Below are 224,288 nucleotides of genomic sequence, written 5' to 3'. Positions count from 1 at the left end.
TTTATCTTGCAAATCAATATGCTCAATTTAGAAAAGCCCCTCGTGGTACGTTAATTCAGATAGAGCCACGTATGACCTTAACAGGAGGTAATGCAGATCGTTGGTATCCCATACGCCCAGGTACAGAAGGAGTTTTTGCTTTAGGTCTCGCGAATGCATTAATCCAGCATCCTGAGTATGACACGACGCTACCAACAGAATTAACCGAATCACTTAAAGCTTACGATAAGTATACTGTGGGCCAAATAACAGGAATAAATCCAGATGCCATTGGACACTTGATCGCCATGATGTGGGAAAAAACGCCTACATTGGTGTTGTCCGGGTTGTCTGCAGAGGGGCACCAACAGGGTTATCAGAATGCTTACGCCATTGAGTTATTAAACGTTATTTTGGGTAATGTTGGAAAAACAGTGACGGCGCCAATGGAAAATCCGTTTCCGCAAATGACGCATGTCAATGGTAACTACCAAGGTTTAGTGGCTCTAAATAATCAGTTAGATGCTAAGAATGTAAAAGTGTTATTCATGATGGGGGTTAATCCAGTTTATACCGCTCCAGCTTTTATTGAACTAAAAAATAAATTAAGTAACGTTCCTCTAAAAATAGCAATGGTTACTCAGCTTGATGAGACAGCAGAGTTATGCGACGTCGTTTTACCTTTACTCTCACCTGTGGAAGAGTTTGGTACTCATCTTGCCAGTTATCAACCAGAGGCTATTGAAATCGGCATTCAGCAACCTTTAATGGAAAAGCTTCATGCGCATACCAAGAGTTTTGGTGATGTGTTGTTAACATTGTTAAAAGAACGTGATGAGAAAAGCTACAGTAAATATCCTGATTATTATTCTTACATTAGAGAAGCTGTAGTGAAATCTAAACCGGTTTTTAAATCAACTTTAAGCGATGATGATTTTTGGGATAGTGCATTAATGAACGGGGTATTGCATGTCCCTCTCAAAGAAGCGCAAATTGATAAAGTAAAGATTGAGTCAGTAAATTTACCTAAGGTTGAGACTCATCCTGAAGACGTTAACTATCCATTTTATTTTGTGCCTTCAGTAAAAGCAGATATGCGCGACGGTCGACATGCTAACCTTCCCTGGTTACAAGAGTCACCGGACCCTATGACTACGGTTGTATGGGATTCATGGGTTGAAATTAATCCTAAAACTGCACAGGACATGCAAGTTCGTGAAGGGGATATTTTAGAAATCAAATCATCCATGGGATCTGTTTTGGCTAAAGCTTATTTGTTTCCTGGAATTCAGCCCAATACGGTCTCCATCCCCTTTGGACAGGGACATACAGCATACGGAAGATATGCGTCCAATCGAGGGGTTAATCCTTTCAAAATTATTAACCCTATCACAGATGAAAAGACAGGTGAGTTAGCATTGTTCGCAACTAGGGTTCAAGTCACTAAAACTGCTCTCAATGAAAAGGTTGTCAAAGATGAAGGTCCAACTACATTGCAACAGGGAAGGAAACTCGTCGCAACTATGGCAGCTGATAAAGCAGAATTAAGTAAGGAGGTGTAGTCATGTCTTTAAATAATTTAATAAAAAATTGGACAAGTTTCAGGTCCCGTCGTCCTTATTTAGATCAGTATAAGAATGCTGATTATAAGTGGGCCATGGTGATTGATTTAGACGCCTGTACAGGATGCAATGCTTGTACAACTGCATGCTATGCAGAAAACAATTTACCAGTGGTAGGGAAGGAAAGGTATGAGAAAGGTCATGCTATGCATTGGTTGCGTATTGAACGATATTGGGGGGAGGGTGAAAGCGTTCCTGTTGATATGGTACCAGATAGGGGGGCTCAGTTTTTACCTATGATGTGTCAGCAGTGTGAAGCGGCTCCCTGTGAAGTGGTATGTCCTGTTGGCGCCACGCACCATTCAGCTGACGGACTTAATACACAAGTTTATAACCGTTGTGTGGGTTCTCGTTATTGTTCCGCCAATTGTCCTTACAAAGTTCGCTATTTTAATTGGTGGCAATATGCTGATACAGCCTGGCCTAATCCATTAGAGTTACAACTCAATCCTGATGTTTCAGTGAGAAGTAAAGGGGTTATGGAGAAATGTACATTTTGTGTGCAACGATTAAGAGAGTCCATGGATCATGCTAAAACAGATGGACGTTTGGTGCGCGATGGAGAAGTAACGACGGCCTGTGCTCAAGCTTGCCCCACCTCTGCAATCACTTTTGGTAATCTTGCTAACCCACAATCACAAGTGGCCAAAAAATGGAAAAATCAGCAAATAGCCCTTGAGAAAGATGAGCAAAAGAAAGATGAAAACTTAAGAGGATATCGAATTTTTGAAGAATTTAGGACTTATCCGTCAGTGGTGTATTTAGAGCGTGTGAGAGATTTAGAAGCATAAGGAAATAAATAATAGGTCTCGGTAAGGGATAAGGGAGAGAGGAAATTTTATGAGTCATATGATCAAGCATGATGTGCCGGATGATAACGAAATACATATAGAGAAAAAATTCGTTCCAAAGGACCTGGATATTGATAAAGACGTCAGTTGGGCGCAAATTAATAAGGATGTTTTACGTAGTTTAGACCGTCCAAGACCAATATTTTGGGTCATATTTTTTGCTGCGATGGCACTGTTTTCTTTTGGTGTATATTGCGAAAAATACCAGTATGACAATGGGTTGGGTGTTGCTGATTTGAATAATCCTCAAGTGTGGGGTTTATATATTGCGACATTTATTTTTTGGATTGGCATGGGGCACTCGGGCACACTGTTATCAGCCCTTCTACATATCATTCATGCAGACTGGCGGAAACCTATCTACCGTTATGCAGAAGCAATGACGACCTTTTCTTTGTTGACCGCCGCCCTCTTTGTGTTAATACACTTAGGTCGAGTTTGGCAGTTTTATTACGTAGTGGCTTATCCCAACGAGAGATGGGTGTGGCCAAACTTTAGCTCTCCTTTGGTATGGGATGCAACGGCTATAGGTACTTATTTAACTTCCTCATTGTTGTTTCTCTACACAGGAATGGTTCCTGATCTTGCAATCTGTCGAGACAATGCAACTGGAGCGAGGAAAAAGCTTTATACATTTATGTCATTAGGTTGGCAGGGTACTGATCGTCAATGGGCTACATTCAGAGTGACTTATATGACATTAGCTTGCTTTTTGATGCCTCTTGCCGTATCAGTGCACTCTATTGTGTCAACCGATTTTGCTGTCTCACAAAACCCTGGATGGCACATTACATCTTTCCCTCCTTACTTTGTCGCAGGGGCTTTGTATTCAGGATGCTCTGTCATTATTACTTTATTTATTTTATTGCGATACGTCTTTCGATTCGAAGCGTATATGACAATGCCGATTTTGAATAAATTAATCAAAATGACTTTTGCCATAGCTATGGTATGGAATTATTTAAATCTGATTGAATACTCGACTGTGTGGTACGGGGCAAATGAAATTGCAAAACAGCAATTACTTGACAAAATGACAGGCACCTATGCCCCTGTTTTTTGGGGAATGGTATTTTGTTCTACTGTCATGCCTTTTACATTATTAATCAAGTTTGTCAGAACACATTTACCTACATTAATGGTGGTTTCTATCATATTGAATTTTGGAATGTGGCTTGAGCGAATACAAATTATCACCCCTACTTTTGGGCATTCTCAATATCCTTGGACTTGGACTTCAGGATGGTGGCCAAGTTGGGTACAGTTCGGCATCGTAGCGGGAAGTTTTGGTTGGTTCACCATGCTGTTCATGCTCTACTGCAAGATTTTCCCAACGATTTCTATGTATGAAGTGAAAGAGATGGTTCACGACCAAAGCAAAATGCTCAAAGCGAAAGGGGTAGCATAATGAAATCATACTTACTCGCTCTGTATAACAATATGGAGGAAGCTGGGCTCGTGTTAGATGAGTTAAATAATACCAAGCTGCCCGGTTTCAGCATGAAAGATGTAGTGATTAAATCTCCTATTGAACACCCAGAGTTATCTGAGAAACTGGGCAAGAGACCCGTTTATGTGCAGTTGTTTACCTTGGTTGGAGTGTTGTTTGGTCCAATAACGGGTTTAACTTTAGTGGCCTCTGCGCAAGCCTCTTTTATTTATCAAATTCGTGGAGGAAGGCCAGTGGTGCCAATCCCTCCTGATATGGTACTCACTTATGAGTTCTTTATTCTGTCAGGCGTACTGATGACGGTGATAGGTTGTTTTATTGGTTGGAAACTGCCGGGGAATAGAAGTCCTCTGTATAACACTCGGGTAAGCGAAGACAAAATTGGCATACTAGTGAAAGCAGAAGACACCAGTATTCCTGTTATTAATGAGATTTTTAAAAAACATCATTCGTTAGAAATTCTTGGGGAGGAAAAAAAATGAAAAGAGCTACTCTCTTTACCATGACCGCATTATTACCAAGTCTTGCTTTTGCTTGGCCGTGGAGTCGTGATATGGCTAACCAAATTAGTATTAAGCCTCAAGAGGGACCACAGTCTGTTCGTCCCTTCCCACAAACCTCTATTCCCATGGCTGGCACGCAAACTACGCCATTTATTAAAACACATGATGAGGCGATGAAATTAAAAAATCCTAATCAAGCTACTGCACAGTCCATTAACCATGGCCGTGAATTATTTCAAATTTATTGCGTGCCTTGCCATGGTGTATCAGGGACTGGGGATGGTCTAGTGGGTGCTAAGCTTTTAGTTCGTCCTTTTGATCTAACATCAGAGAATGTACAAAAAATAGCGCCAGAAGGATATATTTTTGCGCACATCACTTTTGGTGGTGCTTTAATGCCATCCTATGGCAATGATATGTATCCAAAAGAGAGATGGGATGTAGTGAATTATGTAAGACACGGTTTGGTTGCTGATGATAAAAAAGCTGCTCAAGAAAAAAATACAGTTGGTTCAGCAAAATAATAGATTTATAAAGGGGGAGGCAGCGTGATTTCTTTTTCTAGTTGGTCAGTTCTGACCGTAGATTTTCTTATTATTTTACATTTATCGTTGGCGGGAGTCATGCTGTCAGCTTTATTGCATTTGGTTGGGGCAAAGTGGCGGTTTGACATACGGGTTATTTCGGTATCGTTTTTTTCACTTTATCCGCTTGCTTTTATATTACTGTTAATTTTACTTTATGGCGGTAAGTTAACCTTTCCTTGGGTTGGGGGATACGGTAAATTACCTGCTTGGAATAATTTACCCTTTTTAGCAACGCGAGAAATACTTGGGTTTATTATAGTAGGGTTAGTCTATGGTTCTTTTGTTAGACTTCAGGCCAAGGCAGAATCCAACCCGGATGCGAGTCATAATTTTCGATGGGTTGCAGGGGTAATCCCTTTTGTGCATGTCCTCTTTTGCACGATGGTGGCCTGGGATTTTGAAATGACGCTGTTGCCCAGTTGGGAAAGTTCTATGTACTCGATTTATCACTTCGTCAGCGTCTTTGGTATGTATCTTGGCGTATTGGTAATCACGGTTTATTTTTTAGATAAGGCAGGCTTGTTTATTAAATCCCCTGGCAGTTATCTTTATAATTACATTGCGCAAATGATGTTAGGGTTTTCCATCTTATGGGTGTATACATTTTTTGGCCAATATTTAATTATTTGGTATGCTAATTTTGGAGATGAAACAGATCGTATATTTTTAATGCAAAACGGACCATATGGCGGTTTGTTTTGGACATTCTTTGTTATGAAGTTTGTCTTTCCTTTCGTCATGCTGGTGTTCCCATTCAATAGGAAAAACCCTAGTGCAATCGCGTTAATTGCATCGTCTATAGTAATTGGAACTTGGATTGAGAGGTACACCTGGATTTCCGGGACTTATCCTACTCATCACATGCCTATGACGGGTATGTTTGATCTTGGCTCAACCATCATTGTATTTGGTATAGCCTACTTAATCATGAGAAGGGCATTTAAAAGAAATCATTTAATTAGGTAGTAGAAAAGAAACAATCAGCATTAAACCCAGCTGAAACTTGTTGAAAAATGAGACTTAAGCTGGTATAAATTACATAAGGTATTTTTAATTAAAAAATTTGTGATAAATTTGTTAATAATTTGTTACTCTTTTTATTTAAAAAAGAAGTTAAACTGATTCAAGCTATTTAAATAGTTTGCACGCTTAAAAGGGGGGGAGATGCAAAAAAAATCAATTAGAGAGCGCGGATTCTGGGTAATGATTGTCGGTGGTATGCTCACAGGAATGGGTAACGGCAGTGTATTCGGTGCGACAGTAATGTGTTTTGCAGGCCGTGGCAAATTCCAGGATTGGGGTGGTTGGATGAGTTGGGCTTTTGTCCCCTCTACTTTTACAGGGTTTATTGATTGGTGTATGTTTGTTTTTGGATTTGCTTATGTTGCGTTATTGGCAATTTCTCTAAAACGTCATAATGCCCTTGAAAATTTAGCCTAGCCGTGGGAGATTAAAACATGTTAAACACAATTGCAGCAGCGTTTGGTATTACATTAGCTTTTTCAAGTATGTTGTTATCATGGTATATTTTGATGCCACATGATCGCAAGAATACTAATCAACACTAAGTATGAGATTTAAGGCTCTAGTAAGATTTTACTAGGGCCTTACTAATATGTAGTTCTGTAAATGAAACAATGAAGAAACAATTAAGGGGGTAGTGAAGATGTTTAAATATTTGCTGGCTAAAAATGAGGATATACCTCATGGTGCATCAGCAGTTTACTGGGGGTTCTCAGCCATTGTCTGGTTTGTGATCGGAACAGGTTTGGGTTCTTTCAATGCTGCTAAATTGGCTTTTCCTGATTTTGTGACGGGATATGAGTTTTTGGCTTTTGGTCACATGCGTCAGGTTCACGTTCACGCAGTTATTTTTGGTTGGATATCAATGGCTTTTGGTATGGCTATGATGTATATAACGCCAGCCTTAGGTAATACGAGATTGTGGTCGGAGAAGTTAGGACTTTGGAATGCTTTCCTCTGGAACATTGGTTTGTCTTTAGGTTTGACAGTGCTTTGGGCTGGAATGACCTCTGGTCGTGAGTATTCAGATTTCCCCTGGTTTATTGACTTATACATCATTACCTTTATGGTTGTACCACTTGGTATAAACGTATGGATGACGATTATTAATCGTAGAACGCAAGGTATTTATACCACTAATTGGTTTTTCGCTGCAGCGACTTTCATGTTAGCTATCGTATTTACAGTTGGAAACTTGCCAGAGTTTTTCCATTTAACTGGTTTAACAGAAGCCTACTTAACATGGTGGTTTGCTCATAATGTGCTTGGTTTGTGGATTACGCCAGTTGCCGCTGCAATTGCGTACTACACAATTCCAAAAGTGACAGGTAATCCCTTGTATTCACATAGAATTGGACACTTACATTTCTGGTCAGTGGTTGTGTTCTACTCAACCCCAGCGGCTCACCACTTAATGTCTGCTCCATTACCTGAGTGGCTTAAGTCTTTTGCCTCAGTTGAAGGTGTGCTGATTTTAGTGCCTGCCATTGCCTTCGTATCAAATATCTTGCTGACTATGCAAGGTAAATGGAATATGTTTGTTGAAAATATTGAAGTTAGATTTACCGTTACGGGTTGCTTAATGGCAATACCATTAAATATGCAAGGTGGTTTCCAACAAACCCGTGCCATTAACTGGTACATTCATGGTACAGGTTGGATCGTAGCTCACGCTCATTTAGCTTTGTTGGGTTTCTCAACATTCCTGGAAGCAGCGGCAGTTTATTTAGGCTTGCAAAGTATGATGCGCCGTAAGTTGTATTCATTAACCTTAGCCAACATACATTTCTGGTTACTACTTATTGGGTTCACCACTTACTGGGTTTCCATGACTATCGCAGGTTTGATTCAGGGAGCAGGTAAGATTTATGAGGTGCCTTATATCGACGTGGTCATAGCAGAACATCCTTACATGATTGCACGTTGGATTGGTGGTACCTTAGTGTTTATCGGTAACTGTTTCTGGCTCTACAATATGTGGATGACAGCTCGTGAAGGTACAGAAGTTCCACAAGGTCGTATGCCCCATGAATTGGCTTACGAACGTTAAAATTAACTAATAATAAGAGGTAAATCGACATGAATTTTAGAGAATATAAAGTCGGAGCCCGTTTCTTTGCTCTAGCATTAGGTGGATCAATGACGATTACACTGCTATTGCCAAGTTTTGATATCTCCTCCGTTAGCGCAACCGAGGTAGCTTTAGATAAGCAACTTTGGGCGGGTCATGAGTCTGGGTTTAGTTTAGATGATCCATTATTACTGGGATGGCATCGTCCAGAAAAAGTGATTCTGAAAACTGACCCTAAAACAGGCCAACCCATGGAAGCAACCACGGCCTATGTTTATGAAAAGGGTACTCCTTTCCCTGGTGGTGTTATACACCCTGGGAACCTAGGTAAAGTATCAGAGAAACTTAGTATTAATGATGGGCATATTAATGAGGCTAATAAGGATCAAGGTGCTGTTTTCTTGGTGAGGTCTAACGATCAAAAACAATACTATATTGAAGACGCCACAGCTACGCGTGGATGGAATCCCGAGCAAGTATTAAAAGCAGCCGGTGATGCGAACACTTACTACGCCAGTGCTGGTAAATCAATCTTTGTACGTGAGGGTTGCTGGTGGTGTCACACACTCTTGCCAGAACAAACACAAGATTGGCAAGTATTTGGTGCTCCTCCCATGTTAGGTGATTTTAATGGTGAGTCTCCAACAGCGTTTGGTTCTGATCGTAAAGCACCAGATTTATTACATGTCGGTTCAAGAAATGCATCAAAAGAATGGTTAATGTTGCACTTCTTTAATCCAAGACTGGTGCAACCACATTCAATTATGCCTCGTTTTGACTATTTATGGGGTAAGGTTGATGCAAACGGTAAGCCTATTGATTATGATAAATGGCGTAAAGCGTACAGCGAGTACACTGAAGGTAAGCGTATTTACCCACCAGAAGTACCTATGTATGCATCAAATAGTGACGCAAGACATTTAATTGATTTTATTTTAAATCTTAAGTAGTAGTAGTTATATGGTGGGGCTAGGAGACTAGCTCCACTAAAATTCAACATAAGTAATCTAGGGGGAATTATGGGCTGGTCATTTAAAGATCCATTAGCTACGCTCAGTGATGATGAAACCACAGAAAAAAATAAAAAATTGTGGGAAAGAGAGTTATTAGGTGGACTCACAGAAGATAATAATCCTGTGCCTGTTCCAGTTGTTTGGTTAGTCTTGTTAACTGTCATTACCGCATTCTTAGTGACATTTCCTTTGTGGGGCCAAAGACCTACGGCAAAATTATATTTGCCCTATGTTCAAGCCATGCAAAATCCTGAGGTTCTAAACGCTAAAAACGATGATGAGGCTTTAAAAATTATCGAAAACATTGTTAGCAAAGACCCAAATGCTAACCATGCTCTGTTAGAAAGACACCCTGTTTCAATGGATGATTTGCGAATGATTGCTCCACAGATCAATGCTCTGCAGGAACATCATGAACATCTAGGTGACTATACGGTGGTTGGACCTAATGTAGTCACAGCAAACTTTGAAGGTAACTATCGTCCTGATGGCACCAGAATTCGTCAACAACCATGGTGGGATAAAGGCTATACCATTGACCTGTTTTACTTATCCTACTTCTTCTTAGCTGTATTTTTAATGATCAAGCGTTTGCCACCTACAACCTGGCAACCACGTCACGGTCATGTGGAAGAATAAAAACTAAATAGGAGACACAAATGATTGAATTAGATAATGGCCCTTTAGCAATTTTACTTCCCATAGCGGTTGCTTTTATATTTCCATTTATCTACAGTTTCTTTGTAGATAATTATGACAAAGATAAACCTCAGATAAAGAGTTAGATTTTCTTATTAACCGTAATATGCCACACTGATGTGTGGCATATTTATTTGAAAGACTAAAATGTATAAATTAATTACAGAAAATTTATTAAATATAAGTACTGAATACAGTGGCTACAATGGTAAGGTAGACCTTAGTATAGAAGGTATGAGAAGCCAGCACTTTGGATATGGAGTTTTTGTTTTTCTCATGATTGGCGTAGCTGTTTTTTGCGGAATTATTTATGCAACCATACGTGAGCAAGCCGCAGAAGGTAAAATGCGTACCGGCGAAAAAGTTATGTTTGGAGCTATAATCATGGGTGTGGTAGTGGCAATTATATTCGGTGCTGCACAAATGTTAAATGGTTTCCTTTTTTAAGAACTTGCTTGATGATGTGCTGTCGAAATTATAAATAGGAGACAATTATGAGTTTTATTATGAATTTTATTGATTCGTTAGGTGATGGCTGGACTATCTATTTATGGTTAGTTGCCGGTGGTTTGATTATTATTGCCTCTATCTACGGTATTCGCTGGGCTTCAAAAAACAATCAGTTTGATGAAGACATTAAGTATCTTGTTTTTACTGAGTCCGATAAAGATAAAATGAAACCAGAGGATTATGCGAAAAGTCGTGAAGTATTAGCTAAGCAAGAGAAAGAACGTGATGTATTTTTAAAGGCCATGGCTGAGCAACGAAATAAAACTGTATGAGACGTGGTGAGAAAATAATTTATGCCGTCATGGCAGTGGTTGTGTTAGCTGTGATGGCGAGAAATGTTTTTACAATTGAAACACAAAAGCAACCAGATAAAGGTATTCCCTTTTATACGACAGCCAATCATCACCTGATGCGTGAGGCCTCTGATATCTATAGAGTTCAAGGATGCCGTCAATGTCATTCTTTATGGACTGTTAAAAATATGATGGAAACAGTTCCTGCTCCTGCCCTTGATGGGATAGGGTCAATACGAACAGAGGAATGGTTTTATAATTATTTCTCAGCTGTTAGTCCTCAGACAATATTACCAAGCCGACTAAAAAAACAGTACAGTATGCCCTCTTACGCATCCCTGTCAGAGCATGATAGACGTGTTCTTGCTCAATATATGGCTAGTCTCAAAGTTCAAGACTGGTATTTAGAGCAAACAAAGAAAATGGAATACGAAAAACTAACTGGTAAAACCTATAAAAACTAATGAATAACAGAAAACAAGAGGATCGCTTATTAAAAGGTTTTATTGCCTTTGGAGTGGCGGCGGCGCTGTTACATTTTGGTGATGTGATACTAGATTCACACATTGAGTTATTTAATGGTATTGCTTATTTTAGCTTTGCTTGGATTGCCGCCGTGTTTATTTTACCCTTTTTGGCGGGAATCATCGTGGCCTACATTTTTGGTGGTGGGGGTAAATGGTTAGCTGTCTTTCCTCCGCTATTGGTTAGAGTGATGGCGCTCTATCAAGTGGTGAATAGTCCCCTTCCTGATCATATGTCTCGCGAACCCATAGGCTGGTGGGGATTCTTTCTGATTTTAATTATGGAATCAGCAATGATCGGTGGGGTGGTGGGTGAAGTCATTAATAAAAGAACTTATGGCAGAAGAGATAAGAATCTTTTGTATAAGAAGAAACCAACACAGTAATAAGATTAAACATGGCTTATAAAAATAAAAAACAACTCTCTCCTCAAGAGAAAATAAAGAGAAAACGCTACCTCCACGCAACACTTATAACTTGTGTTATTGCTGTCATGATTGGTAGTACCTTACATGTTATTAAGCTGGGTTCTATTCGTATGGATGATATGAGAAACCTAGCCACCTATAATTTAAAAGAAGAACAAAAACGAATACGTGCCGCTGGAGAGGATATTACTATCCAAGAAAGACATGAGCATAGCAGCGTGTCTAGTACTAGTTATGATGCAGCAGCGATTGAGAGATTATTATCAAGAGAGCAATGGGCTGATGTGGAGACAATGGTGAAAATTCCCGCAGGGCCCTTTATCATGGGGACCAACCTTGAGCGAGCAGACATACAAGATAAACCTCAGCATACAGTGACGCTACCCACTTACTACTTAGATAAATATTTGGTTACCAATGCACAGTATGCAAAATTTATTTATAACACTCATCATAGGCCTCCTTTGAGCTGGAAAAACGGACGTATTCCCAATGGAGAAAAAATGCATCCAGTGACCATGGTAACCTGGTATGACGCAAAAGAATATTGTAAATGGGATGGTAAGCGACTACCCAGCGAAGCAGAGTTTGAGAAGGCCTCTCGTGGCACAGACGGACGACGTTGGCCCTGGGGTAACGTGATGGATCCTAAAAATGTTAATACCTACTATGATGTGGGTTCAGCAACCGACGTAGGGGCATTTCCCACAGGGGTTAGCCCCTATGGGGCAATGGATATGGCGGGTAATGTGGATGAATGGGTTGATAGTGATTTTCTACCCTATCAGGGATCCAATGCCCCTTCTGAAATTTTTAAAGGTAAAGTTGCAGTGCAAGATAACGCCCAAGATCAGGCATTAAAGATATCTGATCAAGTCAACGTCAAGACACACTATAAGGTTTTACGGGGCGGTTCTTGGAAAGGGGACCCTTTTTCCACTTCAAGTTTTCATAGAAACTTTGCTTTTGCTAACTATGCATCTGATTTTTATGGTTTTCGATGTGCCAGTGATTCACCGGCGAAGGGGCGTTGAACATGGCTCAATTTAATTATGTAATAGGAGTATTACTGACTATCATGTTAAGCGCCTGGTCTCAGTCCGCCCTGGCCTTAGATAGTTATCGCTACTTGCATGTGACCATTGAAACCCCCTGGAGTATATTTTTATTTCTGTTAATTGGTATATTTGCCCCATTTGTATTAATGGCCATATTAGTATGGCGCTATTCCACACGTTATAAATCCGATGAAGTGTCCGTTGAGTCAGAACAAGACTCAGGGCAGCAATAAAGAAGAAAATAGAACATGAAATCGATTCAACTGTTTATTATGTTAGTGTTAACGACCCTGTCTTTATCGGCTCTACTCCCAGCCTATGCTGAGAATAATACTTCGGCCACCTCATCGAAAGTCATCGCTCCATCTGAAAAGGACGTCAATGGCATTCAGGTGTTAGAGGCTTTTGATAAACAAAAAGAAGAAAAAGAAAAACAAGATCAAGATCAAGTGAGTACTCACAAAAAACAGGTCATCATGTTTTTAATTGGTATTCCTTTATTACTGTTGTTATTCACAACGGGTGCTCTAGGAATTGCGGTGGGAGTCTTTGATAAACCTTGGTTTGTGGCCCATATGATTTTTGCCGGCTTAACAATGACTCTTGCAATTGTTCATTTGATTGTGGGGTTAGTCTGGTTTTATCCTTTTTAAGGTGGTGATATGATCCGGCTGGTTAGCCTGTATGCTTGCTCCGGATTCCTGGCCTTAGTCTATGAGGTGCTTTGGATGCGCCTCTTATCCATTCAATTTGGCGTCAGCGCTTTTGCTGTGGTGGTGACCGTGGCGGCCTTCATGATGGGGTTAGGCCTTGGGGCATGGCGTTTTTCAACAGCATCATCTCCCGTCATGCGCTCCTCCTTCTACTTAGGATGGATTGAGTGTGGTTTGAGTATATTTGCTATTTTTTTACCTACCTTAGTACGACTAACTACCCCCTTTATTGACTCTGCCGCACTACGTTTTTCAGATAGTCTCTGGCATGTATTGATTTTCTTAGCAGCTTTAATCTTATTGAGTATTCCAGCCTATGCCATGGGCGCAGGGTTTTCCTTGGTACTCAGATATGTGGGTAACCAAGCCAAAGCTCTGCCGTGGATCTATGGCTTTAATACATTAGGTGGCGTATTGGGTGCTTTGTGGCCCTTATGGGCATTGCCGACTTTTGGATGGGTGGCAAGTTTACGGATTGCTGCTTTGTTTGGCTTGTTATTGGCTTTTGGTTTTTGGTTTGTATTGCCTAAAGGCTTGCATAAGAAGAAGACTAAGCCGCCTACTTCAGTTCGACCACCATTAAATACGCTAATCAAGTATGGTGCTCTAGGGGCCTTAAGCTTAGCGCTTGAGGTGGCTTGGACCAGATTGTTTGGCCTGATTATGTTGCGCACAGAGTACGTTTTAGCATTAGTCCTGGCAACATTTTTATTAGGAATTGCTATAGGCAGTGTATTAACAAGCCAGTTGGGACGGTTTAAGTGGTTAAATCTTTTACCTTGGCTGGTTGCCACAGGTATTGCTCTCTCATTAATCGAATGGATTCCAGTATCAGCCTATCTTGAATCTGCCCAGTTTTCTGGTTTTTACCAAGCCCTTCTTGTGCAGGGGTTATTGATGTTGGCCATGACCTTACCCGTAACGCTGAGTTTAGGGGCTTGGCTACCCTTACTGGCTAAACAGTATCACAACTCAGGGCAATGGCTTTATTCAGTGAATGCCTTAGGTGGGGCGGTGGGCGCTTTGATCACTGGGTTTGTGTTAATTCCGCTGTGGGGAACCACGCCTATATTAGGACTTATAGCCTTCTTGTTTATATTATTAGACTTTAAACAACACAATAAACTCTGGTGGGCGATCATTCCCGTCGCTGCAGGAGTTTTATTATGGATTTCCCAAATGCCCGCCACCAGTCGTTTGTTGCCCCAAGAACTGGGACACAGTAAAGATCTTTATCATTATGAAGATGCTATTGCGATGACTGAGGTGGTCGAGCAACCCAACGGCCAGCGTTATTTGTTAACTGATTTACAACGCCGTGATGCCTCCAGTGAGCCGACCGCTGTATTAACTCAGGAAAACCAAGTTTATTTTCCTCTGCTCTACCAGGGCAACCCCCATAGTTTACTCTTGCTCGGTTTGGGAACGGGTATTTCCGATGAGGGATCATTGCCTTTTAGCGATTTAACAAGAACCGCTGTTGAGTTATCCCGTGGTGCTATTATTGGGGCTAAGAGTTGGTTTTCTGCGCTCAATCAAGAGACATTAAAACAAACCAGTATTATTCAAGATGATGCGCGACATTTTTTGAGCGCTCATACAGGGCGCTACGATGTTATTGTGGGGGATTTGTTTCATCCTGATTTGGCGGGGGTTTCTTCATTACTGTCATTGCAACAATTCCAGCGTGTCCGCCAGCATTTAGATCATCAGGGGGTTTTCGTTCAATGGCTGGCACTCAATCAATTTGATCTTTCATCCTTTGAAGTGATTCTCACTACCTTTAAAAGAGTGTTTCCAGAAGGAGTGATGTTTATGGATGGGATGCACTTGGCTTTGGTGGGTAGTGCAGACAACACCCTAGACAGTCATGGCTTATTCACCTCCCTGCCAACCGGCTCCCTTAAAAAAGAGTTTCTTGGTGAATCTAAGCTCACTTGGTCAGGACGCTATATGGGAATCATTCCAGACTCTCCTGTGCCGGTACAGGATGAATGGGCGCCTGTGATTGAGTTTACTTTACCACGATTACACTATACTAACAGTAACGAACTCCCTAAAATATTGGCTTATCTCATGGCTAACCGCCCGCCCTTGGCGCAGGCTAAAAAAGAACTGTCGGTACCTGTGGTAGACAGTAAAAACTTCGAAGCCAGCTTTATTGCCACAGATTTTTTGGTACGCTCTTGGCTGGCCACTTTTAGCGGTCAGGATGGCGAAGCGGCACATTTGATCGAGCTCGCTTACCAAGCCAATCCACAGGATCGTTGGATACAATATGCGTTGAGTGATCAGCTCTTTGCCAACCAAAAAAATATCTTGTCTCACGGTCTCGATGAAAAAACTCTTTTACAACGTATTCTCTCTATTAATCCCTATCATGTGGAGGCTTGGCGCTCATTGTGGCATTTACAGCAGGTAGAGAAGGATCCCGATGCGGATCATTCTCTGGCAGAGCTTTTACAATTATCTCCTCTTGACCTTGAGGCAAACTCAGCGAAAAATAGAGGTTTATAGTGTTAATACAACGTACAAATCATCATGGCTAATCTAACCCTTGCTCCCAATCATTATCATTTGCGCCGACGCGCAGCTCAGGCTTTATCTGTGCTCGTGGTGATACTGGTTCCCGCCTTGGGGATTTTTAGGTTAGACCCCATTGCTGGGGCAATGGTGGTGATGGGCCGACAGATCTGGTTTTCCGATTTCTTTCTGGTGGCAGGCTTGTGGATTTTAATAGTGTGTATGTTAGTGATGCTTTACTCCATTGCGGGGACTGTTTTTTGTGGGTGGGTGTGTCCACAAAACATTATGGCGGAATGGGCTAACTTTATGACCCATAAGTTATTGGGAAAAAGAGCAGAAGTGAGTCTTGAGGGAGAGGCTCCGTTGGTGGCGCCCAATAAAAACAAAGTACTCAATTGGTCTTTATTAGGGCTATCTTTTCTGTTCGCCGCCATGTTTTTTGCACTGATTCCCCTGTTTTATTTCTACCCCCCCCAGGTGGTATGGGATTTTTTGGCTTGGCAGTCTAATCCTAAATTAGCCCGTTCTCTGCATTGGATATACGGGGTTGTGGTAATTATTATCTTTATTGATATTGCTATCATCAGGCATTTCTGGTGTCGTTTTGCCTGTGTGTATAGAGTTTGGCAGCATAGCTTTAAAACCCGTGAAACCTTGCATATTAAGTATGATGATTCTCGTGCCAGCGAGTGCTTAAAATGCAATTATTGTGTCACGGCTTGTTTTATTGATTTAGATCCTAAAAAAACAGATATCTATGACAGTTGCATCAATTGTGGTGAATGTATTGACGCCTGTAACACGCTGCATGCTAAAAAGAATGAACCTGGACTGCTTACCTTTGAAATGGGTGAGAGAAAAGAGAAAAAAGAATCGCGGATAAATTTTAAAAATGCAGCCATTGGTCTTGATACCCGAACACGTTGGGTGCTGGTGATTGCACTGATGGGTTGCTCATTCTTTATTTGGGGATTAATCAGTTGGCAGCCGTATCATTTAGCCGTCTATAAGGCTGAAGGGCTTAACAATGCTACCAGTCGAGATTATCAAATCTCTATTGCCAATAAACAATATCGTGACGGAGTGATTACCCTATCAGTGGAGGGCATGCGACCTGACCAGTATCACTTGGATGAAACGCAGGTGTTAGTTCCTGCCTCAGCAAGACACTCATTGATTTTAAGTTTGTCACCCAACATCACACATGGCATACACCGTGTGATTGTTGTGGCCAAATCGCCACAGGGATGGGAAGAACGTTTTCCAATCCAGTATTTTTCTGAGAAATAATGGAGGGGTAGGGGATGGAAGAGAACCAAGTCGATCAACCAAAGCTGGATAAAGTTACCTCACAATGGGGCAAATTATCTGATGATCATTTAGGTTATGCCTCCGATGAGGAAAGAAGGTCTAAACGAGGGCTTGAGGATTGGGAGTTGGTGGAAAAAATTCCTGAATCTCAACGTCCCGTCCCGTATTGGTTCTTTGCGGTGGTAGTGGTGGTCTTACTCGTGGGAGTCGGACTCGCCTTCCCCTTTTGGGGAACGCGTCCTGGTCATCAAAAGCATTGGTTAGATTGGGGGTTTGCAATAGCTTTAGCTTACATTGCTGTGGCAGGTTATTTTGTTTACTACATGGTGAAATGGCACGGTGACACGGCTCAAGGCGGCGTTAAAGAAAACAGTGAGCAAGGGAGTCAGGATGCTCAAAACAAATAAGGAGAGCGTTCAGGTGGATAAATTTAAGCTGTCTTGGTTATTGTTAGGAGCCCTCACCTTGTCAGCATGCTCTAGTTCTGACTCAAATGGCGATCCTGCTCCTCAACAGTGGCAAGGAGTCAGTATGCAGGTGGATACTCGTCCCAACCCTCCTGAGCAGGGTATGAATGAGATTGTGGTAACCGCTAACGATATTAAAAGAAATATTCCTGCCTGGGATTTGATTATCTCCATTCGTACTGCAAAACAAGACGATTGGGTTCAGATGATTGAGGATGGTCGGATGGGAGTATATCGCCGAGCGGTGAGAATCGAACCCGGCGAAAGATCAGTATTACAGATTCAGGTTAAGCACGAAAATGCAGTGGGCGAACTACGTTTTCCTTTGAAGTTGACTCAATAGCTTTAGGGGACTTAACCAAAGTTAATACAATATTCAAGAAGTAAAAAAGAAAACCAATGGCCATACAAGTCCCAGATAAGGCCATCAGTGGACTGTAATAATGTTGATGAACTTGTCTTAACATCTCACGATCGTGAAGCATTAGATAACCTTCCCAGGTACCAAAGACCATGAGAATGGTGTAAAAACTGTAGACACCCATTACGGTAAACCAAAACGTATAAGAAACCAGCTTCTTGGAGTACAGTTTCTTACCGGAGAATTGTGGTAACAGATAGAAGGTTGCCCCCATGGCTAGCATAACTACTCCGCCCACCAAATTCATGTGCGCATGGGCCAGAGGATCAATCATATGACCGGGCCCGCCATAGGGACTACCTATGGAATCAAGCCAAGCCCTAATGGGGGGCATCACTTGTAACATACCATGAATGGTCCCTACCAAAAAAGAAAGGGCAGACACCACTAAAAATTTAACTAAAGGTTGTGTTTCACTTTTATTGATAATCATTTTTATTATTGTCTTTTAAGTATAAAAAAACCTGGTTAGTATTTATTTAACCAGGTTTCTTCAAAAATTATCTTTCATTTTGGCGAATTTGTTTGACTCGATCAATCCCTATACCACCCAGACTGAAGGAGACAATAATACCCCCAATAAATAAAATAACTGGGACAATCATTACCCAAGTATCTAGAACTACCATATCACCCCCTTTGTTAATTAATAATCATTGTTTTACTCATGATTTTAGTCTATCAAAAGCGCATTTGCTTAGCAAATAATTAATGCATTCAAACTGTAATGTAATATTACACCTATAGGTCATGGCTGAAAGTTAGTTGAGTTCGGTGATTGAGAATAAAGGCTGACTCAGTTACACTTAATTCATAACAATACCCTGCTCTAGGGATAAATCGGGAGTGACCATGAAGATATTGACTATCTCATTTAATGTAGGCATGTTGATGTTGTTATCCTTGGTATCAAATGCAGCGGAGATGACGAAGGATTGTTCAAACTGTCCTGATTTGGTGCAAATTCCTGCAGGAAGTTATCAAAGCCGAGGCGATAGCCCTCATCGTGTGACTTTTTCTAAATCTTTTTTAATGAGTGCCACGCTCATTACCCAAGGCCAATGGCGTGCTGTAATGGGGCACAATCCTAGCGTCTTTACTGGCTGCGGTGACGCTTGTCCAGTAGAAAATATCAGTTGGGAAGAGGCTCAGGTATTTATTTTAAGGCTAAATGCCAAAACCGGTAAACACTATAGCTTGCCCTCGGAGACACAGTGGGAATATGCCTGTATTGGACGAACTAGCCAAAATTATTGTGGCAGTAGCAATGTCTCCAGTATTGCCTGGTTCAAGGAAAACAGTGATAACACCACTCATGCGGTTGCTACAAAACGTCCTAATGATTGGGGTTTGTTTGACATGAATGGTAATGTTTGGGAGTGGCTTGAGGATTGTTATCATGAATCCTTGAAAGGGGCTCCTAACAATGGCAGTGCCTGGGAAGATACAATGGTTCCCGAGCAGTCTCAATCTTGTCCCTCAAGAGTATTAAGAGGGGGGGCGTGGAATAATACCGCCGATGAGCTTGAGGTGGGACGACGCAGTGCGGACGATCCCCATACGCGTTCAAATAATATTGGATTTAGGGTGGTGAGGTTAAATTAAATGAAAGTATTCGTTGCGGTGATTGCAGGTTTGTCTGTATTGGTATTGATGGTAGCAATTTATTGGGTCAGTACTATACCAGCCCCCTCGGAAATGAAAGTCAGTAAATTGGTGGTGGCTATCGATGATGGCCCAGAGATCGATAACTTTAAATTACAATCCACTTCCCATGAGGGAGTGTTAGATAACTCGAGCCTCGAGGGGCATTGGACTTATCTCGTTTTTGGTTATACCCATTGTCCTGATGTGTGCCCCACCACCTTAAACACCTTGGCAAAAGTAACGCAAAAACTGGGTACTGAAAAATCTCCGCTAGTGGTCTTTGTCTCGGTGGATTGGCCACGTGATAACGTGACGATATTAAAACAGTACGTCACCTCCTTTGATAAAAGTTTTATTGGTGCCACCGGCAGTGATGAGGCCCTTAAGCCTCTGGTGAAAAGCTTATCAGCTTACTACCAACGCAATAATCAACATGACACTATTAAAGATGGGTATACCGTTGACCATACCAGTTCAGTGTTTTTAATCAATACCAAAGGACAAGTTCGGGCAGCCTTGACTATGCCTGGCACGGTGGATCAGATTGTCAGTGACACCAATCAACTGATGTCTCACCATTAGAGAGTTAAGGGGTGGAGGGCGACTCTTGTTTGAAGACGTCGCTGTAACTGACATACACACTGGCCACAATAGTCGGAATCACAAACAAGCTTAGTAAAAAACCTAATAATGGCACAGTTAGTACAGTGAATCCGATGGCTGCCAAGATGGCCGCCATCGTGATGAGATACACAATAATAGGTAGTATATTGATCACGCAAGCTTTGCCGGAAACCGTAATGGCCTCTAGCAAAGATACCGGGGAGAAAATAAGTAGAGCCGGTGCATACCAACCTAATACTAATAGTACCAATTGAACCAAACTAAGCGTAATAAACATGGGCGTTAATTCGCTGATGATCACTTGTAATTCTTCAGCGTTGGTGGTGTTATCAAAGATCATGTTCTGAAAACTGGTCATGTGTTGTCCACCCCACAGGAGAGTAATCACTGATAACACCACTTCCCAAAATACATTGACTCCTCCCAAACCGACGAGCCGTGGGTTTTTGACGGTAAATCCAGTAAACAGATGATGCACTTTCAGAGAGCGTCCTGCTGAGATGTGACGACAACCCACCATCAACCCGGCAAAGAAAATAGGTAGCGTTAAGGAAAATAAAACAGGTCCAAATCCCCAAAAGATAGAGCACAGTAACGCGAAAAAGAACCATATGCTCATCACACTGAGCCAACCTACGGGGCTATGAAATACCAACGTAAAACCCTCGCTAATCCAATGGATCCCGCGCAGAGGGGGAACGGCAACAGGATTCGTTAAAGTGGACATAATGCGGGATTTCCTTGATAGTTTTCTATCATCTGATAAAACCAATTGGGGTCATGGGCGTGGATCATCGCGCCTTGTCTGGGTAAATACTTATCAAATAACCGTGATAACCAAAAACGCATGGCGGCTGACTTTAACATAAAGGGGAGTTCCACCATTTCTGGCTGAGTGAGCGCTCTGACTTGATGGTAAGCCTGCAGCAGTGTGTGGTAGCGTTGTCTATTCAGGGTTGCGTCGGTATTCATACACCAATCATTAATTACAACGCATAAATCAAATAATAATACCTCATGCCCGGCAAAGTAAAAGTCAATGAGGCCACTAATTGACCCATGGTCAAAGAGAACATTGTCACGAAATAAGTCGGCGTGAATCGTTCCCTTGGGCAGCTCGCTCCAGGACCGTGATAATAACTGCTCCATCTGAGAGGTTAAACAGTGTTTTTCTGCTTCATTTAGAAACGGCATCACTTGCGGAGCGGTTAATTGCCACCAGCTGCGCCCTCTAGGGTTAAGGTGAATCATCGGGTAGTGTTGCCCTACGAGATGTAGCTGCGCAAGCAGTGCTCCCATTTTGGCGCATTCCGCCTCCTTGGGCGAGAGAATGGATTGACCTGTGAGACGAGACACTAACGTGGCAGGTTTATTATATAAACGCCCTTGGAGTTGTCCCTCACGGTTCATTTGGGGGGTGGGGCAAGGCAGATGATGCAAGCTGACATAAGCCATGAAGTGCAAATAGTATTCCACTTCCGCTGGCGCTAATTTCTCAAAAATAGTTAAGACATATTGTCCCCGTGTGGTGGTGACAAAGTAGTTCGTATTTTCAATACCCGAGGTGATCCCTTCAAAATGAAGTAGCTCTCCCACCTGGTAATCTACTAACCAGGCAGAGAGGGTATCTTGGGAAACAGTAGTAAAGACAGCCATGAATCGTTATATTAGAATTTTAAAATGACCCATTGTGGAACAATGGTTTGATCAACAGGACCGTCATAACGGTGCCACACCCCTTTTCCTTCCTCATCAATTAAGTAATAAGGCTTGCCGACTTTAGGGGTGACTTTAATTTTATATAGTTTACCGTGATAGCGAGTCTCTTCAAAGGTGGCGTCGCTTTTTTGCACAATGGTAACCTGTGGTTCGTCAGCAGGTTCGTTATTATCTTTGTTGACACCGTATTCTGGCGGTGGGGGAGCGCTTTTAAAGTTGTTGTCTTCAGCATAACTGCAAGGGAGCGTGACGCCAATTACCATGAGTGACATGAAGCTTGTTAAGATGCGTGAGCGAAAAGTCATGATGCGGATTAGCCTTTTTTAGCGGCCAATTCAATGGCGGCGCGGATACGGTTGTAAGTGCCACAGCGGCACAAATTGCCGGTCATGGCCTGATCAATATCACTGCTACTGGGATGAGGGTTTTTCTTTAGCAAGCTCGCTGCGTTCATGATTTGTCCAGATTGACAATAACCGCATTGCGACACGTTGAGCTCTTGCCAAGCGAGTTGCAGGGGGTGATCCCCCTCTACCGACAACCCTTCAATGGTGGTGACCTCTTTACCAGCGGCATCGGACAAGGGGGTAATACAGGATCGGGTAGCCTCACCGTTAACATGTACCGTGCACGCCCCACATAACCCTGCTCCGCAAGAGAATTTAGTACCTGTTAGACCCACCACATCTCTTATCACCCATAACAGTGGCGTGTTAGGATCTGTATCCAGCTGAAATAACTTACCATTTAATTTCAGTTCTGTTGTCATAACTTTGCGATAATTCCTTTATTTAATTAATTGAGGTGGTCATGCCAATCAATTCTAAACCCTTATTGGTGCTTGTGGACGGTTCTTCCTATCTGTATAGAGCATATCACGCTCTACCCGCCCTCAGTAGCCATAGCGGGTTCCCAACCGGTGCCATGGTGGGAGTACTCAATATGTTAAGGCGTCTAGAGCATGATTATAAGCCGGATTATCTGGCTTGCATATTTGATGCAAAGGGCCCCACTTTTAGACATGAGTTATACCCTGACTATAAATCTCATCGACCACCTATGCCAGAGGATCTGGTTCAACAAATTCAACCGTTGCATGAAATCATACAGGCTTTAGGTTGGCCCTTATTAGTTGAAGCGGGGGTGGAAGCGGATGATGTGATTGGGACCTTAGCGAAAACAGCGGTAGCCCAAGGCGCTGAAGTATTGGTTTCTACGGGGGACAAGGATATGGTGCAGCTCATTCAGCCTCATGTGCAGCTCATTAATACCATGACCAACGAGAGACTCGATGAGGAGTCTGCCTGCAACAAGTATGGTATTCATCCGCGACAGTTCGTCGATTATTTAACCCTCATTGGGGACAGTGCCGATAATGTCCCTGGGGTACACAAGGTGGGTCCTAAAACAGCGCAAAAATGGATCGCAGAGTTTGATTCTTTGGAGCATATCATGGCCCATGCCGATAACATTAAAGGAGCCTTGGGTGAGCGGTTAAAAGAAGCGCTCACCTGGTTACCCCAAGCTCGTGAGCTGTTAACCATACGTTGCGATGTTAAGCTCCCTGTAGCACTCAATGACCTCATTAAGGGGGAGCGGCAAGAGGCGAGTTTGGTGCAGCTGGCAAAAAAATATGATCTTCGTCAATTGATTCGTGAAGACGACATCAGTGTGCCGAGTCCGCCACCAGCCCGTCAACCGCCGCCTGAAGAGCACAAAAGTGTGGTGGCACAAAAACAGTATGACACGCTTCTCACTTGGCCTGCATTTGACCTATGGTTTGACAAAATTAAAGGAGCTCAATTAACCGCGTTAGATACCGAAACAACTAGCCTGGACCCCTTTGCTGCACGTCTTGTGGGGCTGTCTTTTTCGATAAGTCCCCACGAGGCGGCCTATTTGCCGTTGCAACACTGTGGCCCTGATCAGGTTGATCAACTGCCGATAAAGGAAGTATTAGAAAAACTCAAGCCTTGGCTTGAAAGTGATGAGCATAAAAAAGTCGGACAACATTTAAAGTATGATACTCATGTGCTCGCTAATCATGGGATTCATTTAAGAGGCGTCGCCCATGACACGTTGCTAGAGTCCTATGTTCTCGAATCCCATCTCCCCCACAATCTAGACAGCCTTGCCAAGCGACACTTAGGTGAAAACACAACGTCCTATGAGAGCATTACGGGTAAAGGGGCGAGAGCGATTGGTTTTGAGCAAGTGGCCATTACTGATGCCAGTCATTATGCGGCTGAGGACGCTGACATTACGCTGCGTATTCATCAGCGATTATCCTCAGCGTTAACCGCCCAGACAAAACTCAATGATATTTATCAACATATTGAGCTTCCTATGCAAAATATTCTATGGCGAATGGAGCGCGAAGGGGTTCTCATTGATGCGACTTTATTACAGCAACAAAGTGATCGACTGGGTCAACAGTTAATGGAAATTGAAGCAGACGTTCACCAATTGGCAGGGCAGCCCTTTAACTTAAACTCACCAAAGCAAATACAAGAGATATTGTTTCAACAATTGCACTTGCCCATACTAAAAAAAACCCCTAAGGGAGAAGCGTCCACGGATGAGAGTGTGTTGCAAGAGCTTGCACTGGATTATCCCATTGCCAAACAATTGTTGTTTCATCGCAGTCTGTCTAAGTTGAAGTCCACTTACACGGATAAGTTACCCCGTATGATTAATCCTGAGACCCACAGAGTACATACCCACTATGCTCAGGCCGTGGCCGTTACCGGGCGTCTGAGTAGCAGTGATCCAAACTTACAAAACATTCCCATCCGCACCGTGGAGGGGCGTCGTATTCGTGAAGCATTTATTGCTGGACCTAACAAGTTATTGGTGTCAGCGGATTATTCACAAATTGAACTGCGTATCATGGCTCATCTCTCAGAGGACGAGGGCTTAGTCAATGCCTTTACCCAAGGCTTGGACGTGCACAGTGCCACCGCTGCAGAAATTTTTGGTGTGCCCGCAAAGGAGGTGAGCGATGAGCAACGACGAGCTGCTAAAGCCATTAATTTTGGTTTGATTTATGGCATGTCAGCCTATGGTCTCGCTAAACAAATTAATTGTGAGCGAGGAGCAGCGCAAGCTTACATGGATCGTTACTTTCAGCGCTACCCAGGTGTCTTACGGTACATGAATGAGACCCGTGCTAAGGCTAAACAACAGGGCTTTGTGGAGACGGTATTAGGACGGCGTTTATGGTTACCTGATATCAGTCTGAGTAATGCTATGCGTCGTCAGGGGGCAGAGCGTGCTGCCATTAATGCTCCCATGCAAGGCACTGCAGCAGACCTGATCAAGCTCGCCATGATCGCGGTGGATCAGGCGTTGCATGATCAACGATTAACTACTAAATTGATTATGCAAGTTCATGATGAATTGATTTTAGAGGTTCCTCATCATGAACAAGAAGTGATTAAAGAGCTTTTGCCTCGCTCTATGGAGAACGTGATGACGCTCAATGTCCCCTTAAAGGTGGAGATGGGATGGGGAAATAATTGGGATGCGGCCCACTGAAATATTAATTTTGTATGTTCGAGGTATAATGGTAAATTATCCAATGAACATCATGATCCTTTTATGCGCATAGGCCCTTACCAGTTAACAACCAATCTGATTGTAGCCCCCATGGCTGGGGTTACGGATCGGCCTTTCCGCATGCTGTGTAAGAGTATGGGAGCAGGGCTTGCGGTCTCAGAAATGGTGTCTTCCAATTCGCTGTTATGGGGCTCTGAGAAAACACTGCGCCGCGCAAATCATGAGGGAGAAGTGGAACCCAAAGCCATACAAATTGCCGGGGCTGATCCTAAAATGATGGCCGAAGCCGCCCGCTACAATGTGGATCAAGGAGCTCAGATCATTGATATCAACATGGGTTGCCCGGCTAAAAAAATCTGTAATGTTATGGCAGGTTCTGCTCTATTACAAAACGAACCCTTAGTCAAAGCGATTGTTGAAGCGGTAGTGGCGGCAGTGAAGGTGCCAGTTACCTTGAAAATTAGAACTGGTTGGGACAAGTCCCATCGCAACGCGATAGCTGTTGCCAAAATAGCGGAACAAGCGGGTATACAGTCCCTTGCCATTCATGGCAGAACGAGAGCCTGTGGTTACACTGGGGAAGCTGAGTACGAGACCATTGCCGCGGTGAAGGATGCTATTGGTATCCCGGTGGTGGCTAATGGAGACATTACTTCTCCTGAAAAAGCCAAATATGTGTTAGAACAGACTCAGGCAGATGCATTGATGATAGGGCGTGCGGCACAGGGCAGACCCTGGATTTTTAGAGAAATTGATCATTACTTAAAAACTGGATCTAAATTGCCTCCTCCTTCGGTGATTGAAATCAAAACAGTATTACTCGCCCATTTGGTTGATCTGTATCAATTTTATGGTGATGAGGCGGGGGTGAGAGTGGCCCGTAAACACATTAGCTGGTATACCAAGGGATTAGTGGGCTCGGCACAATTTAGGCATCACATGAATCAATTAACGGAACTGGACATGCAACAGCAAGCGGTCATGGACTTTTTTGATCAATATTCTGAGCAAAGTGAACGTCTACGATATACAGAAGAAGACTCTGAGGGCATAGCGGCATGAGTGAACAGGAATCGGAATTGGCGCAATGTGTACGTCGTTTGGCCACTGAGTTTTTTATCCGTTTAGAGGGTGAGAAATGCACGGGAGTCCATGAATTATTGATTAATACTGTGGAAAAGCCTTTGTTGGAAGTGGTATTACGTCACACTCAAGGCAACCAGACTTTGGCAGCACAGGTGCTTGGTATTAATCGCAATACCTTAAGAAAAAAAATTCAACAATATGGTTTGGCGCAGGAATAATTGGGAAAACGTATGGCTATTCAACGAGCATTAATCAGTGTATCAAACAAGCAGGGTGCAGTGGAATTGGCCCGTGCACTCCATCAGCGACACATCGAAATTCTCTCCACAGGAGGCACCGCGCGCTTATTAAGAGATGCGGGCATTGCGGTGATTGAAGTCTCCAATTTTACAGGCTTTCCTGAAATGCTTGATGGGCGCGTTAAAACGCTCCATCCTAAAATCCATGGTGGTATTCTTGCCCGTCGAGATGTGAGTACCCATCGCGATGCCATGGCCTTACATGGCATTCAAGCCATCGATTTGGTGGTGGTTAATTTATATCCTTTCAAAGAAACCGTTGCCAATCCAGAATGTACCTTAGATGAAGCGATTGAAAATATTGATATTGGTGGCCCGGCCATGGTGCGCTCTGCCGCAAAAAATCATGCTCATGTGGCGGTGGTTACCGATCCCCTCGATTATGCTTTAGTGCTAGAGGAAATGACAGCTCATCATAATGAGCTGTCACAGGCCACTCGTTTTCGTTTGGCGGTCAAGGCCTTCTCCCATACGGCAGAGTATGACGGTATGATTGCTAATTATTTATCCTGTGTTGAGGAAGGGGACGATAGTCAGGGTTATCCTCAGCGTCTTCATTTAACGTTTACTCGTCAACAAAGTTTGCGTTATGGAGAAAACCCTCATCAAAGCGCTGCGTTTTACCAGGATCCTCATGCCCCTGCCGGGCAGCTCAGTGAGTACACTCAATGGCAAGGTAAAGAATTATCCTACAATAATATTGCCGACAGTGATGCAGCGTGGGACTGTGTGCGAACACTCGATCAACTGGCCTGTGTTATCGTAAAACATGCTAATCCCTGTGGTGTCGCCACTGCTGACAACCCTCATGATGCTTACCGGCGTGCCTATGCCACGGACTCGACCTCTGCCTTTGGCGGCATTATTGCTTTTAATTGTAAAGTGGATGAAGCCACTGCCATAGCCTTACAGCAACAATTTGTGGAAGTGGTGTTAGCTCCCGAGTATGACAAAAAAGCCTTAGAGATATTTAAACAAAAGGCCAATATTCGTGTGCTTCAAGTCCCTCTCACGCAGTCCTTTAACGGCTGGGATATGAAACGTGTGGGAGGCGGTTTATTAATTCAAACCCCCGATCACCTCAGCCTTGATGAAACTCAATTAAAGGTGGTCACTAAGATACAGCCTACCCCCGCACAGATGGAGGATTTAAAGTTTGCTTTTCATGTGGCCAAATACGTTAAGTCCAATGCCATAGTTTTTTGTCGTGAAGGCATGACGCTTGGGGTTGGGGCAGGACAAATGAGTCGGGTGGACAGCACGCGCATTGCCACCAGAAAAGCTGAAGACGCAGGACTTACCTTGGCGCACTCTGTGGTGGCTTCCGATGCATTTTTTCCATTTAGAGATGGCATTGATGTGATCGCCAGTTCTGGCGTCGCGGCGATTATTCAGCCAGGGGGTAGCATCAAGGATCAGGAAGTCATTGCGGCGGCGGATGAGCATGGCATCGCCATGGTCTTCACAGGTTTAAGACATTTTAGGCATTAATTCCCATGAAAATCTTAGTTATTGGTTCAGGAGGGCGAGAGCATGCCCTGGCTTGGCGTTTGGTGCAGTCAGAAAAGGTATCTCGGGTCTATGTGGCACCAGGCAACGCTGGGACGGCACAGGAGGAGGGGTTGTATAATGTTAATCTTCATAGCGTCTCGGAATGGTTACGTTTTGCCCAAGAGGAACCCATTGATTTAACCGTGGTGGGCCCTGAGGCACCCTTGTCTGAGGGGGTGGTAGACGCTTTTCGGGCAGCAGGATTGGCTATCTTTGGCCCCACTCAGCTGGCCAGTCAACTGGAAGCCTCAAAGGATTTTGCTAAAGCTTTCATGCTCCGCCACCATATTCCCACGGCTGCCTATGCTACTTTTTCGGAGGCCACCTTAGCCCATCAATACATTGAAGAGCGGGGCGCTCCCATTGTGATAAAGGCCGATGGCTTAGCTGCTGGCAAAGGGGTGGTAGTGGCCATGACCCTCGCCGAGGCTCACGAGGCAGTAGAGCATATGTTCGCAGGAAGTTTAGGGGCGGCAGGACACCGGGTGGTGATTGAAGAGTTTTTACAGGGAGAAGAAGCCAGCTTCATCGTTCTCTCTGACGGCGAGAATGTGTGTCCTTTAGCCACCAGTCAAGATCATAAACGGTTACAAGATGGCGATGAGGGCCCTAATACTGGTGGCATGGGGGCTTATTCGCCAGCACCGGTAGTGACGCCCGATATTCATGCTAAGGCCATGCGTCAAGTGATTATGCCGGCCATTCGTGGTATGAAAGCTGAGGGCCGGACTTATACAGGTTTTCTATACGCAGGATTAATGATTAGCCCGGCGGGAGAGATAAAAACCCTTGAGTTTAACTGTCGTATGGGGGACCCCGAGACTCAGCCTATTATGATGCGATTAAAGTCAGACTTGGTGGAAGTTCTTGAGTTGGCAGTAAAAGGTCGTCTTGATCAAGTACAGTTAGAGTGGGATCGACGTAGTGCCGTAGGGGTGGTGATGGCGGCACATAATTACCCTAACACTCCCCGTGTGGGGGACGTGATCACTGATCAGGGAGAGACTACCTTGGATACCCATGTGTTTCATGGGGGGACTGGGGTTAACGATCAGGGGCAATGGGTAACGCGAGGCGGACGAGTGCTGTGTGTGACAGCCTTAGGGGATACCTTACGTCTTGCTGCCTCAAAAGCCTACCAACGACTTGAACGCCTTGAATTTGCCGGGCAGCAATATCGACGGGATATTGGCTGGCGGGCGCTAAAAAGCGCTTCTTAAGGGCGAATAATTCTGTCGTTGCCCAAATCAATGATGGTTGATGGCTGAGTATGGCGCGCAACTCTTCCCCGGATCACTCTCACTTGTTTACCAAGTTGACGATAGCATTCCCGGCTGTCACGAATGGGTCTGCGACCCGATAAATTAGCGCTGGTTGAGGTAATCGGCATATTAATGGTGGATAACAGGGCTACTGTGTCAGGGTGGGCGTCCACTCGAAGAGCAATCTTTTTGTTTTTATAGCGACCTCGAACTAAGGGTAGAGCACGCCGTGAGGCGGCAGCAAGAAACGTGACGGGACCTGGCCAGCTTTGGTTAACCCTGTGTTGCTCTGCTAAACTCAAGGGCTGATGGAGTGTTTTAAATTGTTCTGCATCATGGGCTATCACAATAAGCCCCTTATGACTGGGTCTTTTTTTGATGTGTAGAATTTTTTTCAAGCCCCGTTGGCTGTAGGGTGAACAACCCAGTCCAAATACGGCCCGTGTGGCATAGGCAATGACACCGCCTTGTGCCAAATAGTGTCTGAGTGCCCGTCCAGAGAGGGAGAGTTTGGTCTGTTTCATGGTTATTTTATTCTATCTGAAAATGTTACACTTCACTGTTTATTGAGATTTTACGGATAAAGCGATTATGGATGTTAATGAAATTAAAACTTATTTAATGTCTTTGCAAGCCAACATTGTTAAACGTTGCGAAGAGTTAGACGGTCAATCCTTTCGTTTTGATAGTTGGCAACGTCCCCAGGGGGGTGGCGGGGTCAGCGCCTTAATTGAGGAAGGTCATTTATTTGAACGAGGAGGCGTGAACTTCTCCCATGTCATGGGGCCAGGCCTCCCTCCCTCCGCAACACAGCACCGTCCTGAGTTAGCTGGGCGCAGATTTGAAGCCTTGGGCGTATCCTTGGTCTTGCATCCCAGAAACCCCTATGTGCCAACGGTACATATGAACATTCGCTGCTTTATTGCTTTTGATGAACAGAAGGATCCTGTGTGGTGGTTTGGTGGTGGCATGGATTTAACCCCTTACTATGGGTTTACCGAGGATGCCGTGCATTTTCATGACACTTGCCGCCAAGCACTGAATCCTTTTGGTCAGCAATGGTATCCGCAGTTTAAAAAATGGTGTGATGAATACTTTTATTTAAAACATCGCAGTGAACCCCGGGGCGTGGGGGGGATATTTTTCGATGATTTTAATGAGTTAGGTTGGGATCAGTCACGGGCTCTGTGGGCCAGCGTGGGCGATCATTTTTTGCAGGCCTACGCCCCCATTGTTGACAAAAGAAAAGACCTTTCCTTTGGTGAGCGAGAGAGAGATTTTCAGGCTTACCGACGCGGGCGTTACGTGGAGTTTAATTTAGTCTATGACCGCGGGACCTTATTCGGTCTCCAATCAGGGGGCAGAACAGAATCGATTCTCATGTCTATGCCTCCTATTGTGCGCTGGCGTTACGACTGGCAACCCGAAGCGGGTACTGCTGAGGCCACTCTTTTAACGGATTTTATTAATGGACGTGATTGGATTTAGGCCGTGATGATCTTTTGGCAACAAGTGATTAATGGTTTAACGTTGGGGAGTATTTACGCTCTGGTGGCGCTGGGTTACACCATGGTCTACGGTATTATGGAATTGATTAACTTTGCCCATGGTGACGTGGTCATGATAGGAGCCTTAATTGCCCTGTCCACAACACAATGGTTGATGACTCAAGGCTTCCCGCTCACGAGCGCTTTAATAGTGGCCTTTGGACTCTCTGTATTCATTTGCATGATACTGGGTTATCTGATCGAGAAAGTGGCCTACCGTCCCCTGCGTTCAGCGCCTAAATTAGCGCCTCTGATTACCGCCATTGGTTTGTCTTTATTATTGCAACAATTGGCGTCATTAATTTGGGGGAAAGGCTATCTCCCCTTCCCAGGAAATATAGGGGAGCTCACGTTGGCATGGCATGGCCTCGTTGTGTCAACGCTGCAATTAAGTATTTTTGTTTTATCCTTATTATTCATGTTGTTACTTTGGCAATTGATTCATCATACTAAGCTCGGTCGTGCCATGCGCGCTACAGCGCAAAGCGTGCCCTTTGCTCAGTTGATGGGGGTTAATACAGATCGGGTTATTTCACAAACTTTTATTCTGGGTTCGGCCCTCGCCGCAGTGGCTGGGGTGATGGACGTGATCTATTACTCGGTGGGTAACTACACCATGGGTTTTTTATTGGGACTAAAAGCATTTACTGCTGCCGTATTAGGGGGAATTGGTAATTTAAAAGGCGCGATGCTGGGGGGGGTGTTACTTGGTGTCGTGGAAGCCTTAGGAGCAGGCTATATCGGTGATTTAACCCATGGTCTATTTGGCAGTAACTACAAAGATGTGTTTGCTTTTTTTGTGCTGATTTTAGTGCTGATCTTTAAACCTAATGGGCTGTTAGGTGGCAAGACTCAGGAGAAAGTATGAGGAATAAATATTACCTATTATTGCTACTCGCCCTCATGTTACCTTGGCTAACTGAGGTCTTAGTGGGACAGAGCTGGGTTAGGATTTTAGATTTTGCTTTACTCTACTTAATGCTGTCCTTAGGTTTAAATGTGGTGGTGGGATACGCAGGGTTATTAGACCTGGGCTATATCGCTTTTTTTGCTGTGGGGGCTTATTGTTATGCATTGCTATCCTCACCACAGTTTGGGTTGCATTGGCCACTGTTAGTCGTCTTACCCCTTGGTGCCTTGTCAGCCGGGGTGTTTGGGGTGCTGTTAGGGGCCCCCACCTTGCGCCTCAAGGGGGATTATTTGGCCATTGTGACCTTAGGCTTTGGTGAGATTATTCGGATATTTTTAAACAATCTCTCCGCGCCAGTGAATATTACTAACGGCCCTCAAGGGATCAGTGACATTGACCCACTACAGGTGGGAAGCTTTGTTTTTAACCATGACTTCTCGGTGATGTCACTGCATTTTCCTGCCGTGATCAATATTTATTATTTGTTCTTATTGGCGGTAATGATTGCCATTGTATTTTCTTATCGCCTTGAAAAATCCAGAATCGGTCGGGCTTGGATGGCCATCAGAGAGGATGAGCTGGCTGCCTCATGTGTGGGTATTCACACTAAACGCTATAAGCTATTGGCCTTTGGTTTGGGCGCCACGGTGGGCGGATTATCGGGGGGGTTATTCGCGGGCTTTCAGGAGTTTGTCAGCCCTGAAAGCTTTACTTTAATGGAATCGGTGATGATTTTATGTATGGTCGTGTTAGGGGGGATGGGACACATTCCGGGAGTGATTGTAGGCTCCTTGTTGTTGAGTGTGCTGCCTGAATTACTTCGGGCCAGTGTCGGGTGGCAGAGAAGCTTACTGGGTGCAGTATGGGTTGATCCGGCTAACTTAAGATTGATTATGTTTGCCCTAGCCTTAGTTGTGATGATGCTCATACGTCCTGAGGGACTTATTCCTTCAAGACTGAGAGCCAAGGAGCTCCATCATGAGTAATCTCTTGGAAGTGAGACACATCACCAAGGGTTTTGGCGGGCTTTTAGCATTAAAAGACGTCAATATGGCTATCCCCAAGGGGAGTATTGTTGGTTTGATTGGACCCAATGGTGCGGGTAAAACCACCCTGTTTAATATTATTACCGGTCTCTACCGTCCTGATCAGGGCGATATTCTGCTCGCTAATCGGCCTTTACCCGTGGGGCAAGCCCACGAGGTGGCGCGTTGTGGAATTGCCAGAACTTTTCAGAATATCCGTTTGTTTGGTAATTTGACTGTGTTAGAGAATATTCTAGTAGGGCGACATTTACGCTCCCAGGCCTCGGTGTGGGGAGCCATTTTCAATACCCGTCAAACACGTCATGAGGAACGGGCCATGCGCGAGAGCGCCCACTGTTTTCTTGATTATGTGGGCTTGAGTGAGCGCGCTTGGGATTACGCCAAAACCTTATCCTACGGTGATCAACGGCGTTTAGAAATTGCTCGTGCTCTGGCTACAGAACCTACTTTGTTAGCTCTTGATGAGCCTGCGGCAGGGATGAACCTGAGAGAGAGGCAAGAGTTAGCGACACTGATTCAACGAGTGAAAGAACAAGGTATCACGGTATTGGTCATTGAGCATGATGTGAAATGGATCATGTCGTTGTGTCAGCACATTTCTGTGCTGAACTTTGGGGAAGTGATCGCCGAGGGGGACCCCTACACCATACAACACCATCCTAAAGTCATTGAGGCGTATCTTGGGCGAGGGCAACATCATGCTGCTTGAAGTGACCGCCCTATCCGTGAGTTACGACGGGATACAGGCAGTGCGACAGATTGACTTTCATGTGTTGCAGGGTGAACGAGTCACGATTATTGGCGCCAATGGAGCGGGTAAAAGCACTACCTTGAAAGCCCTAGCAGGGTTGGTTCCTGTGAGTCATGGCACCATCAATTTTAATGGCCAAGTCATCAACACCTTGCCAGCCTATGAGCGGGTGACACGGGGAATAGGGTTGGTACCAGAGGGTAGGGGTATTTTTCAACGCTTAACCATCGAAGAAAATTTGTGGATGGGGGCCTATACGCGTCCCGCTAAAGAGCTTAAGCCTAAGTTGGCTCAAGTGTATGATATTTTTCCGCGGCTCTATGAAAGACGTTCACAAAATGCGGGAACCCTCTCTGGAGGGGAACAACAGATGTTGGCCATTGGTCGTGCGCTATTAGCTGAACCGCAATTGTTGATGCTAGATGAACCCAGTATGGGGTTGGCGCCACAGATGGTGGATCACCTTTTTGATATTATTGGGAGAGTAGGGAGCGCCGGCGTCAGTTTACTGTTGATTGAACAAAACGCCGAGCTTGCACTAAACCTTTGTGACCGAGCTTACGTGATGGATACCGGAGAGATTATCCTCTCCGACAGTGCACGCAATTGCCTAACCCATCCTCTCGTACAACAAGCCTATTTAGGTTAAGTAATCAGTTTTCTACAGGTGTTTTTTTACCCTGTAGCCACTCGTAGACAGTCACTTTAGCATCCTTAAGATCGCCCTTCTCGTCAAAGGAAATATTTGCTGTTACCCCATTATAATGAAGGGTAGAAAGGGCTTTAATATATTCACCAGGATCGGTGGATTGCGCTTGTTGCATGGCTGCAATCATGACTCCAACGGCATCATAGGCATAGGGAGCATAATCTTGGATAGGACCGAATTTAGTCTTAAAGCGGGATGAAAAATCGGGGCCTTTTGGCATCTTATCAAGGGGGATGCCTGGCAAGCTACAGAAGCTGGCGTTGGCGGCATCGCCCGCTAATTGGGCAAACTCGGTGGAGCATCCCCCATCGCCTGTTAAAAATACGGCTTTATCCCGCAAAGCCCGCAGTTGTTTAACCATGGGACCACTTTGCGCGTCCATGCCACCATAGAAAATCACATCTGCTGATTTTCCTTTAATGCGTGTCAGGATGGCACTAAAGTCTGTACTGTGGTCATCGGTATGCTCGCGTGCCACCACTTCTACCCCTGTTAAGTTTTTAGCATATTCGTCAGCTAATCCCTGGCCATAGGAGGTGGCGTCATCGATGATCGCCACGCGTTTGGCTTTTAGATGTTGACTGGTGAATTGAGCTAACACTCGGCCCTGCTGAATATCATTAGCCATCACTCTGAAAGCGGTTTTAAAGCCCTGTTGGGTGTATTTAGGATTGGTGGCCGATGGGGAAATTTGTACAATTCCTGCGTTTGAATAGATGCGAGATGCGGGAATGGTGGTGCCAGAGTTTAAGTGCCCCACTACCCCATTAACCTTTTGGTCGGCAAATTTTTGTGCCACGATGGTGCCAGTTTTCGGGTCAGCGGCATCATCCTCGCTTTGTAAGGAAAAATGTACTTTTTTGCCCTGAATGACAATGTGCTCTTGGTTGGCGTCATCGATAGCGAGTTGCGCACCGTTCGCATTGTCTTGACCCAAGTGTGATTGTGGTCCGGTAAGGGGCGCTGCTGAACCAATCACCACCTCAATAGAATCACTGGTGGCAGGAGGGCTACTTTTTTGACAACCTGATAAAACAGTGACAGCAGTTAAAAAAATGGATAGCTTGACGATGTGTTTAACGACCATGAAATTAACCGCTCCTTTATTTATTGGCTATTTATTTTCGACTAAGAACCCATTTGAGTATGGTGTGCAGATCGGCATCGGATACTTTGGTTTGAGCTGGCATAGCCATAGCACCCCATACACCGCCACCGCCATGTCTGACTTTCTGGAAAAGCTTGTCTTCAATTCCGGCAACACCTTGATATTTTTTAGCCACATCCTTGTAAGCGGGCCCCAAGATTTTATGATCAACCGCGTGACAGGACAGGCAGCCATTTTGTGCGGCAAGTGTTTCACCTTTCTCAGCGGCATAGGTTGACAAGGTTGCTAAGGTAATAGTACATGCAACGGATAAGGACAAGAGTGATTTCATGGTATTCTCCCAAATTAATAACAGGCAGTTAAATTTTCTCATTGCCAGCGTTCTTCGTGATGTATTGTCTTTACCTGCCGTATAAAGAGCTTATTATTATTTTATAATCATAGCCGATTTCAAAGAACTTCTCCACAGTATTAGCCCGGCAATAATCATAGGCAGGCTTAGCCATTGGCCCATACTTAATCCCAAATCCAATAAACCCAGAAAGTTATCGGGCTCGCGGGTGAACTCCACAAGAAAACGAAAGCTACCGTAACCCATTAAAAAGTAAGCGGATAACACACCAGTGGGGCGCTGTTTTCTGCTCGCGAGAAATAAAAAAGTACCCAGCACTAGCCCCTCGAGGAGAGCCTCATAGAGCTGTGAGGGGTGACGAGCAATGAGGTCTGTATTGGGGAAAATCATCCCCCAGGGAAGCGAAGTGGGGCGTCCTGGTAATTCGCCGTTAATAAAATTACCCAAGCGCCCAAAGCCCAGACCAAAGGTGACAAGAGGGGCCACAAAGTCGGTGATATCTAGCCAACGGCGTTGGCTTCTTCTGGCAAATAAACTACTCGCCACAGTTACCCCTAAAAAACCGCCGTGAAAGGACATGCCACCCTTCCATAAAGCCACGATTTCTAGAGGATGAGAAAAATAATACTCAGGTTTGTAAAAGAGCACATAGCCTAATCGACCACCAACAATGACTCCAAACACCACATAAGTCAATAATTGATCAACCTCCTCCACGCTCCACTTTAACCAGGGTTGTGTGTTAATACGCCAGCGTCCAGCATAAGAGCCTGCTAAAAAGCCAAATAAGTACATCAGTCCATACCAGCGAACAGTCAGGGGGCCTAAATGGATTGCTACAGGATCAAAGTTCGGGTGCACAAGCATGATCAACGCCTTAAAAAAGAAGAATTACGATTATACCCATGAAATCAGTGATTGAGCTCCCTTAGGGGATGGCTACAGCCCATAGATTCAATGACAGCAAAGGCTGAAATGAGTTGGCTTGGTGGCGGCAGTGACCACCATCAATGCCAGTGAGTGTGAAGGTCCAGGTCATAACCGCTAGAGAGATTTAGCATCGATGTCCTGTAGCACAGTGGCATGGGTAGCGGCAGTTGGTCAATCACTCATGCAGCAGGATGAGTTTTTCCTCTATGAGTGGGGTAAAAGAGGTTCCATGACTCGCCTGAATAGTCCGGGGAAATTAGCAAGCGTCCCCATGACAGCGTAGCCATAGGGCATTTTGGGCGCCGCAGCCACGTTTTCCAGTGCATTCAGATCTTTACCGGGATTAATGTGGTGGTCCACATGGCGGCAATTGTTGAAGGAGACTACCGTGGTAATCCAGTTATCGCAGTCCCAGGTATGAGTCGGGCCCACACGCTCATAACGACCATTGATCTCTTTGCGATACAGCGACCAATGTTGTATGAAGGTAATGGAGGCATCTACCATATACATAACGATGGTTTGGCAAGTTAAAAATAGGACCCCCTTCCAACCTGCAAAATAACCTATCACTAGATTGATGAGTCCGTAAAAGAAAATGGGACCATATACCTCTGACCAGAGATTGTCACGTGATCGGGCTATTTGAATACCAAGACGCAATTGTTTTATCATATTGCGTTGTGAGAAGCTGGTGAGATTGTCGTTAACGTTAGTGTATAAACTGTCCTTAGGTGTGCCCACTAACACATGGTGTCCTGCCCCATGTTCTTGAGTGTAATGGCCAAAGCAGACGCTAGTAAAAAACCATTTTGCTAAGCGTTTATCCCAAATATTTCTGCTGTGTCCTAACTCGTGCCCAAGGGCATTGCCTGAGCTCCCTGCCGCATAGCCTGACCCAGCTCCCGCCAACATCACTAACCACCACGCATAATGCGAGGCTAGTAAGGCCCCTAAAAGACCTTGAATAGTAATCACCGCCAGCACACAACGCAGTGTCCAAAAACTCCAGTAGGGGATAGGGCCTTGATATCGTTGGAACAGAAGTTCTAGAATAGGCAAGGCAAATAAACCAATCCATAGTGGCCAGCCTGGATGACCTAGCAGGAGACAAAGGCTCGGTAAAAAGGCAAAGGCTATGGCGATGGAGGCACCTACGAGGGCCATAGGGTGAGTAATGGGTTGTCTAGTTGAAAGGCTCATAGTAGTAAAGTAAACAACATAAAGTACGCTTACGTACTAATTGTAATACTTTTATGACATATTTGACAAGTTTGAGTTCACACATTGATTCTATTTTATTCATTATCGTCAGAAAATATATGACATGTAGCAATAATCATCTAAATTTTATATCTATTCGTAATTTTAGGTAGAATAGCGAATTACATCGATCAATTCACATGAGAGAGCACCATGGTAGCTAACTTGATTCAACCTGTAGTGTTATGTGGTGGGAGTGGCACACGCTTGTGGCCGCTCTCAAGAAAAGCTTTCCCCAAACAGTTTGTTCCTCTCATTGATAATAAAAGTCTATTGCAACTCACCTTTGAGCGCTTAAAACTGATCAATGAAAATGTTCTGACGGTATCCTCTGAGGAGCATCGTTTTTTAGTGGATGATGGGGCAACCCTTGCTCAGGTTAAGGCCACACATTTACTGGAGCCCGTTGCTCGAAATACCGCCGCAGCGCTGCTCTTCGCGGCACTTACTACCCAAGAAGATGACGCTTTACTGTTATGTTGTCCGGCGGATCATTTTATTCCTGACGCTCAAGCTTTTGCGGACATGATTGAGGCGGCTAAAAGTGCTGCGCTAGCGGGCGCATTAGTGACTTTTGGCGTTGTGCCAAGCGCACCTAGCACGGCTTACGGCTACATTCAGGCCTCAGAGGAGAGCGTGGCGCCTCATTCACTAGTTCATCGGGTCGAGGGGTTTATTGAAAAGCCTGACGCGAAGCGCGCTGTAGAGTTATTAAGTAACCCTCGTTGTTTATGGAATGCTGGCATTTTCTTAATGCGCCAAGACGCTCTGATAACAGCTTTTGAGCAGTATGCTCCAGCTATTTTATCGGCAGTTAAAACAGCATTATTAACAGCACAAACAGATCACCATTTTATCCGCGTCGACGCACAAGCTTATCAACATATTCCTGCACAGCCCATTGATATTGCCATATTTGAAAAAGCAGATAACGTGGCAGTGATGCCTTTTAAGGGCGTATGGAGTGACGTGGGCAGCTGGAGTGCCTTAGCGGAATTAACGCCTGCTGATCCATTTGGCAACCGACTCATCGATCAAGCTCACGTACTCGAGAGTCAAAATAACTTTATTTATGCCAAACATCGACCTGTTGTGGCTCTTGGGGTAAATGATCTGATTATTGTGGATACTCAAGATGCGCTACTTGTGACACACCGTGACCAGGTGGAGAAAGTCAAGCAAGTGGTCAGTCATCTGCAGGACGCTGACGTGCCAGAGGCTTTGCAACATCGACGAGTACCAAGACCTTGGGGTGAATTCGACTCCTTGGACAAAGGGGAGCGTTTTCAAGTGAAACGTATCACCGTTAAGCCAGGCGGTCGGCTATCTTTACAAATGCATCATCATCGCGCAGAGCATTGGGTGGTAGTAAAGGGTGAGGCCACCGTCACCCGTGATGAGGAAGTCATTATCCTGAAAGAAAATCAGTCTATTTATATTCCTTTGGGAGTTAAGCATCGTCTCGAAAACTTAACCACAGAAGCCCTTGAGCTCATTGAAGTGCAGTCAGGCAGCTATCTTGGCGAGGACGATATTGTTCGTTTTGAAGATGGGTATGGGAGAAAATAAATGTCTATCAAAGCCGTTGTGTTTGATGCTTACGGAACACTGTTTGATGTGTATTCAGTAGGGGCCTTAGCGGAACAGTTTTTTTCCAGGTCAGGGCTCATCACTCTCTCTCCTTTGGCGGGATAAACAAATTGAGTACACGCGCTTAATTACGCAGAGTGATCCCCATCATTCACTGGGTAGTAAATACTATTTACCCTTTGAGGAGTTGACCCGCCGAGCTCTTCGCTATGCGGCCAAACGACTTTCTTTATCCTTGACGCAGAACAGGGAAGAGCAGTTGATGGCAGCCTATGATCATTTGACTCCCTTCCCAGAAAATATCGGGGTGTTAAAAAGTTTAAAAGAGAAAAATATTCGTACTGCTATTTTATCTAACGGTTCCCCTGAGATGCTGGATAAGGTGGTCAAAGCCGCTGGCTTTGATGTTTATCTTGACGCTGTCCTCTCGGTGGAGACGGTGCGATTATTTAAAACGGCTCCAGAGACCTATAGTCTTGCCTTGCGCGAGTTCTCTTGTCCTAAGCAACATATTCTGTTTGTTTCCAGTAATGGATGGGATGCGCTCGGCGCCACTTGGTTTGGCTTCAAAACCTGTTGGGTGAATCGCTATCAGATGCCCTTGGAGGAAATTGGTGAGCCCCCAACTAAAGTGGGCAGTCAGTTAACGGATATTTTAGAGTTATTGGTCTAAATATGAACAAGTGGTACGTGGTACAAACTAAACCGCGGCTCGAAGAACGCGCCGAGATGGAATTAATGAATCAAGGCTACAGCGTCTACTTGCCTAAAATTGTGGTTGAAAAGAAAAAAAACAACACAATAGAAAAAGTGTGCGAACCCTTTTTTCCTCGCTATTTGTTTATTCACTTAAACTATATCCATGATGACACCTACACCATTCGTTCTACCCGTGGGGTAGGGAAGGGATTATTACTCTTTGGTGAGAAGCCCGCTACCATTCCTGATGAGATCATTAACGATATTCGTAGAATGACTGAGGAATCGGCGCAACATCCTCAGCCCTTATATCATCAGGGTGATGTGTTACTCATTAAAGAGGGGCCTTTTAAAGGGCTAGTGGGTATTTTGGATAACATTAGTGAGGCCAAGACGGGGGAGGCACGAGCATTGATTCTGGTGGAGTTATTAGGAAAAGTGCAGCGTCTCACTTTTCCTATCCAGCAGATTGTTCTCGCTTAAAGTAAATCTCGGTTAAGTAATAACGCTAAGCGAATACCTGCTTCCTCTAATTGGATACGAGCGATATGTTGAGCGGCACGAAAGTGATTGGGTTCAGAGTAATAACTGCGATCACCACTCTTGAGCAAAGGTTGGTAAATTAACTCTTTAGCTGTTCTAAAGGACTCCCAGGCCCAATCCACTGGATCACCTTGTTGCCAGTGACGAAGGGTGTTAACGGTGATGGTTTTATTTAAAGACTGAGCAATCAATAATGGATCAGAACCCAGAGAGAGAACAATGCGGGTATCCCAAAAATGGTGTAATGACATGTTCTTATGATTGACTAAGAGACGGATTTTATTTCCCCCGCTGTCATGGTGATCACTGGCGTGTAGGGGTTGGTGTAGATCCCCGACAAAATGAATGAGGAATTTTAATGCCAGTAGAGCTTCTTGCTGCTCAGGGATCTGTGGGCTGGAATGATAGGCTTTTAATTCCGCTGAAAAAGCTTGAATCCTATCCACCACGCAAGCATGACTCGGCCCTTGGCTTGCTAGACCTGAATAGGCGGGATGGTGATAACAGGCGGCGTTCAAATCAGGGTGATCTATGTTGAGGTCAACAAAGTGCCATAAATGGGTCTGTTGATAGGCATCGACGCTGTCATGATGTCTTTGGTTACGATAGCGATCAGCCCAGGTGGCTATAGCAATGGGATCGCTGGCTGTTAAGGTGTTGTGATCCGTGGCGATCAGTTGTTGTACAACTTGTTGACTATGCGGGGTCAAGTGTTGCCAAGCAATGGCCATGACCACTTCGTGGCCTAAATCACCCCACGCCGATGCTGAGGAACAAAAAAAGGACAAAATTAGTCCAATTAAACCTTGATAGTAAACGCAAGGCCTAGGATAATATTCTTTTACGTATTTTTTATGGAGAAAGTGTGCCATGTCAGTTAAAGATGTCATAGATAATCAAGTGAAATCCAATAAAGTTGTGTTGTACATGAAAGGTAGCCCGGATTTTCCTCAATGTGGTTTTTTTTTCTGCTAACGCGGTCAAAATCTTACGTCAAAGTGGTGTTAACGACTTTTTGGCCGTAGATGTTTTACAAGACCCTGAAATCCGTCAAGGTATCAAGGAATACGCCAATTGGCCAACCATTCCACAACTGTACATCAATGGTGAGTTTGTTGGTGGTTCTGATATTCTCACAGAAATGTATCAAAATGGTGAATTAAAAGAGATTCTTTAATCACTGTGACGCGCGGCTTCACGAATTACTTTTTCACGGTATGAGTCAAGTCGCGTGATGTATTCACGGGTAGTTTTAGGCATGGGCGTGCGTGCACGAATAATATCGCTAATGATTGACTGCCCTTGACTAATCAGGCGTACCCCTTCATCTTGCAAGCGGTTATATTCTAGACTGGCATTGTCTTTTGCTTGCGGTCTAAAGGCCAACAGGCGTTCACTGGCCACCACAAAATTTGGCCATACAGTAAAAATGGCGTTATCGGTTTGCAGTGTCTCTACCTTAAGGTGAGCCGTTTTATTGACCGCTTCGATTAAGGGTTGGATGCCATCATAAGCGCGTTCAGACATGAATGTCTTGGTTAAGGCTTGACCAATGCGATCCACATCTCGCATGGTGGAAGCGATTTTAATATAGCGGCTCTCATAGAAAGCTTCCACAGGAATGGAGAAGGCGTGTAAAGGTTCCCCCCACAACTCATCAATACCCTCCTCGCCGCTACGATGTAAGACAAGCCGTCCAAGACCTAAGGCCTCTTGTAGGCAACGACCGCATTCACGGAGTAAGCCATTATCCGAGCTAATTTCAACGCCTAAGGCTTGGATTTCCACCAGTTTAGTAATAATATCGGTAGCACGATTGAACAAAGATCCCGCTAGCATGGCCCCTTTCACTCTTTTTAAATTGGGGTCAGTTTCCTCTTCGTAGCAAGATCTGGCGTCGTTGAGCTTTGAGCCCGGTATATTAATACCATGCTCCACATGATTAAAAAGTCGTCGAGTGAGTGCCGTAATCAGTTGTTTCTTGGCGGTTAAGGTGTCAGCGGGAGGAGCGTAATATTTAATCCAATATCCATCATAAAATACCCGCTCTTCGCCCTTAATTATACGGCGTGATCCTGGTAATGTGGCTTCTCGATCCATAGTCTGTTGTCTTTTGTAGTACTTAGTAAAATAATTTTACACTAATTTAGCCCAACATCCCCTGAGTTAATCGAGGCAGTCGATTAAGATCCAGATGAGTGGATATCTTAACAAATCCTGCCTGTTCCATGGCGTTTTGAACAAAGACTTCCTGATTATAACCGTGCTCTATAAACATATACCCAGGTCTTTTTAGAAAACGCGGAGCTTGCTCAATGATGCATGCCAAAGCTTGCCTACCCTGAGGCCCGGAAGTGAGTGCGATCTCTGGCTCAAAGGGTAAACCCTCTCCCTTGAGATGGGGGTCTCCCATTGCAATATAAGGAGGATTGGAGAGGATCACATCAAAGGTGTCTGTCACGCTATCAAACCAATCACTCGTGAGCCAAGAAATACGTGAAGCAGAATCTTGAACCAAACGCTGGGCATTGTGCTGCGCCACGGCGAGTGCTGATGAAGAAATATCCGTGGCAGTGATACGCAGGGTTGGGCATAACAGACTTAAGGTGATGGCAATGGCCCCTGATCCCGTGCCCAAATCGATGGCTGACGGGTGAGCCAAGCTCCGAATGACTTTGTGCGCTTCTTCAACCAATAACTCTGTATCAGGGCGTGGAATGAGTACTGCTGGAGTCACTTGGAAAGTAATACCGTAGAATTCTTGTTCCCCTAAAATATAGGCTAAGGGTTCACCGGTTTGTAAACGAGACAGACATTGAAGAAATAAGTGTTCTTGATGTTCTGATAGAGGGTCCTCCGCATGAGCTAGTAAATAAGCATAATCACGACGGGTAATATGTTCCAGGAGTCGACGTCTTTCAAGACGCAGGGGATCTCTGACATTCAAGGCATCCGCAACAATCATTCCTCACCTAGGTTGGCTAATAACTCTGCTTGATGTTCGGCCATGAGAGCAGAAGTTAACTCATTAATATCGCCATCCATCATGGCATCAATTTTATATAACGTTAAATTAATGCGATGATCGGTCACTCTTCCTTGAGGAAAATTATAGGTCCGAATGCGTTCAGAGCGATCTCCGCTACCAATTAATGATTTACGTGTAGCAGCTTCTTTGGCCTGTTGCTCTCTATATTGTTTATCTTTAATACGAGCAACCAAAACCGCCATAGCCTGTGCCTTGTTTTTATGTTGACTCCTGCCATCCTGGCACTCCACCACAATCCCCGTAGGAAGGTGGGTGATCCGTACCGCGGAGTCGGTTTTGTTAATGTGTTGACCTCCCGCGCCACTGGCCCTAAAGGTATCAATCCTCAGCTCCGATGGATTAAGGGTGACATCGCCCACTTCATCGGCCTCTGGCATCACCGCCACGGTACACGCTGAGGTATGAATACGACCTTGAGTTTCTGTTTCAGGGACCCGCTGTACACGATGACCACCTGATTCAAATTTTAAGCGTGAATAGGCGCCATGCCCTTCAATTCTAAAAATAACTTCTTTAAAACCGCCCACCTCTCCATCGCTGTGGGAGATGATTTCAATGGGCCAACCTTGTCGTTCGGCGTAACGTGAATACATTCTAAAGAGAGAGCCAGCAAACAGAGCGGATTCATCCCCGCCGGTCCCAGCTCTGATCTCCATAAAAATATTTCGATCATCATTAGGATCCTTCGGTAGGAGTTCATGTTGAATATGGGACTCAATATGCTCTATCTGTTCCTTTCCTGACCTCATCTCGTCTTCAGCAAACCCTTTGAGTTCAGGATCCTGCAACATCATTTGCGCAGTTTCAATGTCTTGCATGGCTTGTTGGTATTGATGAAACAAGAGAACCACCGGTGTAATGTCGGCATGCTCTTTAGTCAGTTTACGATATTGATCCATATCATCAGTAATATGCGGGTTTGAGAGCAACAAATCAATTTCATTCAGACGTTGATCAAGAGCGATCAGTCTTGTTTTAAGTGAATCTTTCATGGAAGTTAAGAATCCTGATTACGGATAAAGAGTTTATGGGCTGCATCAACTAAATGTTGTTGATGTTCACCTTGAGTTTGATTAAGTGCTTGAGTGGGATGATGCAGGAATTTATTCATTAAACTATTGGCCAGTTGTTCAACAACTAACTCCGCGGGTTCACCTCGAGATAAGGCCTTTTTGGCTTTTTCTAATTCACTGCGACGATAGCTGTCGGCGTGCTCACGTAGCTTTTTAATGGTCGGAACTACTTCTCTTGCCTGCATCCAATGCACAAAGTCTTGCACTCTATGCAAAATAATTCTTTCTGCTTCCTCGACCGCCGCTTGTCTTGACTCTTTGTTTTCTTGGATAATGTTACCCAAGTCATCCACGGTATATAAGAATATATCAGCAAGCTTTCCCACTTCAGGTTCGATATCTCGGGGGACCGCCAAATCCACTAACACCATGGGCTTGTGCCTTCTTGTTTTCAAGGCATTTTCAATCATGCCTTTACCAATTAAGGGCAGGTGACTTGCTGTACAAGAGATGATGACATCATGACGAGGAATTTCTCTGGCCAGTTCAGAGAGGGTAACCGCTTGACCGTTAAATCGCTCAGCCAGTAATCGTGCGCGCTCCAGCGTACGGTTGGCTATGGTGACTTGTTGGGGATGTTTGGCTACAAAATGTGTGGCGACCAGTTCAATCATTTCTCCCGCGCCAATAAACAAAATCTTTTGCTCATTGATATTGCCTAACACGCTGTTGGTCAGTTTAAGGGCAGCTGCTGCAAGGGAGACAGATCTCTCCCCGATCGCTGTTTGACTGCGTACTTCCTTGGCCACAGAAAAGGTAATTTGAAAGAGTTTGTCTAACATGGGACCCAGTGTTCCCGCTTCACTGGCCACCCTTACCGCTTGTTTTACTTGACCTAAAATCTGTGGCTCCCCCAATACCATTGAATCTAACCCTGAGGCAACTTTAAAGGCATGATGGGCAACGGCTGTTCCATTGAGTTGGTAGAGGTATTGACTGATGTCAAATTGTCCCAAATGATGATGTCGCTGTAGCCACTCAGTAATGGAGGTGGGAGATTGATTGCGTACGTAGATCTCGGTGCGGTTACAAGTGGATAAAATAACCGCTTCGTCACTGTGGGTGTCTTGGGTGAGCCGTAGTAGAGCAGGGATTAATTGCTCATCATTAAAGGCAATTTTTTCGCGCACAGCAACCGGAGCGCTGTCATGGTTGAGCCCAAAAGTATGTATAAAAGAAGTTGAATCAGCCAATCCGCTAACCAATACAATAAGTGAAGAATAATTCCATTATAACTGTCTTATCCTAACTCTGTCCTTTAATGTGTCAGAACAGGTTCGCTCCCCTTAGGGTAAAACACCCACATTTGTCCCGATTGCCGCATAGCCCCTGCTTCTTGGCCGGCATTAGAACCGGTTCCCCAATAAAAATCCGCTCTCACTGCTCCTCTAATGGCCCCTCCCATGTCCTGAGCAAACATCAGCTTAGTGAGTGGACGTGTGCGGTCGGGATAGGTGGTATTGAGGTAAATAGGGCTACCCAGTGGAATGGCCCGTGTATCCACCGCCAAACTTGCCTGGGGCGTGAGTGGGACACCCAAAGCTCCAATGGGATCGACCAAGTTATCAGGTAGAATTTTGAAAAACACATAACTGGGGTTTTGGTTGAGGAGATGATGCAGTTGGTTAGGGTGCTTATGTAACCATTTTTTTATGCCGTTTACTGACGCATGACTCAGCGTTAATTCTTTTTGATCAATTAAATATCGACCAATTGAGCGGTAGGGGTAACCATTTTGGTCAGCATAGCCTAAATGAAGATGAGCACCATGATCCAGAATAATTTGCCCAGAACCTTGAATTTGCATAAAAAACAAATCCACTGGGTCGTGAACAAAGGCGAGTACTGGCGCATTGAGCGGTGGATCCGCTAAGTCGATATCGGCCCTCGATAGGTACGGAACCACCTTTTGGCCTTGAAGCCTGCCGCGTAACCGTTTACCCTTGAGTTCAGGCACGATGGCCCCTAAGTCGATGGTTAACAGATCCTTGGGTTCGGCGTAGATGGGGTAGTTATAATAATGTGTACGAGTCAGGCTACCCTTTAACACAGGCTCGTAATACCCAGTAATCAGCCCGTTAGGAGTGTCGTCGGCATTCTTAATTTGCCATACATCAAAGTGGTTTTCAAAAAAATGCAGTTGTGCTGAGGCCGAGACCCCTTCACCAAGAGCCTTAGCGGCGGAGCAAATCTTGTTCCAATGTGGTTTATTTTGTAAGGTTGTGCACTGCCTGAGAAGAGCTGTCCAGGCCTCAGGATGAACCCCTTTATGCCAATCAGGAAGAGACGCAAAGTCTGTTTTCACAAAATGAGGAGGTTGATATCCCGCAATAGGAGGGCTGGGCGAGGGGCAAGTCACCGGGGGCGGACTCGTACCTTGAGAGGGCTCCTTATCTTGGGGGAGACTCGCGCATCCTGTTACAAACAGTAATAAAAGTAAAGTGAAATGCTTCATCATAGATTCAAGTATTAATATTATAACGATTTCTTTAAAAATTAAAAAAAGAATATCACAGCGTCTCTGAAGCGAAGTGCACACTCTGATAGAATAAAACCCAGATCAATAATTTTAGGGGGAGAGAAGATGTCTTATAAGATTGCACCGAGTTTGTTGTCTGCCGATTTTGCTAAACTGGGACAGGAGGTTACCGAGGTTATCCAAGCGGGAGCTGACTTAATTCACTTTGACGTGATGGATAATCACTATGTCCCAAACTTGACTATTGGCCCCTTGGTCTGTGAAGCGATTCGATCCTACGCCACGGTTCCGATTGATGTGCATTTAATGGTCAAACCGGTGGATCGTATTATTCCAGACTTTGCTAAAGCGGGGGCCGGAATTATCAGTTTTCATCCTGAGGCCAGTGAACATATTGACCGGACAATTGGTCTGATCCATGATCAAGGATGTCGGGCAGGGTTGGTGTTTAATCCCGCCACTCCCCTTAGTTACTTAGATCATGTTATGGATAAATTGGATTTAATCCTCATTATGTCAGTGAATCCGGGTTTTGGTGGCCAGTCTTTTATTCCTGAAGCCTTAAATAAATTACGTGAAGTGAGATCTCGAATCAATCAATCGGGACATGATATTTTGTTAGAAATAGACGGTGGCGTGAAGGTGGATAATATTCATGCCATCAAAGAGGCTGGAGCCGATACGTTTGTTGCGGGATCGGCAATATTTAATACGCCAGATTATCTTGCAACTATTTCTGCTATGCGCAAAGAGTTGAGTCGATGACAAAAGATGAGTTTATTGCCTTAAGTCAATCAGGATATAACTTAATTCCTGTTGTGAAAACGCAATTGGCTGATTTGGATACCCCCCTTTCCGTCTACGCCAAATTGGCCCAAGCTCCTTATACTTTTTTGTTGGAGTCAGTGCATGGGGGGGAGCGCTTTGGTCGCTATTCTTTCATTGGTTTACCTGCTCAAAAACGTATTCGAGTGACCCAATACCAAGTGGTCATTGAAACTGAAGGGATGGCCACAGAGACCTTAACTGTTGAGAATCCCCTGGATTTTATTGAACATTACCAGGGACAATATAAAGCCGCTCCCATTAAATCGTTACCCCGTTTTTGTGGGGGCTTAGCCGGTTATTTCGGCCATGACATTATTCGCTACATTGAACCCCGGTTGAGTCAGGGTTGGAAAGAGGATGATATCGGAACACCTGATATTCTCTTGTTAGTGACCACTGAGTTAGTGGTGATTGATAATCTGTCAGGGCAGTTGCACTTAATTGTTTATGCTAACGCCGCGCATCCGCAGGGTTTTGAACAAGCGGTAAAACGCTTAGACGAGTTATCTCTTGAACTTAAAAAACCGCCAGTATTACCGGAGTTACTGATCAGCGAGTCAGAGGAATTACTTAACGACACCGATCAGCAATGGCATGAGAGCGCCATCAAACGAGCACTTGATTACATTACAGCAGGCGATATTATGCAGGTGGTGTTGAGCCGTCGTATGCATCGAAGCTTTACAGCCAAGCCCTTGGCCTTATATCGGGCCCTCAGAAGACTTAACCCGTCGCCCTATATGTTCTATTACAACATGGGTGACTTTTATGTGGTGGGAGCCTCGCCGGAAATTTTAGTGCGCCTAGAACAGGATAAAGTCACCTTAAGACCTATTGCTGGCACAAGGCCTCGTGGGCAAGACGAGCTTGAGGATGACGATTTGGCCAGGGATTTGTTAAATGATCCCAAAGAAATTGCCGAGCATATTATGTTAATGGACTTGGGTCGCAATGACGTGGGTCGGATTGCTCAGACGGGGTCGGTGATCGTTACAGAAAAAATGGTGATTGAGCGTTACTCCCACGTCATGCATATTGTCTCAAATGTGGAAGGGAAGCTCAAACCAGGTTTGAAGGCCATGGATGTCTTAAAAGCCACTTTTCCGGCAGGCACCTTAAGTGGCGCGCCGAAGATTCGTGCCCTTGAAATTATTGATGAATTGGAGCCACTGCGCCGAGGGGTATATGGTGGGGCGGTGGGGTATCTTGATTATTCGGGAAATATGGATTTAGCTATAGCCATTCGCACGGCAGTGATTAAGGACGAAGTGTTATATGTCCAAGCAGGCGGTGGAATTGTCGCAGATTCCGAAGCGGCCAACGAATGGCAAGAAACGGTTAATAAGTCCCGTGCCGTTCACAAAGCGGCTCAATTAGCAGAACAAGGACTTAACTCGCCATGACAGATAACTCTCATCAAGACCACTCTAAAGGGATCCCGACCCCCCCCCGTAGACTAGAGAGAGTATGCCCTCTGCCATGGGAGCATCCGGTAAGCATTCAGCAGGCTGAGGAGTTAAAGCGACGCCAACAGGAGATTATGGATAATCCCTCCTATGTTGAGCCTGATCGTGATGTGTCCTTTATCCATGAAGACGAGTTAAGAGGCGTTCGTTTGCAATTGGATTACACCAAAGCTGAGGCCACCATGAATGCCTATGGCATTCATCATGCGATTGTGGTGTTTGGCAGTACTCGCTTAAAAGACGAGAGAGTGGCTAAAATGGATCACGAGTTAATCTTATCCAAATTGGCAGCCGACCCTACTAATTCGGCTTTACAACAAGAGGTCCGTCTATCGGAAAAACAGGTTGGATTGTCACGGTATTATGAAGTGGCTCGTCAGTTAGGTCGATTAGTGGGGCAGTCAGGTCATGGACCGCAGGATTCAAGTTTAGTCATTATGACAGGAGGGGGCCCCGGTGGCATGGAGGCGGCTAACCGAGGAGCCTTTGAGGTGGGGGCTCGCACCGTGGGCTTAAACATTACCCTGCCCAGAGAGCAGTACCCCAATCCCTATATCACACCGGGGTTATGTTTTCAGTTTCACTATTTTGCTTTGCGTAAATTGCATTTTATGAAACGCGCAGTCGCCTTGGTGGCAGTGCCTGGAGGCTATGGCACCTTAGATGAGTTGTTTGGCGCATTAACCCTCATTCAAACCAGAAAAATTGCCCCCATTCCCATTGTGTTAGTGGGTGAGAGTTATTGGCGTGAGGTGGTTAACTTTGAACGGCTATTGGAATATGGCAATATTGATCAAGAAGATTTGAATCTTTTTTGGTACGCGGAAACCGCTGATGAGGTGTGGTCTGGTATCAAAGAATGGCATCGTAATAATGGAACTGATATTTTTGATGGTGAAGGACATATTCTACCTAGAACCAAATCCTCACTGCGGCCCGACCCTATTTAGTGATTGAAAAACCTATGCTGTTAATGATTGATAATTATGATTCGTTCACCTATAACCTAGTCCAGTATTTTGGTGAATTAGGTGAGGAAGTCTTGGTCAAAAGAAATGACGACATCACTCTGCAAGAGGTCATTCAACTCAAGCCAAGTTATATCGTGATCTCCCCTGGTCCCTGTAGCCCCAAGGAAGCGGGTATATCCGTGGAAGTGATTCGTCAATTAGCTGGACACATCCCCATCCTGGGTGTGTGTTTAGGTCATCAAGCCATTGGCGAGGCCTTGGGTGGTAAGGTGATTCATGCTAAGACTGTGATGCATGGTAAAGTCTCCCCCATCTTTCATCAGCATCAAGGAGTTTTTACGGATCTTCCCAATCCCATGAAGGCCACTCGTTATCATTCGTTAGCTGTTGAGAGGGAATCGTTACCTGCTGAGTTAACAGTGACCGCCTGGACCCAGGATGGAGAAATCATGGGCTTAAAACATATCCACTATCCATTAGAGGGGGTTCAGTTTCATCCTGAATCCATTCTAACGGAACAGGGGCATCAGCTACTGAATAATTTTCTTAATCTGTATCGCACAAATAATTAGACATATTAATAAACTCTTCTAAGCTCAGCGTTTCAGCACGACGCTGAGAATCCATTCCGAGCTCGCGCCATTGGTGGTCACTCACCCAACCTTTAAGCGTTGAGCGAAGCATTTTCCTTCTTTGAGAAAAAGCTGTCATCACCAGTTTTTCAAAATGTTTCTCATTGTGTGCAGTGAGTTGCTCTGGGGGTTTGGGCATTAGTCTGACCATAGCAGACATCACTTTTGGTGGGGGATCAAAGGCTTCGGGCGGCACATCAAACAAATGCTCCAGATTATAGCGGTAGGACATCATCACCGTTAAACGTCCGTAGTCTCGGCAATTGGGTAACGCCGTCAAGCGATCGACCACTTCTTTTTGAAGCATAAAATGAGCGTCCTGCCATTGAGTGGCACCATCATTTAAGTGAAACAGTAAGGGGGTGGAAATATTATAGGGGAGGTTTCCAAAGAGACGATAACCCTGTGGGAACTCTTTAAAATTGACCGCCAGTACATCGCTGTCAATAATGGATAACTTATCCTTGTATTGGGTTTGTTGTTGCCAATAGTCAATTAAGTTTCTATCGAGTTCAATGATGGTGAGATGATTTAACTCGGCCAATAAGGGATGAGTGAGCGCTCCTAAGCCTGGGCCAATTTCAATGACATGATCGGTTTGCTTGAGATGGCTGGCTAGAATAATCTGTTTAATAACAGATTGATCCACCAAAAAATGTTGCCCAAAGCGCTTTCGAGGAATATGTCTGGCCATTATGTTTGCATGGATAAAGCGGTGTCAATGGCTTGTTTTAAGCTGCCCGTGTCAATCAAGCTCTCTTTTTTGCCAGCCAGTGACAAAGCGGTTCCATGATCAACGGATGTGCGAATGATAGGTAAGCCCAGGGTAATATTCACGCCCTGACCAAAGCTTTTGGTTTTTAATACAGGGAGGCCTTGATCATGATACATGGCAAGAACACAGTCCACTCCTTGAAGTACCTCATCAAGAAAGAGAGTATCGGCAGAGAAGGGGCCGTCAATATGTTGCCCCAATGCACGGCAGCGTTCTATCACGGGAGAGATAATGGTGATTTCCTCAAGGCCCAAGTGACCATTCTCACCTGCATGAGGGTTGAGGCCAGCAACCTTAATAGTTGGCTGCGGGATCCCAAAGCGATGAATTAATCCCTGATGAAGGATTTGTATAGTTGAAAACAAATCCTCTTCTGTAATGGCGCTGGCAACGCAACTTAACGGTAAATGAGTGGTGGCCAAAGCTACCCGAAGATGGCCTCCCTCTAACAGCATGACCACTTTAGGGACAGTAAATTTATGTGCCAAATATTCTGTGTGGCCAGTAAACGGAATTCCAGCCTCTTCGATAATGCTTTTTTGAATGGGACCCGTAACCAAAGCGTGGCTTATGCCCTGCGCGGTTAACTCCGCCGCACTATTGAGGGCTTCTAACACATAAGGGGCATTAGCGCTGTTCAGTTGCCCTGGTGTCACAGGGGATTTCAGAGGATGATGCCATACGTAAACGGCTCCCTGGCATTGTTCGCTATGATGAGGATCAAATTCCTCGTAATCGAATGGGATGCCTAACAGGGCGGCCCGTGAGCTCAGTAAGTGCTGGTCAGCGCAAAAAATCAGTTGGGCCTCACACTGAGCTTGATGGGCTAATAATACGGCGAGATCAGGTCCTATCCCTGCGGGTTCGCCCACTGATAGGGCAATCCGTTTATTATATTTAGTAGTCATCGGTTCTTATATCGACGTAGGCATTATCCCTGAGTTGGCGAACCCATTCATCGAACAATTCATCGGTTTTACGGGCGGTAATGCCTTGTCTAATAGCTGCCATACGTCCTTCCAGAGACGTATCATTTTGTCGCTCACCCACCAATTGAACAATATGCCAACCCAAGGCGGTTTGAAAGGGTTGACTGATGTCGCCAACATGAAGAGGGACCAGTTCTTTTTCAAACTCCGGCAGGGTCTCTCCTGCTGTAATCCAACCCACGTCGCCCCCGTTGTTCCGACTGTCATCTTCGGAGGCCAAGCTGGCTACTTTGGCAAAGTCTTCCCCACCCCGTAAACGATCATAGAGGGATAAAATCTTTCTTTTGGCTTCCGCTTCTTGCCCTGGATTGACTTTCACGAGGATCTGACGGACATGATACTGAGTTATTTTTTTGGCACTAGCGCCACCGCGAACATCTAATAATTGAATCAAATGAAAACCGTTGGAGGTTTCTAAGATCTTACTCACATCGCCTGCATGCATGGTTTGTAAGGCTTCTACAAACAGAACGGGAAGGCGAGATGAGGGACGCCAGCCTAAGTTCCCACCTTGAAGTGCATCGGGCGCATCTGAATAACTGGCGGCCACTTGAGAAAAAGCTGTACCGGATTTAATAATATTTAAGGCTTTTTCTATTTTTTTTCGGCTCGCTTCGCGTTGATCTCTGGTAGAGTTTTCCGGGACTGCAACATAAATATGGGCAATTTCATATTCTTCTTGTGCGTTGGCACCTAATTTTTTTTCTTGGGCCAGTTGTGCTTTGATTTCACTGTCACTCACTTGAACTTTGTTATCCACTTCTCTTTTCTTTAATTCAGCCAACAGCATTTCAGTGCGAATTTCTTCACGAAATTTTTTAACTGGAACCCCTTCGGTAGTGACTTGCTTGTAAAAATTCTTAACGGATAAATGATTACTGGCAGCGATTCTTTCAATTGCTTGATCAAGTTGTGAGTCTTCCACGTTAAGCCCCATCTCAATAGCGTATTGTTTTTGTACTGAGTCATAGATCATTTTTTCCAATACTTGCCGCATCAGGATTTTTTTATCTGGTAAGGGAATATTTTGTTGTTGAAGTTGTTTCGCAATTAAGTTGGTTTTGTCTGCCAAATCTGAGGAGGTGATCACGTCAGAGTTAACCACGGCCACAATCCGATCAATCACATCAGGGGGAGCTGGTTGTTTATCAACAGCCCCTGCTGCAAAGCCATATAGCAATAATAAGTAAATAAAGGCTGAAGTAAAAATTTTCTTTAGAGATATCATGGGGTATCAAGGGTAGTGGTTTTAACGTAACCTGGAATATTCAGCAGTAGTGACTGCAGTGGGTTTTGCCCTAAACCAAGTCCTCCTAATTCTAATTGAATAAAAAATGCAGAGTTGGTTTGAATCGATGACACTGCAAATCGTGTACTGACTAAGCGTAATGCCCAACAACCTTGATTATACTCAATTCCCATCAAACCTTGCATGACTTGATTGATAATTGTCGAATAGGACACTCGCCCGAGGACTGATATTTGTTGTGTCACCGGCCATTGTGTAGACACATCCCACTGGCGAATCGGAAAATAGGAAAAGGTTTGAATGGTGTTGTTATACACCTGCGCTGGCGTAATCGTGGGGTTAATCGTAAAGAATTGATTAACATTATTTTGATAGCCAACATTAACTAGTTTTCCTGGGGCCGGTGAGTAATTACCATAAATATAAATCTGTTCTGTTTGATGGGTTTGTGCGTTTAAATCAAGGGTGCCGCTGAATTTCCATTTGTTATTAATATTTGCACTGGCTTCAGCAATATAGTCTGACACGCTATAAGGGTAAGCGGCTTCCCCTGGCAGCAATACTTGATTTTGTGTGAAATAAAAACGTTGCCCCACCATGAGTCTTAATTCCTCAATTTGCGAGGTGGGTTCAATAAACCGAGAGGTGACGGCTGCCGTTAACTGGTTTGCATTATTGATTCGATCATAACCATTAAATTGGTTTTCTGAGAATATGGTCGTTGAGTCAAAATTAGCCAGGGAAGTATCAAAAACCGGAAACTGTGACTGATTTTGATAGGGGATATATAGGTAGTAAAGCCTGGGCTCCAGGGTTTGTGTATAGCTATGACCCAGTAGAGAGTCGTTTCTTTCAAAAATCAGCCCCGAGTCTACGCTCGTAATGGGTAACGTTCTTGTTAAGGTTGAGGAGGGATAGCCTGCTTGATTCGCAAATTCAGTTAAATTGTATTGCGTCAGGTTAAGCCCCGTTTTGAATTTAATAAAACTATAACTATTGTGAAATGGAAAAGTGATGGAGGGGTAACTCACAAAGCGATCGGCGCTCGTGACAGATTGTTGTGCGGCATTGTAGACAATCCCGTTGTAATTAGAATTACCATTAATGTAAAAACCCGGACTGACAAAGTTAGTGTACTGATTGACAGCATCAATAGCGTAATTTCCACTCTCACTGATTTTAGAATAATTGGCATTAATTTGTGGCTCCATCCGGTATTGAGGCGTGGCGCCGAATAATGTTTGGTATGAAATAGATTGTAAATTAATGGTCCAGTTAGGGATACGGTTGTAAGTTAAGTTAATGTTTCTTGGTAAATATGCCAAAGCCAAGGGTGACAACAGTGAACTCAAATCGTTAAAGTAATTGGGGTCAGACACTTGCTCGATGTCCGTGGATACCCCAACACCTGGTGCAATAGCGTAATTATTTTTCCAGCTATAAAACCAACGGGAAGTATTGGTTTGTACATCATGAGGAAGAATTTCAGTGATTAAATCACCAGAGAAGGCGGGTTCTAGGTAACGAAAATCATTCCCCAACTGAATACCCCTGGCACTCATGGTTCTTGGAGTAAGGGTGTCGTCAAAATTAGGCGCTAAATTAAAATAATAGGGAATAGCGTAATCCTGTCCGGTGCTGGTACTCGCCCCAATGGTCGGAGACAAAAACCCGGATTGACGTGAACCATTGAGAGGGAAGGTGAGCTGGGGAGCATACAATATGGGAGTGCCCATAAAATCAATGGTCCCGTTATGGGCGGTTCCTTTGTTGGTTTCTTGATTTAAATCCAGGGAGCTTGTATTAATACTCCAATCGTCTCGTCCAATGGGGCAGGTGGTGTAAGAACTATTGATACCATGTTCCTGATGATCGTTTAAGAAGTTCATTAAGGAGGCGCTTACCCTGGCCCCCCAGGGTCGATCTGGGGTTGGGGCGTAAAACAAAGTTGGATTGTCGAAAAAGCCTTGATGGGTATCCATATTCAATACACCATGGGGTCCGTCTACGGTAATTAACCCATCTTTGACCAAATGAACGTGGTCTGTCGCATCGATGGTGTTGGTTTGTTGTTTGAAGTAAATGTGGTCAGCGAATAAAGACAGGCTGCCGCGACGTGCTTCAGCGTGCCCATCTGCTTGAGCCACAAAACCATTTTGAGATACCACATGATCACCACGGATAAATACAACCTGCTCGTTATCAGGGAGGGGCGGGATAGATAAACGATATTTTTTTGCGGGTTGCAGTATAAGGGCATGATCAATACTGTCTTCAGCTAAAGCCTCCCATGGCAATAGTAGTAACAATATGAGCAATCTACGGAATAAAAAAGGCGGCATCAGACAGTCAATTCATTGTTTAATTTTGTTAAAATCTCATAAAGTAAGTCTTATTGCAACGAAGATCAAGGATGACATGGATCAGAGATTTCAGGCACTCATGACATGGCTCAATGAGAGCCATCCCGTTTCGGCCAATGAGGTTATCCCAGCCTCAGCTGATGCTTCCCATCGACGATATTATCGATTCTCATGGCAGGGGGAGTCATTTATTGTGATGGATGCCCCGCCAAACTTAGAGGATTGTCGTCCTTTCATCACCGTGCAACAGCAATTGTACCAAGTTGGCGTAGCTGTGCCTGAGATTTTTCGTCAGGCACCCGAGTTGGGTTTTTTATTATTAACGGATTTTGGCACTGAGACGTTTTTACAGAGAGTGTCGCACTATCCCGATGAGGCTAACCTATGGTATCAACAAGCCTTGCAGGCACTTATTCCCATCCAAAAAAACAGTCAGCCAGGAATATTTCCAGATTATTCTGAACAATTGTTGCGTCATGAAATGGCTTTATTTAACGACTGGTATGTGACGGTAGAAAAAAAGATGGTGCTGAGTGACGAGCTCACCGTCTCCTTAAATAAAGCGATAGATCGCATCATAGCCAGTATAATGAAACAAAAGAGGGTGTGGGTGCATCGTGATTATCATAGTCGTAACCTAATGATTTATAAGGGAGGGTTAGGCATTATTGATTTTCAGGATGCGGTCTACGGACCGCTGACTTATGACCCGGTCTCCCTACTCAGAGATGCTTATATTGCTTGGCCTGAAGAGCAGCAGTTGGATTGGTTGATCCGCTACTGGCAAGAGCTGCGACGGGAAAACATGTTAGAAGACAATGACTTTTCTCAGTTTTATCGTGATGTTGAGATGATGGGAATTCAACGACATTTAAAAGTGGTGGGTATTTTTGCAAGACTGGCCCACCGAGACCATAAATTGAGTTATTTGGCGGATATTCCCCGTGTTTGGGGATACTTAAGAAGTGCTGTCTCCCGTTATCAAGAACTGTCTCCGTTAATGAGAGTCCTGGATTATATTGAAAATAGCCATGTGGATACAGGGTATACCTTTTGATTACTGAGGTCATGATTCTTGCGGCAGGCCGCGGGGAGAGAATGCGTCCATTGACGGATACTATGCCAAAACCCCTACAACTTGTGAAGGGCAAGACGCTGATTGAAAGACATGTGGAAGCGCTGGCTCGAGCGGGGGTAGAGCACATTGTTATAAACCTGTCTTGGCTGGGTCACCTGATTGAAAAGGCGCTGGGTGATGGCAGTCGCTTCCAGGTAACAATTGATTATTCTGTTGAAGAGAGCGCCTTAGGCACGCTTGGGGGAATTGTTAACGCTCTTCCCTTACTCCAAGAAGAACAATTTTTGGTGCTGAGCGCAGATATTTTTACAGATTTTGATTTTCAGCCCTTACTCAATAGATCCCTTGAGAATCAAGATGTGGCGCATCTTGTATTAATTGAAAAGAGCCCCTTTGAAGGGGACTTTTCTCTTCATTTAGACCGCGTTCAAGAGCCTAACCAGACTGCCTATACTTATGGCAATATGGGTCTATATCAACGGCAGGCTTTAACCGCTTTTCCCTCTGGACAAGTGTTGGACTTGGGACAATATCTGAGGCAGGCAGTCGCTCGACAACAGGTGAGTGGACAACTTTTTACAGGATTGTGGTCTAACATCGGTACGATAAATGAATTAACGAGAATTAACCAACTAATGAGTCGATAAATGATAGGGCTGATCGAGCAAGATTTCAAACAAAGACGACAACGCTTAGCTCGTACTTTAAAAGAAGGGGTATTCATCCTATGTACTGCCCCCCAAGTTATCAGAAACGCTGATACGCATTTTAATTATCGTTGGGATAGTAATTTTCACTATCTCACGGGTTTTAAAGAGCCCAATGCAGTATTACTGATGATTATTCATGATGGCCTGTCACAGGATATTTTGTTTTGTCAGCCGAAAGATCCTGACAAAGAAATATGGGATGGTCTTCGTCTGGGGCCAGAGGCTGCGGTGGAAGAGCTCGCTATGGATGAGGCCTATTCAATTCATGAATTGAATGACCGGTTATCCCATTATCTGACCGATCAGACCACGATTTTCTCCACTTGGGGTAATAAAAGCCCCTTGGAAGAGAGTATTGTTAACGCTATCAACGACATCAAGTCGAGGGCTAGGCAGGGCGTGAGCGCTCCCAGTCAATGGGTAGATGTACTCTCCAGTATCCATGAAATGCGTTTAATTAAAGACTCATCAGAAATTGCAATCCTGCGCCATGGAGCTAACATTGCAGCTCGGGCCCATAATCGTTCTATGCTGGCTATAAAAGATGCGCGCTATGAGTATGAGATTGAGGCGGTAATTCTGCATGAATTTAAACACTCCGGTGCCGACGCCCCGGCCTATCCGTCAATTGTTGCGGCGGGAAACCATGCCACGATACTTCACTATATAGAAAATAATGGGAGCCTCAATAAAAAGGACTTAATGTTGATTGATGCGGGTTGTGAATGGCAAGGCTATGCCTCTGACATCACGAGAACCTTTCCGATGAGCGGGTCCTTTTCGGGAGTACAAAAAGAATTATATGAAATAGTATTAGATGCACAAATGAAAGCCATTGACTGCATTAAACCGGGTATTCAATTTAATGATTACCATCTGTGCGCTGTTCGAGCCTTGGTTGCGGGATTAATTGATTTGAAACTCTGCACTGGAACAGTGGATGGCGTTATTGAGTCAGGGGATTATCGGCGTTTTTATATGCACCGAACAGGTCATTGGCTGGGTAGAGATGTTCATGATGTGGGGCAGTACAGTGTTGAGGGACAATCTCGTCGTCTTGAGCCAGGTATGGTCATGACGGTTGAGCCGGGACTGTATATCAGAGCAGATTCCTCGGTCCCAGAACAGTTTCATGGGATTGGTATTAGAATTGAAGATGACGTATTGGTGACGCACCAAGGGGTTGAGATACTCACTAATCAAGCTTATAAAACAGTGGATGAAATTGAGTCATGGATGAATCAGTAACCTGGGATAAAGTAGATATTGCGGTGATTGGAGCTGGACCGGTGGGTTCTGCCGTCGCATTGGGACTCTCTGGTTTTGGGTTGAAGGTGGTTCTTCTTGAGGCCCGTGATCATCTCCACGCGGATGAAAAAAGAACTCTTGCTCTCTCGCAGGGGAGTCGTGACATATTAGAGAATATTCATGCCTGGCCCTCCACGGCCACAACATCTATTAAAAAGATTCATGTCACAGATAAAGGTCATTGTGGCCAAACGCTGTTAACTGCCGATGAAATGGGTTTGCCAGCTTTAGGCTATGTCCTAAAGTATAACGTATTGGTCGACACCCTTCTCCAAGCCCTTAACAATACCTCGGTTAACATCGAAACCAGCTCTCCTGTTGTGCAGGTTACCTCAGGTGAAGGGTTTGCCGAGATTGACATAGGCGGCGAGAGACCAAGAAAGATGATCGCTTCCCTGGCCATTTTAGCGGACGGAGGGAAACAGTTAACCGCCTCATTATTTAAAAACAAGTATGAAAGTGTGTATAAACAAGTGGCCTTAGTGGCCCATGTCACCTGTAGTAAAGCCCATGAGGGAATGGCCTATGAACGATTTACCGCTGATGGGCCGGTGGCGTTGTTACCCTTTGAGGATCATTACGCATTAGTGTGGACTGGCACGCAAGAGAGAGTGACAGAGTTATTGGCTCTCCCTGACGAGAGCTTTCTGACAGCACTGCAGAGCCATTTTGGATATCGATCTGGGCAGTTCTTAACTGTCAAGGCAAGAAACAGTTATCCGCTAACCTTAAAAGTTGTTGAAAGCCTTACTAAGCCCCATCTCATTTGTATTGGTAATGCGGCGCAAACCATGCATCCTGTGGCAGGGCAGGGCTTTAATCTTGGTTTGCGGGATGCCAAGGCTCTCACGGAAGTGGTTCGGCAGTTTTCTGCAAAAGGCTTGGGGGACGTCGCCTTTAATCAAGCTTACCAGCAACGACGACGATTTGACCGTATCTTTGGCATAGGATTAACCCATTTACTTGTTACGGGCTTTTCAAATAATTTTCCTGTGGTCACTAAACTACGAAATCAAGTGCTGTTCGGGATTAACGTGGTACCACCCTTAAGGCGTCTGCTCACTAAAGTCATGTTGTATGGAGTGACGGGTGTTTTAAAATGACCTATTTAACCAATGCTTCAGCTGACGCAATAATAGTAGGCGCTGGCATTAATGGGATGGCCATTGCTTTATCCCTGGCACAACATCAGCAACAGGTTTTCATTATCGATGCGGCCCTTCCCGCACAGAACCAGCATGATCAACACACCTATGACTCAAGAATTTATGCCTTAAATGAAAATAGTATTGAGTATCTGAAAAAAATAGGTGTATGGGATTTGTGTGATGAACAGCGTATCCAACCCATTAGATCCATGAAGGTGTTGGGTGATAGAAGTGGAGAGCTTGTTTTTAATGCCACTGAAAAATCTATCGATAATGATTCCTTGGGAGTGATTATAGAAAGCAGGCAAATGATTCATGCCTTACGTCAGTGTGTTCAACAGCATCCACGGATCACCTTGTTTCATGGTGACAGGGTGAGTTTGGTGGAGTTGCAAGGGGAAGAGCGTGTGGTAACCCTGGAGGATAACAGACGATTTGGCGCTAAGTTACTCATTGCCTCAGATGGCGTCCATTCCGCCACACGAAAACTATTGGGGATTAATGAGACAATCATCCCCTATCAGCATTCTGCAGTGGTTGCTAATTATCAAAGTGATCGTGATCATCTTGGTGAAGCAAAACAGTGGTTTTTACCCGATGGCGACATATTGGCTTGGTTGCCACTACCAGATAAAAAAGTATCCATGGTGTGGTCAACACAACACACTAAAGCTGAATACCTGGTCAAGGCCTCAGCGAGTGAGCGCATAACAAGCATTATCCATGCCGTGGGGTATGGTGTCGGAGCCCTTCAAGAAATCACGCCCCCGCAACGATTCCCTTTACTCATGCTGACAGTGGATCCGCTTGTGTTAGATCGGTTTATGTTATGTGGCGATGCGGCCCATGGAGTTCACCCGATGGCAGGGCAAGGTTTAAACTTAGGGCTAGCCGATGTGAGCACATTTATGGAATTATTTGAAAAGAGGGGGGGCAGTAGTGAAGATGTGGGTAATCCTCGATTATTATCGGCCTACGCCCGAAGAAGAAGAGAATCCATTCTCCTGATGCAAACCTTAACTCACTCGTTATATGTGGGATTTAACTCACCACAACCCTGGATTAGCATGGTCATGAATACTGGAATGAGTATAATTAATCAATGGCCAGGAATAAAAAAATTATTACTCAAACAAGCGGGGCACGCATGAAATACAAGATGATGGGATTAGGGCTAGTACTCTGTTTAATCTGTTGTCAGGTGGCAGAGGCGCAAGATACTAACTATGACTTGTTAAAAGAGAAAATACTGAGTAAAGTTCCCAAGCTTAAGGGGCACATACAAAGTATCCAGTCCTCCGGGGTGTGGGATCTCTACGAAGTTGACACAGATGATCATCAGATAATTTATACGGATAAAAATGTATCCTATTTGTTTGCCGGTGAGATTTATCAAACCACTAACCTTGAAAACCTGACGCAAAAAAGATTGGATACAATCAACGCTGTAGCGTGGCAAGACTTACCTCTATCTCTCGCTATCAAAAGAGTGAAAGGGAATGGACAGCGTGAGTTAGTGGTTTTTTCAGATCCAGATTGCCCCTATTGCCGTCGCTTAGAATCTGAATTAAAGAACATTAACGATGTGACAATTTATACTTTTGTCTACCCAATTGCCTCTTTGCACCCTCATGCACCGCAACGCTCTGCAGAAATTTGGTGTGCTCACAATCGCGCTCAAGCCTGGGATGAGTATCTGTTAAATAAGAAACAGATCAATAAAAACACACAATGCGATGTGTCTGATTTAGAGAAGGTGCAATTGCTAGCGGAGAAATTAAATATTAACGGCACCCCCACTTTAATATTTAAAAACGGACAAAAAGTACCCGGGGTGATTTCTGCGAATGATTTAGAGAAGCTACTGGGATCCCATTGATCTAAAACTGGCGATAGAGAGAGTCATTCTTTTTTAAACGCTCTTTGGCAGAGCGATATTGGGGATAAATGCGTTCAACCAATTGCCAAAACTTAGGCCCATGATTGAACTCGAATAAATGGGCGATTTCATGGGCTACCACATAGCGAATCTCATCTCGACTGGCTTTCATTAAACGCCAGTTAAAGCGTAGCTGGCCTTTTTCACTACAACTCCCCCAACGAGTTTGAGCATTACTGATTGTAAATGTCGGTATGGGGTGTATCTTAAGCTGATCACAAAAATACTCTATGTCTTCTTTTAAAATAGGGAGAATTGCTTCGCGATAGGCCTTAATAACCGTGTTTTTTACATCTCCCTCGGTGTTATTGATCCGGATAAACGTATCTTGATCGGCAAACAAAGACAGTTGTTGCCCTTCATGAAACACAATGGTTTTACTGTTACCTAACCAGGGAATACTCGACCCCTCATTCCAGCTCGGCGCAATGGGCTTGGGTTGGCTTTGCCAAGCCTGGTATTTATGGGTTATCCATTGATGCTGTTGGCGCAAGGCCTCTTCAACCTGTTGCAGACTCACCCATTGTGGAATAGCCACGGACAGTCCCTGATGATCCATGATGAGGCCTATGGTTTTTCGGTTTTTTCTACGCACTATTCTATAGGGAATGATTTTTTCATCAATGTTAATGGTTAACTCCCTAGGTTTTTTTTTAGTTAAGGCTTGGGAGGGAGTTTTTCTAAGATCTTGAGCGGGATGACCGGTGATTTGTTCCATATTGCTTTCAATCCACGTCTCTACCTCTGCGATGACTTGCGCCGCAGTTTTATTATCCGTGCTAATCGGTTCGCCAAAACGTACGGTAATGATTCCGGGTTGTTTAAACAATCCTTTTGGCCAGTAAACTCCTGCATTATGAGCGACAGGAATAATCGGAACTTGAGCTTTAGTGGCAAGCTGGGCGCCGCTTTGTGCGTAGCGCCCCTTATACCCCACTTTGACACGGGTTCCTTCCGGGAAAATAACCACATAGAGCCCCTGTTCTAGTCGGGCAATACCCTGACGGATGACCTGTTCAAGGGCGGCCTTTTTTTGTGATCGATCTATGGCAATAGGCTCTAACAGCTTGAGTCCCCAGCCAAAAAAAGGGATTTTAAGTAGTTCTTGTTTGAGTACCATGACGTGTGGGGGCAGCACGGCGGGGAGAAACAGTGTTTCCCATTCTGATTGATGCTTTGACAAAATGACACAGGGGGTGGAGGGAAGATGCTCTAAACCGGATACTGAAAAACGCACTCTTCTTAAGAATACGCCACACCATAACATGAAGGTACACCAATATTTGGCTAAGAGTTTGGGTAAAGTATGGCGGTCGATGAAGGCCGAGAGGACCATTAACACAGCGAATAAGGGGGTGACGAGACTTTGAATGATAAGGTAGAGGAGAGAGCCCAGGAGTTTCATTAAATTAGGATGGATTAATTAAATGTTCAACAGCCGAGGCGAGATTATTCTCAACCACCGTATTAGCAGGTAACTCTCCCTGTTTGAGGGTTTTTTCCCCTTTTCCAGTTAACACCAGAATAGGGAGTGCTTGCATCAGGCTTGCCGCCTGTAGATCCCTGAGGGAGTCTCCGATAGCTGGAACATGTTTAAGGGAAATATTAAATACCCGGGCAATTTCCTCAAATAAACCGGTTTTAGGTTTACGACAATTACAATTGGCTTCATTAGAATGGGGGCAAAAGAAAATCCCATCAATGCGCCCGCCCACTTGCGAGAGAGCTTGAATCATTTTATTGTGAATAGCATTAAGCGTACTCATATCAAAAAAGCCCCGTGCCACCCCTGATTGATTTGTGGCAATGACCACTTGGTAGCCAGCTTGATTAAGACGAGCAATCGCCTCAAGGCTACCGGGTAGTGGTTTCCACTCTTCCGGACTTTTGATGTATTTGTCGCTGTCATAATTAATGACGCCATCACGATCAAGAATAATCAGTTTAGTATTAGGCATCTAACATCCCTATATCAGCGACCTGTTGCATTAACTGATAAATAGTATTGAGTAATGATAATCTTTGTCCTCGTATTATCGGATCCTCAGCCATGATCATGACTTCATTAAAAAAAAGATGAATGGGCTCAGTTAAAGGAATGAGATGCTGCAAGGCCAAATTAAAATCCTCTTGTTCCATGGCGAGCGTCATTTTCTCCTTGACGGTCTGTAAACAACTGATGAGTTGTTGTTCCACAGGATCATTCAGGTGATCCACTGCGCTGTCACTGATCTCATGATGATTTTTTTTCAGGATATTTTTAATTCGTTTATTGGCCGCAGCAAGTTCTTGGCTCTGGGGTAACTCACTAAAGGCTCTAATGGCATGGAGTCGCTTCAGAATTAAGTCTAACCGCCCGCTTGCGAAGGGCAAAACCGATTCGATTTCTGCAAAAGTAAAACCTTGTTCCTTCAGATAGCCCTTAAGTCGCTCAATAATAAATTGAGTCAGCTTCTCTTTGGTGTCACCGCTTACAGAAACTTGTGTGAAAGTCATGGCGCTATGGTGAATTAATTGGTCAAGAGACAGGGGTAACTGACCTTCAATTCCCAAACGAATTACCCCAAGGCTTGCTCTGCGTAAGCCATAGGGATCTTTATCTCCAGTGGGGATTTGCCCGCAAGCAAATAGGCCAACCAGTGATTCAAGCTTATCGGCCAAAGCCAAAGCAAACCCTTCTTTTGTGCGTGGTAGACCGTCATTAGCGAATCTGGGTCGGTAATGATCTTCGATGGCCTCAGCAATCTCTTGACTATAGCCATCATTCAGTGCGTAGTATTTGCCCATGACGCCCTGGAGCTCTGGAAACTCACCGACCATATCACTGATTAAATCCGCTTTACACAATTCCGCCGCTGTGGTGGCAGATAACGCATTGGCCAAGATGCTTGTGGCGATAAATGCGGTGAGTTCTTTAAGGCGGGTGACGCGCTCGAAAACACTACCTAAGCTCTTGACGTAAACCACTTGTTTTAAATGATCGAGACGATTGATAAGAGGCGTTTTTAAATCGGTTTGATAAAAGAATTGCGCATCCGATAACCGCGCTTTTAACACTCGCTCATTACCATCCACAATCAAACTGGGGTCAGCAGTATGTAAGTTACTGACCATTAAGAATTGGGGTTGTAACCGTTTCTGATTATCCTCAAGGGGGAAGTATTTTTGATGCTGTTGCATCGATAAAATAAGACATTCTGATGGAACTGTTAAAAAATCCTCATCAAAATGGCCACTCAATACTTGAGGCCACTCCACCAGTGAAGTCACTTCATTGATTAAGTGATCGTCCCCCACCATGTTTAACCCATCGGCCAATTGATGCAGCCCTTCTGCAATTATTTTTTTTCTTTCCTCAAAGTGAGCAATCACCCATCCTTCATCTTTGAGTTGTTGGGCATACTGATCAGCATGGGTAATCGTAATGGGATGACTACATAAAAAACGGTGACCGCGCGTTTGGTTGGTGGCATTCAGACCAAACCATGTCAGAGGCATCACTGACTGCCCATACATGACAACTAATCCATGAACCGGTCGCACAAAATGAAAAGGACTATTTCCCCAACGCATCATTTTAGCAACGGGCAGTTGCGCGCAGGCTTTTTCAACTATCCCTGACAGTAGTTCTGCTAGAGTTTTTCCCTCTTCCGTATAACTAAAACCATAGACCTCTTGACCTTTGTTGTCTTTCAGAACAACCAATTGATCAATAGTGATTGCAGAGGAACGCATGAAACCTTGTAATGCCGGGGAGGCTGAGCCGTCACTCAGAAAAGCCTGCTTGATATTGGGCCCTTTTTTTTCTATTCGTTGTGTGGGTTGTTGTGGTTTTACTTTTTCTATGGCAATAGCTAATCGTCTTGGTGTAGCAAAAGAGGTAAAAGAATGAGACGCCTCAATCAATTGGGCTTCAGACAAACTCTTTAATACGGCCTGTGAGAAAGACTCGGAGAGTGACTTTAAGCGCTTAGGAGGGAGCTCCTCTGTCAGTAACTCAATTAACAGGGTGTCAGCCATGGTTTGTCTCCTTCTGTAGCATCGGAAAACCTAAGGCTTCGCGTGATTCAAAATAGGCTTGGGCTACTTGTTTGGCTAAATGTCTAATCCGTCCAATGTAGCTCGCTCTCTCGGTGACCGAAATGGCTCCTCTGGCATCCAGAAGATTAAAGGTATGGGAGCATTTTAATGTCATTTCATAAGCAGGCAAGGGAAGCTGATTATGAATGAGACGTGTTGCCTCCGATTCAAAGCCGTTAAATTGGTCAAACAGCCAGTTGGCGTTACTCAATTCAAAGTTATAACGAGATTGTTCCACTTCATTTTGATGGTAAACATCCCCATAACTTATGCCTGGTGTCCACACTAAATCATAAATATTGTCACAGCCTTGAAGTGCCATCGCCAACCGTTCAAGACCGTAGGTGATTTCACCGAGAACAGGTTGACACACCAGCCCACCCACTTCTTGGAAGTAGGTGAATTGAGTGGATTCCATGCCGTTTAACCACACTTCCCAGCCCAATCCCCAAGCCCCTAAAGTGGGGTTTTCCCAGTCATCTTCAACGAATCTGACATCATTTTTTTTTAAATCAATGCCAATCGCGCGCAATGAATCCAAATAGAGTTCTTGAATATTCTCTGGGGAGGGTTTGAGAACCACTTGAAACTGATAATAATGTTGTAGCCGATTGGGGTTGTCGCCATAGCGCCCATCCTTAGGGCGACGGGAAGGCTGAACATAGGCAGCACGCCAAGGCTCTGGGCCGAGTGCTCTTAAGAAAGTGGCGGTGTGTGATGTGCCGGCCCCCACTTCCATGTCGATGGGTTGCAGCAAGGCGCAACCTTGTTGCCCCCAAAATCGTTGTAATTCGAGAATGATGTCTTGAAAACTGTGCATAGTGAACGCTCCTGATCTGCACATGTTACCAGATCAGGCGTCCCTTATCGACGGTTAAGCGTGTTGATGAGAGTTAAAAAGAAGAATGTAATAAATAAACACAAGGACCACTGTGCCAGGGATAAGTTGAGGTAACGCCATGACACCACAGCGCAGTCGCCTGAGCCCTGTAAGACGATTGAAAAAGCCTTGAGAAGGGGGTGGGTGGCTAAGATATAGGATAAACCTGGACCGCAACTCGGTACCAATTCAGGGGGAAGATGCTGCAACCATACTTGTCTGCCAGCAAGCACTATTCCAGCCAAGGCCGACATGCCCTGAAACAGAGAATAAATGTAGACGCCCCATTTTTTAGGATTATGTAACCAGTCAAGCAACAGGAAAATGCCCAGTAAGAGATACGCCACTCTCTGAAAAATACATAAGGGGCAGGGATCCTCTCCTTTAAAATATTGCAGGTAGAGAGCAAAGCACAGTATGCCAATGATTGCCAGTAGTGTTAAACCATTTAGTAGTCTTCTACTCATTTATTTGGTCCTACGCCTATATTTAGCAAATATTAAAATAAGGGTGCATAAAGAGACGATGCCACTATTGCCCCATATATCAAATGGGGTATTGCCTTGATAGCCTCGGATCTCCCCATTTAATACAAAAACTTGTTCTCTTGGTGCACGGTTAATGATGCGTCCTAATGGGTCAATAATAGCACTCACGCCAGTATTCGTGGCGCGTAACATGGGCCGTCCAGTTTCTAGAGAACGGGTTTGCGCCATCTGTAAGTGTTGTTCCGGACCAATAGAGTTACCAAACCATGCGTCATTAGTGACATTCGCTAATAGGGTGGCGGCAGGAAGACTTTGAACAATTTGGTCACCAAATACATCCTCATAACAGATGTTTACGGCAACTTTCTGACCAGATACTCTCATGGGTGGTTGCGGAAGGGAACCCGACTGTTGGTTGTCTAGCGGTATTTTTAATACAGAATTGATGAGGGGTTTTAATAGTGCTGAGAGAGGAATAAATTCACCAAAGGGTACCAGATGCACTTTTTGATATATTTGCGAGGGAGAGTGCCCAAAACTAAACACACTATTATAGTACTGATGAGGTTCAGGTTCGGAGAACATCCCAACTAAAATATCCGCATTTTGAGTGCGCCCAAAGTTGGTGATATCGTCTATGACGTATTCGGGTAACTCCTGACGAAAAACCGGAAAAGCGCTCTCGGGCAGTATGATTAACTGACTTTGACTATTATTAATCATGGTTAAGTATCGCTCCAGAGCGAGCTGCACCATATTGTCGTCAAATTTCTTATCTTGCGCGAAATTGCCTTGTAATAGACTGACCGATACCACTTCTCCCACTGGATGAGTCCATGTTATTTTCCTTAAACCAATCCCTGATGAGAGCACAGTAATCAGTACGCCTAAATAAAGCAGGGTGGAGCGAGAGGGTGTTCTTGATTGGGTTAACAATAACATTAATCCGGCAATAAAAACGATGAGGTAGGTGGTTCCAAATACGCCTAATACAGGAGTCCAACCACTTAATATGCCGTTGGGCGTCTGTGAGTAACCGAGGGATAACCAAGGAAAGCCCGTTAAGACAAAACTTCGAAACCATTCTGACAGTGTCCACAATGCGGGAGTGATCAGTAACCAGCGAACAGGAGAAATATGGTGAAATTTAAATACAAAATAGCCCACTAAACCAGGAAAGCTCGCCAGCAGCGCACCAAACAAGACAATACAAAGAATAGAAAGAGGTAGGGGCATGCCACCGAAGTCATGGAGACTGATGTCAATCCAGCTAATACCGCTAATAAAAAAGCCCATTCCCCATAAGAATCCAATTTCAGCGGCCCCCCGAGCGTTTCCCGCACGTTGCCAGAGAAGAAATAAGACCGTTAGAGACAGTATGGGGGCCAACCAAAAGTGATAGGGTGCAAAGCCTGATACAGCAAGAGCCCCTGATAGCGTGGCGATAAACTCAATGATCGCTGGTATTTTCTTCAGCATGTTCAATCTTATTCACTAATATAGTATGAATTCGTCGACTGTCAGCGCGTAATACCTGAACCGATAAACTCTCGAATATGAGTCGTTCGCCTCGTTTAGGTAGATGGCCAAAATGACTAATCAGTAATCCTCCGACCGTATCGTAATCGTCAGACTCGAAATGAGTGCCTAACACAGCGTTTAAATCCTCAAGTTTCGTTTGTGCTTTAACTCTATATTTGCCCATGCGATCTGGAACAATATTGTCTTCGGTTTCATCAAAGTCGTACTCGTCTTCAATATCCCCAACAATTTGTTCTAATACATCTTCAATGGTCACAAGTCCTGACACGCCACCAAACTCGTCAACCACAATGGCTATATGATTACGCTTGACACGAAATTCCCTGAGTAACACGTTAAGTCTTTTTGATTCAGGCACAAACACCGCTGGCCTTAGAATATCTCTAACATTAATCTCCTCTCCAGCATACAGTCGCAGTAGATCCTTAGCGAGGAGTATGCCAATCACATCATCTTTATTTTCACTGACGACAGGAAAGCGTGAGTGAGCGGTTTCAATAACAAAAGGGATAAATTGATCGGGTGTGTGATTCACGTCGATAATATCCATTTGAGCTCGAGGAATCATAACATCTCTGACTTGCATGTCAGCGACCCCTAAGACTCCTTCAATCATGCTTAATGCATCCGTATCAAGAAGATGTCTTTCGAGGGCATGCTTTAATATTTCAATTAATTCTTCACGGGTTTCTGGCTCATGATGTAACCATTGGCTGAGTCTTTCAATGAGCGATAATTTATGAGGTTCGTCAGTCATGATGGGGTGTCGTCACTCGAATAGGGGTTAGCAATATTAAGTGAACGAAGTATGTCAATTTCAAGCGATTCCATTTCGTTTGCCTGTGTATGAGTGATATGGTCATAACCTTGTAAATGTAAGATCCCGTGAATAAACAGATGCGCATAATGATGGGATAATATTTTTTGTTGTTGTTTAGCCTCATCTTTGACTACAGGACAACAGATAACAATGTCACCCAATAGTTTGCCCTCTAAGCTGTGACCTAGTTCAAAGGTTAGCACATTTGTGGGGTAATTTTTATGACGGTATAAGTGGTTTAATTGTAATCCCTCCCGTCGATCAACTAAACGCAATGTGATGTCACAGGGGACTAGACAAGCCTTTTTCCCCCATGTCAAAAAATCTTTACGACTAGGTTGTTCCGTGGTTTTGCTAGCAGACTGAACATGTAAGGTGAGTAAGTTAGATGCCATGAGAGTATTAGTAGTGACTGGTTTTCGCTTGCATATCATAGGCATTAACAATTTGCTGAACCAAGGGGTGCCTTACTACATCCTCTGTTTGAAAAATGGTGAAGGCGATCCCTTCTACCTTAGACAATACATTTCGCGCATCAATTAGCCCACTTTTTTGATGACGATTCAGGTCGATTTGAGTTACATCCCCTGTAATCACCGCTTTTGTCCCAAAACCAATCCGAGTTAAAAACATTTTCATTTGTTCAGGGGTAGTGTTTTGTGCTTCATCTAAAATGATAAAGCTATGATTTAATGTTCGTCCGCGCATAAAAGCCAGCGGAGCAATTTCTATGATATTTCTTTCAAATAGTCGGCTGACCTTTTCGTAGCCCATCAAATCATAGAGTGCGTCATATAGTGGTCTTAAATAAGGGTCTACCTTTTGTGAGAGATCTCCTGGTAGGAAACCCAGTTTTTCCCCGGCTTCAACGGCGGGTCGCACCAAAATAATACGCCGAACTTGATCTCGTTCCAGGGCGTCAACTGCCGAGGCAACAGCTAAATATGTTTTTCCTGTTCCCGCAGGACCCACCCCAAAGGTGATGACATGTTGTGTTATCTGCTCTAGGTACTGAGCTTGTTTTTCATTTCTGACGTTGAACTCTGCACGCTGCAATAGAAGGGGCGAGTGACTGGGTTGTTCTGTTTTGTTGATCCTGGTTAACAAGCGGTCAATATCCCTTGGGTCTAGCATTTGTTTTGACTGGGCATATAACTCAAGGATGGTTTGGGATAGGTCTTCTAATGTGCTGTGATCACCTTGAATGGTGATATGGGAACCCCGCCGCCTCAAGTTTACTGTAAAGAGTTTCTCTAGGTATTTGAGGTTTTGATCCAACACCCCACACAAATTTGCTAACTGTTGATTGTTTGCAGGAATCAATTCTAATTCTAATGTACTCATGAAGAGGTAACAACTTCCCCGCGCAATGAAAAGTGGGCAATGGACGAGATTTTAACTGGGATGATTTGACCGATTAGCCTTGGGTGCCCCGTAAAGTTAATGACTCTGTTATTGGAGGTTTTTCCCCGTAATTGGGTTGAGTCTCTTTTTGAAAAACCATCCACCAGAACGTCTTGAACCGTATCCACCATGTGTTGACTGTAGTTGATATGGGCTGAGTCTGTTTTTTGTAAGAGCCTCGATAGGCGACTCTTTTTTTGTTCAGCGGAAACATTGTCCACCAATTTTGCGGCTGGGGTCCCAGGCCTTGGACTATAAATGAAAGCGTAGCTCCCATCAAATTGTACTTCATCAATTAAGTCAAGTGTTGCCTGAAAATCCTCTTCCGTTTCACCGGGAAAACCAATGATAAAATCACTGGAGATGGACAAGCTAGGGCAGGCTTGTTTTAGTTTATTAATTATTTCTATGTATTGTTTGGCGGTATAGCCACGTTTCATTTGCGCCAAGATTTTATCTGATCCAGATTGAACAGGAAGATGCACTTGATTCATCAGTTTAGGTAAACGTCCAAAGGCATCGATTAATCGATCACTAAACTCTAAGGGGTGACTGGTTGTAAAACGAATTCTTTGCAATTGATCTATATGATGAATCTGTTCTATGAGCCAAGTAAAATCTAAGTCATTGCCCGCTTCATCTAAAGTTTGCCATGCATTGACATTTTGGCCCAATAGGGTGATCTCTTTTACGCCTTGATCCACTAAGGCCTCAATCTCATTCACAATGTCTTGCGCTGGCCGTGAGAACTCTTCTCCCCGCGTGTAGGGCACCACACAGAAGGTGCAATATTTACTGCATCCTTCCATGATGGAGACGTAGGCGGTGGGGCCCTTGGCTTCTGGTGTGGGAAGTGCGTCAAACTTTTCAATTTCAGGAAATGAAATGTCCATTTGAGATTGGCCGGTTGTTTCTTTTGCCAAGATGAGATCCGGTAGTCGGTGTAAGGTTTGTGGTCCAAACACCACATCCACATAAGGGGCTCTCTCAATAATGGTTTCGCCTTCTTGCGAGGCAACGCATCCACCGACTGCAATGATTAAGTTAGGCTTTATTCGTTTTAATTCATTGAGCCTGCCAAGGTCTGAGTAGACTTTGTCTTCTGCTTTTTCACGTACTGAACAGGTGTTAAGAATCACAACGTCGGCATTGTCGGGAGAATCCGTGCGAACGAAGTGATGGGTGGCGTGCAACAAATCGGCCATCTTTTCCGAGTCATACTCGTTCATTTGACAGCCGAAAGTGCGTATAAAAACTTTTTTAGTCACAAGACTGGTAATTTTAACAGAAAAAACCGAATTAAAAGAGTTATGGTTTTTCAGCTGTTAGCGCAAAGTAGTAATGTCCGGTTTCTCCCAAATAGAAATGTCCGCTGGTAGTTAAACTCACGCTGTTAGAAACAGTGGCGGATATTTTGAAGATGGACAAACTCATGAGTCAAAAAGAAGTGAAGCGAGCCCAGATGCTGGATCTGTTGACAGAGGGCAAAATCGACCAACAGGAAGCCGCGCGGCGACTGGGTATCACTACCCGCCAGGTGCGCCGCCTGACCCGGCGTTATCAGGCAGCGGGGCTGTCCGGACTGATCAGCAGGAAGCGCGGCAAGGCATCGAATCGGCGGCTGGACGATGCCATCTGCACGATGGCCATTGATCTCATTGGCGCGCATTACAGCGACTTCGGGCCGACGCTGGCCTGCGAGAAGCTGGCCGAACTGCATGAGGTAAATCTGTCTGTCGAGACCACGCGCCAGCTAATGATCAAGGCGGGCCACTGGCACCCCAGGAAAGGCGGCTCCATATGCGCACACCCGATGCGCGAGCGTCGCGCCCGCTTCGGCGAGATGATCCAGATCGACGGCAGCCCCCACGACTGGTTTGAAGACCGCGGCGAATATTGCACTCTGCTGGTATTCATCGACGATGCTACCGGACGGCTGACGCAACTGCGCTTTGCACCGAGCGAAACCACGCTGGACTATATGCAGGTGTTGCACGATCATATTCTGGCGCACGGCGTACCTGCGGCGTTGTACTCTGACCGCCACAGCATCTTCCGCATCAACGCCAAGGAGTCCGATCCGGAGGCCGAAACACAATTCTCGCGTGCGGCGCGCGAGCTGGGAATCGCATGCATCCACGCGCACAGCCCGCAGGCCAAAGGACGCGTGGAACGCGCCAATCAGACCTTGCAGGACAGGCTGGTCAAGGAAATGCGACTGGCCGGCATCAACAACATGGACGAGGCCAATGCGTGGTTGCCGGGCTATATCGAGGACTTCAACAGGCGCTTTGCGGTCGCGCCCAAAGACCCGTCTGACGCGCACCTGGCCTATGCCGGAACACCCGCCAGCCTGATGCGCACCCTGTCGGTTCAAGTAACGAAAACGCTCTCAAAAAACCTGTCTTGCCAGCATGAAAACCAGTTGCTGCAGGTCGAAACGACGGGCACGGGTCTGGGACTACGGGGCGCGAAAGTGACGGTGCATCGGCACTTTGACGGCACGTGTGAACTGCTTTGGAGAAAACGCGAATTGACATACAGCGTGATGGACAAACCGGAACGACAGTCGGCGGTGGCCGATGGCAAATCGGTCAATGCACGAGTCGACAAGGCACTGACTCGGCGCAACACCGGACACAAGCCTGCAGCCAATCACCCCTGGAGAAAAATGCCCGTCGGCAAATCCGCCCACGACGGGCAGCGCGCAACACCGTAGCGCAAGGGAAACAGCAAAAGCGGACATTTCTACTTTGCAGGAAAGCGGACATTTCTATTTAGCGTTGACAGTTATGGTTTTTCAGCTAGGAGCAGATTCACTTGATGCTGGAATTCAGAGGACTCGGGATCCATATCGCTGGCATAACTGCCTACTATATGTCCTTTTTTATCAATCAAATATTTATGAAAATTCCAACTGGGAGCATCTTGTGTGGTGTGAGAGAGCAGTTTAAACAATGGATTAGTATTGGCGCCAACAACATCGGACTTGCCAAACATGGGGAACTTGACTCCGTAGGTTTTACTGCAAAATTCAGCGATTTCCTGATTTGATCCGGGTTCTTGGTGGCCGAAGTTGTTGGAAGGAAATCCTAAAATGACTAAACCTTTACTTTTATATTGGCTATACAGGCGCTCAAGGCCTTCATATTGTGGCGTAAATCCACAATAGCTCGCTGTATTGACTACTAACACCACCTTGCCTTTATATTGACAAAGATTTTGTGGACGGTTGTCTTGCAACCTAGGAAAAGTGAAGTTAAGGGATGTTGGACACATCTCGCCAGCCAAAACACTGGTGGAGATTAGCACTAAGAATAATTTAACTAGTTTCATATTACTGATTCCTTTGATTATTTTTCTTTGAAAGGTATTTAGTGTAAAAGTTTCAACAGGATTGATATTAACCGGTTGATTCTTTTTTTAATATTTTTTTAATATCCATTTGACAGAAAATTAAATTAAATTTAACATTCGATGTTCCCGTACGGGTATAACGAATACTAACTATTAAGGACAAGTGATGCGGCGCTTATTAACCCTCTTAAGTTTATCTCTTTTATTTTTATCTTTTAATTCCTGGTCAGAGGGATCTTTTTTCTCCAACTGGCTGGATAATGTCAGCAAAACCCAGGAAATTCAGCCTCATTGGATGACTCCGCTCGTCACTGTTACGCCAAGACTTGAGCAAGAGTATCGTGCAGATTTCACAAGAATCTATATCCCTCAAAGTAATGGTACAAAGGTACAAACACAATATACCGGCATTGGAAAAGGGGTTGAATTAATTCCAAGTGAAAATACGGAAATTATTGTAGGTGTTCCCTCTTACACAAACCAAAGTTCATCTTTTGCCCCCAATACTTCAGGCTCAGGCTTTGCCGATGAAAGTTTATTATTTAAATATAGAGTATTAACAGCCAACGAAGAAACAGGTAACTATATTGTTACCATGTTTATGGGAGCCACCTTACCCACGGGTAATCAAATATTTTCTGTTTACGATAAAGCCAATAATACTTTTTATCATAATGCTAGCGTTACACCAACTATCGCTGTGGGTAAGGGGTGGGGTGGACGTCATCAAGGTTTTGATATTCAAAGTACCGTGAGCTATACCGTCCCCACTGCCAACGTGGGGTTTATTGGAAAAACTTTAATTTGGAGCACCTCTTTTCAGGCGCATGAAGGGCTCTTTTGGCCGGAAATCGAAACCACTTATTATAAGTTTTATGATGGTCAGGCTGTTTCCGCAGGAAAAAATCAATTAGTGATTACTTATGGTACAACGGTAGGGCGCTTTGAAATTGAGAAAAGGGTCAAAGCAATTGTGGGAGTTGGTTATCAGACCGCACAGGGAACAGGGGGAAGTTTTGATAATCCACTGTTTGGCCATGCATGGCTAGGTACGGTTAGGATAACCTTCTAAGGATAATTACCGTGAAAAAATGATAGGCCTTATTGGAACAAGGCCTATACATGTATATGTAAATAACTGCTTAACTATCAATAGATGTATTCAGGAAAACTGGTAGAGCGGCAGGAAGAAACAAATTGCCTATATTAGAGTGTGTAATGGGCTCACTCTATTCTTGTGCTGGGTAGGATGAAGTGCAAGATGGCTTTTCCTGTCCGGCTCCAAAGCACTGGTATTCAACCACCTTCGACAATCCGTCATACGTGAAAGACAGCAGGAAGTGGTGGTGCAAAGCAAGGGAAAAGTTCGTAAAAAGCATCCTACCTACGCACAGTTCATCATGAACTCATAGGCCATAGGCGTAGTATATTAAGGTTTAAAGGCTATAAGTTGTCCTGCCATACCTGTTGTCGTGATGATCACCAACAATTCCCTGGTATTAATAAACACCAACATGCTACCTCACGAGTGCAAGCAGCAGTATTTCATGACCATGGCCGAGGGGGTCTCTCAACAAGACTTGGCTGAACGCTACAATAAAGGCAAAGCAACCATAGAGCGTTACTATCAACGTCACTACCCACTACAGCATAGAGAACTATTATCCAAAGTCTGTCCGTTGGTGCTGGGTATTGATGAACATTTCTTTAGCAAGAAAGAAAGCTTTGCCACCACGCTCTGCGATCTGAGAAAGCATCGGATCTTTGATGTGGTTCGTGGTCGTAGTGAAGGGGATTTAAAAGACTATCTGCATCAGTAACCTGGCAAAGAACGAGTTAAGGTGGTCTGTATGGACTTAAGTAGCACCTATCGCTCTCTGGTTAAAAAGTACTTCCCTAATGCATTAATCGTTAGCGATAATTCCACGTCATTCGTTTAATTCAACATCAGTGCATGATGACTTATAGAGAACTCTGTGGTGAGATAAAAAACAATAGAGGGATCTTGGCGTTATTGAGAATCAGGCCAGACAATCTCACTCAAGATAAACAGACTAACAGAGATCTGTTCTTAGACAGGTATCCAGCTATTGCAGCCATTTATCCCTTCCAACAACCACTTCATACGCTATTGATGAAAAGAGCTTTAACGCAACGGGCATGTGGTGAAGTGATTCCTGTATTCCTAACGATGTTAACTGAGTTAAAACAAAGTGCCTTTAAACCAGTGGCTGCTTTAGGTAAAACACTCAGCTCATGGAAAGAGGAGAGTGCCAGAATGTGGCGGTTTAGTAAATCTAATGGCATTACAGAAGAATGCCACCGTAAGATGAAACTGATTCAAAGAAGAGCTGATTGATTCAGAAACTTTGAGAATGTCAGAGTGCGTGTTAAGGGGCTCTGTGGATGATTAAAACTGCCCCCCTAAATGGGAAAGATTCATAATGTTTTGATGGTAATTGTTAGGTGCGAGTGAAAGTGGTGGCGAATCAGGGATTCGAACCCCGGACCTGCGGATTATGATTCCGTCGCTCTAACCGGCTGAGCTAATTCGCCAAAGAGCGAAAGTATAGCAAAAATCGCCCTATCCCGCAATATGAAATAGCTTAAGTTCTGTCGTCATAAGAAATGGTGTTTTCTACGGTCGAGAACGGTACACACCTTTTGTACAGAATTTGTCGTTTAAAACGACAAGTTTTTGTGAGGCATTGTTGCAAAAATTTTATAAAAATTGCTAGAAAGAAATACCTTATTCAGGTAACGTCGTTTAAATCAAACTTATGATTAATAGTAAATGATTATTTACCAGTCAAACAAAGACCAGTTTTTAAAAAATTTGATCTCAAATGAAATACACGAGATTATCGAAGCAACTTATATCAAAAAAACAGGTCGCAAGGTTGCAAAAAATGAATTGAGATCATGGCAAGAGTCAATGAGGTTTATGGGTGCGGTGATTGGAGATCAAGATATCCCAAGTGATGTGGGGGTGAGTATTGAGTATTCGATACCGCAAACCTCCAAAAGAATTGATTTTGTAATTACTGGCCAAAATCAAAATAAAGACGATCAAGTTGTCATTATTGAGTTGAAGCAATGGGAATCAGCAGAGTTAACTGATAAAGATGCTGTTGTTAAAACAAGGTTTCAGCATGGTCTAGTTGAAACAAGTCATCCATCTTATCAAGCATGGTCGTATAGCGAATTACTAAATCAATTGAATGAGACGGTATATTCGGAGAATATTCATTTGGCGCCTTGTGCTTATTTGCACAATTACATAGAAGATAATGTAATAAAAAATAGTTTTTATCAGCCTTACATTGAAAAAGCCCCAGTATTTCTTAAAGGAAAAGAGGAAAAGGAAAAATTAAAGTTCTTCATTAAGAATTTAATCAGGTATGGCGATAAATCAAATTTGATGTTACGTATAGAAAACGGAAAAATAAAGCCTTCTAAAAGCTTAGCTGATTGCCTCGCAAAAATGATAGGTGGTAATTCTGAATTTATCATGCTTGATGAACAAAAACTAGTTTATGAAACAGCAATTAAATTAGCAAATCAATCAACGCCGACAAACAAAAACGTGTTAATTGTTCAGGGTGGTCCAGGTACGGGAAAGTCGGTGGTCGCTGTTAATTTACTCGTCAATCTTATTCAACAACATAGATTATTAGCCCAATACATTACGAAAAATGCCGCACCAAGAGCAGTTTATGAAGCCAAATTAACTGGCTCAATGAAGAAAACAGCCATTTCAAATTTATTCACTGGGTCTGGCTCTTTCCATTCTTTAGAAGCCAACACCTTTGATGTACTCATTGTCGATGAGGCCCATAGGCTGAATGAAAAATCAGGTATATTTAAGAACATAGGTGAAAATCAGGTCAAAGAAATTATTAAATCTAGCAAGCTATCAATTTTCTTTGTCGATGAAGATCAGAGGGTGAGCTTTAGTGATATTGGAAGTTCTCAAGAAATTGAAAAGTGGGCGGAAATCAATGGGGCAACCGTTCATCATATGGTTCTTGAGTCACAATTTAGGTGCAATGGTTCTGATGGATATCTCGCTTGGTTAGACGATGTTTTGGGGATTAGAGAAACTGCTAATAAATCTCTTAATAGTAGTGAATATGATTTTCGTGTTTTATCGACTCCTACAGAGTTAAAAGAATTAATTTTTGAAAAAAATAAAATTAACAATAAAGCAAGAATTGTTGCGGGGTACTGTTGGAACTGGATTAGTAAGGCAGATAAATCTTTATTTGATATAAATTTTCCTGAGCACAATTTTACTATGCAATGGAATTTAGATACCGATGGGTCTTTGTGGATCCAGGCGCCAAATTCAGTAAGTGAAATTGGTTGTATTCACACTTGCCAAGGTTTAGAGGTTGATTACATAGGTGTAATTATTGGCAGCGATTTAATTGTACGCAATGGAGAGGTCTTGACTAACCCTAGTGCGAGAGCAAAGACGGACAAATCAATTAGTGGCTATAAAAAACTGATGAAAGAGAGCCCAGAGTTGGCAACAAAAAGAGTTGATTCAATTATTAGGAATACTTATAGAACCTTGATGACAAGAGGGATGAAGGGTTGTTATATTTTTTGCACTGACCCTGAGACTAATACTTATTTTGAAGATAGGTTGAAGACTAGAAATTAAATTTCGTTATATTTTTTTGCGCTACCCTTAACTTTGTCAACTGGGTATTTTAATTTATTAGCCTCGATTTTTGCGGAAACAATTTCTGAAATATCCAAATTACATTCATGGGCTATAAGAAATGCATAGGCAAGAACATCGGCCAATTCTTCTTCAATTTTTTCTTTTGACGCCTCATCAGAGGATTTCCACAGAAACGCCTCCAACAATTCAGCGGATTCAATGGAAAGGGCAATAGCAAGATCTTTGGGGTTGTGAAATTGCTTCCAATCGCGGACATCTCTAAAGGAGAGTAATTTTTGAATTAGTTCAGATATTTCAGACATTAAGTAATGCTACTACAGTTTTTCTTCTTCGCTATTCAAAAACATGTCGTTTTAAACCACAAAAAATTAACAAAAGTAACAAAGAAGGCTATATTGATAAGTCTGCTAATTATTAGAAATGGCCATGCGTGAAATTTTAAAAGAAATTTTGGAAAAATATCCCGCCGCAAGAGTAGGTACTCAGTTTGGTGGTCAACACGAAATTCGCTCACTCTTTGGAAATTGAAGGGAGAATTTAGCGCCTTAGAGTTTATTAAAGGCAATCAGAATTTGTTAGTTAAATATTCATATGGCAAAGGTAATTGGGCTGAAACCCCCTGGATAGCCATACTTGATAAACGAGAAACTACTACCACTCAAAAAGGTACTTATGTGGTGATTTTATTCCGTGCTGATGGAGATGGTTGTCATTTAAAGTTAGGCCAAGGTGTTACAGAAATTAAGGAGTTATATGGCTCTGGAACATCTGCTGTGGACGAGCTTCAGCGACGGGCCGATCAAGTTCGAGCAATGTTTCCAAATATGATGAATACTGATTTTGATGTTTATGTGAATAAACATGAAGGTCGAGGTTCACTCACAAACTTATATGAAGCATCAGTAATCTACTCAAAGTACTACAAGAAAAATGAAATTCCTAGCAATGAAGATTTAATTAAAGATCTTGGACAGCTTGTTGATTGCTATAAGCAATATGTATCGCAAGATAGTTGTGGTGAAGATTTGAGTGAAGCCCCAAATAGGAAAATATGGGCTATTGGTCTTGGTGAAGGTGGTCGCTTATGGAATGAGTCTTATGAAAAAGGAATTATTTCGATAGGTTGGGACTACTTAGGGGATTTATCTCAGTACAAGAATCAAGATGAATTAATGGCCAAGTTGTCCGGGCTTAGGGGCCCTGATGCTCAAAGCCCAACGAATGATTCTTTATGTTGCTATCAATTTGCCCATGAAATTAATGTGGGGGACCTTGTAATTGCCAAGGTTGGGAGAAAAAAGATACTAGGCGGCGGTATAGTTACTTCTGACTATGTAGATGACCCAGACAGAAGAGAGCATAAAAATATCCGGCAAGTTAAATGGGTTGCTACTGAAGAAGCAGAGTTACCTGGTACTGGAGGCCCCATCAAAACATTGACTGAAATTAGTCGAATATCCGAGGGTGTAAGAAATTTTGTGTAAACGGTCATTTGGCAGGAAAATCTGCCTAACTTTGAAAAGGAAGTGAACATGACCGTAACAAAGAAATCCCCCTCGCCTGATTTGATTGACCAACTGCTGGCCGGCTACCAGAAACCCGAAGATATACTGGGCGAGCATGGCTTGCTTAAACAGCTCACCAAGGCTGTCGTGGAACGTGCGCTGCAAGCCGAGATGGCAAGCCCACCTTGGGCATGACAAGCATGAGCCCATCGCCAATACCGCTGGCAACGCCCGTAATGGCACCAGCCGCAAGACGCTCAAAGGTGAGTTTGGCGAATTGCCTATCGAAATTCCGCGCGACCGGCAAAGCAGCTTTGAGCCGCAACTGATCCCCAAACATCAAACCCGCTGGACAGACTTTGACGACAAGATTTTGTCCTTGTACGGTCGTGGCATGACGGTGCGTGAGATTCAGGGTCATCTGGAAGAAATGTATGGCACAGAGGTGTCGCCCAGTCTGATTTCAGCGGTGACCGATGCCGTCATCGAAGAAGTCAAAGCGTGGCAATCCCGGCCGCTGGATGCGCTGTATCCAATTGTTTATATGGATTGTATTCATGTAAAAGTGCGGGATAACGGCGCAGTGCGCGTTAAAGCAGTCTATCTGGCGCTGGGCATCAAGCTCGATGGAGAGAAGGAATTACTGGGTATCTGGATCGCCCAAACGGAAGGCGCCAAGTTCTGGCTACAGGTGGTCACGGAATTGAAGAATCGTGGTGTGCAAGACATCTTCATCGCCTGCGTGGATGGGCTGAAGGGCTTCCCGGAAGCCATTGAAACCGTGTTTCCCAAGACCGCCGTTCAGCTTTGTATCGTACATATGGTGCGCTACAGCCTGAATTACGTCGGTTGGAAACTGCGCAAAGAGGTGGCCGCTGATCTGCGCGCCATTTACACCGCGGCCACGGCGGATGAGGCGGAGCGGCAGTTGACGGCGTTTGAGGAAAAGTGGGACAAAGACTATCCGGCGATTGGCCAAAGCTGGCGGCGCAACTGGATACGCATCACGCCGTTCTTTGACTATCCGCCGGAGATTCGCCGGGTGATTTACACCACTAATGCGATTGAATCGCTGAACATGAGCCTGAGGAAAATCACCAAGAATCGTGGCTCGTTTCCGACTGATGAGGCGCTGCTGAAACTGTTCTACCTGGCGATCCAAAACATCAGCAAAAAATGGACGATGCCCATTCGGGATTGGAAGGCGGCGCTAAACCGGTTTACTATCCAGTTTGACGACCGGATGCCGCAACATTAATGAATTCCGTTTACACAAAATCCAGGACACCCTCCGATATTCCAGAATTTCGCGAAGTAGCCGAGCGCCTTTTTTATGATATCTCGCTCCATACGAAGGCTATCATTCTCACGTTTCAGCCTTATCACTTCTTTAGCCAGATCCGACGGTTGTGGAGTAGAGGTTTTATTCAATACCCCACCTTCAGCTTCCTTGACCCAGCGTCTAATTAAACTGTCGTGAATACCTAAGTCTGACTCAACCGTTATGAGTACCTTTCCTGGCTGTTGGGCTAATTTAACTGCTTCAGCCTTAAACTCAGCACTGTACTTCTTCCTTAACCTCATCATTCCCTCCATCACTTCCTCCTTTCATATTAACATCCTTAATGAAAGTGTCCGTTTTTTTGGGGGAATACCAATCGACCGATAGCTACCATAATTGCGGCGACTACTACACGCAGGACATGCCGCCGCCCCACTTGCTGTGCGATGCCCATTTCTTGGTGCCGTACATCTAGCCATATCTTAATTCCCTTATTTCTAAACCAAACATTCGCTAATTTGGAAATGTTATTAACTACCCCTTTCTAGCGGTATATCAAACCAAATGAAGCTCCACCTTCTTGCCTAAAGCAGCCGCATAACGCTTGATCGTGTTTAGACTTGGTGAATGCTTGCCTGTAGCTAAAGAATTTTCCAACCTAGCAATAGCTGGAGTTTGTGTACCCATACGCTTTGCTACCTGTGCTTGAGTTAACCCTGCCTCTTTTCTAGCTGCCAGGATTTCATCAAGAATCGCGAACTCAGTGCGATCTAGTTCTTCCGCTGTAGCCTTCACAGCAGGATTCTTCATCATCTTGCTTACCATTTGTTTATGAGTAAGTATTTTTGTTTTCTTTTGTGTTGTCATGTCTTTAACTCCTTCATGCGTGATTTCGCAATCTTTAATTCTTTATCAGGTGTCTTCTGGGTCTTCTTAATAAAACTATGAAGCATGACGATCTCTTGCTCCACCATCGTGCAGAAAAATACCCTAGCAATTCCTTCAGCATCCTTTAGTCTTAATTCAAATAAACCACCTCCAAACGCATCTGTGTGTGGCAAACCTAAATTAGGGTCATGCTCAAGCATCCTCTGAGTTAAACCAATATAGCGAGCTTGAAGTGTTTCTGGGAGGCTCATGATGTCCTCTTGGACCTGTTCGCTGTAATAAGTAATGGAATTACTCATGAGCTTATATTAACAATAGACAATCTAAGTTTATGCGTCGTTTTGAACGACATTTTTTTCCACAGCCCTCCGCTCTAAGCCATATGCTAGAACGCTTTTCTCCAGTAAAGCCTTATTCTTCGGTACTTTGCGGGTGGTGTGTCACACGGTATGTGCTACGGTGAAAACCTTGGTTTTCTAAGTAATAGATTTTATTGGGCAAAGGGATTGAAAGCCCTGAAGCCTAGAAATTATGATTCCGTCGCTCTAATCGGCTGAGCTAATTCGCCAAGTTTTTAACTTTAACATATCTATTGACCTCTGTTCTATATGATCAATAGGTCTTTAGTCGATGAGAACAATCAAGCCATCAAATAAGTCGGTGATATAACGAAAGTGTTCTGTTGGATCCTATTTTATTAGAGAAATAAATGCTTACTCTTTCCTTTTGTGGTATCCACTACAATAAAGTAACAGTAACTTAATGTAACTCTTTTTAGATTAACAGGAGTAAATAACATGCTAAAGATCAGTCCTTTTATAATTTTTGGTATAGTTATTTTATTAACTTTGTTTTGGAAGAAACTGCCAACCATTCCCAAATTATTAGCCGCTTGGGCGACGGGTTTGGGCTCAATAATTTTGCTATTGAGTTGGACCAACAGTAGTCCTGGGTGGGTGAGTCTTAGTGTGACATTCCTAACGATTGTTGTCCTTTTTTTTGCGACAGTACTGTATATTATTTTTAGAGAATAAGTTTCTTTAAAAAATAAGAAAGCATAGCTCTACATCAGATGATCTGCAAGACGAAGTGAAAATTGAGTGATGGGTAGAGTTGGATTGTTGGCCCCGGACGTGGTAAATATAGACGAGCCAATGATATATAAGTTATTTGAGCCAAATACTTTGCAGTTTTTATCAACCACCCCATAGCGTGGACTAGAGGCCATACGCGTTCCTCCCATATGGTGGTTACCAGCTAATTCGTCATTAGTGGGATAAGCGAGGTTATTGGTTACCCATTCTTGTAATTGAATGCGACCCCAATCATTGTTTAACATCCAATTGTTAAATACTTTAATAGATTCCGTTAGAGTAAGTCTGTCAAAAGTGCTTTTTTGCCAGTTTAAGTTGATTCTGGGAATACCTAAGCGATCTGTGGCATGGGTTAGTGTGATGGTGTTAGATGTGCTAGGGGATTGTTCCCATGCGGCTCTGAACCTGACTCCACAAATCAAATTGTGTTGAGCAAGAGAGACCAGTTTTTTGCCTAATTTTGGGGCAAGACAACTCACTTCTTTAATCATTTCCTCAGTGGCCCCCTCTGGCTGTAGATCTAAACGAAATCCGCAACCTAGAATCTTCTTGTGTATTTGAGTTTCATCTGTGAGTAAATAAAACCTATCTTTACCGATTTGATAATCTACAATGGCTTGTCCTAGGGTGAAATGAGGATGCTCCATCCAATACTGTCCAATGGGTAGGGTGGAAGTGAAATATTTACCTTGATACTTTTGGTTAAACCACAGTAAAAATCTTGAGTTTTCAATGCCCCCCATGGCAAAAATGAATTTGTTAGCGTTAATAGTTAACTGATTACCAGAAAAGCTAATAAACTGAGCTGCGGTGATCGTTCTATCATTTCCTGAAATATCAATCAGATTACTGTTTAAAAAAAGAACCATATTAGAGTAAGCGGCAATATCTTTTTTATATTTTTTTGCAAAACGTACTGGTGGAGAGAACTCTGTTACGACTGTTTTAATATATTTATCTCTCTGATTAGCGTCTTCAAATTGATTTGGTATTTCTAGGATATCGCAGGCCTTTGCCAAGTATGGTTCAATATCATTGTTAGAAATAGGCCACACAAACTCCTCTCCCAAATAACCTCGATTAAAATCAATTGCCGAAAAGGGTCTGCACCATCCTGCCCAATGATTAGTACTCCCTCCAAAATATCTCAGACGGGACCCTTCTAGGGACAGATAGGGGTCTCCTGTGGTAGAGCCGAAATAAGAGTCTTGAGAATCGATTGAAAAATCTAATCCCCCTCCCTCACACAAGGCGACTTTTAAGCCCTGTTTTTCTAATTGCAAGGCAATGGTTATACCAGCAGCGCCAGATCCTACAATACAAACATCAAACTGACTTTGATTAAAGTTCAGTAAAGGATCTGAATTTAAATCAGCGATCACGCAATATCCTTATTTTTTAAGATCCAGCCATTGAGAACCAATTGGGATTTGTTTTTAGAAAAGAGAGGTAAAGCAAAGGAGAAAGCTACGCTTACAGCTGAGAGCAAAAAAAATCTTCTGTTCATAGGAGACGAATTTCATTGAATAAATGGCAATAATAAATTATTACAATAAATAATGAATCATTGAGTAAATTTACAAATATTCACAAATTGTCGGGTGAGTCTTATTCAAATTAATATCGCAGTGCAAGTTTAAGGAAGTGGCATTATTTGGCCTTAGTAGAAGACAATAGAGTGAATAAATCAAGTGTTGATAGGACGATTTGAATTAGGAAACAATTACCCACAATTACTCTCTCTATAATACACTCACTCATTTGAGGCGAGACAGTGTTTAGTTTACCGATTTTATATGATCATTGAATAATACTTAGTGCGCCACTAATCTTAACTTGATGAGATTAGATTTCATGGAGTATCCATATGGAAAAAAGATTAAAAATCAGAATAAGTTATGGCCCAAATACTGCCATGGGTCCAGGTAAAGCAGACCTCCTTGAAGCGATCATTGAATGTGGCTCTATATCAAAAGCCGCCCAAAAAATGAACATGTCCTATAGAAGAGCTTGGGAGTTGGTTAACGTGATGAATGAGTCATTTATTTCCCCAATTATCATCACGAGTCACGGAGGAAGCCATGGAGGAGGTGCATTTTTATCAGACTTAGGGTTGAATATATTACAAAGCTACAGGTTACTGGAAAAAAATATGACTTTATCCGTTAAAAAAGAATTGGATTATTTATTTAACCAGTTGAAATAAACGGTGGTTTCTATTCCATGATTGCTGACCCTTCGCTCTATGATCCCGTGCTAATTCCTTATCTCACTTAACTTAAAGTGAGGTAAAAACCAGGTGACTCTGTAGGAGCGGGATTTGGATGGCTAACCCTAATGGTTTGGCAGCTTAGTGTGGCCTAACGATGCCTGACAGATGTGACTCTGAGCAGAGTAGTTAACTGTAACAATCAGCCCATCCCAACTCACAGCTTTAACTGCAATATTCAGGTTCCTAGCACGGTACAGGGAGCATTCACTATCGGTTTCACTGATGTGTTAACCAAAAAATGAGATTATTCCAGGTGTAAGTCACCGGCTATTCATCACAGTGTGAAGGGTGTACGCTCTATTTCAAGTGGCGGTGACGCCACTAGAAGCTAAAGTGAAGACATCGTTGGCGTTAGTATGGGCATGAATGATTAGGCTTCAATAAATCACCGTTCCAATGGGGGCTCTTAAGAACCCTAGCACAGCATTATCAAGAGGCAGTTTAGCCATTGCTCTTGCCAGTAAGTAAATGACAACAATGATAATCATCAAGTAAAGGATCTTGTTTTTTGACATAAACTAAAGGCTTGCCAGCTTGTGACTCAATATCAGGAGTATAATAGCTTTTTTATAATTTAATTAGACCCTTATGGATTATGATGACAATCCTATTTCCCCCAACGAATTTGATCATGATTTGCATGCTTTGAATCGTGAAATTGTTCGTTTAGCCTATATTTTAAAAATTGATTTAACCAACCCAGCGCAAACTGATCGTCTGCTGTCAGATGATACTTTATATCAGTCAAAGGACAGCCTATCAAAAGAGTTACTAACGTTAAAGGGGTTGTTGTTGTTACGGGGTGAGCTCAGAAAAGAGCGCATGGAAAGCGGTTTACCCGATGGCGAAAGTCCCATTGATGAAGAGGTCTTTAAACAGCTGGCTCCCAAAAAAGAGTAATACCCACAGTGTCTGACCGTAAAAAAGGATTGATTTTTGTGGCACTACAAGGGCTATTACTAGCTCTTATTGTGTTGCGAGCGATAGCCTGCTTTGATCGGTTGTTTGACTGGAATCCCGTGACTATTTTAGGTTGGCTTCTGTTTTGTGTGGGAGGATTGTTCTCCTTGTATAGTGCAATGTTTATGGGGAAGCTACTAACGCCACTTCCTATCCCAATAAACAATCATCAATTAATCACTAACGGACCTTTCTCAGTGGTGAGGCATCCTATTTACTTAGGTTTGGTGATGTCTGCTGTGGGGTTGTCTTTTATGGCGGTGGATACGGGGCTAGCGTTATTAGCCATCGCATTGTTTGCGTTGCTTAACGTTAAATCCCGTTTTGAAGAGTCTTTATTATGTTTTTTATATCCCCATTACGCGGATTATCAAAAGAAGGTGAAGCGATTAATCCCCTTATTATTCTAATCACTCATTAAAGATGACCGATTTATTTTATCTGGGCGAGTTTACCACGCTACTTTTCTTATTTGGCGCCTCACAAGCGGCATTGATTACAGGTATTTCAGTTATTGTGTTTCCGGAGCTAGGCGCTATTGCCTATGGGGTGTTGAGTAAACCTCAGGGCAGCTGGGCAAAACAACCTGTTTTATTGGTGCTAACGCCGACCTTGGCAGCCTTAATCGGTGTGATCATTGAAAGGTATTGGGGTTACAGTCCCTTGTCGGTAAGTCTCTCCATTGCCCTCGCCTTATTGGTCATTGTTTTATTGCGCTCTCCCATTGTGCCAGCACTCGCGGCGGGCTACTTACCCGTCATTTTGGGTGAAGACAGCTTCGCCTATCCTATAGCGGTGTGTGTCACGATTAGCTTGCTAGTCCTCATTCTGATAGTGTTGCGGCCTTTTTATAAGCCCCAATTAATGGATCTGCCCCATCAAAGTGTCGAGGAGTTATTAAAGATTGATCACGTCGGACTCCTGTCTTTCATTGTGTTCGTGTTGCTCATGCAAGTGATGGTCTATTTTTCTGGATTAAAGTTTATTCTTTTTCCTCCACTAGTCGTAGTGAGCTATGAAATATTAACAAAACCCGCCCATTGCCCCTGGGCTAAACAACTCATTCAATTACTGTTTCTCACTCTAGCCATGGTGGCAGTGGGTTTGGTGAGTTTGCATATTCTAGGCAATCATTCACCAGCAATCCTATTAACCATGGTGACTGGCATAGTCATCTGTCGCATGGTCAACATGTATCTGCCGCCTGCTATGGCCATAGGATTATTACCCTTTGTGGCACCCCATCCAGATAGTCAGTTATTAATTTCAACGGCAATAGGTATCAGCATATTCATTGCCTATTACTTCTTATATAATCATTTTGTTAGAAAAAGTACGGACGCTAATTAACTGTTGGACAGTATATTATCTATAGGAGACAGCATGGATACCTTTGAAGCCATTAGACAAAGAAGAGCAATTAAGCATTTTGATCCCCATCATCAATTAAGTCCTGCTGAGTTTGAGCAATTAGTGGATTTGGCAGCCCAAGCTCCCTCTTCATTCAACTTACAGCATTGGCGCATAGTTCATGTCAAGGATACAGCGTTACGGCAACAACTCAGAGAGGCTGCTAATAACCAGGCACAAGTCACCGAGGCTTCACTCTTGTTTGTGATTACAGCAGATATTGATGCTTGGAAAAAGGATCCTGCTCGCTATTGGGTGAATGCCCCCAAAGCTGTACAGGACATTTTAGTGCCGTGGATTGATCCTTTTTATTCAGGTAAAGAACAACTGCAACGAGATGAAGCCATGCGTTCAGTGGGCATCATGTTACAAACCTTAATGCTGGCTGCTAAAGCGATGGATTACGATTCATGTCCTATGGTGGGCTTTGACTTTGATCGGGTAGCACAGTTGATCAATCTCCCTGAGGGGCATGCCGTTGGCGCCATGCTAGTGATTGGTAAAGCAGTAAAACCAGCATGGCCCAAACCTGGGTATCTTCCCCGTCAAGACATGATTATTACAGATCGCTTCTAATTAACGGATAGCCGAATAGGCAGTGGGAACTAAGATTTGATTGTCGATTCTCTCAACAATGGTTCCTGCTGCCTCGGTGGCGGCTCTTTTAGCCAGCCACTCGGGATCGCTGGAGAAAGCGTTCCACTTTTGCTCTCTTTCCGCAAGACTTTCCCACTCTAATAAATAGGTCAGTGTTTGGTTACTAGGACCAATTAAGGTGGTCCAAAAACCGATGGGCTTAATGCCGTATTTCTCCCAAAACTTTAGGGTCGTTTGTTCAAAGCGTTGATTCAAGGCAGGTAGTCTACCTGGTGCGCAATGGTAAATTCTGAGTTCATGGATCATAGTGTTCCCTTTGATATTAAAAGTTAAAAGTTCTCGTTTCACCTGGTTGTAAATGAATCACTTCCGTAGTGTGTTGAGTGAGAGACTTTTCATATTCCATCGGAGTTCCCTTGAGAATAGGATAAGTTCCATAATGAATAGGAAGAGCATACTTGGGGTTCAACCAATGACTGGTGGCAAACGCCGCCTCCTGTGGGCCCATGGTGAAATTGCCACCAATAGGAATAAGAATAAGATCAGGGTGGTAATAGTTACCAATGAAAGACATGTCGCCAAATAATCCAGTATCCCCCATATGGTAAATCGTAAAGCGTTGACGAATATTAATAATGAATCCTACGGGTTCTCCACCGTAGAGCACTTGATGAGTCCCCTTCTTTGAATCATACCAGTCATACTCTGAGCTATGCTCTGCGTGGACCATGGTGATGGTGACATCAGGAAAGGGGTTGATACTCCCACTTTTGTTCATATGGATAAGTTGACTCCTATCCACGTCTCCCGTATTCACCAGATTATCTTCCAGACCAGAGGGCGCCACGAGTTTGCAATGGCACAATGTTAAGAGATCCGCCGTGTCTCCAAGATGATCGAAGTGTCCATGAGTGACTAAAATTAAATCAATTTTTCCTAAGTTCTTCAGGTTTTTATAGGGTTCTGGCGTCTTGGGATTGGCGGTCAAGTAAGGGTCAATGAGAATGTTTTCTCCATCAGGGGTGGTAATTTTAATCGCTGACTGACCAAACCATTGGACTTTAACGGAATCAGTCTGTTCAGCGCCATAACTCGTTAGCGAACAGAGACCAATCACTAGCGTCATGACAGTTAAAACAAAGGGATTGATGGGTTTCATAGGTCACCTATTGAGTAGAGTGGGAAACTTGGGTAGTAAACACTAAGGCAATGAGTGTTACCACCGTGGCAATAACTAAATAATATCCGACAAACATTAATCCGTAATTCACTGCAAGCCATGTTGCTAAATAAGGCGCGACGGAAGCCCCCAGAATACCGGCCAGTGTAAAGGACAGAGAGGCTCCCGTATAACGCACTGACGCAGGAAAATAACTGGCAAGGGCAGAGCCCAGTGGGCCGTAGGTTAAACCCATTAGAAACAAACCAATTATCAGAAAGACAATTGTGGTGAAGGGGTCATTTGCCACAAAAAGAGTGCTAAAGAATAAACCAAATACTAAAATAAGTATGGTGGCAATAATTAACATGGTTTTAACACCTATTCTATCAGCCAGTTTGGCGGAAATAGGAATCCCAAGCCCAAAGAATAAGACCCCAAGCATTTGCCATGACAAAAACTCTCCCTTTGGATAGTGGAAATGGCTAGTGCCCCAGCTTAGGGTAAACACGGTCATGAGGTAAAAGAGTAAAAAAGTGGTGACTGACACCAATGTCCCTAGTATGAGCGCTTTAACATGATGCTTTATGATGGACCCCATGGGCACTGACACCTGTTCATTATTCTCAATAACTTCCATAAAGGCTGGAGTTTCAGCTAATTTCAAACGAACATATAAACCTATCCACACTAATATCGCGCTTGCAAGAAAAGGGATACGCCAACCAAAGCTAATAAAGTCTTTCTCGGAAAGGAACAGATTTAAGGCAATAAATACCCCACTGGACATCAGAAAACCAAGGGGTGCTCCTAATTGGGGGAACATCCCATACCATGAATGCTTTCCTTTTGGAGCGAATTCGGTGGCGAGAAGAATCGCTCCTCCCCACTCTCCACCGAGTCCTAATCCTTGCCCTAGTCTAAATAACGCTAAGAGTAGTGGAGCAAACACGCCAATACTGTCGTAGGTAGGCAGTAATCCAATAGCAACCGTGGAGGGTCCCATGGTCATTAACGCTGCAACCAAGGTTGCTTTTCTACCAATTTTGTCTCCAAAATGACCAAAAATAATCGCCCCAATGGGTCTCGCAAAAAAGGCCAGAGCAAAAGTCGCCAGTGATTGCAATATGGAGGTGGTCGGGTTTCCAGAGGGGAAAAACAATTTAGGAAACACTAACACAGCAGCCGTGGCGTAAATATAAAAATCAAAGAACTCAATGGTGGTACCCATGAGGCTGGCCACAAGAACATGAAAAATAGAGTGTTCAGTCTGTTTGGATGAGGTGTTAGTCATTATGGGATAGGGGGTGTTTAGAAACAGACTAGTTTAACTTAGTTTAACTTAAATTTGTTTTATGAAAATTAAACCAAGCATAAGAACTCGCTAGGACACAGCAAGTGGCTGAAAACAGAAAAGCGCTTGAATAGTTATAGTGTTGATAAAGCCATCCAAATATCATTGAGGCGGGCAGTAATAATAGTCCACCAGTTAAGTTAAACCAGCCAAAAGCTATTCCTGTATGCTCTACATCAACCATATCTGCTACTAAAGCCTTTTCGATCCCCTCTGACATGCCTTTGTACATCCCATAGAGGCTCAGCGATAAGAAGAAAAATATGAGTGAAGTGGCGAAGGTGGCAAGCAAGAGGTTAAATAAACCGTAAATCAACCATGAGGAAATGAGCAGCACGCGCCGCCCAACTCTATCGGATAAACTGGATAAGGGAGTCCCTAACAGACTAATTGACAGGGATAAAACAGCCCATAACAATGGAATATATTGTTCAGGTACCCCTATCTCTTTAGCGCGTAATAAAATGAATAAGTCCGATGAGTTGCCTAGGGAGAGAAGAGCGTAAGCATACAAATAGCGTCTGAATTTAACGGGTAAGGAGAAAAAAAACCAATTAAACTTTTTAGGTGTTACGGGTGGTGCTCTGTTGGGTGCTTTGATAAAAAAAATCAATACTAGAGCCATGAGGCTTGGAATCACTGCAAACAAAAAAACACTTTTAATGGAAAACCCCATACTTAAGATTAGTGTCGTCAATAGAGGACCAATAAAAGCGCCTAAATTATCTAAAGAGCGATGAAAACCAAAGGTGAATCCTCTCTTGTTCTCTGGGACGGACAGAGCGAGAAGCGTATCTCTAGGGGTAGTACGAAGACCTTTTCCCAAGCGATCAAAAAAACGCACCCATAGAGCTAACTTCCAACCACTTGCTAAATATAGGATGGGTCTCCCAACACTAGGGAGTGCATAACCAATCAGAATGAAAATTTTTGATGTTTGAGTTTTATCTATCAGGATTCCTGACAGCAGTTTAAATAAACTTGATGTGGCTTCAGCAATCCCCTCAATCAGTCCTAGTATTTTTGGGCCAGCACCCAGAACTGATATGATATAAAAAGGTAGAATAGGATAAATCATTTCACTGGCACTATCATTTAAAAAACTAATCAAACCAACAAGCCAGACAGTTTTAGGTAGTGATATCAATGAATTAAGTATCATATAATAAAAGATCCTCGGGGGATCCTGGCATGAAAAAAGTGAATATCAATAATATGTGAATCCTTTAGTGAAGGTATAGCATGAATTATGTTACCACTCAAAACAAAACGCCCTCTACGGGTGCAGCACCTGAATTATTAAACAGATTGTTCCATCAAGCTGGAGTGACTATTAATGGTCAGCAGCCTTGGGATATCCAAATCATTCACTCTAAAGCGTATCGTGACATCCTCATGAAGTGGTCTCTAGGTTTAGGTGAGTCCTACATGAATCATGACTGGGAATGTCGATCTATTGATAACTTGATTTGTAAACTTCTTGACGCCAACTTAGATGAACAAGTGAAGGGGTTTGCAAGAATACCTATTGCTTGGCACACCATAAAGTCCCGGCTTGTGAATTTACAAAGTATCGGTAGAGCTTTTCAAGTGGCAGAACAACACTATGATATTGGTAATGATCTCTTTGAGAGAATGCTTGACCCATTGATGATGTATTCTTGCGGTTATTGGCAATATGCTACCACTCTAGAGCAGGCTCAAAGAGACAAGCTTGAGATGATATGCCAAAAACTAGAATTAAAACCCCATGACACTTTATTAGAAGTGGGCTGTGGTTGGGGTGGACTGGCTTACTATGCAGCCAAACACTATGGGGTAAAGGTGCTAGGAATTACCGTATCCAAGGAACAGAAAAAAATAGCAGAAGAGAGATGTCAGGGTTTACCCGTTACCATAGAGCTCATGGATTACAGGGAATTAAATGGTCAATTCGATAAAATAGTCTCTGTGGGGATGTTTGAACATGTGGGACTAAAAAACTATCAAGATTTTTTTACAATTATAAAACGCTCACTGAAAGACTCTGGGCTTTTTCTTTTGCATACTATAGGCAACGCAGACTCAAGTCGGGGCACTGACCCCTGGATAAATCGTTATATTTTTCCCAATGGGAAAATCCCTTCTGCACTTGATATCGTAAAAAATATTGAGGGTAAATTCTTGGTTGAGGATTGGCACAACTTTGGTCATGATTATGATAGAACGCTCATGGCATGGCACCAACAGTTCAACGACCATTGGCCTGAAATCAAATCACGCTATGACGACCGTTTTTATAGAATGTGGAATTATTATTTACTCTCCTGTGCGGGATATTTTAGATCACGATACGGACAACTGTGGCAGATAATTCTTACCACCAGGCATCGGCGCCAAGATTATCGCTCTGTTCGACTGCAACATCAATAACTCTGTGAACCTAATGTGGGGGAGTAGGTCAATCTCTCTTTAAGGAAGAAATATGAAAAAAGTGGCATTCATCGGTTTGGGCAGTATGGGTATGCCCATGGCAAAAAATCTGCAGAGTGCAGGATATCAACTCCATGTATTTAATAGAACCACCAGTAAAGTCAACGAGATGGAGAGCCTCGGTGCTCAGGGTTTTACTGTCCTCAAGGAGGCTATTAAAGATGTGGATGTCATTATCACCATGCTGTCAAACGACGAAGCGTTGAAATCAGTGTGTTATGGTAGTGAGGGAATCATTGAAAACGCCAAAAAAGATGCCATACATATTTCAATGAGTACCGTTTCACCTGAGCTGATAGAAGAACTCTTAAAGGCGCATAACAAGAATCAACATTTTCTGGTCTCTGCGCCAGTGTTTGGTCGGCCCGAGGCGGCATTAGCCAAAAAATTATGGATGGTGGTGTCAGGGGATCCCATTGCCAAAGAAGGAATAAACAATGTGTTAGAAGCCATGGGACAGGGGGTTTTTGATTTTGGTGAACAGGTATCTGCTGCAAATTTAATTAAAATTGCCGGTAATTTTATGATTCTCTCTATGGTGGAAGCACTGTCTGAATCCATGGCTTTACTTGAAAAAAACCATATTTCAAGGCAGCAATTTGTCGATTTCATTACAACTACTTTGTTTAATGTTCCTATTTACCAAAATTATGGAAAAATTATTGCACAAAGAAACTATGAGCCCGCTGGCTTTAAGTTAGAGTTAGGTCTCAAGGATGTGAATTTAATGCATTTGGCATCGGACAGGGCGAGAGTTCCCATGCCGATAGTGGATATTTTATTATCGAAATTTATGATTTCCTTAGAAAAAAATAGAGCCTCCTTAGATTGGAGCGCCATTGAACTGGTTACAGCAGAAAATGCTGGGTTGAGGTAAAAATGATTACGAATTATCTTGTTTCGGCTAATTTAGGTATTATGATATTTTTTTCGGTAGCTGTGGCGCCAGGCATTTTTAAACATCTTCCTCAGGAGTGGGCGGGTGTCTATGTCAGAAAGTTCTTTCCTAAATACTACTTTTTTTTAGGTTTGGTCAGTCTAGTGGCGGCATTTTTAACGCCGACCCTGGTGGTAAGATCCCTACTTCTAATTGTTGCTGCTCTATTTTTCTTCACGCTCTGGGTCATTACTCCAATGGTGAATAAGGCTAGAGATGAGCAAAAACAAACCACATTCCATGTGTTACATACTGCTAGTGTCGTAATTAATTTTATTCAAATGGGATTATTTTTCTACGTGTTAATGGGATAGTTAGCTCAATTTCAATACTCTTTAGTGTTGTAGCTATTCAATCACTAAATTAAGGTTGAGATGCGGCAATGTATCAAATATAAGTCGGCATCTGTTGAGTATGATTTGGTAAACAACAACTAGAGGTTGGCAGTATAAATACCACTACCACTACCACTACCAATGTCATTGAGTATCCACAGATTCAAGTGATAACGCCTACGCGGCGGATACTATACATAATGGGCTGGATGGCAATACTTCATTATCACGGTTAATACGGATTTCTTCATTACCTCATACAACAGTAGTAGTATAAAACAACAAGTACTGTCTGTTTAAACAACGCTTACAAGTGGAAAGCTATCTCACTTGAACTAATCACTTGAAAAGCAGTTCAAGCGGGGGAGCTCAGAAGTATAATATTTTCAACACGAACACAATATACTCCGTGTGCTCCAGCTATGAGATGAAAACCCCGAAGAAATAACCACTAGCTACTGGAGCATTTGTAGTGGTAAAGCTGGTGATTGATGGGGATTAAACAAATAGCACACCAGGCAATGAGATAAGACTACATAAAATCACAAGATTATTGTATAATCATTGGCTTGATTGGCCAAGTAGCTCAGTCGGTAGAGCAGAGGACTGAAAATCCTTGTGTCGGTGGTTCGATTCCGCCCTTGGCCACCACCATTCAGCGCCCAACCTCTCTCGGTTGGGCGTTTTCGTTGGTGGGTCCCGCAGAACACGTGGTGTTCAGGCGCATTCTGCGTGCGCCGGGGGCAGGCAGAGCGGACCACGGAGACGGCCAGTTCGCTCCTTTTCTGCCCTCTGTTCTCTGGTAAAGAGACGCCAACTTTTACGCCACACCGCACGCATATTGCTATGTGCGACAAGGGCTTATGCGTGTGTCGATTTTTCGGATTCGCCAGAAGGCTTGGATGGGCGGTACATAAGGCTGGCTCGCCTGCTTCAGTTGCCCTTCGCAGATATCTCTGGCGACAACTCAATGCCCTCGACGAGCGCCATGCGTAAATCGTTCTCTACGCCTCCTGTGCCGATCCGCACCGTGGTCAGTCCCATGGCCGCCAGCATGACGATGCAGTCATGATCACGCTTGACCTTGCCACACCATTCGATCCAGGCTGGCGCGTCCTCCCAGAGTTTTTCCGGGCTGTCCGCCTTGATGGCTTTGCAGATGTTGGTGGCCTGCTTGCGGTCAAAGCCCTGCGCGACCAACCAATCGATGCTTGCCGTGATGGGGTTCTTGTCTTCCATTTCGATCCTTTCGTTGTACGTGCGGAATGCCTGTCTGGCATCCCAAATTTCTGTCTCAGCTCGCGCCGCTGGCACACGGCATCCAGTACTCCCCGGGGCGCTGGGTTGACTTCACCAGCGTGCGGTACGCATGCAACGGTCCCTCGTACTCAGGCTTGCCCTTGTTCTCTTTCTTGATCTTGAAGAGGTCGTTGGGCTTTTGGCTGTCCTGGCCCGCTTTGAGCATCACTCGCTCGGCGTCGACCTTGACGCCCTTGAATGACCAGAGCGCCTTGAAGACGGCAGCCTGGCCTTCGGTGCAGCGGATCGGACCGTGGGGCCAGTCATCCAGCGATACCCACCTGAAGTCTGCCGAGAAGGGGCCCAGGTACGTGGCCCATGGCTCGGCCACCATCATGGGTGACTGGTACGGATCTGATCCGATCAATGCAATCCCGCCGCCGTACAGCGTGAACCGTTCCTCCAGCGGCAACCACTGAATGCCGAGCGCAAACGGATTGCCACGGACCTCTGGTGCCTTGGGCGCGATGACCCGGATTTCGGCGCCGGCAATACGGACGCGCTCGAAGATGGACGGGTCGGACCACAGCCGGTACAGGCTCCTGGCCAGCAGCACCGGCGAGCGCCGTGCGTCGCCCAACCGCCAGACACCATCGGCAATGTCGGTGATGCCATCCCGGCTTTCGATTTCCAGGGCCATCCTCAGCTTTGACCGCAGCCACCCCTCGTCCAACATCACCGCCGCCCGATCGTCAGGTGTCAGCGTGATGGGACCGCATTCAGGGCACTGGCAGACCTGTCCACCTTTACCGTCACCAACGATCTGACCGCTTTGCAGCTGGCAATACGGGCACAGCACGAAGTTGCGGCTGATGACTGTTGGCTTGATCGCTGCACCCAGGCTGGCGCAGGCCGTCACCTCGGCTGGTGACAACGCACCTCGGAATATGGGCGTGCCGCCCCGAAACAGTCGACAGGCCAGCGACCACGCTACGTGGGTCGACATCGATCAGTCCTGGTAGGCGGGTTGCAGATCCTGACCATCCCCTATCGTCACCTCCTGCGCATTGAGCGTCTGCCCCTTGGTCAGAATGCCAAGAGCCACCAGGTAGCCCTCCAACTGCGCCTGCAATGGCGCGTCGAACTTGTGCAGATTCAGCCGCCCTTTGCGGGTGATCTCGATGGTCACCAATTTCGCCTTCGACTTGCCCGGCTCGGGTGGGTAGTACAGGTTGATCTGCACAGCGGTGACCAACCAGTTCTCCGACAACGGGCCCGGCAGCTTTTCAGTCAGCAGGTCGGTGACGCAGCGGTGCTCGCTTGCCGCCATGGCCGTGCAGTCAAGCTTCAACTGGTTGTCAGGGCTGAGCAGGCTGATCGATTTCACCTGCAGCACGTTGAAGCCGTCGGTCTGCGCCTGCGGCACATTAAATCCCAGCCGCAGCGCCGACAAATCGAGCGTCGGTGCCTTCAAACGTTGCGCATCGAGAGTTGTGTGCAGCAGATGTTCGGCGAACGCCTTGAGCAGCATCTGGTGGTATTTGGCCCCGCCCTTGACCAGCGAGCGGGTGACGCCGGTGCGTGTCGAGTACTCCAGCACCGAGTGGATGTTGGGGTTGCCGACGCGGCGCTTGAGGTCATCCCCCTGGAATTCCAATTGGACCGTCGACAGGTCCTTGACGTGGACGCTCAGCAGGAAAACGCCGGGGCTGCGCTCCATGACGTAGGCCTTGCTGCGGTCACCGCACTGCAACTCGCGCTGGTAGAAGGCCGAAACATCGGCGCGCAGTGCGGCCAGGGCGGCATCCGATGTGTCGGGGATGGTTTTGACGCCCAAGTCATGCTGCTGGGCGTTGGCCGATTGGCGCTCGAAGTGATCCACATCACCGGCACGGTCAAACAGTTCCGGGTGCTTGACGTACAGCCAGAACGAGCGATGGATGTCGCTCTTGCATGTGGCCAGTGCTGTCAAGGCAGCTCCGTCACCGGTGGCCACCTGGAACATGGCCTGCGATCCGGCCGAATCGCCAAGAGCGACACTGGCACGCAGTTTGGCGGCCACCGTGTCGCGCACGGCCATGTCCGGGCAGCCGAGCAATGCCGCGATCAGGGTTTGCGTGGTCTCGGGCTTGTCAGTCCAAGCAAAGTCGTCAGGCATCTGCAGCCCATGGCCCGTCAGGAACTCACGCAAGGTGGCGTCCACGGGCAACTCACACAGCAGGTCGATCCAGGTTTTTTTCATGTTGGCGGTCCTTTCCGAGGAGGTGTCGGAGGTCTGCGGACCGAAGTCTTGGTGCGCTAGCCGGCGACTAAGTTACTAAACGGATATCGCGTACAAGTAAAGTAACGTGATACAGGGCGATTGTGTCCCGCGTATTTCCGCTTGTCAATCTGTTCAGCACATCTGGCGGACATTGGTGTCTCGCTGCTATACTAAAAAAGTCCAAACATTGAACACACAGGAGCATCGCCATGGCTTCGGCATTCGGAGCACGCCTGCGGCGCTTGCGTGAGGCGAAGGGGCTGACCCTCCAGCAGGTAGCCGACGCCGTCGGCTGCACCAAGGCTTACATCTGGGAACTGGAAATGAAGGAAGGCCAGCGTCCATCCGCCGAGCGGGTGCGCGGGTTGGCCAAGGTGCTGGGCGTGACGATGGAAGACGTCATGGGTGAGCCCTTGCAGGCAGTGCCTGAAGCCAGCCCCGAAGATGTCCAGTTTTTCCGCGAGTACGCCGGCATGACCGATGAGGAGAAAGACCGTTACCGGCAACTGCTCCAGATCGCGTTCCCCGACAAGGGCAAAAGCGGAGACTGAGCTATGAGCACAGGGCAGGCCCTCACCGGCTCCATCGCGGCCAACAACATCCACAAATGGATGCGCGCATGGCACCAAGGGTCTGCACCTGACGCCATTGATCTGGACCTCGTCCGCCAGATGCTGCCGGACACCCCCTACGGTCAGGGCGTTCGCGAAATCAAGGCGCCGATGGCGCATGGCCTGGCCAGCTGCGAAGGCATGCTGGTGCGCAACCCACAGGATGACACCGAGTGGGGCATCTTCTTCAACGGCAAGTCACCCGCCGAGCGCCAGCGGTTCACCATCGCCCATGAGCTGGGCCACTTCGTCTTGCACCGTGGCCAGCGCCCCAGCTTTAGCTGTGACAAAGAAAGCGTCTTCTCCGGTGCAGACCTCCTGCGCAACATCGAGCGCGAGGCAGATGACTTTGCCAGCAACCTGTTGATTCCTGGCGACCTGCTGCGCGACGCGATTTCCGACCGGCGCATTGATCTGCACATCCTCAGCGCTCTTGCCAAACGCTTCCAGGTGTCGTTCGAGTCCCTGTGCATCCGGTTCATCAAGTTCACGCCGCAGCGCGCGATCCTGGTCTATTGGGACAACGGATTCGCCAAGTACGAGTGGCGTAGCAGCAGCGCCATCAAGACGCGGGCACGTATCCGGCGCACGGATGACCCGCAAGAACCGTTGCCGGAAACGCTGGCCGCTGACCCAGATATTGCGCAAGAATGGAACGGCATCGACATGCCGGCCGACGTATGGTGTCCAGACGAATCCGCCGACATCACGCTGACCGAGTTCAAGCACACGTACGGTGCGCGTGATCGGATCCTGTCGCTACTGCTGCTTGAGAGCGCGGCGCCAAGATCATGGGATCGGTCGTGGCAGGACGAGGAAACCGTCGACAGCTTTGACCAATTCGGCTCGCATGGCAGCGGCAGGGCTTGATTGGCATCTGGCGCTCAATCGCTCTGATCTCCGCTAAAACACGTTACGCGGAGCACCCCCTGTCCATAGCATAAGCAGCGTTTTCCACATGAAAGCCTGCCATGCAAATCGACAAACCTTCCTTCTGCGCGAATGCCGACCGGCCGCGCCCTCCCCAACAAGAAATCGCTGACTTGCTCGCCATGGCGATCCTGCGCCTGCGTGCCGAGAAATCAGCGTGTGACTACTCGTCCACACCGGACGTAAAAGACGGGGTTGACCTTGGCTTTTCTGCCCACCAGCGCGTGAATGCAAACCTCTATCAAGAAGAAGGAATTCACGCATGACACCACACGCACCACAGCCCCACACCGCCGCCGTTGCCGCCCGGGTCGCACAACTGTCCCACCTGCCCATGGACAACCTCTGGGCTCTATGGGATGAGCATTTTGACGAGCGCCCGAATCACCATCACCGGACTTGGCTCGAATCCCGACTGGCATACAAAATTCAGGAACGCGCGTTCGGTGGCCTGAAAGCTTCTGTGTGCCGCAAGCTCGAAGAAATTGGCGAGACCGGCATCCTGCCGCCCCGATTACGCCGCGATGCTGACCGCCTGCTTCCAGGCACGGTCCTCACCCGCGTCTATGACGACGTCGAGCACAAGGTGACGGTTCGAGGCATGCGCGACTTTGAATATCGGGACCAACGCTTCACGAGTCTCACCGCAGTCGCCAAGGTCATCACCGGCTCTCCATGGTCTGGGCCGATGTTTTTTGGCCTCAAGACCAAGAAGAGGGAAGCAGCATGAAAAACCAGCGCAACACACCAGCGCCTGCTGCACTCGCCCCTCGCAAACGCTGCGCGGTTTACACCCGCAAGTCCACCGATGAGGGTCTGGACATGGAGTACAACAGCCTGGAGGCGCAGCGGGATGCAGGGCTTGCCTACGTCGCCAGTCAACGTCACGAAGGCTGGATCGCTTTGCAGGACGGCTATGACGATGGCGGTTTCTCCGGTGGCAACATCGAGCGACCAGGTCTCAGGCGGCTGATGGCTGATATCGACGCCGGCAAGATCGATATCGTGGTCGTCTACAAAATCGATCGTCTGACACGCAACCTGACGGATTTCGCCAAGCTGGTCGAAGTCTTTGATCGACATGACGTCTCCTTTGTCTCCGTCACCCAGCAATTCAATACTGCGACATCAATGGGGCGCCTGATGCTCAACGTGATGTTGTCGTTTGCCCAATTCGAACGGGAAGTCACCGGCGAGCGTATTCGCGACAAAATTGCCGCCAGCAAGGCCAAAGGCATGTGGATGGGTGGTACGCCGCCACTCGGGTACGACGTCGTCGACCGCAAACTTGTGGTGAACGAGCCGGAAGCAGATTTAGTGCGGTCCATCTTCCGACGCTATGGTGAGCATGGCTCGGCCGCAGAGATCGTGCGTGAATTGGAAATCGAGGGGCGGACCACCAAGGCATGGCAAACACAGAATGGTCAATTCCGCGAAGGCCGTCCCATCGATCAGCAGTACCTTTTCAAATTGCTGCGCAACCGGATCTACCTTGGCGAGGTCCAGCACAAAGACAAAAGCTACCCTGGCCTGCACGAAGCCATCATTGATCAAGACACATGGGACCTTGTCCATGCGTTTATTGAGCGCCGCAAACAGGGCCCACGCAAGTCGATCACTCAGCACTCTGCTCTGCTCACGGGGTTGCTCTACGCACCCGATGGACAGCTGATGATCCACAGTTTCACGCGCAAGAAAAGCGGACGCTTGTATCGGTACTACGTGCCGTATCTTCACAAACGCCGTAATGCCGGTGCAACACTCGCGCCTGGCCTCATCGAAATGGGGCCATTGCCTGCAGCCGAGATCGAGACGGCGGTACTGGAGCAGATCCACAAGGCGTTGTGTGCGCCAGAGTTGATGCTGGCGACATGGCGTTCCTGTCAAAAACATCCCAAGGGCGCCAAACTCGAGGAAGCACAAGTGGTGGTGGCCATGCAGCGCATTGGCGCCGTGTGGGACCAACTGTTCCCGAAGGAGCAACAGCGGATCACGCAGTTGCTGATCGAGCAGGTCCATCTGCACGAGCGTGGCCTGGATATTCTGTGGCGCGAGGACGGCTGGCTGGGTTTCAGTGACGACATTCACAACCACCCGCTGGTTAAAGAAACCAAGGGTGCAGCCGAGGAGGTATACGCATGAAAAACACCGATACCCCTGTCACCCGCTCGGAGAACAGTCGGCAGAGCAACGTGCGCATCGAGATTGGCCAGGACGCCCGCAACTACATCACTGGGCAGCAGCGCGTGACGATGGTGCCGCTGACGATAAGGCGCAAGCGAAACCACAAGGTGATGACGCCGCCTCCCGGCGAGCATTCGGCCCTTGGTTCTGGTGGCGAGGACATTTCCATGATCCGCGCTTTGGGCAAAGCGTTCTACTGGCAGAAGCTGCTCGATCAAGGCAAATTCGCCACCATCCGAGATCTGTCCCGATCAATGAAATTGGAGCAGGGCTGGGTCGCCGAAGTGCTGCGCATGACCATGCTGGCGCCGGACATCATCGAAGCCGTCCTCGACGGAAAACAGCCTCGGCATCTCAATTTGCAGACACTGCGTGGACGGCATGAGCCGTTGCCACGGGACTGGGAGGAGCAGCGCAGGCTGTTTGGGTTTTCAGCCTGAGCATCGCGGCTTGGCTTGAAATGGCTCATTAATAGACCCGCAAGAGCCTTCTGACTTGTTGGTGAGTCAGTCACTGTCAACGCTAAATAGAAATGTCCGCTTTCCTGCAAAGTAGAAATGTCCGCTTTTGCTGTTTCCCTTGCGCTACGGTGTTGCGCGCTGCCCGTCGTGGGCGGATTTGCCGACGGGCATTTTTCTCCAGGGGTGATTGGCTGCAGGCTTGTGTCCGGTGTTGCGCCGAGTCAGTGCCTTGTCGACTCGTGCATTGACCGATTTGCCATCGGCCACCGCCGACTGTCGTTCCGGTTTGTCCATCACGCTGTATGTCAATTCGCGTTTTCTCCAAAGCAGTTCACACGTGCCGTCAAAGTGCCGATGCACCGTCACTTTCGCGCCCCGTAGTCCCAGACCCGTGCCCGTCGTTTCGACCTGCAGCAACTGGTTTTCATGCTGGCAAGACAGGTTTTTTGAGAGCGTTTTCGTTACTTGAACCGACAGGGTGCGCATCAGGCTGGCGGGTGTTCCGGCATAGGCCAGGTGCGCGTCAGACGGGTCTTTGGGCGCGACCGCAAAGCGCCTGTTGAAGTCCTCGATATAGCCCGGCAACCACGCATTGGCCTCGTCCATGTTGTTGATGCCGGCCAGTCGCATTTCCTTGACCAGCCTGTCCTGCAAGGTCTGATTGGCGCGTTCCACGCGTCCTTTGGCCTGCGGGCTGTGCGCGTGGATGCATGCGATTCCCAGCTCGCGCGCCGCACGCGAGAATTGTGTTTCGGCCTCCGGATCGGACTCCTTGGCGTTGATGCGGAAGATGCTGTGGCGGTCAGAGTACAACGCCGCAGGTACGCCGTGCGCCAGAATATGATCGTGCAACACCTGCATATAGTCCAGCGTGGTTTCGCTCGGTGCAAAGCGCAGTTGCGTCAGCCGTCCGGTAGCATCGTCGATGAATACCAGCAGAGTGCAATATTCGCCGCGGTCTTCAAACCAGTCGTGGGGGCTGCCGTCGATCTGGATCATCTCGCCGAAGCGGGCGCGACGCTCGCGCATCGGGTGTGCGCATATGGAGCCGCCTTTCCTGGGGTGCCAGTGGCCCGCCTTGATCATTAGCTGGCGCGTGGTCTCGACAGACAGATTTACCTCATGCAGTTCGGCCAGCTTCTCGCAGGCCAGCGTCGGCCCGAAGTCCCTGTAATGCGCGCCAATGAGATCAATGGCCATCGTGCAGATGGCATCGTCCAGCCGCCGATTCGATGCCTTGCCGCGCTTCCTGCTGATCAGTCCGGACAGCCCCGCTGCCTGATAACGCCGGGTCAGGCGGCGCACCTGGCGGGTAGTGATACCCAGTCGCCGCGCGGCTTCCTGTTGGTCGATTTTGCCCTCTGTCAACAGATCCAGCATCTGGGCTCGCTTCACTTCTTTTTGACTCATGAGTTTGTCCATCTTCAAAATATCCGCCACTGTTTCTAACAGCGTGAGTTTAACTACCAGCGGACATTTCTATTTGGGAGAAACCGGACATTACTACTTTGCGCTAACAGTTGGTGAGTCAGTCACTTGACTTTGTCTTGATTCAGTAAGACAATGAGTCATGAACATTGCATGGTTAGTCTTCGTGATCTGTTAATGAGTCTTTTTCATGGTTAAGCCAGTCTCCCGCCCCCTCTCTCAATACAGCCTGGATGCGCTGGCCTTGCTGGGCCAACTTGTGCGTGAAGCGCGCTTGGGCAAGGCCATGACCACGATGGATCTGGCGGCTCGGGCTGGCATTTCACGTGCCCTGCTGCAACGCATCGAGCGCGGGGACCCCGGGTGTTCAATTGGTGTGGTGTTCGAGGTGGCCACCCTGTGTGGTGTGCCGCTGTTTGATCAGGAGCAACGGCAGTTGACCACCCATCTGGCACTGCACCGAGAAAAAATGGCCTTGATGCCCAAAGCCGTGCGAACGCGTACCAAGGGGGTGAAAGATGACTTCTGAGAAAGATGCCCCGTATTCAGAAGCCTACGTCTGGATCTGGCTACCCGGCGCTGCTGAGCCTGTGGTGGCCGGCTTGCTCAGCCAACAAGGTGGGGCTTTGGTCTTCAACTACGGTCGCAGTTATCTGGCCCGCCCGGATGCGATCGCCCTCTATGCGCCAGAGTTGCCGCTGCGCCCCGGGGCCCTTGCGCTGCTGCCGGGCTTGAACATGCCCAGCTGCATTCGTGATGCTTCGCCGGATGCATGGGGGCGGCGCGTGCTGATCAATCGCAAATTGGGCATGAAGGGTGGGGATGCCGCCCTGGTTGAATTGGATGAGTTGACCTATTTGCTCGATTCTGGCTCTGACCGGATTGGTGCGCTCGATTTTCAGCAATCTGCGACCTATTACGTGCCGAGGCACACACAGCAACCCTCGCTGGAGGAACTGCTGACGGCTGCCGAGAAAGTTGAGCGGGGTGTGCCACTTTCTCCCGAACTGGATCAGGCGCTGCTGCACGGCACTTCATTGGGCGGCGCCAGGCCCAAGGTGCTGCTGGAAGATGGCGAGCGCAAATTCATCGCCAAGTTTTCTGCGAGCAATGACCTCTACAGTGTGGTCAAGGCGGAATTCATGGCCATGCGTTTGGCTCGCGAGGTAGGGCTCGATGTCGCGCCGGTGCACTTGCGCAGAGCCTTGGGCAAAGATGTCCTGTTGATCGAGCGCTTTGACCGAGTGTGGTCTGACGGCCATTGGCACCGACGTGCCATGGTGTCTGCGCTGACGATGTTCGAACTCGATGAAATGATGGCAGCCTACGCCAGTTACGAAAAACTGGCCGAGATCATTCGGTACCGCTTCATCAACCCGAAGGCGACCTTGCGGGAATTGTTCTCTCGAATCGTCTTCAACATCCTGTGCGGCAACACCGATGACCACGCCCGCAACCATGCGGCGTTTTGGGACGGACACCAACTGGCCTTAACGCCCGCCTACGACATTTGCCCGCAATCGCGATCCGGTCAGCAAGCCTCGCAAGCCATGCTCATTCGTGGCGCAGAGCGAACCAGTCAAGTGGGTGTTTGCATTGCGGCCGCATCGGTGTTCCTGCTGAGCCAGCAAGAGGCCGTTCAGATCGTCAACCATCAGGTCAAGACCATTGAGCAGAAATGGCCGACCATCTGTGAAGAGGCAGCCTTGAGTGAAGTGGACCAGGCGCTGTTCTGGCGACGCCAATTTCTCAATCCTTTCGCTTTTATCAACGCCCCCGACGGCGTGCATGTGCCGTTGCCGGGCTGAAACCGCTCCGAGTCATCTTGCAGGAATGAACGGCGAGCCCAGTGCTCGCCGTTTTGCATTCTGGGCCCCATTGGCGAACTGGAAGTTTCCGCTGAGTTCGCCAATCGCTCCCTCGTAAGTTCGCCACCCGAATTCTCCAATGACACCTGTTCCTCAACAGCCTCAAAGGAGAGTCTCATGGCCGCTACGGCAAGCCCCCAAACCCGGTCGTCCTACCCGGCGATCAACACCCTGGCACCTGGCGATCGCCGGGTCCTGAACGAAAACGAGCTGGCACAGCGCTGGGGTGTCAGCCCCAAGACACTGCAACGCTGGCGCAGCGAGGGTCGTGGCCCTCGTTACCTCAAGCTCTCCAAGCGGGTCAGCTATCCGCTGGAAGCCATTCTCGACTTCGAGTACAGCGCGCTGCACGAGTCGACCGCTGAACGCGTGATGGCCTGAGGGAGGTGGTCATGAACGATTTGTCCATCTTCCCAGCCGACATCGCCGAGATGTCGACCGCCCAACTGGCCAGCCTGCCGACCCAGCAACTCTACGAGGTCGACACCAACCTGGATCAGGCCATCGCCTGGCTCAAGTGCGCACGCACCAAGGTGGATGCTGCCCTGGATCAGCGTTTCGGTGCCCAGGGGCGTGAAGCCCTGCGCGATACCGGACGCGATTTCGGTACCGCCCACCTCAAGGCTGACGGACTGCACGTGAAGTTCGAGCTGCCCAAGAAGGTGTCCTGGGATCAGAAGAAGCTCAAGGCCATTGCCGAGCGCATCGTCGCGTCCGGCGAAGCCGTCGAAAGCTACCTCGACGTCAAGCTGGCGGTGCCCGAGTCCCGCTACACCAACTGGCCACCGGCGCTGCAGCAGCAGTTTGCCGATGCCCGCACGGTCGAGGCAGGCAAGGCCACCTTTGAGCTCAGCCGTGACGAGGGAGGCGTGTGATGGCACTTCCAATCATCTCCGCATCCCAGCGCTTGGCAGAAAAGCAAGGGGTCAAACTGGTGCTGCTGGGCAAGTCCGGCATTGGCAAAACCACCCAGCTCAAGACCCTGCCTGAGGACCGCACGCTGTTCGTCGATTTGGAGGCCGGCGATCTCGCGGTCAAGGACTGGCATGGCGACTGCGTGCGTCCCGCCACCTGGCCCGAGTTCCGCGATCTGGTTGTCTTTCTGGCGGGCCCTAACCCAGCACTGCCGGCAGACGCGCCGTATTCCAAGGCTCATTTCGACCATGTGTGCGAGCGCTACGGTGACCCGGCCCAACTGGCCAAGTACGACACCTACTTCGTCGACAGCATCACGGTGCTGGCACGCCTGGCACTGATCTGGGCCAAGGTCCAGCCGCAGGCGCTGTCCGAGCGTACGGGCAAGCCTGACACCCGCGGGGCCTATGGCCTCCTGGGTCAAGAAATGCTCACCGCATTGACCCACCTGCAGCACGCCCGGGGCAAGCACGTGGTGTTCGTCGCCATCCTCGACGAGAAGCTCGACGATTTCAACCGCAAGGTGTTCGTGCCGCAGATCGAGGGCTCCAAGACCGCCGCCGAACTGCCTGGCATCGTCGACGAGGTGGTGACGCTGGCCGAGATCAAGGCTGAGGATGGCAGCAGCTACCGCGCCTTCATCACCCAAACGCTCAACCCCTACGGCTACCCCGCCAAGGACCGCTCCGGCCAGCTCGATCTGCAGGAGCCGCCCAACCTGCGCGCGCTCATCGACAAGTGCGCCGCCGCCACCCGTCCATCCCATCCGGTTTTCACATCCCAAACACCCAAGGAGTAATTCATGTCCGCCTGGAACGATTTCAACGACGCTGAACAACAGCAATCCTTTGACCTCATCCCTAAAGGCACCGTGGCCAAGGTTCGCATGACCGTCAAGCCCGGTGGCTATGACGATCCGAGCCAAGGCTGGGTCGGTGGCTATGCCACCCAGAGCTTTGAGACCGGCAGCATCTTCTTGGCCTGCGAGTTCGTGGTGCTTGAGGGCGAATTTGCCAAACGCAAGCTCTGGTCCAACATAGGCCTGCAAAGTCCCAAGGGCCCGACCTGGGGCAACATGGGGCGCACCTTCGTGCGCGCTGCACTGAACTCGGCCCGCAACGTCCGCCCCGACGACAACTCGCCGCAGGCCGCAGCCGCCCGCCGCATCCAGGGCTTTCATGAACTCGATGGCCTGGAGTTCATCGCCCGCATCGATATCGAAAAAGACGGTCGTGGCGAATTGAAGAACGTGGTCAAGATGGCCGTCGAGCCGGGCGAGCCTGAGTACTCGGCCCTGATGGCTGGCGCAGAGTTCATCCCCAACCGCACCGTCGGGACCCCGACCGCAGTCCCAACCGCACATCCATCCACGGTCCCAACCACAGTCCCGCCCGCGGCGGCTGGGCGCCCGGCAGTGTCCGGGAAGCCGGCCTGGGCGCAGTGAGGGGGGTGAATGAAATGCTGGGTCTGTTCCCGACAGGCCCGGGGGTACGGCCATACCGACAACCGGCATGGCATCGGCAACCCCCGGCGCTACCCCATCGATTGGGTGTTTTGTTCCCGCCGCTGCCAGGACGCGTTCCATCGCATGTACGGCCACTGGGCGGATGGCCAGAAGTTCGGCAAGGAGGTCAAGATGATCGACGCCTCTGACATCGAACGCGCCGCCATGCGCCAGTGCCTCAAAGCCTTCGGCGAGGCTGCCGGTGCGATCGGCTTTGCCAAACCCCTGGGTGACTACTCCGAGGCCGAAGCCCTGCGGGTGATCGACGCCATCGTCACTGGCTACACGGATGCCATGGCCGCGCACCACGAGGCCAGCAAGTACCCCCCGGTGCGCGGTATGCGACCCGCCCCGGATCCGCTGGCCCATCCGTTCGCCGACCTGGAGGACGACTTGCCTTGGGAAGAACCGAAGGGGGCGAAGCCATGATGGACTTCAACTCTTCGGCCAGCGTCTCAGGCCAGCTCACCGAACTGATCGACGCCGGCATGCAGCGCAGCCGGGAGGCACAGCCTGCGCGTGACTACCTCGGTGCCTCGCGCCTGGGCGTGGCCTGCGAGCGGGCGCTTCAATACGAGTTCGCCAAGGCCCCCATCGACAGTGGCCGTCACTTGGAGGGGCGCATGCTGCGCATCTTCGAGCGTGGCCATGTGATGGAGGACTGCATGGTCAGCTGGCTGCGCGAGGCCGGGTTTGATCTGCGCACCCGCAAGGCAGACGGAAACCAGTTTGGCTTCTCGGCTGCCGATGGGCGCCTCAAGGGCCACGTCGATGGCGTGATCGTCGGTGGTCCCGAGGGTTTTGCTTATCCCGCCCTGTGGGAGTGCAAGTGCCTGGGCAACAAATCCTGGCGAGACCTCGACAAACACAAGCTGGCCGTTTCCAAGCCAGTCTACGCGGCGCAAGTCGCCGTCTATCAAGCCTATCTCGAACTGCACGAGCATCCGGCCATCTTCACGGCGCTCAACGCCGACACCATGGAGGTCTACACAGAGCTCGTGCCCTTTGATCCTGCGTTGGCGCAGCGCATGTCGGATCGGGCCGTCAAGGTCATCACCGCCACCGAGGCAGGTGAGTTGCTGCCACGCAGCTTCAATGACCCGACCCACTTCGAATGCCGTATGTGCGCCTGGCAGGACCGCTGCTGGAGGAATCCCACATGAATACCCCATCCACTGAACGACTGGGTCACGCTGGGCAATGAGAGCCTGACCGCTGCCACCACTACACCGCAGCGGCGCACCTACCTTTATCCCGTCGCTGCAGGGCGATACGAAGTGCGTGCCACGCGGCTCGATGGGAAAGACACCAACTCACGCGCCGGGCACGAAGTGCGCTGGGGCGAGGCCCGGGGCTATCTGGCCGGCGGCGTTACTTTCCCTGACAACGTCACACTGCTCGCCATCCGCATGCGCGCCACCGACAACCTGTCGCAGCGCTCCAGTCGGCTCATCAACTGCATTGTCACGCGCAAGCTGCCGGTCTGGTCGGCGGACTCTGGTTGGTCCATGCCTGTCCCGACCCGATCGATCGCCTGGGCTTTTGCCGACATCCTACGGGCCAGCTACGGCGCCAAACTGCCGGATGCCCGGATCGATCTCTCCGCCTTGGCCCAACTCGATCAGGTCTGGGCCGGTCGGGGTGACCAGTTCGATGGTGTGTTTGACCAGCAAGTCACGGTCTGGGAGGCGCTGACCCGGGTCGCCCGCTGCGGTCGGGCGGTGCCTTTCCTGCAAGGCGGCATTGTGCGCCTAGTGCGGGACGAAGCCCGGTTACTGCCCGTGGCGCTCTTCAGTCCGCGCAACATCGTCAAGAACAGCCTCAAGATCCAGTACGTGATGCCGGGCGAAGAGACTGCGGACGCGGTGACGGTGGAGTTCTTCAGCAGTCGCACCTGGAAGCCCGATGAAGTGACGGTGAGCCTGCCGGGCTCCAGCAGCACCAATCCGGCCAAGCTGCGGCTCTTTGGTTGCACCACCGAATCCCATGCGGTGCGCGAAGGCCTGTATCTGGCGGCGGCCAACCGCTACCGCCGTCGCATCATCACCTTGCGCACCGAGCTCGAAGGCCTGATTCCCACCTATGGCGATCTGATCGCCATTGCCCATGACATGCCCAGTTGGGGCGCGGGCGGCGAGATCGTTGCCTGGGATGCCGACACCCACACCGCCACGCTGTCCGAGCCGGTCGCATTTGTCGATGGGCAAGAACATGTCATGGCGCTGCGCCGACGCGATGGCGGGGTCAGCGGCCCGCATGCGGTGATGCCGGGCAGTGATGCACAGCAGGTGGTCTTCGCAGACCTGCCCGACATCCCTATCGAAACCGGCCTGTCGGCCGAGCGCACCCATTTCGCCTTTGGGGTGGCCGAGCAATGGAGCCTGCTGGCCCGGGTGATCGCGGTGCGCCCGCGTGGCGAGCAGGTGGAGATCACCTGCGTGGCCGAGCATCCGGCAGTGCATAGCGCCGATAGCAGCGCCCTCCAGATTTGAAAGGAAAGAAGATGAACGAACCCCACCTGATGGATGGCATGGTGGTCATGCCCCATGACGAATTTGAAACGCTGCTGGAGCGCGCCGCCGAGCGTGGGGCGCGTCACGCCTTGTCCGATGTCGGCCTGGATGGCCCGGATGCTGCAAACGACATCCGCGAGCTTAGGAATCTGCTCGACGCCTTCAACGAGGCCAAGAAAACCGCCGGTCTCACGCTGGTTAAGATGCTGGTCACGGGTCTCGTGCTGGCGTTGTTCGCCGGCACCATCGTCAAAATCAAACTGTTCGGAGGCCCGCAATGAGCCCGATCTTCACAACGCTCGCCCCCGGCCTCTTCGAAGCTGGCGCCAAACTGATCGACCGCCTGATTCCCGATCCGGCCCAGCGCGAGCAGGCCAAGCTCGCCTTGTTTCAAGCTGAAGGTCAGCAGGCCTTGCAGGAAATGCAGGTGAGCCTCTCGGCCATACTGGCGGAAGCCAATTCAGCCGACCCGTGGACCAGCCGGGCGCGCCCGACCTTCCTGTACGTGATCTACGGCGTGATCCTGCTGTCGGTGATCGGCAGCATCATCGGCATCTGGTGGCCCGCTGAGGTGTTCCAGGCCGCCGAAAACCTGTCCAAGCTGCTCAACGCCGTGCCCGAGAGCTTGTGGTGGCTCTTTGGTGCAGGCTACCTCGGCTACACCGGCGCGCGAAGTTTCGACAAGTGGCGCGGCGTGCCCAGGTAGGCTACGCCAGCGGCTGCAGCAAACGTAACTACAGCAAACCATAGACCCCGTCTTTATTGGCTTCCCTCTTGGGTGGCTGGTGAAGGCGGGGTCTTTTGTCGTTTGTGCGCCAGAAATCTGCACAACACCCGCCAGATGGCCTTGGCTTTGCTCGCGAACAGCGCCTTCATGGAGGCATGTTCACCTTGCCCCACGCCCCATGGCCCCGCGCCTGCTAACCTCGCCACAAGCCGCTGAGCGTCTCGGCTTGCCCGTACAGGCGCTCTACAAACTGCGCGATGCCGACGAAGGCCTGGCCATCACCCAGACCGGCCTGCAGGTCGGCTACCAGGTCGAAGACATTGCGGCGTACGAGCGCCGCGAGATGCTGGCCCTGGTCGAGCAGGTGCTGGCCACGGCAAGGCCGCTGCCGCTGATCCGCGCCATGGCGCAGTTGCTGCGTTCGCCGCCACCAACCGATGGGTTGCCCGCTCCAGCGTCGGGGCCGAAACCAAAGCCACTACCGCCTTCGATTTCAGCCAAGCTGGTACCGGTGCCGACGGCGGCAGTAACCGTCGCGACCGCTGTGACCCCACCAACACCCATCAGCGGTTCCTCGCCCAACACATCGGCCTGGTTCCTGGTACGCAGCAAACCCCGGCAGGAATCGGTGGCACTGACCAACCTGGCTCGTCAGGGCTACGAATCCTACTTGCCGATGTTCGCGGCAGAAAAACTCGTCCGCCGCAAACCGACCGTCGTACAAGAACCGATGTTCGCGCGCTACCTGTTCGTGCGGCTCGATACATCAGGCCAAGGCCAGAGCTGGAGCCCGATCCGCTCCACCGTCGGTGTTAGCGAGTTGGTGTGCTTCGGCAGCCGACCCGCGCGGGTCGATGACGCCCTGATCGCTACCCTGCGCGAACGCGAAATCGCACAGCAGGGCACCCCGACCACCTTGTTTGCCCATGGCGACAGCGTGCGTATCACCGAAGGCGCCTTTGCCGGGCTGGAGGTGATCTACCAGATGAACGATGCCGAGGGTCGCGCCATGGTGCTGCTCGATCTCTTGAGCAAACCCGTGGCCATGACCCTCGACGCAGCCAGTCTGCGCAAAGTGGGGTGATGGATGACCGCACTTCAGCGGCCTGCGCCACTTTATCTCGACGGTAAGCGCCACATGAGCTTGATACGGCTTGGCCTTCGAAGCCAACATGGCCCCACACAAATAAGACGAACCGATCATGGCATTGACTGACACCCCGACCGCCCCCCACCCCGAGACCAGAGCCTTTCGCGCCGCCCAGTACGTGCGCATGTCCACCGAACACCAGCAGTACTCCACTCTCAACCAGGCCGACAAGATCCGTGAGTACGCCGACAAGCGGGGCATCGAGATCGTGCGCACCTATGCCGACGACGGCAAAAGCGGCTTGTCCATCGGTGGCCGCGCCTCCTTGCAAAAGCTGATTGCCGATGTCGAATCGGGCAACACCGATTTCAACCTGATCCTGGTCTACGACGTCAGCCGCTGGGGCCGGTTTCAGGACGCGGACGAATCGGCCTATTACGAATACATCTGCAAACGCCAGGGCATCAGCGTCGCCTACGTCGCCGAGCAGTTTGAAAACGATGGCTCGCCCGTCTCCACCATCGTCAAGGGTGTCAAGCGCGCCATGGCCGGCGAATACAGCCGCGAACTCTCGGCCAAGGTCTTCGCCGGCCAATGCCGCCTGATCGAACTGGGCTTTCGCCAGGGCGGCCCGGCCGGCTTTGGCCTACGCCGGGTGCTGATTGATCAGAGTGGTGCCATCAAGGCCACCTTGAAACCCGGCGAGCACAAAAGCCTGCAAACCGACCGGGTGATCCTGGTGCCGGGCCCGGCGCAGGAAGTGGCCACGGTCAACCAGATCTACCGCTGGCTGGTCGATGACGACTTGCCACTGTCTGAAATCGCCCAGCGCCTCAACGACACCCCCATCTACACCGATCGTGATTGCCCTTGGACCTACAGCACGGTGCGTCAGGTGCTGACCAATGAGAAGTACATCGGCAACAACGTCTACAACCGCCACTCCTTCAAGCTCAAGAAAAAGCACGTCGATAACCCGCCCGAGATGTGGATCCGCAAGGAGGGCGCATTCGAAGGCATCGTGCCGCTGGACACCTTTCTGGCCGCCCAGGAGGTGCTGACCGAGCGCAGCAAACGGCTGACGGACGAGGAATTGCTCAACCACCTCAAGGCGCTCTACGCCGAGTGCGGTCGCCTGTCGGGTTTCATCATCGACCAGGTGGCCAACGGCCCCTCGGCCAGTCTGTACACCTCGCGCTTTGGCAGCCTCATCCGCGCCTACGAGCTGATTGGCTACCGCCCACCGGGCGGCACCGAGCACCTGGAAATCAACCGCCGCCTGCGCCAGCTCCACCCAGAAATCATCGCCCGCACCGAGCACACCATTGCCGAGCTGGGCGGCCACATCCGGCGTGATCCCAAGACCGATCTCTTGACCCTCAACGACGAGCTGGTCATCAGCCTGGTGCTGGCCCGCTGCCAAACCACCCCAACGGGCCATCTGCGCTGGCGCATCCGATTCGATCCGGCGCGGCTCTTTGATACCGGCCACCCCGACATCACGGTGGCCATCCGGCTCGATCCCGCCAACACCCAGGAGCTCGACTACTACCTGCTGCCCCGGCTCGACCTGCCCGAGCAGGAAATCCGCGTCAGCAACAAAAACAGCGCCGACTTCGAATGCTTTCGTTTCGACGACCTGACCTTCTTCTACGGCATGTCCGAGCGGGAGCGCCTGCAGCGGCGCATCTGACGAATCCGACGCCGCTGACCCATCCACCCAACCATCCCAAGAAAGGAAGCCCCATGACAACCACGCCAACGCACCCACTCAAACGGAGGCCCCCATGCTGACCGGCACCCCCGAAACCGTCACCCTGATCCCCATCGCGCGGGTTGAAATCCTCAACTCCCGCGAACGCAATATGAAAATCTTCGAGGAGATCGTCGAGAACATCAAAACGATCGGCCTGAAGAAGCCCATCACCGTCACCGAACGCGCGGGCGATGATGGACATCCCAAATACCTGCTGGTCTGTGGCGAGGGGCGTCTGAACGCCTTCCGCGTCCTGGGCGAAACCCACATCCCGGCGTTGGTAGTCGATGTCAGCGACGAAGACGCCTTCATCATGAGCCTGGCCGAGAACATCGCCCGGCGTGGCCACCGGCCGCTGGAAATCCTGGCCGACATCGAAATCCTGCGCAAACGCGGCTACGACGCCGACACCATCATCCACAAAACCGGCCTCTCGCCCAAGTACGTCAAGGACATCGTCTTCCTGCTCGATCAAGGCGAAGAGCGCCTGATCGAAGGCGTGCAACGCGGCGCCATCCCGCTGACCACGGCTTTGGAAATCGCCCGCGCCAAGGACGATGACGAGAGCCTGGGCGAAATGCTCCAGGAGGCTTACGAGAACGGCCAGCTCAACCGGCGCCAGATCATCGAGACCAAACGCCTCGTCGAAAAACGCCAGGCCTACGGCCCAGGCTCCCCCGATCCTGCGCGGATCAAACCGCCCACCTCCAGCTACAGCCTGGTGCGCACCTACCAGCGCGAAGTCGAGCGCCAGCGCAAGATGGTCCTCAAGGCCGAGCACGCCCACCAGCGCCTGCTGCTGGTGGTGCAGGGCCTCAAAAAACTCTTCGCCGATGAGCATTTCGTCAATCTGCTACGCGCCGAGGGACTGGACACGTTGCCCAAGTACCTCGCTGAGCGCATCGACAACCTGAATGGAGCCCCAGCATGAATCCCGCCATGAATGCACAACCCAACATCACACCGATGTACCCCGGCATCCACCAGGCCGACGAAACTGAAGAGGGGCCAAACCTGCCCACGGCCCCGCTCAACACTTTGCTGGGCTTCGATCTGGAAACCTACCAGATCCCGCTTGACACCCTGATGCCCAGCAAGCGCATCCCAGACGGGGTGATGAGCACCCGCAAGTACAAGCAGGTCGTCTCATCCATCCACGAAATTGGGCTGATCGAACCCTTGTCGGTCATCCAGCACGATCCGGCCAAGCCGGAATTCATCCTGCTTGATGGCCATTTGCGGGTGCTGGCACTGAAGGATCTCGGTGTCCACGAGGCCCCCTGCCTGATCGCCAAGGACGACGAGACCTACACCTACAACCACCGCATCAACCGGCTCTCCACCATCCAGGAGCATTACATGATCCGCCGCGCCATCGATCGTGGCGTCAGCAAGGAACGCCTGGCCCGGGCCTTTGGTGTGAACCTGAGTTCCATCAACCGGCGCATCAACCTGCTCGAAGGCATTTGCCCCGAAGCGATTGCTCGTCTGCAGGACAAGCAATTCACACCGGACGTGACCCGGGTACTGCGCAACATGAAGGCCGCCCGGCAGGTGGAAGCGGTGGAGCTGATGGTGGCCAGCAACACCATCACCGTGGCCCATGCCGATGCCTTGCTCAAGGCCTCGCCGCCGGAACAGCGCACCGACTTCAAACCCCCCGAGCGTGATAAGCAGCTGGCGCCCATCGAGCAGATCGTCAAGCTGGAGAAAGAAATGAGCCAGGTGCAGACCCAGTACAAGGACGCCGAAGAAAACTACGGCTCTGACCTGCTCAATCTGGTGGTGGCCAAGGGCTACCTGACCAAGCTGCTCGGCAACGATGCCGTCAAAAGCTACATCACCCGGCACGAACCCGAAATCCTCGAGCATTTCGAACTGGTGGTGAATACCGTGAGCATGGAAGAGGCGGTACAGCAGCAACTGGAGGCCGATGGCGAATTCGAAGAGTCGCCCGAGGGGGAGGCTCCGGCGCAGTAGGTCAGATTCATTGCCGCACCGCAATACCGAAGGGTAAAATGTTGACAATAAAAATAACCTTCGGAGGTGGTCATGCACTGGTATCTCGTCCATACCAAGCCCAGGCAGGAAAAGTGCGCCCTGGATAACCTCCGGCGCCAAGGGTTTCAGTGCTATTTACCCACCCTCCCAGCCGAAAAGCTCCGCCAAGGCGTGCTGACGGTTGCTGATGAACCCCTGTTCCCGCGCTACCTGTTCATCCGCCTGGGCCAGGGCGACTCGGCGCCGAGTTGGGCGCCCATCCGTTCGACCAAAGGCGTTAGCCGACTGGTCAGCTTTGGGGTGGAGCCGGCCAAGGTGGCCGACTCGCTGGTCGAGGCCCTGCGTGCGCAAGAGGCATCTGTTCAGGCTGAGCCTGCGCGCCTGTTCAAGCCCGGTGAGCGTGTACGTCTCACAGAAGCACCGTTCGCCGGCATCGAAGGCATTTACCAAATGGCCGACGGGGAGCGCCGCGTCATGGTGTTGATCGAACTGCTCTCCAAGCAAGTACGGGTGCGGGTTGCACCTGCCAACCTTCGCAAGATTGGCTGAAGCTCGGTCGAAACATTTCTCAAAGTCATGACGGTGTGGCATAATGTCACCATCCGTTAGGCCTTTTGCAGCACTATGCTGCTCTTACAAGGCTCGGAATTCCCCTGTTAAGCCCCGCTAACCGCGCTTGCTGATCGTGAAACGGCATGGCGGTAGCGTGCTAAAAGCGCATTGATCACCATTTCCCAATTAAATCGAATGACCGGTTTTCGAACGGAAATCGAGGTCATGCTGCGCGTGTGCATTCTCCGGGAGCATCTCCCCTCATGAAAATCGCCATCGCAGGCACCGGCTACGTTGGCTTGTCCAACGCCGTTTTGCTGGCTCAGCACCACGAAGTGGTTGCGCTCGACATCGTCCCCGAGAAGGTGGCGATGCTCAATCGCAAGCACTCTCCCATCGTGGATGCCGAGATCGTGGACTACCTCCAGCACAAGCAGCTGAATCTGCGTGCCACGCTGGATAAACGCGAGGCCTATGAAGGCGCCGAGTTCGTCATCATCGCTACGCCTACCGACTACGACCCCGAGACCAACACCTTCAACACGAAGTCCGTCGAGGCCGTGGTGCGCGACGTGCTGGCCATCAACCCGCAGGCGGTGATGGTCATCAAGTCCACAGTGCCGGTGGGCTACACCGCCAAGCTCAAGGCCGAGCTCGGTTGCGACAACCTGATCTTCTCGCCCGAATTTCTGCGCGAAGGCCGCGCCCTGTACGACAACCTCCACCCCTCGCGCATCATCGTCGGCGAGCGCTCGGTGCGCGCCGAAACCTTCGTCCAGTTACTGCAGGAAGGCGCGGTCAAACAGGACATCCCTGTACTGTTTACCGAGAGCACGGAAGCCGAGGCCATCAAACTCTTCGCCAACACCTACCTGGCCATGCGGGTGGCTTACTTCAATGAGCTCGACACCTACGCCGCCACCCACGGCTTGGATACGCGCCAGATCATCGACGGCGTCTGCCTCGACCCCCGCATCGGTGCCCACTACAACAACCCAAGCTTCGGCTATGGCGGCTACTGCCTACCGAAGGACACCAAGCAGCTTCTCGCCAACTACCGCGATGTGCCTCAAAACCTCATCAACGCCATTGTGGAGGCCAATACCACTCGCAAAGACTTCATTGCGGACGAGATTCTGCGTCAAAAACCGAAAGTGGTTGGTATTTATCGATTGGTCATGAAAGCCGGCTCTGACAACTTCCGCTCCTCCAGTATTCAAGGGGTCATGAAACGTCTCAAGGCTAAAGGTGTTGAAGTCATTGTGTATGAGCCTGTACTTAATGAATCTTGGTTTTTCGGCTCTCGGGTGCAGAATAATTTATTTCAGTTCAAGAATGAGGCAGATCTGATTGTTGCCAATCGGGCTTCTTCTGAATTGAGTGACGTAGTAGATAAAGTCTTTACTCGAGATCTTTTTGGTTTCGATGAATAGTTCAATAGATAACTCATGTTAATTCCTGTAATTCTTTCTGGTGGTGCGGGCACTCGGCTCTGGCCTGTTTCCCGTGAAAGTCATCCTAAGCCCTTCATGAAACTCGCTGATGGCAAGAGCTTATTGCTCAAAACCTATCAACGCGCAGCCTCAGCGGTAGACGCTTTGGGTAGCGAGAAAGGTGAGTTGATTACTGTCACTAACCGTGACTACTTTTTCATGAGCAAAGATGAGCTGGCTGCAGCCCAGCTAGGGGAGCGCCACCCGGGCGTGTTTTTTCTCGAACCTGTTGGCCGTAACACTGCTCCCGCAGTGGCACTGGCCGCTCAATACATAGCGAATAACTATGGCCCAGACGCATTGATGCTGGTGTTGGCGGCAGACCATCTCATTCAAGACCAGGTCGCATTCAATGCTGCTGTAGCCGATGCCGCAGCTTTGGCCCAACATGGCCATTTGGTTACTTTTGGCATCGTGCCTAGTGGCCCAGAAACGGGGTTTGGCTATATCGAAGCTGGTGAAACCATGCAACAAGGCCGAAAGGCCATGCGTTTTGTTGAGAAGCCCTCCCTCGAAAAGGCGCAAGCCTACTTGGCAAGCGGCAATTTTTACTGGAATTCCGGCATGTTCTGCTTCCGGGCTGGCCGCCTACTGGAAGAAATGACCCAGCATGCTCCTGACGTGGCTTCCGCTATCGAGGCTTGTTGGCAGGCCGTTACTACCCAGCCCAATGGCGCTGGCCAAATGATCGATATCCCGTCCCATATGTTCGCTCAGGTGCCGGATATATCGATTGACTATGCCGTCATGGAGCGGTCCAGCAAAGTGGCTGTTGTTCCATCTGATTTCGGCTGGAGTGACATCGGTTCATGGGCCGCAGTTAAAGATCTGGTGCCCCCGGATGACAACCAAAACCGTGCGCTGGGAGAGGTCATCTTTGTCGATAGCCGCAACACCTTCGTACAGAGCGAAGAGCGGTTGGTCGCTACCATTGGGGTGGACAACCTCATGATCATTGACACGCCCGATGCCTTGTTGGTTGCCCATGCAGACAAATCACAAGACGTGAAAACGGTGGTGGCCCAGCTGAAATCCAAAGGGAACGAGGCCTACAAATTGCACCGCACTGTAGCCCGGCCCTGGGGCACTTATACCGTGCTGGAAGAGGGGCGTCATTTCAAGATCAAGCGCATTGAGGTCAAGCCCGGTGCCAGCCTTAGCTTACAAATGCACCACCACCGAAGCGAGCACTGGATTGTGGTGAGCGGCATGGCCAAAGTGGTCAATGGCGAACGTGAAATCATGGTGAGCACTAATGAGTCCACATACATCCCGGCAGGCCACAAGCATCGACTCGAAAATCCTGGTGTACTTGATCTGGTAATGATCGAAGTGCAAAGCGGTGAATATCTTGGTGAGGATGACATCGTTCGCTTTCAGGATAACTATGGCCGCGTCTGATATTTTGCGCTCAAATGTTGAGGATCAAAATGAATCTTGGCATAACCATTCTGGGAAATCAGACATCACGGTTGGGCTGAAAGCAACACATGTCTGGCTTGCCCTTGGCTGGCACGATATACGTCAGCGCTATCGTAGATCGGTCATCGGACCTTTTTGGTTTACGCTGAGCACCCTTATTATGGTGGGTGTCTTGGGTATTCTCTATTCAACGCTGCTTGGACAAGAAATCCACCACTACCTTCCCTACCTTGGCGTAGGACTGGTGGTTTGGCAATACATCAGCACCGTTGTCAATGAAGGTGCAAACACCTTTATTGGTTCCGCCTATCTTATCAAACAGATACGGATGCCGCTCACGATTCACGTGGCGCGTGTAGTGTGGCGCAATTTCGTCGTGCTGATGCATAGCTTGCCCGTTGTATTTTTATTTTTGCTTGCTTTCGGCCACCGTCCTGGGATCGAATTATTTTTGGTCATTCCCGGTCTATTCTTGCTGCTATTGCACGGAGCGTGGATCGGCATTGTGCTTGGCATTCTTTGCGCGCGCTATCGTGATGTTTACCCGATAGTTGGCAACTTGATTCAAGTGGCTTTTTTCTTTACGCCCGTCATGTGGCAAGTGAGTTTACTCAAAGATAAAGCGTGGTTGGCTGAACTAAATCCGCTATATCACATGATCGAAATAGTGCGTGCTCCAATGATCAATTCACACCTAGAACTTGCCTCCTGGCTATGGAGTATCGGCCTGCTGTTAGTCGGTTTTGCTCTCGCTCAATACCTTATGCAGCGCGCGCGCAACCGTGTTCCCTATTGGGTGTAAGTCATGAATGCATTCATTGATTCACGGAGCGTGACAGTCGAGTTCCCTATCTACGAGAACTCCCATCGCTCATTGAAGAAGAAGGTGCTCAACTTGACCACTGGAGGCAAGATCGGCAGCGATGCAGGAAAGCATCCGGTGGTGCGGGCGCTTGACCAGATCACTTTCACCTTTGAGCATGGCGAACGCGTCGGCCTAACTGGGCACAATGGTTCAGGGAAAACTACGCTGTTACGCGTACTTTCAGGAGTATACGCACCAGTTCATGGTTCGCTTGATGTGCGTGGAAAGATTGCCTCTTTACTTGATGTTTCAATGGGCCTTGATCCTGACGCTACTGGTTTTGAGAATATCTATTTACGCGGAATCATGGATGGTCTTAAGCCCTCTGTAATTCGCGACAAGATCGATGACATCGCTGACTTCACTGAATTGGACGAGTATCTTAATCTGCCTGTTCGAACTTATTCTAGTGGCATGATGTTGCGATTGGCCTTTGCCATATCCACAAGTGTGGAGGCCGATATTTTGATTATGGATGAATGGTTGAGCGTTGGTGACGCCCAGTTCAGTGCAAAGGCTGCCGAGCGACTGGAGAAGCTTGTCAGTAAAGCGGGAATTCTAGTTATTGCCTCTCACGATCCTAAGCTCATTGAGCGCGTATGCACCAGAAGAATCCATCTTGAACACGGCAAAATCATGAGTGACGAGAAGGTTGTGCGAGAGGAAGTCGCTGTCGAATGAAGAATATTTTACGGAAAATTCTTCCCAGGCGATTGATATCAGCGGCTCGTATTCTCTTGATCATGCATAGAGAGCATGGTCATGTAAATCGACGCGATGGATTTCCAGTGAACGGTCGTGGCGAGTATCAACCTTGGCTGACTTATCCATTGATTGAATACCTTAAAGGCTTTGATTTTAGTCAGAAGCGTATATTTGAGTTTGGTGCGGGTTCATCTACACTTTTCTGGGCCAGCCGTGCCAAGCACGTAGAAAGCGTCGAACTCGATCGGCGATGGTTTGATAGCCTTGTCAAAATTGTTCCAGACAATGTGGTGCTCAATCACCAGTCGGATGGAATCTCTTACGCTCAAAAGATTGTTGAAGCTGATGGTCAATTCGATGTGATTGTGGTCGATGGTGCTGAGCGCTACCGCTCGGCCGAAGCCGCACTTAAAAAAATGATTCCTGGTGGAATGATTATTCTGGATAACGCTGAGTGGTACCCGAACACGGCGGAGTTGCTTCGAGGTGCTGGTCTGATCGAGGTACGTTTCAGTGGATTTTCTCCAGTGAATGCCTTTACATCGACATCCAGCGTCTTTTTGCATCGCGATTTTTCCTTCCCGCTGGTCACAGATGCGCGACAGCCGCCGGTCGGAGGGGTATCCATCAAAGGGGGTACCCTAGATGATGGCCCCAGGAGTGGCAAATGATTCGTGCAGATCATCCGCTGCTCGAGGTCGCAGAGCACGCCTTTGCCCGGCAGCCTCTACGCATCGTAAAGGGGCTCGTCAGTGCCTATATGGCCTATCCATTGGCCGAGCATCTCGAAAAGCGCAGTGTGCGGCCCAGGCTCGCGCTAATCCGCCAACACTATCGTCTGCCGCTCGAACAGCGAATGGCGGTGGCCAAGGGTCGTCTAGCCGACATACTCCACCATGCCGGTCAGAAGGTTCCGTATTACCGAGATCTGTTTGCCAGCCTAAACTTCGATCCTGAAAAGGTGCGGCGCGATCCTGCTTACCTGAACGACCTGCCATACCTAACGAAGGACATCATCCGCGAGCAAGGCGAGCGCATGCTCTCGCAACCCCTGACTCAGGTCCGATATCACGCATGCAAGACAGGCGGGTCGACTGGGGTGTCGACGGTCATTTACTACGAACAGCCGGCGGCCGACTACTCTGCGGCGGTTACCTTGTATGCCCGTGAGCGAATCGGAAAGAAGAAATTCAAAACAGAACTGCACTGCGCCTGTCGGTTCCCCGATGCCGCCGTTGCGCAGTGGCCTAGCCGAGAAGACTTCAAATGCTTCGCCATGAACCGGAGCAATGTCTTCTTCGACCGCGTCGACGAAGCGGGGCTCGAAGAGATCTGGCGCACGATCAAGCGCCGTCAGCCCTACCTGTTGCACGAACACCCCTCCACCATTTATGCGCTGGCCTGCCATGTGGAACGCAAGTATGGCGGTGGTAAAGCATTCGAAGTGTTCGAATCTAGCGGAGAACTGCTTCAGCCATACATGCGTGAAAAAATCGAGCAGGTTTTGCGATGCAGGGTGGTGGATCGCTATGGACTCGCCGAGTTTGGCGTCATGGCCTACGAGCTCAATGGCCCACAGGGGGGGCTACAGGTTTTCGAATCAGAAGGATGGCCAGAGCACAGAATGATCGACGACGGCCACGAGCTCGTGTTCACCGGCTTTCGTAACCAACTGATGCCGCTCATACGCTATGCCACCGGTGACCGAGCCCGTGTCACCAAGGGCGCAAACGGATTCGTGCTCTCCGATGTAATCGGTCGAATTCATGACGTGGTGCCCATCAATGGTGTGGCGCACCTGACCCACCACATCATGGACATCCTCGATCATCGGGTCGGTGGAATACAGGAATTCCAGATAGATCTTCGCTCGTTGAGGCCGATCCTGCGCATTGTTCAAGAACCGTCGGCCGATGTGGCAGAGATACACCGCCGAATCGAGCATCATTGGCCCAATGCGTTCACGATCGAGTTCGTGACTTTGGCCGACCTGGTGAAGGTTGGGGTTCGTTCGAAGTTTCGTCACGTGGTGACGGCATGATTCATCTAATTGCGAATGCCCCTGACGCCCCAACTGCGGCGCTTGTACTGGCAGCGTTGAGACGCTCGGTCAGCTATGGTTTGACAATTCGAGCATCGTATGCTTCGCTCGACAATGCGTCGATCGTTGTCTGTGTCAATGCCGACGATCGTCTGGGTAATGCGCTTATCGATTGGTTGTATGCCAAGCCGCGCAAGCTGATTCTGTTTGGCAGACTGCCCGTGGCCCTGCATCAGGCATGTGGCGCAACATCTGTATCCTGGCCAACCGATGCTTCCAGTTGGTCGCGCAGTCCGTCGGCACCTGCTGGCGGATGGGCCCAGAGTGATGGAGAGATTCGCTACCGTGACGCTGCTGCAGGCCTTGGCGCGGCAGGATGGACTAGACCGCTCGAACGATACGATTTCACCGACGAGTGGAACAACTTGGGCTATGGCGCGATTCGTGCCGATGGGAGCGCTTGGGCGTTGGCCGAGCCTATTCACTTGCCAGATGCTTCTGTGCTGGCCGACCTACATGTGAACGGCGCGGCTTTACTGACTTACAGCGCACAGTTCGATGTCGGTAATTCCTCGGTACTCTGGTACAACCGTCCGGTTGGCCCAATCGATTCTTTTGAGTGGCGACTGGTAGAACGTTTCCTTAGTAACTGGCGTAGCGAAAACTTGCCTTGCTGTCCTGTTGTCAGCGAGATTCCCTGGGGCTACGATTCAGCGATTACTACGCGGCTGGATTGTGACGAAGATATCACCTCGGCGCGAGCGTTGTGGGAAGCCTATAGCGAATGGGGCGTTCCCTTGTCGCTGGCTATCCACACTTCAAATCTGAAGGACGACACGCACAGCGCCTTTTTGCGAGAGTTCTGCGCCAATGGTGGCGCATTGCTCTCACATACGGCAACGCATGCACCCAACTGGGGCGGTAGTTATGAGGCGGCACTAAAGGAAGGGAGTGATTCGCTCGAGTTGATCCGAAGTGCCACCGGCGTATCGGTTCGCTATGCCGTATCGCCTTTTCATCAGTCCCCTCCTTATGCGCTGGCCGGGCTGTGCGATGCCGGCTACTGCGGTTGTATTGGCGGCATCATCCGAAATGACCCAGAGTTTCTTATGGCTCGCGGTGGCGAACTGGCAAATATGCCTAGGGGCTTTATCGGTCACAGCCAGCAGACCATGCTGCACGGCGATTGCATGCTAATCGAGGGAGACCCGCTTCTCTTCTTCAAGGCTGCTTACGACCGGGCCTACGAAACCCAAACTCTCTTCGGTTATCTGGACCATCCATTCTCCCCCCGCTACCAGTACGGCTGGATTGACGAAGCCCAGCGGATTGAGGCGCACCGCGGCTTGATTGGCCATATCCGTGCCCGGGCCAATAAGCCCTTGTTCCTGGACGAGATTCAGGCGCTCGATTATTTGCGGGAGCGTGCCGCCATTCAAATGGCCACGGATGATACGGGTTATCTGTGCCATCTAGGCGAGGCCTCGCGTGGTTTGGTCTTTGGTGTGGAATACAAAGGGCGCTGCGAACCCCTACTGACCGGAAAGAGGTTGGGATGAAAGTTCTGGTTGCGTTGGGCACCCGCCCCGAAGTCATCAAGCTGGCCCCGGTCATCGCAGCCCTGCAGCAGCGGGTGGAGGTGAAAGTCTGCGCCAGCGGTCAGCACCGAGAAATGCTCCAACAGGCCTTGGATGCCTTTGGTCTGCACCCAGACCATATGCTCGACACCATGAGCCCGGGGCGTTCCCTCAACATTCTGGCGGCTCGGCTACTGGAGGGCATTGATGCTGTGCTCGAGCAGGAGCGACCCGATTGGGTGCTGGTTCAAGGCGATACGACCACGGCCTTCTGTGCGGGTCTAGCTGCTTTCCAGCGTCAGATCCGGGTTGGGCATGTAGAGGCGGGGTTGCGTACCGGAGACTTGAACAGCCCTTTCCCGGAAGAAGCCAATCGCACTTTGTTGGCGCGCATCGCCAGCCTCCACTTTGCACCTACCCGCCTCGCGGCCCAGGCGCTGCGTACAGAAGGGGTGGAGGAGTCACGGATACGTGTAACCGGCAATACTGTAGTTGATGCAATCCAGCAGGCGCAGGCTGCTTGGCCCGCTGGTATTCCATCCTCAGTCCCAACTGAAATCAGGGCTCGGCTTAAGGCCGGGCCAGCAGTACTGGTCACCTGTCACCGGCGTGAGAACTTCGGCACCGTGATGGAAGCTTTCTGCACCATGCTGGCCCGTCTCAGTGAGCGTTATTCCGAGCTGCAATGGATCTTCCCCGTGCACCTCAATCCGGCCGTACGAGAGCCAGTACATCGTCTGCTAGGGGGGCGCCCCAACCTGTTCCTAACCGATCCGGTGGACTACCACACCAGCCTCTACCTCATCCGCCATGCCCAGCTGGTACTCAGTGATTCTGGGGGTATCCAGGAAGAGGCTCCGACCTTCGGTACGCCGGTAGTGGTGATGCGCCAGCACACAGAGCGCATGGAGGGTGTTCATGCCGGTTTTGCCACGTTGGCTGGTCAGGACACGCAGATCATTGAGGAGGCCGTGGATGCCTGGCTGGGCGATGAGCTACGGAGAGACGGTTTGCGCGCCAAAGTAAACCCCTATGGAGATGGTCGAGCCTCTGCACGCATCCGCGCGGCCCTTTTGAATGAGCCCTGCGAGGATTTCCATGGCTGAAGCCGTAAAGGTTCCCCAGAGCTGTATCTTGTTTGCAACCGCTGACTGGGACGAGCCCTACTGGACCAACAAGCAGCACTGCGCCCAATCAATTGCGGCCCTCGGTACTCAAGTATTGTATGTGGAGAGCGTGGGTCTTCGCAGCCCTAAGGCAGGTAGCGCCAAAGATTGGGGACGTCTTTGGAACCGCCTGTACAAGGGGTTGGAGTCTCTAATCCTGGGCGCCCGGGAGCGTGCTCCAAGAATATATGTCCTGTCTCCCCTGTTGATTCCAGCCGGCCATCGTCGTCCTTGGGCAAGGGCCCTCAATCGCCTCCTGCTCAAGGCTGCCATTGCTCGGGCTACCTGGCAGCACGGTTTCCGCAAGCCGCTGATCTGGGCATATCATCCTTTCATGTTGGATGTCATCGACGGGATGGATTGCGGTCCCCTTCTATACCATTGCGTTGATGATTTGGCCGCTGTTCCTGGGGTAGATGGAGCCAGTTTCCGCCCGGCCGAAATAGCCCTTTTGCGTCGCGCCCAAGTGGTGTTTGCGACTGCGCCAGCCCTTGCTGAACATTGTCGTCAGTACAATTCCAATACTCATTACATGCCGAACGTAGTGGATGCGGAACACTTTGGTCGTGCCCTTGAGTTCGGCCCTATCCCGGCTGATCTTGCTGCGATCCCGGAACCACGCCTCATTTATCACGGCGTTTTGTCGGACTTCAAGATTGATTTTCAGCTACTGCTCGATGCTGCACGCCTTCGACCTGGCTGGAGTTGGGTTCTGATCGGTGAAGAACGCGAAGGCCAGAAAAGCCCTCTTGTGGCGGAGCTGAAAACGCTGCCAAATGTACATTTCCTAGGCTACAAGCCTTACGCCTTATTACCCGATTACCTGCGTGGAATGCAGGTGGGTTTGCTCCCCTCACTGATCAATGATTATACGAGAGGGATGTTTCCGATGAAGTATTACGAATATTTAGCTGCAGGTTTGCTTGTGGTGAGCACTCCCCTTGATTTTGCTCGAGAGTATGGGGAAGCGCAGGGACTGGCCTGCGGTGCTATACCAGCAGCATTTGTTGAGGCTATTCAAACTCAGTTGGATAGGGCGACTTCGAGAAATAAAGTGGCTGGATTGGTCGGTTTTAATACTTGGAATGCACGCAGCCTACGCATGCTGGCCGCTGTTGAAATATTCGATCTAGAAGGACAAATAGCATGATCAAGTACCATATTGACTCCCCTGGAACTGGGTTAGAGGAGTTCAAGCAGGCTTTCGCTGTGGGCGGATGGGCGATTTCTGAACGAGGCCCTGTTACTGTACGAATAGCAATTGATGGTGAGATTGTGGCCGAAAGGTTGGCCGACACTAGGCGCGAGGATGTGGGGGCTGCATTCCCTCAGTATGTAGGTAGTCAAAACTCAGGCTTCAAAGTCGAATTAAGTGTTAACAATCTACAGAGCGCTGAGCACTTACTAGAGTTTAGTTTTAAGGATGAACAAGGGAATGAGGCTTACGAGGTCAGAAAATTCCGTGTGGGTCCTGGCGATCTCGACTACCACAAGTATTACGTCTCGGAGAAAGAGGCCGAATACGGTGACCTAGCAGGCCTTTCGCCTTGTGACATGCAATTCTGCATCGAATTCACTGATGAATCTTCCCTAGCTCGGACCATGGCTGCCTTGGAGGCAGCAGGCTATTCCCGGCAGGATGTCGTGATCTTTGGACGTCATGGGGGAGTCGAAGCTATCCGAGAACTCCTTTTCCTGCAGGGTAAAGTTGTTCCGATGCTGGCTGACTCTGTGGTGGCTGCTCTCCGACAACTAGATGCTGGTCGTTGGGTCACTTTGCTTAGGGGAGGAGAGTTGATTGACCGGATGTTTGGTCAGCAACTGGCTGTCAGTAACCAGATGGAAGGGGCTGATGGGCTTGTATTTGACCATGATCATTACCGGGATGACGGGTTACACCTTGACCCTCTATTCAAGCCTGCTTGGTCATACCGCCTCTATTTGGCCAAGGATTATGTGGCTGGGGCTTACTGTGCACATGTCACTGCACTGCTTAAGGCTATCGGGAAATGCGGAGCATTGAGCAGCGTCGATTGCTGGCGTTATGAGTTGCTATTGAAGATGCATGAAGTCGGTGCATCAATTGCTTCACTGCAGCAGGTGCTGCTTTCCAAACCCCAAGGTACCCGAGCGGTAGTCGATGGACAACTGGGCTTCATCGAGTGCGTCCAAGCACATCTCATTCGACTTGGTGTCAGTGCTGACGTCATCGACCTTGGCGATGGTAACCGCCGGGTGGTGAGGCATCTAGTGGTCCGCCCCAAAGTCTCGATTATCGTTCCGACAACCGGGAAGATGAAGTATGTTAAACCCTGTGTAGATAGTCTCCTCAATTGCACTGATTACGATAACTTCGAGTTGATATTTATTGATAATGGGCGTGGAGAAAACCGCGATGGTATTTCCTACATCGAATCCAAAGGGATTCGCGTCATTGAGCGTTTCGAACCATTCAATTGGTCAAAATTAAATAATGATGGAGTAGCACTTTCGGATGGCGAGCTATTGCTCTTTCTGAATGACGACATAGAAGCGTTTGATTCATCGTGGCTAACCGAGTTGGTTAGTCAGGTTTCTCAGAATGATGTCGCTGCGGCTGGCGCTATGCTTATCTATCCCCATGGGGACATTCAGCATGCAGGGGTCTTTCTTGTGGATCATGGAGGCGGAGCTAGGCACTGGTTACAGTTCCTTAATCCAGAGGGGCGGTTGCACTTAGATTACCAGAAAGTTGTGCGTGAGGTCACGGCAACAACGGGTGCCTGTCTACTGATAAAGCGCAAGGTCTTGCAGGAGCTAGGTGGTTTCGACGAGGCATTGCCGGTGGTTGGCAATGATGTGGATGTGTGCCTTAAGATTCGGAAAGCAGGCCATCACATCTTGTGGTCTCCAGACTGCAAGCTCATTCATCACGAAAGCGTTTCCCGCAAACATGTCGAATATGTGGAGGACGAGCGGCGAATGTGGGATCGCTGGTCTGACTGGTATCTGGCAGGCGATCCCTTCTATAACAAGAATCTCTCCTTGCACCGGACGGATTGTGCGCTGAGGCCGCCCCGCAAGCGGAAGGCGATGCACGTTCACAAGGATGAAAACAGAGGGATCAACCTGATTGGTTATATCAAGGCTGAAATGGGTGTGGGTGAGGGAGCTCGAGGAGTGGTGCGCGCTCTTGAAACCACCTCTGTTTGCTGTCAGATCATCAATTATGAAGAAGGCAACCCGGCTCGGATGGGGGATTCAAGTTTTAGTCACCTCGTTACAGACAAGGCGGAATATCCGATCAATGTTTGGCATATCAATGCTGATTGGCTTGGCCAGGTGATGAGCAAGGTGCCGAATGTTGATATTTCAAGAAGCTATAACATCGCATTTTGGGCTTGGGAGCTACCTGAGTTCCCTCTGGAGTGGTGTGGTTCGATTGACTTAGTGGACGAGATTTGGGTTCCCTCCGAGTTTGTTGCAGGAGCTATCCGGAATCGGACCAACAAGCCCGTGAGTGTGTTCCCACATCCAGTCACCAAGAATCCTATCGCGTATTTAAACCGGAAATACTTCAATCTACCGGATTCATGCTGTGTCTTTCTGACTGCTTACGATGTGAACAGCGTTCGGCAACGCAAAAATCCAGAGGGTGCCATCGAGGCTTTTCTACAGGCCTTCGAAGCGGACGATCACTCGGTCTTATTGCTGGTGAAGATTAACAGCGCCAATCCGGACGAAATCCAGTATATGCAGGCAAAGATCGGGGGCAGGAAAAATATCCGGTTGATGACGAATACGCTAGATCGGATTGAGATGGACTCGCTAATGAACTCGGTTGACTGTTTTGTTTCCTTGCATCGCTCCGAAGGCTTTGGTCTGGCAATTGCTGAAGCTATGGTACTTGGTAAGCCTGTGCTGACAACCGCCTGGTCTGGAAATGTTGATTTCGTGGGTGATGCCTATCCCTTCGCAGTCAACTACGCACTTACTAAATTGTCGGAAACCTATGGGCCGTACAAAAAAGGCCAGTGCTGGGCAGAGCCTGATGTAATTCATGCTGCTCAGCTTATGCAGAAGGTCGCTAGCGACAGGACTTGGGCTACAGAAGTAGCAATGAATGAAAAGAGCCGTGTTTCGCACCTGCTTTCTCCCGAAAACATAGGCAAATTGATGGAAAAACAATTGCTCGAGATTGAATCGGTTTACTCAATAATTTGATTTGTTGGTGCTCTTAATGGACACATTGCAGTGGCTTTCTAGCCTTGGTGTATCTAGTGGTAAGGACATTTTTCAATGCCCCGAGGGAATGTCCTACCTCATGAAAACTCGGCCAGAACTTAACGAAATCGACGTGGGTCTTGTTGAGGGTCGTTTTGCTGCATATCTCTGGTGGGAAGCCTATGGCAGCCGTATTTACACTGGCATGTCATGGTTTCCTTCCTATGACGATTTTGTCTTCCTCAGAGAAGTTGCGTTTAACCCAGAACTGATTCCTGACTCAATCCTAAGCCAGTGGTTTTTGTTGCGAAAAAGTCATGTTCCGTTGGATCTAATTTGCCGTCTGGCTGGGCTGGATAGAGTTTATGAGTCACTGCCAGCCTTTTTAAAGGTGATCTACCGGATGCGCCCCGACTTGCAGGGCTTGTTTGACATTGATACAGAACGGGGGCGTATCGGCCTCGTCCGCTGGTGGCATAGTTCTGGCAATGAAAGGTACCCACTGCTAACTGGGCTTGATTTTCAACTGAAGTGTGCAGTCAAAATTTGTGAATTCGCTGGTTTCCCGATACCTGAAACGCTGCTGACAATTGCAGATTTAGAGGGTCTTATGCATTTGGGGCCGACGACTACGGATTCGGAGGTTTTCGCACTGCTCGAGTGGTGGTTTTCAGCTGGATCTAAAGCCTACAAATTCATTCAGCTTGATCCGGCGCCAATGTTGGACGCTATGCGAGAGTTGGTGGGCAGTAAAACGCTGCTTCCATTGCCTAGATTTCTAGTTGGCATGTGGGGGACAATATCTGACTTGCAAGAAGTGTTTGACCTTTCGACTAATCGGGGCAGGGCATCTTTTTATCAATGGTGGTTCGATGAGGAACATCGTTGCATTGTTCCAATGGCATTTGGACAGGCAGATGCGGTGAAGGCAATGCGCGTCGCTGGATGGTTAGACCATTGCACGATTTATCAGGATTTTCCGGATTGTTTGCTGCAATGGGCAGATGTACGCCCTGATCTTGTTCAGGCGTTTGAATTGGGTAACCAGGAAGGGCGCAGTAGATTTGCGGAATGGTGCAATTCAAACCATTCTGAGTGCTGGCTATTAGCTCAGAGTCATCTGGTTTGTACTTCAGGCTGCTGGAAAATTTCTCCTAATCAAGGAGTAAATGTGGTTGGTTATCCTCTCGGAGCTATGGGCTTGGGAGAGGATGCTCGCCAGATGACCTATTGTCTGGATGAAATAGGGATTGCTGCTGCACCAATTAATGCCCCAATGGAGCGGCCGTCTAGCCTGGTTACAGATCTGAAAGATCGTTTGATTAGTCATCCTGTTTACCCTGTTAGCATTTTTTGTTTGCCGCCGACCGATATGCTGCGCTTGTTCCTAGAAGCACCAACAAAATTCTGGAGATCAGGTGAATACAGAATTGGTGCTTGGCCTTGGGAACTTCCACGTTGGCCGGCCCGTTATGCTGAGTTACTGAGCGGAGTAGACGAGATATGGGCCTTGAGCACTTATGTAGAGCAATGTTTCGTGGCCTTAGGACACTGTCCAGTCTACCGAATGCCGATAGCGGTGGAAATTCCACCGCCAAATGAGAATCTGCGGGCCAGGTTTGGCATAAATCAGAATGTCTTTACTTTTTTCACTCTGTTTGATGGAGCTTCGTGGCTGTCAAGAAAAAATCCCGCAGCGGCAGTGCGTGCGTTCAGATTGGCATTCCCCCAAAAGCAATATGGAGAGAGTGTTGGCTTAGTGGTCAAGGCGATGAATATTGATATTGGCCATTCTCAGTGGCAAGAAGTTGTCCGTATCGCAAGCGCAGACCCCCGGATAACAATCCTGAATGAGTGCTTAGATCGGCAAGAGTTGATAAATCTTATGGCATCTCTTGACTGTTATGTCTCTCTGCACCGATCCGAAGGATTTGGAAGGGTAATAGCTGAGGCAATGCTGTTGGAAAAGGCGGTGGTTGCAACTAATTTTTCAGGAAACATGGATTTCTGCCTCGACAGAACGGCTTACTTGGTAGATGGTCCCCTAATTCCCCTGAAGGATAATGACTACGTTTTGGGGCAAGGCCAGTATTGGTGCGATCCGGACATTGAACAGGCTGCTGAACGCATGCGTGAAGTGCTAGAAGATGATGCAAAGCGCCGTCAACTTGCTCGTAGTGGTCGTGATTTAATCCAGTCCAACTACTCTAGAGCGAAAGTGAGAAATGCCCTGAATGAAAGATTGAGCCACATCTTTGCATCTCTATGATTAATTTGGGGAGGCTCCTGGAAATTCTAAATCGAATTTTCGATGAGCCTATGGCTTTCATGAAAATTCGTATTTAAGGCACCTCCAATGAGCCTAGGGAAAGTCTGCATAAGTGACCGTCATGCAGTGTGATTTGAGAAAATGGCGCCATTGTCATGGTGCCGACTGAAAAGATGAAATCGATGAAGCAACTGAGCCTTGCCGAGACGGGATTCCTGCCCAAGGCGGGCAAGCAAACCCGGAAAACGGTGTTCCTGGCGGAGATGGAAACGGTTGTGCCGTGGTCTCGCCTGGAAGCGCTGATCGAACCGTTCTACCCGAAGAAGGGAAACGGTCGCCCGCCGATACCGTTGGGCACGATGCTGCGGATTCACTTCATGCAGCAATGGTTTGGCTATTCGGATCCGGCGATGAAAGAGGCGCTGCACGACGTTCCGCTGTTGCGGCACTTTGCTGGGTTGGATGCCTTCGAAGACGTGATGCCGGACGAAAGCACCATTCTTCGCTTTCGGCACCTGCTGGAGAAGCATGATCTGGCCGTCCCGATCTTTGCCGAGGTCAATGCCGTATTGTCGGAGAAAGGCCTGTCGATGAAGCGCGGTACGGTCGTCGATGCCACGCTGATTGCGGCGCCTAGTTCGACAAAGAATGAAGACAAGAAGCGCGATCCGAAAATGACGCAGATCAAGAAGGGCAACCAATGGCATTTCGGCATGAAGGCGCACATCGGCGTCGATCCCGAAAGCGGCCTGGTGCATACCGTTGAATGCACGACAGCCAAGGTCGCCGACATCACGATGATGGAATCCTGCCTGCATGGCGAGGAAACTCTGGTTCTGGGAGATCGGGGGTATCACAAGAAAAACCGGACGATCGACACCTTCGAGAAGGAAGGCGATCTGACGGTGCTGACGCCGACCAAGAAGCCGGCCGGTGGCACGCTGAGCAAGGAGCAGAAGGCGTTCAACCGCTTGTTGTCGGCCATCCGGGCGCTGGTGGAACACCCGTTCCGGGTCGTCAAGCGGCAATTCGGCTATGCCAAGGTTCGCTATCGCGGTCTTGCCAAGAACACCGGGCAGATCGTGACGCTGTTTGCCTTGACGAATCTGTGTCTGGAGCGCAAACGGTTGTTGCCTGTGATGGGCGAGGTGCGCCCGTGAAGCGGGAAATGCAGAGGAGAACCTCTGCATTTCATGGCCAGCAGTCGAAAATCGCCTGTTTTTCGTGTTTTTTATGACAGCCCGCGCTGAAACGGCGGGTTGTTCAGATAATCCTTAGGGGCTAATGTGGTATCCCCAATTATTTTGTTATATGGGGCATTTGGAGATTAGGCCAATAATGAAAGTTTTACTGACAACATATAGTACGGCATTCGCCATCAGCGGCGGTGGCGAGTCAGAAATAGTCCAAGTTTCAGAAACGCTTTTCGAGAGCGGTCATTTAGTTGATATATATGGAACTCAATGTCGTCCAATTAATTTCTATGATGGCTACATGCACTTTTCTGTGCACGGGCACGGTTGGGATATTTTTCAAATTCTTGCCAAACAATGCAAGCCGGTGTTGTTGTGGCCAAATATTTGGTGGCGATTTCCACCAAGCCCAGAAGAATTGTTGCGAGTTACTGAGTTTGTCAAGCTGGCACACAAATTATTGTTCAAAACCAAAGCTGAACGGGATAATTTTTTGCAATATGTAGATTGTCCAATCAATAAGACGGTCGTTTTGCCTATCTGCTTATCAGAGAGATTATTAGGAAGTCCCGACCTTGCCCTAGCCAAAACCATTACTGAGTTCAGTAGCTATGTCATTTCGCTCGGTCGTGTAGAGCCTGTTAAGAATCAACTTAATCTTATTAGAGCGCTCAATAGTCTCAACGTTAATGGTGTAATCGTGGGGGGCAGTAACAATACAAACTATTTGGCACAATGCAAAGCCGAAAGCCAAGGTCGAATTGTATTTCTACCTTTTGTCAAACCCGCTAGCAAAGCTTTAGTGTCGCTGCTTGCAGGAGCTGTAGCGGTAGCAGAGCCGTGTTACGACCCTTCTGGGCGCTCTAGTCTCGAAGCTGCCTTGTTGAATAAGCCATTAGTCTTATCTCAGTCTCAAGACAATTTTGAGTTGCTAAGTAATAATTTTTATGCAGTAGATCCCGACTCCGTTATGTCCATTGCGAAAGGCATTCAAGAAGCCTTGCTAGATAAAAATAACAATGCCGAAATGGCAGGGCAACTCGTTAGATCAAATAACATAGGTGATGCCGTTTTTGAACGATTTGCTTCAATGGTTGTTGATGCTTTTGACTGATGAATGGCATAGACTATATGATTGTTAGTAATCCTCCACTAAAGTTATTGGTTGTTCAACGTGTGTCATTGTCACATTCCTCGCTCAAGTCGCGCTCTATCGGGGCGCGCTTTGTCCCCTTGCTTAATTACATGCAACGTAAGGGGCTAATTTTGTGGCGAGCCATGCTTGAAACGAAAATAAATTCCACCGACCTCAAAGAATACCAAGCCATCCTCCTTAATAAACACACTTCTGCCAAGGGAATAGATCTCATCAAAGCGGCTAAGGACGTAGGAGTGCGAACCATCTACGACCTTGATGATTGGATTCTTGAGTTGCCTAGTTATAGTGTTACCAATCTAGATGAAGATACACTCGCTAACATTGTGCAAATGATTAGGCTTTCAGACGCTACGACTGTTTCGAACTTGGTTTTGAAAAATAAACTTAAGTATTTGAGGAGCGATGCAGTTGTTTTAAAAAATGGTTTTGACCATGAAGAAATGCCTATTGATCCATCACTCTGTCAAGAAGTCGCTCCACCTAGGATTTTGTTTTCAAATACTGATGATATAAAGTTAATATCTCATCGTGGGGCATTTATTAACCAGGTCATCCAGTTTTTAGAGCTTTTCCCAGAGGTAAAACTTGATTTTTGGGGCGATCATTTTCATGAATTAGGTCGCATTCCTCGCGTGTGCGAGCGGGGTTTTAATCCCAACAAGGCATATAAAGAATGCATCAAGGAACAAGGCTATATATTTGCAGTCGTGCCTCTTGGTGGTCAAGAAGACCCTGACTCATTGTTTTTTAATAGTTGCAAGTCATGTATTAAATACATTGACTACGGAAGCCTAGGCATTCCAGCAATTTATTCTGATACCCCTGTTTATTCGCAAGTTATACAAAACGGCGTTAATGGGTTGTTAGTCAAAAATGAAGGCCTGAACTGGCTCAGCGCCATGGTCACCATGTACCAAAGTAGTACCCTTCGTCACAACATTCGCCTTGCGGCACATAAAGACTGTACCGCAAACCATGGCTTTACCGAATCAGCCCACAAATTTTTGTGCGTTGTTCAAGGGCACTAAAGAATCAAATGGACGTCATTCTTATTCGCCATGGTCAGTCTCGAGCCAATCAAGATGGCTTGTTAATTTCTAACGAAACAGACGACCTGACCGAACTCGGTCGGCAACAGTCTCAGGCACTTGCCATGCATATGCGAAACACTATTTCGCAAGCACAATTTTTATACTCAAGTACTTGGCAGCGAGCACTTAGCACCGCTGAAATTGTTTTTGCGGAGCGTTTTGGAGATGCTCAGCTTGACAGTCGCATCACCGAAACTAGCGCAGGCAAACATGGTTCATGGCTTGAGGAAGACTTTAACCGCACCTACCCTGATTTCTATTCAGACCTTAGCCGTCGATACGAGGGTGGTGAGTCCCATAAGGATATGTCTCTGCGTGTGATCGACTGGGTAGACTCAATCATTCTGTCTCGCGCCCAACAGTCGGGTTTGTTGGTGTGCGTTACTCATGGGGGGCCAATCTCAGTAATGCTGCAGTACCTCATGGGTATGCCATTTGAGTCGCGGTACCCCTCATTTACAGTGCCCAACGCCAGCTATACCAAACTGCATTGGCGCATCGATCTTAGGCGTTTTTGCCTAGTGTGTATGGGGGTGACGCGTTGAGTCAGAGAGCATTTATCCATGACTGAAGTGATTGTTTTTGAGTGTATTTACTCTCTGCAACAAGGGGCCAGGTTAGCTGGGGCTATGCCGCTCCGTATAGCAAATCAATACCCAGAACGGCGGGAGTTGCAAGCCTACGTAGATGTGTACAAGCGAAAGCTATACAGCGCTCATGGGCTTACCGGGATTTTTTCACCAAAATTTGAGCTCAAGTGTCGTGTCTCGTTAGAACACTTTAAGCAATTCTGTTTGCAACAGGAGGATATTGAAAGTTGTCATATCAATCCCTTTCCACAGATAGCCTACTGGTCGTACAACGTGTGGGAACAGGGAGAAATAGCTCATCCGGGGCTTAAGGATGCTGCACAACAACTGCTCAATGCGGTAGGTATCAACATTGACATAGCTTCAACGCCTAGGCATAGCCCAAAGTTTCTCGCGTACAGCAACTTCTGGGTTGGGAGTGCTCAGTTCTGGAGAGATTATGTTGGGAAAGTATTGGTGCCCATATCGGACTTTCTTGATGAACATCCGAATCACCCCGCAGTTGTAGGGGTCCTTAAAGACACTACACACACTGACCATGCTCCCTTTTTGCCATTTGTGGTGGAGCGTCTTTACAGCACATGGTTATCACAGCGCAACTTGGGTTTTTCAAGCTATGAGTTTTCACAAGAAATTATTGAAACCAACTTGTGCAACAACCAATTCGAACGGTTGCTTTTTTGCCAAATGCGGGCTGATATTGATCTAGCAGATGTAACGGGTAGATACTCGCCTGAACTTCGTCAGAGAGTCACTCATATGTGCCAGATTTTCCAGCAGCATTTTTTTGACTACTATGCCAGCCGGCCTCACCCACATAGTGGCAAGCCAATACAAGCCTAAAGCCAAACGTGAACTTAAAAAAACAGTTGCCAGCTTGCTAAGTAATCAGTTTCAAAGGCCTCTGCAGTTTCAATTCCTGCATTTTTTCAGGTGTTGGCGGGCATTAAGATCCTTTTAATTACAGTTTTACAAGGCTTGACTCGATGCTATACGAAAATGCGCCACCGATCTGCTCTTGTGCGAGTAGTAGTTGCATCATTCTGCGTTTGCTTTTGCGTTATATGATGCGGGAATGCCTGCTGAACACATTTGGCGCAATTCTTTCGCGAGGCCGCGTGCAGGATTTGTTTCAGTGTCGGTGAGCTGAATTTCCCAGGGATTTATCGTGCGAGTCGTTCTGGATTTCCAAGCCTGTCAGTCAGGCAGCCGTTTCCGTGGCATTGGCCGTGGTTCCCGTTCGCTGATGCTGGCCATGGGCCAACGTCTGATGGAGCAGGGTCATGAGGTGATGTGTCTGGTGAGCGAGGCTTTCCAGGATGGGCTAGATCTTCTGAAAACGGATATACAGGTCCACTTGCCCGGGGCATTTATAACCTCCTTCCAGGTTCCCTCGCCGTGTGCAGCGGCTTGGCCGGAGAACGCGTGGCGTCAGATGGCCGGGCGTTTGTTGCGGGAGCATGCAATTGCCTGTTTGGAGCCGGATTTTGTCCATATTCCTGCGTTGCTGGCGGATGGTTGGGGGGATGATGCAGTTGCTTCGGTGGGGTTGCTGGGGCTACATATTCCGGTCTCATTGACCCAGCATGACCTGATTCCCCTCGTGATGGCGGATACCTACATGCCGCCCGGCCCATTCCGGGACTATTACATGGTCAAGCTCGACAACGCGAAGCGGGCGGATCTGCTGCTGGCTATTTCCGAATATTCCCGACATGAGGCGTTGGAGTGGATGGGGATGGCGCCCGAGCGGGTGGTGAATATCTCTTCGGCGGCCGACATTGCCTTTTGGCAACCTGTGGATGATTCTTTAGCCTGTGAAGCCACGATGCAGCGCCTGGGCCTGCGCCCGGGATTTTTGCTGTATGCCCCCGGAGGCTTTGATTATCGCAAGAACCTGGATCGGTTGTTCGAAGCCTATGCCCTGCTTCCAGGCGAGGTTCGTGCCGCCCACCAATTTGTGATTGCCAGCCAACTGGACCCGGGGCGGCGTGAGATTCTGGAACAGGTCATGGCTCGCTGTGGCTTGGGGCATGACGAGGTGGTTCTGACCGATTACATTTCTGATCTGGATCTCAAGCATTTGTACTGTGGTTGTTTTGCCTATGTATTCCCGTCTCTGCACGAGGGTTTTGGGCTGCCGGCCCTGGAGGCCATGTCGTGTGGCGTGCCTGTGATCGCATCCAACAGAACCAGTATTCCAGAGGTGCTGGACATGGAAGAAGCACTGTTCGATCCCTGTGATCCCCACTCCATGGCGGCTCGCATGCTCCAGCTTCATACTGAGCCCGCTTATCGGGCACGCTTACTTGCACACGCCAAGGTTCAACCGGGACATTTCTCGTGGGCTCGCTCCGGGCAAGTGGCGGTAGATGCCTTGGAGGCACGCCACCGGCAGCTAATAAAAGAGGGTTGGCAGCCGGTGCGTCGTATGGTGTTGCCCGACTGTGCAAGCCTGTTGGCCCGCATGCATGCTCTAGTGCCTGGAGTGGAGCCGACGCCAGAAGACTTGGCGGCTTTCCGCGCATGTTTTGAATTCAATCTTGGGTGATACGTGAAAATCTTTGTTAATACCTACCCTGTTGCGTTCCAGTGCCCTGGTGGGGGCGAGATTCAGCTTCTGAAGTCGAAGGAGGCCTTGGAGCGACGAGGTCATGAGGTTGTCCTCTATGACCAATGGACGCATAAGTTAAGCGATGCAGATGTGATACACCAATTCTCGGTGCAGGGGGGAATCTACAATTTGTGTGCCTATGCACATGGGCAACGTATTCCTTTGGTGTTGAGTCCTATCTTGTGGCTATCCGAATATATTGATCAATATCCGATGGGGGAAATCGGATACATGACTTCGGTCGCGGATGTGATCTGTCCAAATTCCCAGGCCGAGGTAGATCGTTTTCTCAAGCACTTTGATGCGCCCGCAGGGAAATATCATGTGACCCATAATGGCGTTGATCGGGAGTTTTTCGACTCAGTTCCAGCAAGCTTATTTTTGGCTGAATATCGGATTGAACGGCCATTCATTCTGTGCGTCGGGAACATCGAAGTGCGAAAAAATCAGCTGACCCTGCTGAGAGCTGCCGATAGTTTGAATCTTCATGTCGTCCTGATTGGCAATGTTCGCGACACAGAATATTTTGCACAACTGAATGCGGAGTTCTCTGGGAGATTCAGCTATCTCGGGTACTTTGAACACACTTCACCTATTTTGCGTTCGGCGTATTCAGCATGTTCAGCATTCGCCTTGCCAAGCCTCTTGGAAACGCCAGGTTTGGCTGCATTGGAGGCTGCTGCTGCGGGTGCGCCTTTGGTCATTACGCAAGAAGGTTGTACGGAGGAGTATTTTGGAGAGGCCGCGTATTACGTTGATCCTAAAAGCGTGGAGGATATTTCCGAAAAATTGCTTGCTGCCGTTAACTCCAAGCGTGATGCAGTGGAATTGTGCGCCCGGGTGATGCAATTTACTTGGGACCGAGTCGCAGAGGAGCTTGAGCAGGCTTATTTAAAGGCGCAGTCCATAGTGCGTGTGTCGCGTTTATATAACTGATTCTAATTTATTGGGTTTTTTATGATTCTAGTCACAGGCGGTGCCGGCTTCATTGGCAGCAACTTCGTGCTCGACTGGCTGGCTCAGTCTGACGAGCCGGTCATCAATCTCGACAAACTTACCTACGCTGGCAACCTAGAAAACCTCGCCAGCCTGCAGGGCGATGCGCGCCACGTCTTTGTGCAAGGCGATCTGGGCGACCGCGCGCTGGTGGATCGCCTGCTGGCCGAACACAAGCCCCGCGCCGTATTCCACTTCGCCGCCGAAAGCCATGTAGACCGTTCCATCCACGGCCCGGAAGACTTCATTCAGACCAACATCGTCGGCACCTTCCGCCTGCTCGAAGCCGTGCGTGCCTACTGGTCAGCCTTGCCTGAGCCCGAGAAAACCGCCTTCCGTTTCCTGCACGTGAGCACCGACGAGGTCTACGGTAGCCTTTCTAAAGATGCACCGCCGTTTGCAGAGACGAACGCCTACGAACCCAATAGCCCCTACAGCGCCAGCAAGGCCGCTTCTGACCACCTGGTTCGCGCCTGGCACCACACCTACGGCCTGCCGGTGCTCACCACCAACTGCTCCAACAACTACGGGCCGTACCACTTCCCCGAAAAGCTCATCCCGCTCATGATCGTCAACGCCCTGGCCGGCAAACCTCTGCCGGTCTATGGTGATGGCATGCAGGTGCGCGACTGGCTGTATGTGAAAGACCACTGCAGCGCCATCCGCCGCGTGCTGGAAGCCGGACGCCTGGGCGAGACCTACAACATCGGCGGCTGGAACGAAAAGCCCAACCTTGACATTGTGCACACCGTCTGCACCCTGCTGGACGAATTGCGCCCCAAAGCCGACGGCAGCAGTTACAAGGCCCAGATCACCCACGTGCAGGACCGCCCCGGCCATGACCGGCGCTACGCCATTGATGCACGCAAAATTGAGCGGGAATTGGGCTGGAAGCCCGCCGAGACGTTCGAGACAGGCATACGCAAAACCGTGCGCTGGTACTTGGACAACCCCGAATGGGTGCAGCACGTCCAAAGCGGCAGCTACAGGGATTGGGTGCAGAGGCAGTATGGCTGACTTGGACCCGCAAACCACGCCTGCATGGCAGGCGTTGGAACGGTTAGCTGGCCGCTATGCGCTTGGCTTCGATTTGCGCGAAGCTTTTGCCGCTGAACCCAATCGCTTTCAGCAGCACAGCGTGCGTGCGCCCCACATGCTGGTCGACCTCAGCAAAAACCTGTGGGACGAGCCGGTGGTTGAGCAGTTGCTGGCGCTGGCCATGCAAATGGGCTTGCCTGAGAGGCGCAACCAACTGCTCAACGGTGAAATCGTCAACCAGACCGAGCACCAGGCAGCGCTTCATGCCTCTTTGCGCTTGGCATTTACTTCGGGTAGCGAACCAGCATCACCCGCCATGGCGCAGCATTGCGCAGACTTGAGCGCCATGCTGGCCATGGCTGAAACCATACGGGCCGATGCCACCGTTCACGACGTGGTGCATATCGGCATTGGCGGTTCCAGCCTGGGGCCGGAATTGGCGCTGCAAGCGTTGCGGCCTTATTGGCGCACCCAACAGCGCATCCACGTCGTGTCCAACCTCGATGGGCACGACCTGGCCGAAACCTTGGCACAGTGCCACCCCGCCCACACACTGTTCATTGCCGCGTCCAAATCGTGGTCCACCTTTGAGACCCTGCAAAACCTGCGTTCAGCTTCTGGTTGGCTGCGGCAAAGCGGCATCAACCCGGCTGACCGCGTCGTGGCTATCACCGCCAAACCAAATGCTGCACAGGCCGCCGGCCTGAAACACATCCTGCGCATGCCGGCTGACCTGGGTGGCCGGTATTCTGTGTGGTCTGCCGTGGGTTTGCCCGTGGCTGTCGCCATTGGGGAAGCAGGTTTTCGGGAACTGCTGGCCGGGGCGGCCGCCATGGATGCACACTTTGCCCAAGCGCCGCTCGCCCAGAATGCTCCCGTGCTGCTCGGCCTGCTGGACGTCTGGTACAGCAGCTTCCTGCATATGCCTTCGCGCTGCGTGGCGCCTTATCACCACCGCTTGCGCCGCTTGCCTGCCTATTTGCAGCAGCTCGATATGGAAAGCAATGGCAAAACCGTGCGGCAAAACGGTGATGCTGTGGGCTATGCCACCGGCATGGCCCTGTGGGGCGAGGCGGGTACCAATGGACAGCATGCGTTCTTTCAGTGGCTGCACCAGGGGGCGCAGCGTACACCGGTGGAGTTTGTGGCGGCCAGACAGGCCGAACATGCATTGCCAGGCCACCACACACCGCTGCTGGCCAACGCTGTTGCGCAAGCCCAAGCCTTGATGCTGGGTTCAAAAGCAGGCCCGGGGCAATTGACGGGCCATCAGGATTTTCCGGGCAACCGCCCCAGCACCTTTCTGTTGCTCGATGGGCCTTTGAGCCCACCTGCCTTGGGGGCGTTGCTGGCGCTTTACGAACACCGCACCTTTGTGAGTGGTGTGGTCTGGGGCATCAACAGCTTTGACCAGTGGGGTGTTGAACTGGGTAAATTGCTGGCCAAGGACATTCTGCAGCGTGTACCCGGTGGCCATTGGCAAGGGCTTGATGCATCTACCGCTGGGCTTTTGAATGCAGCCTGTGTCGCTTCCGAGGCACATTCATGAGTCCATCTTCCACCCGTATCCTGTTGCTCGGCAAAAACGGCCAGGTGGGCTGGGAGTTGCAGCGCAGCCTGGCGCCATTGGGCTGTCTGATCGCTCTGGATCGTGCAGGCTTGAAACCCGGGGAGCTTGCCCATCTACCCGCATGGCAAGGCCAGCCCTTGCTCGATCACCCGCTGTGCGGCGACCTGAGTGACTTGGAAGGCCTGCGCCGCACCGTGCATGCCGTGCGCCCGCACGTCATCGTCAATGCCGCTGCCTACACCGCCGTGGATAAAGCCGAATCCGAGGTAGGCCTGGCGCATCGCCTCAATGCCGAAGCCCCTGGCGTGCTCGCGCAGGCCGCGCATGAGGTGGGTGCCTGGCTGGTGCACTACAGCACGGACTACGTCTTCAACGGCAGCGGACACACCCCTTGGCAGGAAGGCGATCCCACCGGCCCATTGAATGCCTATGGACTGACCAAGCTCGAAGGCGAGCAGCGCATCCTGCAGGCCGGTCGCCAGCACCTGATTTTCCGGACCAGCTGGGTCTATGCCGCACGGGGCGGCAACTTTGCCAAAACCATGTTGCGGCTGGCTCGGGAGCGCGAGCGCCTGACGGTGATTGACGACCAGTTTGGCGCCCCCACTGGCGCCGAAGTCATTGCCGACATCACGGCCCACGCCATTCGGCACGTGCTGCGCACCGGGCAAGGGCAGGGCACTTACCACCTGGCGGCCAGCGGCGAAACCACCTGGCACGGCTACGCCCGCTTCGTCATCGAGCAAGCCCAGCGGCTGCAACCCCATGCTCCATGGAAAGTGCAGGCCATCGACCCTGCGCCTGCGCAGACCTTCCCCACACCTGCCCGGCGGCCACACAATTCGCGCTTGAACACCACGTTGCTGGCGTCCACCTTCGGGTTGCACGTACCGCTCTGGCAGGAGGGCGTTGGCCGGATGCTTCAAGAAATTTTGTAATGACTCAGAGATACAAACGCATGACTCAACGCAAAGGCATCATCCTCGCCGGAGGCTCCGGCACCCGGCTGCACCCAGCCACGCTGGCCATCAGCAAGCAGCTGTTGCCGGTGTACGACAAGCCCATGATCTACTACCCGCTCAGCACGCTCATGTTGGCAGGCATGCGCGATGTGCTCATCATCAGCACGCCGCAAGACACACCCCGTTTCCAGCAGCTGCTGGGTGACGGCTCGCAGTGGGGCATGAACCTGCAGTACGCCGTGCAGCCCAGCCCCGACGGGCTGGCACAGGCTTTCCTCATCGGGGAATCGTTCATTGGCTCCCATCCCAGCGCTCTGGTGCTGGGCGATAACATCTACTACGGTCACGATTTCCAGCCCCTGCTCAAGTCGGCCGATGCACAAACCAGCGGCGCAACCGTGTTCGCCTACCACGTGCAGGACCCGGAGCGTTACGGCGTGGTGGAGTTCAACGCCCAGGGCCAGGCCATCAGCATCGAAGAAAAGCCCAAGGCCCCAAAGAGCAACTACGCCGTCACTGGCCTGTACTTTTACGACCAGCAGGTGGTTGACATTGCCAAGGTCGTGAAACCCAGTGCCCGGGGCGAGCTGGAAATCACCAGCGTGAACCAGGCCTACCTTCAGCAAGGCCAGCTGAATGTGCAAACCATGGGCCGCGGCTTCGCCTGGCTGGACACCGGCACGCACGACAGCCTGCTCGACGCCAGCCAGTTCATCGCCACCCTAGAAAACCGCCAAGGCCTCAAAGTGGCCTGCCCGGAAGAAATTGCCTGGCGCAGCGGCTGGATCAACGCCAGCCAGCTCGAAGCCCTGGCCCAGCCGCTCACCAAAAATGGCTATGGGCAGTACCTCATGCGCATCCTTAAAGAGAATGTTTACTAATGCAAGCCACCCGTCTAGCTATTCCCGACGTCGTCCTCATCGAGCCCAGGGTCTTTGGCGACGACCGTGGCTTTTTCTTTGAAAGCTTTAACCAAGCCCAGTTTGAAAAAGCCATAGGCCGCTCCGTCACCTTTGTGCAAGACAACCACAGCCGCAGCGTAAAAAACGTGCTGCGCGGCCTGCATTACCAAATCCAGCAGCCCCAGGGCAAACTGGTGCGTGTGGTGCGGGGCGAGGTGTTTGATGTGGCGGTTGACCTGCGCAAAAGCAGTCCCACCTTTGGTCAATGGGTGGGCGAAGTGCTTTCGGCTGACAACAAGCGCCAGTTGTGGGTGCCAGAAGGGTTTGCTCACGGGTTTGTGGTTTTAAGCGACACGGCAGAGTTCCTCTACAAAACGACCGACTATTACGCTCCTGCGCACGAACGCTGTATTGCCTGGAACGACACAAGCATTGGCATCGTCTGGCCTGAAGGGTTGGCACCTCAACTCTCGACCAAAGATCAAGCTGGCCTGAGTTTGGCGCGGGCGGAGATTTTTGTATGATGGTTCGTTGTAGCAAAGCAAAAACAAACTGGCGAATAGGGTACAGATGAGGGTCTTGCATGTTTATCGAACTTATTTCCCAGATCCGCCAGGGGGGTTGCAAGAGGCTATTCGACAGATAAGTTTGGCAACCAGCTGTCAGGGTGTTAAAAACCAAATCTTCACGCTGTCTCCTAATCCCGTACCGGAGACTCTGGAACGTCCCGAAGCACAGGTGAAGCGTTGTCGCTCTTGGGCAGCGCCTGCTTCGTGCGATCTCGGGTCGGCAAAAGCGTTCAAGGAATTTGCAAGGCTATCGCGTCAGGCGGACGTGGTTCACTACCACTTTCCTTGGCCGTTTGCTGATTTATTGCACTTGTATGCAGGCAGCAAAAAACCAGCGGTAATGACTTACCACTCAGACATAGTTCGGCAGCGTGCTTTAAAAACCCTATATAGCCCCTTGTTGCACCGAACGCTTGGGACAATGGACGCTATTGTTGCCACCTCGCCTGCCTATGCGGCGTCCAGCCCTGTTTTAGCCGATCGCCGTTATGCTGATCGTGTCCGAGTCATACCCTTGGGCCTTGATGAGGGCTCTTACCCTCAGCAAGGTGACGACAGTATCCTTGGGCGTCTAGGCCTAAGTGCCGATGAGCCTTATTTTTTGTTTATTGGTGTGTTGAGGTATTACAAAGGGCTGCACTACTTGGTAGAAGCTTCGGCCAGAGTGAGTGCCAAGGTTGTGATTGCGGGTGCGGGGCCCGAATGGAATAACTTAAAAAATCAAGCAAATGCACTCGGCCTTGATCGGCTGATTTTTGCTGGCCAGGTGTCTGATGGTGAAAAAGTCTCTTTGTTGAGGCACTGCAGGGCTTTGGTATTGCCATCCCATCTCCGCTCAGAGGCCTTCGGCATGGTGCTAATTGAGGCGGGAATGTACGGGAAACCAATGGTGAGTTGTGAAATTGGGTCTGGGACTTCATATGCCAATGCCGATGGAGAAACAGGTTTTGTGGTTCCGCCAGCAAATCCTGGAGCGATTGCCGTGGTAATGAATCATCTTCTAGAAGACGAGTATTTGGCGCACCGTTTTGGCGCAGAGGCAAGGAAACGCTATGAACGCTTGTTTTCCGGGGAGGCTCTTGGCAAAGCATATGTAAATCTATACCGGAGTGTACTGGAGCGATTTTCCTAAATTTTTATTTCAGTAGGTCATTACATTTCTTTGTATGAATAAAGTCAAAAAAGCTGTTTTCCCAATTGCAGGACTTGGAACTCGTTTCTTGCCAGCAACAAAAGCCTCTGCCAAAGAGATGTTGCCGGTGGTAGACAAGCCACTTATTCAGTATGCGGTTGAAGAGGCGTACTCAGCGGGTATCCGTCACATGATTTTCGTGACAGGCCGTACCAAGCGTAGCGTCGAAGACCATTTTGATACCGCCTATGAATTGGAAAACGAACTCGATCTAGCGGGCAAAGCTGAATTGCTCGAAGTTGCTCGAAGCATCTCGCCCGATGACATGATTTGCACTTATGTACGTCAACCGCGAGCTATGGGTTTGGGGCATGCGGTACTGTGTGCAAAAGAACTTGTAGGGCAAGAGCCGTTTGCAGTGCTATTGGCTGATGATTTGATGGTTGGGAAGCCCGCTGTCATGGCGCAGTTGGTACATCAATTTTCCGAGTGGCAAGCCAGTATTGTGGCAGTACAAGACGTACCGCAAGAGCACACAAGGCGATATGGCATAGTCAGCGGCCAAAATGTTTCGCCAAATTTGGTGGATGTGAATGGTATCGTCGAAAAGCCCGCTCCAGATGTTGCACCGTCCACGCTTGCAGTGTCTGGCCGCTATATCCTAACACCTGGGATTTTTAAAGAACTGGAGAGCATATCCGAAGGTGTGGGCGGGGAAATACAGCTAACTGATGGTATTGCTCAATTGCTACGCCGAGAGAAGATCTTTGCATTCCGCTATGAAGGCAGGCGCTATGACTGCGGCAGCAAACTTGGTTTTCTTCAGGCTAATGTTGATCTTGCAGAAATCCATGAAGAGGTGGGTATAGAGTTTGCAGAATGGCTCAAGAAACGAGAGCCGCTGTGTGTAGAAGACCGATTCAGCCCCGAACACCTAAAAAAGGTCCTTGCTTGAGAGTCTTGGTGACCGGTGCAAATGGTCTGGTTGGCAGAGCCTTGTGCTCTGTGCTTGATCAAACTGGGCATCAAGTCGTTCGGGCTGTTCGCACATCCACCACGCCTTGGGAAGTTCCGGTTGGCGATTTGAATAAAAGTACCGATTGGAGCGAAGCCCTGGGCCAGAACACCGATGTGGTCGTTCACCTGGCCGGTCAAGTGCCGTCGACGGTCGGAGCAGTTGGGCCTACAGGCGATCGGCACACCGAAGTCAACACTTTGGGCACGGCCAACTTGGCGCGGCAGTGTGCCCAGAATGGGGTCAAGCGCTTCATTTTTGTCAGCACGGTCAAGGTGTTGGGTGAAGGCAAGAGCGAACCCTACCGGGATACGGATTTGGCCGTGCCAGCCGATGCGTACGCCATTTCGAAGTGGGATGCAGAGCAGGCGTTGTGGCAAGTTGCCGCAGAAACGGGCATGGAGGTTGTGGTACTCAGGCCCCCACTGGTGTACTGCCCTGGCGTCAAAGGCAATTTCCTGAGCCTGATGCAGGCGCTTGATAAACGACGGCCTTTGCCGCTTGGGGACATTCAAAACCAGCGCAGTCTGATCTATCTGGGCAACTTGGTCGATGTCATTCGCCTGTGTGTCACTCACCCCAATGCTGCCGGTAAAACCTTTCTGGTCAGCGATGGGGATGATGTCTCAACGCCAGAGCTGGTTCGCAGGATCGCAGCCGCATTGGGGCGTCGGCCATTTTTGTTGCCGGTTCCTGTCTCTTGGATGCTGTCGGCTGGGAGGGTGCTTGGCAAACAGGCCGCTGTCGATCGGCTACTGGGCTCGCTTTGCATGGATATCTCACCGCTTCGGGAAGAGTTGGGTTGGACACCTACTTACACGATGCAAGAGGGGCTCGAAGCCACGGCGCAGTGGTATCGCAAAACCAAGGCAGTCGCGTGATGCTTCGCTTTCTGGATATGGTGCTCGCAGGCTTTGGACTGTTGGTTGCTCTGCCCTTGATGGTGGTCCTGTTTCTGATCGGTCTGTTTGACACCGGCGCACCCCTGTTCAGGCAGACACGCGTGGGGCGGCACCAAAAGCCATTCACTTTGGTGAAATTCCGCACCATGAGGCCCGATACGCAATCGGTCGCAACGCATCTGGCCAACCCGGCAGCGGTGACGCCCTTGGGTGCATTTTTGCGCCGTACCAAGCTCGACGAGTTGCCGCAACTGTGGAACGTACTCAAGGGCGACATGAGTTTGGTGGGGCCACGCCCCTGTTTGTCCAATCAGACGGAATTGATTGAAGAACGAGCTGCACGTGGCGTTTTTGCCGCTCGCCCTGGCATCACCGGCTTAGCCCAGATCAACGGAATAGACATGTCCACCCCGACGCTGCTCGCCGAAACAGATACGCGGATGTTGCAGTCCTTGGGACTGTCCGCGTACTTCACCTACATCATCAAGACGGTCACCGGTGCAGGCCGGGGTGATCGTATCCGGCAGGACTGACGATGAGAAAATCGCTATCTTCGCTTGCAATTCCGGTCTTAGCACTGCCAAGACCGGCCAAGCGCTTCGTAGCGCTGATGGTCGATCTCAGTTTGTGCGTGTTGATGGTCTGGCTGGCTTACTACCTGCGCTTGGGCGAATTCATCAGCTTTACTGGGACAAGCGAGTGGGCTCAAGGGGCCGTTTGGGCAGGGGTGGCATCAGTGGGCATCGCCCTACCCATCTTTGTGGTGTCGGGCCTGTACCGCGCCATCTTCCGCTACAGCGGTTGGCCCGCTCTGCTAGCAGTGGCGCGCGCGGTGGGCATTTACGGTTTGCTCTATGCCTCCGTCTTCACCGCCATTGGTGTGGCTGGGGTGCCCCGCACGGTGGGCATCATCCAGCCGATTCTGTTGCTGTTGTTTGTGGGCGCATCTCGAGCGTTGGCCCGGGTCTGGCTGGGTGACCAGTATCTGAGCATCCTCAAGCGTGCTTCCCGCCCTAAGGTTCTGATTTATGGGGCAGGCACAACTGGCCGACAGCTGGTTGGAGCCATGAACAACAGCCACGAGATGCAAGTCGTCGGGTTCCTCGACGACGATGATCGTCTCCAAGGCCACGTATTGAATGGCCAACCAATTTACAACCCTGCAGACCTGCCCAATCTCGCTTCCACATTGGCCATCAATGATGTGTTGCTGGCTATGCCCAGCCTTAGCCGCAAGCGCCGCAATGAAATCCTGACCCAGATGCGGACAGCGCGCGTAGCGGTGCGCACGCTGCCGAGCGTGACCGATTTGGCACAAGGCAAAGTCAGCATCTCCGATCTGCGCGAACTGGACATTGACGACCTGCTTGGCCGCGAGCCGGTGATGCCCAATCACATCCTGCTGGCCATGAACGTGCGCAGCAAGGTTGTGATGGTGACGGGCGCTGGTGGCTCTATCGGTAGCGAACTTTGCCGCCAGATCCTAACGGTCGGCCCGAGCAAATTACTGCTAATCGAGCAGAGTGAATTCGCCCTCTACGGTATCCATCAGGAGCTCGAAGAAAAGCTTGCCGATCGAGATATCGTTCTGGTGCCGCTTTTGGCCTCGGTGCAAGACAATGAGCGCATGCACGAGATCATGTCTACTTGGCACCCGCACACGGTTTACCACGCCGCTGCCTACAAGCACGTGCCGCTGGTTGAGCACAATCCGGCCGAGGGCATCAAGAACAATGTGCTCGGAACACTCAAAACAGCACATGCGGCTGCTGAAAACGGCGTTTCTGACTTTGTGCTAATTAGCACCGACAAGGCGGTGCGCCCGACCAACATCATGGGTGCCAGCAAGCGACTGGCGGAAATGGCTCTGCAGGCCTTAGCGGCAAGCACCTCCGGTACCAAATTAAGTATGGTGCGCTTTGGCAATGTATTGGGATCTTCAGGCTCGGTCGTGCCCAAGTTCCGGCAGCAGATCCGTGACGGTGGTCCGATCACACTGACGCATCCCGAAATCACCCGCTACTTCATGACCATCCCTGAGGCCTCGCAACTAGTGATCCAGGCTGGGGCCATGGCCGAGGGGGGTGATGTGTTCGTGCTTAACATGGGTCAGTCAGTCAAGATCATAGATCTGGCGCGGCGGATGATCGAACTCTCGGGTCTTGCGGTGAAGGATGAGCAGAACCCCGACGGTGACATCGCAATTGAAATCACCGGCCTACGCCCGGGTGAAAAGCTCTATGAAGAATTGTTGATTGGCGACAACCCCAAGCCAACCTCCCATTCAAGGATCATGAAAGCCCAAGAGGAGTTCATTCCGTGGGCAGAGCTTGAAGGCCAGCTCAGATCGCTGGAGATGGCGCTCAACGTGAATGACGTCGGCGTCATCCGGCTGATGATGGAAAAACTCGTGGCCGGCTACACGCCGAGCGATGAGATCGTGGATTGGGTCTATCTGGAGCAGGAAGCCGAGGCTGATCGCCTGGGATTGGGAAATTGAGAGGGAAGGAGTTACAGATGAGTGAGCAAGAACTTTTTGAACGCATAAGTGAAGGTGTGAAGTCGTTCCTGAACCCGTTGCATGGCACAGAAGATTGCCTGCTGTTCATGATCGAAGAAAACGTCAAACCGCGTGACACCGGCACGCTCTTTGTGGCGTGCGGTAACAAGACGGTGTTCGAGGTGCCGAATCTGGCGCTTTACGGTTCGGACCCCGAGCCCGTGCTGTCCAAGCTGCGCATCCACGCAAATGCGTTGCGCACTTGTTCGTTTCCCAGGATCGAGTTCAGAAACGTATCGCCTTGGCTGCAGGGTGAAATCCAGAAGATGCTCACTGGCTTGCAGGTCGAGGCGACTGCTTGACGGCAGTCTTTACGCTTCCCGCTCTTCAATCCAATGGGTGTCGGGACCGTATGCCTCGTTGCCCGACTCCATGATGATGGTCAGCTCTTGGCGGATTTCGGGATTGTCGGGCGTCCACAGCCCACCTTGAATCGGCTCATTGACCAGGTTCTCTCTGCCCACAATGCTCCACGCGAGTCGGATTTCGTTCATGGTGACCCTACAAGTTGATCAACTTGGGTTGGAATTATCGACTTTTGTGGGGTGGAGCGCTATGCCTGCTGAGATGGTCACAGACACGGACGCCAATCATCGGCGGCGTTTGGTCTGAATAGGGTTGGGTCTTCTCACATCATTGGATTGGTCATGCAAATTATTTTCCCAAAGCAATCAGCGATCGACCCAGACACCATGGGTGTTGCATTTCCTGTCGAGGTTGATGGTGTAAGAAGGCGGGTGCTGATCAGCACCGAAGCCCTTGAAGATCATTTTGGCGGCGACCATAACCCAGACAAAAAGAGTGTTTTTGAGGCCAATCGACACATCATTGAGGCGAAGGCTCGTCAGATCATTGAGAGTGGTGCGCAAGGTGATGTGTTGCTGCGGACCGCGATGTTTTGACATCTGAGTCTGCAATGAGAAACGCCACCTGTGGGTGGCGTTTGTACATGATGCGGGGAGGTTGGTCACATCATTCGCGTAAGCCCCGGTTGAATGTTGCCAAGTCGGATGATTCGAGGTGGCGTCTGATTTTTGCTTTCAACTTCTGCCGTGCGTTGACGTGCCCAGCTCAAGATTTCCTCTAGTTTGAAGCGCACCATTTTCCCGATGCGATAGTGCGGCACGCCACACTTTTTGCGCTCGCCGGGGTGAGCCAACATGTAAATCGGGATGTCAATCTTGGCGGCAATTTCTCGGGCGGTCAGAAAACTCGGGTGGTTGAATTGTTCAGGATCGCAAGTGACCCCGTCGGTTGATTCGTGCAAAGACTCAAACTCGAAGGCCAAAATTTCATCGATGGGGTACGAAACCCGTTTCGACAGCTTGAAGTATTTTGGGCCACGACCTTCGCACCGCCAGCGTTGCAAGGTCTTGGGACTGATCCCCCAGCGAGTTGCAAGTTCGTTTTCGTTCAGGACGATTTTTTTGCTAAGTTGAAACATGTCCATCGGTTTGCTCCAGTAGTTGCAGGGATGACCATTCATGCGTACTGATGGGAGAAAGCCAAGTGGAATGTGGGCAAGTTGCTGAAATCTGACGGATGTTTCCCCGGCGTGACCCGATAGCCAAGAACCTTACCCCGATGCTTTCAGGGGAGCATGCGATGGCATCTTGCGCATGAATGTTGCATGCAAAACATCATTTGTTTGCTTCAAAACGAAGTGCTATACTCAAGTTTAAGACAAACCCTAGATCAGGAGCAAGCCATGGGAGCCGTAGCCGAACGTGAAGTGACCGCGTCACAAGACCGTGGCGCTCTGGCCAAAATGGTCATGACCTTGCTCGACCACTGGAGGTTGAGCACCGAGGATCAGGCAGCGTTGCTGGGCATCGCCACCAGCAACAGGGCAGCGTTGTCAAACTACCGCAGCGGTAAGCCGATTGGCACCAGCCGTGACCAGTACGAGCGCGTGGGCCACTTGTTGGGCATCCATAAAAACCTGCGACTTCTTTTCCCGCAAAACCGGGATTTGGCCTACCGTTGGATGACCACCCGCAACAAGGCGTTCGACAATTTGACCCCCGTAGAAGTGGTCAAGGAGTGGGGGTTTGCGGGCCTTCTGATGGTGCGCGGCTATTTGGATCGCGCCCGGGGCGTTTGATCTGCAGCAGGAATGAACTCCCTGTTTGCCCAACTCGCGCTAGCTGACATCCACAAGGATGTCGCTCGAAACATTGTATCCCTGTTGCAATCGCAGGACCTGTTCGATGATCTCACCGCTGACCCAGCAGAGTGGTTGTTGGCGCAGAAGGTGGAAGATGAGATCAAGCCGCCGCCATACCGGTCGCACACGCCCATCATTGATCGTCCGTTTGAGGATGCCGAATGGTTCAATGCCATCACCTGGCCGTTCAAGCATTGGCAGGCCAGCCGGTTTTCTGATGGTACCTACGGCGTTTGGTATGGATCAGACTCTGTCGAGACGACGGTTTATGAGTCCGCTTACCTCTGGTATCGGGGCTTGCTGAGTGATGCTGGATTCGAGCGGATGGCGGTGGTCGCCGAGCGAAAGGTGTACTCAGTGGCCTGCAATGCGGCGCTGCTGGATTTCCGAAAAGCAGCCGACGAACATCCTGATCTCTTGCATCCGTCGGACTACGCGTTTTGCCAGTCGGTAGGGGCGAGGATTCATCGCGAGGGGCATCCCGGTCTTTTGACGCAATCTGTTCGCAGCCCCGTGGGGGAAAATGTGGCGATTTTCAACGCTGACGTTCTGTCCAACCCCAGGCACAATTGCCAACTGACCTACCGGCTAGAGGACGATCAGATCGTGGTGGAGAAGCGGCCTGGCGTGGCATGGGTCAAATTGGATGTGGCCAGTTTTTCATAGGTGCCGTTCGTTGCGCCACGTTCCGGGGTCGTTTCGCTGTCTGCTAGCGCCAAGTCAACCGAACACACGCGTGCATCGGGAAGTTTCTTAAGGCATAGAGCAAGTCAGCGAAAATCCCTGGGCTCACCCTGATTTACGCATACGGGGGGTAATTTCAGGACAATCAGCCTCACACCTTAGACAGGTGTGTCTGCGGAGCTGCTAGACTCCACCACCACTTTCAAAGCCCAACCCTTCTCGGTTGGGCTTTTTCACATCTGTGCTTTCCCCACGCTGTGCGGGGACTCCGCCGATTTTGCGTGTGCCACAGGCCATATCGCGCCGGCGAGAAAGCGCCCACCGACCCGGCAAGTTTGACTCTTTTCTAGTCTCTGTTCTCAAAAAATCGGTCAGAACTTCGCCAGCCGAGCACACGCAGAAACCCTTTCGTGACATGTGGTTGCCATTGATGCGCCGCATCGGGTTCGACGCATGGACCACTTACTGCAATAGTCGAACCCGATGATTTCAGGGCCAGCGATCTTCAGCCCTTGGGCGGGTGCGGATCGTTGCCGTAGCTGTTGCGCTCGCGGATGCGACCGTTCTCGCCATGAATCAAGACCTCGCTACGCTGGTTGATGGCGATGTCACGAGCGGCCCGTTCGGCCTCGGACTGCGTGCGGTGATGCGAGGTGTCTCGCTGGTTGCCTGCGCCGCGCACAGCCCAGCCGTCGTCGCGCTTCACTACGTGTTGGTTTTTACCTGCCATTTCAAAATCCTTTCAAGGTTGGGTGGATGCTGGAAGTCGGGTATTGGCTGTCGAGTCACCCCCTTTCCAGAATCACGAAGTCAGGCTTGAGCCAGTAGTGCCCTTTGTCGTCCTTGTCGACGAATGTGGCGTAGACCTGCTTGTGGCGTTTGAAAATGTCCGCCGTCCGGAAGCTGGCGCCAGGCTCAAGGCCCAGCCCTTCGGCCATGTACCGCTTGTGCACTTCGTCGCCATCGGCGTCTTCCAGAATCTTCAGGAAGAGATAGACCTGTGGTGAGAGGTCGACCGGCTCACCATTGATCAGCGCCACGCGCTGGGTGTGCATCAGTCGCAGGGACGTCTCCGTCGATTCCTGCACCGGTGCTGGGCGGGTCAGATATGCCTCAAGGTTCTCGATCACCAGGCCGGATTTGCGGATGTGGGCAATGGCCCGCAGCGGCACCAACAGGCGATCGCCCAAGGCAGTACCGAGCAAGGACGCAGGCTCTCCCGCCGTGATGATCACCTCAGCGCCGGGCGTCACCAATTGCGCCAGCTTGGCGGCCACTGGATCGGACATCGCGCTCAGGCGACGTCCAAAGAAAACCGTGTGCCGCCGGCGCCGATGTTCGAACTCACCCAGCCGCCACAAGAAGTTGTCGACGATCGGCTCGACGGCATAGCGCGGGGCCAGCCCCAATCCTGCTGACAACCACTTGGCCAGCTTCTGCGGTTGCACCTGCCAATAGTGCGCCTGGTGATTCGCCAGTCCAACCCAACCGCATTCCGGGCAATAGCCGCGATAGGGTTGCGAATCTGGCGCGGCGTGTGGCTGCGGCCGCATGGCCTCGGTGCCGCACTCCGGGCAGAGGATGTCCAGTGCCCGCTCGCGGCTGACGGTGATGGCGTCCAGGGCCAGCAGATGGCCATAGAACCCGGGCCGGCTCGAAAGCCAGACCGCGTCGGGGGAGATCAGCATGTCTTCACGCTCGAGCAGGCGGCAGATCTCGGCCAGCCCCTGGTCATTCATGACCGCGACCGCCTCATTCATGCATGACTCCTTCGGCTTCCTCCGCCAGCTTGGCCGTCGCGGGTGACTGCATGACACCCAGTGCGCGCAGCAGCGATTCCACCAGGCGGGCATCAGCCTCTTCCATGTCCCGCAGATTGCTAATCCCGCTTTGCTTGAGATCGATGTGCAGCACCCGGCTGGCTTTTCCCGGCTGCAGCGGCTCGAAGTAGAGCGAGACCACGACGTCGATGATGTTGAAGCCTTGTCCCATCAGGATGGGACTGATTTGCTGAGCAGAGAGACAGGCGAGCACATCGGGCGCATCTTTCTCCCCCGGCGGCTTGATCTGGTAGTCGCAGATCGGGGGATGGATGGCCCGCACTTTCGCCTGTGACAAACGGATGCGCTCAACCCGGTGTGCCGCCAGGTCACATTCGCTGTCATCGAAAAGCTCGAAGCCATCCCGCAGACGGTTCAGTAAAAACATCGGCTTCTCGATGTCCTGGGGCTGCAGCACCTGCTTGAATACATGCTTGCCGAGGTGCTCCAGCAAGGTCTGCTGTGTCTTGGCACCGCCGGGCGCCAGCACATCAATCACCCCGCTGGCCGGGTAGATGACGACATCCATGGCCATGGGTGGTCGGACGTCACGCCAGTGTGCCCGGTTGTCGTCGCCAAATTCCAGCTGACGCTGGGCGTTGTCCTCAATGAGGATGCCCAGTTGCACGCCACCATCCAGATGCCGGTCCAGGGTGTCGATCTGACAGGCGCGCGGCGTCCCCTTGCGCGGCGTGAATGCGTTGGCCAGTGCCACCTCGAGGGCGCGAATGTCTTCCTGGCCACGGAACAGCGCATCGACGGGCGGCACCTGCAAGCGTTTCCACCCACGCTTGCCAATGCGCAGGCTCACCGCGTAGATGGCCTCGGCCGTGGCGAACAGGTCAGGCCAGTTGGCCATGACCCACAAGGCACGCTCGGCATCGCTGGAGAACTTCGTGAAATCCTCATGGATCGCGGAGTCCGGTGGGGCGGTGTTGCGCAGGGCATCGACACCACGCCCGTTGGCCAAGTCATGCACGCGTCGCAATTCGGCATAGACGGCTTCACCCTGTGCCGCAGGCAAGGCATCGATGATGTCGATGACGCTGCTGATCAGATTGTCACCGGCAAGCTGGTCAGGCAGTTCCAGCTTGCGAGACTGAAAGTAAAACTCCCAAGTCCGTGCAGGGATTTGGCGGATGAGTTGACGGTAGTTGAAGGCGGCCATCTTGTTTTCCTTTTTGCTGGGCCGCCGTGCCGATGACTTCTTGTGTGCGCGAGAGGTCTGGGTTGGTTACACTGTTCTCAACACCGTATCGCACAACAAAGCAAAAGGTATTTGTTCGCTATATCGGGTGTTTGATGGAATTTAATGGCGAATGATTGTGTTGTCAAGACGGTGCGGATTTGTTCGAAATAAAGTAATATCACTGGCTACGTAAATCATCGCCAACCTTAGTGTTCACTATGGGTTGGGACACAGGAGTAACCGTGGCAACCCCACTGGGTGACAAAATTCGCAGGCTGCGCCGTGAGCAGAAGTTGAGTCTCGACGCACTAGCCGCCGCAGCCGGCATGAGCAAGAGCTATCTGTGGGAGTTGGAGAACAACGACGATGCCAACCCCACCATGGAAAAACTGGCCAGCATCGCCGCTGTCCTGAACGTCACGCCAGAGTTCCTGGCGCACAACGAGCTGGCAGACCAGCCGGAGGATGCCTTCGACAAGGCGTTCTTTCGGAACTACAAGACGCTCAAGCCCGAGACCAAGCATCAGCTCCTTGAGATCCTGAAGACCCTCAAGAAAACCCAAGGATGAGTGCGCCGCCCAACAAGCCGGCACCTTGGGCCAACCGGCTGAACAAGCTCTTAGATCAGTTTCATGCCGTCCATGGTGGCGACCGTTTTCCGGTTGATGTTGAAGCGCTGATTCGGGAAGTGCCGGGTACTTTCCAGACCGGCGAGCCGATCACCATTCAGGGCGAGGCGATGGACCCGGAGTTCGAGGGGGCGCTGTTCAACCTGAATGCCGATGCGCCGGGCAAGGGCAACTGGGCCATCATCTACAACCAGGCGATCAGCTCACCGGGGCGAATCCGCTTCACGCTGGCACACGAGCTGGGGCATTACCTGGTGCATCGCCATCTGCAGACGTCTTTCAACTGCAGCGAGGTGGACACCACTCAGTGGGACAGTGACGAGCGGAAGATTGAGTCCGAAGCGAACACCTTTGCGTCCTACCTGCTGATGCCTGCCGACGATTACCGTCGGCAGATCCAGGGGACGGCCATCGATCTGGATGTGCTCGGCGCGTGTGCGGATCGGTATGGCGTGTCCATGACGTCGGCAATTCTCAAGTGGCTGGAGCTCACACCACAGCGTGCGGTGCTGGTCATGTCGCAGAACGGGATCGTTCAGTGGGCTTGCGGCAGTGAGTCGGGCAAGTGGCTCTCCATGCATCTGAACAAGCGGCTGGCCAACGGTCAGCGACGGCCACTGCCTGCCAGGAGTGCCACACGTTTGGGCACGGACACCAACGTCGATCGGCTGGGCACGCCGATCGATGCGAGCATCTGGTTTCCGCAGGAGCCCGAAGGCATGGTGGCGCGGGAGATGCGCATCGCGTCTGATTTCTACCGTCAAACGATGACGCTGCTGGTCCTACCGCCCGAGGTCAAGCCCTGGGAGCGCGACAAGATGGACGATGACGACGATGGCCTTGAAAACACCTTCGATCGTTTCGTGCGTAACGGTCAGCCGCCAGTGCGCTGACGGCACGGCAATTCCGACGGTATTTTTTGGAGACCTGTGTATGCAATTACCCGCTGATATTCACACGTGGCTGAAGGTTTTAGGCGCACTCACTACTGGCATTGGTTCCATCTTGTTGGCATGGCGGGTAAAGGCAATCCTCAAGTGGGTTGTTTACTGCCTGGTGGCCCACGAACAGTCTATCGATCAGTTGGCCAGGATCGCTGCCAATCAACGGCAAAGCGACCCTATCGTTGGCGGCGTAACCAAACATCTGCTCGACATCGAAAGTAAACTTGGCTTCGTCCTTTTGATCTTGGGTTTTGCGCTTTTGGGCGTTGGCATGCTGACCACTGCGGCGAGCTATTTCGTGGCTACCGGCCTCTGATTGGCGATTACCCGCATTCGTCCGCAATTCCCTGCTCGGAATTCCTGTGGCTTGCCGGTGAAATGGTGGCAGTTTTTCATCACGAAAGCCTGCCATGACACCTCTCGAACACCCTTCCAAATCCGCCCATCGCGATACTCCTGAGCTTGGGCGCTCGCCTTGCCAGGAAATCGCTCAGTTGCTCGCTGCCGGCATCCTCCGGGCACACACAGTTCCCACCGTAGCAAGCCCATGTCAGCATGAAGCCACGGCTGGCGACATTCCGCTTGGCTTCACTGGCCACCAGCGCGTTCATACAAACCCGTCTCAACAAGAAGGAGTTTCCGTATGACGACACACGCAAGCCAAGAAACCGTGGCTGCACGGCTGGCGCAACTGCCCTACCTGCCGATGGAAAACCTCTGGGCGCTCTGGGATCAACACTTTGATCGTCGCCCTGGCCACCATCACCGCACCTGGCTGGAAAGCCGGCTGGCCTACAAGATTCAGGAGGAGGCATTTGGCCCCATGTCCACATCGCTCAAGCGTCGACTGGAAAAAATCGGTGAAACCGGCGAGGTTCCCAATCAGAAGCGTCGCGCAGAAAACCAGCTGGCTTCGGGGGCCACCCTGATCCGGGAATACAACGGGATGCCCCACCACGTCAAAGTGCTGGATGACGGGCGTTTTGAATACTTGACGCGCACCTACAAGAGCTTGTCCAGCGTGGCCAAGGCCATTACCGGCACCGCCTGGTCAGGGCCGGCCTTCTTTGGGCTGCGCCAGCCGTCCAAGCGGGGGGCATCCGCATGAGAAAGCCCGTCCCTTATCCGAATATGCAAACGCCAGCGATCACGCCCAAGCGGCGCTGCGCGGTCTACACCCGCAAGTCCACCGATGAAGGCCTGGACATGGAATACAACAGCTTGGAGGCGCAGCGCGATGCAGGACTGGCCTACATCGCCAGCCAGCGTCACGAGGGTTGGATCGCACTGACCGATGGCTACGACGATGGTGGTTTTTCGGGTGGCAACATCGACCGCCCCAGCCTCAAGCGTCTGGTGGCAGACATCGAAGATGGCAAGATCGACATTGTGGTGGTCTACAAGATTGACCGATTGACGCGCAATCTGACGGACTTTGCACGACTGGTCGAGGTGTTCGATCGCCACGGGGTCTCGTTCGTCTCAGTAACCCAGCAGTTCAACACCACCACCTCAATGGGGCGCCTGACGCTCAACATTCTGCTGTCCTTTGCCCAGTTTGAGCGCGAGGTCACCGGCGAGCGCATCCGCGACAAGATTGCCGCCAGCAAGGCCAAGGGCATGTGGATGGGTGGCGTGCCGCCCTTGGGCTACGACGTCAAAGATCGCAAATTGGTCGTCAACGACAAGGAGGCGGCACTGGTGCGCGACATCTTCCTGCGTTACGCCGAGCATGGGTCGGCCGCACGCTTGGTGCGCGAGTTGCAGGTCGAAGGGCACACGACAAAATCCTGGGAGACCCAGACCGGAAAGTTTCACCACGGTCGGATCATGGATCAGCAGTACCTGTTCAAGTTGCTGCGCAATCGCCTGTACCTGGGCGAGATCACCAACAAAGGGGAAGTCTTTCAGGGGCAACATCAGGCCATCATTACGCGGGCCCAATGGGAAGCGGTCGAGGCGATCATTGCGCAACGCAAGCGCAGCACGACACGCGACCGTTACAACGAGACCCCAGCGCTGCTGGCTGGATTCCTGTATGCACCCGATGGCCAGCGTATGTTGCCCACCTACACGCAGAAGAAAAACGGCAAGCGCTACCACTACTACGTCCCTTATCTGGAGAAACGCCAGACGGCGGGCGCATCACGTATCCCAGGCCAGCGGAGCATGGGCCCCATGCCGGCTGCTGAAATCGAATCAGCTGTGCTGATGCAGGTCCTGCGCGTATTGCAGGAGCCCGAGATGATCATCGGCGTGTGGCGCGAAGTGCTGGCAATGCAAGAGCAGCCTGCCCTCGATGAAGCGATGGTTGTAGTGGCGATGCGCCGCATCGGGGATATCTGGGCGCAGATGTTCCCGATAGAGCAGCATCGGATCATGCGCTTGTTGATCGAGCGCGTGCAACTGCACCCGAATGGCCTCGACATCGTCTGGCGGGAAGACGGTTGGCAACGCTTCCGTCGCGAACTGGCCCAGCACCCCTTTGTGGTGGAGCAAAAAGAGGCGCCCGCCATGGGGCACCTCGGCCATGATGAAGAGGTGATGGCATGAGCCAATCCACCCCGCAACGTTGCAAGATCGAGATCTCGGTGTCGGGTCCATCGCGTGAATACCAGAGCCGGGGCTCGGCGGTGACCTTCGTCCCCTTGACCATCAAGCGTCGGCACACCCGGAAACTGCTGATCGCACCCCTTGGTCAGGAAGATGCCAAGGTCCGATCATCTTTTGACCTGCCCATGATCCGCACGATCGGTAAGGCCTTCTATTGGCAAAAGTTGCTCGACAGTGGTGAGGTCGCCAATGCCACCGAACTGGCGCGGCAATTGAAGCTGGAGCCAGGCTGGGTCGCCGAGGTGCTGCGGCTCACGCGCCTCGCACCTGACATCGTGCAGGCCATTCTGGATGGTCGCCAGCCGCGCCACCTCAATCTTCACGCGATCCGTGGCCGGCAGGCGGACGTGCCTGTGGACTGGGATGAGCAGCGACGGCTGCTGGGGTTTTGCACCTGTATCTAGCGCGGAAAGCGGAAATTTACAATATTTTGTGCATTTCCTCGCTTGATGACTGTCAACGCTAAATAGAAATGTCCGCTTTCCTGCAAAGTAGAAATGTCCGCTTTTGCTGTTTCCCTTGCGCTACGGTGTTGCGCGCTGCCCGTCGTGGGCGGATTTGCCGACGGGCATTTTTCTCCAGGGGTGATTGGCTGCAGGCTTGTGTCCGGTGTTGCGCCGAGTCAGTGCCTTGTCGACTCGTGCATTGACCGATTTGCCATCGGCCACCGCCGACTGTCGTTCCGGTTTGTCCATCACGCTGTATGTCAATTCGCGTTTTCTCCAAAGCAGTTCACACGTGCCGTCAAAGTGCCGATGCACCGTCACTTTCGCGCCCCGTAGTCCCAGACCCGTGCCCGTCGTTTCGACCTGCAGCAACTGGTTTTCATGCTGGCAAGACAGGTTTTTTGAGAGCGTTTTCGTTACTTGAACCGACAGGGTGCGCATCAGGCTGGCGGGTGTTCCGGCATAGGCCAGGTGCGCGTCAGACGGGTCTTTGGGCGCGACCGCAAAGCGCCTGTTGAAGTCCTCGATATAGCCCGGCAACCACGCATTGGCCTCGTCCATGTTGTTGATGCCGGCCAGTCGCATTTCCTTGACCAGCCTGTCCTGCAAGGTCTGATTGGCGCGTTCCACGCGTCCTTTGGCCTGCGGGCTGTGCGCGTGGATGCATGCGATTCCCAGCTCGCGCGCCGCACGCGAGAATTGTGTTTCGGCCTCCGGATCGGACTCCTTGGCGTTGATGCGGAAGATGCTGTGGCGGTCAGAGTACAACGCCGCAGGTACGCCGTGCGCCAGAATATGATCGTGCAACACCTGCATATAGTCCAGCGTGGTTTCGCTCGGTGCAAAGCGCAGTTGCGTCAGCCGTCCGGTAGCATCGTCGATGAATACCAGCAGAGTGCAATATTCGCCGCGGTCTTCAAACCAGTCGTGGGGGCTGCCGTCGATCTGGATCATCTCGCCGAAGCGGGCGCGACGCTCGCGCATCGGGTGTGCGCATATGGAGCCGCCTTTCCTGGGGTGCCAGTGGCCCGCCTTGATCATTAGCTGGCGCGTGGTCTCGACAGACAGATTTACCTCATGCAGTTCGGCCAGCTTCTCGCAGGCCAGCGTCGGCCCGAAGTCGCTGTAATGCGCGCCAATGAGATCAATGGCCATCGTGCAGATGGCATCGTCCAGCCGCCGATTCGATGCCTTGCCGCGCTTCCTGCTGATCAGTCCGGACAGCCCCGCTGCCTGATAACGCCGGGTCAGGCGGCGCACCTGGCGGGTAGTGATACCCAGTCGCCGCGCGGCTTCCTGTTGGTCGATTTTGCCCTCTGTCAACAGATCCAGCATCTGGGCTCGCTTCACTTCTTTTTGACTCATGAGTTTGTCCATCTTCAAAATATCCGCCACTGTTTCTAACAGCGTGAGTTTAACTACCAGCGGACATTTCTATTTGGGAGAAACCGGACATTACTACTTTGCGCTAACATTTCCTCGCTTGATGACTTGATCAGCGGCTTATAAAGGCATAACATACAAAAAATTGTTGAAATCACTTGAAGAGCCAAATCATGCTTCGCTCGTTCACCCTGCAGAACTTCCAGTCATTCAGAGAGCCCGTGCAGATATCGCTGGAACTGAACCGTCATACCCCGGAGGACGGCCGGTCATGCACGTCTACTCTAGGTGCCCGCCTTTCCAAAGCCATAGCAGTCGTTGGCGCCAACGCGAGCGGCAAAACAACTTTGATCAAGTCGCTGGTCTTCGTAGACTGGTTCGTCAAGCACTCGTTTCATGCCAAGCCAGACGATCCGATTCCCTTGGTAGCACATTTTTCAGCAACGGCTGAACCCAGCACGTTCGAGGTGGAGTTCGAGTACGACGGTCGTGAATGGCGCTACCGTCTGGTTGCTTCACGCGATCGCGTCTATCACGAGTCGCTTTACAGCAAACAAAGCCGTGCCTTCTCGTATGTATTTACCCGCGAATGGAATCCTGAACGCAAGGGTTATACGGTTAAACAACAGCAGTTTGGCATGCTGCAAAAAGAAGCTGAGAAAGTTCGTGAAAACGCATCGCTGATCTCGACGGCCGCGCAATACGAGGTGGACTTGGCATTGAAACTGGTATCAGCCAATGTGCTGAGTAACGTTCATGGCCTGGGGCGTCAGGCCATGGATCATGATCAGATCATGCGTGCCTCCGAGTTCTATGCCAAAAACATTGGCATTCGTAGCCAGATGGCGACCCTGTTGCACCAGTGGGATTTTGGCTTGTCGGATGTGCGCGTCGAGAAACACACGGTGACGCGGGAAAGCGGTAAGACTGAAGAAATTCACATTCCCTTCGGTATCCACCGTGTGGGCAACAAGGAACATCCACTGATGTTCTTGCATGAATCCAGCGGTACGCAGGGCGCATTCATATTGCTGTCCCGGATCCTGCCCGCATTACAACAAGGTGGCCTGGTCATTATTGATGAGCTTGAAGCAGATCTCCATCCCCACATGCTGACGCCCATCCTGGATTTATTCTTCTCAGCGAAAACGAATCCCCACAACGCGCAGATTATTTTCACATGCCACTCCATTGAGGTCTTAAGTCTGCTGCACAAGGCGCAGGTGGTACTGGTCGAAAAAGACGATAACTGCGAGAGCGATGCCTGGCGACTGGACACCGTCAAGGGTGTTCGTGCCGATGACAACCTGTACGCCAAATATATGGCGGGTGCTTACGGCGCCATCCCTCAGCTGTAAGAAACTGTGATGGCTCGCAAACAACATCTGGTTCGTAAAACACTGCTGATCGTTGGCGAAGGTGACTCGGAGGAGGCCTTCCTCAAGCACCTGCGTGATCTTTATTGTTCTGGCGGCGCTGGCGTGGCTGTTACCGTGCGTAATGCGCACGGCAAAGGGCCGGAGAACGTGATTGATTACGCGTCACGGCAGGCCAGGATTTACAGCTATGACGCACGTACCGCCCTGCTTGATACAGACATCCCCTGGACGGACAAGCTGAAAAAGGAAGCACGCAAAGCGAAGATCAACATGATCGGCTCGATTCCTTGCTTCGAAGGGCTGCTGCTGGCGATCCTTGGGAAATATCCTTCCGCGCAATGTGCGGATTGCAAAAAAGCGATCAGTTTGCTGTTGGGTGTCGACCTGACGGAAAGGCAGAGTTATGCCAAGCATTTTCCGAAGCCGGTGCTCGATGCCGCCAGATTGAAGATCGTCGAATTGGACCAGCTGCTGGCGGTCTTCGAGGGGCGTTGAAAATTGAAACTGACCAGGGACATGCCATGACCATTTCATCTGCCATCCACGACCGCCACCTACTGTCCTTCACCTATGACGGATTCCCGAGGGTGGTTGAGCCCCACTGCTGTGGTACAGACAAAAAAGGACACCCGGCGCTTCGAGCTTACCAAGTGCAAGGCGGGAGTGAGTCCGGGGAGTACGTGGGCTGGAAACTATTCCACATCCGCAAGATTCGGCAGCTCACGATTCTCCCGGGTAAATTTCTCGGCCCGCGTCCTGACTACAAGCGGAATGACAAAGACTTTCTGCGGATCGACGCGCAGATCTGAGATTTCCGCCCGAAATTTGCATGCATTTTTCGGACAGCACATCCTCTTGCTGAAGGGGGTAAAAGAGCTTGGCTTCTATGCCAACCAGCGCCTCAATGGTGGTCATTCAACAGCAATGAGTCACCATGGAAATCCGGCACCTGAATCAAAAGCAACTGGCTGAACGCTGGCAAGTCAGCGAAGCATCTCTTGAGCGTTGGCGCTCTGAAAAACTTGGCCCCGATTACCTCAAGTTGCATGGTCGGGTCTTATACCGTCAACAAGACATCGAAGCATTCGAGTCGTGCTGCTTGAAAATCATGCGGCCTCAGGCCGACAGCGCAAGCCCCTGATCCAGGCCTTGCACGGCCGAATCTCCAAGAACATCCCCGTTTAGACCGGCACAGGCATCAACTGCCTGATCTGCCCACCCATTCTGTCCACCTTGCCCACCGGTTTGCCCACCCCCTGAATTCCAAACTGCACTCACGTTTTCGCAATCACCTGAAAGGAGATCAACGTGAGTGTCAAACACATGAATCAGCGCCAACTGGCTGAGCGCTGGAATGTCGCGGAGGCCACGCTCGAGCGCTGGCGATCTGCCGGTATCGGGCCGGTGTATCTGAAGTTGCAGGGCCGCGTCCTCTACCGCGTCGAGGACATCGAGGAGTACGAGGCGAGGAGTCTGCACAGCAGCACATCGTCGCGTGTGGTTGCAGGAGGTGTGGCATGAGCCAACGCCATCTGCCCCCGCAACACCAGGACGTTCTGTCCATCCCGGCCACTGATCTGGCTGCATTCGATGCCCGCAGCCTGTTCCAGCTCAAGACGCTGGCCGACTTGCAGGTCGCCGTAACTGCTTGACCGAAGGCCTTACGCTTCCCGCTCTTCAATCCAATGTGTGTCGGGACCATAGGCCTCATTGCCCGACTCCATGATGATGGTCAGATCCTGCCGGTTTCGGGGGATGTCCGGGCACCATAGACCGGCCTGAATCGGTTCATCGATCAAGTTCTCACGTCCCACAATGCTCCACGCGAGTCGGATTTCGTTCACAGTGTCCTCGCCAGTTGTTCGACTTGAGTTTGGATTATCGACTTTTGGTGGAGGCAGCGCTATATGGCCGTTCAGACTTTGACTTTTGAGACTTATTTATCGGTTGGGTCAGCAGTGGCCGCATTCATTTCGGCATTGCTGTGGGTCATCGCCGCTCGAGCGCGTGTGCCTCATGACCCCAAGCCTGACAAAGATGGATGGTTCCCAGCTTCGATTTCCGTCGATGGCGATGACTTTATCGAAACCGTCAAAAAGCAAGGGGAGTTGAATCGCTGGGCTGCCTATGCGGCAGCGGTTGCTGCTGCTTTGCAGGGGACTTCAATTCTGGTTCCAGTATTGATCGAGTGGGCAAAATGAACTGCCCTCCAAATAGACAGAACGCCACCTGCGGGTGGCGTTCGTATATGTTGCAGTAAGTTCGGTCACATCATTCGCGTAAGCCCAGGTTGAATATTGCCAGGATGGATGATTCGAGGCGCCATCTGTTTTTTACTTTCGACTTCTGTCGTGCGTTGACGCGCCCAACTCAAGATTTCCTCCAGCTTGAAGCGCACCATTTTCCCGACGCGATAGTGCGGCAACCCACTCTTTTTCCGCTCACCGGGGTGAGTCAGCAAGTAAAGCGGGATGTCGATCTTTGCAGCAATTTCTCGGGCGGTCAGAAAACTCGGGTTGTTGAATTGTTCCGGATCGCAAGTAACCCCATCGGTTGATTCTTGTAAGGACTCAAACTCGAACGCTAAGATTTCGTCGATGGGATACGAAACCCGTTTCGACAGTTTGAAGTATTTGGGGCCACGACCTTCGCAGCGCCAGCGTTGTAAGGTCTTGGGACTGATTCCCCAGCGAGTTGCAAGCTCGTTTTCGTTCAGGGTAATTTTTTGGCTAAATTGAAATGTGTCCATTGGGTTGCTCCAGTAGTTGCAGGGATGACCATTCATCCGTACTTCCTGCCGAAGTCCAAGTGGAAACTTCCTAAAGTCGCAAATTTCTGACTGCCCGGGGAGGGGAGTACGCGGGCCAGAGCATTGGGATTGAGCCATGATCAGAAGCATTCGATGGCCGCGAACGACTGTTGACCATGGCGGCGACTTGAAATCCGAACATGTGAGTAGATGATCGAAAGCCCCGAAAGTAGGTCATCATCTACTCACTAACCTGAATTTTTTCAGCCCACTTGCTCATGACTTCGGGATGAGCGTTTGGCGTGGTGTTACACTGCACCACCAATATTCTAAAAACCAACCCTTATCGGTTGGTTTTTTTCGCCTATACCCCCCAGTACTGGCGCGGATTCCGGGCATGGTCTCGCGAGCGCCATCCCTCCTAACCCAGTATTTTCACCCCGGCGCACGCCTCTCTGTTCTCCGTTCTCTCTGGTGGTCTCGCGAGCGTGCGCGAGGCCACTTCCTGTATTGGCGGGGGTTTGAAGGCAGTAGATTGTGGTTGACAACTCCTGGGCGGAAGCGACCGAGAACAACACAGACACAAAAAAACCGCCCGGAGGCGGTTGCTGGCGCTGGGCTCGGCGCGGTTAGGTGGGCGGCGCGAGCACCCGCATCTGGCCACTCCAGCCGTTGGGCCAGGGGCGGCGCATCACCTGCTCCAGCACAATGTTGGGCGCACCCACCAACCGTTCGATGACCTCGGGGGCCAACAGCGTCAGCCGAATGACCCGGCGCACCTGCGTCACATCTATGCCTTCAGCTTCGGCGATGTCGGCCACCGACTTAACCCGCTGCTCGTCCAGCAGCCTCTGCCAATGGTGTGCCAGCCCGAGCGCCCGCATCAATGCACTGTCCTGTGCAGCAGCCCGAGCCGCCCGCTCCCGGGTGGCCTCGGACAGAAATTCCTGTGGCGCATCCAGCGGCGTGATCACCTGCTTCTTGAAACCACGCTTGACCAGCGTCCATGGCACAAAGGTTTCGAGCCGTACCCCACCGGCCGGTGCTGGAAGTTCGTGAGTGATGGCACGGCCGGTCTGCTTGCCGTAGGTCTTCTTGGGCATGAGATGTTCCCTACTTGAACTGCTTCAGCATCTGGCGCTGCTCTGGCCAGAGTGCCGGGATGTCGTTTCGCATCAGCCATAGGAGCGTCAGCTGTCGAGGCTGAATTCCGGCCATCAACTGTTCAACGATGTCGGGGGCAAGGCGCGCCAGTCGCATCAGCCTGCCCACGGTGGTCGGCATCAACCCCTCGGCCTGCGCAATGTCAGTGACTCTCTTGTGGGCACCGCTGTCCAGTAACGCCTGCCAATGCATCGCTCGTGCAACGGCATCGATGATCGTGACATCGTGCGCGAGCGTTCCTTCCCCGAGCAACAACCTTCCCTTCTTGCGCTTGAATGCCAGGGGCACGAATGTTTCGAGTGGGTTGTCCATCAGGACTCGACCTCCAGCAGTTCTGCGCCAATTCCCCTCGGGGTGAATTCACCGATCAGGGTGTTCCAGCCCAGTTCCCGCCATTTCACCTTGATGCCTTGCACCTCGCCGATGTGAACCAGATCGATGCGTTCGATCATCAGGTTGGCGATGCGATGCCGCTCAACGGGAAACAGGTGATCCCAGACGTCGTTGAGTCGCCCCATCGCCATTACTGTGCTGGCTTCGTCGATCTGCGCGTCGATACGCTGGACGTGATGCACTACTGAGGCGATGGACTCCGGGCTGGTCAGCACCGTGCGAATCTGTGCTACCACCACTGCTTCGATCTCCGCTGCGGGAATGCGCTCGTAGCTCTTGCCCGGCGCGCCGAAGCGGGATTCCGATTTCGAGACATAGTAGAAATACTTGCGTCCGTCGCTCTTGCGTGAGTAGGTCGGGTACATCCGCTCGCCCAAGGGCGTGTATAGCAGGCCACGTAGCAAGGCATCGGTGCGCGACCGAATTTTGGTCTCGACCGAGCGCGTGTGACCGTCTGTTGCCAGTAATGCCGCCACCTTGTCTCACAGAGCCATGTCGATGATGGCCGAGTGCGCACCGGAAAACCAGTTCCCCTTATGCGACAGCTCGCCGAGGTAGATGCGATTGCGCAGCAGCTTGTGAAGGTATTTCTTGTCGATGCGGGTGCCGCTGCGGGTCTGGCCTTCTTGCGTTGTCCATGCCTTTGTCGTCACGCCTTCGGCGGTCAGTTTCGCGGCAATCTGTGTCGGCGAGCCGATGGTCAGCATTTCCTCGAAGATTCGCCGCACCACGGCCGCCTCGGTTTCGTTGATAACCAACAGGCGGTTATCGACGTCGTAGCCCAAGGGTGGCACACCGCCCATCCACCTGGTGCTCACTGAGGTTGAAGCCGACATCTTTCGGATCACCGGGCGGGCGCGAATGCTGGATGTCGGCAACAAATCATTTCCGGGTATCAGCTACACCGCCAAGACGTTTCCGGGGCTCACGCGATAAGAGCGACGCGGACTGCGCCCTCAGCTTCTGGAGCGCTTGAATGCCCGCAACGTCTGGGCAGAGAACATCTGGTTGCGGCCAACAACGTGACTCGGCACCAGTTTTCCGGATTGAACGTAGCGACGCAGGGTGGGTACGGAGACCTCAAGGTACTCCGCTGCCTCCCATGCAGAAAATGGTTCCTGCTGCAGATGGCCAAACACCTGTTTGTGGCTGAAGTCATCGTCACAAAAAGCGTTGCCGGTCAGCAGTGAAAAAAACCGGGTGCGCTCCACCGCAGGCATGCGTTTCATTTCAGAAAACAGGTCTTCTGCTGTGAGGGATTGGTTCATGGCGTGGCTCATTTCGTTTCTCCTTTGCTGCTCTCCTGACGCAAGTAGTGCTTCAGCTCTTCGTAAAAGTTCTCGTGTGATCCCACCTGATAAAAATCGATGATCAAAAACTCAAGGGGCGAATCTTTGCCCGGGGGGCGGTACGCCACCAGATATTCCTGGCGATTGAAACGGAACTTGTAAACCCGTATCCCCGCCAGATCACCCATCTTGAGTTCACCGATTTCTGGCGACTCACAAACCAACTCCACAGCGTCTTCAATCGCCAGTTGCAAGGGCTTGTGTGCCTTCTTGACGTACTGCGCGAAGGGGCGTTTGTAGTTCGGCTTCATGATCTCATATTAGCCATTAAGTGATTCCATGTCAAATCAATCATTCAAATCTACGCCCAACCCGCAGCACTGGGCCGTGCGCACCATCGGTCTGCCTTGGGTGGCTGGCGCGCGCGGACCAGATGCCTACGACTGCTGGGGTCTGTTTCTTGCCATACAGCGCTGCCACTTTGACCGCGATTTGCCGGAAATCCCGGTCAATGCGGACGACCTGCGTGCCGTGCTGGGCGCATTCCGCGACCACCCCGAGCGGCAGCGCTGGCAAAACGTGGCATACACCAAAGATCACGCCCAAGAGGGCAATGCAGTGTTGCTGCGTCAGTCCCGCCATCCGGTGCATGTTGGGGTCTGGCTCGATGTCGATGGTGGCGGCGTGCTGCACGCCGTCAAAGACGCGGGTGTCGTTTATCAAAAATTGCCGGAACTGCTTTTACACGGTTGGCGAGTCGAGGGGTTTTACCGCTTTGCGGGAGATGCGCCATGAACAGCCATGCAAACAGCGCCGTGGTCATGCTGCGCAACCCCTTCCAGCCGAATCAGCGCGAGGTGCATGAGGTTTTGGCGGCCAGCCCCCATCTCAGCATCCGTCAATGGCTGCAAACGCAGGGCATCACAGAATTTGAAGTGCCCACTCTGTGCATCAAGGATGGCGCACCGGTACTGCGTGCCGATTGGGCGACAAACCCGTATTGACGGCATTTTTGTATTCGTCACGCTACCCCAGGGCGGTGGTGGCGGGGGCGGCGGAAAAAACCCTTTGCGCACCGTGCTGATGATCGCAGTCATGGTGGTAGCCACCGTTTATGGTGGGCCGCTGGGCGCCAGCCTGGGCTTCTCAGGCAATCTGGCCACTGCCGTTGGGTCGGCCATTATCATGACGGCTGGCTCCGCTTTGGTCAGCGCCATGGTGCCCTTGCCTACACCCAACATGCCATCCTTTGCCGCGGGTGGTGGCAGCATGGCGCAGCCGTCGCCCACTTACAGCCTGCAAGGTCAGGGCAACTACGCGCGCTTGGCACAGCCCATCCCGGTCATTTACGGTCGGCATCTGGTCTACCCCGACTTGGCCAGCACGCCTTGGAGGTTTGCCAGCTTCATCAAGCGTTCAATGCGCTTGTGATTCACACACAGCCCCATGTCTCGCAGCTCAGCCTGCACACGAGGGCGTCCGTAGGTGTAGTCACTCATGGCATGGATTTGACGAATCCGCTCAGTCATGAGGTGGTCATTAATGCTTCGTTCGCTGGGTGGACGAGAGCACCACTCGTAGTAGCCACTTGTGCTCACTTGCAAATGCTTGCACATCGCTTGGATCGGTATGTCGGCCTGGTTCGCCTGAATCAGCGCATAGATGTCTTGTCTATCCCGCTGTCCTTGTTGGCAAACCAGGCCGTAGCCTTTGCCAAGATATCGCGCTCCTGCGTGACTTGACGCAATTGGCGACGTAACTGAGCCAGTTCTTGTCGCTCAGCCGTTGTCAGTGGTGCATCAGGCCGACCACCACCTAGCTCGTCGGAATTGGCTTGACGAACCCATGCGCTGATGCTGGTGTCGTGGCAACCAAACTCTTTGGCAAGCTCACTTGGTTTGCGGCCTGCTTTGACCAGCTCCACCATTTGTTGACGAAACTCAGGCGCATACGCCCCTCTTCTTTGACTCATCTCTAACTCCTTTGACAGAACAATAATGTGTCCGGTCTAAAGGGGCAACTCCAGACCGAAAAACTGGCGTCCCCTCAGCGAACAATCTGCACACCAAGGCCCAAGCATGATGTGCGGTCATAGTCACTCCTGGAAGGCTGGCTCAGACTGAAACGCATCTTCGCCGGGCTGCTGCATTGCCCTGTTGCGCTCGGCATAGTCAGGGTTTTCATCGCGATACCTGCGCCAATAATCCGGGTTGCGCTCTTGCCAGGCTTTCTGCGACCGAGCTTTGTTCTCTCTGTAGTTTGGATCGGCCTGCAGCTTTTCGAGGTGCCAGCGTTGCCGCCTGACTTTTTGGCAAGCTGGGTCAGCGCAGAAAGCATGATTGGGTACTTGGGGGCGTGGTTGGAACGGTAGGCCGCAGTGGGCACAAGGTTTTTCGAACATCAAATGGTCTCCATACAAAAGTTGTATGGAAACTCTCGTGTCACCCGGTTCTTACCCCTAAGAAGTCACGATGGTTGCGCCTGCTGGCCAGTTCTGGTCAACAGGATATGATCAACTGTGAAACTCAAGAGTTCCATTTAATCCTATCATCAGGAACCTGTAGGTTTCGGTGTGGTTGCATTATTGGAACCCATAGGTTAAGATAGTGGCATTAAAACGTTACCTGTAGGTTCCATGGAAAACCAATTCCGCGATCTTCAGCTCCAGCAAATGGACGCACTTCTTGCCACTTGGAAGGCTGCGCAATTGATCGCACGCCCTAGGTCTGGATGGGTGCGCGCGATTCGTGAGTCCCTGGGCATGTCCGCCGCAGCCTTTGCTCGTCGTTTGGGGATGTCCCATGCAGGTGTCCGCAAGCTGGAAAATGCAGAGGCCTCAGACGCCATCACGTTGGCCAGCCTGCGCAAGTTGGCTGAGGCGTTGGATTGCGAATTGCAATATGCATTGGTGCCTCGTACCAGCCTGTCGCAGCATGTGAAAGAACGCGCCGAGTCAGTTGCGCGGGAGCGCTTGCGTCCAATTGCCCATTCAATGGCATTGGAGGATCAGGCTGTCCAGGGGCCATTGACCAAGCTGCAACTTGAGCTGGCAATCAAGGAGTTGCTGGAAGGTTCGCGTCGCGAACTGTGGTGAGATATTGAATATGGAATTTCATTACGCCCCAGGGGCAACCCCATTAGATCCGGACGAAGCCGCAGGTTTGGTGCCGACGCATATCACCACCCAAGGCGATCTAAATGCATGGGAGCAAATCAACATCGTTCAGGGGGATCGCTGGGCTGCGCGTCAGAAAAAGCGGGATCTGCTGGACGAGGGGTTTATTCGAGATCTGCATCGCCAGATGTTTGATAAGACCTGGCGGTGGGCGGGAACATTCCGCAAGACCAACAAAAACATTGGAGTGGACTCGACGCAGGTGGCAGTGAAATTACGCAACTTGCTGGACAATACAAAATATCAAATCGAGAATCATGTATTTGATGCCGATGAGCTGGCAGTGAGGTTTCACCATCAATTGGTGTGGATTCATGCCTTTCCTAATGGCAACGGACGCCATTCACGTTTGATGGCAGATTTGTTGGCAATGCGTCTTGGCCGTTCGCGACTGACATGGGGGGGCGGCGAAGCATCCATCACTACGGTGGGGCAGCTTCGAGATCAATACCTTGCCGCTTTACGTGCAGCAGATCAGGGGCAGTTCGGCGATTTGATTGCATTTGCTCGCAGTTAACGAAGGGAGGCGAGGGATGGCATGAGCTTAGGGGCTTATATTTCAATCGGATCTGCAGTTACCGCGTTTGTGTCCGCGACTCTGTGGGTCATCGCAGATCGTGCCCGAGTGTCCTATGACCCCAAGCCAAATGAAGATGGTTTTTATCCGTCCGGAATTTCAGATGGAGATGATGACTTCATTGAGACCCTGAAAAAGCAGGGAGAGTGGAACCGCTGGGCGGCCTATTCAGCTGCGATTGCCGCCGCTTTGCAGGGCATTTCGATGCTGCTCCAGGTCATTGAATCGTCATGACAAAGAACGGAGAAATTCAAAATGGTTGATGCAACTATGGTTGGGGGTGCAATTTCTAGTCTGAAAACACTCTATGAAATTGCGAACGGAATGTTGACAGCAAGCAAAGATGCTGCCGTCAATGCCAAAGCAATAGAGCTGCTTTCCACAATTTCAGAAATACAAGGTCGCCTCCTTGAAGCTCAGCAATCAATGGCACAAATGCAGGATGAGTTGAGAAAAGCGAACGAAGAACTTTCGCGGAGAGCTCAATTCGATCGCTATGAATTGGCGGAGCCGTATAGGGGAACACGGTTGTATCGACTCAAGGCCGATGCGGCACAGTCGGGTGAGCCAACTCACTTCATCTGCCCCAATTGCAAAGATGTACTCAACAAGATCTCAATCTTGCAAGAGGATGGCAGTGCGGCCTATTGCAAAAACAAAGACTGCGGACAGGTCTTTGACATCGCGCCGCAACCAAAACTTGAACGGCAGTATCACAATCCGTATGCTGTTTGAATGCATTAGGATGGCCCTGCATCTGCGTAGAAACTTGCTAGATGTGGGCAGTCTGATTTCATATGAACGGTAGTTTTACATGACTTTTCTAGTTGTACCCGATGCGGCAATAGGTGCTATTGCCGCTGCCTCCATCGCAGGACTTCTTGCCTTTCTTAGCTTGATCATCGCAAAAGAAAACAAGACTTCTGAATTCAGGCAAGCCTGGATAGATTCGTTGCGTTTGGATTTGTCTAAATTGATTTCAAATGCAAGAGCGATTCGAGGGGCTGTCGCTGTTGAATATGCCGAAAAGTCGGAGCTATTTGATGCAACTGAAAGCTACTTCATTGAAATTAATCAGGTGGCAGTAGCTGTCAGATTGCGGTTGAATCCGAAGGAAGTGGCCTGCAAGCAAATCTTGACGGGGATCACCGAGTTAGAGCGATTGATGATCGATTGCCCTTCAATGGATCTGGTTGCTTGTCGTGCGTGTGAGGAAAAAATTATTGAACAGGCACAAATTCTTCTGAAGAGCGAATGGAAGCGTGTTCGTCGGGGAGAGCTTATTTTTTCCGTCACAAAGTGGATTGGCTGTATTGTGATCCTGGCTGGATTAGCGCGTCTCGTACGGGCAGCATTTCAAGCGTCGAGCCACCGAGTTTCATGCAAACAATCATGAAGATTTTTGGCGTTCATGCGAGTTTGAATCCTTAACGCAGGCCAGGCCAAAGCTAACCATCAGCTCTACCTCTAGAGCGGCAAGCATTATGTTTACCGCTTACTTGTGGTGTGCTCTGTACTCTTGCGTTTTGCCACCATAACCATAGGCACCAGCCCGCACATCATCGACGTGGATGTAGCTCTCATGGTGCAGGTTTGGCATAAGGTTTAAGAGGCCGTCATACACAGCCTCAATGTATGCTGCTTTTTCGAGCCGGGTGTTGGTCTCGTCTGTGATCTTGATTTCGACAAAGGCGCTGGACTTGTTTTGCGCAGCCAATGATTGGCCGCCCACGATCCAATGTTCTGGCTCTACATAGCGGATAGCGATGGAGGTCAGTTCGGGTTTTTTATGCAATATCCAGCTTGTACATTCCCCCAGCATTTTTGCCACCTGTTGGGTTTTCTGATCCTGCGCTGGGCCACTGAGTAGTACGTTGAGAATGGGCATGATTGACTCTTTTGAACATTGGATGTGACTGTATTGATATATCCAATGCATGGAAATAGCCAATTATTGAAATTGGTTTTGCAAATTTTGCAAAAGTTCTTAGAATGACCCATGAGCTTTCATTTGGATGATCTGGCCCCTGTTTGCACGAGTAAGTGCATTGGGCACGCTGTCAGCTGCGGCTCGAGAGCGCAACATTCCGGTCAGCCAAGTTACGCGAGCGTTGAATCGGTTGGAGGCTGCTTGTGGTGCCCGACTGATGCACCGGACAACTCATGGTCTGAGCCTGACCGATGAGGGTGACACCTTGCTGCAGCAAGGTTTGCTAATGCTCGACACCTCAGAAGTGCTCAAAGCCGATTTGCGCGGTCGGCAAAACGAGCCCAGTGGTTGGGTTCGTGTCGGTGTCAGTGCCTCGGTGGCGGAGTCGCTCGTCGCACCAAGCTTGCCAGCACTCTACGAAAAATACCCGCGCCTGCATATTGAGGTGTTGGCCGATAACCGACTGGCAGACATGGCGCGCGATGGCATTGACATCGCCATCCGGACCGCCTCCGTACATAGCGAAACACTGGTGGCTAGGCAGATTGGGATTGCCAGTCGAACGCTGTATGCCAGTCCAAGCTACTTGGCCAAGAATGGCACTCCGCAGCATCCGGACGAGCTGGCGCAGCATCACATGATCGGCAATAGCCGTGCCATTTCGATGAACCTGTGGGAGCGAAAAGATACAAAGCCAGGTCTGCAAATTAAAGGCCAGACGCTGACCAACAACTCTGCTGTATTGCTTTCTATGGTCAGGCACGGTGTCGGTATCGCTCGGCTGTTAGACATAGTGGCTTCGCCACTGGTCAAGTCGGGAGAACTGGTTCCGCTGCTTCGACCGTACTTTGATGTTCAAGAAATTCCTGTTTATGCTGTGATGCTGCAAGAGCGGCACCGACTAGCGAAAATTCGCGCATGTGTTGAATTTTGGGCAGAGCATTTGGCTGGCAATGCATTCTCTGCGTAACGGACTGCGAGTGACGCCCTCTATATGCCTGTTGCGAATTTTTTCCGTCGTGAAGACCTAGTTCAAACGCCTGATCAACGGTGGTTCCTGGCCGACAATCCCAAGTGGACACAGGGACCTTCTGACTCGGCTGCCAGTATGTTCGTCCTTGCCAAGTAAAAACGGTTGGAAGGCTTGGGTAATGTCTGGTGAGTAGCACCAGCGTGTGTTTCCGCTCCACCTCAGTTTGAGGTGGGATGGGGGCATTGTCAGAGTAGCCTCCATCGAACCCCCATTGCCCCCCGATTTTTTGGGCCAACATAAATGGAGTAGCAGCGGCTACAGTTTGCAGTAACGTTCGAGCAGATTGACCATCAGGGACATTGCTCAAGCTTAGAAATTCTTGCTTCACCCCAAGATAGCGCGGCAACTTGGGGTGAATGCTGTGAGCCAATTTTTTGTCTAACAAGTACGCGATTGAACCGGCAGCCAGACTACCAGCTAATCCAAGCGCACGTGCTGGGCGCGTGATGGCAACAATCAGTTCAGAGCCCGCAGTTTTTAGTTTTTCAAAATGGTGATCACTGGTGAAGGATTCGATCCAGGCTGGGTAAATGTGTTGATGCGCAAATTTCAGACGAAATTGGGATAACGATTTCCAATCAAACAGTCGATCATTGCTCATGTAAAGTTGCTTACAAGATGCAAGCGCATCTCGGGCTGAACTTGTCAAAAGAGAGGTTGCAATGGCTGCACCTGCGCTTGTCCCCACTAAAGTTGGTGGCAGCTTCCATCCCTTGTCCAGCAGTGATGAAACGACGCCAGCCTGCCACCAACATCGATTTCCCCCTCCTGCAAAGGCCAAGGTATGGATGTCATTCAGATGTAGTTGTGTGGATGAATGACGCATGGTTTCTTCTGCCCGAATGAGCGTGTGTGAATGCAAAAAAGCGCCCCGACTCGGTGCTGCCTATTAAATGTAAGTGACAGCTTGGCGAACCTGTTCTCAAGTTTCATTGGCCGTGGCAAGAAGCGTTGGATGGGCATACAATCAAGTGTCTGCAAACGCCAACTAAGTTGTTGTGAGCAATCGACACACGCACTGGGTCGGAATTTCCCGAACCAGTGAGGTGGTTAGAGCAGATCCTTGGATGCTCCCCGTGCTCCTCATTGAGGGGTAATTTCAGGACAGCACTCCTCATTCCTGCGGGATGAGCGTTTGCCCATCTGCTATACTCCACCACCAGTATTCGGGGCCGACTGTTCTCAGTCGGCCTTTGCCTTTCTGCGTCTGCCGAAGGCCACGCGGGGTTCCGGCCCATTCTGCGAGTGCCACGCTATGGTATTGTCAACTTAACGGTGATCGTGATGCAATAGCACCATGAATACCGTGACCTTCGCTATCACCGCCATCGCTTTCCCATGGACATCATCAGCCAGTATGCCTAGCTGTATTTTCGTTTTCGCCTCAGTTATCTCGATATTTAGGAGAGAATGGTTATGTGAGGAGTGTTGTCAGCGATGTATTTCCTCACAACTGGTGCAAAAGATTCGGAGGTGACTATGCACGCAGACTGCGTGCTCGGCAGGGTCGAGCGGGTGATACCTCGCATCTGGATGAGTTGATAAGAAAGTACACCCCGATGCATCGTTACCGATAAACAGGGGAGCTATGCGGCAGCCAAAGCGGATGTGATGCCGAGTGTTGAGCATATTCGGGATATGGGCACCAACAACCGGGCCGAGAATTCTCATCAGCTAACACGAGAACGGGAGCGACGGAGACGTCGTTTTAAGTCCCCTGGTGAGGCACAGTGGTTTCTTTCCACGTTTTCTGTCATTAACAATCATTTTCGCCCTGGCCTGCATCTGCTGAAAAAAGTACATTACCGTGAGGTGATGGGGTGACGTTTTGCAGATTGGCCTGACATTTGTGCACTGGAAGCAGCCTGAGGTGACCGAATGATGGGGCTATTTCGTCCAAGATCAGTTAACTTGAAATACCCAAGAGCCTTACCCCGATGCCTTCAGGGCGTCATGCGATGGCATTTTGCGTGGAAACGTACTATACGAAACATTATTTGTTTGCTTTGAAACGATGCGCTATACTTAGGTCTCAGACAAACCCTAGATCAGGAGCGAGCTATGGGAGCCGTAGCAGAACGTGAAGTGACCGCGTCACAAGACCGTGGGGCCCTTGCCAAAATGGTTATGACCTTGCTCGACCACTGGAAGTTGAGCACCGAGGATCAGGCAGCGCTGCTGGGCATCGCCACCACCAACAGGGCAGCGTTGTCAAACTACCGCAGCGGTAAGCCGATTGGCACCAGCCGTGACCAGTACGAGCGCGTGGGCCACTTGTTGGGCATCCATAAGAACCTGCGGCTTCTTTTCCCGCAGAACAGGGACTTGGCCTACCGCTGGATGACCACCCGCAACAAGGCATTCGACAACTTGACTCCCGTAGATGTGGTCAAGGAATGGGGGTTTGCGGGCCTTCTGATGGTTCGCGGGTATCTGGACCGCGCACGAGGCGTTTGAGCTGAAGCAGGAATGAACTCCCTGTTTGCCCAACTCGCGCTGGCTGACATCCACAAGGATGTCGCTCGAAACATCGTATCCCTGTTGCAATCGCAGGACCTGTTCGATGATCTCACCGCTGACCCAGCAGAGTGGTTGTTGGCGCAGAAGGTCGAAGACGAAATTAAGCCACCTCCATATCGATCGCGCACGCCCATCCTTGATCGCCCGTTTGAGGATGCCGAATGGTTCAATGCCATCATCTGGCCGTTCAAGCATTGGCAAGAAAGCCGGTTTTCTGAGGGGACCTACGGCGTTTGGTATGGATCAGACTCTGTCGAGACGACGGTTTATGAGTCCGCCTACCACTGGTATCGGGGTTTGCTGAGTGATGCCGGATTCGAGCGTATGACAGTAATCGCCGAGCGCAAGGTCTACTCAGTGGCATGTAATGCAGCGCTGCTGGATTTCCGGAAAGCCGCCGATGGTCATACGGATCTCTTGCATCCGTCGGACTACGCGTTTTGCCAGTTGGTAGGGGCGAGGATTCACCGCGAGGGGCATCCCGGTCTTTTGACGCAATCTGTCCGCAGACCCACAGGGGAAAATGTGGCGATCTTCAATGCCGACGTACTGTCCAACCCCAGGCACAACTGCCAACTGATCTACCGTTTGGAGGGTGATCAGATTTCGGTGGAGAAGCAGCTTGGAATAGCGTGGGTCAAATTGGATGTGGCTAGTTTTTCATAGGTGCCGCGTTTGTTGCGCCACGCTCCGGGGGGGATTGTCAACTTAACGGTGATCGTGATGCAATAGATCCATGAATACCGTGACCTTCGCTATGACTGTCATCACTGTCCCATGAACATCATCAGCCAGTATGTCTGGCTGTATTTTTGTTTTTGCCTCAGCTACCGGGATGTTGAGGAGAGGATGGCGGAGCGAGGTGTCGTGGTCAGCTATGAAGCCATTCGTACCTGGTGCAGCAAGTTTGGCGGTGACTATGCACGCAGACTGCCTGCTCGGCAGGGTCGAGCGGGTGATACCTCGCATCTGGATGAGTTGACAAGAAAGTACACCCCGATGCATCGTTACCGATAAACAGGGGAGCTATGCGGCAGCCAAAGCGGATGTGATGCCGAGTGTTGAGCATATTCGGGATATGGGCACCAACAACCGGGCCGAGAATTCTCATCAGTTAACACGAGAACGGGAGCGACTGAGACGTCGTTTTAAGTCCCCTGGTGAGGCGCAGTGGAGAGAGCCGACTGTTTGACTAAGCGTACGTTTTTACGTACTGTAAACAGAAGGAGTTAAGATATGGCTACAATAACCGCAAGTGAAGCACGAGTGAACCTATACCGATTGATAGATCAGGCGGTAGAGTCACATTAACCCATCGTCATTTCGAGTAAGCGCGCTAACGCCGTGTTAATTTCTGAAGAAAACTGGAGCGCCATCCATGAAACTCTGTATCTATTAGCAGTACCAGGGAAGCGTGAATCGATTAAAGAAGCTATGGACGAGCCGCTAAATAACAGTAAAAGAGTTTTGAAGTGGTGATGTGGAATTTGGTATATTCCAAATATGCCATCAAAGATGCTAAGCAATTAGCAGCTGTAGGAATAAATGATAAGACACACGAGTTGCTGGATAGTTTAGCAATTGATTCTTTTCACAATCCTTCTTCTTATGAAAAACTTGTTGTCGATTTACACGGAGCCTATTAACGAAGAATTAATACTCAACACCGCTTAGTTTATGAAGTGCTTCGTGGAGAAAAAACAGTTCGTATTTTAAGAATGTGGACTCATTACGAATAATTATTTTGGAGCAATAATAATGTCCTTACCACCTTGTCCCATTTGTAACTCTCAATATACTTATGAAAATAAAGGAATTTTTATTTGTCCTGAATGCGCACATGAATGGACACAAGGACATTCAGATACTGTAGATTCAATCATTATAGTACGTGATGCTGTTGGAAATATATTAAAAGACGGTGATACCATTACTGTAATGAAAGATTTAAAAATAAAAGGATCTTCACAAGTGGTAAAGGTAGGAACAAAAGTAAAAAATATTAGGTTGGTTGAGGGGGATCATGATATTGATTGTAAGATTGAAGGTATAGGTCCCATGGGACTTAAATCTATCTTTGTAAAAAAAGCTTAAAGAACAGGCGATAGGTAATCTAAAGTTGGACGTGAAAACTTATTATGTCCAAAGCGTTTAATTAACAACTGATGCTTTGGTTGCAATCGGTCTCTTGTCGTAATTGCGCCAAAACTTCAGTTGGTTGGAATACGTCATCTGATGTTAAAGGATGGGGGGCACTGGCATTTACTGTTGCCACCTCTTTCTGCGCTCATGTCGGTGACTATCGGCTTTTGGACAGTCATTTTAGTAATATTGACCAGCTCCTTTCGACCGGCTAAAGAGTATCAACGTTAAATTTAGAGGTGAAGTAGCCAGCCACTCTCGAGGGTAATATTAGGTATTGTTTTTATCAAGCCAGTCAGCAAAAGTGTCAGGAATCATTCCATGTATTGCATTGCGGCTCTACCCCAAATAAGGGGGCACTATAATCAATTTAGTCTAAACTAACTCCTTGGTTTTGCGTGTCTTTAATAAACACTTCAATTCACATTACAAATAGCGTACCGGTAAGAATAAATTCAGGAGGGGCGTTTGTTTTTCTGAATGATGACTAATCCAATCCCCGCCAACACTGCGATGGAAGAGATGGTTAGTCGAAAAGTTAAGTTTTCATTAAGCAGTATTACAGCAAGTAAAGAGGCTAAGATGGGGACACTTAACTGAATTGATGCAGCAAAAATAGAGGTTAATTTAGGTAATATTGCATACCATATTGAGTAACCAATACCAGAAGCGATAGCCCCTGATAATAGGGCGTAGATGACACCCTGCTGATCGTAATGATGATGTGGGTACAGCATGAAACCTATCAAAATAAAAGGCAGCGTTCTTAAAAAATTACCGAAGGTATCGGCGATGGGTGCGCTACTTTTTTTCCCTTTTATAGAATAAATCCCCCAGGCAAGCCCAGCGACAATCATCAGTAAAGAGCCCACCACAGGTGGAGCGGTCATTCCGGGCCAAAACAACGCTCCAATTCCAACAATAGCTAATACAAAACCTGTTGTTTGGATAGAATTAAATCGTTCTTTTTGCATCAGTCCGTAACTCAACATAGTTAACTGAACAGACCCAAACAATAAAATGGCTCCAATCCCTGTTGGTAGAGAAATATAGGCAACAGAGAAGAATAGTGCATAGATAAATAATGCAATTGATGAAGTCCAATTACCACTCTTAGCAGAGAGAGGGTGTTGATAAAAGTTAATACAACCTAATACAAGGATTCCTGACAGTAAACGAATAGCGGTAAAGGTGACAGGATCAATGGTGGTACTTTTTAAAGCCATTCTACACAGTAAGGAGTTGCCAGCAAAAGCTATCATCGCGATGGCGGTGAGCCAAAACACATGGAACCTGTTCATAAAAAAACCCAAGAAAAAATGGCTGTTTGATAAGAAAAACAATTTGTGTTAACTTTTCAGAATGTTAACAACATTTCTCAATAACAAAACTATAACTCTTAAGTTACTGGTCGTCACTTTTTTATTCCAGTCTCTTTTGTTGGCAGGCGCTTTTCAGTCTTTGACCTTGAAGGCTGCGGCTAAGGGTGACACGGTTATTCAGATCTGTAGTGGTTCTGGATTAAAATGGATTGATGTCAAAGATACTAATAACCAGGATCACCCCTCCCACTCTTCAACGCATTGCCCGTTATGTAGCGTTTCTGCTTTCACCAAGTCAGATATTCAACTGCCAATGGCTAGCGCTAAGCCATTGGTGTTGAGTCAAGAGTCTCAATCTCCCTCTCCTTTCATCAAGCTAAACCCCTATCACCTTCCCCCGTCCCAAGGTCCCCCTTTTTCAGTGTGATTGTTCATCAGAAGAGTTTAATTTAAGCCAAATCATTCATGGGTTTTTTCTGTGATGATTCCTTAGATTCTTAAAATAAGGACTAGACGTGCTCATATGATAAAAAGAAATCAACTGTATTCCATTTTGCTATTCCTTGTATCGTTCAGTTATTTGTATTTGGTTAGCATACATCATGCCTACGCCTGTGCTTGTGGATGTGGGATGTTCGATCAAGGTTTACCCAGTGGCCTTGGGCTGCCATCGGGGGGGAGTAAGGGAGTATTTAATTTACAAGAAACTTTTTTAGATCAGAATAAGCCCATGTCAGGAACCAGTTCTCTTCCTATTTCTCAAAGCCAAGATAAAGAGATCAAGACACAATTCACTAACATGAATGTTCAATATAATTTTAATCATGAATGGGGCATGATGGCGATGATTCCTTACTGGCATCGGACGTTCTCAAGTGATACTAACTTTGGACTAGGGTCCCCTGTGATCCAAAATTCACAGACCAGAGGTCTTGGTGATATAAGAGTAATGGGTATGTATACCGGTTTTTCAGATGATCTGTCGAGTGGTTTACTAGTAGGTTTAAAACTGCCAACGGGAAACTTTAATGCGGTGGGTTTTGACCGAGACACTCAGATTGGCTCAGGGACAACCGATGCCCTGTTAGGTGGGTATAAGGTGGGCCAGCTTAAATACTGGGGTTGGTACACCCAAGGAATCTATAGGCGCGCACTCGATGTCAGAAATGGATATCGGCCAGGAGACAGTCTACAGCTTCTCACGGGAGTCCATTACGATAACTTGAGAGCCATTCCAGGACTCATCCCCTTCATACAACTCAATGGCACTATTCGTTACGCAGATACGGGGATCAACAGTAATCCCTATTACACGGGATTAAGAACCCTATATATAGCGCCTGGGGTGATGTACAACCTGAACCGTCATTGGCAACTGAATACTTTATTCTATATCCCGGTGTATCAGGAGGTCTCTGGCATACAGTTGGTCCCCCAACAAATCCTTAGTATGGGTGTTAGCTACAACTTTAATTGAGGTCTCGTCATTGAAACAATTGCTATGAATAAACTATTTAGAGTACTCATTTTCATTTATGTGGTTTTGTTAAACATGAATGATTGTTTGGCTGTTGAGGTGGGAGAGATGGCCCCTTCATTTAGTGCCCAGTTGTTTTCTGATAAAACAGTAACTAACAGCACCTATGCCAAACAAGTGGTATTAATCAATTTTTGGGCATCATGGTGTGATCCTTGCCGTCATGAATTACCTATTTTAAGGGCATTTGAACGCAAACATTTTCAGGATGGATTTAGGGTCTTATTGGTCAGTATGGATGATGAATCTGACTTAAAGACAGCCAAGGAGATCATAAAAAACGATGATTTTGATTCAACTTGGATCCAGCAAGCGGACTTTACGCATTTTGACAGAATATGGCGTATTCCTTTAAGTTACTTGATTGACGGGAATGGTAAGATTGTTAAAGCTGAGTGGTATGAAGACAACGATGGTTTTACCGAGCAAACCCTTGAGACAGTAATAACCCCTTTACTCAATCATTAAAACGGAGAAGTCAATGAAAAAAGTCATCATAGGTTTATTCTTGTTCATGAGTGCTTTCAGCCTCTGGGCTAACCCCTTGACAGGAGATATTGATATTATTAAAGCCTATGCCAGAGAGACCGTAACAGGGCAAGAGGTTGGAGCCATTTACCTGGTATTGAAAAACAACAGTAGTAAAGAGATTAAATTCACCGGGCTCAGCACTCCTGCAGCAAGTCAAGCTGAAATACATGTGATGATGATGAACAATAATGTGTCTTCCATGAAGCACCAAGCTTTCATGATAATTTCACCCAACAAAGAATTACAAATGTTACCCGGAAAAAGTCATATTATGTTGCTAGGCTTGAAACAACCTTTAGTGAAAGGACATACCCTTCCAGTGACCTTACATTTCGCTAGTCACCATGATATTAAGCTAAATATTCCAGTTTTATCCATTGGCGAGGGGATGGAAAATATGAAAGACATGAAAGACATGAAAGATATGAACATGTAACGTTGCCAATTATTGATCCACATTATGGAAAGTAATTAAGCGCATTACTTTCCGTTCTTTTTCCCCATCAAAACCACACTCCACGGATCTATTTGAATTCTCATAAGTACCAAAGAGAATATCCCAGATAGGAATACTGTAATTATTATTATGTTTGTATTGTTCATGGTGGATCCGGTGCATCTCGGGTCGCACCAGAAAATACCCTAACCATTTAGGCGTTTTGATATTGGTATGTTCCCAAAAGTCAAAAAAAGAAGTGATGATCGATGTGAGCACAGCTGCCTCTGTATCAAGCCCAAGCACAAGATAGGAGACCGTATTAATAATCAGAGCAGTTGACATAAAGTCTAAGGGATGAGCATACACAGCGGTTAATGATTGGATTCGATAGGTACTGTGATGAACCTGATGGAAAGTTTTCCACAATAAATCGGAGTGATGGCGGAGTCGATGCCACCAATAGACGACAAAGGTAATCATAAAGTAGCCAACAGCGCCTTGAATGAACAGGGGCTGTTGGGTTAAAAAGGTAATCTGTAACAGATGAAATAATGAAAGATTATGATGGATAAAAACATGATTACCTATCAATAATGTCAAAAAAATCCCCAAGCCAGAGAAAACACCTAGCCGGAATAACCATGCCACATCCAGTTTGTAATGGTGTAAGGGATAAAGTCGCTCAACAATAATCAGTGGCAGGACACTAAGAATAACGATAAAAAAAGGAAACTGAAGAATTTGTCTCATAGAAGATATTGATCAATTTTTTTTACAATTATAACAAGGAATGAGAGTCTTCAATTTTGATTTAATTTGGATTGGTTTTGTCCTAAACTGTTAGGTCACAAGTGTTTAAATGATCAATGATATGATGGATTCGTGATAATCAAGGATGGGACCGTGCTGAAAAAGTCATCGGGTATTTTATTAGCTGCACAGCCATGATAAACATTTAGAGGTGTTTGGGACCATGACATTAAATAATGAATTACTGGAAAATGTCCCGTTTGATGAAATTAACATCGGACAATCCACGAAGTTAACGCGCACCTTTACCGACCAAGATAGTCAAGAGTTTGCCGGCATATCACAGGATCTTGGGCAGAATCGAGCGGATAGTAATGAGTTAGATTTGTCGGGTAATCTGCAATTAATGGCCTATGGCTCATGGATCAGCTCTCTTGTGTCTAGACTGGTTGCAACCCATCTGCCCGGGTCAGGATCCCAATACCATGCTCAGAGTTTCCGCTTTATTAAGCCCATTCAATTGGGTGATACAGTCAGTGTCAAGGTAACAGTAAAAGAAAAAGATTCGTTGACTAAATTAGTCACTCTACACTGTCTTGTTGACAATCAACATGGTGAAACGCTAGTCACCGGAGAAGTCACTGTGAGGGCTCCATTGATTAAAATCACACCGCGAAAAATTATTGTCTCCTCACAAAAAGACTTTGATCCCTTAAACAAAATCAGAGAATTTTTAAGACTAACGGACAATTTAGCACCCATTGTATGTGGCGTTGTTCATCCCTGTGATCAGGAGTCCTTAGCCGGGGTGATTGAAGCCGCTCAACACAATTTAATTATCCCAATATTGATTGGTTCCAGTTATAAAATAAATCAAGTGGCAGAAGCGTCGCAACTGGATATTAAAGCATTTACCATTATTGATACCCCCCATAGTCATGCCTCCGCGGAAGTCGGCGCCTCCATGGCGGAAACGGGTCAAGTAGAGGCCTTAATGAAAGGCAGTCTGCATACCGATGAGTTAATGCATGCTGTTCTAGAGAATAAACACTTACGAACCAAAAGACGTGTGTCCCATATCTTTCGCTTTGAGGTGCCCTTATATAGCAAACCTATTTTAATTTCAGACGCAGCGCTTAATATCAAGCCCAATCTATTAGAAAAAAAAGATATTGTACAAAACGCCATTGATCTCTCTTATATGCTGCAACAGGAACATCCTTATGTGGCTATTCTCTCGGCCATCGAAACAATTAACCCTGATATTCCATCGACCATGGATGCGGCTGCGTTGTGTAAGATGGCTGATAGAGGGCAGATCACCGGGGGAGTATTAGACGGCCCCTTGGCCTTTGATAATGCCATTTCCTTTGAAGCGAAGCGAATCAAGCATCTGGTGTCATCGGTAGCAGGACAAGCGGATATTTTAATTGTTCCTGATTTAGAGTCAGGCAACATGTTGAGTAAACAATTGGAATACTTATCCGGGGCAGTGGTGTCTGGGGTTGTGTTAGGGTGTAAGGTGCCCATTGCCTTAACCAGTCGAGCGGATGGCCCTGCAACCAGAACAGTGTCGGCTGCCCTAGCAAAACTTGTTGCACACCACTACCGTAAGACTAAGCCCTAATCATGAAGACCTTAGGGCATGCAATACTGGCTGTCAACGTGGGATCCTCCTCCATCAAGTTTGCCTTGTATTTAATAGTCAATCGCGCCATAGATCAGCCTGTAATTAAAGGTCAATTTGATCATTTAATGCATGCTATGAATGCAAGAATTCAGTTCAGTCATGGGGGGCAGAGTGATAGTGAAGAGTTTTATATTGCCGAACACTCGGATAAATTTGATGTGGCACTTGAACAACTCACTCATCTATTAGAGAAATTATTCCCCGCAATCCAAGTGGTGATTGTGGGCCACAGAGTGGTGCAGGGTGGGGACAAGTATTTCCGTCCTGTCGTTGTTAATGATGAAGTATTAGAGGATTTGACTCACTATATTCCGTTAGCGCCGTTACATCAACCACATAATATTGATGGCATTAAAATATTCTCGCGGTTTTTTTCGCAAGCCAAGCAAGTGGCACTCTTTGATACAGCCTTTCATCAACACTTACCTGACGTAGAAAAAACATTCGCTATTCCATTAGCCTTAACACAACAGGGAATCAGACGTTACGGGTTTCATGGACTGTCCTATCAGTACCTCTGCCAAGCCCTAACTCAATTAACGCCGGCCATCACTAAAAAAAGTATTTTGATTCACTTGGGTAATGGCGCGAGTATGTGCGCTTGTGTGGACCGACAGAGTGTTGCGACCTCTATGGGATTTAGTACCTTAGATGGATTAATGATGGGTACTCGCAGCGGCGCGATAGATCCTGGCGTTCTGCTTTATTTGTTAAAAAAACAGTGGTCCTTAGAGCAGTTGGAAGCGCTGTTATATCAAGATAGTGGACTCAAAGGCGTATCGGGTATTTCGTCAGATATGCAAATGTTACGCAATAGTGATGCCGCGGAGGCCTCATTTGCTATCACCTTGTTTACTTACCAGATTGTTAAATATATCGGTATGTTAGCGGCCGTACTCAATGGAGTAGATATGGTGGTGTTTACAGGAGGGATAGGAGAGCATGATGCTCAATTAAGGTTGGCAGTGACTGAACAACTCACTTATTTAGGCTTGAGGATTGATCAAGACAAAAACTCCCATGCCAATGGTCTCTATCCTGAAAAAATAAGCACCCATGACAGTCCCATAGAAATATGGGTAATTGCCACGGATGAGGAATTTATTGTGGCACAGGAGTCCTTGAATCTCTATGTCTGACACAATGAGATACTTTGATTTACTTTTCTTTTTGATTTAGGTTATATTGATTTCTTTTAAACGATTTTCATTATTATGAATAAATTACTTGTTAAATTAAGTCACCTGATCATCCTCTCTACGCTGTTGGCCTCTTGTTCCAACAGTTTTATTGCGGAAAAAACCGGTGCCGATGAAGTTCGTATGCTCTATCCCAATCAAGTCAGTAGTTGTGATTTCAAGGGTAAAACTCGCGTCAGCGTGATTGACAAGATTGGGTTTATCGATCGTGATCCAACCGCTGTGGAACAAAATCTCATTAAGCTTGCCCGCAATAACGCCATAGAGATGCATGGCAATGTGATTACCACCACTGAAGTGCCGGTGGAGGGTCAGCAATCCTTTAATGTTTATTATTGTAAAGACCAATAATCGTTTTACCCTTGCTCTGTAGAGTGATGATGAATAAGATACTGAGGATGAGCGCGCTGGAGAGTTGAATTCTATCTAGCGCAAGACCGCCGTTGCTTAAGGGTTTATCTAAATAGTCACCTACCACTGCACCAAAGGGACGTGTTAGGACAAATGCAGACCAAAACAAGAAGACACGTGATAACTGAGTCAATTGATATAACAGCCCTAAGGCCAGAATGATGAGGCCAAAGAGTAAGGAGCCCTTAGAGAATCCTAATCCAATCGTATCGGCAGTCCAGTCCCCCAAAGCGGTTCCTAGGGTTTGCGAGAATATAATGGTAATCCAGTAACACCCTTCACTTCTTTTGCCCTGAATCTGTGCCACAGACAAGCTTTTATCGAAGTAAAACCATACCACTAAACTCGTCAATAAACAGACAAGCAGTATGCTCGATCCTCCCAGATAGCCAATACCCAAGCTGCGGTCAACAAAATCAGCAAGGGTGGTACCCAGTGTTGTGGTGGAAATAATCACGGCCCAATATAAATAGGGATTAAACCGTTGATGATGTATTTGTAGGAGTACTAATACAACAACTAGACAGATGAAAATAACTGTACTAGTGAGATAACCAAGGCCCAGAGACATGGAGACGGCATCCCCTCCTGTTTCACCTAAAGTGGTAGCTAAAATTTTAATGAGCCAAAACAATAGGGTCACTGATGGGACTTTTGAAAGCGTAGAGTGTGATGTCATGGGTCAATATAATTTAAAGTCAAATTCAACAAATAACTCAGTATAATGAAAAACCATGATGATTAAAATATTGCCTCTTTTCATTTAAGCCATGTTAAACAATAAGCAAAACTTATATGCATTATCTTTAGGCGCTTTAGGTGTGGTCTATGGAGACATTGGCACAAGTCCATTGTATACATTAAATACTATTTTTACCGCAGGCAAACATCCCGTCACTTTAAACGCTGACAACATTCTTGGCATTCTATCGCTCATTTTCTGGTCCTTAATGATTGTTGTGTCCTTTAAATATGTAGCTTTTATTATGAGAGCCGATAACCGCGGCGAGGGCGGGATTATGGCGCTCCTCGCTTTGGTTCTGGGTAAGCTCTCTGAGACGGGAAACGCCAGAAAAACTATTTTAATTTTAGGGCTGTGTGGCGCGTCATTGTTTTATGGTGATGGGGTCATTACTCCAGCCATCTCAGTACTCTCTGCCGTTGAGGGATTGCAAGTGGCGAGTCCGTCCTTTAAAGACTATATCGTGCCCATTACCTTGGTCATTTTAGTGGCTTTGTTTTTTATTCAAAGAAAGGGTACGGCAAAAGTGGGGGCGTTATTTGGGCCCATTATGGTCGCGTGGTTTTTTCTCTTGGCGTTACTGGGACTCTTGAGTATTCTGGAGCATCCTGGTGTACTGCATGCGCTTAATCCACTCTATGCTGTTAATTTTCTCAGACAGGACTTACTAATCGGGTTTTTATCCTTGGGCGGCGTCGTGCTCGCCTTAACAGGAGCTGAGGCGCTGTATGCTGACATGGGCCATTTTGGTAAAAAACCTATTCAATTAGCTTGGTTTTATCTGGTATTGCCTGCCTTAGTATTAAATTATTTTGGGCAGGGAGCGTTATTAATCGCTAACCCCAAAGCCATTGAAAATCCTTTTTTCTTATTAGCCCCTCACTGGGCGCTGTATCCGATGGTGGTGATTTCAACGATTGCCACCATTATAGCGTCTCAAGCGGTGATCTCCGGGGCCTTTTCCATGACCGATCAGGCCATTAAGTTGGGTTACGCGCCTCGCATGGAAACGCAGCATACCTCCGAGGATGAAATTGGTCAAATTTATGTGCCTGGCATTAACTGGTCTTTGATGGTGGCAGTCTTATCCTTAGTCTTGGTGTTTAAGTCCTCCGCAGCCCTGGCGGCGGCTTATGGAATTGCCGTGACTGGAACCATGTTTATTACTTCAATTTTGGCCTTTATTGTTGTCCATAAATTATGGGGGTGGAGCATCATAAAAGGAGCTCTGTTAATTTCACTGCTGTTATGTATTGATGGGGTTTTCTTTAGTGCAAACTTAGTTAAAGTGGAAGAGGGAGGGTGGTTACCGTTGTCCTTTGGCTTACTGATTTTTACGTTAATGACCACCTGGAAGAAAGGTCGAGTGATTTTAGCTCAGCGTTTAAAACGTGAAGCCATTGACCTGATACCCTTTGTCAACAGTGTATCGGGAGACTCCATTACCCATGTCCCCGGTTCGGCAGTGTTTCTTACCAGTAACCCAGACGGTGTCCCCAGTGCCTTGATGCACAACATGAAGCATAACAAGGTCATTCATGAAAAAGTGGTTGTTCTCGCAGTCAGAGTTCTGGATATTCCCCATGTCCCTGTGGAGGAACGCATTCTTTACAATAAAATAGATGACGTGTTTCATCAAATGACCTTGAGGTTTGGCTTTATGGACGAGCCCAATGTGCCCTTGGCTTTGTTTTCTCAACGCCATGTTATGTTGGAGTCCTTTGAAACGTCGTTCTTTTTATCCCGTGAAACCTTAATTCCCAAGACGGGTTCTGACATGTCCTTTTGGCGAGAGAAGTTATTCATTGCGATGTTTAGGAATGCAGGAAGTGCTATTCCTTTTTTTAAAATCCCACCAAATCGTGTGGTTGAAATTGGCGCCCAAGTCGTGTTGTAATATGCCCAATCATATTGATCTCGTCGGATATATCGCCGCTTTTTTCACCACTGTGTCGTTTTTACCGCAATGTATTAAAACTCTACGCACCAAAGAGGTCTCTGGTATTTCCATCTATATGTATGGGATGTTTGTGTTAGGGGTACTGTTGTGGTTGTGGTATGGCCTGGAGACAGAGAGCTGGCCTATCACCATAGCTAATGCCATCACAGCTGCCTTAGCCATAGTGATTTTATGGTTAAAAATCAAATACACTTATTTTTGATGAATGTCGGGCAGGCGAGGCAGTGGCGTCCCATTCTTGGGTAAAGGGTATTGAGCCATATTCATTTCTAAGGCTAACAAGCTGTAATAACCAATAATTCCAGTAAGATCTACGGCTCCTTGTTGACCAAAGCGTTTTTCAACCAGATCATAAGTGTCATCAGATACTTGTTTGTTATTCAGTAGTTCTGTAGAAAAGTTATAGATAATTTGTTGGTCGGCACTGAGGTGTGAGGGAATTCTTCCCAGTCGAATAGCCGCAATCACTTCCTCTGGGATACCTTTTTTTTGGGCAATGGGTGAGTGAACGTACCATTCATAATCCTGTGTCCAGAAGCGTGCTGTGATGAGAATCACCAACTCGCTGAGGGAATGACCAATGGCAGAATGGTAACGCAGATATTCTCCCATTGAACTCGCTTCATTCATCAGTTTAGGGCTGTATAAAAGTGGTTCAAAGGGACCAAATATGGGTGTTTTTCGCGTATGTTCAAAAATCTTTTTGGCCTCCTGCTCTTCAAGAGAGTAATGATTGGGGTCAATGGTAGGTAAACGCTCCGCTGCCTGTGAGAGGGGTAGGGCGAAGAGGCAGAGAACAGTACATAGGTTGCGATATGTGTTACACATGGCGGTCTTTCCTATACGCGTGATTTATGATGAAAAAGAATATACATGACACAGAGCACGATCGCTAAGAACGGAATAAAACTATATAGGGCAATATTGAGCTCAATGAGCAGTCCCGTCACAAGTGCACTGACAGCGTAAACGGCAAAAGTGATGACTTGTCTTTTAGCGGAAAACAAAGATTCCTGTCGGTGTACGCGATGCCGACTTTGCATCAATGCCACCACTATACTGGTTAATGTGCTGGTAAAGACCACCGTTGAAATGCCTTCAATACTGACTTTTCTTGCGGAAATGCTCTGAATACCCATGGCCATGGCTGAGAAGGCAATCATGAGATGGAGTGTGATGCCCGTGCTGGGTTTATGGAATAAGACAACCATAACGAGATTAATCAGAAGAAACATTGCCTCCAGAACAAGAGTCAAGATGAGTTCATGGGTTTTCTGATTGAGTTTAATGAGCGCAGCCAAGGCCACTCCCGTTAAATATCCAATCAGGGCAATGAAAGAATTAACAGCAGCCACAAAGTCCCCAGAGCCCAGCGCAATGCCCAGTAAAGCGGTGTTACCGGTCATGGCGGAAGTAAATACTTTTTGTAATGTTAGGAAAGCAATCACATCCGTTGCGCTGGATGCCGTGGCCATGAGGGATAACAAAATATCTCTTTTATCCAGAGAACTGGTATTGATTGCTGTGGATTTTGTGAACATAGAAGTATATTGTATTACTTTTTTACAAATAAATGATCGGGATAGAACCTTAACTTGTTAAAAAAGGAGATGAGTTGGGTTTGTAAACAATGAAGAACTTTATTTTTATGATTTAAGTAAGTGTTGGTTATTGGACAGTATTCGAATACCTTCAACCACTTCTTGGCGCTGTTTAACATCAATGGTACTCATTAAACTTTTTACCCTGGTATAGAAAATAGGCATCACTTGTTTAACTTTGTTGGCACCAGCTTGCGTTAACTGAATACAATACTTTCGTCTATCCATGGGATCAATGATTCTCGTGATATAACCATCTCTCTCCAAGCCACTGATGAACCCTGTCATGGTCGCTTTTGTGACGCCGGCGTCCTCAGCAAGGCTACTGGGGCATGAGGTGAGATCATCTTGCCGAGTTAACAGTACTAACACCCACCACCTTCCCTGCAGCAGGGCATGTTCGTCAAGTAATTTGTTGAGAGATTCCGATAAATCAGAGGCAGATCTCATGATCTGCATAAAGTCAGAGAGAGAAGCAATATCTGCATCAGGATAACTTTCTTGAAATTTATTAACGGTTTCTGAGTTGGCGAGTTTTTTTAGTAAGAGCATTTTTTTCCTGGCATTTTATTTTTTATGAAACGTATATCCCTTTGCAGTCATACATGCTTGATACAATTCATCATTGGTTTCTGTAGTTATAACACTATTTCCCACGCTTGAGTAACCATAAGCGTAGGGAGCATAAAAACCCGGGTTTGACCAACCTTGCACCTGTTGGCTTTCTTTTAAACACTGATAGTGATCGATTTCTGATTGTTTGGGAACAGCGTCCTTCACCCAAACCCCTTGCTGGGCACAGCCTGCCATCATTAAGGTGCTCAAAGATATCATTAATATATAAGTTTTCATGATAGTACCTATGGTTTATCTAAGAATGCTTATTCGAGTTTACAATCACTGAAAAGTTCTTTATAAATCAATGTCAAATAGATTGCAACCACCTTATTCTGGAGCTCATGAATGATAAATGTTAAGGAATTATTATTCCACCCCATTGTTTTTGTAATGTGTCTCACTGCCTCTAATGTGTTTATGACTTTTGCTTGGTATGGACACTTAAAAAACTTAGCGGATAAACCTTGGTGGATGGCTGTTCTCGTGAGTTGGGGTATTGCGTTATTTGAATACCTACTGCAGGTGCCAGGGAATCGTATTGGACATCTGTTTTTTAATTTAGGGCAGTTAAAAATTATCCAGGAAGTGATTACCTTATGTGTGTTTGTGCCTTTTTCTCTATTTTATATGCATGAATCGTTTAAATGGAATTATCTGTGGGCAGGTTTGTGTCTCATGGGGGCAGTTTATTTTATGTTCAAATCGTAGTATTGGCTCGCCGTTGAGCATGATGTTCGGCAATATTCAGGAGTAATTCAAGATCCTGTTCATTGATATCCAGTAACTCTTTGTTGTTTTCTAGAGCATACTCAATATCTTCCCTGTCGATGGCAGACCATTGACTGGTGAGGGGGGAGGCGAGCGTTGATGGGGTATGATGGGGATAGGATTTGTTCACCAGATTGTTATACAAAAGAGCCATTAACGCCAATAGGACAGAATTTAACAGCGTTGGATAAATCACAAAGAGATAACCTAAGTGGTGGATAGTCTTGCCGCCAAACACGGCAGTGAGCGCGACAGCACCACTTGGGGGGTGAAGGCAACGTAGTTTCATGGCGAGGAGTATGGTCAAGCCCACGGCTAAGGCTCCCGCTATGCCTGTTGCGGGAATCAATAGGTAGCAAGTCACTCCGATCAGGGAGGCAATGAGATTCCCTCCTATAATGGACCAAGGTTGGGCTAAGGGGCTTGCTGGGACAGCAAAGAGTAATACCGCTGAGGCGCCCATGGGCGCAATAAACCATGGGTTCACTTCAGCTAGAAAATGTTTCGAGAGTACTTCAGTTATCGTTAAGCCTAATAGTGCGCCAAGAGGAGAAATGAAATAGTCTTTTTTAGGGAAATACATTCGTTGAGGAATGAATCTCCTTAACCAAGTTTTAGTGTGAAACATGATCAACCTATTTGTGTTGCTGAAAAGGAATCAGAGTCTCTGGGTTCATGAACTGATGTTCTGAAATCATTAAATCTGAGAGAAAACACTGATCTAGTTCCTGCAGAAAACGATACTGCGCCTTTTTCAGCACGCCCTTTAGTTTGCACACTGAAGAAATTTTACAATGATCTGTTTCCTGATCAAAACAATCCAGTAAATTCATGTCCGGTTCTGTGAGTCGGATGACTTCACCAATACTAATGTGACAACTCTCCCGTCCAAGGGTAATGCCCCCCGTTCTGCCACGAGTGGTTTTAATAAAACCGTTAAGACTTAATTGATGAACGACTTTCACGAGGTGGTTACGAGAAATTTGATAAAAGTCCGTTAACTCATTAATGGTTACAGATTTCTCCTTCTGGTGAGCGACATAGAGAAGAACTCTCAAAGAGTAATCAGTATAAGAAGTGAGTTTCATTGTCGTTTAGGTAAATAGAGTTCATCAAAATATATTTTATCTAATTTTAATGACCAGTTCTGAAAAATATTGACAAGTAGCGTTTTCAAATTTAAGATGTATCTATAATACATCTTTTTTAAGGCAGTGTATTCATTATTTCAACAAGGGAGAAAACAATGAGCTTATATTCAGAAATCGGTGGCGATGCAGCAGTCTCTGTTGCGGTGGATATCTTTTACAGAAAAGTATTACAAGATGAAAGAATTAACCGTTTTTTTGATGATGTGGACATGGAAAAACAGGCGCAGAAACAAAAAGCTTTTTTAACCATGGCCTTTGGTGGACCCCATCATTATACCGGTGAAGATATGCGACAGGGTCATGCAAGATTAGTCAAAATGGGATTAAACGATAGTCACTTTGATGCGGTGATGGAGCATATTGGCGCTACCTTAAAAGAGTTAAATGTGCCAGATCATTTGATTGCCCAAGCAGCAGCTATTGCCGAGAGCACTAGACATGATGTGTTAGGAAAGTAATGGGAACAAGGATCACTTTTCAAAACAACAGTTATCCTTGCGGGGATGAGTCAGTGCTGGATCGTTTACTCAAGGCAGGTGTATTCATCCCCCATTCCTGTAAAAGTGGTTTGTGTCAGGCCTGTGAAATGAAGTTAATAGAAGGAGAGGTGCCGCAGAAGTCTACAGCGGGTCTCTCTGATCATAAAATTCAGGCAAAACATTTTCTAGCCTGCCAGTGTTTTCCTGAACAGGATCTCAAGATTTCTTTAGTGGACGAGAATACTCAATGTATAGAGGTAACAGTCATTGATAAAGTTAAAGTCAATCGCTCAATCATAAAATTAGTATTAGAGCCTAAGGAGACAGTGAATTATTTGGCTGGGCAGTATTTACGACTCTATCAAACAGAGAGGGAATGTCGTTGTTACTCGATTGCCTCAAATCCCGATCAAGAGGATTTCATCGAATTACATATTCAGATCATTGCCAATGGCAAGGTATCTAATTGGATTGCCGAGGAGGTTATGGTGGGAGATACATTGCGCATCTCCGAAGCGATGGGATCCTGCATCTATCCTGATCACAATACTGCCTCTACCTTGTTTGTTGCCAGCAATTCGGGTTTAGCCCCCATCTATGGCATGATAAAAAAAGCGCTCAGTCAAGGGGATCAACAACCGCTTCACTTAATGCATGGCATCACCCATGAAAAGGATAAATATTTAGTGGCTGAATTAACTGCCCTGCAGCAACTTCATCACAATTTAACCGTTGATTGGTTTGATTACAGTCAGATTAAGGAAGAAAAACATCGCAGCTTTATTCATTTCGCGCTGACCCGCATCCCCTCACCCCAGGATTGGAAAGTCTATTTCTGTGGCCATCCCGAGTTGGTTTCTTATGGCAAAAAGCAGTTTTTTCTCAAGGGCGTCAGCATGAAAAATTTATACTCAGACGCTTTTCTGCCCAGTAAAGTTAATTAATCACCTGATCAACCAGTAAATTCACCACTAACCCTCCGGCAGTTAAAAAAACAAATAATATGCTGGCAAGAATAACGGGTTTTATCCCGGCCTGCCTGATGGCTGAGCGATGGGTTCTTAATCCCAGAGCAAACATCGCGGCAGCTAAAAAGAAGTCATCCATATAAATTCCCCCATGAATGAGTTCTGTGGGTAGGGAAACACTACTATGAATCAACGTGAGTAACAAAAACAGGATGGCAAACCAAGGAATCGTAATCTGTGTAGCGTGTCCTGTGTGGGGTATTTTTTTACGCATCACCACTGAGATGATAATCAGGAAAAAAGGCAGCATCATCACCCTTAGCATTTTCTCGGTTACCGCCAAATGGCTGGTATGTTCACTGATCGAGCGTCCCGCTACGACAACTTGCGCCACTTCATGAATGGTGGAGCCAAGGTAAGTCCCTGCAAGATGTTGTGACATACCACTGAATTGGAAAAGGAGTGGCTCAGCAAACATGGAAAGAGTACCGAAAACCACCACGGTAGCGATAGCAATAGAGACCTTATGTGCCTGAGCTTTAATGACGGGTTCCGTGGCTAAAATGGCTGCGGCGCCACAAATGGAGCTACCGGCTCCAATTAAAATCACTGTCTGCAGATCTTCCTTAAGCCACTTTTTGCCCACCCAGTAGGCGAGGCTAAAGGTACAGATGATCATGATCATATCAGTAAGAATGCCCGAGACCCCCACCTCAGCAATTTCACTAAAGGTCACTTTTAATCCATAGAGAATAATCCCTATTTTGAGTAGCTGACTTTTAGAGAAATCAATGCCCCAATGCACAGAATGAATAGAAGAGGCTGAGATCACATTACCCAATACCATGCCAAGCAAAATCGCAATGGTTAAAGTGGTGATATGGTGATGGACAAAATAGGGGGTAGCCCCAATGAACATGGCCAGCAACGCACCCGTAAAGGTGAACAGTATTCCTAGTACCTTAAAAGAAGTGGTATTCATTGTGGTCTTTAATATCCTTAACTAACACTATGCCGTTGAGAAATAATCCTTTTACATATTATGGAACCTCACTTATAATTACTCAAATTCATTAATTTCATTTAAACATTACTATAAGTTATGAGATTACCCTTTCAAGCATTGCGTGCCTTTGTTGAGGTGGTTGAAGCAGGAAGTTTTACTAGGGCTGCTAACAATCTCTTTATTTCTCAACCGGCTATTTCAAAGTCCATTAGAGAGTTGGAGGCATTGTTTGAGGTGAAGCTCATGGATCGATCCCATTCGCCGGTTATCCTAACGGATGCTGGTAATGCCTTGTTTACATTGAGTAAAAATATCTTTAATATTGAAAAAGTCATTATTCAGGACTTATCTCAACGCTCTCAATCTCGTCTGGGCAGTCTTTCCATCGGTGCCAGTACAACCATAGCCTCCCACTGGTTATCCCATTATTTAGTAGAGTTCTCACGTCGATATCCAGCAGTCTCTATCTCTGTCTTAAGCGGTAATTCACAACACATTGCGAAGCTATTAAAAAACGGTGAAATAGATGTTGGCGTGATTGAGGGGCCTATTCCCAACGAACCTGAGATCCAGATCATTAACTGGCGAAAAGAAAGACTGGTGTTGGTTGCAGCCCCACATTTCCTAGAGGGCAACACTATGACCAATTTGTCGGCACTTAAGTGGATCATGAGGGAAGAGGGTTCAGGGACAGCTCGCGTCACCCAAGAGTACTTGACTAAATTGGCCATACAGCCTGTCTCTATCATTCGAGTGGCCAATAATCTTGCTGTGTTAGAGCTAGTCCGTGCCGGTCTTGGTCTCGCCTTGCTACCTGAAATTATGATTAAAGAAAAAGTAATGCACAAAGAGCTGGTGGTGATCCCTGAGACATTGATCGGTATGGAGCCCTTCATTGAACGAGAGTTGAATTGGATAACCTTGACTTGGCGACATGAGACCCCACTGCGCAAAAGCTTTAAGGAGGTGTTATTTAACTTCCCCTTGGCTTAATATAGGAAGCATTAATTCAACACTAAATCCCGATTGATGGGGTAGGTTAGTGAATAGGGTGTTTCCCTCATGGGCTTTAAAAGTTTTTTGAGTAATCGCGAGCCCCAATCCAAAACCTGGCATGGCCGTGTTTCGTTGAGTGTTGCTCGCACGAAAAAAAGGTTGGGTGATTTGACTTAATTCGGATTCCTCAACCCCTTCTCCATCATCAATAATAAAAATTTTAACGCGTTGATTATTTGTTCTGTTAAAGCCAATGGTGACCCTATGACGGGCATGTCTGAGGGCGTTTCTCACCACGTTTTCAATAGCGTAATATAAGAGATTAGCATTACCCAAGAGCGGTATTAACTCACTCCTGGATAAATTGACGATCTCTTTTTTTAAGGTGTGCGCTTCAAAAGTGGCGTTTTCAATAATTTCAGCCAGTAATGGGTTAAGGGTCATGATTTCTTTTTGCTGTTGGTTAAGCCCCTCATCCAGTCGTGACAAGGTCAGTAATTCTCCAATTAATACATCTATTCGTTTGCATTCCCTCTCTATGCGGTCCATTTCATCATTATTGGTTGGGATGCTTTGTCGAAGCAGCCCCGTGGCCATTTGTAACCGGGTGAGTGGTGATCTTAATTCATGGGAAATGGTATGCAATAGTTTTGTTTGACTATCAATCACCTGCCCCAAATGAACGGCCATATGTTGAATATCGTGCGCTAATTCACCAAGACTGTCTGAGCGGTTAGTGAGTTGAGGGGCAAGCTCAATAGCGAAATGGCCAAGACCAACCTGTGACACCGTTTCCTTTAATAGCTCGATTGGGCGTGACAAATGACGGGCTAACAAAAAAGCAAATAACAAACTAGCTAGGGTGGCGCCAATTAACGGAAAGACCGGCAGTAATGGCCTATTCCCCCAGGGCGATGGAATATCCGCAACAAACAGAAGATAGTGATGGTTGCCTAACGTTAATGCTTGAACAGCATGATTGGTTAAAGAGGCATAACTTTTTTGATTCAAGGATTCTAACAACTCAAGAGGAATTTTTCTGTCCAGTAACTCTTTATGACTTGTGGTATCCACCACATACACAATTCGTCTGAATCTTTTCTTAAGGTAGTCCTGTGTCGCCACGACCCCTTGATTTTTTAAAGAATCGATAACCGGGTCGAGATAATAGGAGGCCCCATTGGTGAGATCTAGATTAGTCTCTGACAGCGGTTCATGATGACGGATATACCAAATAGCCGTTCCAGCGCCCCAAATGGTGATTAATTGGGCAATCCATATAACGAAAAAAAATTTCCAAAACAGTTTGTACATAACCCATCTTACTCAATAATAAAGATATAACCTTGTCCATGGACAGTTTTGATGGGATTTTTAGAGGCGTTGATCAGTTCTATTTTGTTTCTAATGCGGCTAATGTGAACATCGATACTTCTTTCAAAGCGAGCCAGGGGGTGCCCTAAACCCTCTTCGGATAATTGGGTTTTGGTGACTAATTTACCAGCATTTTTGATGAGTACTTCTAGTAAATTAAATTCGCTACTGGTGAGTAATAGTTCGGTATTTGACCAAAATGCCTGCCTTTTGCCTGGCCACAGTTGGCAATCATTGATGGTGATAACACGGTTATTTTCTTGCGGACTTTGGGTATTATGTGAACGCCTTAAAATGGCTTTAATACGTGCGGTTAACTCCCTCGGTGTACAGGGTTTGGGAACGTAATCGTCGGCGCCCAATTCAAGACCAATAATGCGATCACTGTCATCTCCTCGAGCGGTTAACATCAGTATTGGAATCAATGACAACTCACGTATTTTTTTTAAGGTTTCCAGCCCATCCATCCCAGACATCATGATATCTAGTATGATAATTGCGTAGTGGTTGTTTTTTAATAAGGCCAATCCTTCTTCACCGCTGGCGGCCAGACTCGGGTTGAACCCCTCACGCCGTAAATACTCAGACAACATGTCAAGAAGCTCAATATCATCGTCAATCAGTAAGACATTTTGCATGGGTGAGAAGACCTGTAAAGAATGATCATAAAGACATGATAAATAAGTTATATTAAATAGTCACACTATTCACTTATAATAAATTTGAATTTACATTATTTTTCAAACTGTATTAACACATTTACGTTTAAACCCGTCACTATGATAAATAGAATTCAACAATGAGGAGTTGTTATGAAAACATGGAAATTTGTGCTAATTACCACCTGTGTCTTGCTATGGAATAACGCGAGTGTTTATGCGCAAGGAACTACTGAAAAGGATAGCCCGCCAGATAATTATCAGCAGGAATTTATTGCGTCGAGATTAAATGACCTACACGATAAAATCCAATTAAGTGCGGATCAAGAGCAAGCCTGGAGCACATGGTCCTCTGGGGTCAAAAAAGACTTTTCTGACATGCATAAAATGATGCAAGACAAGATGGCGTCCATGCATCATAAACATGAATTAATGCTCACCACTCCAGAACGGCTAGAGGCCTATCAGTCCTATTTAAATCATCGCTTAGAGGCCTTACAAGAGCATGTTAATCGTGTTAAACAAGCTGCCGATAGAACCATGTCCTTTTACTCTGTCTTAGATAGTAAACAGAAGGTGATTTTTGATTTGTACTGGTCAAACTGGCAAGCTAACTATTTTACCCATAGTTACATGGGTGGATATAGCCATGGTGACAACACTCATTCCATGATGGGTTCGAAAGTGCCCATGATTAATCATTAAGTAAGAGATGATGATGAAAAAAATAACCATACTGTTGTGTGTGTGTTTCTTTTCACTTAACGTGGCACCCCTGGCTCATGCTGACAGAGGCTGGGGACTGGGTTTGGGTTTTTTAGCAGGGACGGTAGTGGGCTCACAACTGGCCTACCCCTATTATGGTAGACCCATAATTTACGCTCCTCCTACCGTGGTCTATTCACAACCCGTGTATGCCCAACCTGCGCCTCCCCAGGTGTTTCAATATCAACCCTCAGCGCCTGGGGGGGTATGGTATTTTTGTTCGTCTTTAGGCGCTTATTATCCCTATGTTTCTCAATGCCCCGAAGCCTGGCAAACGGTCCCGAGTACGCCACGATGAAAACACTGATACTTATTGCTGTCCTATTTGTTACTAGCATAATGACCTTTGCGGACGAAGGGAGACCCTTTCATGAGCGCCGTTTTGTTGAGTTTCATGAACGGGATGTGCATTTGTTTTATCCTCGTGAGTTGCATGTATGGCGACGGGGAAGATGGATAGAGGGGAGTCGTGGCGGTTTGGTGGGTTGGTGGTGGGTCATTGGGCCCCGCTGGTTTTATTATTCCGCTCCCGTTTACCCTTATCCTTTAATGGTATCGGAGAGAGTGATCGTGGTGAATCAAGCCCCCCCTGCTACCGCTGTGGTGACCCCTCCTCCCAATACCGTTTCTCCTCAGGGTACGACAGTCGTTCCCTCTCTGCCACAGAGTGATGCGCAGTTTAAATATTTCTGCGCACCCTTGAAAGGGTATTATCCCGAGGTTCCGCAGTGTCCTGAACCTTGGCGAAGAGTCAGTCCTATTCCTCCTGGACCCATTGCTCCATAATGGTTTTAGGAAGAGGGGGACAAGAACAATAAAAAGCTCTAGAATGAAATATGGTTAACGTTGGATAGATTTTTAAGGAGAAAGAAATGACTTTAAGGTTAGGAGACGTGGCTCCAAATTTTACGCAAGAATCCTCTATAGGTAAGCTTAATTTTTATGATTGGGCCGGAGATTCATGGGTGGTATTGTTTTCTCATCCTGCCGATTTTACCCCCGTGTGCACCACGGAACTCGGGTTAACCGCCAAATTGAAGCCAGAGTTTGACCGGCGGCATGTTAAGGCTATTGCGCTATCGGTGGATTCTCCCGAGCAACACGTTGAATGGATCAAAGATATTGAAGAAACGCAACACACCGTGGTGGGTTTTCCTATTATCGCCGACCAGGATAAATCCGTATCAGAGCTGTTTGATATGATTCATCCCAATCAGTCCCAAACGGTGACGGTTCGTTCCTTGTTTATTATTGATCCTAAAAAAGTTGTACGTTTGATCATTACCTACCCCTTGAGTACAGGGAGAAACTTTGATGAGATCTTACGTGTCATTGACGCGCTGCAACTCACCGATGGTTATACCGTCGCAACGCCGGGTAATTGGAAGGATGGGGATGATGTCATTATTCCTTTATCCGTTAAAGATCCTGAGGAACTGCAACGCAAGTATCCTAAGGGCTTTAAAGAAGTCAAAACTTACCTAAGAGTCACCCCGCAACCGAACAAATAAACAATAAAAAAGCCCTGAAATCTTTCAGGGCTTTCAATAAATTCGAAACTCAATTATTTTTTTGTCCACTTCGCAGTATCAAAAATGATAATAAGAAATGCTAAACCAGCAATGCTAATTATCTCATAAAGTGCCATGGTATCTGTATCAGGTATCATCTTCGTTCTCTCCAAATATTATCGTTGTCACTGAAGTTAAATCAAAGCACGTAAGAGTGATCTTTTCTTCATGTGATAATCTAACATATTTACAGAATTTAGGGTTAATTTCATATTTTTTTACAATTCCCCTTGAATTAGTTCGGATCGGTACTATCTAACTGAGGCAGTCTAAATTAGGTATTATTTCAAATAAGGGAAATAGAATGATGAAATTACTCACTCCAACTAAGTTCGGCGCAATAGATCTAAATAATCGCGTAGTCATGGCCCCCCTAACTAGAATGCGCGCAGCGCAAGGGGACGTTCCAGGGCAACTCGCCGCTCAGTATTATGCTCAGCGAGCTAGCGCTGGACTGATTATCACTGAGGCCACTCAAATTAGTCCCTTAGGCAAAGGTTATCCAGGAACCCCAGGGATTTATAGTGAAGAACAAATTAAAGGTTGGCAAACAGTGACCTCAGAGATTCACGCTAAGGGTGGAAAAGTCGTCATGCAACTATGGCACGTGGGACGTATCTCACATACTTCGCATCATCCCGAGCAGGGCTTACCTGTTGCTCCCTCAGCCATAGCTCCTTCTGGTCAAGTATTCACGGCACAATGGGGACAAGCGGCCTATGAAACGCCTCGTGCCATGACACAAGAGGATATTCTGGCTCTGATTCATGACTACCAATGCGCGGCAGAAAATGCTCTACGGGCGGGGTTTGATGGGGTGGAAGTTCATGCGGCGAATGGTTATTTGTTAGACCAGTTTTTACAAAATGGCACTAATCATCGCACGGATGAATACGGTGGCTCCATTGAAAACCGTTGTCGTGTATTAATGCAAGTATTGGAGGCAGTCATTGGCGTGTGGGGCAGTGATCGCGTTGGAGTTCGCCTCTCTCCCTATGGCAGCTTTAATGATATGTCAGATAGCGATCCCGTTATACTGTTTAATGGTGTGATTGATCGCCTTAATCCATTACATCTCGCCTATTTGCATCTGATTGAACCGCGTTCCACCATGGCTGGCGGCAGTGATCAAGTGGTTCAAGATATGCCGAGCACAGCCACCTTATTTAGTGAACGCTTTGAGGGCAAAGTATTAATGGCCGGGGGATACAATAAGGACAACGCGGAAGAGGCGGTGACGTCAGGGCATGCGGACGCAGTGGCCTTCGGTCGTCTCTATATTTCTAATCCGGATTTGGTGGCACGGTTCGCAGCCGGGGCTCCCCTTACTCCTTATGATCGCGCAACATTCTACGGGGGGACAGAGAAAGGCTATACGGATTATCCTACCTTATAATCCATGCTGTGTGGGTTGCGGGGTTGTTCCGTGACCCGTCAGCTGCCATTGGCTGATATGTTGAATAAGATTGTGTTGACCGATTTTGTCGGTAATGCCGGATTGTACAAGTTGTGTCATCACCCTTGAGTTGGCCCCACAGAGCACCAATTGTGTGTGATGACGAAGGCACTTGTCAGCCAAATTAAATAGGGTTTTTATGCCAGTGGCGTCAATTAAAGGGACTTTACCCATTCTGAGAATCAATGCGTCGGCATGAATATGAGCGCTACTTAGAGAATGCTCTAAGCGAGCGGCTACACCAAAAAAGAAGGGTCCTTCAAGGGCATAAATCACTGTGTTCTTGGGTAGTGATTCACTGTCATCGTTCATTTCTGCGTTGAGGGTTTCAGGAGCGATAGACTCAATGGCAACACTGTCTGACATGTTTTTCATAAACAATAAGGCGGCCATCACAACGCCTATATTAACGGCGATAACCAAATCCACAAACACCGTTAAAAAACAGGTTGTTAACAAGATTAATCGATCTGATATCGGGGCATTGCACAACATGTAGCTAAAGGTTTTTATTTCACTCATGTTGTACGCCACAACAAACAGTATAGCGGCCAGTGCACACAGTGGAATGTGGGAGGCGAGAGGCGCAAAAATCACGATAATGGCAACCAGAGATAGCGCATGAATGATGCCTGAGAGAGGAGAGTTGCCACCGTTTTTAACATTGGTTGCCGTGCGTGCAATGGCTCCTGTGGCGGCAAACCCACCGAATAAAGGACTTAATACGTTGGCTATTCCTTGGCCAATCAACTCTTGATTGGAGTCGTGGCGGCTATTGGACATGCTATCGGCCACCACCGCAGACAAAAGAGATTCTATTGCCCCCAAGAGGGCAATAGTAAAAGCTGGGCCAATTAAACGAATGACTTCATTATAGGTTAAAGGAAGGAGTTTAAAGCTGGGTAAACTTTGTGGAATGCCACCAAAGGTACTGCCAAGGGTTGCTATATGATTTAAACCAAAAGACCATTGAATAGTGGTGGCAAACACCATCGCCACAAAAGGGGCAGGAATTGTTTTTGAGACATATGGCGTGACTATTAAAATAAATAAAGTAGCGCAAGAGAGTAGAGTGGTTTCAGGACTCAATTGGGGTAGTGCATGAAAAATGGCTACCAGTTTTTGATGAAATAACTCTGGATTATCTACATGATTTAGCCCAAGAAAATATTTCCACTGACCCACAAAAATAATGATAGCGATCCCAGAGGTAAACCCTGTGATGACAGGGTCGGGAATATATTTAATGACGCCACCCAATTTGGCGGCACCCATGGCAATTAAAATACACCCGGCCATTAAGGTTGCGATTTGTAAACCACCAAAGCCATATTTGGCGGTAATCCCCGAGAGAATCGCAATAAAGGCGCCAGTGGGCCCCGCTATTTGTAGTCGGCTACCACCTAACAACGAGACGGCGAGTCCGGCCACGATAGACGTGTACAGCCCTTGTTCAGGTTTGGCTCCCGAGGCTATGGCAAAGGCCATGGCTAGAGGAAGGGCAACGATCCCTACAATGACGCCGGCCAACACATTGTTGAGCCAGTTTTTTTTATGAAACAAACCGGATCGATAGGCTTCTTGAATGGCTAGCATAAATTATATAATGTATCTGTTATCTATTTTAAATGTTAATATATTAACCATTAAACATTAACTTTAATTAATAAGTAAATTTATCATGATTCGTATAGCGAAAACATCTTCTGCCTATTTAAAATTCATAAATCTGGTTAACACCTTGCAGGATATCCCGAGTTTTCCAACTCTTGATGCTTTGGAAGAACGACTTATCAATGTTTTAGCCTTAGCTTGGCAGCAGAATACAAAAGTCAGCATATTAGATGCCATCAACATGATTTCCGATGTTTCCTATTCTACAGTTCATGGACGAATCAAAGATCTGAAAGAGAAGGGCATGATTGCTGTAGAAATTGACGAACATGATAAACGCATTAAATACATCGTTCCCACTAAAATAACCAATCACTATTTTGATAAGATGGGTGAGTGCCTCCTTAAAGCTCAACGGTAAAGCCGTCAGTAATGATGCTAACAAACCCTTCTACTGGGTTGGGGGGTTATGATTTTCTGGCTCTCCCCCTAGGGCTAGGCAGAAACACGCTAATCCCCTTAAATTTTTTGTTGCCCACACAAAGTAGGCTTTGACTACCATGGCAACAGAATGCACTTAATGGTGACTGATGGTGTGTTGAATTTCCCTCGCCACTTCTAGTGCTCCTTCTATACCAGATTTCATATGTTGGGGTAGTTCAGGATCTCCCACCAATTGTCCCAGTGTTTCAACCACACTGTATACTAAGCCTCTGAAAGCACCGTTAATGTGTTCATGTTTATCGGTTTCAGATTTCAGATGATCAACGGCGTCGAGTAAAAATTGAGCTTGCTCTTGCTTATTCAGTTTTGTCATGATGCCCCTTATAAGATCGTGTTGGACAAGAACACTGATCACACGTGTCCCTACCTCTAATATAATCCCAAAGTGTTGCCAGGGAAACCACCGCTATCCAAATAACTGTGAGAGCCCACTTTTTGTATGTTTAATACCGTTTGTTTACCCCCTAACCCAGGGTCAGAGACTTTTTTCACATGATTAAACAGAGGCTCTTTTCCTCCCAGTAAGGCTTCTTCAAGCACTCGTCCAACATGGTTATTGTTTGACGAGCCAGTAAGACCTAATAGAGCCCGCAATGTCATCCCCATGTCTACATTACTTGAGGGAATAAGATCCGTATAGTGAGTTTTGAAATCAGGTCCAATAGCCGCCATGAAAGGATAGGTATCGGCACGATTAAAATTCCCATGCATGCCTTGCCCTTGTTGGAGTACCGTATCAGCGATCTCAACGCTGCAAGTGATGGGTTGACGACAGGCGCTGTAGGAACTTCTAAAGTTAACCACCATGGCCGGCCGTGGCGTATTCGCCTGTCCATCAAGACCAATATCAGACAAGGTTAAAGTGCCTGGATAGCGCCCAAGTTTGTCATCAACAAATACTCCGCTAACATAGTCTTCATGGAATAAAAGGGTGATTATTTTTTCAATCTCCTTCTTAGAGGCGGGGTGATCAACATAAATCAGATCAGAGCCACCATTGGCCACCACTCTAATCCATGGATGGGAACTGTCCTCCCCAATTAACCCGTTGCCGGCAATGGGATGTTCATGGGCGACCACGAGATGATCGGTTTGATTGGCATCATACAGAGGCAAACCTAATCCATGACTCAAGTCGATCGCCAGAAAGCCCGGAGGGAGTTGATGCGTGGCAACATCGGTATAGGATTGACTGGCGCTATAGCTCGTTTGACTCTCTTTCCAAATGGTTGAGAAGCCGTGATCAGCAGCAACGACTATATTGGTATTTTTATCGAGACCCAAAGTAATTAATGCATTCATCAATTGATGTAAATTATTGTCGGCATTGGTTATGGCAGACAACGAGGTCGGCCCGTTAATACCTGGCACCACTTGTTGCAAACTATCACCCTGATTATGTTGAGTCCCATCGGGGTCTCTCGACCAGTAAACCAACACAAAGGGCTTGTGTTGATGGTTAAGGTAAGGAAGAATCACTTTGGTCGCAACATCCACAAAGTATTGTTGTTGATCCCTATTGTTGGTCAGTGTCCCCGGCGTCATGGCATTGCCCGACTGACCATTACTCCCCCGACCTGGGGTGATTAGAGGCAATTGATTCTGATTCAATAAATCGATGAGCGGTTGCGGCAGAGTTGATGTGTTATGCCCAGTCATATCATCGATGAGTATGGGAAACATACCCTGTGTGATGGTTGGGTGAAATAGTTTGGTGGGACCCACTTTACCAATGACGGCGGTATTAAAACCATGATGTTGAGCCTCCTCTAACAAGGCAGAAAATCGCATTAAATGTCCGTCATATTGATTTTCTAATTCATCAATAATGTCATCATTCTCTAAAAAAGGAGTGGTGGTGTCATGGGCCTGATGAACTACCTCCTTAGTATAAATGGAATTACTAAAAATACCCGTATCCCCTAACACATGACCCGTTGAAAACACGGATGCGTTGGGCATAGTAAGTGTCGGATAGGCGGAGTGATTATTTTCAAAGTAAACGCCGTTGCCTTTCATCTCGTTCATGGTGGGAGTAGTCGTTGCATTGACCATGAGTGCTCTGAGACCATCGGGAACAAATAAAATAAGATTATGTGGCTCCGCTGCCACAGCGGCGTTAGTAACAAGAAAGAAGACCCATAATAATCGATGCATTGTTTATCCTAAATTGAGTGATAGCATCTTACAATAATCAATTTTAATGACATTTTGAAGACACCTTATGGGCGATAGGGGAAATACCAGTCTAATCCTGCGGTTGTATTGCCTCTGGGACTATATTCGCAGCCAACATAACCTTGATAGGGATACTGGTCCAGTAACTTAAAGAGATAAGAATAGTTCACTTCACCATCATTGGGCTCCTGACGCAGCGGCACCCCTGCAATTTGAATATGGCCTAAACATTGACGCTGAAGAGCGTGTTGAATATGCTCAGTTAATGAGCCCTCAGTTAATTGGCAATGGAAAATATCCAATTGAAGTTTGAGTTGAGAGCTACTAAATTGATCAATAATGGCGAGGGCTTGAGCTTGACGGGTTAAATAATAATTGTTAATGGTCTGCTGACTAATGGGTTCTATTAGTAAGGTAAGCTCAAGGGACGCAATTTTGTTTAAGGCCCATTCCAGATTATTTAGAAAAGTCTTCTCAGCCACAGATTGCTCTTGAGTGGGAGGCATTACCCCAGACATCACATGAATAAAGGGGCAATTTAATGCTAAGGCGGTGGGGATGGCTTGGCCTTCAAAGAGCTCTCTAAATAAACGCTGCCGTTGGGGATCTATAGCAATACCGCGATCTCCTTCATGCCAGTTACCCGCCGGAGCATTAATGAGTTGCATGGATAATTGGTATTGTTGTAGTTGATAAGCAATCTGTTGGGGTTCAAATTCATAAGGGAAAAGGTGCTCCACTGCCGTGAACCCATCTAAACTGGCCTGTTTGAAACGTTCTAAAAAAGGCAATTCCTGATACAGCCAAGAGAGATTTGCACAAAACCGCGGCATCAGGCTAAGATTCCACCAGTCAAAATAACAATGGCCCGTATGATAAGGAGTGCTTTGGCTTGACTGCGATGGGTTTGTCGAACCTCCTCATTACCCTTCAGGATTTTTATGGCGGTTTGTATCTGTACAAACTCTAAAGCATAGAGTGCCACCAACAGTCCAATATGCATCCAAATGCCAAAGGAGGTAATATCTCCCTGTTCAATGAGTCGGTGCCACCAGTTGCGATGGGTGACTAAATAAACGGGCATTAACACATCAAACACTATACAACTCACCATCACCGGAATATGAAACCAGCGATGGTGAGGGTATCTGAAAGCAACAATCATGAATAAGTAAGTAATCATTGCCGCAATAAAGGGAGCTTTTGTCAACAGGCTATTCGCTTGAGTTTAGCTACACTTACTGTCGCCACAATTTAAGCAGGTCAAACAGTTATCCATAATAATCACGGCTTTAGTCGAACATTTGGTACACAATTGCGATCCCTCTGGAAAACCTGACGCGGTGTGCGACCCTGACGTGTTCTGTTGTTCTGTATATTCTTTACGTTTAGCTTCCATAAAGGCCCGTTGATGGGCTTCAGGTTCATTTCTTTTGAGCATCCCAATTTCATGTAAATGCTCCTGTAATACTTCTCCAATTTCAGCCACCAAGCTCGGCGTGTATTTACCGCCTTTTTTGAAGTACCCTCCCTTGGGGTCGAAGACACTTTGTAATTCCTCAACCAGGAAGGTAATGTCTCCCCCTTTGCGAAATACCGCTGACATCACCCGAGTCAAGGCGACTATCCACTGAAAATGCTCCATATTCTTAGAGTTAATGAATATTTCAAAAGGCCGTCGGTGTTCCTGAGCGGTTCCTTCATTCATCAGTATATCGTTGATGGTGATATACAGGGCATGTTCACTAGCAGGGGTTTTAATTTTGTAGGTATTACCCACCAGCTTGTCAGGCCGTGATAAGGGTTCTCCTAGCAAGTGGATATCAGCACTTTGTTGGGTGAGCTCTTTGTGCTCGGATTCGGTGACGACTGCGTAGCCAGTAATTTTTTTATTAATCGATATAGTCATTGTTATTCTCCAAAAGAGGCTTAATTAAAACTTACCGTAATAGCCTTCTTTAAGGGCATCGTATAAATTAGCTGCGGTATGGGTTTCACCATCATAGACAATGTCTTCATTACCTTTTACTTCTACCGTGGATCCATCCTCAAGTGTGAAACGATAAGTGGTGTTTTCTAGATCTTTCTCGGTCACCAAAACGCCTTGGAAAGCCTCAGGATTAAAGCGAAAAGTCGTGCATCCTTTTAATCCTTTTTCATAGGCATAAAAATAAATATCCTTGAAATCCTCATAAGGATAGTCAGTGGGAACGTTAATGGTTTTCGAGATAGAGCTATCAATCCATTTTTGTGCTGCAGCTTGAATATCTACGTGTGCTGTTGCAGCAATAGAAGAGGAATCAACAAAGTAGTCTGGTAGTGTTGCTTCCTGTGTCTCAGCAAAGGGTATCGCCTGTGGGTTCACAAATTCTCGATAGGCTAACAATTCATAAGAAAATACATCGACTTTTTCTTTGGATTTTTTCCCCTCACGAATGACGTTACGGCTATAGTGGTGGGCGAAAGAGGGTTCGATCCCATTGCTCGCATTATTCCCAAGAGACAAAGAGATGGTTCCTGTGGGCGCAATCGAGGTGTGATGAGTAAAGCGCACCCCTTTTACAGCAATTTCCTGTTGCAATTCTGTTGAAAACTGCTGCATGTAACGGCTATATTTTCCCAGTAGTACTTTACCCGCCAGCTTGTCACCCAACTTAATACCATCTTGAACCATTTCAGGACGCTTACTCAACATTTCTGTGGTGACGTCGAATAATTCTTCCATGATGGGAGCTGGCCCCTTCTCTTCGGCTAGCTGGACGCCAACATGCCAACCCTCCTCAGCCATGATGCGTGTCACGGCATCGGTAAACACCAGAGAATCTTCACTGCCATAGGTCATTTTAAGTAATGTCAGAGTAGAGCCTAAACCTAAGTAGCCCATGCCATGGCGACGTTTACGAATAATCTCGTTCTGTTGTTGAGGCAAGGGTAGTCCATTCACATCAACCACATTGTCAAGCATTCGTGTAAAAATACGAATTACCTCGCGATATTCTTCCCAATCAAAAAAAGCGTGATCAGTGAAAGGTTTTTTGACAAATTTTGTTAGGTTAACTGACCCTAATAAGCACGCGCCGTAAGGCGGTAGAGGTTGCTCGCCACAAGGGTTGGTGGCGCGAATGTTTTCACACCACCAGTTGTTATTCATTTCATTAACCCGATCAATTAATATAAAACCAGGTTCTGCATAATCATAGGTGGAGGACATAATGATGTCCCATAATCGTTTGGCTTTGATGGTTTTATAGACACGACAGGCCACTTTACCATCCTCGCGTGTAATATATTTATTCTGTACCGGCCACTCTCTCCAAATAACGTCCGGCGACAAAGGAATGTTAACACTGTCCACATGGGCTTCGCTTTCCGTCATAGGAAAGGCGAGTAGCCAGTCCCTGTCCTCTTTCACGGCCTCCATGAATTCTTTTGTAATGAGACAAGAGAGGTTAAATTGTCTTAATCGTCCTGCTTCACGTTTGGCTTTTATAAAGTCAATGACATCAGGATGAGAAATATCAAAGGTCGCCATTTGTGCTCCTCGGCGCCCACCCGCGGAGGAGACCGTAAAACACATCTTGTCATAGATATCCATGAAGGAGAGGGGGCCTGAGGTGTAAGCGCCTGCCCCAGCCACAAAAGCTCCCTTTGGACGCAAGGTGGAAAACTCATAACCAATGCCACAACCCGCCTTAAGGGTTAGACCTGCTTCATGAACCTTTTCTAAAATACCATTCATGCTGTCTTCAATAATGCCAGAGACTGTGCAGTTAATTGTGCTGGTGGCAGGCTTATGTTCTTGAGCCCCCGCATTAGAAGTAATGCGTCCCGCAGGGATAGCGCCCCGTCTGAGGGCCCATAAAAATTTATCGTACCAGTAGGCACGTTTTTCAGGTGTCGCTTCCGTGTCAGCCAAGGCTCTTGCGACACGAATAAACGTATTATCAATCGTCTCGTCAACGGGTTGTCCATGTTTATTTTTCAGGCGATACTTTTTATCCCAAATATCAATTGATACAGGCTGTAGAGGAACGTTATCCTGTGGTGTGGAGTCGTTTAATTTGACAGCTGAAAGCATGGTTGTCCTTGATTTTTATGAGTTTTTTGTTGCGTGGCAAAACCACAATATATTGTGGTTTTTAAGTGAAGTTAACCCTTTTTGTAGTAGTCGTCAACTGTCTATATTCTATCGGGTATCGCGAGCATAAAGAACCTGTTAAATCATGACAAAGTGGTGTTTTTTGCAACAGTTAAGGCGATGATTTTAATGTACCAAGAACGGGGTAACCGTCTTAAAAATTGTAGAAACAGCGTGAAGCGCTTAGGAAAGTGTATTTCAAAACAACCTTGTTCAAATCCGTTAATGATGGCTAGAGCCGCTTGCTCTGGAGTAATTAAAGCTGGCATCGGGAAACGATTCTGTGAGGTCATGGGTGTGGCAACAAAACCTGGGCAAATCAAGTAAATGCCAATATGGTGAGGATGCAGTTCGCTGTAAAGACCCTCAGCGAGATTATTTAAGGCAGCCTTGGTGGGCGCGTAAGCCAGAGCATTGGGCAGTCCACTGTATCCCGCCACACTACTAATCATGGCCACAGCTCCCTGCTGTTGACTTAAGAACCCTGGGATCACATGACTGAGAACGCGGTAATAACCCATCAAATTAGTATCAATCGTTTGGCTGATCAGAGGCAACTTTAGTGGGTTAAAGTCTTTGGCACTTAGGGCATCATAGAGGCCTGAGGCAATAATCACTAAGTCAATATGGCCATAAAGTGCTATGATTTTCTGATAAGCGGCATGAATATCCTCTGTTATACCAATGTCGCACGGGATAATACAGGGTTGAAGGGTATTCTGAAGAGTCTTACTCTCATTGGCCACTAACTCAAGTTTATCCACAGAGCGCGCTGAAATAACCAGTTGGCTCCCTTTTTTTACTAACTGACTGGTTAAGGCTGCTCCTATGCCGCTGGAGGCACCAATAATCCATATCACCTTGTTTTGCCAAGAAGAAATGGGTGGATTTGATGAAAAAAACATGAAAAACCTCAATTTAATAATAATTTGGTGACTATTTACTTTTCTTTTTGTTAGAATTCACTTACTTGTAAATTTACTAATAACAACAATTAGCCTAATATTATGACAATACATCAAATGATTGATTCCCCAAACACTTCGATTCCGATCATCTCGCCTGACGCTCCTTTTCCTGGTAGAAGAACGGTACGCAGTTGGCTCATTCCACTGAGCGGTAAAGATACGATGAAGCCATTATTATTGTTGGCTATTGATACTGCTTTATTTGTTTTGTTGATTGCCGCCACCCTTTGGTTCTCCCTGTGGCCCTTGAAAATCGTTGTTGGTTTAATGGCAGGTTTTGTGATTGGACGATTATTCATCTTAGGCCATGATGCATGTCATCAGAGCTTAACGCCTAGTCGTAACTTAAATAAAGTGGTTGGCCGTTTTGCGTTTTTATTCTCATTAACGCCTTACAGCCTGTGGGACATTGGTCACAATGTTGTGCACCATGGACAAACCAATTTAAAGGGCTTTGATTTTGTTTGGGCGCCTTATTCAGTGGAAGAATTTAAGGCTTTATCCCCTACCCGTCGTTTTTTAGAAAAGCTCTACCGTAACGGTTGGGCTCCTGGTTTGTATTATTTTATTGAGATGTGGTGGAACAGGATGTATTTTCCATCAAAGGCTTACATGGGAGCAAAACGCCAAGCTTTTGTATGGGACGGTCTGTTAGTGACTGTTTTTGCTTTTGTTTGGAATGCCTTATTAGTGATTGCCGCTGTCAAGACACATCAGTCTGTCGCACTCTCAGTGGTAATGGGGTTTGTGATTCCCTTCGTCTTTTGGAATTTCATGATTGGCTTTGTGGTGTATGCACACCATACCCATACATCCGTGGCTTGGTATGACAATAAGTCCGAATGGTCTGCAGCTCAACCCTATGTATCAACCACGGTACACCTCATATTCCGTTTTAAATTCGGGGCGTTGATGCATCATATTATGGAGCATACCGCTCATCATCTTGATAGCAGCATACCGTTGTATCGTCTTAAGGAAGCGCAACAGTTCTTGGAAAACCATTTGCCCGGCAGAATTATTGTGCAACCCTTTAGCTGGCAATGGTATTTTGAAACTGCTCGCTTGTGTAAGCTTTATGATTTTAAAAATAAGTGCTGGCTAGATTTTTCTGGTAAACCCACAAGCGCATCACTTGCACAAGCTGCTTAATGAATGAATTACCCAGTCCTTCTTTAAAAGAAGCATTAAGGTACTGGCATCGTTTAGGATGGGTGAGTTTTGGTGGCCCTGTTGCACAAGTGGCCATGATGCATGAGGACTTAGTCCTTGAGAGGCAGTGGGTTGATGAAGAGCAGTTTCGCCGAGCATTAACCCTCTGTACTATTTTGCCCGGACCTGAAGCACAGCAACTAGCCACCTATTTAGGCTGGGCTCTAAATGGATCGGTAGGTGGGTTGTGCGCAGGTCTTCTGTTTATATTGCCCTCAATCTTTATTCTTATAATTCTGGCTTATTTGTTGGTTAACTTTGGTCAGATTAGTTTCATTAGTCATTTTTTATTTGGTTTAAAGCCGGCAGTATTTGCTTTGGTGGCCTTCGCTACTTTTAGACTAACCAAGAAATATCTTCTCCAAGAAAAAGAACTGTGGTTAGCTATGGTGGCTTTTTTAATGGCTTTGCTACACGTTTCTTTTACCCTAATCTTTTTAGGCTCCATTCTAACTGGTTTCTTGTGGTGGCGCCGTCATAAACCCCCTGGCTTTTACGACCAACTGGGTTTTAAATTTACTCCACGGGATGTTCGTGATAGTGTCAGGGTAATAGTTTTAGTCGCCATCAGTTGGCTCTTCCCTATGGTGATTTTGTCACGATTAGGGTTGCAATATCAGTGGTTTAGGCAATTAAGTATGTTTTTTACTGGCACGGCTCTGTTGTCTTTTGGCGGGGCTTACACGGTGTTGCCCTATGTCTGGTCCGGGGTCACTGCGCAACATTGGCTGAGCAATAATGACATGATGAATGCCTTGGCTTTAGGAGAAACCACGCCTGGGCCATTGATTATGATAGTGGCCTTTGTTGGTTTTGTGGCGACCTGGAATCATATTCATACCGTGGACATCCATCACGGCTGGCTTGCCTTAATAGGTGGGCTAATCGCTGTTTGGTATACTTTTTTACCAAGTTTTTTAGGTGTCTTGTTAGGGGCTCCCTTGGTTGAGCGTCTGGGAGCTTTACCTGACTTTAAATATGTTTTTTCGGCTCTATTCGCTGCGGTGGTGGGGATGATGTCACTGCTTGTGTTACGCACTCTAGGAAGTATGGTTCATGCAGGGCATTGGCAAGTGAATGCGATTCAATTAACGCTTGGAGTCTTAGCTTTTCTTGTGTTATGGAAAAAGCCACACATTCCAGTATGGGCTGTAGTCATGGCCTGTGGACTAGTGGGTGTGGTGGTCAGTTAATGGGTTATCAGTTTCATTATGTTGGGAAAGGGGGTAAATCATGCACCAAATTATAATTGTTGGTGGTGGTGCGGGAGGCCTTGAGTTAGCAACACGTCTTGGCGATACGCTGGGTAAAAAAGGCCTTGCTGAAATCACGTTAATTGAAAAGTCACGCACTCATTTCTGGAAGCCCCATCTTCATGAATTAGCAGCCGGCAGTGTGGATTTAGATATCCATGAATTAGACTATTTGGCGCAATCCTTTTGGCATAACTTTCGTTATCGTATTGGTGAGATGACGGGTATTGATCGAGAGAAGCAATTGGTTCATGTGGCTCCTTATTTCGATGATGAAGGTGAGCAAGTGACCGAAGAGAGGAGCTTTTACTATGACACATTGGTGATGGCCGTGGGCAGTCATACCAATGACTTTGGCACCCCTGGTGTCAGTCAATATGCCGTCGCCTTGGAGAGTACGGATGAGGCCGATCGTTTTCATCGTCGGTTGGTGAACGCTTTTTTACGTGCCCATGCACAGAGTACGCCGCTGCGCCCTGAGCAACTGCAAGTGGTGATTGTTGGAGCGGGCGCCACGGGAGTTGAGCTGGCCGCAGAGCTTCATAATGCCACCCGTGATCTTGTTGCCTATAACTTAGATCGAATTGAACCTGATAAACATATCCAAATTCATTTGGTTGAAGCCTCAACCAGGATATTACCAGCACTGCCTGTTCGTATTTCAGATGCCGCTCAACGCATGCTTAGTCAATTAAATATTCAAGTGCATACCGGTGCGGCCGTGGCACAAGTGATGGAAAATGCAGTATGCCTCGTGAATGGAACAGTTATCCCAGGTGAGTTGGTGGTGTGGGCGGCAGGGGTTAAAGCGCCGCACTTTTTAACTCAATTGGGACTAGAGACTAATGCCATCAATCAACTAATTGTAAGAGATACGTTACAAACCATTGTGGACCCGAAGATTTTTGCCATAGGTGATTGCGCTGCCTGCGCTTGGCACGGTCATGAGGGAAAAACCATTCCTCCAAGGGCGCAAGCGGCCCATCAGCAATCTAATTATTTGATTAAAGCGCTGCCAAAATGGATGAATGGTGAGCCATTAACTGCATTTCGTTATCGTGATTTTGGTTCTTTAGTCTCCTTAGGTGACTATACGACAGTGGGTCATTTAATGGGTAATTTTGCAGGCCGCAGCTTATGGGTTGAAGGATTATTCGCTCGTTACATGTATATATCATTATATAAACTGCATGAAATGGCCCTTCATGGCTTTTGGAAAATGGCCTTAACCACCCTCTCACGATTTATCAGTCGTCGTACCGTGCCTCATGTCAAACTGCACTAAACTAGGTAATGGATTGGTTTACCCTGTATAGTATTTTGTAATAGATGTTCACATATTCATGCAGTATACTTAAATGGTGAAATAATCAAAAAGGAGGGATATGATGGCTACTACCCCAGAACAAATGTTAAAGGTGCAACAAGAAAATCTAGAACGATTACTGAGTTTTTCTAAAGTATTGCTAGATAGCACAGAAAAAGTATCTCAAGCCAGTTTGGGAGCAGTGAAACAGCATGTTCTGTCTCTCCACGAGCATGCCACTCGCTTAGCCGAGGCGAAAACCCCGCAAGAGTGGTATCAAATTCAAATCGAGTATTTGAAACCAACGGGTAATGGCGCACAAGAACAGGTCACAACAACCTACGAGGTTTCAAAAGAAACGGCCAAGGAAGTGGCTGGAATCATACAACATCAAGTTGAAGATTTTAATAAGCGGGTCAGTGAAGCTTTTAATGAAGTCTTAAAGAGTATGCCTCAGGGGGCAGAACCCATGACGGCGGCTTTCAATTCTTTACTGGCAGCTGGAAACAATGCTTATGCATCAGCACAAAAAGCGTTTCAGCAGTCTGTTGAGTTGGCTGAAAGTAATGCCAAGAATCTCAGCCAAATACATAAGATTTAAGTTGGGTCTTTTTTAGTGGCGATTGGGGCCCCTGACTGTTTCCAGGCCCCAAAACCGCCTTCTAAGTGTTTTATGTTAGGTAAGCCCATTTCTTGCAATGTTTTGGCAGTGAGCGCGCTTCGCCAGCCTGATGCACAATACAAAATAAAGTGTGTTTTTTCCTGAAAAACGGGCTTATGATAAGGTGAGGTAGGGTCCACCCAAAATTCGATTAGGCCTCTTGGTGCATGAAAGGCGCCAGGGATCATCCCGTCTCTGAGTATTTCGGCGGTTTCCCTCAGGTCCACAATTAAGACATTAGAATCATGCTGTGCTGAATTGACCTCTGTAACGTTACAGCTCTCAATGACAGCGTTTGCTTCCGCAAGAAGAGTGAGATAGCCTTTTTTCATCATTACCCTTTGTATAAATGAATAGGCGACGTTAAAACGTCGCCTATTCACACTGATTTACAGATTAACTTTTTCAAGTAGTTCTGCATCACAGCTTAATTAAGAATCAACTTCTTAAATTATTTTGCTTCGCTTTTCTTCATTTCTTTTTTTGCTTTATGAGCTTTTCTAGCTTTATGGCTTTTTTTCATTTCTTTTTTAGCTTCTTCTTTTTTCATTTCTTTTGCAGCAGGAGCAGCGGCGGCTGCAGGAGCAGCAGCAGCAGCAGGAGCAGCGTCAGCAGCCATTGCGGTGACAGAAAAAGCAGCCAACAAGGCAGCGATCAGTGCAGAACGAATCATGGTAATTTCCTTTTTAATTAATACACTAGTGATGATATCCCTTTCGGGAACCTAATTTTACAGATAAAAACTGTAATTATGCAATCTTCAAAACGTTTCACCGGTAACTAGGTTGACAAGCTGAGGGAATTAAAGTGATAAATTTAGTCATGGAGTCTACTGGATTGGGGTACGCCAGCCATTAAATAATCCATCTGGTCAGCCAAGATGTGTCGATTCTTTAAAATGAAATGTTCGTAACGATTTGGGGTATAGGGGATATATAAGAGAGTCATTCGAGCCTCCTCGGGGGTTTTATTGGATTTTTTAGTGTTGCAGTGACGGCAGGCAGTCACGACGTTGGTCCAACTATTGGCCCCCCCTCGTGAGACGGGCAGTATGTGGTCGCGTGATAAATGTTTGGGCTGACAGTGATCGCCACAATAGGCGCAAGTGAAGCGATCGCGATTAAATAGTAAGCCATTGGTTAGTCCTACTTGTTGGCCAATGAGCTTTGCGCCATGATTGCTACCCTTTATAGCAATAATGGATTTGGTCTCAATTTCTGATCGTGTTCCGTGACAGTCCCAGCCACCATGAAAAGTTGCTAAGGCGTTACCTAAGGACCAGGCCACCATACTTTTGGCGTGGTAAGTGATAGCCTCCTCCAATTCAACCCAAGCTTGGGGTAAACCTGACATGTCCACAGTTAATACGTAAGGTTGCATATGAATGTTTTCCTATATTGCCTTAACTTTTTTACTGGAATCACAATTTTTTTATTCTATATTAAAAAAAGAAATAGTGTTATTTTTTTGTTGAAATTCAATGGAATAGGGGTGGTTTTCCAGTGGCGCAGAGAGTGTTAGACGGGTATTATTTCATTTTTTTTTCAACAAAGCATTGACCGTAACAATAGGCGATGTATAATAGCAGTCTTGGTTGACGAGACGCAGTAAACAGCGCAGTTAACATGCTCTTTAAAATTTAGATAAACCGATAGGTGTGGGTACTAGTGAGGACATTAGTATTAGCACTTATAAATTTCCGTTAGGTTATTTTGAGTGGATTTTGAATAGAGATTGAACTGAAGAGTTTGATCCTGGCTCAGATTGAACGCTGGCGGCATGCTTTACACATGCAAGTCGAACGGCAGCACGGGGGCAACCCTGGTGGCGAGTGGCGAACGGGTGAGTAATACATCGGAACGTATCCTTGAGTGGGGGATAACGCAGCGAAAGTTGTGCTAATACCGCATGAGCTCTGAGGAGGAAAGTGGGGGACCGTAAGGCCTCACGCTGAAGGGGCGGCCGATGTCCGATTAGCTAGTTGGTGAGGTAAAGGCTCACCAAGGCTGCGATCGGTAGCTGGTCTGAGAGGATGATCAGCCACACTGGGACTGAGACACGGCCCAGACTCCTACGGGAGGCAGCAGTGGGGAATTTTGGACAATGGGGGCAACCCTGATCCAGCCATGCCGCGTGAGTGAAGAAGGCCTTCGGGTTGTAAAGCTCTTTCGTGAGGGAAGAAACGGTCAAAGTGAATAGCTTTGGTCACTGACGGTACCTCAAGAAGAAGCACCGGCTAACTACGTGCCAGCAGCCGCGGTAATACGTAGGGTGCGAGCGTTAATCGGAATTACTGGGCGTAAAGCGTGCGCAGGCGGTTTGTTAAGTCAGATGTGAAAGCCCCGGGCTTAACCTGGGAACTGCGTTTGAGACTGGCAAGCTAGAGTCTGTCAGAGGGGGGTAGAATTCCACGTGTAGCAGTGAAATGCGTAGAGATGTGGAGGAATACCGATGGCGAAGGCAGCCCCCTGGGATAAGACTGACGCTCATGCACGAAAGCGTGGGGAGCAAACAGGATTAGATACCCTGGTAGTCCACGCCCTAAACGATGTCAACTGGTTGTTGGGTAACTTGTTTACTTAGTAACGAAGCTAACGCGAGAAGTTGACCGCCTGGGGAGTACGGTCGCAAGATTAAAACTCAAAGGAATTGACGGGGACCCGCACAAGCGGTGGATGATGTGGATTAATTCGATGCAACGCGAAAAACCTTACCTACCCTTGACATGTACGGAATTTTACTGAGAAGTAGGAGTGCCTGAAAGGGAACCGTAACACAGGTGCTGCATGGCTGTCGTCAGCTCGTGTCGTGAGATGTTGGGTTAAGTCCCGCAACGAGCGCAACCCTTGTCATTAATTGCCATCATTGAGTTGGGCACTTTAATGAGACTGCCGGTGACAAACCGGAGGAAGGTGGGGATGACGTCAAGTCCTCATGGCCCTTATGGGTAGGGCTTCACACGTCATACAATGGCAGGTACAGAGGGTAGCCAACCCGCGAGGGGGAGCCAATCCCAGAAAGCCTGTCGTAGTCCGGATTGTTCTCTGCAACTCGAGAGCATGAAGTCGGAATCGCTAGTAATCGCGGATCAGCATGTCGCGGTGAATACGTTCCCGGGTCTTGTACACACCGCCCGTCACACCATGGGAGTGGGTGATACCAGAAGTAGGTAGTCTAACCGCAAGGAGGGCGCTTACCACGGTATGATTCATGACTGGGGTGAAGTCGTAACAAGGTAGCCGTAGGGGAACCTGCGGCTGGATCACCTCCTTTAAGAAAAAAGGGACGAAAGTCCCTCACCAAGCTAGTATCCACATCTATCGGTTTATT

246 protein-coding genes, 2 tRNA genes, 1 rRNA gene and 12 pseudogenes (1 of these 261 running past the window's edge) are annotated in these 224,288 nt (G+C 48.3%); 172 read left to right on the top strand and 89 right to left on the bottom strand.

Annotated elements, in window-relative coordinates; genetic code table 11:
* The 22 genes from FERRO_RS01265 to FERRO_RS01165 all read left to right on the top strand — a co-directional run.
* Positions 1-1,541: the 3' portion of a molybdopterin-dependent oxidoreductase gene (locus tag FERRO_RS01265; RefSeq protein ID WP_204374710.1), read on the top strand. Its footprint begins 730 nt before the window's first position; the window shows 1,541 of its 2,271 coding nt (coding positions 731-2,271); the start codon falls outside the window, past its left edge; its stop codon occupies positions 1,539-1,541.
* 2 nt (positions 1,542-1,543) lie between these two features.
* Positions 1,544-2,392 (top strand): 4Fe-4S dicluster domain-containing protein, encoded by an 849-nt coding sequence (locus FERRO_RS01260; protein WP_056929065.1) that lies wholly within the window; start codon positions 1,544-1,546, stop codon positions 2,390-2,392.
* 49 nt (positions 2,393-2,441) lie between these two features.
* Positions 2,442-3,860: an NrfD/PsrC family molybdoenzyme membrane anchor subunit gene (nrfD, locus tag FERRO_RS01255; protein ID WP_204374709.1), complete on the top strand. Its 1,419-nt coding sequence runs from the start codon at positions 2,442-2,444 to the stop codon at positions 3,858-3,860.
* Positions 3,860-4,384, top strand: coding sequence for a quinol:electron acceptor oxidoreductase subunit ActD (locus FERRO_RS01250; RefSeq protein ID WP_204374708.1), 525 nt, complete (start codon positions 3,860-3,862; stop codon positions 4,382-4,384). Before nrfD ends, FERRO_RS01250 begins: the two co-directional genes overlap by 1 nt.
* Positions 4,381-4,929: a c-type cytochrome gene (locus FERRO_RS01245; protein ID WP_056929063.1), complete on the top strand. Its 549-nt coding sequence runs from the start codon at positions 4,381-4,383 to the stop codon at positions 4,927-4,929. The genes FERRO_RS01250 and FERRO_RS01245 overlap by 4 nt, the downstream gene beginning before the upstream one ends.
* 24 nt (positions 4,930-4,953) lie before the next feature.
* A complete protein-coding gene (locus FERRO_RS01240; RefSeq protein WP_056929062.1) occupies positions 4,954-5,958 on the top strand; it encodes a hypothetical protein in 1,005 nt (334 codons plus the stop codon).
* 198 nt (positions 5,959-6,156) lie between these two features.
* Positions 6,157-6,432, top strand: a complete 276-nt coding sequence (locus FERRO_RS01235) for a hypothetical protein (protein ID WP_056929061.1) — start codon at positions 6,157-6,159, stop codon at positions 6,430-6,432.
* Positions 6,433-6,658: 226 nt separating this feature from the next.
* Positions 6,659-8,065 carry a cbb3-type cytochrome c oxidase subunit I gene (locus FERRO_RS01230; RefSeq protein ID WP_056929060.1) on the top strand — a complete coding sequence of 469 codons (1,407 nt, stop codon included), beginning with the start codon at positions 6,659-6,661 and terminating at the stop codon, positions 8,063-8,065.
* A 29-nt stretch (positions 8,066-8,094) separates the two neighbouring features.
* A complete protein-coding gene (locus FERRO_RS01225) occupies positions 8,095-9,036 on the top strand; it encodes a cbb3-type cytochrome c oxidase subunit II (protein WP_056929059.1) in 942 nt (313 codons plus the stop codon).
* A 69-nt stretch (positions 9,037-9,105) separates the two neighbouring features.
* On the top strand, positions 9,106-9,738 hold the full coding sequence (locus FERRO_RS01220) for a hypothetical protein (protein ID WP_056929058.1): 633 nt from the start codon (positions 9,106-9,108) through the stop codon (positions 9,736-9,738).
* A gap of 20 nt (positions 9,739-9,758) precedes the next feature.
* Complete coding sequence (locus tag FERRO_RS10495) at positions 9,759-9,884, top strand: hypothetical protein (protein ID WP_275044299.1); 126 nt, start codon at positions 9,759-9,761, stop codon at positions 9,882-9,884.
* A gap of 61 nt (positions 9,885-9,945) precedes the next feature.
* A complete protein-coding gene (locus FERRO_RS01215; protein ID WP_204374707.1) occupies positions 9,946-10,245 on the top strand; it encodes a hypothetical protein in 300 nt (99 codons plus the stop codon).
* 47 nt (positions 10,246-10,292) lie between these two features.
* Entirely contained in the window at positions 10,293-10,580 is a 288-nt protein-coding gene (locus FERRO_RS01210) for a hypothetical protein (RefSeq protein ID WP_056929057.1), read from the top strand.
* On the top strand, positions 10,577-11,065 hold the full coding sequence (locus FERRO_RS01205; RefSeq protein WP_056929056.1) for a hypothetical protein: 489 nt from the start codon (positions 10,577-10,579) through the stop codon (positions 11,063-11,065). Before FERRO_RS01210 ends, FERRO_RS01205 begins: the two co-directional genes overlap by 4 nt.
* Entirely contained in the window at positions 11,065-11,511 is a 447-nt protein-coding gene (locus FERRO_RS01200) for a hypothetical protein (protein WP_056929055.1), read from the top strand. The genes FERRO_RS01205 and FERRO_RS01200 overlap by 1 nt, the downstream gene beginning before the upstream one ends.
* Before the next feature lie 11 nt (positions 11,512-11,522).
* Complete coding sequence (locus tag FERRO_RS01195; RefSeq protein WP_056929054.1) at positions 11,523-12,587, top strand: formylglycine-generating enzyme family protein; 1,065 nt, start codon at positions 11,523-11,525, stop codon at positions 12,585-12,587.
* A 2-nt stretch (positions 12,588-12,589) separates the two neighbouring features.
* Positions 12,590-12,844, top strand: a complete 255-nt coding sequence (locus FERRO_RS01190; RefSeq protein ID WP_056929053.1) for a hypothetical protein — start codon at positions 12,590-12,592, stop codon at positions 12,842-12,844.
* Between the two features lie 15 nt (positions 12,845-12,859).
* Positions 12,860-13,264 (top strand): hypothetical protein, encoded by a 405-nt coding sequence (locus FERRO_RS01185; RefSeq protein WP_056929052.1) that lies wholly within the window; start codon positions 12,860-12,862, stop codon positions 13,262-13,264.
* A 9-nt stretch (positions 13,265-13,273) separates the two neighbouring features.
* The gene (locus FERRO_RS01180; RefSeq protein ID WP_056929051.1) at positions 13,274-15,841 is read left to right on the top strand and encodes a spermidine synthase; all 2,568 of its coding nucleotides are present in this window, start codon (positions 13,274-13,276) and stop codon (positions 15,839-15,841) included.
* 24 nt (positions 15,842-15,865) lie between these two features.
* Positions 15,866-17,140 (top strand): 4Fe-4S binding protein, encoded by a 1,275-nt coding sequence (locus FERRO_RS01175; RefSeq protein ID WP_056929050.1) that lies wholly within the window; start codon positions 15,866-15,868, stop codon positions 17,138-17,140.
* A 14-nt stretch (positions 17,141-17,154) separates the two neighbouring features.
* A complete protein-coding gene (locus tag FERRO_RS01170) occupies positions 17,155-17,568 on the top strand; it encodes a hypothetical protein (RefSeq protein ID WP_056929049.1) in 414 nt (137 codons plus the stop codon).
* Positions 17,552-17,971 (top strand): hypothetical protein, encoded by a 420-nt coding sequence (locus FERRO_RS01165; RefSeq protein WP_056929048.1) that lies wholly within the window; start codon positions 17,552-17,554, stop codon positions 17,969-17,971. The genes FERRO_RS01170 and FERRO_RS01165 overlap by 17 nt, the downstream gene beginning before the upstream one ends.
* Here the strand turns inward: FERRO_RS01165 and FERRO_RS01160 are convergent.
* Complete coding sequence (locus FERRO_RS01160) at positions 17,916-18,482, bottom strand: cbb3-type cytochrome c oxidase subunit I (RefSeq protein WP_056929047.1); 567 nt, start codon at positions 18,480-18,482, stop codon at positions 17,916-17,918. The two genes, FERRO_RS01165 and FERRO_RS01160, sit on opposite strands and share 56 nt — an antisense overlap.
* Positions 18,483-18,549: 67 nt before the next feature.
* Entirely contained in the window at positions 18,550-18,678 is a 129-nt protein-coding gene (locus FERRO_RS10490) for a hypothetical protein (protein ID WP_275044298.1), read from the bottom strand.
* 223 nt (positions 18,679-18,901) lie between these two features.
* On the opposite strand from FERRO_RS10490, the gene FERRO_RS01155 reads away from it, so the two are divergent.
* Complete coding sequence (locus FERRO_RS01155; RefSeq protein ID WP_056929046.1) at positions 18,902-19,654, top strand: formylglycine-generating enzyme family protein; 753 nt, start codon at positions 18,902-18,904, stop codon at positions 19,652-19,654.
* Positions 19,655-20,278 (top strand): SCO family protein, encoded by a 624-nt coding sequence (locus FERRO_RS01150; protein ID WP_056929045.1) that lies wholly within the window; start codon positions 19,655-19,657, stop codon positions 20,276-20,278.
* Positions 20,279-20,282: 4 nt separating this feature from the next.
* Here the strand turns inward: FERRO_RS01150 and FERRO_RS01145 are convergent, their stop codons facing one another.
* Genes FERRO_RS01145 through FERRO_RS01130 form a run of 4 tightly spaced genes read right to left on the bottom strand, consistent with a single transcriptional unit; the run spans position 20,283 to position 22,808 of the window.
* On the bottom strand, positions 20,283-21,047 hold the full coding sequence (locus FERRO_RS01145) for a BPSS1780 family membrane protein (RefSeq protein WP_056929044.1): 765 nt from the start codon (positions 21,045-21,047) through the stop codon (positions 20,283-20,285).
* Positions 21,035-21,976, bottom strand: a complete 942-nt coding sequence (locus tag FERRO_RS01140) for a homoserine kinase (protein WP_056929043.1) — start codon at positions 21,974-21,976, stop codon at positions 21,035-21,037. The genes FERRO_RS01145 and FERRO_RS01140 overlap by 13 nt, the downstream gene beginning before the upstream one ends.
* 11 nt (positions 21,977-21,987) lie before the next feature.
* Positions 21,988-22,344, bottom strand: coding sequence for a DUF2782 domain-containing protein (locus tag FERRO_RS01135; protein ID WP_056929042.1), 357 nt, complete (start codon positions 22,342-22,344; stop codon positions 21,988-21,990).
* Between the two features lie 8 nt (positions 22,345-22,352).
* Positions 22,353-22,808: a (2Fe-2S)-binding protein gene (locus FERRO_RS01130; protein WP_056929041.1), complete on the bottom strand. Its 456-nt coding sequence runs from the start codon at positions 22,806-22,808 to the stop codon at positions 22,353-22,355.
* 41 nt (positions 22,809-22,849) lie between these two features.
* On the opposite strand from FERRO_RS01130, the gene polA reads away from it, so the two are divergent.
* From polA to purD, 5 genes are all read left to right on the top strand, one after another.
* On the top strand, positions 22,850-25,576 hold the full coding sequence (gene polA / locus FERRO_RS01125; RefSeq protein WP_056929040.1) for a DNA polymerase I: 2,727 nt from the start codon (positions 22,850-22,852) through the stop codon (positions 25,574-25,576).
* Positions 25,577-25,639: 63 nt separating this feature from the next.
* The gene (dusB, locus tag FERRO_RS01120) at positions 25,640-26,659 is read left to right on the top strand and encodes a tRNA dihydrouridine synthase DusB (protein WP_056929039.1); all 1,020 of its coding nucleotides are present in this window, start codon (positions 25,640-25,642) and stop codon (positions 26,657-26,659) included.
* Complete coding sequence (locus FERRO_RS01115; protein ID WP_056929038.1) at positions 26,656-26,901, top strand: helix-turn-helix domain-containing protein; 246 nt, start codon at positions 26,656-26,658, stop codon at positions 26,899-26,901. The genes dusB and FERRO_RS01115 overlap by 4 nt, the downstream gene beginning before the upstream one ends.
* Before the next feature lie 12 nt (positions 26,902-26,913).
* Entirely contained in the window at positions 26,914-28,473 is a 1,560-nt protein-coding gene (gene purH / locus FERRO_RS01110; RefSeq protein ID WP_056929037.1) for a bifunctional phosphoribosylaminoimidazolecarboxamide formyltransferase/IMP cyclohydrolase, read from the top strand.
* A gap of 5 nt (positions 28,474-28,478) precedes the next feature.
* Positions 28,479-29,753 carry a phosphoribosylamine--glycine ligase gene (gene purD, locus FERRO_RS01105; RefSeq protein ID WP_056929036.1) on the top strand — a complete coding sequence of 425 codons (1,275 nt, stop codon included), beginning with the start codon at positions 28,479-28,481 and terminating at the stop codon, positions 29,751-29,753.
* Here the strand turns inward: purD and FERRO_RS01100 are convergent.
* Complete coding sequence (locus FERRO_RS01100) at positions 29,750-30,319, bottom strand: L-threonylcarbamoyladenylate synthase (protein WP_056929035.1); 570 nt, start codon at positions 30,317-30,319, stop codon at positions 29,750-29,752. The genes purD and FERRO_RS01100 overlap by 4 nt on opposite strands.
* Before the next feature lie 67 nt (positions 30,320-30,386).
* On the opposite strand from FERRO_RS01100, the gene hemF reads away from it, so the two are divergent.
* From hemF to FERRO_RS01075, 5 genes are read left to right on the top strand one after another with little or no spacing between them, the layout of a single operon-like run.
* On the top strand, positions 30,387-31,283 hold the full coding sequence (gene hemF, locus FERRO_RS01095) for an oxygen-dependent coproporphyrinogen oxidase (protein WP_056929034.1): 897 nt from the start codon (positions 30,387-30,389) through the stop codon (positions 31,281-31,283).
* Positions 31,284-31,286: 3 nt separating this feature from the next.
* Positions 31,287-32,210 (top strand): branched-chain amino acid ABC transporter permease, encoded by a 924-nt coding sequence (locus FERRO_RS01090; protein WP_056929033.1) that lies wholly within the window; start codon positions 31,287-31,289, stop codon positions 32,208-32,210.
* Entirely contained in the window at positions 32,207-33,238 is a 1,032-nt protein-coding gene (locus FERRO_RS01085; protein ID WP_056929032.1) for a branched-chain amino acid ABC transporter permease, read from the top strand. The genes FERRO_RS01090 and FERRO_RS01085 overlap by 4 nt, the downstream gene beginning before the upstream one ends.
* Complete coding sequence (locus FERRO_RS01080) at positions 33,231-34,007, top strand: ABC transporter ATP-binding protein (protein ID WP_056929031.1); 777 nt, start codon at positions 33,231-33,233, stop codon at positions 34,005-34,007. The genes FERRO_RS01085 and FERRO_RS01080 overlap by 8 nt, the downstream gene beginning before the upstream one ends.
* A complete protein-coding gene (locus FERRO_RS01075; RefSeq protein WP_056929030.1) occupies positions 33,997-34,698 on the top strand; it encodes an ABC transporter ATP-binding protein in 702 nt (233 codons plus the stop codon). The genes FERRO_RS01080 and FERRO_RS01075 overlap by 11 nt, the downstream gene beginning before the upstream one ends.
* Positions 34,699-34,702: 4 nt before the next feature.
* Here FERRO_RS01075 and FERRO_RS01070 read toward each other — a convergent pair whose 3' ends face one another.
* The 4 genes from FERRO_RS01070 to FERRO_RS01055 form a co-directional block, all read right to left on the bottom strand.
* Positions 34,703-35,845 carry a branched-chain amino acid ABC transporter substrate-binding protein gene (locus FERRO_RS01070; RefSeq protein WP_056929029.1) on the bottom strand — a complete coding sequence of 381 codons (1,143 nt, stop codon included), beginning with the start codon at positions 35,843-35,845 and terminating at the stop codon, positions 34,703-34,705.
* Between the two features lie 31 nt (positions 35,846-35,876).
* A complete protein-coding gene (locus FERRO_RS01065; RefSeq protein WP_056929028.1) occupies positions 35,877-36,197 on the bottom strand; it encodes a c-type cytochrome in 321 nt (106 codons plus the stop codon).
* A 96-nt stretch (positions 36,198-36,293) separates the two neighbouring features.
* Positions 36,294-37,085, bottom strand: a complete 792-nt coding sequence (lgt, locus tag FERRO_RS01060; protein WP_056929027.1) for a prolipoprotein diacylglyceryl transferase — start codon at positions 37,083-37,085, stop codon at positions 36,294-36,296.
* A gap of 267 nt (positions 37,086-37,352) precedes the next feature.
* Positions 37,353-38,351 (bottom strand): fatty acid desaturase, encoded by a 999-nt coding sequence (locus FERRO_RS01055; RefSeq protein WP_082601135.1) that lies wholly within the window; start codon positions 38,349-38,351, stop codon positions 37,353-37,355.
* 213 nt (positions 38,352-38,564) lie between these two features.
* On the opposite strand from FERRO_RS01055, the gene FERRO_RS01050 reads away from it, so the two are divergent.
* From FERRO_RS01050 to FERRO_RS01040, 3 genes and pseudogenes are all read left to right on the top strand, one after another.
* Positions 38,565-39,980 (top strand): mannose-1-phosphate guanylyltransferase/mannose-6-phosphate isomerase, encoded by a 1,416-nt coding sequence (locus FERRO_RS01050; RefSeq protein ID WP_056929025.1) that lies wholly within the window; start codon positions 38,565-38,567, stop codon positions 39,978-39,980.
* Positions 39,981-40,674: pseudogene (locus FERRO_RS01045) on the top strand (haloacid dehalogenase type II).
* Positions 40,675-40,676: 2 nt separating this feature from the next.
* Positions 40,677-41,183, top strand: a complete 507-nt coding sequence (locus FERRO_RS01040) for a transcription termination/antitermination NusG family protein (RefSeq protein ID WP_056929024.1) — start codon at positions 40,677-40,679, stop codon at positions 41,181-41,183.
* Here FERRO_RS01040 and FERRO_RS01035 read toward each other — a convergent pair.
* Positions 41,180-42,133, bottom strand: coding sequence for a S1/P1 nuclease (locus tag FERRO_RS01035; protein WP_082601134.1), 954 nt, complete (start codon positions 42,131-42,133; stop codon positions 41,180-41,182). The two genes, FERRO_RS01040 and FERRO_RS01035, sit on opposite strands and share 4 nt — an antisense overlap.
* Between FERRO_RS01035 and grxD the strand changes: the two are divergent.
* Positions 42,114-42,420: pseudogene (gene grxD, locus FERRO_RS01030) on the top strand (Grx4 family monothiol glutaredoxin). The gene FERRO_RS01035 and the pseudogene grxD overlap by 20 nt on opposite strands.
* Here the strand turns inward: grxD and FERRO_RS01025 are convergent.
* From FERRO_RS01025 to mltA, 5 genes are all read right to left on the bottom strand, one after another.
* Positions 42,417-43,343, bottom strand: coding sequence for a hypothetical protein (locus FERRO_RS01025; RefSeq protein ID WP_056929023.1), 927 nt, complete (start codon positions 43,341-43,343; stop codon positions 42,417-42,419). The pseudogene grxD and the gene FERRO_RS01025 sit on opposite strands and share 4 nt — an antisense overlap.
* 46 nt (positions 43,344-43,389) lie before the next feature.
* Entirely contained in the window at positions 43,390-44,208 is an 819-nt protein-coding gene (gene prmC, locus FERRO_RS01020; RefSeq protein ID WP_056929022.1) for a peptide chain release factor N(5)-glutamine methyltransferase, read from the bottom strand.
* Positions 44,205-45,284 (bottom strand): peptide chain release factor 1, encoded by a 1,080-nt coding sequence (gene prfA / locus FERRO_RS01015; protein ID WP_056929021.1) that lies wholly within the window; start codon positions 45,282-45,284, stop codon positions 44,205-44,207. The genes prmC and prfA overlap by 4 nt, the downstream gene beginning before the upstream one ends.
* Positions 45,285-45,289: 5 nt before the next feature.
* Complete coding sequence (hemA, locus tag FERRO_RS01010) at positions 45,290-46,558, bottom strand: glutamyl-tRNA reductase (protein ID WP_239683461.1); 1,269 nt, start codon at positions 46,556-46,558, stop codon at positions 45,290-45,292.
* 65 nt (positions 46,559-46,623) lie between these two features.
* Positions 46,624-47,823 carry a murein transglycosylase A gene (gene mltA / locus FERRO_RS01005; protein WP_204374706.1) on the bottom strand — a complete coding sequence of 400 codons (1,200 nt, stop codon included), beginning with the start codon at positions 47,821-47,823 and terminating at the stop codon, positions 46,624-46,626.
* A 126-nt stretch (positions 47,824-47,949) separates the two neighbouring features.
* Between mltA and rpe the strand changes: the two genes are divergently transcribed.
* The 4 genes from rpe to FERRO_RS00985 are packed head-to-tail and all read left to right on the top strand — an operon-like array spanning position 47,950 to position 51,681.
* Complete coding sequence (rpe, locus tag FERRO_RS01000) at positions 47,950-48,609, top strand: ribulose-phosphate 3-epimerase (RefSeq protein WP_056929020.1); 660 nt, start codon at positions 47,950-47,952, stop codon at positions 48,607-48,609.
* On the top strand, positions 48,606-50,075 hold the full coding sequence (trpE, locus tag FERRO_RS00995) for an anthranilate synthase component I (RefSeq protein ID WP_056929019.1): 1,470 nt from the start codon (positions 48,606-48,608) through the stop codon (positions 50,073-50,075). The genes rpe and trpE overlap by 4 nt, the downstream gene beginning before the upstream one ends.
* On the top strand, positions 50,072-51,088 hold the full coding sequence (locus FERRO_RS00990; protein WP_056929018.1) for an LOG family protein: 1,017 nt from the start codon (positions 50,072-50,074) through the stop codon (positions 51,086-51,088). The genes trpE and FERRO_RS00990 overlap by 4 nt, the downstream gene beginning before the upstream one ends.
* Positions 51,089-51,102: 14 nt before the next feature.
* A complete protein-coding gene (locus FERRO_RS00985) occupies positions 51,103-51,681 on the top strand; it encodes an anthranilate synthase component II (protein ID WP_056929017.1) in 579 nt (192 codons plus the stop codon).
* On the opposite strand, the gene rsmA is transcribed toward FERRO_RS00985, so the two are convergent.
* Genes rsmA through FERRO_RS00965 form a run of 4 tightly spaced genes read right to left on the bottom strand, consistent with a single transcriptional unit; the run spans position 51,656 to position 57,063 of the window.
* Positions 51,656-52,435: a 16S rRNA (adenine(1518)-N(6)/adenine(1519)-N(6))-dimethyltransferase RsmA gene (rsmA, locus tag FERRO_RS00980; protein ID WP_056929016.1), complete on the bottom strand. Its 780-nt coding sequence runs from the start codon at positions 52,433-52,435 to the stop codon at positions 51,656-51,658. The two genes, FERRO_RS00985 and rsmA, sit on opposite strands and share 26 nt — an antisense overlap.
* Positions 52,435-53,424 carry a 4-hydroxythreonine-4-phosphate dehydrogenase PdxA gene (gene pdxA / locus FERRO_RS00975; protein ID WP_056929015.1) on the bottom strand — a complete coding sequence of 330 codons (990 nt, stop codon included), beginning with the start codon at positions 53,422-53,424 and terminating at the stop codon, positions 52,435-52,437. The genes rsmA and pdxA overlap by 1 nt, the downstream gene beginning before the upstream one ends.
* Positions 53,414-54,733, bottom strand: coding sequence for a peptidylprolyl isomerase (locus FERRO_RS00970; protein WP_056929014.1), 1,320 nt, complete (start codon positions 54,731-54,733; stop codon positions 53,414-53,416). The genes pdxA and FERRO_RS00970 overlap by 11 nt, the downstream gene beginning before the upstream one ends.
* Entirely contained in the window at positions 54,730-57,063 is a 2,334-nt protein-coding gene (locus FERRO_RS00965; RefSeq protein ID WP_160318079.1) for an LPS-assembly protein LptD, read from the bottom strand. Before FERRO_RS00965 ends, FERRO_RS00970 begins: the two co-directional genes overlap by 4 nt.
* A 109-nt stretch (positions 57,064-57,172) precedes the next feature.
* Here FERRO_RS00965 and FERRO_RS00960 point away from each other — a divergent pair, with 109 nt between their 5' ends.
* The 6 genes from FERRO_RS00960 to FERRO_RS00935 are packed head-to-tail and all read left to right on the top strand — an operon-like array spanning position 57,173 to position 63,240.
* The gene (locus FERRO_RS00960) at positions 57,173-58,174 is read left to right on the top strand and encodes an aminoglycoside phosphotransferase family protein (protein WP_056929012.1); all 1,002 of its coding nucleotides are present in this window, start codon (positions 57,173-57,175) and stop codon (positions 58,172-58,174) included.
* Positions 58,171-58,842, top strand: a complete 672-nt coding sequence (locus FERRO_RS00955) for a nucleotidyltransferase family protein (protein WP_204374705.1) — start codon at positions 58,171-58,173, stop codon at positions 58,840-58,842. Before FERRO_RS00960 ends, FERRO_RS00955 begins: the two co-directional genes overlap by 4 nt.
* On the top strand, positions 58,843-60,153 hold the full coding sequence (locus tag FERRO_RS00950; RefSeq protein WP_056929011.1) for an aminopeptidase P N-terminal domain-containing protein: 1,311 nt from the start codon (positions 58,843-58,845) through the stop codon (positions 60,151-60,153). It abuts the gene before it with no gap.
* Positions 60,138-61,316, top strand: coding sequence for an FAD-dependent monooxygenase (locus FERRO_RS00945; RefSeq protein WP_056929010.1), 1,179 nt, complete (start codon positions 60,138-60,140; stop codon positions 61,314-61,316). Before FERRO_RS00950 ends, FERRO_RS00945 begins: the two co-directional genes overlap by 16 nt.
* Positions 61,313-62,512, top strand: a complete 1,200-nt coding sequence (locus FERRO_RS00940; RefSeq protein ID WP_056929009.1) for an FAD-dependent monooxygenase — start codon at positions 61,313-61,315, stop codon at positions 62,510-62,512. The genes FERRO_RS00945 and FERRO_RS00940 overlap by 4 nt, the downstream gene beginning before the upstream one ends.
* Complete coding sequence (locus FERRO_RS00935) at positions 62,509-63,240, top strand: DsbC family protein (protein WP_056929008.1); 732 nt, start codon at positions 62,509-62,511, stop codon at positions 63,238-63,240. The genes FERRO_RS00940 and FERRO_RS00935 overlap by 4 nt, the downstream gene beginning before the upstream one ends.
* A gap of 1 nt (position 63,241) precedes the next feature.
* Here the strand turns inward: FERRO_RS00935 and FERRO_RS10145 are convergent, their stop codons facing one another.
* Genes FERRO_RS10145 through miaB form a run of 10 tightly spaced genes read right to left on the bottom strand, consistent with a single transcriptional unit; the run spans position 63,242 to position 73,782 of the window.
* A complete protein-coding gene (locus tag FERRO_RS10145; RefSeq protein ID WP_056929007.1) occupies positions 63,242-64,705 on the bottom strand; it encodes a YgjP-like metallopeptidase domain-containing protein in 1,464 nt (487 codons plus the stop codon).
* Positions 64,706-64,709: 4 nt separating this feature from the next.
* Positions 64,710-65,258, bottom strand: coding sequence for a D-glycero-beta-D-manno-heptose 1,7-bisphosphate 7-phosphatase (gene gmhB / locus FERRO_RS00925; protein ID WP_056929006.1), 549 nt, complete (start codon positions 65,256-65,258; stop codon positions 64,710-64,712).
* On the bottom strand, positions 65,251-67,320 hold the full coding sequence (gene glyS, locus FERRO_RS00920; protein ID WP_056929005.1) for a glycine--tRNA ligase subunit beta: 2,070 nt from the start codon (positions 67,318-67,320) through the stop codon (positions 65,251-65,253). Before glyS ends, gmhB begins: the two co-directional genes overlap by 8 nt.
* Positions 67,313-68,200, bottom strand: a complete 888-nt coding sequence (gene glyQ, locus FERRO_RS00915; RefSeq protein ID WP_056929004.1) for a glycine--tRNA ligase subunit alpha — start codon at positions 68,198-68,200, stop codon at positions 67,313-67,315. Before glyQ ends, glyS begins: the two co-directional genes overlap by 8 nt.
* 44 nt (positions 68,201-68,244) lie before the next feature.
* Positions 68,245-68,727: a disulfide bond formation protein B gene (locus FERRO_RS00910; protein ID WP_056929003.1), complete on the bottom strand. Its 483-nt coding sequence runs from the start codon at positions 68,725-68,727 to the stop codon at positions 68,245-68,247.
* Positions 68,728-70,227, bottom strand: coding sequence for an apolipoprotein N-acyltransferase (gene lnt / locus FERRO_RS00905; RefSeq protein WP_056929002.1), 1,500 nt, complete (start codon positions 70,225-70,227; stop codon positions 68,728-68,730).
* Complete coding sequence (locus FERRO_RS00900; RefSeq protein WP_056929001.1) at positions 70,199-71,047, bottom strand: HlyC/CorC family transporter; 849 nt, start codon at positions 71,045-71,047, stop codon at positions 70,199-70,201. Before FERRO_RS00900 ends, lnt begins: the two co-directional genes overlap by 29 nt.
* Positions 71,044-71,505 carry an rRNA maturation RNase YbeY gene (gene ybeY / locus FERRO_RS00895; protein ID WP_056929000.1) on the bottom strand — a complete coding sequence of 154 codons (462 nt, stop codon included), beginning with the start codon at positions 71,503-71,505 and terminating at the stop codon, positions 71,044-71,046. The genes FERRO_RS00900 and ybeY overlap by 4 nt, the downstream gene beginning before the upstream one ends.
* Positions 71,506-71,512: 7 nt before the next feature.
* Positions 71,513-72,454, bottom strand: coding sequence for a PhoH family protein (locus FERRO_RS00890; RefSeq protein ID WP_056928999.1), 942 nt, complete (start codon positions 72,452-72,454; stop codon positions 71,513-71,515).
* Positions 72,451-73,782, bottom strand: coding sequence for a tRNA (N6-isopentenyl adenosine(37)-C2)-methylthiotransferase MiaB (gene miaB, locus FERRO_RS00885; protein WP_056928998.1), 1,332 nt, complete (start codon positions 73,780-73,782; stop codon positions 72,451-72,453). The genes FERRO_RS00890 and miaB overlap by 4 nt, the downstream gene beginning before the upstream one ends.
* A gap of 164 nt (positions 73,783-73,946) precedes the next feature.
* Between miaB and FERRO_RS00880 the strand changes: the two genes are divergently transcribed.
* Entirely contained in the window at positions 73,947-75,233 is a 1,287-nt protein-coding gene (locus tag FERRO_RS00880; RefSeq protein ID WP_152975674.1) for an ISNCY family transposase, read from the top strand.
* A 71-nt stretch (positions 75,234-75,304) separates the two neighbouring features.
* Here the strand turns inward: FERRO_RS00880 and FERRO_RS00875 are convergent, their stop codons facing one another.
* The gene (locus tag FERRO_RS00875; protein ID WP_056928997.1) at positions 75,305-75,850 is read right to left on the bottom strand and encodes a glutathione peroxidase; all 546 of its coding nucleotides are present in this window, start codon (positions 75,848-75,850) and stop codon (positions 75,305-75,307) included.
* Between the two features lie 187 nt (positions 75,851-76,037).
* Here FERRO_RS00875 and FERRO_RS00870 point away from each other — a divergent pair, with 187 nt between their 5' ends.
* Both FERRO_RS00870 and FERRO_RS10550 read left to right on the top strand, forming a co-directional pair.
* A complete protein-coding gene (locus tag FERRO_RS00870) occupies positions 76,038-76,943 on the top strand; it encodes a hypothetical protein (RefSeq protein WP_056928996.1) in 906 nt (301 codons plus the stop codon).
* 300 nt (positions 76,944-77,243) lie between these two features.
* Positions 77,244-78,230, top strand: a pseudogene (locus FERRO_RS10550) (ISL3 family transposase); the annotation flags it as partial.
* 120 nt (positions 78,231-78,350) lie between these two features.
* Here FERRO_RS10550 and FERRO_RS00860 read toward each other — a convergent pair.
* Positions 78,351-78,427 (bottom strand) — tRNA-Met (locus FERRO_RS00860).
* 238 nt (positions 78,428-78,665) lie between these two features.
* On the opposite strand from FERRO_RS00860, the gene FERRO_RS00855 reads away from it, so the two are divergent.
* Positions 78,666-80,540: a DUF2075 domain-containing protein gene (locus tag FERRO_RS00855; RefSeq protein ID WP_056928995.1), complete on the top strand. Its 1,875-nt coding sequence runs from the start codon at positions 78,666-78,668 to the stop codon at positions 80,538-80,540.
* On the opposite strand, the gene FERRO_RS00850 is transcribed toward FERRO_RS00855, so the two are convergent.
* Positions 80,537-80,866 (bottom strand): nucleotide pyrophosphohydrolase, encoded by a 330-nt coding sequence (locus tag FERRO_RS00850; protein ID WP_056928994.1) that lies wholly within the window; start codon positions 80,864-80,866, stop codon positions 80,537-80,539. The genes FERRO_RS00855 and FERRO_RS00850 overlap by 4 nt on opposite strands.
* Before the next feature lie 222 nt (positions 80,867-81,088).
* Here FERRO_RS00850 and FERRO_RS00845 point away from each other — a divergent pair, with 222 nt between their 5' ends.
* Complete coding sequence (locus tag FERRO_RS00845) at positions 81,089-82,048, top strand: MrcB family domain-containing protein (RefSeq protein WP_056928993.1); 960 nt, start codon at positions 81,089-81,091, stop codon at positions 82,046-82,048.
* Positions 82,049-82,096: 48 nt separating this feature from the next.
* Positions 82,097-83,327, top strand: a pseudogene (locus FERRO_RS00840) (IS256 family transposase).
* Between the two features lie 65 nt (positions 83,328-83,392).
* Here the strand turns inward: FERRO_RS00840 and FERRO_RS10470 are convergent.
* From FERRO_RS10470 to FERRO_RS00815, 5 genes and pseudogenes are all read right to left on the bottom strand, one after another.
* A pseudogene (locus FERRO_RS10470) lies at positions 83,393-83,653 on the bottom strand (transposase); the annotation flags it as partial.
* A 75-nt stretch (positions 83,654-83,728) separates the two neighbouring features.
* Positions 83,729-83,830: pseudogene (locus FERRO_RS10610) on the bottom strand (toll/interleukin-1 receptor domain-containing protein); the annotation flags it as partial.
* Between the two features lie 76 nt (positions 83,831-83,906).
* Positions 83,907-84,176 carry a helix-turn-helix domain-containing protein gene (locus FERRO_RS00830; RefSeq protein ID WP_446718612.1) on the bottom strand — a complete coding sequence of 90 codons (270 nt, stop codon included), beginning with the start codon at positions 84,174-84,176 and terminating at the stop codon, positions 83,907-83,909.
* 38 nt (positions 84,177-84,214) lie between these two features.
* Positions 84,215-84,538, bottom strand: a complete 324-nt coding sequence (locus tag FERRO_RS00825; protein ID WP_056928992.1) for a type II toxin-antitoxin system RelE/ParE family toxin — start codon at positions 84,536-84,538, stop codon at positions 84,215-84,217.
* 764 nt (positions 84,539-85,302) lie between these two features.
* Positions 85,303-86,715, bottom strand: coding sequence for an FAD-dependent oxidoreductase (locus FERRO_RS00815; protein WP_056928990.1), 1,413 nt, complete (start codon positions 86,713-86,715; stop codon positions 85,303-85,305).
* A gap of 485 nt (positions 86,716-87,200) precedes the next feature.
* Here FERRO_RS00815 and FERRO_RS00810 point away from each other — a divergent pair, with 485 nt between their 5' ends.
* The 5 genes from FERRO_RS00810 (at position 87,201) to FERRO_RS00790 (ending at position 90,551) form a co-directional block, all read left to right on the top strand.
* A complete protein-coding gene (locus FERRO_RS00810) occupies positions 87,201-87,539 on the top strand; it encodes a winged helix-turn-helix domain-containing protein (RefSeq protein ID WP_056928989.1) in 339 nt (112 codons plus the stop codon).
* Between the two features lie 654 nt (positions 87,540-88,193).
* Positions 88,194-88,505 (top strand): hypothetical protein, encoded by a 312-nt coding sequence (locus tag FERRO_RS00805; RefSeq protein WP_056928988.1) that lies wholly within the window; start codon positions 88,194-88,196, stop codon positions 88,503-88,505.
* An 8-nt stretch (positions 88,506-88,513) separates the two neighbouring features.
* Positions 88,514-88,975, top strand: coding sequence for a methyltransferase family protein (locus FERRO_RS00800; RefSeq protein ID WP_056928987.1), 462 nt, complete (start codon positions 88,514-88,516; stop codon positions 88,973-88,975).
* Between the two features lie 13 nt (positions 88,976-88,988).
* On the top strand, positions 88,989-89,915 hold the full coding sequence (locus tag FERRO_RS00795; protein ID WP_056928986.1) for an HPP family protein: 927 nt from the start codon (positions 88,989-88,991) through the stop codon (positions 89,913-89,915).
* Between the two features lie 33 nt (positions 89,916-89,948).
* Positions 89,949-90,551, top strand: a complete 603-nt coding sequence (locus tag FERRO_RS00790) for a nitroreductase family protein (protein WP_056928985.1) — start codon at positions 89,949-89,951, stop codon at positions 90,549-90,551.
* On the opposite strand, the gene FERRO_RS00785 is transcribed toward FERRO_RS00790, so the two are convergent.
* The 4 genes from FERRO_RS00785 to FERRO_RS00770 are packed head-to-tail and all read right to left on the bottom strand — an operon-like array spanning position 90,552 to position 94,247.
* Positions 90,552-90,878 (bottom strand): NIPSNAP family protein, encoded by a 327-nt coding sequence (locus FERRO_RS00785; protein ID WP_056928984.1) that lies wholly within the window; start codon positions 90,876-90,878, stop codon positions 90,552-90,554. It abuts the gene before it with no gap.
* 16 nt (positions 90,879-90,894) lie between these two features.
* Positions 90,895-91,731, bottom strand: coding sequence for a metal-dependent hydrolase (locus FERRO_RS00780; protein WP_204374699.1), 837 nt, complete (start codon positions 91,729-91,731; stop codon positions 90,895-90,897).
* A gap of 7 nt (positions 91,732-91,738) precedes the next feature.
* Entirely contained in the window at positions 91,739-93,025 is a 1,287-nt protein-coding gene (locus FERRO_RS00775; RefSeq protein ID WP_056928983.1) for an MFS transporter, read from the bottom strand.
* A gap of 43 nt (positions 93,026-93,068) precedes the next feature.
* Complete coding sequence (locus FERRO_RS00770; RefSeq protein ID WP_082601128.1) at positions 93,069-94,247, bottom strand: MFS transporter; 1,179 nt, start codon at positions 94,245-94,247, stop codon at positions 93,069-93,071.
* Positions 94,248-94,327: 80 nt separating this feature from the next.
* On the opposite strand from FERRO_RS00770, the gene cfa reads away from it, so the two are divergent.
* The 4 genes from cfa (at position 94,328) to FERRO_RS00750 (ending at position 97,480) form a co-directional block, all read left to right on the top strand.
* Positions 94,328-95,497: a cyclopropane fatty acyl phospholipid synthase gene (cfa, locus tag FERRO_RS00765; protein WP_056928982.1), complete on the top strand. Its 1,170-nt coding sequence runs from the start codon at positions 94,328-94,330 to the stop codon at positions 95,495-95,497.
* A 52-nt stretch (positions 95,498-95,549) separates the two neighbouring features.
* Positions 95,550-96,434 (top strand): NAD(P)-dependent oxidoreductase, encoded by an 885-nt coding sequence (locus FERRO_RS00760; protein ID WP_056928981.1) that lies wholly within the window; start codon positions 95,550-95,552, stop codon positions 96,432-96,434.
* A 2-nt stretch (positions 96,435-96,436) separates the two neighbouring features.
* A complete protein-coding gene (locus tag FERRO_RS00755; protein ID WP_056928980.1) occupies positions 96,437-96,808 on the top strand; it encodes a DUF4149 domain-containing protein in 372 nt (123 codons plus the stop codon).
* A gap of 596 nt (positions 96,809-97,404) precedes the next feature.
* A tRNA-Phe gene (locus FERRO_RS00750) sits at positions 97,405-97,480 on the top strand.
* Between the two features lie 282 nt (positions 97,481-97,762).
* On the opposite strand, the gene FERRO_RS00745 is transcribed toward FERRO_RS00750, so the two are convergent.
* From FERRO_RS00745 to FERRO_RS00735, 3 genes are read right to left on the bottom strand one after another with little or no spacing between them, the layout of a single operon-like run.
* The gene (locus FERRO_RS00745) at positions 97,763-98,068 is read right to left on the bottom strand and encodes a hypothetical protein (protein ID WP_152975679.1); all 306 of its coding nucleotides are present in this window, start codon (positions 98,066-98,068) and stop codon (positions 97,763-97,765) included.
* A gap of 55 nt (positions 98,069-98,123) precedes the next feature.
* Positions 98,124-99,074, bottom strand: coding sequence for a hypothetical protein (locus tag FERRO_RS00740; RefSeq protein WP_056928978.1), 951 nt, complete (start codon positions 99,072-99,074; stop codon positions 98,124-98,126).
* Positions 99,075-99,077: 3 nt separating this feature from the next.
* Positions 99,078-100,310 carry a hypothetical protein gene (locus FERRO_RS00735; protein ID WP_056928977.1) on the bottom strand — a complete coding sequence of 411 codons (1,233 nt, stop codon included), beginning with the start codon at positions 100,308-100,310 and terminating at the stop codon, positions 99,078-99,080.
* A 230-nt stretch (positions 100,311-100,540) separates the two neighbouring features.
* On the opposite strand from FERRO_RS00735, the gene FERRO_RS00730 reads away from it, so the two are divergent.
* The 6 genes from FERRO_RS00730 to FERRO_RS00705 all read left to right on the top strand — a co-directional run bounded on the left by FERRO_RS00730 (position 100,541) and on the right by FERRO_RS00705 (position 104,496).
* Entirely contained in the window at positions 100,541-100,882 is a 342-nt protein-coding gene (locus FERRO_RS00730; protein ID WP_056928976.1) for a helix-turn-helix domain-containing protein, read from the top strand.
* 3 nt (positions 100,883-100,885) lie between these two features.
* Positions 100,886-101,812, top strand: coding sequence for an ImmA/IrrE family metallo-endopeptidase (locus tag FERRO_RS00725; RefSeq protein WP_082601127.1), 927 nt, complete (start codon positions 100,886-100,888; stop codon positions 101,810-101,812).
* Positions 101,813-101,913: 101 nt separating this feature from the next.
* Positions 101,914-102,138, top strand: a complete 225-nt coding sequence (locus FERRO_RS00720; protein WP_056928975.1) for a hypothetical protein — start codon at positions 101,914-101,916, stop codon at positions 102,136-102,138.
* A complete protein-coding gene (locus FERRO_RS00715; RefSeq protein WP_056928974.1) occupies positions 102,135-102,602 on the top strand; it encodes a DUF2924 domain-containing protein in 468 nt (155 codons plus the stop codon). Before FERRO_RS00720 ends, FERRO_RS00715 begins: the two co-directional genes overlap by 4 nt.
* Positions 102,599-104,014 (top strand): recombinase family protein, encoded by a 1,416-nt coding sequence (locus tag FERRO_RS00710; protein WP_056928973.1) that lies wholly within the window; start codon positions 102,599-102,601, stop codon positions 104,012-104,014. Before FERRO_RS00715 ends, FERRO_RS00710 begins: the two co-directional genes overlap by 4 nt.
* On the top strand, positions 104,011-104,496 hold the full coding sequence (locus tag FERRO_RS00705) for a hypothetical protein (protein ID WP_056928972.1): 486 nt from the start codon (positions 104,011-104,013) through the stop codon (positions 104,494-104,496). The genes FERRO_RS00710 and FERRO_RS00705 overlap by 4 nt, the downstream gene beginning before the upstream one ends.
* 144 nt (positions 104,497-104,640) lie before the next feature.
* On the opposite strand, the gene FERRO_RS00700 is transcribed toward FERRO_RS00705, so the two are convergent.
* A complete protein-coding gene (locus tag FERRO_RS00700) occupies positions 104,641-105,927 on the bottom strand; it encodes an ISNCY family transposase (RefSeq protein WP_152975678.1) in 1,287 nt (428 codons plus the stop codon).
* A 208-nt stretch (positions 105,928-106,135) separates the two neighbouring features.
* Here FERRO_RS00700 and FERRO_RS00695 point away from each other — a divergent pair, with 208 nt between their 5' ends.
* The 45 genes from FERRO_RS00695 to FERRO_RS00475 all read left to right on the top strand — a co-directional run bounded on the left by FERRO_RS00695 (position 106,136) and on the right by FERRO_RS00475 (position 153,207).
* Positions 106,136-106,474, top strand: coding sequence for a helix-turn-helix transcriptional regulator (locus FERRO_RS00695; protein WP_056928970.1), 339 nt, complete (start codon positions 106,136-106,138; stop codon positions 106,472-106,474).
* Positions 106,464-107,753: a type II toxin-antitoxin system HipA family toxin gene (locus tag FERRO_RS00690; protein ID WP_056928969.1), complete on the top strand. Its 1,290-nt coding sequence runs from the start codon at positions 106,464-106,466 to the stop codon at positions 107,751-107,753. Before FERRO_RS00695 ends, FERRO_RS00690 begins: the two co-directional genes overlap by 11 nt.
* Before the next feature lie 177 nt (positions 107,754-107,930).
* On the top strand, positions 107,931-108,194 hold the full coding sequence (locus tag FERRO_RS00685) for a helix-turn-helix transcriptional regulator (protein WP_056928968.1): 264 nt from the start codon (positions 107,931-107,933) through the stop codon (positions 108,192-108,194).
* 11 nt (positions 108,195-108,205) lie between these two features.
* Positions 108,206-108,688, top strand: a complete 483-nt coding sequence (locus FERRO_RS00680; RefSeq protein ID WP_056928967.1) for a hypothetical protein — start codon at positions 108,206-108,208, stop codon at positions 108,686-108,688.
* Positions 108,688-109,527, top strand: coding sequence for an ATP-binding protein (locus tag FERRO_RS00675; protein WP_056928966.1), 840 nt, complete (start codon positions 108,688-108,690; stop codon positions 109,525-109,527). The genes FERRO_RS00680 and FERRO_RS00675 overlap by 1 nt, the downstream gene beginning before the upstream one ends.
* A 3-nt stretch (positions 109,528-109,530) precedes the next feature.
* Positions 109,531-110,172, top strand: a complete 642-nt coding sequence (locus tag FERRO_RS00670; protein ID WP_056928965.1) for a hypothetical protein — start codon at positions 109,531-109,533, stop codon at positions 110,170-110,172.
* A gap of 9 nt (positions 110,173-110,181) precedes the next feature.
* Entirely contained in the window at positions 110,182-110,661 is a 480-nt protein-coding gene (locus tag FERRO_RS00665; RefSeq protein ID WP_056928964.1) for a DUF6511 domain-containing protein, read from the top strand.
* Positions 110,658-111,395 (top strand): PD-(D/E)XK nuclease family protein, encoded by a 738-nt coding sequence (locus FERRO_RS00660; RefSeq protein ID WP_056928963.1) that lies wholly within the window; start codon positions 110,658-110,660, stop codon positions 111,393-111,395. Before FERRO_RS00665 ends, FERRO_RS00660 begins: the two co-directional genes overlap by 4 nt.
* Positions 111,396-112,724: a phage tail protein gene (locus FERRO_RS00655; protein ID WP_342586488.1), complete on the top strand. Its 1,329-nt coding sequence runs from the start codon at positions 111,396-111,398 to the stop codon at positions 112,722-112,724.
* A gap of 11 nt (positions 112,725-112,735) precedes the next feature.
* Complete coding sequence (locus tag FERRO_RS00650; RefSeq protein ID WP_056928962.1) at positions 112,736-113,026, top strand: DUF6127 family protein; 291 nt, start codon at positions 112,736-112,738, stop codon at positions 113,024-113,026.
* Complete coding sequence (locus FERRO_RS00645) at positions 113,023-113,451, top strand: holin family protein (RefSeq protein ID WP_056928961.1); 429 nt, start codon at positions 113,023-113,025, stop codon at positions 113,449-113,451. Before FERRO_RS00650 ends, FERRO_RS00645 begins: the two co-directional genes overlap by 4 nt.
* 247 nt (positions 113,452-113,698) lie before the next feature.
* Positions 113,699-114,556 (top strand): transcription/translation regulatory transformer protein RfaH, encoded by an 858-nt coding sequence (gene rfaH, locus FERRO_RS00640; protein WP_204374697.1) that lies wholly within the window; start codon positions 113,699-113,701, stop codon positions 114,554-114,556.
* Positions 114,557-114,674: 118 nt separating this feature from the next.
* On the top strand, positions 114,675-116,255 hold the full coding sequence (locus FERRO_RS09885; protein WP_204374696.1) for a recombinase family protein: 1,581 nt from the start codon (positions 114,675-114,677) through the stop codon (positions 116,253-116,255).
* Positions 116,256-116,349: 94 nt separating this feature from the next.
* Positions 116,350-117,249 (top strand): plasmid partitioning protein RepB C-terminal domain-containing protein, encoded by a 900-nt coding sequence (locus FERRO_RS00630; RefSeq protein ID WP_056928959.1) that lies wholly within the window; start codon positions 116,350-116,352, stop codon positions 117,247-117,249.
* Positions 117,246-118,298 (top strand): plasmid partitioning protein RepB C-terminal domain-containing protein, encoded by a 1,053-nt coding sequence (locus FERRO_RS00625; RefSeq protein ID WP_204374695.1) that lies wholly within the window; start codon positions 117,246-117,248, stop codon positions 118,296-118,298. The genes FERRO_RS00630 and FERRO_RS00625 overlap by 4 nt, the downstream gene beginning before the upstream one ends.
* A gap of 72 nt (positions 118,299-118,370) precedes the next feature.
* Complete coding sequence (gene rfaH / locus FERRO_RS00620) at positions 118,371-118,868, top strand: transcription/translation regulatory transformer protein RfaH (RefSeq protein ID WP_056928958.1); 498 nt, start codon at positions 118,371-118,373, stop codon at positions 118,866-118,868.
* A gap of 266 nt (positions 118,869-119,134) precedes the next feature.
* On the top strand, positions 119,135-120,304 hold the full coding sequence (locus tag FERRO_RS00615) for a nucleotide sugar dehydrogenase (RefSeq protein ID WP_056928957.1): 1,170 nt from the start codon (positions 119,135-119,137) through the stop codon (positions 120,302-120,304).
* Positions 120,305-120,319: 15 nt separating this feature from the next.
* The gene (locus FERRO_RS00610) at positions 120,320-121,765 is read left to right on the top strand and encodes a mannose-1-phosphate guanylyltransferase/mannose-6-phosphate isomerase (protein ID WP_056928956.1); all 1,446 of its coding nucleotides are present in this window, start codon (positions 120,320-120,322) and stop codon (positions 121,763-121,765) included.
* Positions 121,752-122,588, top strand: coding sequence for an ABC transporter permease (locus tag FERRO_RS00605; RefSeq protein WP_056928955.1), 837 nt, complete (start codon positions 121,752-121,754; stop codon positions 122,586-122,588). Before FERRO_RS00610 ends, FERRO_RS00605 begins: the two co-directional genes overlap by 14 nt.
* Before the next feature lie 3 nt (positions 122,589-122,591).
* Positions 122,592-123,332, top strand: a complete 741-nt coding sequence (locus FERRO_RS00600; protein WP_056928954.1) for an ABC transporter ATP-binding protein — start codon at positions 122,592-122,594, stop codon at positions 123,330-123,332.
* Positions 123,329-124,027, top strand: a complete 699-nt coding sequence (locus tag FERRO_RS00595) for a hypothetical protein (protein ID WP_056928953.1) — start codon at positions 123,329-123,331, stop codon at positions 124,025-124,027. Before FERRO_RS00600 ends, FERRO_RS00595 begins: the two co-directional genes overlap by 4 nt.
* Complete coding sequence (locus tag FERRO_RS00590; protein ID WP_056929742.1) at positions 124,027-125,397, top strand: phenylacetate--CoA ligase family protein; 1,371 nt, start codon at positions 124,027-124,029, stop codon at positions 125,395-125,397. The genes FERRO_RS00595 and FERRO_RS00590 overlap by 1 nt, the downstream gene beginning before the upstream one ends.
* A complete protein-coding gene (locus FERRO_RS00585; protein ID WP_056928952.1) occupies positions 125,394-126,956 on the top strand; it encodes a hypothetical protein in 1,563 nt (520 codons plus the stop codon). Before FERRO_RS00590 ends, FERRO_RS00585 begins: the two co-directional genes overlap by 4 nt.
* Positions 126,953-128,080, top strand: a complete 1,128-nt coding sequence (gene wecB / locus FERRO_RS00580; protein ID WP_056928951.1) for a non-hydrolyzing UDP-N-acetylglucosamine 2-epimerase — start codon at positions 126,953-126,955, stop codon at positions 128,078-128,080. Before FERRO_RS00585 ends, wecB begins: the two co-directional genes overlap by 4 nt.
* Positions 128,073-129,290, top strand: coding sequence for a glycosyltransferase (locus tag FERRO_RS00575; protein ID WP_056928950.1), 1,218 nt, complete (start codon positions 128,073-128,075; stop codon positions 129,288-129,290). Before wecB ends, FERRO_RS00575 begins: the two co-directional genes overlap by 8 nt.
* Positions 129,287-132,343 (top strand): glycosyltransferase, encoded by a 3,057-nt coding sequence (locus FERRO_RS00570; RefSeq protein WP_056928949.1) that lies wholly within the window; start codon positions 129,287-129,289, stop codon positions 132,341-132,343. Before FERRO_RS00575 ends, FERRO_RS00570 begins: the two co-directional genes overlap by 4 nt.
* A gap of 16 nt (positions 132,344-132,359) precedes the next feature.
* Entirely contained in the window at positions 132,360-134,612 is a 2,253-nt protein-coding gene (locus FERRO_RS00565; protein ID WP_056928948.1) for a glycosyltransferase family 4 protein, read from the top strand.
* Positions 134,613-134,794: 182 nt separating this feature from the next.
* A complete protein-coding gene (locus FERRO_RS00560; RefSeq protein WP_056929741.1) occupies positions 134,795-135,772 on the top strand; it encodes an IS5 family transposase in 978 nt (325 codons plus the stop codon).
* Between the two features lie 178 nt (positions 135,773-135,950).
* A complete protein-coding gene (locus FERRO_RS00555) occupies positions 135,951-136,919 on the top strand; it encodes a glycosyltransferase (protein WP_056928947.1) in 969 nt (322 codons plus the stop codon).
* A 17-nt stretch (positions 136,920-136,936) separates the two neighbouring features.
* Positions 136,937-137,992, top strand: coding sequence for a glycosyltransferase (locus FERRO_RS00550; protein WP_056929740.1), 1,056 nt, complete (start codon positions 136,937-136,939; stop codon positions 137,990-137,992).
* 8 nt (positions 137,993-138,000) lie between these two features.
* Positions 138,001-138,600, top strand: a complete 600-nt coding sequence (locus tag FERRO_RS00545) for a histidine phosphatase family protein (RefSeq protein ID WP_056928946.1) — start codon at positions 138,001-138,003, stop codon at positions 138,598-138,600.
* Positions 138,601-138,618: 18 nt separating this feature from the next.
* Positions 138,619-139,488, top strand: a complete 870-nt coding sequence (locus FERRO_RS00540; protein ID WP_056928945.1) for a hypothetical protein — start codon at positions 138,619-138,621, stop codon at positions 139,486-139,488.
* Between the two features lie 325 nt (positions 139,489-139,813).
* Positions 139,814-141,196, top strand: a complete 1,383-nt coding sequence (locus FERRO_RS00535; protein ID WP_056928944.1) for a glycosyltransferase family 4 protein — start codon at positions 139,814-139,816, stop codon at positions 141,194-141,196.
* 3 nt (positions 141,197-141,199) lie between these two features.
* Complete coding sequence (locus FERRO_RS00530; protein WP_056928943.1) at positions 141,200-142,195, top strand: glycosyltransferase; 996 nt, start codon at positions 141,200-141,202, stop codon at positions 142,193-142,195.
* A 21-nt stretch (positions 142,196-142,216) separates the two neighbouring features.
* Entirely contained in the window at positions 142,217-143,272 is a 1,056-nt protein-coding gene (gene rfbB / locus FERRO_RS00525) for a dTDP-glucose 4,6-dehydratase (RefSeq protein ID WP_056928942.1), read from the top strand.
* On the top strand, positions 143,265-144,842 hold the full coding sequence (pgi, locus tag FERRO_RS00520) for a glucose-6-phosphate isomerase (RefSeq protein WP_056928941.1): 1,578 nt from the start codon (positions 143,265-143,267) through the stop codon (positions 144,840-144,842). The genes rfbB and pgi overlap by 8 nt, the downstream gene beginning before the upstream one ends.
* The gene (gene rfbD, locus FERRO_RS00515; RefSeq protein WP_056928940.1) at positions 144,839-145,801 is read left to right on the top strand and encodes a dTDP-4-dehydrorhamnose reductase; all 963 of its coding nucleotides are present in this window, start codon (positions 144,839-144,841) and stop codon (positions 145,799-145,801) included. The genes pgi and rfbD overlap by 4 nt, the downstream gene beginning before the upstream one ends.
* 20 nt (positions 145,802-145,821) lie before the next feature.
* Entirely contained in the window at positions 145,822-146,706 is an 885-nt protein-coding gene (gene rfbA, locus FERRO_RS00510) for a glucose-1-phosphate thymidylyltransferase RfbA (RefSeq protein ID WP_056929739.1), read from the top strand.
* Positions 146,706-147,251, top strand: coding sequence for a dTDP-4-dehydrorhamnose 3,5-epimerase (gene rfbC / locus FERRO_RS00505; RefSeq protein ID WP_056928939.1), 546 nt, complete (start codon positions 146,706-146,708; stop codon positions 147,249-147,251). The genes rfbA and rfbC overlap by 1 nt, the downstream gene beginning before the upstream one ends.
* Positions 147,252-147,297: 46 nt before the next feature.
* Entirely contained in the window at positions 147,298-148,428 is a 1,131-nt protein-coding gene (locus FERRO_RS00500; protein WP_056928938.1) for a glycosyltransferase, read from the top strand.
* Between the two features lie 34 nt (positions 148,429-148,462).
* Positions 148,463-149,383 (top strand): UTP--glucose-1-phosphate uridylyltransferase GalU, encoded by a 921-nt coding sequence (gene galU, locus FERRO_RS00495; RefSeq protein ID WP_056928937.1) that lies wholly within the window; start codon positions 148,463-148,465, stop codon positions 149,381-149,383.
* A complete protein-coding gene (locus FERRO_RS00490; protein ID WP_446718611.1) occupies positions 149,332-150,324 on the top strand; it encodes a UDP-glucose 4-epimerase family protein in 993 nt (330 codons plus the stop codon). Before galU ends, FERRO_RS00490 begins: the two co-directional genes overlap by 52 nt.
* On the top strand, positions 150,324-150,878 hold the full coding sequence (locus tag FERRO_RS00485) for a sugar transferase (RefSeq protein ID WP_056928935.1): 555 nt from the start codon (positions 150,324-150,326) through the stop codon (positions 150,876-150,878). The genes FERRO_RS00490 and FERRO_RS00485 overlap by 1 nt, the downstream gene beginning before the upstream one ends.
* Positions 150,879-150,880: 2 nt before the next feature.
* On the top strand, positions 150,881-152,845 hold the full coding sequence (locus FERRO_RS00480) for a polysaccharide biosynthesis protein (protein WP_056928934.1): 1,965 nt from the start codon (positions 150,881-150,883) through the stop codon (positions 152,843-152,845).
* A gap of 17 nt (positions 152,846-152,862) precedes the next feature.
* On the top strand, positions 152,863-153,207 hold the full coding sequence (locus FERRO_RS00475) for a hypothetical protein (protein WP_056928933.1): 345 nt from the start codon (positions 152,863-152,865) through the stop codon (positions 153,205-153,207).
* A gap of 9 nt (positions 153,208-153,216) precedes the next feature.
* On the opposite strand, the gene FERRO_RS00470 is transcribed toward FERRO_RS00475, so the two are convergent.
* Entirely contained in the window at positions 153,217-153,399 is a 183-nt protein-coding gene (locus FERRO_RS00470) for a hypothetical protein (protein ID WP_056928932.1), read from the bottom strand.
* A 153-nt stretch (positions 153,400-153,552) separates the two neighbouring features.
* On the opposite strand from FERRO_RS00470, the gene FERRO_RS00465 reads away from it, so the two are divergent.
* Positions 153,553-153,807, top strand: coding sequence for a DUF1488 domain-containing protein (locus FERRO_RS00465; RefSeq protein ID WP_056928931.1), 255 nt, complete (start codon positions 153,553-153,555; stop codon positions 153,805-153,807).
* Between the two features lie 65 nt (positions 153,808-153,872).
* Here FERRO_RS00465 and FERRO_RS10380 read toward each other — a convergent pair whose 3' ends face one another.
* Entirely contained in the window at positions 153,873-154,391 is a 519-nt protein-coding gene (locus tag FERRO_RS10380) for a helix-turn-helix domain-containing protein (protein ID WP_239683459.1), read from the bottom strand.
* Positions 154,392-154,613: 222 nt separating this feature from the next.
* Here FERRO_RS10380 and FERRO_RS00455 point away from each other — a divergent pair, with 222 nt between their 5' ends.
* Together FERRO_RS00455 and FERRO_RS00450 are read left to right on the top strand one after the other, a co-directional pair.
* Entirely contained in the window at positions 154,614-155,009 is a 396-nt protein-coding gene (locus tag FERRO_RS00455; RefSeq protein WP_056929738.1) for an MbcA/ParS/Xre antitoxin family protein, read from the top strand.
* 12 nt (positions 155,010-155,021) lie between these two features.
* Positions 155,022-155,738, top strand: a complete 717-nt coding sequence (locus tag FERRO_RS00450) for an RES family NAD+ phosphorylase (protein ID WP_056928930.1) — start codon at positions 155,022-155,024, stop codon at positions 155,736-155,738.
* Between the two features lie 523 nt (positions 155,739-156,261).
* On the opposite strand, the gene FERRO_RS00440 is transcribed toward FERRO_RS00450, so the two are convergent.
* The 3 genes from FERRO_RS00440 to FERRO_RS00430 are packed head-to-tail and all read right to left on the bottom strand — an operon-like array spanning position 156,262 to position 158,744.
* The gene (locus FERRO_RS00440; protein WP_043291593.1) at positions 156,262-156,486 is read right to left on the bottom strand and encodes a DUF2188 domain-containing protein; all 225 of its coding nucleotides are present in this window, start codon (positions 156,484-156,486) and stop codon (positions 156,262-156,264) included.
* A gap of 55 nt (positions 156,487-156,541) precedes the next feature.
* Positions 156,542-157,516, bottom strand: a complete 975-nt coding sequence (locus FERRO_RS00435) for a hypothetical protein (protein WP_056928928.1) — start codon at positions 157,514-157,516, stop codon at positions 156,542-156,544.
* On the bottom strand, positions 157,509-158,744 hold the full coding sequence (locus FERRO_RS00430) for a hypothetical protein (protein WP_056928927.1): 1,236 nt from the start codon (positions 158,742-158,744) through the stop codon (positions 157,509-157,511). Before FERRO_RS00430 ends, FERRO_RS00435 begins: the two co-directional genes overlap by 8 nt.
* 263 nt (positions 158,745-159,007) lie before the next feature.
* Between FERRO_RS00430 and FERRO_RS00425 the strand changes: the two genes are divergently transcribed.
* The 7 genes from FERRO_RS00425 to FERRO_RS00395 all read left to right on the top strand — a co-directional run bounded on the left by FERRO_RS00425 (position 159,008) and on the right by FERRO_RS00395 (position 163,355).
* Entirely contained in the window at positions 159,008-159,334 is a 327-nt protein-coding gene (locus FERRO_RS00425; RefSeq protein WP_056929737.1) for a helix-turn-helix domain-containing protein, read from the top strand.
* Positions 159,331-160,287 (top strand): ImmA/IrrE family metallo-endopeptidase, encoded by a 957-nt coding sequence (locus FERRO_RS00420; protein ID WP_056928926.1) that lies wholly within the window; start codon positions 159,331-159,333, stop codon positions 160,285-160,287. The genes FERRO_RS00425 and FERRO_RS00420 overlap by 4 nt, the downstream gene beginning before the upstream one ends.
* 40 nt (positions 160,288-160,327) lie before the next feature.
* Positions 160,328-160,654, top strand: a complete 327-nt coding sequence (locus FERRO_RS00415; RefSeq protein ID WP_056928925.1) for a hypothetical protein — start codon at positions 160,328-160,330, stop codon at positions 160,652-160,654.
* Between the two features lie 94 nt (positions 160,655-160,748).
* Positions 160,749-160,985 (top strand): hypothetical protein, encoded by a 237-nt coding sequence (locus FERRO_RS10065; protein ID WP_152975675.1) that lies wholly within the window; start codon positions 160,749-160,751, stop codon positions 160,983-160,985.
* Positions 160,982-161,446 carry a DUF2924 domain-containing protein gene (locus tag FERRO_RS00405; protein ID WP_056928923.1) on the top strand — a complete coding sequence of 155 codons (465 nt, stop codon included), beginning with the start codon at positions 160,982-160,984 and terminating at the stop codon, positions 161,444-161,446. The genes FERRO_RS10065 and FERRO_RS00405 overlap by 4 nt, the downstream gene beginning before the upstream one ends.
* On the top strand, positions 161,443-162,891 hold the full coding sequence (locus FERRO_RS00400; protein WP_082601125.1) for a recombinase family protein: 1,449 nt from the start codon (positions 161,443-161,445) through the stop codon (positions 162,889-162,891). The genes FERRO_RS00405 and FERRO_RS00400 overlap by 4 nt, the downstream gene beginning before the upstream one ends.
* A complete protein-coding gene (locus FERRO_RS00395) occupies positions 162,888-163,355 on the top strand; it encodes a hypothetical protein (RefSeq protein WP_056928921.1) in 468 nt (155 codons plus the stop codon). Before FERRO_RS00400 ends, FERRO_RS00395 begins: the two co-directional genes overlap by 4 nt.
* A gap of 120 nt (positions 163,356-163,475) precedes the next feature.
* Here the strand turns inward: FERRO_RS00395 and FERRO_RS00390 are convergent, their stop codons facing one another.
* Entirely contained in the window at positions 163,476-164,762 is a 1,287-nt protein-coding gene (locus FERRO_RS00390; RefSeq protein ID WP_152975674.1) for an ISNCY family transposase, read from the bottom strand.
* Positions 164,763-164,953: 191 nt separating this feature from the next.
* On the opposite strand from FERRO_RS00390, the gene FERRO_RS00385 reads away from it, so the two are divergent.
* The 6 genes from FERRO_RS00385 (at position 164,954) to FERRO_RS10465 (ending at position 167,811) form a co-directional block, all read left to right on the top strand.
* Positions 164,954-166,138: an AAA family ATPase gene (locus tag FERRO_RS00385; protein WP_056928919.1), complete on the top strand. Its 1,185-nt coding sequence runs from the start codon at positions 164,954-164,956 to the stop codon at positions 166,136-166,138.
* Between the two features lie 9 nt (positions 166,139-166,147).
* On the top strand, positions 166,148-166,654 hold the full coding sequence (locus FERRO_RS00380; protein ID WP_056928918.1) for an RloB domain-containing protein: 507 nt from the start codon (positions 166,148-166,150) through the stop codon (positions 166,652-166,654).
* Between the two features lie 26 nt (positions 166,655-166,680).
* Positions 166,681-166,968, top strand: coding sequence for a hypothetical protein (locus FERRO_RS00375; RefSeq protein WP_056929736.1), 288 nt, complete (start codon positions 166,681-166,683; stop codon positions 166,966-166,968).
* Between the two features lie 125 nt (positions 166,969-167,093).
* On the top strand, positions 167,094-167,300 hold the full coding sequence (locus tag FERRO_RS09880; protein ID WP_082601124.1) for a hypothetical protein: 207 nt from the start codon (positions 167,094-167,096) through the stop codon (positions 167,298-167,300).
* A 167-nt stretch (positions 167,301-167,467) separates the two neighbouring features.
* Complete coding sequence (locus tag FERRO_RS09875) at positions 167,468-167,680, top strand: helix-turn-helix domain-containing protein (RefSeq protein WP_082601123.1); 213 nt, start codon at positions 167,468-167,470, stop codon at positions 167,678-167,680.
* Positions 167,677-167,811 carry a hypothetical protein gene (locus FERRO_RS10465; protein WP_275044296.1) on the top strand — a complete coding sequence of 45 codons (135 nt, stop codon included), beginning with the start codon at positions 167,677-167,679 and terminating at the stop codon, positions 167,809-167,811. Before FERRO_RS09875 ends, FERRO_RS10465 begins: the two co-directional genes overlap by 4 nt.
* Positions 167,812-167,820: 9 nt before the next feature.
* Here the strand turns inward: FERRO_RS10465 and FERRO_RS00365 are convergent, their stop codons facing one another.
* Positions 167,821-168,003 carry a hypothetical protein gene (locus FERRO_RS00365; RefSeq protein ID WP_056928916.1) on the bottom strand — a complete coding sequence of 61 codons (183 nt, stop codon included), beginning with the start codon at positions 168,001-168,003 and terminating at the stop codon, positions 167,821-167,823.
* Positions 168,004-168,066: 63 nt separating this feature from the next.
* On the opposite strand from FERRO_RS00365, the gene FERRO_RS00360 reads away from it, so the two are divergent.
* Positions 168,067-168,360, top strand: a complete 294-nt coding sequence (locus tag FERRO_RS00360; RefSeq protein WP_056928915.1) for a hypothetical protein — start codon at positions 168,067-168,069, stop codon at positions 168,358-168,360.
* A 65-nt stretch (positions 168,361-168,425) separates the two neighbouring features.
* Here FERRO_RS00360 and FERRO_RS10375 read toward each other — a convergent pair whose 3' ends face one another.
* From FERRO_RS10375 to FERRO_RS10605, 4 genes and pseudogenes are all read right to left on the bottom strand, one after another.
* Entirely contained in the window at positions 168,426-168,944 is a 519-nt protein-coding gene (locus FERRO_RS10375; protein ID WP_239683458.1) for a helix-turn-helix domain-containing protein, read from the bottom strand.
* A gap of 593 nt (positions 168,945-169,537) precedes the next feature.
* A complete protein-coding gene (locus FERRO_RS00350) occupies positions 169,538-170,011 on the bottom strand; it encodes a hypothetical protein (protein ID WP_056928914.1) in 474 nt (157 codons plus the stop codon).
* A gap of 10 nt (positions 170,012-170,021) precedes the next feature.
* Positions 170,022-170,384: a hypothetical protein gene (locus FERRO_RS00345; protein ID WP_056928913.1), complete on the bottom strand. Its 363-nt coding sequence runs from the start codon at positions 170,382-170,384 to the stop codon at positions 170,022-170,024.
* Positions 170,384-171,274: pseudogene (locus FERRO_RS10605) on the bottom strand (recombinase family protein); the annotation flags it as partial. The pseudogene FERRO_RS10605 and the gene FERRO_RS00345, both read right to left, overlap by 1 nt.
* Position 171,275: 1 nt before the next feature.
* On the opposite strand from FERRO_RS10605, the gene FERRO_RS10600 reads away from it, so the two are divergent.
* The gene (locus FERRO_RS10600; RefSeq protein ID WP_204374688.1) at positions 171,276-171,401 is read left to right on the top strand and encodes a DUF1833 family protein; all 126 of its coding nucleotides are present in this window, start codon (positions 171,276-171,278) and stop codon (positions 171,399-171,401) included.
* A 20-nt stretch (positions 171,402-171,421) separates the two neighbouring features.
* Here the strand turns inward: FERRO_RS10600 and FERRO_RS00335 are convergent, their stop codons facing one another.
* Positions 171,422-171,745 carry a helix-turn-helix domain-containing protein gene (locus FERRO_RS00335; RefSeq protein ID WP_239683457.1) on the bottom strand — a complete coding sequence of 108 codons (324 nt, stop codon included), beginning with the start codon at positions 171,743-171,745 and terminating at the stop codon, positions 171,422-171,424.
* On the bottom strand, positions 171,742-172,065 hold the full coding sequence (locus FERRO_RS00330; protein WP_056928912.1) for a type II toxin-antitoxin system RelE/ParE family toxin: 324 nt from the start codon (positions 172,063-172,065) through the stop codon (positions 171,742-171,744). The genes FERRO_RS00335 and FERRO_RS00330 overlap by 4 nt, the downstream gene beginning before the upstream one ends.
* 28 nt (positions 172,066-172,093) lie before the next feature.
* Between FERRO_RS00330 and FERRO_RS00325 the strand changes: the two genes are divergently transcribed.
* Together FERRO_RS00325 and FERRO_RS00320 are read left to right on the top strand one after the other, a co-directional pair.
* On the top strand, positions 172,094-172,549 hold the full coding sequence (locus FERRO_RS00325) for an NlpC/P60 family protein (protein WP_056928911.1): 456 nt from the start codon (positions 172,094-172,096) through the stop codon (positions 172,547-172,549).
* Positions 172,546-172,758: a hypothetical protein gene (locus FERRO_RS00320; protein ID WP_056928910.1), complete on the top strand. Its 213-nt coding sequence runs from the start codon at positions 172,546-172,548 to the stop codon at positions 172,756-172,758. The genes FERRO_RS00325 and FERRO_RS00320 overlap by 4 nt, the downstream gene beginning before the upstream one ends.
* A gap of 142 nt (positions 172,759-172,900) precedes the next feature.
* On the opposite strand, the gene FERRO_RS10060 is transcribed toward FERRO_RS00320, so the two are convergent.
* From FERRO_RS10060 to FERRO_RS00305, 4 genes are all read right to left on the bottom strand, one after another.
* Entirely contained in the window at positions 172,901-173,113 is a 213-nt protein-coding gene (locus tag FERRO_RS10060) for a hypothetical protein (protein WP_152975673.1), read from the bottom strand.
* Positions 173,114-173,118: 5 nt separating this feature from the next.
* A complete protein-coding gene (locus tag FERRO_RS09865) occupies positions 173,119-173,283 on the bottom strand; it encodes an IS3 family transposase (RefSeq protein ID WP_160318078.1) in 165 nt (54 codons plus the stop codon).
* Between the two features lie 122 nt (positions 173,284-173,405).
* The gene (locus FERRO_RS00310; protein WP_056928908.1) at positions 173,406-173,726 is read right to left on the bottom strand and encodes an IS3 family transposase; all 321 of its coding nucleotides are present in this window, start codon (positions 173,724-173,726) and stop codon (positions 173,406-173,408) included.
* Between the two features lie 123 nt (positions 173,727-173,849).
* The gene (locus FERRO_RS00305; protein WP_056928907.1) at positions 173,850-174,155 is read right to left on the bottom strand and encodes a hypothetical protein; all 306 of its coding nucleotides are present in this window, start codon (positions 174,153-174,155) and stop codon (positions 173,850-173,852) included.
* Between the two features lie 234 nt (positions 174,156-174,389).
* On the opposite strand from FERRO_RS00305, the gene FERRO_RS00300 reads away from it, so the two are divergent.
* The 5 genes from FERRO_RS00300 (at position 174,390) to FERRO_RS00280 (ending at position 176,902) form a co-directional block, all read left to right on the top strand.
* Positions 174,390-174,848 (top strand): mobile mystery protein A, encoded by a 459-nt coding sequence (locus FERRO_RS00300; RefSeq protein WP_056928906.1) that lies wholly within the window; start codon positions 174,390-174,392, stop codon positions 174,846-174,848.
* Positions 174,849-174,858: 10 nt separating this feature from the next.
* Entirely contained in the window at positions 174,859-175,446 is a 588-nt protein-coding gene (locus FERRO_RS00295) for a mobile mystery protein B (protein ID WP_056928905.1), read from the top strand.
* A 21-nt stretch (positions 175,447-175,467) separates the two neighbouring features.
* Positions 175,468-175,740, top strand: a complete 273-nt coding sequence (locus FERRO_RS00290; RefSeq protein ID WP_056928904.1) for a hypothetical protein — start codon at positions 175,468-175,470, stop codon at positions 175,738-175,740.
* A 21-nt stretch (positions 175,741-175,761) separates the two neighbouring features.
* Positions 175,762-176,241, top strand: coding sequence for a hypothetical protein (locus FERRO_RS00285; RefSeq protein ID WP_056928903.1), 480 nt, complete (start codon positions 175,762-175,764; stop codon positions 176,239-176,241).
* Between the two features lie 79 nt (positions 176,242-176,320).
* Positions 176,321-176,902: a hypothetical protein gene (locus FERRO_RS00280; RefSeq protein ID WP_056928902.1), complete on the top strand. Its 582-nt coding sequence runs from the start codon at positions 176,321-176,323 to the stop codon at positions 176,900-176,902.
* Between the two features lie 99 nt (positions 176,903-177,001).
* Here FERRO_RS00280 and FERRO_RS00275 read toward each other — a convergent pair whose 3' ends face one another.
* Positions 177,002-177,394, bottom strand: a complete 393-nt coding sequence (locus tag FERRO_RS00275) for a tautomerase family protein (protein ID WP_056928901.1) — start codon at positions 177,392-177,394, stop codon at positions 177,002-177,004.
* A gap of 127 nt (positions 177,395-177,521) precedes the next feature.
* Here FERRO_RS00275 and FERRO_RS09860 point away from each other — a divergent pair, with 127 nt between their 5' ends.
* The gene (locus tag FERRO_RS09860) at positions 177,522-178,406 is read left to right on the top strand and encodes a LysR family transcriptional regulator (protein WP_082601120.1); all 885 of its coding nucleotides are present in this window, start codon (positions 177,522-177,524) and stop codon (positions 178,404-178,406) included.
* Between the two features lie 292 nt (positions 178,407-178,698).
* Here FERRO_RS09860 and FERRO_RS10595 read toward each other — a convergent pair.
* Positions 178,699-179,190: pseudogene (locus tag FERRO_RS10595) on the bottom strand (patatin-like phospholipase family protein); the annotation flags it as partial.
* Between FERRO_RS10595 and FERRO_RS10250 the strand changes: the two are divergent.
* The 8 genes and pseudogenes from FERRO_RS10250 to FERRO_RS00240 all read left to right on the top strand — a co-directional run bounded on the left by FERRO_RS10250 (position 179,132) and on the right by FERRO_RS00240 (position 183,083).
* Positions 179,132-179,290, top strand: a complete 159-nt coding sequence (locus FERRO_RS10250; RefSeq protein WP_204374765.1) for a hypothetical protein — start codon at positions 179,132-179,134, stop codon at positions 179,288-179,290. The pseudogene FERRO_RS10595 and the gene FERRO_RS10250 sit on opposite strands and share 59 nt — an antisense overlap.
* A gap of 517 nt (positions 179,291-179,807) precedes the next feature.
* Positions 179,808-180,293: pseudogene (locus FERRO_RS10590) on the top strand (DDE-type integrase/transposase/recombinase).
* A 237-nt stretch (positions 180,294-180,530) separates the two neighbouring features.
* A complete protein-coding gene (locus FERRO_RS00255) occupies positions 180,531-180,926 on the top strand; it encodes an MbcA/ParS/Xre antitoxin family protein (protein ID WP_056928899.1) in 396 nt (131 codons plus the stop codon).
* Positions 180,927-180,938: 12 nt separating this feature from the next.
* Positions 180,939-181,655: an RES family NAD+ phosphorylase gene (locus FERRO_RS00250; protein ID WP_056928898.1), complete on the top strand. Its 717-nt coding sequence runs from the start codon at positions 180,939-180,941 to the stop codon at positions 181,653-181,655.
* Positions 181,656-181,766: 111 nt separating this feature from the next.
* A pseudogene (locus FERRO_RS10585) lies at positions 181,767-182,160 on the top strand (DDE-type integrase/transposase/recombinase); the annotation flags it as partial.
* Positions 182,161-182,225: 65 nt separating this feature from the next.
* Positions 182,226-182,468, top strand: a pseudogene (locus FERRO_RS10580) (type II toxin-antitoxin system Phd/YefM family antitoxin).
* A pseudogene (locus tag FERRO_RS10575) lies at positions 182,468-182,728 on the top strand (Txe/YoeB family addiction module toxin). Before FERRO_RS10580 ends, FERRO_RS10575 begins: the two co-directional pseudogenes overlap by 1 nt.
* 16 nt (positions 182,729-182,744) lie before the next feature.
* The gene (locus FERRO_RS00240) at positions 182,745-183,083 is read left to right on the top strand and encodes a zinc ribbon domain-containing protein YjdM (RefSeq protein ID WP_082601119.1); all 339 of its coding nucleotides are present in this window, start codon (positions 182,745-182,747) and stop codon (positions 183,081-183,083) included.
* 503 nt (positions 183,084-183,586) lie between these two features.
* On the opposite strand, the gene FERRO_RS00235 is transcribed toward FERRO_RS00240, so the two are convergent.
* Positions 183,587-184,432, bottom strand: coding sequence for a DMT family transporter (locus FERRO_RS00235; RefSeq protein WP_056928896.1), 846 nt, complete (start codon positions 184,430-184,432; stop codon positions 183,587-183,589).
* 61 nt (positions 184,433-184,493) lie between these two features.
* On the opposite strand from FERRO_RS00235, the gene FERRO_RS00230 reads away from it, so the two are divergent.
* From FERRO_RS00230 to FERRO_RS00215, 4 genes are all read left to right on the top strand, one after another.
* A complete protein-coding gene (locus FERRO_RS00230; protein ID WP_056928895.1) occupies positions 184,494-184,880 on the top strand; it encodes a DUF2946 family protein in 387 nt (128 codons plus the stop codon).
* 204 nt (positions 184,881-185,084) lie between these two features.
* Positions 185,085-185,930, top strand: a complete 846-nt coding sequence (locus FERRO_RS00225; RefSeq protein WP_056928894.1) for a hypothetical protein — start codon at positions 185,085-185,087, stop codon at positions 185,928-185,930.
* Positions 185,931-185,954: 24 nt separating this feature from the next.
* Complete coding sequence (locus FERRO_RS00220) at positions 185,955-186,458, top strand: TlpA family protein disulfide reductase (protein ID WP_056928893.1); 504 nt, start codon at positions 185,955-185,957, stop codon at positions 186,456-186,458.
* Positions 186,459-186,471: 13 nt separating this feature from the next.
* On the top strand, positions 186,472-186,957 hold the full coding sequence (locus FERRO_RS00215) for a copper chaperone PCu(A)C (RefSeq protein WP_056928892.1): 486 nt from the start codon (positions 186,472-186,474) through the stop codon (positions 186,955-186,957).
* Positions 186,958-186,966: 9 nt separating this feature from the next.
* On the opposite strand, the gene FERRO_RS00210 is transcribed toward FERRO_RS00215, so the two are convergent.
* Positions 186,967-187,710, bottom strand: a complete 744-nt coding sequence (locus FERRO_RS00210) for a sterol desaturase family protein (protein ID WP_056928891.1) — start codon at positions 187,708-187,710, stop codon at positions 186,967-186,969.
* 223 nt (positions 187,711-187,933) lie between these two features.
* Between FERRO_RS00210 and FERRO_RS00205 the strand changes: the two genes are divergently transcribed.
* The 3 genes from FERRO_RS00205 (at position 187,934) to FERRO_RS00195 (ending at position 190,950) form a co-directional block, all read left to right on the top strand.
* Positions 187,934-189,337 carry a bifunctional enoyl-CoA hydratase/phosphate acetyltransferase gene (locus FERRO_RS00205; RefSeq protein WP_056928890.1) on the top strand — a complete coding sequence of 468 codons (1,404 nt, stop codon included), beginning with the start codon at positions 187,934-187,936 and terminating at the stop codon, positions 189,335-189,337.
* A gap of 2 nt (positions 189,338-189,339) precedes the next feature.
* Positions 189,340-190,539 (top strand): acetate/propionate family kinase, encoded by a 1,200-nt coding sequence (locus tag FERRO_RS00200; protein ID WP_056928889.1) that lies wholly within the window; start codon positions 189,340-189,342, stop codon positions 190,537-190,539.
* A gap of 75 nt (positions 190,540-190,614) precedes the next feature.
* Positions 190,615-190,950 (top strand): DUF4156 domain-containing protein, encoded by a 336-nt coding sequence (locus FERRO_RS00195; RefSeq protein ID WP_056928888.1) that lies wholly within the window; start codon positions 190,615-190,617, stop codon positions 190,948-190,950.
* Here FERRO_RS00195 and FERRO_RS00190 read toward each other — a convergent pair.
* Positions 190,922-191,689 carry a COG4705 family protein gene (locus FERRO_RS00190; RefSeq protein ID WP_056928887.1) on the bottom strand — a complete coding sequence of 256 codons (768 nt, stop codon included), beginning with the start codon at positions 191,687-191,689 and terminating at the stop codon, positions 190,922-190,924. The two genes, FERRO_RS00195 and FERRO_RS00190, sit on opposite strands and share 29 nt — an antisense overlap.
* Positions 191,690-191,780: 91 nt before the next feature.
* On the opposite strand from FERRO_RS00190, the gene FERRO_RS00185 reads away from it, so the two are divergent.
* Complete coding sequence (locus FERRO_RS00185) at positions 191,781-193,649, top strand: potassium transporter Kup (RefSeq protein WP_056928886.1); 1,869 nt, start codon at positions 191,781-191,783, stop codon at positions 193,647-193,649.
* A 1-nt stretch (position 193,650) separates the two neighbouring features.
* Positions 193,651-193,914 (top strand): SemiSWEET transporter, encoded by a 264-nt coding sequence (locus tag FERRO_RS00180; protein ID WP_056928885.1) that lies wholly within the window; start codon positions 193,651-193,653, stop codon positions 193,912-193,914.
* On the opposite strand, the gene FERRO_RS00175 is transcribed toward FERRO_RS00180, so the two are convergent.
* The 4 genes from FERRO_RS00175 to FERRO_RS00160 all read right to left on the bottom strand — a co-directional run bounded on the left by FERRO_RS00175 (position 193,905) and on the right by FERRO_RS00160 (position 196,165).
* On the bottom strand, positions 193,905-194,540 hold the full coding sequence (locus tag FERRO_RS00175; protein ID WP_056928884.1) for a carboxymuconolactone decarboxylase family protein: 636 nt from the start codon (positions 194,538-194,540) through the stop codon (positions 193,905-193,907). The genes FERRO_RS00180 and FERRO_RS00175 overlap by 10 nt on opposite strands.
* An 11-nt stretch (positions 194,541-194,551) precedes the next feature.
* The gene (locus FERRO_RS00170) at positions 194,552-195,253 is read right to left on the bottom strand and encodes a YoaK family protein (RefSeq protein WP_056928883.1); all 702 of its coding nucleotides are present in this window, start codon (positions 195,251-195,253) and stop codon (positions 194,552-194,554) included.
* 105 nt (positions 195,254-195,358) lie between these two features.
* Entirely contained in the window at positions 195,359-195,865 is a 507-nt protein-coding gene (locus FERRO_RS00165) for a MarR family winged helix-turn-helix transcriptional regulator (protein ID WP_056928882.1), read from the bottom strand.
* 15 nt (positions 195,866-195,880) lie between these two features.
* Positions 195,881-196,165: a hypothetical protein gene (locus FERRO_RS00160; RefSeq protein WP_056928881.1), complete on the bottom strand. Its 285-nt coding sequence runs from the start codon at positions 196,163-196,165 to the stop codon at positions 195,881-195,883.
* A 111-nt stretch (positions 196,166-196,276) separates the two neighbouring features.
* On the opposite strand from FERRO_RS00160, the gene FERRO_RS00155 reads away from it, so the two are divergent.
* A complete protein-coding gene (locus FERRO_RS00155; RefSeq protein WP_152975672.1) occupies positions 196,277-196,639 on the top strand; it encodes a DMT family protein in 363 nt (120 codons plus the stop codon).
* Here FERRO_RS00155 and FERRO_RS00150 read toward each other — a convergent pair.
* Together FERRO_RS00150 and FERRO_RS00145 are read right to left on the bottom strand one after the other, a co-directional pair.
* Positions 196,629-197,327, bottom strand: a complete 699-nt coding sequence (locus FERRO_RS00150) for an HPP family protein (protein ID WP_056928880.1) — start codon at positions 197,325-197,327, stop codon at positions 196,629-196,631. The genes FERRO_RS00155 and FERRO_RS00150 overlap by 11 nt on opposite strands.
* A 7-nt stretch (positions 197,328-197,334) precedes the next feature.
* A complete protein-coding gene (locus FERRO_RS00145) occupies positions 197,335-197,787 on the bottom strand; it encodes an Rrf2 family transcriptional regulator (protein WP_056928879.1) in 453 nt (150 codons plus the stop codon).
* Between the two features lie 158 nt (positions 197,788-197,945).
* Between FERRO_RS00145 and FERRO_RS00140 the strand changes: the two genes are divergently transcribed.
* Together FERRO_RS00140 and FERRO_RS00135 are read left to right on the top strand one after the other, a co-directional pair.
* The gene (locus FERRO_RS00140; RefSeq protein WP_056928878.1) at positions 197,946-198,308 is read left to right on the top strand and encodes a group I truncated hemoglobin; all 363 of its coding nucleotides are present in this window, start codon (positions 197,946-197,948) and stop codon (positions 198,306-198,308) included.
* Positions 198,308-199,273 carry a 2Fe-2S iron-sulfur cluster-binding protein gene (locus FERRO_RS00135; RefSeq protein WP_056928877.1) on the top strand — a complete coding sequence of 322 codons (966 nt, stop codon included), beginning with the start codon at positions 198,308-198,310 and terminating at the stop codon, positions 199,271-199,273. Before FERRO_RS00140 ends, FERRO_RS00135 begins: the two co-directional genes overlap by 1 nt.
* Here FERRO_RS00135 and FERRO_RS00130 read toward each other — a convergent pair.
* Positions 199,266-200,279: a YeiH family protein gene (locus FERRO_RS00130; RefSeq protein WP_056928876.1), complete on the bottom strand. Its 1,014-nt coding sequence runs from the start codon at positions 200,277-200,279 to the stop codon at positions 199,266-199,268. The two genes, FERRO_RS00135 and FERRO_RS00130, sit on opposite strands and share 8 nt — an antisense overlap.
* 120 nt (positions 200,280-200,399) lie before the next feature.
* Between FERRO_RS00130 and FERRO_RS00125 the strand changes: the two genes are divergently transcribed.
* Entirely contained in the window at positions 200,400-201,296 is an 897-nt protein-coding gene (locus FERRO_RS00125) for a LysR family transcriptional regulator (protein ID WP_082601118.1), read from the top strand.
* On the opposite strand, the gene FERRO_RS00120 is transcribed toward FERRO_RS00125, so the two are convergent.
* Together FERRO_RS00120 and FERRO_RS00115 are read right to left on the bottom strand one after the other, a co-directional pair.
* Entirely contained in the window at positions 201,273-202,613 is a 1,341-nt protein-coding gene (locus FERRO_RS00120) for an ATP-binding protein (protein WP_056928874.1), read from the bottom strand. The two genes, FERRO_RS00125 and FERRO_RS00120, sit on opposite strands and share 24 nt — an antisense overlap.
* An 8-nt stretch (positions 202,614-202,621) precedes the next feature.
* Positions 202,622-203,311, bottom strand: coding sequence for a response regulator transcription factor (locus FERRO_RS00115; RefSeq protein WP_056928873.1), 690 nt, complete (start codon positions 203,309-203,311; stop codon positions 202,622-202,624).
* 174 nt (positions 203,312-203,485) lie between these two features.
* On the opposite strand from FERRO_RS00115, the gene FERRO_RS00110 reads away from it, so the two are divergent.
* From FERRO_RS00110 to FERRO_RS00090, 5 genes are all read left to right on the top strand, one after another.
* Positions 203,486-204,037, top strand: a complete 552-nt coding sequence (locus FERRO_RS00110; RefSeq protein WP_056928872.1) for a Spy/CpxP family protein refolding chaperone — start codon at positions 203,486-203,488, stop codon at positions 204,035-204,037.
* Between the two features lie 10 nt (positions 204,038-204,047).
* On the top strand, positions 204,048-204,395 hold the full coding sequence (locus FERRO_RS00105) for a hypothetical protein (RefSeq protein WP_160318077.1): 348 nt from the start codon (positions 204,048-204,050) through the stop codon (positions 204,393-204,395).
* The gene (locus FERRO_RS00100) at positions 204,392-204,883 is read left to right on the top strand and encodes a hypothetical protein (RefSeq protein WP_152975671.1); all 492 of its coding nucleotides are present in this window, start codon (positions 204,392-204,394) and stop codon (positions 204,881-204,883) included. Before FERRO_RS00105 ends, FERRO_RS00100 begins: the two co-directional genes overlap by 4 nt.
* Before the next feature lie 86 nt (positions 204,884-204,969).
* Entirely contained in the window at positions 204,970-205,608 is a 639-nt protein-coding gene (locus tag FERRO_RS00095; RefSeq protein WP_056928869.1) for a peroxiredoxin, read from the top strand.
* 364 nt (positions 205,609-205,972) lie between these two features.
* Positions 205,973-207,064 carry an alkene reductase gene (locus FERRO_RS00090; protein ID WP_056928868.1) on the top strand — a complete coding sequence of 364 codons (1,092 nt, stop codon included), beginning with the start codon at positions 205,973-205,975 and terminating at the stop codon, positions 207,062-207,064.
* Here the strand turns inward: FERRO_RS00090 and FERRO_RS00085 are convergent.
* Positions 207,059-208,720 carry a SulP family inorganic anion transporter gene (locus FERRO_RS00085; protein ID WP_056928867.1) on the bottom strand — a complete coding sequence of 554 codons (1,662 nt, stop codon included), beginning with the start codon at positions 208,718-208,720 and terminating at the stop codon, positions 207,059-207,061. The two genes, FERRO_RS00090 and FERRO_RS00085, sit on opposite strands and share 6 nt — an antisense overlap.
* A gap of 85 nt (positions 208,721-208,805) precedes the next feature.
* Here FERRO_RS00085 and FERRO_RS00080 point away from each other — a divergent pair, with 85 nt between their 5' ends.
* Positions 208,806-209,159: a MarR family transcriptional regulator gene (locus FERRO_RS00080; protein WP_056928866.1), complete on the top strand. Its 354-nt coding sequence runs from the start codon at positions 208,806-208,808 to the stop codon at positions 209,157-209,159.
* A 156-nt stretch (positions 209,160-209,315) separates the two neighbouring features.
* Here FERRO_RS00080 and FERRO_RS00075 read toward each other — a convergent pair whose 3' ends face one another.
* The 7 genes from FERRO_RS00075 to FERRO_RS00045 all read right to left on the bottom strand — a co-directional run bounded on the left by FERRO_RS00075 (position 209,316) and on the right by FERRO_RS00045 (position 216,463).
* Complete coding sequence (locus tag FERRO_RS00075) at positions 209,316-209,555, bottom strand: hypothetical protein (RefSeq protein ID WP_056928865.1); 240 nt, start codon at positions 209,553-209,555, stop codon at positions 209,316-209,318.
* Between the two features lie 56 nt (positions 209,556-209,611).
* Complete coding sequence (locus FERRO_RS00070; RefSeq protein ID WP_056928864.1) at positions 209,612-211,399, bottom strand: alkaline phosphatase family protein; 1,788 nt, start codon at positions 211,397-211,399, stop codon at positions 209,612-209,614.
* Between the two features lie 65 nt (positions 211,400-211,464).
* Positions 211,465-212,253, bottom strand: a complete 789-nt coding sequence (locus FERRO_RS00065; RefSeq protein WP_056928863.1) for a hydroxypyruvate isomerase family protein — start codon at positions 212,251-212,253, stop codon at positions 211,465-211,467.
* Entirely contained in the window at positions 212,253-212,630 is a 378-nt protein-coding gene (locus tag FERRO_RS00060; protein WP_056928862.1) for a hypothetical protein, read from the bottom strand. The genes FERRO_RS00065 and FERRO_RS00060 overlap by 1 nt, the downstream gene beginning before the upstream one ends.
* An 18-nt stretch (positions 212,631-212,648) precedes the next feature.
* Positions 212,649-213,329, bottom strand: coding sequence for a TSCPD domain-containing protein (locus FERRO_RS00055; RefSeq protein WP_056928861.1), 681 nt, complete (start codon positions 213,327-213,329; stop codon positions 212,649-212,651).
* Between the two features lie 24 nt (positions 213,330-213,353).
* Positions 213,354-215,498, bottom strand: a complete 2,145-nt coding sequence (locus tag FERRO_RS00050; RefSeq protein ID WP_056928860.1) for an adenosylcobalamin-dependent ribonucleoside-diphosphate reductase — start codon at positions 215,496-215,498, stop codon at positions 213,354-213,356.
* 143 nt (positions 215,499-215,641) lie between these two features.
* On the bottom strand, positions 215,642-216,463 hold the full coding sequence (locus FERRO_RS00045) for an SDR family NAD(P)-dependent oxidoreductase (RefSeq protein ID WP_056928859.1): 822 nt from the start codon (positions 216,461-216,463) through the stop codon (positions 215,642-215,644).
* Between the two features lie 117 nt (positions 216,464-216,580).
* On the opposite strand from FERRO_RS00045, the gene FERRO_RS00040 reads away from it, so the two are divergent.
* The 4 genes from FERRO_RS00040 (at position 216,581) to phaP (ending at position 220,898) form a co-directional block, all read left to right on the top strand.
* Positions 216,581-217,678 (top strand): fatty acid desaturase, encoded by a 1,098-nt coding sequence (locus FERRO_RS00040; protein ID WP_152975670.1) that lies wholly within the window; start codon positions 216,581-216,583, stop codon positions 217,676-217,678.
* Positions 217,678-218,931 carry a chromate efflux transporter gene (gene chrA, locus FERRO_RS00035; RefSeq protein WP_056928857.1) on the top strand — a complete coding sequence of 418 codons (1,254 nt, stop codon included), beginning with the start codon at positions 217,678-217,680 and terminating at the stop codon, positions 218,929-218,931. The genes FERRO_RS00040 and chrA overlap by 1 nt, the downstream gene beginning before the upstream one ends.
* A gap of 40 nt (positions 218,932-218,971) precedes the next feature.
* A complete protein-coding gene (locus FERRO_RS00030; RefSeq protein WP_056928856.1) occupies positions 218,972-220,276 on the top strand; it encodes an NAD(P)/FAD-dependent oxidoreductase in 1,305 nt (434 codons plus the stop codon).
* Positions 220,277-220,376: 100 nt separating this feature from the next.
* Positions 220,377-220,898, top strand: coding sequence for a phasin family protein (gene phaP, locus FERRO_RS00025; RefSeq protein ID WP_082601117.1), 522 nt, complete (start codon positions 220,377-220,379; stop codon positions 220,896-220,898).
* On the opposite strand, the gene FERRO_RS00020 is transcribed toward phaP, so the two are convergent.
* The 3 genes from FERRO_RS00020 to FERRO_RS00010 form a co-directional block, all read right to left on the bottom strand.
* Complete coding sequence (locus FERRO_RS00020) at positions 220,895-221,290, bottom strand: rhodanese-like domain-containing protein (RefSeq protein ID WP_056928854.1); 396 nt, start codon at positions 221,288-221,290, stop codon at positions 220,895-220,897. The genes phaP and FERRO_RS00020 overlap by 4 nt on opposite strands.
* A gap of 119 nt (positions 221,291-221,409) precedes the next feature.
* Positions 221,410-221,631: a hypothetical protein gene (locus FERRO_RS00015; RefSeq protein ID WP_056928853.1), complete on the bottom strand. Its 222-nt coding sequence runs from the start codon at positions 221,629-221,631 to the stop codon at positions 221,410-221,412.
* Between the two features lie 143 nt (positions 221,632-221,774).
* Positions 221,775-222,338, bottom strand: coding sequence for an HNH endonuclease (locus FERRO_RS00010; protein WP_056928852.1), 564 nt, complete (start codon positions 222,336-222,338; stop codon positions 221,775-221,777).
* A 356-nt stretch (positions 222,339-222,694) separates the two neighbouring features.
* On the opposite strand from FERRO_RS00010, the gene FERRO_RS00005 reads away from it, so the two are divergent.
* Positions 222,695-224,231: ribosomal RNA gene (locus FERRO_RS00005) — 16S ribosomal RNA — on the top strand.
* Positions 224,232-224,288 lie beyond the last annotated feature (57 nt).

It is taken from the genome of Ferrovum sp. JA12, assembly GCF_001431705.1.
In the GTDB taxonomy this organism is placed as follows: domain Bacteria; phylum Pseudomonadota; class Gammaproteobacteria; order Burkholderiales; family Ferrovaceae; genus PN-J185.
Note: the sequence above shows the minus strand (reverse complement) of the source record. Positions and strands in the feature narration are given on the sequence as shown.

Bases quoted from the DNA above. Each gene is read 5' to 3' on its own strand.
- FERRO_RS01170 (WP_056929049.1), top strand. From the start codon at position 17,155: ATGGAAGAGAACCAAGTCGATCAACCAAAGCTGGATAAAGTTACCTCA.
- FERRO_RS01085 (WP_056929032.1), top strand. From the start codon at position 32,207: ATGAGGAATAAATATTACCTATTATTGCTACTCGCCCTCATGTTACCT.
- FERRO_RS00310 (WP_056928908.1), bottom strand. From the start codon at position 173,726: ATGAGTCAAAGAAGAGGGGCGTATGCGCCTGAGTTTCGTCAACAAATG.
- FERRO_RS00565 (WP_056928948.1), top strand. From the start codon at position 132,360: ATGGACACATTGCAGTGGCTTTCTAGCCTTGGTGTATCTAGTGGTAAG.
- FERRO_RS00810 (WP_056928989.1), top strand. From the start codon at position 87,201: ATGGAAAAAAGATTAAAAATCAGAATAAGTTATGGCCCAAATACTGCC.
- FERRO_RS00805 (WP_056928988.1), top strand. From the start codon at position 88,194: ATGGATTATGATGACAATCCTATTTCCCCCAACGAATTTGATCATGAT.
- FERRO_RS00255 (WP_056928899.1), top strand. From the start codon at position 180,531: ATGGGAGCCGTAGCAGAACGTGAAGTGACCGCGTCACAAGACCGTGGG.
- FERRO_RS00225 (WP_056928894.1), top strand. From the start codon at position 185,085: ATGTTCGATCAAGGTTTACCCAGTGGCCTTGGGCTGCCATCGGGGGGG.
- FERRO_RS00380 (WP_056928918.1), top strand. From the start codon at position 166,148: ATGGCTCGCAAACAACATCTGGTTCGTAAAACACTGCTGATCGTTGGC.
- FERRO_RS01065 (WP_056929028.1), bottom strand. From the start codon at position 36,197: ATGAAATCACTCTTGTCCTTATCCGTTGCATGTACTATTACCTTAGCA.
- FERRO_RS01210 (WP_056929057.1), top strand. From the start codon at position 10,293: ATGAGTTTTATTATGAATTTTATTGATTCGTTAGGTGATGGCTGGACT.
- purH (WP_056929037.1), top strand. From the start codon at position 26,914: ATGGCTATTCAACGAGCATTAATCAGTGTATCAAACAAGCAGGGTGCA.
- cfa (WP_056928982.1), top strand. From the start codon at position 94,328: ATGAATTATGTTACCACTCAAAACAAAACGCCCTCTACGGGTGCAGCA.
- FERRO_RS09860 (WP_082601120.1), top strand. From the start codon at position 177,522: ATGATCTGGCCCCTGTTTGCACGAGTAAGTGCATTGGGCACGCTGTCA.
- FERRO_RS00585 (WP_056928952.1), top strand. From the start codon at position 125,394: ATGATTCATCTAATTGCGAATGCCCCTGACGCCCCAACTGCGGCGCTT.
- FERRO_RS01245 (WP_056929063.1), top strand. From the start codon at position 4,381: ATGAAAAGAGCTACTCTCTTTACCATGACCGCATTATTACCAAGTCTT.
- purD (WP_056929036.1), top strand. From the start codon at position 28,479: ATGAAAATCTTAGTTATTGGTTCAGGAGGGCGAGAGCATGCCCTGGCT.
- FERRO_RS00390 (WP_152975674.1), bottom strand. From the start codon at position 164,762: ATGAGTCAAAAAGAAGTGAAGCGAGCCCAGATGCTGGATCTGTTGACA.
- FERRO_RS01055 (WP_082601135.1), bottom strand. From the start codon at position 38,351: ATGAGCCTTTCAACTAGACAACCCATTACTCACCCTATGGCCCTCGTA.
- FERRO_RS09880 (WP_082601124.1), top strand. From the start codon at position 167,094: ATGGAAATCCGGCACCTGAATCAAAAGCAACTGGCTGAACGCTGGCAA.
- FERRO_RS00395 (WP_056928921.1), top strand. From the start codon at position 162,888: ATGAGCCAATCCACCCCGCAACGTTGCAAGATCGAGATCTCGGTGTCG.
- FERRO_RS00475 (WP_056928933.1), top strand. From the start codon at position 152,863: ATGAGTGAGCAAGAACTTTTTGAACGCATAAGTGAAGGTGTGAAGTCG.
- FERRO_RS01215 (WP_204374707.1), top strand. From the start codon at position 9,946: ATGTATAAATTAATTACAGAAAATTTATTAAATATAAGTACTGAATAC.
- FERRO_RS01100 (WP_056929035.1), bottom strand. From the start codon at position 30,319: ATGAAACAGACCAAACTCTCCCTCTCTGGACGGGCACTCAGACACTAT.
- chrA (WP_056928857.1), top strand. From the start codon at position 217,678: ATGAATGAATTACCCAGTCCTTCTTTAAAAGAAGCATTAAGGTACTGG.
- FERRO_RS00250 (WP_056928898.1), top strand. From the start codon at position 180,939: ATGAACTCCCTGTTTGCCCAACTCGCGCTGGCTGACATCCACAAGGAT.
- FERRO_RS00030 (WP_056928856.1), top strand. From the start codon at position 218,972: ATGCACCAAATTATAATTGTTGGTGGTGGTGCGGGAGGCCTTGAGTTA.
- ybeY (WP_056929000.1), bottom strand. From the start codon at position 71,505: ATGGCATCTAACTTACTCACCTTACATGTTCAGTCTGCTAGCAAAACC.
- FERRO_RS01200 (WP_056929055.1), top strand. From the start codon at position 11,065: ATGAATAACAGAAAACAAGAGGATCGCTTATTAAAAGGTTTTATTGCC.
- FERRO_RS00120 (WP_056928874.1), bottom strand. From the start codon at position 202,613: ATGTACAAACTGTTTTGGAAATTTTTTTTCGTTATATGGATTGCCCAA.
- FERRO_RS00295 (WP_056928905.1), top strand. From the start codon at position 174,859: ATGGAATTTCATTACGCCCCAGGGGCAACCCCATTAGATCCGGACGAA.
- FERRO_RS00280 (WP_056928902.1), top strand. From the start codon at position 176,321: ATGACTTTTCTAGTTGTACCCGATGCGGCAATAGGTGCTATTGCCGCT.
- FERRO_RS00790 (WP_056928985.1), top strand. From the start codon at position 89,949: ATGGATACCTTTGAAGCCATTAGACAAAGAAGAGCAATTAAGCATTTT.
- FERRO_RS00405 (WP_056928923.1), top strand. From the start codon at position 160,982: ATGACGACACACGCAAGCCAAGAAACCGTGGCTGCACGGCTGGCGCAA.
- FERRO_RS00040 (WP_152975670.1), top strand. From the start codon at position 216,581: ATGATTGATTCCCCAAACACTTCGATTCCGATCATCTCGCCTGACGCT.
- FERRO_RS09885 (WP_204374696.1), top strand. From the start codon at position 114,675: ATGGCATTGACTGACACCCCGACCGCCCCCCACCCCGAGACCAGAGCC.
- FERRO_RS01115 (WP_056929038.1), top strand. From the start codon at position 26,656: ATGAGTGAACAGGAATCGGAATTGGCGCAATGTGTACGTCGTTTGGCC.
- hemF (WP_056929034.1), top strand. From the start codon at position 30,387: ATGGATGTTAATGAAATTAAAACTTATTTAATGTCTTTGCAAGCCAAC.
- FERRO_RS00470 (WP_056928932.1), bottom strand. From the start codon at position 153,399: ATGAACGAAATCCGACTCGCGTGGAGCATTGTGGGCAGAGAGAACCTG.
- FERRO_RS00720 (WP_056928975.1), top strand. From the start codon at position 101,914: ATGCAAATCGACAAACCTTCCTTCTGCGCGAATGCCGACCGGCCGCGC.
- FERRO_RS00175 (WP_056928884.1), bottom strand. From the start codon at position 194,540: ATGTGTAACACATATCGCAACCTATGTACTGTTCTCTGCCTCTTCGCC.
- FERRO_RS00185 (WP_056928886.1), top strand. From the start codon at position 191,781: ATGTTAAACAATAAGCAAAACTTATATGCATTATCTTTAGGCGCTTTA.
- FERRO_RS00235 (WP_056928896.1), bottom strand. From the start codon at position 184,432: ATGAACAGGTTCCATGTGTTTTGGCTCACCGCCATCGCGATGATAGCT.
- FERRO_RS00450 (WP_056928930.1), top strand. From the start codon at position 155,022: ATGAACTCCCTGTTTGCCCAACTCGCGCTAGCTGACATCCACAAGGAT.
- FERRO_RS00775 (WP_056928983.1), bottom strand. From the start codon at position 93,025: ATGACTAACACCTCATCCAAACAGACTGAACACTCTATTTTTCATGTT.
- FERRO_RS00500 (WP_056928938.1), top strand. From the start codon at position 147,298: ATGAGGGTCTTGCATGTTTATCGAACTTATTTCCCAGATCCGCCAGGG.
- FERRO_RS00045 (WP_056928859.1), bottom strand. From the start codon at position 216,463: ATGTTTTTTTCATCAAATCCACCCATTTCTTCTTGGCAAAACAAGGTG.
- FERRO_RS00420 (WP_056928926.1), top strand. From the start codon at position 159,331: ATGAGTGCGCCGCCCAACAAGCCGGCACCTTGGGCCAACCGGCTGAAC.
- lnt (WP_056929002.1), bottom strand. From the start codon at position 70,227: ATGCTGAAGAAAATACCAGCGATCATTGAGTTTATCGCCACGCTATCA.
- FERRO_RS00680 (WP_056928967.1), top strand. From the start codon at position 108,206: ATGAACGATTTGTCCATCTTCCCAGCCGACATCGCCGAGATGTCGACC.
- FERRO_RS01160 (WP_056929047.1), bottom strand. From the start codon at position 18,482: ATGATTATCAATAAAAGTGAAACACAACCTTTAGTTAAATTTTTAGTG.
- FERRO_RS01145 (WP_056929044.1), bottom strand. From the start codon at position 21,047: ATGTCCACTTTAACGAATCCTGTTGCCGTTCCCCCTCTGCGCGGGATC.
- FERRO_RS00705 (WP_056928972.1), top strand. From the start codon at position 104,011: ATGAAAAACACCGATACCCCTGTCACCCGCTCGGAGAACAGTCGGCAG.
- trpE (WP_056929019.1), top strand. From the start codon at position 48,606: ATGACAAAAGATGAGTTTATTGCCTTAAGTCAATCAGGATATAACTTA.
- FERRO_RS00560 (WP_056929741.1), top strand. From the start codon at position 134,795: ATGAAGCAACTGAGCCTTGCCGAGACGGGATTCCTGCCCAAGGCGGGC.
- FERRO_RS00230 (WP_056928895.1), top strand. From the start codon at position 184,494: ATGTTAACAACATTTCTCAATAACAAAACTATAACTCTTAAGTTACTG.
- FERRO_RS00890 (WP_056928999.1), bottom strand. From the start codon at position 72,454: ATGAGTACATTAGAATTAGAATTGATTCCTGCAAACAATCAACAGTTA.
- FERRO_RS00600 (WP_056928954.1), top strand. From the start codon at position 122,592: ATGAATGCATTCATTGATTCACGGAGCGTGACAGTCGAGTTCCCTATC.
- FERRO_RS01180 (WP_056929051.1), top strand. From the start codon at position 13,274: ATGATCCGGCTGGTTAGCCTGTATGCTTGCTCCGGATTCCTGGCCTTA.
- rpe (WP_056929020.1), top strand. From the start codon at position 47,950: ATGTCTTATAAGATTGCACCGAGTTTGTTGTCTGCCGATTTTGCTAAA.
- FERRO_RS01205 (WP_056929056.1), top strand. From the start codon at position 10,577: ATGAGACGTGGTGAGAAAATAATTTATGCCGTCATGGCAGTGGTTGTG.
- rfbC (WP_056928939.1), top strand. From the start codon at position 146,706: ATGCAAGCCACCCGTCTAGCTATTCCCGACGTCGTCCTCATCGAGCCC.
- FERRO_RS00595 (WP_056928953.1), top strand. From the start codon at position 123,329: ATGAAGAATATTTTACGGAAAATTCTTCCCAGGCGATTGATATCAGCG.
- FERRO_RS00910 (WP_056929003.1), bottom strand. From the start codon at position 68,727: ATGAGTAGAAGACTACTAAATGGTTTAACACTACTGGCAATCATTGGC.
- FERRO_RS00205 (WP_056928890.1), top strand. From the start codon at position 187,934: ATGACATTAAATAATGAATTACTGGAAAATGTCCCGTTTGATGAAATT.
- FERRO_RS10250 (WP_204374765.1), top strand. From the start codon at position 179,132: ATGGCTGCACCTGCGCTTGTCCCCACTAAAGTTGGTGGCAGCTTCCAT.
- FERRO_RS01035 (WP_082601134.1), bottom strand. From the start codon at position 42,133: ATGACATCTTTAACTGACATGGCACACTTTCTCCATAAAAAATACGTA.
- FERRO_RS00200 (WP_056928889.1), top strand. From the start codon at position 189,340: ATGAAGACCTTAGGGCATGCAATACTGGCTGTCAACGTGGGATCCTCC.
- FERRO_RS00645 (WP_056928961.1), top strand. From the start codon at position 113,023: ATGAGCCCGATCTTCACAACGCTCGCCCCCGGCCTCTTCGAAGCTGGC.
- FERRO_RS00010 (WP_056928852.1), bottom strand. From the start codon at position 222,338: ATGCAACCTTACGTATTAACTGTGGACATGTCAGGTTTACCCCAAGCT.
- FERRO_RS00375 (WP_056929736.1), top strand. From the start codon at position 166,681: ATGACCATTTCATCTGCCATCCACGACCGCCACCTACTGTCCTTCACC.
- FERRO_RS00825 (WP_056928992.1), bottom strand. From the start codon at position 84,538: ATGAGTAATTCCATTACTTATTACAGCGAACAGGTCCAAGAGGACATC.
- glyQ (WP_056929004.1), bottom strand. From the start codon at position 68,200: ATGCACAGTTTTCAAGACATCATTCTCGAATTACAACGATTTTGGGGG.
- FERRO_RS01050 (WP_056929025.1), top strand. From the start codon at position 38,565: ATGGTAGCTAACTTGATTCAACCTGTAGTGTTATGTGGTGGGAGTGGC.
- FERRO_RS00555 (WP_056928947.1), top strand. From the start codon at position 135,951: ATGAAAGTTTTACTGACAACATATAGTACGGCATTCGCCATCAGCGGC.
- FERRO_RS00485 (WP_056928935.1), top strand. From the start codon at position 150,324: ATGCTTCGCTTTCTGGATATGGTGCTCGCAGGCTTTGGACTGTTGGTT.
- FERRO_RS10490 (WP_275044298.1), bottom strand. From the start codon at position 18,678: ATGGTAGTTCTAGATACTTGGGTAATGATTGTCCCAGTTATTTTATTT.
- FERRO_RS00170 (WP_056928883.1), bottom strand. From the start codon at position 195,253: ATGTTCACAAAATCCACAGCAATCAATACCAGTTCTCTGGATAAAAGA.
- FERRO_RS00070 (WP_056928864.1), bottom strand. From the start codon at position 211,399: ATGCATCGATTATTATGGGTCTTCTTTCTTGTTACTAACGCCGCTGTG.
- prfA (WP_056929021.1), bottom strand. From the start codon at position 45,284: ATGAAAGATTCACTTAAAACAAGACTGATCGCTCTTGATCAACGTCTG.
- FERRO_RS00665 (WP_056928964.1), top strand. From the start codon at position 110,182: ATGAAATGCTGGGTCTGTTCCCGACAGGCCCGGGGGTACGGCCATACC.
- FERRO_RS01185 (WP_056929052.1), top strand. From the start codon at position 12,860: ATGAAATCGATTCAACTGTTTATTATGTTAGTGTTAACGACCCTGTCT.
- FERRO_RS10060 (WP_152975673.1), bottom strand. From the start codon at position 173,113: ATGCCGACCGTAAATGACCGGGATGGGCTGTGCCAAGCGCGCGTAGTT.
- FERRO_RS00360 (WP_056928915.1), top strand. From the start codon at position 168,067: ATGGCCGTTCAGACTTTGACTTTTGAGACTTATTTATCGGTTGGGTCA.
- FERRO_RS01140 (WP_056929043.1), bottom strand. From the start codon at position 21,976: ATGGCTGTCTTTACTACTGTTTCCCAAGATACCCTCTCTGCCTGGTTA.
- FERRO_RS00660 (WP_056928963.1), top strand. From the start codon at position 110,658: ATGATGGACTTCAACTCTTCGGCCAGCGTCTCAGGCCAGCTCACCGAA.
- FERRO_RS00960 (WP_056929012.1), top strand. From the start codon at position 57,173: ATGGATCAGAGATTTCAGGCACTCATGACATGGCTCAATGAGAGCCAT.
- FERRO_RS00435 (WP_056928928.1), bottom strand. From the start codon at position 157,516: ATGAATGAGGCGGTCGCGGTCATGAATGACCAGGGGCTGGCCGAGATC.
- FERRO_RS00550 (WP_056929740.1), top strand. From the start codon at position 136,937: ATGATTGTTAGTAATCCTCCACTAAAGTTATTGGTTGTTCAACGTGTG.
- FERRO_RS00740 (WP_056928978.1), bottom strand. From the start codon at position 99,074: ATGTCGACCCACGTAGCGTGGTCGCTGGCCTGTCGACTGTTTCGGGGC.
- FERRO_RS00940 (WP_056929009.1), top strand. From the start codon at position 61,313: ATGACCTATTTAACCAATGCTTCAGCTGACGCAATAATAGTAGGCGCT.
- FERRO_RS00400 (WP_082601125.1), top strand. From the start codon at position 161,443: ATGAGAAAGCCCGTCCCTTATCCGAATATGCAAACGCCAGCGATCACG.
- FERRO_RS00065 (WP_056928863.1), bottom strand. From the start codon at position 212,253: ATGCCGCGGTTTTGTGCAAATCTCTCTTGGCTGTATCAGGAATTGCCT.
- FERRO_RS01175 (WP_056929050.1), top strand. From the start codon at position 15,866: ATGGCTAATCTAACCCTTGCTCCCAATCATTATCATTTGCGCCGACGC.
- gmhB (WP_056929006.1), bottom strand. From the start codon at position 65,258: ATGCCTAATACTAAACTGATTATTCTTGATCGTGATGGCGTCATTAAT.
- FERRO_RS10065 (WP_152975675.1), top strand. From the start codon at position 160,749: ATGACACCTCTCGAACACCCTTCCAAATCCGCCCATCGCGATACTCCT.
- pdxA (WP_056929015.1), bottom strand. From the start codon at position 53,424: ATGACTACTAAATATAATAAACGGATTGCCCTATCAGTGGGCGAACCC.
- FERRO_RS00020 (WP_056928854.1), bottom strand. From the start codon at position 221,290: ATGAAAAAAGGCTATCTCACTCTTCTTGCGGAAGCAAACGCTGTCATT.
- rfbB (WP_056928942.1), top strand. From the start codon at position 142,217: ATGATTCTAGTCACAGGCGGTGCCGGCTTCATTGGCAGCAACTTCGTG.
- FERRO_RS00690 (WP_056928969.1), top strand. From the start codon at position 106,464: ATGACTTCTGAGAAAGATGCCCCGTATTCAGAAGCCTACGTCTGGATC.
- FERRO_RS00610 (WP_056928956.1), top strand. From the start codon at position 120,320: ATGTTAATTCCTGTAATTCTTTCTGGTGGTGCGGGCACTCGGCTCTGG.
- FERRO_RS00125 (WP_082601118.1), top strand. From the start codon at position 200,400: ATGAGATTACCCTTTCAAGCATTGCGTGCCTTTGTTGAGGTGGTTGAA.
- phaP (WP_082601117.1), top strand. From the start codon at position 220,377: ATGATGGCTACTACCCCAGAACAAATGTTAAAGGTGCAACAAGAAAAT.
- FERRO_RS00415 (WP_056928925.1), top strand. From the start codon at position 160,328: ATGCAATTACCCGCTGATATTCACACGTGGCTGAAGGTTTTAGGCGCA.
- FERRO_RS00670 (WP_056928965.1), top strand. From the start codon at position 109,531: ATGTCCGCCTGGAACGATTTCAACGACGCTGAACAACAGCAATCCTTT.
- rfbA (WP_056929739.1), top strand. From the start codon at position 145,822: ATGACTCAACGCAAAGGCATCATCCTCGCCGGAGGCTCCGGCACCCGG.
- FERRO_RS00285 (WP_056928903.1), top strand. From the start codon at position 175,762: ATGGTTGATGCAACTATGGTTGGGGGTGCAATTTCTAGTCTGAAAACA.
- FERRO_RS10375 (WP_239683458.1), bottom strand. From the start codon at position 168,944: ATGAATGGTCATCCCTGCAACTACTGGAGCAACCCAATGGACACATTT.
- FERRO_RS00180 (WP_056928885.1), top strand. From the start codon at position 193,651: ATGCCCAATCATATTGATCTCGTCGGATATATCGCCGCTTTTTTCACC.
- FERRO_RS00760 (WP_056928981.1), top strand. From the start codon at position 95,550: ATGAAAAAAGTGGCATTCATCGGTTTGGGCAGTATGGGTATGCCCATG.
- FERRO_RS00080 (WP_056928866.1), top strand. From the start codon at position 208,806: ATGATTCGTATAGCGAAAACATCTTCTGCCTATTTAAAATTCATAAAT.
- dusB (WP_056929039.1), top strand. From the start codon at position 25,640: ATGCGCATAGGCCCTTACCAGTTAACAACCAATCTGATTGTAGCCCCC.
- FERRO_RS00745 (WP_152975679.1), bottom strand. From the start codon at position 98,068: ATGGAAGACAAGAACCCCATCACGGCAAGCATCGATTGGTTGGTCGCG.
- FERRO_RS00575 (WP_056928950.1), top strand. From the start codon at position 128,073: ATGGCTGAAGCCGTAAAGGTTCCCCAGAGCTGTATCTTGTTTGCAACC.
- polA (WP_056929040.1), top strand. From the start codon at position 22,850: ATGCCAATCAATTCTAAACCCTTATTGGTGCTTGTGGACGGTTCTTCC.
- FERRO_RS00385 (WP_056928919.1), top strand. From the start codon at position 164,954: ATGCTTCGCTCGTTCACCCTGCAGAACTTCCAGTCATTCAGAGAGCCC.
- FERRO_RS10145 (WP_056929007.1), bottom strand. From the start codon at position 64,705: ATGAAACTCCTGGGCTCTCTCCTCTACCTTATCATTCAAAGTCTCGTC.
- FERRO_RS00050 (WP_056928860.1), bottom strand. From the start codon at position 215,498: ATGCTTTCAGCTGTCAAATTAAACGACTCCACACCACAGGATAACGTT.
- FERRO_RS00675 (WP_056928966.1), top strand. From the start codon at position 108,688: ATGGCACTTCCAATCATCTCCGCATCCCAGCGCTTGGCAGAAAAGCAA.
- FERRO_RS00870 (WP_056928996.1), top strand. From the start codon at position 76,038: ATGCGGCGCTTATTAACCCTCTTAAGTTTATCTCTTTTATTTTTATCT.
- FERRO_RS00105 (WP_160318077.1), top strand. From the start codon at position 204,048: ATGATGAAAAAAATAACCATACTGTTGTGTGTGTGTTTCTTTTCACTT.
- FERRO_RS00725 (WP_082601127.1), top strand. From the start codon at position 100,886: ATGAGCACAGGGCAGGCCCTCACCGGCTCCATCGCGGCCAACAACATC.
- FERRO_RS01235 (WP_056929061.1), top strand. From the start codon at position 6,157: ATGCAAAAAAAATCAATTAGAGAGCGCGGATTCTGGGTAATGATTGTC.
- FERRO_RS00935 (WP_056929008.1), top strand. From the start codon at position 62,509: ATGAAATACAAGATGATGGGATTAGGGCTAGTACTCTGTTTAATCTGT.
- FERRO_RS10465 (WP_275044296.1), top strand. From the start codon at position 167,677: ATGAGCCAACGCCATCTGCCCCCGCAACACCAGGACGTTCTGTCCATC.
- glyS (WP_056929005.1), bottom strand. From the start codon at position 67,320: ATGGCTGACACCCTGTTAATTGAGTTACTGACAGAGGAGCTCCCTCCT.
- FERRO_RS01230 (WP_056929060.1), top strand. From the start codon at position 6,659: ATGTTTAAATATTTGCTGGCTAAAAATGAGGATATACCTCATGGTGCA.
- FERRO_RS01165 (WP_056929048.1), top strand. From the start codon at position 17,552: ATGCTCAAAACAAATAAGGAGAGCGTTCAGGTGGATAAATTTAAGCTG.
- FERRO_RS00650 (WP_056928962.1), top strand. From the start codon at position 112,736: ATGAACGAACCCCACCTGATGGATGGCATGGTGGTCATGCCCCATGAC.
- FERRO_RS00730 (WP_056928976.1), top strand. From the start codon at position 100,541: ATGGCTTCGGCATTCGGAGCACGCCTGCGGCGCTTGCGTGAGGCGAAG.
- FERRO_RS00320 (WP_056928910.1), top strand. From the start codon at position 172,546: ATGAACAGCCATGCAAACAGCGCCGTGGTCATGCTGCGCAACCCCTTC.
- FERRO_RS00330 (WP_056928912.1), bottom strand. From the start codon at position 172,065: ATGAAGCCGAACTACAAACGCCCCTTCGCGCAGTACGTCAAGAAGGCA.
- FERRO_RS00130 (WP_056928876.1), bottom strand. From the start codon at position 200,279: ATGAATACCACTTCTTTTAAGGTACTAGGAATACTGTTCACCTTTACG.
- FERRO_RS01070 (WP_056929029.1), bottom strand. From the start codon at position 35,845: ATGGTCGTTAAACACATCGTCAAGCTATCCATTTTTTTAACTGCTGTC.
- rsmA (WP_056929016.1), bottom strand. From the start codon at position 52,435: ATGGCCAGACATATTCCTCGAAAGCGCTTTGGGCAACATTTTTTGGTG.
- FERRO_RS00795 (WP_056928986.1), top strand. From the start codon at position 88,989: ATGACCGATTTATTTTATCTGGGCGAGTTTACCACGCTACTTTTCTTA.
- FERRO_RS00165 (WP_056928882.1), bottom strand. From the start codon at position 195,865: ATGCTCTTACTAAAAAAACTCGCCAACTCAGAAACCGTTAATAAATTT.
- FERRO_RS10495 (WP_275044299.1), top strand. From the start codon at position 9,759: ATGATTGAATTAGATAATGGCCCTTTAGCAATTTTACTTCCCATAGCG.
- FERRO_RS00480 (WP_056928934.1), top strand. From the start codon at position 150,881: ATGAGAAAATCGCTATCTTCGCTTGCAATTCCGGTCTTAGCACTGCCA.
- FERRO_RS00570 (WP_056928949.1), top strand. From the start codon at position 129,287: ATGATCAAGTACCATATTGACTCCCCTGGAACTGGGTTAGAGGAGTTC.
- FERRO_RS01190 (WP_056929053.1), top strand. From the start codon at position 12,590: ATGGCTCAATTTAATTATGTAATAGGAGTATTACTGACTATCATGTTA.
- lgt (WP_056929027.1), bottom strand. From the start codon at position 37,085: ATGCTTGTGCACCCGAACTTTGATCCTGTAGCAATCCATTTAGGCCCC.
- FERRO_RS00190 (WP_056928887.1), bottom strand. From the start codon at position 191,689: ATGACATCACACTCTACGCTTTCAAAAGTCCCATCAGTGACCCTATTG.
- FERRO_RS00455 (WP_056929738.1), top strand. From the start codon at position 154,614: ATGGGAGCCGTAGCCGAACGTGAAGTGACCGCGTCACAAGACCGTGGC.
- FERRO_RS01075 (WP_056929030.1), top strand. From the start codon at position 33,997: ATGCTGCTTGAAGTGACCGCCCTATCCGTGAGTTACGACGGGATACAG.
- FERRO_RS00075 (WP_056928865.1), bottom strand. From the start codon at position 209,555: ATGACAAAACTGAATAAGCAAGAGCAAGCTCAATTTTTACTCGACGCC.
- FERRO_RS00735 (WP_056928977.1), bottom strand. From the start codon at position 100,310: ATGAAAAAAACCTGGATCGACCTGCTGTGTGAGTTGCCCGTGGACGCC.
- FERRO_RS00440 (WP_043291593.1), bottom strand. From the start codon at position 156,486: ATGGCAGGTAAAAACCAACACGTAGTGAAGCGCGACGACGGCTGGGCT.
- FERRO_RS00160 (WP_056928881.1), bottom strand. From the start codon at position 196,165: ATGAAAACTTATATATTAATGATATCTTTGAGCACCTTAATGATGGCA.
- FERRO_RS00605 (WP_056928955.1), top strand. From the start codon at position 121,752: ATGGCCGCGTCTGATATTTTGCGCTCAAATGTTGAGGATCAAAATGAA.
- FERRO_RS00770 (WP_082601128.1), bottom strand. From the start codon at position 94,247: ATGATACTTAATTCATTGATATCACTACCTAAAACTGTCTGGCTTGTT.
- FERRO_RS00430 (WP_056928927.1), bottom strand. From the start codon at position 158,744: ATGGCCGCCTTCAACTACCGTCAACTCATCCGCCAAATCCCTGCACGG.
- rfaH (WP_056928958.1), top strand. From the start codon at position 118,371: ATGCACTGGTATCTCGTCCATACCAAGCCCAGGCAGGAAAAGTGCGCC.
- FERRO_RS00685 (WP_056928968.1), top strand. From the start codon at position 107,931: ATGGCCGCTACGGCAAGCCCCCAAACCCGGTCGTCCTACCCGGCGATC.
- FERRO_RS00110 (WP_056928872.1), top strand. From the start codon at position 203,486: ATGAAAACATGGAAATTTGTGCTAATTACCACCTGTGTCTTGCTATGG.
- FERRO_RS00710 (WP_056928973.1), top strand. From the start codon at position 102,599: ATGAAAAACCAGCGCAACACACCAGCGCCTGCTGCACTCGCCCCTCGC.
- FERRO_RS01135 (WP_056929042.1), bottom strand. From the start codon at position 22,344: ATGACTTTTCGCTCACGCATCTTAACAAGCTTCATGTCACTCATGGTA.
- FERRO_RS00015 (WP_056928853.1), bottom strand. From the start codon at position 221,631: ATGATTCGTTCTGCACTGATCGCTGCCTTGTTGGCTGCTTTTTCTGTC.
- FERRO_RS01250 (WP_204374708.1), top strand. From the start codon at position 3,860: ATGAAATCATACTTACTCGCTCTGTATAACAATATGGAGGAAGCTGGG.
- FERRO_RS00880 (WP_152975674.1), top strand. From the start codon at position 73,947: ATGAGTCAAAAAGAAGTGAAGCGAGCCCAGATGCTGGATCTGTTGACA.
- FERRO_RS01155 (WP_056929046.1), top strand. From the start codon at position 18,902: ATGAAGATATTGACTATCTCATTTAATGTAGGCATGTTGATGTTGTTA.
- FERRO_RS00900 (WP_056929001.1), bottom strand. From the start codon at position 71,047: ATGACTGACGAACCTCATAAATTATCGCTCATTGAAAGACTCAGCCAA.
- FERRO_RS00090 (WP_056928868.1), top strand. From the start codon at position 205,973: ATGATGAAATTACTCACTCCAACTAAGTTCGGCGCAATAGATCTAAAT.
- FERRO_RS00115 (WP_056928873.1), bottom strand. From the start codon at position 203,311: ATGCAAAATGTCTTACTGATTGACGATGATATTGAGCTTCTTGACATG.
- FERRO_RS00630 (WP_056928959.1), top strand. From the start codon at position 116,350: ATGCTGACCGGCACCCCCGAAACCGTCACCCTGATCCCCATCGCGCGG.
- FERRO_RS00785 (WP_056928984.1), bottom strand. From the start codon at position 90,878: ATGATCCATGAACTCAGAATTTACCATTGCGCACCAGGTAGACTACCT.
- FERRO_RS00135 (WP_056928877.1), top strand. From the start codon at position 198,308: ATGGGAACAAGGATCACTTTTCAAAACAACAGTTATCCTTGCGGGGAT.
- FERRO_RS00855 (WP_056928995.1), top strand. From the start codon at position 78,666: ATGATTATTTACCAGTCAAACAAAGACCAGTTTTTAAAAAATTTGATC.
- FERRO_RS01080 (WP_056929031.1), top strand. From the start codon at position 33,231: ATGAGTAATCTCTTGGAAGTGAGACACATCACCAAGGGTTTTGGCGGG.
- FERRO_RS00950 (WP_056929011.1), top strand. From the start codon at position 58,843: ATGATAGGGCTGATCGAGCAAGATTTCAAACAAAGACGACAACGCTTA.
- FERRO_RS10380 (WP_239683459.1), bottom strand. From the start codon at position 154,391: ATGAATGGTCATCCCTGCAACTACTGGAGCAAACCGATGGACATGTTT.
- FERRO_RS00220 (WP_056928893.1), top strand. From the start codon at position 185,955: ATGAATAAACTATTTAGAGTACTCATTTTCATTTATGTGGTTTTGTTA.
- FERRO_RS00545 (WP_056928946.1), top strand. From the start codon at position 138,001: ATGGACGTCATTCTTATTCGCCATGGTCAGTCTCGAGCCAATCAAGAT.
- FERRO_RS00215 (WP_056928892.1), top strand. From the start codon at position 186,472: ATGAAAAAAGTCATCATAGGTTTATTCTTGTTCATGAGTGCTTTCAGC.
- FERRO_RS00700 (WP_152975678.1), bottom strand. From the start codon at position 105,927: ATGAGTCAAAAAGAAGTGAAGCGAGCCCAGATGCTGGATCTGTTGACA.
- FERRO_RS00210 (WP_056928891.1), bottom strand. From the start codon at position 187,710: ATGAGACAAATTCTTCAGTTTCCTTTTTTTATCGTTATTCTTAGTGTC.
- FERRO_RS00625 (WP_204374695.1), top strand. From the start codon at position 117,246: ATGAATCCCGCCATGAATGCACAACCCAACATCACACCGATGTACCCC.
- FERRO_RS00985 (WP_056929017.1), top strand. From the start codon at position 51,103: ATGCTGTTAATGATTGATAATTATGATTCGTTCACCTATAACCTAGTC.
- FERRO_RS00100 (WP_152975671.1), top strand. From the start codon at position 204,392: ATGAAAACACTGATACTTATTGCTGTCCTATTTGTTACTAGCATAATG.
- FERRO_RS01195 (WP_056929054.1), top strand. From the start codon at position 11,523: ATGGCTTATAAAAATAAAAAACAACTCTCTCCTCAAGAGAAAATAAAG.
- rfbD (WP_056928940.1), top strand. From the start codon at position 144,839: ATGAGTCCATCTTCCACCCGTATCCTGTTGCTCGGCAAAAACGGCCAG.
- FERRO_RS00145 (WP_056928879.1), bottom strand. From the start codon at position 197,787: ATGAAACTCACTTCTTATACTGATTACTCTTTGAGAGTTCTTCTCTAT.
- FERRO_RS01225 (WP_056929059.1), top strand. From the start codon at position 8,095: ATGAATTTTAGAGAATATAAAGTCGGAGCCCGTTTCTTTGCTCTAGCA.
- FERRO_RS00055 (WP_056928861.1), bottom strand. From the start codon at position 213,329: ATGACTATATCGATTAATAAAAAAATTACTGGCTACGCAGTCGTCACC.
- FERRO_RS00305 (WP_056928907.1), bottom strand. From the start codon at position 174,155: ATGTTCGAAAAACCTTGTGCCCACTGCGGCCTACCGTTCCAACCACGC.
- FERRO_RS00615 (WP_056928957.1), top strand. From the start codon at position 119,135: ATGAAAATCGCCATCGCAGGCACCGGCTACGTTGGCTTGTCCAACGCC.
- pgi (WP_056928941.1), top strand. From the start codon at position 143,265: ATGGCTGACTTGGACCCGCAAACCACGCCTGCATGGCAGGCGTTGGAA.
- FERRO_RS01130 (WP_056929041.1), bottom strand. From the start codon at position 22,808: ATGACAACAGAACTGAAATTAAATGGTAAGTTATTTCAGCTGGATACA.
- FERRO_RS00290 (WP_056928904.1), top strand. From the start codon at position 175,468: ATGAGCTTAGGGGCTTATATTTCAATCGGATCTGCAGTTACCGCGTTT.
- FERRO_RS01260 (WP_056929065.1), top strand. From the start codon at position 1,544: ATGTCTTTAAATAATTTAATAAAAAATTGGACAAGTTTCAGGTCCCGT.
- FERRO_RS00275 (WP_056928901.1), bottom strand. From the start codon at position 177,394: ATGCCCATTCTCAACGTACTACTCAGTGGCCCAGCGCAGGATCAGAAA.
- FERRO_RS01040 (WP_056929024.1), top strand. From the start codon at position 40,677: ATGAACAAGTGGTACGTGGTACAAACTAAACCGCGGCTCGAAGAACGC.
- FERRO_RS00325 (WP_056928911.1), top strand. From the start codon at position 172,094: ATGTCAAATCAATCATTCAAATCTACGCCCAACCCGCAGCACTGGGCC.
- FERRO_RS00945 (WP_056929010.1), top strand. From the start codon at position 60,138: ATGGATGAATCAGTAACCTGGGATAAAGTAGATATTGCGGTGATTGGA.
- FERRO_RS00140 (WP_056928878.1), top strand. From the start codon at position 197,946: ATGAGCTTATATTCAGAAATCGGTGGCGATGCAGCAGTCTCTGTTGCG.
- FERRO_RS01025 (WP_056929023.1), bottom strand. From the start codon at position 43,343: ATGGATCGAGAAGCCACATTACCAGGATCACGCCGTATAATTAAGGGC.
- FERRO_RS00335 (WP_239683457.1), bottom strand. From the start codon at position 171,745: ATGAGCCACGCCATGAACCAATCCCTCACAGCAGAAGACCTGTTTTCT.
- FERRO_RS00540 (WP_056928945.1), top strand. From the start codon at position 138,619: ATGACTGAAGTGATTGTTTTTGAGTGTATTTACTCTCTGCAACAAGGG.
- FERRO_RS00300 (WP_056928906.1), top strand. From the start codon at position 174,390: ATGGAAAACCAATTCCGCGATCTTCAGCTCCAGCAAATGGACGCACTT.
- FERRO_RS00195 (WP_056928888.1), top strand. From the start codon at position 190,615: ATGAATAAATTACTTGTTAAATTAAGTCACCTGATCATCCTCTCTACG.
- FERRO_RS00465 (WP_056928931.1), top strand. From the start codon at position 153,553: ATGCAAATTATTTTCCCAAAGCAATCAGCGATCGACCCAGACACCATG.
- FERRO_RS00990 (WP_056929018.1), top strand. From the start codon at position 50,072: ATGACAGATAACTCTCATCAAGACCACTCTAAAGGGATCCCGACCCCC.
- FERRO_RS09865 (WP_160318078.1), bottom strand. From the start codon at position 173,283: ATGACTGAGCGGATTCGTCAAATCCATGCCATGAGTGACTACACCTAC.
- prmC (WP_056929022.1), bottom strand. From the start codon at position 44,208: ATGATTGTTGCGGATGCCTTGAATGTCAGAGATCCCCTGCGTCTTGAA.
- mltA (WP_204374706.1), bottom strand. From the start codon at position 47,823: ATGATGAAGCATTTCACTTTACTTTTATTACTGTTTGTAACAGGATGC.
- FERRO_RS00755 (WP_056928980.1), top strand. From the start codon at position 96,437: ATGATTACGAATTATCTTGTTTCGGCTAATTTAGGTATTATGATATTT.
- FERRO_RS01220 (WP_056929058.1), top strand. From the start codon at position 9,106: ATGGGCTGGTCATTTAAAGATCCATTAGCTACGCTCAGTGATGATGAA.
- FERRO_RS00150 (WP_056928880.1), bottom strand. From the start codon at position 197,327: ATGTTTCACACTAAAACTTGGTTAAGGAGATTCATTCCTCAACGAATG.
- FERRO_RS00715 (WP_056928974.1), top strand. From the start codon at position 102,135: ATGACACCACACGCACCACAGCCCCACACCGCCGCCGTTGCCGCCCGG.
- FERRO_RS00350 (WP_056928914.1), bottom strand. From the start codon at position 170,011: ATGCCCAAGAAGACCTACGGCAAGCAGACCGGCCGTGCCATCACTCAC.
- FERRO_RS00095 (WP_056928869.1), top strand. From the start codon at position 204,970: ATGACTTTAAGGTTAGGAGACGTGGCTCCAAATTTTACGCAAGAATCC.
- FERRO_RS00155 (WP_152975672.1), top strand. From the start codon at position 196,277: ATGATAAATGTTAAGGAATTATTATTCCACCCCATTGTTTTTGTAATG.
- FERRO_RS00695 (WP_056928970.1), top strand. From the start codon at position 106,136: ATGGTTAAGCCAGTCTCCCGCCCCCTCTCTCAATACAGCCTGGATGCG.
- FERRO_RS00850 (WP_056928994.1), bottom strand. From the start codon at position 80,866: ATGTCTGAAATATCTGAACTAATTCAAAAATTACTCTCCTTTAGAGAT.
- nrfD (WP_204374709.1), top strand. From the start codon at position 2,442: ATGAGTCATATGATCAAGCATGATGTGCCGGATGATAACGAAATACAT.
- wecB (WP_056928951.1), top strand. From the start codon at position 126,953: ATGAAAGTTCTGGTTGCGTTGGGCACCCGCCCCGAAGTCATCAAGCTG.
- FERRO_RS00830 (WP_446718612.1), bottom strand. From the start codon at position 84,176: ATGGTAAGCAAGATGATGAAGAATCCTGCTGTGAAGGCTACAGCGGAA.
- galU (WP_056928937.1), top strand. From the start codon at position 148,463: ATGAATAAAGTCAAAAAAGCTGTTTTCCCAATTGCAGGACTTGGAACT.
- FERRO_RS00085 (WP_056928867.1), bottom strand. From the start codon at position 208,720: ATGCTAGCCATTCAAGAAGCCTATCGATCCGGTTTGTTTCATAAAAAA.
- FERRO_RS00345 (WP_056928913.1), bottom strand. From the start codon at position 170,384: ATGGACAACCCACTCGAAACATTCGTGCCCCTGGCATTCAAGCGCAAG.
- FERRO_RS00970 (WP_056929014.1), bottom strand. From the start codon at position 54,733: ATGATATCTCTAAAGAAAATTTTTACTTCAGCCTTTATTTACTTATTA.
- FERRO_RS00875 (WP_056928997.1), bottom strand. From the start codon at position 75,850: ATGAAACTAGTTAAATTATTCTTAGTGCTAATCTCCACCAGTGTTTTG.
- FERRO_RS01150 (WP_056929045.1), top strand. From the start codon at position 19,655: ATGAAAGTATTCGTTGCGGTGATTGCAGGTTTGTCTGTATTGGTATTG.
- FERRO_RS00780 (WP_204374699.1), bottom strand. From the start codon at position 91,731: ATGAAACCCATCAATCCCTTTGTTTTAACTGTCATGACGCTAGTGATT.